This window comes from Catellatospora vulcania, assembly GCF_009720385.1.
GTDB lineage: Bacteria > Actinomycetota > Actinomycetes > Mycobacteriales > Micromonosporaceae > Catellatospora > Catellatospora vulcania.
The window spans coordinates 166,410-359,719 of sequence record NZ_WARX01000014.1 but is presented as its reverse complement, the minus strand read 5'-3'; the positions used below and the strand labels follow the sequence as shown (position 1 = coordinate 359,719).

Genomic DNA, 193,310 nt, shown 5'->3' with positions numbered 1-193,310 from the left:
GCGGCGCGCGGCGGCGCGCGGCGGGGCGAGACGCGGCGAGGCGGCGGGCGTGGGTCAGGCGGTGTGGGGGCGGGCGCGGAGCGGGCGGACGGGGCGGGCGGCCCGGCTCAGGGTGTGCAGGGCCTCGGTGATCTCGTCGGCGGGCAGCGGGTGGGAGAAGTAGAAGCCCTGGCCGGCGTCGCAGCCGAGGCGGCGCAGCGCGATCCGCTGGTCGGCGGTCTCCACGCCCTCGGCGACCACCCGCAGGCCGAGCTGGCGGCCCAGGTCGACGACCGCCTGCACGATGGCCGCGGCCTGCCGCGACTCGGCCATGCGCGCGACGAAGGTGCGGTCCACCTTCAGCTCGTCGACCGCGATCCGGGTGAGGAAGGTCAGCGACGAGAACCCGGTGCCGAAGTCGTCCACCGCGAACCGCACCCCGAGCCCGCGCAGCTCCCGCAGCACCTGGTCGGTGACGGGCAGCGGGCTGAGCACGACCGTCTCGGTGATCTCCAGAACCAGCTTGGCGGCCGGTATGCCGTGCCGGCGCAGCAGCTCGTCCACGTCCGCGGGCAGCTGCGGGTCCAGCAGGCTGCGCGGCGACAGGTTCACCGCGACGGGCACGTCGAGGCCCTGCGCGGTCCACTCGGCCGCCAGTGTGAGGGCCTGGTCGAGCACGTGCCTGGTGAACCGGCCGAGCAGGTCGCTGGCCTCGACGGCGCGCACGAAGTGCTTGGGCAGCAGCAGTCCGCGGCGCGGGTGGTGCCAGCGGATGAGCGCCTCCACCCCGGACGGCGCGCCGGTGTCCAGCTCGACCGCGGGCTGCATGACGAGGTGGAGCTGGTCGTCGGCGGCGAGCGCGGCGCGCAGCTCGGCGACCAGCGCGAGCCGGTCGGTGCTGGTCCGGTCGCGGTGCGGGTCGTACGCGGCGACCCGCGAACCGGACTCCTTCGCCTGGTACAGCGCGACGTCGGCGCGGCGCAGCAGCTCGGTGAGGTCGAACTCGCCCGCGGTCGCCACGGCCACGCCGACCGAGACCTCGGCCGACAGCGTCACCCCGGCGACCTCGGTGGGGCTGGCCAGCGCCGCGGTCAGCATGCGGGCCCGGCGCTGGGCGACCAGGTTGGCGGCGCTGAGCCGGTCGACCTCGTCGTGCTCGGCGGACAACCCGGGCAGGTCGGTGACCAGCAGCGCGAACTCGTCGCCGCCGAGGCGGGCCAGCAGCTCGCCGTCGCCGACGTCGGCGGACAGCCGCGACGCCGCGCTCTGCAGCAGCTCGTCCCCGGCGAGGTGGCCCAGGGTGTCGTTGACCTCTTTGAAGTGGTCCATGTCGAGCAGCAGCAGGGCGACCGGGATGCGGGCGTCGAGGCCGCGCAGCACGGCGTCGCCGCGGTCCATCAGCGCGTCGCGGTTGAGCAGCCGGGTCAGCGGGTCGTGATGGGACTCGTACATGGTGCGTTCGCGCAGCTCGCGTAGGGCGTTGTGGGTCGCGGCGTCGTGCAGCGCGGCGGCCAGGGCGTCGCCGAACACGGCCAGCCGGTGCTGGTCGTTCGGGCCCCAGGCGCGCTGGCGCAGCAGGCGCAGGGTGAGCACGCCCACCCGGCCGCCGGCCACCTCCAGCACCCGGGTCACCGAGGGCGCCCGCCCGGCGTCGGCCGGGAGCGCATCCGACACCGGCTCCACCAGGATCTCGTCCCCGGTACGCAGGCCGCTGCGGTATCTGGTCTGCGAGCCGAGCACGGTGAGCTCGACCGCCCGCACCGGGAACAGCGAACGCGCCGCCTGCAGGCCCTCCTGGGCCACGGCCAGCTCGTCCAGCCGGTGCAGTGAGCGGCTGGCCAGCGCGAACGCCCGCCAGGTGCGGCGCTCCTCGTCCTCGTGCACCCGGTGCACGTAGAGCTGGTGCAGCAGCCACAGCAGCGGCGGCAGCACCCAGAGCCAGCTGCTGCCCCACAGCCGCACCGCGACCAGGCCGAGCGCGACGTTGCCGACGATCATCACGGGGGTGCCGCGCAGCGCCTGCCAGACCACCCCGATCATGTTCTGCCCGTCGCGCACGGCCAGGTGCACCGCGAGCAGACCGGCGCTGCTGAGCAGGTAGACGAGGGCGGCCAGCACGACCACGGCGGCGGCCTGCGCGGACATCCCGGACGCGCCGGGCCCGGGGGCCATCGGCACCCCGCCGGCCCACACCACCAGCGCCGCGATGGCGGCGGAGACGGTCAGCGACGCGGCGGCCCGGACCGTCTCGATCGGGCTGGTGCGGTTGCCGGAGAACAGGGACAGCACCGGCTTGGCCAGCAGCACGCCGATGCCGGCCGCGGCGGGGATCCAGGACACCGGCACCAGGATGAAGCCGACGATCAGCGCGGCTTCGCCCCAGTCGACGTCGATGGTGGTGGAGCCGACCCGCATCCGCAGGCCGAACAGGTGAGCCGCCGTGATCAGGCAGATGAGCAGGCCGAACTGGCCGAGGTCACCCTCGCGGACCCCGAGGATCGCACCGATGCCCGCCACCAGCACAGCGGTGACGACGAGACAGGTTATGACAATGCGGACACGTGACGTCAACGAGGAGGCACCGGACCAGCGATAGAGTCCGTCCGCCGCGCGCGTGAGCCACCTGCCCATCCGTGCCCCCTGTCCGAGCGCACCTGAGGCGGAGACCCCGTCGCCTCCCTCTGAAGACGACACGCTCTCCGCCTGACGCGACAGGCCGTGTCCGATTCCCTCGGTCCGCCTCAGCGAGGGTCCGGCGTGACGGGCGAGTCCGTCCGCGCACCGTCACTCATGCTCGCCGAATCGAACGTCTCGGGCAACCGCCTGAGCCGCTGATTCATGTTGCGAATCAGGAAAACCGTTGCAGCGGCCAGGAGCAGGATCAGCAGCAGGGCCATCGGACCGGCGAGACCGTCGCCGGATCGGGTGTCGCCGAAGTTGTTGTCGGCCAGGATCTCCAGCATGTGCCTCACCTATCCGCTCCCGCCGGCGCGCGTACGCCGGCGAACAGGTCGTCCTCGGGGATCGCGGTCGCGACGGTCGACCTGACCAGCTGATAGTCCTCGGTCGGCCAGGCGGTGCGCTGCACGGTCAACGGCGCGCGGAACCAGGGCCCGTCCGGGTCGATCTGGGTCGCGTGTGCGCGCAGCGCGTCGTCGCGCAGCTCGAAGTACTCGCCGCAGGGCACCCGGGTGGTGATGCGCGGCGACTTGTCGCCCACCCAGTCGTCGTTGAGCCGCTCGCCGTAGGGCGACTCCAGGCCCGCCGCCTCCATGGCCTCGTGCAGCGCCGTGAACTTCAGCTTGGTGAAGCTGATGTGGTAGTAGAGCTTCGGCACGTCGAAGGCCGGGCCGAAGTCGGGGTGGCGCGCCGGGTCCGCGGCAGCCTCGACGGCGGCCATGGTGACCAGGTGGGTCTGGATGTGGTCGGGGTGCGGGTAGCCGCCGTCCTCGTCGTAGGTCAGCACGACCTGCGGCTGGAACTCGCGGATCAGCTTGGCCAGCGGCGCCGCCGCCTCCTCGACCGGCACCCGGGCGAAGCAGCCCTCGGGCAGGCCGGACGGGTCGTCGTGCGTGTAGCCCTCGACCCAGCCGGAGTCGACGAAGCCGAGCCAGGCCTGTTCCACGCCGAGGATGTCGCGGGCCGCGGCCATCTCCGCGCGGCGGATCTCGGCGATGTTCTCCCAGACGTCCGGACGGTCCAGTTTCGGGTTGAGCACGTCACCCCGCTCACCACCGGTACACGTGACGACCAGCACCTCCACACCCTCGCGGGCATACCGCGCCATCGTCGCGGCACCCTTGGACGACTCATCGTCCGGATGCGCGTGCACCGCCATCAGTCGCAGCCGCTGCGTCACCGTGCTCTCCCCACGTGCGAGAATCGACCCTGACAGTGTTCCTCACGCGTCTGACGCTTCACACGAAGGACCCCCACCGGTGACCGAGACCTCCACCGACACCGCCGCCGGCCCGGTGGCCGAGCGCGCGCCGTGGCCGGCCGGGCGTTACGGCCGCCGCCGTGAGCAGCGCCGCGCCTCCCGCTCGACCGTGGCCGTGCTGGCCCTGTTGACCGCATTGGCGACGACCCTCATCGGGGTACGCCTGTATGCGGCGTACGGTGACGGAGACTACACAGCTTCGGTGACCGCGTTCGACGACGTCACTGAAGCGCAGGTGGCCGTGACGTTCCTGGTCCGGCTGCCCGCCGACGGGACCGCGGTATGCCTCGTCCGCGCCCGGGACAAAACCGGCATGGAGGTCGGGCGGGAGGAGGTCACCGTGCAGCCGGGTCCGGATCCGGAGCGCACGGTGGTGACCCACCGCCTGGTGACGACGGGACGCCCGGTGACCGGCGAGGTTAAGGGCTGCCACCCAGCGTGAGTCGCTGGTAGGTTGGTAACTTCGCCCATCGCGCTCAACGGGGCAGGTACCTCTGCCACGCGCGGCCGGCGAAGCACCGTCGCAACGTTCCCAGAACCCGTAAGACCTGAGGAGAACGCCCGTGTCCACGACTGATGCCACCTGGCTGTCCCAGGACGCGTACGACAGGCTCCAGTCCGAGCTGAACGACCTCATCGCCGGCCGGCCCGCGATGGCCGCGGAGATCAACGCCCGCCGCGAGGAGGGCGATCTCCGCGAGAACGGCGGTTACCACGCCGCCCGCGAAGAGCAGGGCAAGGCCGAGGGCCGCATCCGCCAGCTCCAGGAGCTGCTGCGGGTCGCCCACGTCGGCGAGGCTCCCAGCGGTGACAGCGTCTCCGTCGGCAACGTCGTCGTCATCTACTTCGACGACGACACCTCCGACACCGAGACCTTCCTGCTGGGCTCGCGCGAGATCGCGGCGACCACGGACCTCACCGTGTACTCCCCCGAGTCGGCCCTCGGCCAGGCCATCCTCGGCGCCCGCAAGGGCCAGACGGTCACCTACGTCGCCCCCAGCGGCGTGGACATCAAGGTCACCGTCGTCTCCTTCGAGGCCTTCAGCGGCTGACCCGCCCGCAGACGTGCACAGGGCCGGCACCGCCCACGCGGTGCCGGCCCTGACGTTTGCGCCGGCACGGGTTCCGGTCAGCTGAAGGGGGTGTCGACGTCCACCTCGTAGCCGGCGGCGCGCAGGGCGGTGACCAGCTGGTCGGAGTGCTCGGCGCCGCGGGTTTCCACGGAGAGCTCGACTTCGACCTCGCCCAGGTGCAGCCGGGGGTCGTGGCGCTGGTGGGCCACGTCGAGCACGTTGGCGCGTTTCTCGGCGATCAGGGTGAGCAGGGCGGCGAGCTGGCCGGGGCGGTCCGCGCAGCGTACGTTGACGTGCAGGTAGCGGCCGGCGGCGCTGAGGCCGTGCTCGATGACGCGCAGCATCAGCAGCGGGTCGATGTTGCCGCCCGACACCACCGCCACGACCGGGGTGCGCACCTGCACGTGGCCCGCGAGCAGGGCGGCCACCCCTACCGAGCCGGCCGGCTCGGCGACCATCTTGCCGCGCTCCAGCAGCATCAGCAGCGCCCGGGAGATCTCCTCGTCGGTGACCGTGACGACCTCGTCGACGAGCTTGCTGATGTGCGCGAAGGTCAGGTCCCCGCAGCGGCCGACCGCGATGCCGTCGGCGATGGTGGCGATGCTGGGCAGGCGCACCGGCCGCCCGGCCCGCAGCGCGGGCGGCACCGCGGCCGCGCCGGCCGCCTGCACTCCGATGATCGTGATATCCGGGCGCAGCGCCTTCGCGGCGACCGCGAGGCCGGAGATCAGGCCGCCCCCGCCGATGCCGGTGATGATCGTCTGCACGTCCGGGCGCTGTTCCAGGATCTCCAGGGCGACCGTGCCCTGCCCGGCGATCACGTCCGGGTGGTCGAACGGGTGGATGAAGACCGCGCCGGTGCGCTCGGCGAACTCCTGCGCCGCGACCAGCGCCTCGTCGACGGTGTTGCCGGCGAACTCGACCCGCGCGCCGTACCCCTTGGTCGCCGCGACCTTCGGCAGCGGCGCGCCCAGCGGCATGAACACGGTGGCCTTGGTCTTGCACAGGCCGGCCGCGAGCGCGACGCCCTGCGCGTGGTTGCCGGCGCTCGCCGCGACCACGCCCCGGGCCCGCTCCTGTTCGCTGAGCCGCGAGATCCGCACGTAGGCTCCGCGCACCTTGTAGGAGCCTGCACGCTGGAGGTTCTCGCACTTCAGCCAGGTCGGCCCGCCGAGTTTCGCCGACAGCGGCCGGCACGGCTCGATCGGCGTGATGCGTACGACGGACCGCAGGCGCTCGCGCGCCGCCTCGATGTCGGCCAGGCTGACCAGCTCAGGTGTCACATGCTGATCGTGCCACCAGCCGCGCCGGGCGTCACCGCGGGGACGTGGGCGGCCCGGCCGCGCTCGATGCGCGACGTCTGCGCCCGGCTCGTCGTGGAGATCAGGATGATCAGGCAGGCCCCGGACACCGCGGTGACGGCCGCCCCCACCAGCTCGCCCGTCGCCGCGCGGTCGAAGTACTGCAGCAGTTCGTCGGCGGTGGCGTTCGCGGAGGGTTCCAGTGCGCCGAACACCCGGCCCAGGCAGTAGCTGCCGAGCCAGCCGGCCCACCAGGCGCCGGCGACCGCTTTGACCCAGTTGCGGTGCACGCTCTGGGTGGACACCTGGTACACCATGCGATAGGGGATGAAGAAGTTTGCGAACGGGACGAACCAGCCGCCGATGGCCCAGCCGGGTCCGTGGTCGGCCTCCGCACCGGGGAACGCGTCCAAGTTCCTGCGCGCCCGCCACAGCCAGATGATCACGAAGACGCCGGCCGCGATCAGCACGGCCACGTCGACCGAGAGTGCGATGAGCTCGATGCGCTCCGCACCCGCCAGCAGCGTCGCGTCACCGGCGTCGACGGCCGCCCGCACCCGGTCGCGGACCAGCAGCGACGACAGTGCCGACAGCACGGTGACCAGCACCGACACGGCGACGCCGAGGCACGCCGCCACGCCGATCCCGCGCACCGCGTACAGCTTCGCGTCGGGCCAGATCAGCGGGGCCTGCCGGTCGGCGTGACAGTGCTGGCAGAGGATCAGGCTCGGATCGGTCTCGCCGTGACAATGGGCGCAGCGCATGGTGATCTCCAGGTCGGGGAACCCGGAGCCTAGGTGACCGACGGGCTGCGCGCTGTCCCGTCCGATGCGGACGCCGCTCAGTTCGGACGCGGGAACCCCGGGGCCTGCCGGCGCCACGGGGCTGCCAGCTCTATCTGGCCGGCCACCGCCAGCAGCAGCAGTTCCGTGCCGGGCGGGCCGATCAGCTGCACCGCGGCGGGCAGGCCGTCCGGGCGTACGCCGACCGGCAGGGTCATCGCCGGGAAGCCGGTGATGTTCCACGGCGCGGCGAACGGCGCGTTGCGCACGTTGGCCACCACGTTGGTCAGCCAGCCGCGACGGTGCCAGTCGCGCGCCTTCAGCGGCGGCCCGGCCAGCACCGGAGTGAGCAGCAGGTCCACTCCGTTCGCGACGAAGAAGTTCAGGCAGGCGTCCCGGAACTGCTTGCGGTCCTGCTCGCGCACCAGGCCGCGCCGCCACGCCCAGCCACCCATCGCGACGTGCCGCCGGGTGCGCTTCTGCAGCTTCGAGCGGTCCAGGCCGGCCGCCTCGACATCGCGGTACGCCGCGGCGAACCAGGTCGCCAGGCCGCGCAGCCCCAGCGAGGTCGAGTACGCCGGGTCGGCGGTCAGCGTGTCGTGGCCGCACTCGGCCAGCAGGCGGGTGGCGGTGCTCACCGCGCCCCGGTTCGCCTCGTCGGCGCTCGCCCCGGCCACCGGCGACTTCAGCGACACCGCGATGCGCAGCCGACCCGGCTGGCTCAGCGGCTGCGGCGCGCGACCGGCCAGCACCGCGAAACCCAGCGCCGCGTCGGCGACCGTGGTGGCCAGCATGCCGTGCTCGACCAGGCCGAACCAGTCGTCGGCGCCCAGGTTCACCGGCAGCACGCCCCGGCCCGGCTTGAGCCCGATCAGGCCGCAGCAGGCCGCCGGGATGCGGATGGAGCCGAGCCCGTCGTTGGCGTGGGCGATCGGCACCAGGCCCGCCGAGACCGCCGCGGCCGAGCCGCCGGAGGAGCCGCCCGGGGTGCGGTCCAGCGCCCACGGGTTGCGGGTCACCGCGCTGTCGTCGTCGGTCACCCCCCACAGCCCCAGCTCGGGCATCCGGGTGGTGCCGAGCACCACCGCCCCCGCGCCACGCAGCCTGCGTACCAGCTCGTGGTCCTCCTCGGCGACGGCCTGGCGCGCGCCCGCGGACCCGTGCCACGTCGGCAGCCCGGCGACCGGGGTGTTCTCCTTGACCGCGATCGGCACCCCGGCCAGATGCAGGTTGCCCATCTCGCTCTGGTCGTCGACCTTCTCCGCCTCGGCGGCCGCCTCCCCGGCCCGCACCGTGCGAAACGCCGCCACCACCGGGTCGGTCCGGGTCACGTAGTCGAGGTGATCGGCCACGACCTGCGTCGCCGACGTGTCACCGCGCCGCACGGCTCGCGCGATCTGCTTGGCGGTGGCGCCGACCCAGGTGTCCGCCATCTCATTCCTCCACCACGTCGTGAGCCAGAACCGGTGCTCCAGTATGGAGTGCCGTGACGCGACGTGAGCAACTGGAGCCTTGCCGCGACGAAATTCATTGGCGATGCTGGGCCCATGCAGCCGGAACCGCAGCGTCGGGATTGGACCGTGCCCGTGGTCGTCGGCGTGGTGGTGCTCGTCGTCGCGCTGGTGGTCTGCCTCGGTGGAGCCGCCGCGGCCTACCTGCTGACCCGGACCGACCCGGTCGCGGCGCCCTCGGCATCGCCCTCGCCGACGCCGAGTCCCGTCGCCGTGCTGCCGTCACCGGCGCCCGCCTCCCCGGCGCGATGCCTGATAGGACAGTGGCGCGAGACGTCGTACACCGCCAGCGCCGACATCTTCGGGGTGAACGTGCAGCTGACCGGGGCCGGCACGCTGCTGGACTACCGCGCGAACGGCACTCTCGTCACCGTGGACAAGGTCACCCGCAAGGGCACGCGCAACGGCGACCGGTACGAGGTGATCCACAGCGGCTCGTCGCGCCTCAACTACGAGGCCGACGAAGAGCTGATCAATTACAGCAACGCGGTGACCACCGGCACCTCCACGTGGAAGATCAACGGCAGCGTCCGCGAGCGCCAGAAGATGACCACCAGCATCACCCCTGACCGGTACACCTGCAGAGGCGACAGACTTCGCCTCTACGGCGACGGCTACTCCATCGAGGCCGAGCGCATCCTCCCGCCCGGCCGCCCCGTCTGACGTTCCCGCGACGCCAAACGAAGATCGCCGTTTCGGGTCGGAAACTGCGGTTCTACCCGAGTTTCTGAACCGAAACGGCGATCTTGACTGCCGCGCTGCGCTCAGCCGAGCGCGGTGGCCAGGTCGGCGAGGAGGTCGTCGATGGTCTCGATGCCAACGGAGAGGCGGATGAGGTCGGCGGGGACCTCCAGCTCGGAGCCGGCGACGCTGGCGTGCGTCATCTTCCCGGGGTGCTCGATCAGGGACTCGATCCCGCCCAGCGACTCGGCCAGGGTGAACACCTTCGTGGTGTTGCACACCCGCTCGGCGGCCTCGGGGTCGCCCATCCGGAAGCTGATCATGCCGCCGTACCGGCGCATCTGCTTGGTGGCCAGCTCGTGGCCCGGGTGCTCGGGCAGGCCCGGGTAGAGCACCTGCTTCACCTTCGGGTGCCGGGTCAGGAACTCGGCCACCTTCTCGGCGTTGTCGCAGTGCCGCTCCATGCGCACCGCCAGGGTCTTCACCCCGCGCAGCGTCAGCCAGGCGTCGAACGGGCCGTTCACCGCGCCCATCGCGTTCTGGTGGAACTTCAGCGCGTCGGCCAGCGCCAGGTCGTTGAGCACCAGCGCGCCGCCGACCACGTCGGAGTGCCCGCCGACGTACTTCGTGGTCGAGTGGACCACCACGTCCGCGCCCAGCGCCAGCGGCTGCTGCAGGTAGGGACTGGCGAAGGTGTTGTCGACCACCAGCAGCGCGTGCGCGTCGCGGGACACCGCGGCCAGGCCGGCGATGTCGGCGATGCCGAGCAGCGGGTTCGTCGGCGTCTCGACCCAGACCATCTTCGTGTTCGGCGTGATCTTGGCCCGTACGTCGTCGACGTCGGAGATGCGGGCCGCCGTCCAGGACAGGCCCCAGCGCTCGGCCACCTTCGCGAACAGCCGGAACGTGCCGCCGTACGCGTCATCGGGAATGATCACGTGATCGCCGGGCTTGCACACGGTGCGGATGAGCGTGTCCTCGGCGGCCAGTCCGCTGGCGAACGCGAGCCCGCGCGAGCCGCCCTCCAGCGCCGCCAGGCACTCCTGCAGGGCGTCCCGGGTCGGGTTGCCGGAGCGGGAGTACTCATAGCCCAGCCGCGGCGAGCCGACCGCGTCCTGCTTGTAGGTCGACGTCTGGAAGATCGGCGGGATCACCGCACCGGTGCGCTCGTCCGGTTCCTGGCCTGCATGGATGGCGAGCGTTTCAAACCCGTAAGACATTCCACCAGCGTAGAGGAGGACACTGGAGACATGTTCCTTCGCCACAAGAAGCTCGACGTCGTCAACGCCAGCGAGGCCCTGCCCGGCCGGGACACCCCGATCGAGGCGCCGGCCGAGCACTACGTCCTCGGCACCCCGCTGACCGGCCCCTGGCCGGACGGTATGCAGGTCGCGGTCGTGGCCATGGGCTGCTTCTGGGGCGCCGAGCGCCTCTTCTGGAAGCTGGACGGCGTCTACTCGACCTCGGTCGGATACGCCGGGGGCATCACGCCGAACCCGACCTACCAGGAGGTCTGCTCCGGCTACACCGGGCACACCGAGGCCGTGGAGATCGTCTTCAACCCCGAGGTCACCTCGTACGCCGACATCCTGCGGGTGTTCTGGGAGAACCACGACCCGACCCAGGGCATGCGCCAGGGCAACGACGTCGGCACCCAGTACCGGTCGGCGATCTACGCCACCACGCCGGAACAGCTCAAGGAGGCCGAAGCCTCGCGCGACGCGTTCCAGCCGGTGGTGACCGCCGAGGGCTACGGCCAGATCACCACCGAGATCGCGACGCTCAAGGACTACTACTACGCCGAGGACTACCACCAGCAGTACCTGGCGAAGAACCCCGACGGGTACTGCGGCATCGGCCCGAACGGCATGAGCTGCCCGATCGGCGTCGCCCGGTCCGACGCCTAGGGTCCGACCCGATCAAGCGCCGCCGTCGTGTCCCTCCGGGCACGGCGGCGGCGCCGTCTCGACCGCCGGCGCTACTGGCTCACGGTGTCGCACTCGGCCATCCGCTCGTGGCCCTGCACCGCGTCCTTGACCTCCCCGCCGACCGAGATCTGGCAACTGACCTTGATCTGGATGGTCAGCTGCCCGACCTTCGCCGTGTTCGGCACCGGCATCACCTTCAGGGTCAGCTTGACGCCCTCGTCCACGGAGACCGTCTTGCGCCACGGGAACGTCACCGACTCGGTGACGGTCTCCCCGGAGCCGTCGACATAGGTGACCGTGCCCGCACCCTTGCCGCCCTCCCCCGCCCCTACGGCGTAGTAGTCGACATCATGGGAAGCGCCGCAACCGGACAGCAGTCCGGCCGCGGCGACCGCGGGCAGGCAGAACTTGGAAACGATCTTCGTCAGGCGCATGGCAGCAGAGGCTAGTGCGCTCCGCGCCGGCTCACCTGCCGCCGACCGGCCCGTCTCGCACCGCCGGTCGGCCAGCGGGAGATCCCGGATCGTCAGACGGGGGCGCCGGTCGGGCCGGTGGTCGCGCCGTCGACGAACCTGCTGCCGGCATAGTGGTTGAGCGCCCCGGCCACCTCGGCGTTGGTGGCGCGCAGCGACTTGAGCGACACGAGGATCACCGACGGACGCCCGTCGACGGTGTTGCGGTAGTCCGTGGACACGCCCAGGTCGACACCGGCGGCGGGCACCAGGACCAGCCGGGCGGTGGCCTCGGTGCGGCCCCCGACCTCCTCGGTGTACGGCTCCAGGATCACCGCGTCCACCGCCGACCACGGCAGCGTGCGCTTGATGCCCGCCGTGCGCAGGGACAGCCCGGCCCCGTCGAGCGTCACCGGCGCGGGCCGGAAGGCGGAGACCAGCACGGCGACCGGGATGAGCGCCGAGAGCAGTCCGAGGCCGAACAGCGCGCCCGCGCCCAGCGGGATGAACAGGAACCGCAGCTCCCAGCCGTTCATCGAGCCCCAGATGAGGAAGAGGCCACCGAGCAGGAAAAAGGCCAGGCCGAGATACGGCGGACGGGCGCGGTGCAGCACCATGACGGTCTCCCCAGGACTTGGTCGTTGATCGCGCCAGAACGTAGCAGCCGCCCGGATCGGGGGCAACGGCGATACGCGGTGGCCGCCCCGTGACGGCCACCGCATATCGAGTCACTCGTAGCAGTCCTGGCCGGCCAGTTGGAGCGACAGCTGGACGACCTTTCCGGAGCCGGTCTCGATCCGGTACACGGCCTCGGCGTTGCCCGGCACCGTGACGTATCCACGGCCCTCGGCCTCGCCGCCGACGGCCTCCCAGGACGGGTACGTCCGGCGCAGTTCGGCGAGGGTGCTGCCCACGGTGATCCCCTCGGGCGTCTTGATGCCCGGGTAGGCGTAGACGGCGGCCAGGCCGAGCTTCGCGGAGAAGAACAACCGGCCCGCGATGTCGTCCTCACCCGTGGCCGGCGATCCCTTCAGGTGGGCGTATCTCCAGCAGCCGTCCTGCCGGCCGGCGAGCGGTGTGATCAGCTTGGTGGCCGCGGCCTGGGCCGGTGTCATGCCGAGCCGCAGCGCGCCGTATCCGGTGGGCCCGAGCACGAGTGCGCCGGCGGGCGGCGAGGGTGCCGGCGACGTGGCCGGCGCGGGGGTGGTGGCCGGCGCGGACGCGGCAGGCGTGGCCGCGGCGGACCTGGCGGCCGGGGGCGTCGCCGGGGGTGTGGTGGTGCCGCAGGCGCCGAGCAGGACGGCCGAGAGGGCCGCGACGGCGAGTGCGCCGGCGGGTCGCGAGAGGTGCGTCGACATGTGTGTCTCCCCGTGTCGGTTCAGGACGGCTGTCCTGGACTGCCCCCTACACGTTCTCCGGTGACGCTCGGTTGCACCGGAATTTCGGCACGTGTTCAGCAGTCCCGTTCGCACCGGGCGTACGCGGTCCAGCTGTTGCCGACCGCGCCGGCATAGATGACGACCAGGCAGGTAACTCCGTCCTGGTCGAGCGCGCTCAGTTCGAGGTAGGTCTCCACGTCCTGCTCGCCGAGTTGCCGGAAGGTCAGCCGGACGACCGTCTGCGGGCCGTCGGGCGCGGTGGCCGGAGCCGCGATCTGCCAGGTCCCCGCGCCGTCGATGCGCTCGTCGGGGGCGAAACCGCCGCGGTGCGCCTCGTGCAGCGCGCCGTACGGCAGCCGGGTGGCGGTGAACGCGCCGTCCTCGCCGAACACGATCTCCCGGTCACCGTCGCGCCAGGTGCCGACGATGTCCGCCGGACGCGGCTCGACCGGGTCGCTGTAGTTGGCGAAGATCTCGCCCAGCGTGCAGCCTCCCGCCAGCACCAGCGCGAGGACCAGCGCCGTCCTGCGTCTTCCCGTTCCGCCCATGGCCGTCCCCGTCCGCGTGGCCCGATGGTGCACACCGACCGGTGTACTACCGGCGGCCGGCGGACGCCACCTGATGGAGACGCACGGTGGCGGAGTGGTGTGTGGACGGTGAAGACGTTCAGACCGCCACGTCGGCGAGGGTCACCTCGGAGGTCATCTTGCGCAGGTGGCCGACGACGCGCTCGGGGCCCTCCAGGCGGACCCGCACGGTGTGCCGGATGTCGGCGCTGGACGCGCCGAGCCGCAGCTCCAGGTCGCCCGGCTCGACGATGCGCCGCCCGTCGCGCCCGGTGTAGGCGGCCAGGTCGGCGGGCACGGTGAACTCCACCCGCCGCGCCGCGCCCGGCTCCAGCGCCACCCGGGCGTACCCGATCAGCCGCTGCACCGGCCGGGTGACCTGGGCGACCGGGTCATGCAGGTAGAGCTGCACGACCTCGGCGCCGGCCCGCTCGCCGGTGTTGCGCACGGTCAGCGCCACCCGCGCCGCCCCGTCGGTCGGGCAGACCGGCGCGGTGGCGTCGGCGGACACGGCCCAGTCGAAGCTCGTGTACGACAGCCCGTGGCCGAACGGGAACAGCGGCGTCGGGTCGACGGTGCTGACCTCGGTGGCGTGGCCGAGCGGCGGCGCGAGGTAGCTCGCGGGCTGCCCGCCCGGGTGCCGCGGCACGCCGACCGGCAGCCGCCCCGACGGGTTGACCCGCCCGGCCAGCACCCCGGCGACCGCGGGGCCGCCCTCCTGGCCGGGGAAGAACGCCTGGACGACGGCGGCCAGCCGGTCCGCCCACTCGCCCAGCGCGTACGGGCGGCCGGACAGCAGCACGGCGACGACCGGCCGTCCGGTGTCCAGCAGCGCGCCCAGCAGCCGTTCCTGCACGCCGGGCAGCCGCAGCTCGGGGACGTCGCAGCCCTCGCCGGAGGTGCCCTTGCCGAACAGCCCGGCCCGGTCGCCGAGCACCACGACGCAGACGTCGGCCTGCTCGGCGAGCGCGACGGCGACCGCCACGCCCGCGGTGTCCGTGCCGTCGACGGCGCAGCCCGCGACGTGGGTCAGCGTCGCCTTGGGCAGTTCGGCGCGCAGGGAGTCGAGCACCGTGGGGATGGACACGCCGAGCGGCAGGCCCGGGTGGTGCAGCCCGACGTGGCGCGGGAAGGTGTAGCAGCCCAACATGCCGTCGGCGTCGTCGGCCAGCGGGCCGACCACGGCGATCGAGGCTGCGGGCGGCAGCGGCAGCACCCCGTCGTTGGCCAGCAGCGTCACCGACTGCTCGGCGAGCTGCCGGGCCAGGTCCCGGGTCGCGGGCGGGTCGAGGTCGACAGCGTCAGCGCGTGACGGCGTCCAGCCCGGGTCGAGCAGGCCGAGCTCGCACTTCTGCCGCAGCACGCGGCGCACCGCCCGGTCGACCAGCGTCATCGAGACGGTGCCGTCCTGCACGGCGTCGGCCAGCGGCCGCCCGTAGCAGCGCACGATCGGCAGCTCGACGTCGACACCGGCGGCCAGGGCCAGCCCGGCGGCGGCGGTGAGGTCGCCCGCGACGCCGTGCAGCGAGTGCAGGAAGGTGATGCCGAAGTAGTCGGCGACCACGGTGCCGTCGAAGCCCCAGGCGCCGCGCAGCAGGTCGGTGAGCAGCCTGCGGTCCGCGGCGGCGGGCACGCCGTCGATCTCGGCGTACGAGTGCATGACCGAGCGGGCTCCGCCGTCGCGCAGCGCCATCTCGAACGGCGGCAGCATCACGTCGGCCAGCTCGCGCGGTCCCATCGCGACGGGGCCGAAGTTGCGCCCGGCCCGCGAGGCGGAGTAGCCCGCGAAGTGCTTGAGCGTGGCCACGATCCCGGCCGACTGCAGACCCCGGACGTACGCGGTGCCGACCGTGGCGACCAGGTACGGGTCCTCGCCGATGGTCTCCTCGGTGCGCCCCCACCGGGCGTCGCGGGACACGTCGAGCACCGGCGCGAGTCCCTGGTGCACGCCGACGGCGCGCATACCCTGCCCGATCGCGGCGGCCACCTGCTCGACCAAATCGGGGTCGAAGGCGGCGCCCCAGGCGAGCGCGGTCGGGAAGATGGTGGCGCCGTGCGTGGTGAACCCGGTCAGGCACTCCTCGTGCACCAGCGCCGGGATGCCGAACCGTCCGGATGCGACGATCGCCTCCTGCAGCCCGGCCAGCCGGGCCATGCCCTCGGCGGGGGTCACCGGCGCGGTGCCGAACGGGCGGGTCAGCTGCCCGAGCCCGGTGGCGATCAGGGTCTGCCAGTCGAACCCGTCGTCGACCATGTCCTGCTGGTAGGGGGCCACGTCGTCGCCGTCGGAGCCCGCGCCGGGCCACACGCTGTAGAGCTGGGCGATCTTCTCGGTCGGGGTCATCCGCCGGATCAGGTCGTCGACCCGCCGCTCGACCGGCAGCGCCGGGTCCCGCCAGGGCTGATCGCCGGGTGCCAGGTCGGTCACGGCCGCGGTGGCGGCGTCCTTGTGGGTCGACATCGCCCTGCCTGTCTTCCACCCGGAATGACTGCGCTTCCGGTAGTTTCCGGTATTTGCGCCTCGCCACTGAGGCATCAGCCATCGCACCCTAGCACCCTGATCCTGCTTCCAGACAAGGGTTGTCGGCCACTTTGTCACGTACACTGTCGCATTCGGAGGCCGGTCCCAGGTTCCGAAACTTTCGTAGTCGGGCCGTCGACTTCCGGAATCTGCGCCGAGGGGCCGCGGGTGGCGGTGCGGCGGGTTAGGGTCGGGCGGTGATCTACCACATCGCACTACCCGAGGACTGGGCCGCCGCACAGCACGCGGGTGAGTACACCGTCTCCACCCGGGGTGTCACCCTCGCCGAGGAGGGCTACATCCACGGCGGGCAGGACCTCGCCCAGGTCGAAGCGGTCCGGGCGCGGATCTACGCCGACCTCGACGACCTGCGGCTGCTCGTGATCGACGAGAGCCGGCTGGACTCGCCGGTGCGCCTGGAGAGCCCGCCCGGAACCGACGAGCTGTATCCGCACGTCTACGGACCGATCCCGGTCGACGCGGTCATCGAGGTCCGCACGCTCTGACGGGGTGACCGACGTGATCAAGGCAACGCCACCGGCCCCGGTCGAAGCCCTGGTCGGGCGGTAGCGTGCCGGGCATGACGCTGACGATCCGCCGCGGCGGCACGCCAGAGGACGTGGCCGCGATCGGCGAGCTGCACGCGCTGAGCCGCCGGTCGGCATACCGGGAGCTGCTCACCCCCCGGCAGCTCGCCGAGATCACCGTCACCGAACAGCAGGACAAGTGGGCGCGGCGGTGGGCCGTCGAGGCCGGCACGCACCGCCTGCACCTCGCCGAACGCGGCGGCGCGGTGATCGGCTTCTGCTACCTGGGCCCCGCCGGGCCCGAGGAACAGGCCGCGGCGGGCACCGGCGTCCTGAACGCCATCCACGTCCACCCGGACGCGATCGGCTCCGGCGCGGGGCTGGCGCTGATGCACACCTGCCTGGCCGAGTTCGCCGCCCTGGGCCACCACCGGGCATTGCTGTACGTCGTCAGCGACAACACCCGGGCGCGGCGCTTCTACGAGCGGGGCGGCTGGGCTCCCGACGGCGTCACCCGCACCACCCCGATCGGCCCGGCGCTCGTGCCGGTCGTGCGGTACGCCCGCCCGATCCCCTGACCGGTCAGCTGCCGTCGGAGTCCGAGTCGGCGGCCAGCACCAGCACCGCGAGGTAGCCGTCGCCGTCCTGGGTGACCTTCATCAGCATGGTGTTCCGGAAGATGCCGTCACCGTCGTTGAACGTGTCCCGCCCGGTGCGCGAGGCGTACGGCGCCGCCGCGAACACCTTCGTGTTGAGCGCCTCGTCGAACATCAGCTGGGTGGTCAGCACCCGGTTGTCGCCGGCGTGCACCATCGCGTGGATGTGCACGGTGCGGCCGCGATACCAGCCGGGCCAGATCGTGGTGAAGTCGACGATGCCGTCGACGTTGGTGACCTGCGCGCCACGCAGGTAGCGCTTGTCGTCCACCGGCTTCAGGTCGGCCATGCCGTCGCCGCCGCCAGGCGGGTTGCCACCGGGCGCGCCGCTGGGCGCGGTGCCGCCAGGCATCCCGCTGGGCGCGGTGCCACCGGGGCCGCCGCCGGGTGCCCCACTGGGCGGGGTGCCGCCCCCACCGGGCCGGCCCCCGCCGCCCGAGGACAGCGACTCCGCGCCGGAGTACAGGCCCGCCGCGTCGCAGTGCCAGATCTCCACGACCGCGTTGGACAGCGGCTTGCACTGCTCGCTGTCCTGGACCTTCAGCACGACCCGCAGCCGGGTGCCCGCCCGGTCCTCGCGGATGTCACTGCGGATCTTGTCCGCGTCGAAGTAGTACGGCCCCTGCGTGGTCGACGGCGACAGCTTGCACGTGTTGGCGTCCGCGAACAGGCCGGTCAGGTCCGCCGACGTGGTCGCGGCCGGCGACACCGCCTCCCCGCTGGTCGTCGTGGCGGGCGTGCCGTCGCCGCACGCGGCGAGCAGGCTGCCCAGCCCGATCGAGCTGATCCCCGCGAAGATCGACCGGCGGCTCACCCGCTGGCCCTCGTGGTCGTGTCCCATCGCCTCGTCCCCCTGCTCCTTCGTGGCCCTGTGCCGGCGACGTTAGGCAGCCGACGTCGGCGTTTCCTCGGCCCTTGCTGGAAGAACGCTGGGCGTGTCCGGCGCGGTACCCTCCCCCGGTGAAGACGATCTCCACGTGGGGGCGTGCGTGAGCCGGGAGCTGATCGTGCTCGGCACGGCCAGCCAGGTGCCCACCCGCCAGCGCGCGCACAACGGCTACCTGCTGCGCTGGGACGACCAGGGCTTCCTGTTCGACCCGGGCGAGGGCGCCCAGCGGCAGCTGCTGCTGGCCGGGGCCGCGGCGAGCGACATCACCCGGATCTGCGTCACGCACTTCCACGGCGACCACTGCCTCGGCCTGCCCGGCATCGTGCAGCGGCTCTCGCTGGACCGGGTGCCGCACGAGGTGCCGATCCACTTCCCGGGCTCCGGCGCGGAGTTCCTGGCGCGGCTGCGCCACGCCAGTCACTTCCACGACCAGGCCCGCCTCGCCGAGTGCCCGATCGCCGAGGACGGCGTGCTGGCCACCGGGAGCTTCGGCACGCTCAGCGCGCGGCGGCTGCGCCACCCGGTCGAGTCCTTCGGCTACCGCCTGGCGGAGCCGGACGGCCGCCGGATGCTCCCCGAGCGGCTGGCCGCGCTCGGCGTACGCGGCCCGGACGTCGGCGTGCTCCAGCGGGTGGGCACGGTGGTGGCCGACGGGCGGCTGGTGACCCTGGACGAGGTCAGCGAGCCGCGCCCGGGGCAGGTGGCCGCCTTCGTGATGGACACCGGCTGGTGCGAGGCCGCGATCGAGCTGGCCGCGGGCGCCGACCTGCTCGTCATCGAGTCGACCTTCCTGGAGACGGAGGCGGAGCTGGCCGCCGAGGCCGGGCACCTCACCGCGGCGCAGGCCGCCCGGATCGCCACCGAGGCGGGCGTACGCCGGCTCGTGCTCACCCACTTCTCCCAGCGCCACCCGGACGCGTCCGTGTTCGGCCACGAGGCGGCGGCCCACTTCGACGGGGAGATCGTGGTCGCCGAGGAACTGGCCCGGATCGCCGTGCCCATGCGCCGGTGACGGCCGCGGCCTAAACTTCTCCGCGTCGCACGCCGCCCCTGCCGCGCAGAACCCCGGAGACCCCCTTGAGTGAGATCAGTTCGCCGAGCGAGCGCGCCGGCGACGAGGCTCCGGCCGCAGGCCGGTTGGGCAGCGTCCGGCGCTCCCTGGCCGACGCCTGGCCCGCGCTCGTGGCGTACGCCGCCGCCCGCACCAGCGGCCTGGTCGTGTTCTTCCTCGCGGCGCACGTCGCGGGCAAGGACGGCTTGTCCATCCTCGGCCATCGCAACGACGCCGGGCACTACCTCAAGATCGCCGTCAACGGCTACCCGTCGGCGGCTGTCGTCGACGCCAACGGGCTGGCCTTCTTCCCGCTGCACCCGACGCTGATGACCTGGCTCGGGGCGGTCCTGCCGATCGACCTCGCCACCATCGGGGTGCTGCTCACCTGGGTGATGTCGCTGGTCGCGGCGTGGGGACTGTTCGCGGTCGGCAAGCACCTGCACGATCGGCGCACCGGCGTGCTGCTGGCCACGGTGTGGGGGCTGGTGCCGCACGCCGTCGTCGAGTCGATGGGCTACACCGAGGCCATGTTCACCGCGCTCGCCGCGTGGTGCCTGCTGGCCACGCTGCGGCGGCAGTGGGTGGCCGCGGGCCTGCTCAGCGTGCTGGCCGGACTCACCCGGCCCACCGCGGCGGCGCTCTTCCCGGTCGTGGTGCTGGCCGCGTTCCTCGCCATCGTGCGCGGACGGGACCGGTCCTGGCGGGCCTGGTTCGCGCTGCTGGTGGCGCCGCTCGGCTGGCTGGGCTACCTCGGCTGGGTGGCGCAACGGGCCGGGCGCATCGACGGCTGGTTCCACATCCAGGGCGAGGGCTGGGGTTCGAGCTGGGACGGCGGCCGGTTCACGGTCACCCAGACGGCGCAGGCGCTGGCCAAGGGCGACCTGCTGAACCACCTGCTGGTGGCGCTGGTGATCCTGGTCAGCATCGCCCTGTTCGCGATCTCCGTCATCGAGCGGCAGCCCTGGCAGCTGCTGATGTTCAGCGCGCTCGTCATGGCCGTGTCGCTCGGCGGCGCCGGCTACTACAACGTGAAGGCGCGCTTCCTGCTGCCCGCGTTCGCGCTGCTGCTGCCGGTGGCGGGGGCGCTGGCCCGGACCCGGCCCGCGAAGATGGTCGTCATCGTCGGCGCGCTCGCGGCCTTCTCCGCGTACTGCGGGGTCTACCTGCTGCTGATCTGGAAGTTCTCACCCTAGACACGAGTCGGGGCGAGGGTACGTGACCGGACTGCGGGGAACCGGAGATCACGTACCCTCGCCCACTGACGCACCCGTACGGCTGGAGAGAACGCCTGGCCGGAGGCGTTGGTAGTCGACGGAGGCATGTCGACCACCTGATCAGCCGTACAGATGCACGCGGCGCGCCTACGCTGGCGGAGCGCAACGGCGTCGCCGCTGGGACGGGGCCCGAACGAGCACGTGCCGGGGGACGGCAGGAGACGTCGGGACACCCTGTGGTTGGCTAGTCGAAGAGGCTCCTGCGGGTGCCGTTTCGCATGATGGAGCCGCCACGCTCGCCAAGGTCGGCACGCCAGGCCGGGAGCGAGCGCATCCCGTTGATGTCATGCCGTACGGTCCAGGCCTCCCGCCAGTGCCGGCTGGCCGCGGCTTCCGCGCGCTCGGCGAGCCTTCGTGGCGGGCACGGCCAGTGCTGACCGCACCAGTTGCAGAGTTGGTCGTCGTCAGGTCTGTTGTGCCGCCCCAGCATCTGCTGCGCGTCGCGCCACAGCAGGTGGTCGGTTATGTCGGAGGGTTCGATGTGGCTGGTCTCGGTGGGTGGTGCATGGTCGACGGTGACCACGATCCACTCTCCCCTCGGTAGCACTGCCGCTTCCGTACGCTTAGTCAACACTCGGGGCAAGCAGAGCAGTCGCACAGGCTGTGCGACTGCCGCCGAAACGGGCTAACGGAACCGGCGACGCGCCCGGCCACCAGCGATAACTGCGATAAGCAGGGCCAGCCCCACGAGCATCCCGGCGATCCCGAACCACGTCACTGGGCGTGACGCCAGCGCCATCAGCCGTTCCCCGGCCGGCTTGGCCGAAGCCGCCGGGGAACCGGTGCCGACCGGCCCGGGACCGCCCGGCCCGGCCACGGGGCCGGTCTCCAGCGGCGACGGGCTCGGTGAGGCGGACGGCGGCGGGGCGCAGTCCAGGCCGTCCGGGAGGGCGGGAATGCCCGTCACGGGCGCGGGAGCGGCGACTTCGAGCAGCAATCCGGCCTGGCGCAACACGGCCGGCCGGGCTGCCACCGGCGGCAGCCCGAACCTGGCCGACGGCGACACGGTGGGGCGGGAGGGGCCGGGCGACGGTGTGGCGGCGGGCGGCGGGCTCGGTGCGGGCGACGCGCTCGGCGAAGGGCTGGGCGAGGGCGGCGGGTTCGGCACGACCAGCACCTCGGCGTGCGGCGCGAAGACCACGCCGGGAGCCTGTGGACCGGTCAGCACGAGGCGCACCACGCTCGGGAAGTGCCAGACGACGCTGTCGACCGGGCCGCCGCCGAGGTCGCTCACCCGCGGCACGGCCCAGGTCAAGCGGTCGTCGACCAGCCGGGTGTCCACGTTCACGAGCAGCGGCGCGGACTCGATCGGCGCGCTGGTGAGGATGAGTTCGGCTATCCGGTTGAGATCACCCGAGCGGAGGGTGATCACGTTGGTACGGTCCTGGCGCAGGTACACCAGCACCCGCGACCCGCGCGGCAGCGGCCAGCCCAGCGGCCGGCTGTCGGGGTCGCGCAGGTCGACGTTCGGCTCACAGGCGGCCAGCGCCGCCGACCTTTCCAGTTCCACGGGATCCGGAGTCGGCGCGCCCGCACGGGCCGGGCCGGGGACCAGCGCCACGGCCAGCACGAGGAGTACTGCGCACACGGCTCGGCCAGGCACGCCGACGTCCCTCCGGCGCATCCCGCGGCTCAGCGCGCTCGGCCTCCGCATGTCCGGAGGGTAACCCCCCGCCGCACGCCGATCGTGAATGTGGCATCGCCGACACACCGGCGCTGCCGCCACGGTGCGGAACCCCCGTCAGGAGCCCCGCACCGTGGCGCAGGCTTCAGCCCAGCTGGGCCAGCAGGTCCTGGCGGGTGAGCACGCCGCGGGGCTTGCCGTCGATCAGGACCATCGCCGCGTCGGCCTTCTCCAGCAGCGCCACGATCTCGGCGACCGGCTGGCCGCCGCCGATCATCGGCAGCGCCGGGCCGACGTGCCGGTCCAGCGGGTCGTGCAGCGCGGCCGCGCCGGTGAACAGCGCGTCCAGCAGGTCCTTCTCGGCCACCGCGCCGGCCACCTCACCGGTGACGACCGGCGGCTCCGCCTTCAGCACCGGCAACTGCGAGACGCCGTACTCACGCATGATGTCGATGGCGTCGCGCACCGTCTCGGTGGGGTGCACGTGGATCAGCTCCGGCAGCGCGCCCTTGGTGTGCGACTTGGCGGTCAGGATGTCGGCGACGGTGGCCCCGTGCTCGTCCGTGCGCAGGAAGCCGTAACGCGCCATCCAGTCGTCGTTGAACAGCTTCGACAGGTAGCCGCGGCCGCCGTCGGGCAGCAGCACCACGACCACGTCGTCCGGCCCGGCCTGCGCGGCGACCTTCAGCGCCGCCACGGCGGCCATCCCGCACGAGCCGCCGACCAGCAGGCCCTCCTCGCGGGCCAGCCGCCGGGTCATCGCGAACGACTCCTTGTCGGTGACCTCGACGATCTCGTCGCAGACGGTCCGGTCGTAGGTCTCCGGCCAGAAGTCCTCGCCGACGCCCTCGACCAGGTACGGCCGCCCGGTGCCGCCGGAATACACGGAGCCCTCCGGGTCCGCGCCGATGATCTTCACCCGGCCCTGGGAGACCTCCTTGAGGTAGCGCCCGATGCCGCTGATGGTGCCGCCGGTGCCCACGCCCGCCACGAAGTGCGTGATCCGGCCGTCGGTCTGGTCCCACAGCTCCGGGCCGGTCTGCTCGTAGTGCGAGAGCGGGTTGTTCGGGTTCGAGTACTGGTTCGGCTTCCACGCGCCTGGGATCTCCCGGGCCAGCCGGTCCGAGACGTTGTAGTACGAGCGCGGGTCCTCGGGCGCGACCGCGGTCGGGCAGACCACGACCTCCGCGCCGTACGCCCGCATGACGTTCTGCTTGTCCTCGCTGACCTTGTCCGGGCAGACGAAGACGCACTTGTACCCCTTGAGCTGGGCGACCAGCGCCAGCCCGACCCCGGTGTTGCCGCTGGTCGGCTCGACGATGGTGCCGCCGGGCTTGAGCAGGCCGTCCCGCTCGGCCGCCTCGACCATCCGCAGCGCGATGCGGTCCTTGACCGAACCGCCGGGGTTCATATATTCGACCTTGGCGAGCACGGTGGGGCCGCCGGGATCGGTGACATTCCGGAGCTTGACCAGCGGGGTGTTACCGATCAGCTCGACGACGTTCTCGTAGTAGCGCACGCGTCAAGCCTAGACCGGGGTTGAATTACCGTTAAGCGACGTCGCCGTCGATGATCGGACCGCCCACGGGCGTCTTGACGCCGTTCTCCCACATGAGGAAGCGGTCGGTCTCGCTGATCAGGGCCCCGGCGATCCAGCTGACGATGATCACGTCGTCGGCCAGGCCGAGCACCAGCAGGAACGCCTCCGGAACCATGTCGACCGGGGACACCACGTAAAGCGTGGCCGCCGCCATCGCCATGATCCGGCCAAGGCCGTCGTACCGTCCGCGCAACGTGGCCACGACCATGCGCGGCATCGCGCCCAACCGGTCCGCCAGGCTGGCGTTGCTGCCGTTCCCCGTGATGAGTGCCTTCCACAACGCCGTGAACGCTGCGGTACGCCGCAATGTGCGTCCCATCTCGCCTCCATCCGAGCGCAACCGAAGAGCGCTACCTTTCTCGCATGAGCGAGCGTTACCAGCCGACGATCCGCTGGGTACGTAGGAGCCTCAGAGAGGATTCCCCGACGGGTCTCCCGAGTGAGGCGGGTTCACTATGAGCGAGCGTACTGCGCTGGGCGGCGCCGCGGCACATCGTCGCGGCAGGGATCTGGCCAAGCTGGCCGTCTATGGCGGCGGCGCGCTGACCGCGCTCGGCCTGGCCACCGTCGGGGTGCTGCTCGGCCAGGTCGAGGCGGCCCGGCGGACCATCCCCATCGCGCAGGCCCCGCCGCCGCGTTCGGACGGCCTCTACGGCGGCCGGTTCGGCGGCGAGCCGGTGCACATGGCCATGCTGGGCGACTCCTCGGCAGCCGGGTTCGGCGCACTGCGGGCCCGGCAGACCCCGGCCGCGCTGATCGCCACCGGACTGTCCCGGCGTCTGGAAAGGCCGGTGCGCCTGCACAGCCTGGCAGTCGTCGGCGCGACCTCCGGAATGCTGGTGCACCAGGTGGAAGAGGCCCTCGAACTGCGCCCCGACCTGGCGGTGATCCTGATCGGAGCCAACGACATCACGCACCGGGCCGGCCAGGCCGCCTCGGTACGCCACCTCGCCGACTCGGTGCGGCGGCTGCGCGAGGCCGGTGTCACCGTCGTCGTGGGCACCTGCCCCGACCTCGGGGCCGTGCAGCCGATCCGGCCGCCGCTGCGCTGGCTGGCCCGCACCTGGAGCCGCCAGCTCGCCGCGGCGCAGACCGTCGCCGTGGTCGAGGCCGGGGGCCGCACCGTGTCCCTGGGCGAACTGCTCGGGCCGACGTTCTCCGCCCAGCCGCACCGGCTGTTCGCCCGGGACCGCTTCCACCCGTCCGCGGAGGGCTATGCCCTGGCCGCATCGGTGCTGCTGCCGACGGTGGTCGCCGCGCTGCGCAGCCCGGCCGGGCCACAGCGGGTGGAAGCGGGCGCACGAACCGCCGTGGACGGGGTACGGTCGCTGCCACAGGCCGCGGTCGAGGCGGCGCGCCACGCCGGCACCGAGGTGAGCGGGGTACGCGTCGACGGCCGTGATCGCGGCCCGGCCGGCCGGTGGGCGCAGCTGCGCCGCCGCATGTGGGAAGTCGTCCGCCAGGGCGAGGCCCCCGCCGGCCTGGCAGACCAGGCGAACGTTGTGGAGCAGGCATGAGCGAGCTTGTCGAGCGAATCACGGGACTCGTGGGACACGGCCGCGACGAGCGGAGCGAGGAGCGGGCATGAGTTCCGTGGCACGCAGGATCGGGAAGGCCGCCGCGATCACCCTCATCGCGGGCACGGTGGGCGGGGCTGCGCTGCTGGCAGCCGAGGCGGTGGTGGCGCGCAGCCGCCGGTACGCCAAGCCGGGGCTGGGCCTCGCGCTGCGCACCACGGTGGGTTCGGACAGCGCCGCCCCGCTGCGGCTGGTCATGCTGGGCGACTCCGCCGCGCTCGGGGTGGGTGTGGACCGGGTCGCCGACACCGTGGGCGGCCAGCTGTCCGCCCTGCTGTCCGGCGGCGAGTCCGGCAGGGGCGGGCCGGTGCAGGCCGTGGCGCTGTCCAGTGTCGGCGTCGCCGGGTCCCGCTCGTCGGACCTGGCCACCCAGGTGGCGCGGTGCCTGCTGGGCGACCGGCCGGACGTCGCGGTGATCCTGGTCGGCGGCAACGACGCGATCTCGCTGCGCCGCCCGTCGGACGCGGCGGCCTACCTCGGGGCGGCGGTGCGCCGGCTGCGCGAGGCCGGCGTCGAGGTCGTCGTGGGCACCTGCCCGGACCTGGGGGCGGCCCGTGCCATCGCGCCGCCGCTGCGCCAGGTCGTCGGCTTCCTGGGCCGCCGGGTGGCGCGGGCGCAGGTGCGGGCGGTGCACGCCGCCGGAGGGGCGGTGGTCGACCTGGCCGCCGAGACCGGCCCGGTGTTCCGCGCCGACCCGAACACGCTGTCGGCCGACCGCTACCACCCCTCCGCGGACGGCTACCGGGTGTGGGCGTACGCCCTCCTCCCGGCCGTGGCCCACGCCGCGGGAGTGACGCCCCGGCTCCCCTGACGACTTTCTCACCCGGTCTGGTGGGCAAGTTACCGGCGAGTTAACGTTCGTTCATGTCAGATGCTGTCATCGTCGCCACCGCCCGGTCCCCCATCGGCCGGGCCGGCAAGGGCTCCCTGAAGGACCTGCGCGCGGACGACCTCACCGCCACCATCATCCAGGCCGCCCTGGACAAGATCCCCGCCCTGGATCCGGCCGGGATCGACGACCTCTACCTGGGCTGCGGCCTGCCCGGTGGCGAGCAGGGCTTCAACATGGGCAAGGTGGTCTCCACCCTGCTCGGCCTGGACTCGCTGCCCGCCGCCACGGTCACCCGGTACTGCGCCTCCTCGCTGCAGACCAGCCGGATGGCGTTCCACGCGATCAAGGCCGGTGAGGGCGACGTCTTCATCTCGGCGGGTGTCGAGATGGTGTCCCGGTACGCCCGGGGCAACTCGGACTGGCTGCCCCCGGACGCCGCCGCGGCCGTCGGCGGGAGCTGGAACAACCCGCGCTTCGACGCGGCGCAGGCCCGCTCCGTGCAGCGCGCCGGGGCCGGCACGCCGGACTGGACCGACCCGCGCGAGGCCGGCGAGCTGCCCGACATCTACCTGACCATGGGTCAGACCGCCGAGAACCTGGCCCAGCTGCACGGGGTGACCCGCGAGGACATGGACTCCTTCGGCGTACGGTCGCAGAACCTCGCCGAGCAGGGGATCAAGGACGGCTTCTGTGCCCGCGAGATCACTCCGGTGACCCTGCCCGACGGCACCGTGGTCAGCCAGGACGACGGTCCGCGGGCCGGGGTGACGCTGGAGGGCACCGCCGGGCTCAAGCCGGTGTTCCGCCCCGACGGCCGGATCACCGCGGGCAACTGCTGCCCGCTCAACGACGGCGCGGCCGCGGTCGTGATCATGAGCGGCAGCCGGGCCCGCGAGCTCGGGCTCAACCCGCTGGCGCGGATCATCTCCACCGGCGTCACCGCGATGAGCCCCGAGATCATGGGCATCGGCCCGGTCGAGGCGACCCGCCAGGCGCTCAAGCGGGCCGGCATGACGATCGACGACATCGACCTCGCCGAGATCAACGAGGCCTTCGCGGCCCAGGTCATCCCGTCGTACCGGGAGCTGGGCCTGCCGCTGGAGAAGGTCAACGTGATGGGCGGGGCGATCGCCGTCGGCCACCCGTTCGGCATGACCGGCGCCCGCATCACCGGGACCCTGATCAACAACCTCCAGTGGCACGACAAGAGCATCGGCCTGGAGACCATGTGCGTCGGCGGCGGCCAGGGCATGGCGATGATCATCGAGCGCCTCGGCTGATCCCTGCCCGGCGCGGGAGCGATGATCGGTGTTTCCGGTCATGATCTGCGGTATAACGCCAGATCATGACCGGAAACGGCGATCTTGGACCGTTTGGACGTGGCCGAGACGGCAAGGAGGGCGCCTTCCCACACCGCTAAGCGGCGGGAGGGCGCCCTCCTTCACGTCAGGGTGAGGCGGAGAGCGGCGATCTCCTCGGACGCGGCGGTGGTCACCTCGGCCGATGGAGAAGCCGCAGCCAGTTCGGTGACGACGACCCGCAGCTGGTCGGGCAGGGCCAGGTCGGACAGGCGGGGCACGTCGCGGCGCGGGGCGCCGGCGAGGTCCGCGGCCTGGTCGGCGAGGCGCTGGATCAGCTTGTGCAACGGTTCGCCCTGGTCGCGCCAGCGCGCCGGGGTCCAGTGTCCAACCTGGTTGGCCAGGAGGTCGACGGCGCGCGTCAGCTGCTCGATGCTCACCCCCGGATTGTCCCGGGCCGGAAAACGGACCGCCGCCCCGGGGCGTACCCGAGGCGGCGGTCGTCGGCTGTGCCCCGATCGGGGCGGCCGGTCAGTCTTCCGAGAAGTAGGAGATCAGCCGCAGCATCTCCAGGTACAGCCAGACCAGCTCGACGAGGATGCCGAACGCGCCCAGCCAGCCGTACTTGCGCGGCAGCCCGGCGGCGATGCCGTCCTCGATCTGCTTGAAGTTGACGACGAACATCAGCGCCGCGACGACGATGCAGACCAGGCTGAACCCGATGGCGATCGGGCCGCCGTCACGCAGCGGGCCCACCGAATCGGTGAACAGGTAGATCACGAAGTTGACCAGCATGACGACGCCGAGGCCGGCCGCCGCGCCGATGACGATCTTCATGAACTTCGGGGTGGCCCGGATGATCTTCAGCTTGTAGAGCGCGGCCATGGCCAGGAACACCGACAGCGTGGCGATGACCGCCTGCAGCACGATGCCCTCGAAGAAGTGCTCGTAGGCCTTGCTGATTATGCCGAGGAAGACACCCTCGACCACGGCGTACCCGAGGATCACCGCAGCGTTGGTGACCTGGGCGAACGAGATGATCAGACCCACGATCACGCCGAGGAACATCGACGCGTACAGCACCGGCCGCATGACCTCCAGCGGCACCACGGCCCAGGTGATCGCCGCGAACACCGCGGTGGTGGCGAGCAGGGTCACGGTCTTGACGACGACGTCGTCGACGGTCATCCGGTCGACGTGTCCGGACTGGACGACCTCCGGGTAGCCGCCCGCCTGGTAGCCCGCCGGGGCGCCCTGGCCCGGCACCGTGTACCGGGGCTGCTGCGCTGCCGCACTGATGCGGCTGAGCACCGGGTTGGAACTCTTCACAGCGGGTCTCGCCTCCTCCACATGGATTGTGCCGACAGAGTAGCGGATCCGCGCACCAGCGGAGATCGCTGTTTTCTGCGTGATCGCAGGCGGTGGGCACCGGCGCGAGAGGACGGCCAGCGGGACCGTGGACCGGTGTCGCACGTCACGTCGTGCGGCGTCGTGGCGATCCGGTCCCGCGAGCGGTGACCGCGGTACCGGCTCGGTGGCGCTGTCGGCACGTTCGGCGGCGCGGCGGATACGGCGCGGCTGTGCGCGGCCGACGGGCCGGGCAATCATGACGCCCGATCCTTAATGAAACCTTATGAAAAGCCTGCGAATTCACGCTGTGACAGGTCTACCGTCGATCGTTACCACGCCTGGCGAAACTCGGAGCGAAAAGCAGGCAACCAGGGGGTGACAGACCGTCGGACGCTCGCTATGCTCGTCCACAACGCGCTCCAATCGCCCGCTTCCCCCGTGGCAGGCGATCGGAGCGCGTCATTATTTTTGAAGCTTTTCGCCACTCATTGCGCTGTAGTCGGCACCGCGCGGAAACGCCATTCGACAGGCTGCGGCGAGCACGCCGCGAACCCTGCTGGTGCCCGGGGCGGGGGTCGAACCCGCACGCCTTTCGGCAGTCGCTTTTAAGGCAACCGTGTCTGCCGTTCCACCACCCGGGCGCACACTGCACGATGCTGTGCCCTGCCACGTTAGCGGTTCCCCCCGGCCCGAGGCACGCCCGTTGTCGCTATCCGGAGAACGTGAGCACAGCGGCCGACCGGCCACACACGCACCCGAAGCGCTAGGGTCAAGCGCGTGACGAGCACCGCGCCCGCCCTCACCACCACCCCGGAAGAAGCCGTACTGCCTGGCCAACGGGGTGGTAGGGACGCGTCCGCGGCAGGCCGGCCGGCTCGCCGGCACGAGTGGGCACGCGATGTCGTCGCCTTCCTGGCCTTCCTGGCGCTGGCCGGGTGGCTCACCTTCGGGCTCTGGCCCGACCCGGACACCCGCACGCTCGCCCTCAACCCGCCCGACCAGATCCTCTACGAGTGGTTCCTCGCCCACGACACCATGCTGTGGAGCGGCGACTTCTCGCTGGTCACCGACCGCCTGAACGCCCCGTACGGGGTCAATCTGCTGGCCAACACCACGGTCATCCTGCTCGGCGGGCTGCTCGCCCCGGTCACCGCCGTGTTCGGCGCGGCCACCACGTTCGCGCTCCTGGTCGCGCTCAACCTGGCCGGCACCGCGATCGCCTGGTACCTGCTGCTGCACCGCACGCTGGGCGCGAGCCGGGTCGCGGCCGCGGTCGGGGCTGCGTTCTGCGGCTTCGCCCCGGGCATGGTCTCGCAGTCCAACAGCCACCTGCACATGACCGCCCAGTGGCTGATCCCGCCGATGCTGTGGTGCGTCGTCGAGCTGGCCCGCACGGCCCGCTCCGGCACCGCCCGGCCGCGCCCGGTCATCGGGTGCGGCGCGCTGTTCGGCGTGCTGGTCAGCCTGCAGGTGTTCATCGGCGAGGAGACACTGTTCCTCACCGCGCTCGCGCTGGCCGTGGTGACGGTGACCTACGTGGCGATCACCCGCCCGTCGCGGGCCGTGCTGGCTCGTTTCGCCGCCGGGCTGTCCATCGCCGTCGCGGTCGCCGTGGCGCTGCTGGCATACCCGCTGTGGGTGCAGTTCAAGGGTCCCCAGTCGGTCTCCGACGGGGTGTTCAGCCCCTTCTACTTCTCCGCCGACCTGGCCGGCTTCACCTCGTTCTCGCCGCTGACGCTGGCCGGCGACGACACGGCGGCGAAGCTGACCACCGGCCCGGCCGAGTACAACACGTTCCTGGGCTGGCCGCTGGTGCTGCTGTCGCTGGGCCTGCTGGTCTGGCTGCGCCGCAACGCGCTGGCGGTGGCCTGCGGCATGGGCGCGCTGGTCATGTGCTCGCTCGCGCTCGGCCCGCAGATCATGCTGCACGGTGAGCGCACCCCGCTGCCGGGCCCGTACCGGCTGCTCATGCACCTGCCCGTGGTCGACGGCGCGCTGCCGATGCGTTTCGCCCTGGCCGCGATCCCGCTGCTGGCCGTGCTGCTGGTGCTGGCGCTGCGCCAGGCCGGGCAGGCCGACCGGCCCGGCGTGCGGATCGGTGTCCCGGCGCTGGTCGCCGCGTCGCTGCTGCCGCTGTTCCCGACCCCGCTGCCGACCACCGACCGCGCCGCGGTGCCCGCTTTCTTCGCCGACGGCCTGTGGCGGCAGTGCGCCTCCGACGGCGACGTCATCGTGCCGGTGCCGCTGCCGACCCCGGAGCAGCCCCTGCCGATGCGGTACGCGACCGCGGCGCTGACCGCGTTCGCCATGCCCGAGGGCTTCTTCATCGGCCCGCACGGGTCGAACGGCAAGGCGACCATGGGCATCGGCAGGCGCACCACGTCCTGGGTGCTGTCCGAGGTGGCCCGCACCGGGATCGTGCCCGCGATCAACGACGACCACCGCCTGGACGCCCGCAAGGACCTGACCAAGTGGAACGCCGCCTGCGTCGTCCTCGCCCCCGGACACCCCCGCCACGCCGAACTCCAGCGCACCCTGGAAGCCCTCCTCGGCCCCGGCACCCCCTCCGGCGGCGTCCTCTACTGGCCCCGCAACTGGTGACCCCCGCCCAGGCCGGCCTCGCCCCACCTGCGACAACTCTTAAAGACTTGCGGCCTCCGAGTGCTTCGGAGGCCGCAAGTCTTTAAGAGTTGTGCACCGGACCGGCTCGGTCGGCGGGCGGCGCGAGGGCCGGGCGGCGCGAGGGCCGCCGGGCGGTGGGTCAGGGTTGTTGGGTGGGTTGGGTGACCTGGGTGAAGGGGTCCATGGGCTGGTGGAGGGCGCCCAGGGAGACGACTTCGCGTTTGAGGAACAGGGCCAGGGTCCAGTCGGCGATCACGCGGACCTTGCGGTTCAGCGACGGGATGCGGCTCATGTGGTAAGTGCGGTGCATGAACCAGGCGGGCCAGCCCTTGGCCTTGAAGCCGTACACGTGCGCGACGCCCTTGTGCAGGCCGAGGCTGGCCACCGAGCCGACGTGCTTGTGCCGGTACTCCCGGATGCCCTTGCCGCGCACGGTGGCGACGATGTTGTCGGCCAGCAGGCGGGCCTGGCGGACCGCGTGCTGCGCGCTCGGCGAGCACATCTCGCCGGCGGCGGCGGTCAGGTCGGGCACCGCGGCGCAGTCGCCCGCGCTCCACGCGCCCTCGACGACGGCCCCGCCGTCGACGACCCGCAGCGTCGGGTCACAGGTGATCTTGCCCTGCGCGGTGCGGGGCAGGTCGGTCGCGGCGATCATCGGGTGCGCCTTGACGCCCGCGGTCCACACGATGGTGTCCGCGGCGAACTCGCCGCCGTCGGACAGCTTCACCACGCCGTCGACGCAGGACTCCAGGCGGGTGCCCAGGCGCAGGTCCATGTTGCGCTTGAGCAGCGCCTCGACCGTGTACGCGCCCATCTGCGGCCCGACCTCGGGCAGCACCCGCTGCGTCGCCTCGACCAGCACCCAGTGCATGTCGTCGGCCTTGAGCTCCGGGTAGTAACGCAGCGCGTCGCGCGCCATGTCCTCCATCTCGCCCAGCGCCTCGACCCCGGCGAAGCCGGCGCCCACGACCACGAAGGTCAGCGCGCGCTGCCGGGTCTGCGGGTCGGTGGTGGCGGCCGCGATGTCCAGGCACTCCAGCACGTGGTTGCGCAGCCAGATGGCCTCACCGATGGTCTTGAAGCCGACCGCGTGCTCACGCAGGCCCGGGATCGGCAGCGTGCGGGAGACGCTGCCGGGCGCGACGATGATGTGGTCGTACGGGATCTCCCGGGACGGGCCCACCACCGGCTGCACCGTGGCGACCTTGCGGGAGTGCTCGACCTTCGTCACCGCCCCGTGCACGATGTGGCAGTCGCGCAGCTCCCGGCGCAGCGGCACGACGGTGTGCCGGGGGGAGATGTTGCCGGCCGCGGCCTCGGGGAGGAACGGCTGGTACGTCATGTGCGGCTGGGGGTCGACGACCGTGACCTCAGCCTCGGTCGAGCGCAACTTGCTGGACAGGCGCAGGGCGGCGTAGAGGCCGACGTGGCCGGCGCCCACCACCAGGATCCGTACAGGCTTCACACATTCACGCTACCGCCGCGCCTTCGCCCTGATCAGCGCCGATGGCTGTGATCCCGGACAGCGACGGCCGTCACGTCACCCCTGATCAGGGCCGCTTGCCCAGCCGAGTGAGCAGCGCCACGGCGGCCACCACCACGGCCAGGCCGACCACCAGCGCGATCGTCGGCGTGGTGATGTACATGCCCGGCAGCACCGTCATGAGCACGATGGTGAGCGCACCGGCGGCGGCGAGGACCAGCGCCGAGCGCACCGCCCAGCGCAGCAGCACCTGGTTGTCCACGATCGCGTCGTAGGGCAGCACCGCCGCCAGCGCCGCCGCGTTGTGCAGCAGGTAGAGGGCCACCGCCGTGCCCAGCAGCCGTCCCGTCGACGGCTGGGCCAGGAACAGCATGGTGTCGGCCAGCCACATCCCGACCGTGGCGAGCATCACCAGGGTCACCGCGACGCCGCCGGGGGCGATCGCCGGGAAGGCGGCCAGGGCCAGGAAGCCGAGCATCATCCGCGCGGGCAGCCCGCCCGGCGCGGCCAGCAGCAGGCCGGTGAAGGCCGCCACGAAGACCACCCCGCGTACCAGCAGCGGGCCGCCGGTGATCCGGCCCAGGTCGCGGACCTGGGCGAGCAGTTGCTTCACCGCAGCACCGCCTTCGGGGCGGCGGCCAGCCGCGACACGTCCCGCAGCACGGCGTCCAGGCTGCCCGCGCCCGCCCAGGCGACCACCGGCACCCCGTGCTCGCCGAGCTGGCCCATGGTGTTCTCCCGTTCGGCCTTCCAGAGCCGGTACGACACGTCGCTCCAGTTGTTCGCCGGTGGCGAGGTCAAGTCGGAGGGCAGGGTGTCCACGGCTACGACGAAGCGCCCCGAGCGTGCCAGACCGGCCAGCATCGACGCCGACCGGGCGTCCAGCAGCGGCGTGAGCACGACGACCAGCGCCGCCGCGGAGATGCCCGCCGCGAGCTGCGCGCCGCCGCGCTCCTGGGCGGTCGGGCTTGGGTGGGCGTCCAGCAGCCACTCCAGCACCGTCAGATACTGCCGCCGTCCGCTGGCCGGGCGCAGGCGGCGGGCCTGCGCGCCGTACTCCAGCACCGAGACGCGGTCGCCGCGGTGCAGGTAGTGCTCGGCGATCGCGGCCGCCGCGCGTACGGAGCGGTCCAGCACCGAGGAGGCGCCGCCGATGCCGCCGGAGCGGCCCGCGTCGGCCAGCAGGTCCAGCAGGACCACCACCTCGGCGTCACGGTCGGACAGCGTCGCCGCCACGTGCAGCCGCTCGGTGCGCAGCGAGACCCGCCAGTCGACGCGGCGCAGCCGGTCACCGGGGCCGAACTGGCGTACGCCCGCCAGCTCGCCACCCTCGCCGGGCCGCCGCGAACGGTGCTGGCCGACCAGGCCGGCCGCCCGGGGCATCGCCTCGTCGGCCTTGAACGGGTCGGTCAGCGGGTACACCTTCACGCCCAGTGCGCCGGTGACCACGGCCCGGCTGACCAGCAGCCCGTCCGCCGCCACCGCGTGCGCCGACGCGGGGCCCAGCCAGTGCCGCCCCCAGCGCACGGCCGGACCGGCCAGCTCGACGGCGGTGGCCACCCCGCGGGGCACCAGGGTCACGTAGGGCCGGTTGCCGCCGCGGCGGGACGGGCCCGCGTCACCGGTTCCGCCCTCCAGCCGCAGCCAGGGCGAGTGCTGCAGGTGCACCACCGTCAGGTCGTACCCGGTGACGTCGCGGTTCTCCACCTCGACGGTCGCGCCGAGGTCACCGCCCTCGACCGGGAACGACTCGACCGTGGACAGCCGCAGGCCCGGCAGCGTTCGCGGCCGTTTGGCCAGGGCGAACGCCACGCTCAGCGCCAGCGGCGCGGCGAGGATCACCAGGTCCGTGCGGCCCAGCAGCACGGCGGCGACCAGCAGCAGCCCTGCCACCAGCACCGCCCGGCCCAGCGCCCGGGTGGGCGCCCAGTTGTCGCCGGTGTCGGCGGCAGCGACGGGCTCCAGGTCGCCCTCGGGAGAGCCTGGCTGGGACACGTCAGCCTCGCAGCCCGGTCGACCGGTACGGCGGCTCCAGCAGCTCGTCCTCTAACTCGGCCAGGCGGCCCCGGGTGGGGGTCGGCCGCTGGCCGGGAGACGCGGCGTGGCTCGGCAGCGCACCGCTGACCGGAGCCGGTGTCGCGGCGAGCACCTCGGCCACCACCGAGACCGGGTCGATGCGCTTGAGCCACATCTCCGGCCGCAGCGTGATCCGGTGCGCCAGCGCGGGCAGCGCGACCCCCTTCACGTCCTCGGGGATGACGTAGTCGCGCCCGGCCAGCGCGGCACGGGCCCGCGACAGCAGCAGCAGCGCCAGCGAGCCGCGCGGCGACGAGCCGACCAGCACCGCCGGGTGCTCGCGGGTGGCCGCGGCCAGCGACACCAGGTAGCGGCAGATGGAGTCCTCGACCTCGATCTGCTCCAGGCCGGCCTGCATACGCAGCAGCGTGGGCGCGTCGACGACCGGCTCGACCTCGGACTCCTCCTGGCGGCGGACCATTCGCCGGCGCAGCACGTTGAGCTCCTCGTCGGCCTCCGGGTAGCCGAACGACACGCGCAGCATGAAGCGGTCCAGCTGCGCCTCGGGCAGCGGGTAGGTGCCCTCGTACTCGATCGGGTTGGCGGTGGCGAGCACGACGAACGGGGCCTCCAGGCGGTACGTCACGCCCTCGACGGAGACCTGCTTCTCCTGCATCGCCTCCAGCAGCGCCGCCTGCGTCTTCGGCGGTGTGCGGTTGATCTCGTCGGCGAGCAGCAGGTTCGTGAAGACCGGACCGGCCCGGAAGGTGAAGTCGTGGGTGCGCTGGTCGTACAGGAACGAGCCGGTGACGTCGGCGGGCAGCAGGTCCGGGGTGAACTGCAGGCGGCGGAAGTCCAGGCCCAGCGCCTGGGCGAAGGTGCGCGCGGTCAGCGTCTTGCCCAGGCCGGGCAGGTCCTCCAGCAGCACGTGGCCGCCGGCGAGAATGCCCGCCAGCACCAGCTCCAGCGAATCGCGCTTGCCCACCATCACGGTGCCGACCCGGTCGAGCACCTGCTGGGCGAGACGGCCCACCTCAGCGGCGGGGATCGGTTGCATGCTCACAGTTTCTCCAAGGCATTGACGATCACATCGAGTTCGCGGGTGCTGGGCGGGCGCTTGGCCGGCACCGTGAGGAGCGTCCAGAGCGGATCACCGAGCAGCCTACGCGCGCGTTCCGGCTCGGTCGCGCGGTTCACACCGTGGCGCTGGCGCAGCCGCTCGTCCACGACCTCGGCCAGGCGCGGCTGCACCCGGCGCTGGAAGCGGGCCGCGTCGGTGTGGCTCCACTCCAGGATGGTCTCCCAGCGGGCGACCGCCAGCCGCAGCCCGTCGGTGACCTCGGACTGGTCGTCCGCGACGGCCCGGCCGGCCCGGCGCGGGGGCAGCGGGGCCTTGAGCGAGCGCGCCATCCGCCACACCCCGCACACGGTCAGCGCCACGGCGAACAGCAGCGGCAACGGCATGCTCAGGCTGAGCACCTGGAGCGTGATCCAGCCGGCGGCGGTCCAGGCGATGGCGAACCCGAGCAGGCTCAGCCAGCGGGTCGCCTTCGGCCGCGGCGGGCGGACCGCGACCGGGCCCTCCGGCCGGCTGAACCCGCCGAGCAGGTCGCCGAGGGTCGCGCCGTCGTCGACGTCGCCGTCCACGAAGTCGTCATGTTCCTGGTGCCGACTCATGCCTGCTCCTCGCTGCGCCCGTAACAGCCACGACGACCCGCCGACATGATTCCCGCGCTGCGCCCGTTCATGCCGTCGCCTCGGTGCGGGTGCCGGCGGTCAGCTCGTCGCGCAGGCGGTGCAGGGAGGCGCGGGCCTGCAGACGCATGTCGTCGTCGACGCGGTGGGTGGCGTAGCGGGCGCGGCGGTACACGTCGGCGAAGCCGTTGAGCACCCCGGCGTCGAGGCTGCGGCGGTGCAGCATGCGTACGACCAGGTCGGTGGCGGTGTCGTCGGGCAGGCGCGGCACGCCCGCCGCGGCGGCGGCCTGCTCCAGGCGCACCCAGCAGGCGATGACCGCGGTACGCGGATCGGCGGCGTCGTCGTCGAGGTCGAGCAGGCCCGCGTCCAGCGCCGCGACGACCTCCTCCTCGTCGGTGAGCTGCGCGAGGCGTGTCGGCGGCTTCTCCCGGATGGCCCGGCGGCGGAACTTCGTGGTCGACTTCGCGGCTGCCTTGAGCAGCACGACCAGCACGGCCGCCCCGATGAGCAGCAGCGCGCCCAGCCCCACCGCGCCCAGCCAGCCGGCGTCGGCGGCCTCCTCCGGCGCGGCCGAGGGCGACGGGGACGACCGCGGGGTCGGCGAGGCCGAGGCCGTCGGGGTCGGATTCGGCGACGCGGACTGCTCCGGCGCGGCCCGGCCGATCGGCAGCACCGAGACCGAGGCCGTCGCGGCCGCGAGCATCAGCAGCGCGGCCACGGCCAGCAACGGCCACCAGCGACGCAACGCTCCCATGGATCCCCGCTCCGAATATCGCTTCCACACCGGCGCCAGGTCGGCGGCCCGACGTCGTCGAGGTCGACTCAGTCGAGACCGGCCAGGTGCCGGGCCTGGCTCAGCACGTCGTCCAGCATGGCGGGTGTGAGTCGCCCGGTAAAGGTGTTCTGCTGGCTGACGTGGTACGAGCCGAGCAGCGCCGGTCCCCGCTCCGGACTGCCGGAACCGCCCTCCGGGAGGAAGACTGCCCCGTGCCCGAACTTCGGACGCGGCACCGGCGGCTTGACGCCGTACACCGTGGACAGCGTAGGCCACCACGCCGCCCACGCGAACGCGCCGAGCGCGATCACCACCCGCAGGGTTGGCCGCAGCAGCGTGACCTCGCGGTGCAGCCAGGGCGCGCAGGTGTCGCGCTCGACCGGCGTCGGCTTGTTGTCCGGGGGCGCGCAGCGCACCGCGGCGGCGATCCGGACACCGGTCAGCGCCAGCCCGTCGTCGCGGGACACGCTGGTGGGCTGGTTGGCCAGGCCCGCCCGGTGCAGCGCCGCGAACAGCACGTCGCCGCTGCGGTCACCGGTGAAGATGCGCCCGGTGCGGTTGCCGCCGTGCGCCGCCGGGGCCAGCCCGAGGATCATGATGGGCGCGTCCGCGGGGCCGAAGCCCGGGACCGGCCGGCCCCAGTACACCTCGTCCCGGAATGCCGCCCGCTTGGTCGCGGCGACCTCCTCCCGCCAGGCCACCAGCCGGGGGCACCGGCGGCAGCGGGAGATCTCCTCGTCGAGCGCGGCCAGCTCGGCCGCGCCCGAGGACGGTCCACGGGCCGTCCCGGCGGGCCGCCGGGACGAGCCCTCGGCCGAGGTCACAGCCTGGTGCGCAGCAGCTCCACCGTCCGCGCCCAGGCGCTGGCCGCCGCCGAGGCGTTGTACACCTCGGGCCGGTCGTCGTTGACGAACGCGTGGTGGGTGCCGGGGTAGTCGTGCACGATGCAGGTGCCGCCGGCCTCCTCGATGGCGACCCGGGCGGTCTTGATGCCGGGGGCGGCGGAGGTGCCGTCCTCCTCGCTGCAATGGATCATCGCGGTCTTGCCCTGGTAGTTCGACCACTGCGGGGCCATGCGCTCCCACGGCAGCGCCGGGTAGAAGCCGACCGCCGCCGTGATCTCCTCGCTGACCGTGGCGGACCACAGTGCCAGGCTGCCGCCCATGCAGAAGCCGACAGCCCCCACGCCACCGGTGGTCTCCGGCCTTCCGGCCAGGTATCTCGCGGCACCCGCGATGTCCTTCGCCGCCTGGTCCATGGCCAGGCCCATCATCAGCTTGCCGGCCTCGTCGGGCTCGGTGGTGTGCGCGCCGTGGTACAGGTCGGGCGCGAGCGCCACGAACCCGGCATCGGCGAACCGGTCGGCCAGCGAGATGATGTGCGGGACCAGTCCCCACCATTCCTGGATCACGATGACCGCAGGTCCGCTGCCACTCTTGGGCAGCGCGAGGTAGCCCTCGCTGGCACCCCCGTTACTGGGGTAATCCACCATTTCACCCATCGGTCGTCCTCCTGACGGTCAGTCGTCATTGGCTGGTCGCACAGTCGTGGCGTTCCGGGTAGCCAACCACACCGGACGGTACCGGGGAAGACGACGGCGGCGTGGCGAAAGTTACGACTTATGGTCGTAACTCACCACGCCGCCGCGAAGGTGGTATACCGGGCGCGAGTCAGCCTCGCATCACGGTGAACCAGGTCACTTCTTGAGGGGCTCGAGGCACCAGATGTCACCGTTGTTGGTCTTGCCGACGAAGATGATGTACTCGGTGGTCGGGAACGCGTCGCAGATGCCGTCACGGTCGTAGTCGGCCTGGGTCTTGTTCTCCAGCACACCGGCGACCTTGCGGGCCGCGTCGGCGGAGGTGCAGTCCACGACCTTGACGTCATCGACGTCCGTGGCGTTGTTGACGCAGTCGCCGGCCTTGGCGATCGTGATGTCACCGGTGAGGTAGTTGTACGCCGTGTAGCCGCCGAAGACGACAGCGGCGGCCACCACGTAGCCCAGGATCTTCTTGCCGGCGCCGGCCGCGGCGGACTTCGCCTTCGACGGCTCCGGGGTCTCCTGGACCGCGGGGGTTACCTGCTCGCTCATGTGGTTCTTTCCTTCCGAGGGGTGCCCTCGTCCGGAACGAGTCGCGGCGGGGGCGTGACGTCTCACGTACCGTCACGGAGACCGCGTCACCTTAGCGTTCGCTGAGAATCTTCGCGACCCGGTTGACGAACAGCTCCAGGCATGCCGTCCGGACGGTTCGGCGGCACCGCCGCTTCAGCGCGGCCGACCTCGTCCGTTCAGCGACTGATGCAGGCGGCAGTCTGGCACACCGGGCGCTATTTCTTGATCGGCTCCAGGCACCACACGGCGCCCCGGCCACCCCCGCGGCCAATCCAGATCACGTACTCCGTCGCGGGGAACTCGTCACACATACCGTCCGCGTGGTACTGGGCCTCGGTCTGGTTCTCCAGCACACCGGCGACCCTGCGGGCCGCGTCGGCCGAGGCGCAGTCCACAATCTTGACGTCATCCACGTTCGTGGCGTCGTTGACGCAGTCGCCGACCTCCGCATTGCTCACATCGCTGTTGACGGCGTCGACCAGGCCCTTGAAGAAGCCGGCGACGGAATCCGGCCGCAGAGCGAGCACGAGACCGCCTCCGCAGCAGCACAACAGCACCACCGCCGCGACGACGATCGCGATGATCTTTCCGGTCTTCCGGGGCGGCTCCGCCGGAACCCCGTAGTAGGAGATCGGCGCCTGCGGACCGGGCTGCTGGTACATGGAGGACCTTCGCGATCGAGGGGTGGTGGCTGGTCATTGTGCCGGAGCCGCCCGCTGTTCGCTGACCCGTCGCCGAGCCGCCATGCGGTTGTGGCAACTTCGCCGGAGCCACTGCCGCAGGGGCGATCCGGACCGCGCGGGGCACGCGGTGCGGACCACCCCTGGCCGTTCGTCTGCCGTCCTGCGGTCAGGACGCGGGACTCGGCTTCGGCGTGGGCGTGGCCGACGGGGTCGCGGCCGCGACGCCCGGTGACGGTGAGCCCGATGTCGACGGTGACGGCGACGGTCCGGTCGGCGTCTGCCACGGCAGCGGACCCGGGGAGGCGGCGACCCAGGGCAGCTGCGGCGCGCTGAGGTCGGGACAGGACGGGTACACGACCCGCCACTCCCAGCCCCGGCCGCCCCCGCCGGGACCCTCCCAACCGAAACGCTGCGCGCAGTAACCCAGCACGACCGGGCTGCCGTCCTGGTCGACCAGGCGCGCACCCTCGATGATCTGCCCGTCCGGGCCCAGCACGAAGACGTCGTTGACCTGCTGATACGGGTCGGGCGCCCAGGACGCCGCCGAGGGATCCTGCCAGAACGGGCCCATCAGCCGGTCGTCGGCCGCGGCCCACAGCCCCAGGCCGAACACCACCACCACCGCCGTCGCCGCGCGCAGCGCCACCCGTTCCCGGCGGCGGGTCGGCGGGGCGGCCGCGGTGCGCCTGCCGAGCCAGATCGAGCCGACCACGAAGGCGATCAGCACCATCATGCCGAGCACGGTGCTGCCCTCGAAGCGCGGCAGCAGGCCGAGCCCGTCGCCGTCGCGCCACAGCTGCGCCACCAGCATCGCGACCAGCCAGCCACGCACCACCCACCAGGCCGGGCGCAGCAGCGCCAGGAACTCACCGAGCCGCTCGTACCCGATGACCGGGCCGAGCCGGCGGTCGAGCCCGTTCCAGCGCACCTGTGCGCGCGAGACGGCCCGCCCCACCCAGACCCCCGCCCGACCGGGCCGTCCCGGGTGGCCCAGCGTGGCGCGCAGCTCTGCGGCGTACGCGCTGGGCGGCCCGAGCCGCTCGGCCAGCGTCGCACCGCCGCCCTCGGCCTCGATCTCCGCCGCCACCTCGGCCAGGTGCGCGGGCAGGTCTTCGAGCAGGTCGTCGCGCGCCTGCTCCGGCAGGTCGGACAGGGCCGCGCCGACCTGCGCCGCATACTGTGCGATCTCGACGTTCATGCCTTCTCCTCGCTGCGCTCGTCGACGGCATCTCGAAGACTCATGATTCGCTCGCAGTGCTCGCTCATGCGGGCTCCCTCAGCAGGGTGTTCATCGTGGAGGCGAACTCGCGCCACACGTCGCCGCCCTGTTTGAGCTGGGTGCGGCCGGCCGGGTTGAGCGCGTAGTACTTGCGGTGCGGGCCCTCCTCGGAGGGCACCACGTAGGTGGTGAGATAGCCGGCCGCGAACAGCCGGCGCAGGGTGCCGTAGACCGAGGCGTCGCCGATCTCGGTCAGCCCGGCGGTACGCAGCCGGCGGAGGATGTCGTACCCGTAGCCGTCGTCGTCGCGCAGCACGGCGAGCACGGCCAGGTCGAGCACCCCCTTGAGCAGTTGGGTGGTATCCACGCTCAGCACAGTAGTGTGTGATGCGTAGTACCACAAGCAGCGTACTACCACGTGGCGTGGAAGGTGCTGGTCAGTGCTGGATCGAGGCGGCGATGCCGTCGAGGATGTCGTGTTCGGAGACGACGATCTCGGTGAACCCGGTCTGCCGCATGATCTCCCGCAGGATCAGCGCACCGGCGATGATCACGTCCACCCGGCCGGGGTGCATCACCGGGATCGCCGCCCGCGTGTCGTGGTCCATCGCGGACAGCTCCGCGGCGAGCCGCTCGACCGACACGGCGGGCAGCACCGAGTGGTGGATCCGGGCGGGGTCGTAGTGGTCCAGGCCCAGCGCGATGCCGGCCAGCGTGGTGACCGTGCCCGCGACCCCGACCAGGGTGGCCGGGTCGGTGCCTACGTGCGCCAGGGCCTCGGCGACCGCCATGTCGATGTCGCGGGTCGCCGCGTCGAGCTGCTCGGCCGTGGGCGGGTCGGCGGGCAGGTGGCGCTCGGTCATGCGTACGCAGCCGATGTCCATGCTGATCGCGCTGTCCACGGCGCGCCGGCCCCGGACGAACTCGGTCGAGCCGCCACCGATGTCCACCACCAGATAGGGCCCGCTGCCGTCCAGCCCGGTCACGGCGCCGCCGAAGGACAGCGCCGCCTCCTCGGTGCCGGTGATGACCTCGGCGGGCTGCCCCAGCGTGGCGTGCACCATGTCGTGGAAGTCCGCCGCGTTGGCCGCGTCGCGGGTGGCGCTGGTGGCGACCATACGGATGCGGCTCACCCCGTGCGACTCGATGAGCGTGCGGTATTCCGCCAACGCGACGCGGGTGCGCTCGATCGCGCCCGGGTCGAGGCGGCCGGTGCGGTCCACCCCCGCGCCCAGGCGCACGATGCGCATCAGGCGCTCGACGTCCCGGCCGCCGTCGGTGATCAGCAGACGGATCGAGTTGGTGCCACAGTCGATCGCGGCGACGGCATCTCCCACGTCACCACCCTACAGGCGTCAAGAAGGCGCCCTTCCTCCACGGAGAACGATGGGAAGGCGCTCTTCCTTCGCTCGGGGCTTTCAGAGGTGGAGGAGCATGCGGGTGTTGCCGAGAGTGTTGGGTTTGACGCGTTCGAGGCCGAGGAATTCGGCCACGCCCTCGTCGTAGGAGCGCAGCAGCTGCTCGTAGACGGGTGGGGGGACGGGGGCGCCGTCGATCTCGGTGAAGCCGAAGGAGGCGAAGAAGCGGGTCTCGAAGGTGAGCACGAAGACGCGGCGCACCCCGAGCTCGCGGGCGTCGTCGAGGAGGGCTTCGACGATCTGGTGGCCGACGCGGCGGCCGCGCCAGGTCGCGTCCACGGCCACGGTGCGGATCTCGGCGAGGTCCTCCCACAGCACGTGCAGCGCACCGCAGCCGGCGACCGCGCCGTCGTCGTCGACGGCCACCCGGAACTCCGGCACGTCCTCGTATATCGCGACGGTGGCCTTGCTCAGCAGGCGGCGCTCGCCGCTGTAGGTGTCGATCAGCCGGCGGATGCCACGCACGTCGGCGGTGCGCGCCTTGCGTACGGTCAGCTCACTCAACGCAGGAACCCGCCGTCCACCACGGCTCGACCAGCGCGACGACCTCGTCGCCGAACGGGTTGACGCCGGGACCCGCGGCCAGCGCGTGGCCCAGGTGCACGTGCAGGCACTTCACGCGGTCGGGCATGCCGCCCGCGGAGACGTTCTCGATCTCCGGCACGTGCCCGATCGCCTCGCGGCGGGTCAGGTAGTCCTCGTGCGCCTTCAGGTACGCCGCGCGCAGCTCCGGGTCGGTGCGCAGCTGCTCGTTCATCTCCTTCATCAGCCCGGCCGACTCCAGCCGGCTGCACTCCGCGGTGGCCCGCGGGCAGGTCAGGTAGAACAGCGTCGGGAAGGGAGTGCCGTCGGGCAGCCGGGGCACCGTCTCCACCACGTCGGGCTTGCCGCACGGGCAGCGGTGCGCCACCGCCCGGGTGCCGCGCGTGGGCCGGCCGAGCTGGGCCCGGACCGCGGCGAGATCGGACTCGGTGGCCTCCTGCCGCGTCGGCGCGGGCACGAGGTCGCGATCCATCTGGGCTCCTAGTTCTTCTGCTCCTGCTCCGGGTCCAGACGGGTCCAGAGCTTGCCGTACCAGCTGTCGGGCTCGGCGGGCGGCGGCGGTTTCGGGGTCTGGTCCCGGTCGGTCTTCCCGTCCGGGTCCCAGATCGGGATCAGCGGGGTCTGTCCCGGCGAGACCCAGAAGAAGCGGCGGCGGACCTGAGCCTTGATGTACTCGTCGTCCTTCCACTTCTCGGCCTGCCGCTCCAGCCCGGCGATGCGCTCGGCCTGCTCCAGCTGCGACTGGCGCATCGCGTCGATCTCGGCGAGCTGGGTGAGGTAGACCCGCACCGGGTAGGCGTAGCCCAGCGCCAGCGCCGCGAGGATCACCAGCAGCGCGGTGGCCCGGCCGGTGAGGCCGTGCGGGTTCGGGGCGCTGGTGCGCTTGGCGGCTCCGGCGGCGGCGGCGCGGCGGGCGGCGGCGGGGCGGCTCAGCGAGCGCTCGCCCTCCCGGGTCCGGACGGCGGCCGTGCCGCGCGCGCTGCCCCGGACACCGCCCTGGGGGCGACGCACCGGCCCCTGCCCTCCAGGCTGTCGCCGCTGCATCACCCCTCCCCCCTGCGCGATGATCGAAGCCCCTTCCACGCCGTACGTGTCGCATGAAAGGAGCTTCGATCACATGCTAGGCCCTGTGACGTGACACCGTCACGAACCCGCGCTGTTGCTTGATATCCGGCTGTTTCTTACTTTCCCGCGGTGAAGCGCGGGAAGGCCGCCGCGCCGGCGTAGCGGGCCGCGTCGGCCAGCTCCTCCTCGATGCGCAGCAGCTGGTTGTACTTGGCGACACGGTCCGAACGGGCCGGCGCGCCGGTCTTGATCTGGCCACAGCCCATCGCGACGGCGAGGTCGGCGATGGTGGTGTCCTCGGTCTCGCCCGAGCGGTGGCTCATCATGGTGCGGAAACCGCTGCGGTGGGCCAGCTCGACGGCGTCGAAGGTCTCCGTCAGCGAACCGATCTGGTTCACCTTGACCAGCACCGCGTTGGCCGCGCTCTCGGCGATGCCGCGGGCGATGCGGGTCGGGTTGGTGACGAACAGGTCGTCACCGACGATCTGGATCTTGCCGCCGAGCTGGGCGGTCATCGCGCTCCAGCCGGCCCAGTCGTCCTCGGCCAGCGGGTCCTCGATCGACACGATCGGGTACGACTCGACCAGCTTGGCGTAGTACGCGATCATCTCCTCGCGCGACTTCGCGACACCCTCGAAGGTGTACACGTCGTTGTCGAAGAACTCGGTCGCGGCCACGTCCAGCGCCAGCACGATGTCGCTGCCCAGGGTGTAGCCGGCGGCCTGCACGGCCTCCGCGATCAGGTCCAGCGCCGCGGCGTTGGTCGGCAGGCTCGGCGCGAAGCCGCCCTCGTCGCCCAGCCCGGTGGACAGGCCCTTCTTCTTCAGCACGCTCTTGAGCGCGTGGTAAACCTCGGCGCCGGAGCGCAGCGCCTCGCGGAAGTTCGGCGCGCCGATCGGCGCGATCATGAACTCCTGAATGTCCACGTTGGAGTCCGCGTGGGCTCCACCGTTCATGATGTTCATCATCGGCACCGGCAGCAGGTGCGCGTTCGGGCCGCCGAGGTAGCGGAACAGGCTCAGCTCCGCGCTCTTGGCGGCCGCCTTCGCGATCGCGAGCGAGACGCCCAGGATCGCGTTGGCGCCCAGCACGGACTTGTCCGGGGTGCCGTCCAGCTCCAGCATCTTCTGGTCGATGAGGCGCTGCTCGCTGGCCTCGTACCCGATGAGCTGGTCGATGATCTGGTCTTCGATGTTGGCGACGGCCTTCTCGACGCCCTTGCCCAGGTAACGGCTCTTGTCGCCGTCACGCAGCTCCAGTGCCTCGTAGGCGCCGGTGGAGGCGCCGGAGGGCACCGCGGCGCGGGCGATGGTGCCGTCGTCGAGACCGACCTCGACCTCGACGGTCGGATTACCGCGGGAGTCGAGGATCTCCCGGGCTACGAAGCCTTCAATGGTGGCCACGTGTGCTCCCTCGTTCGTGTGCGCTCACTGGCGTGGTCGTCGGCAATGACATCCCCTGGCCGGAGCGGCCGGTGCGTACCAGGGCAGCCTATCGACCCGTCACGGCGCCGGGGTCTTCGGCCGGTGGTCCACCACCCGCGCTCCCTCGGGCAGTTCGAAGACCTCCGCCGCGGGCGACGCGGAGAGCCGGGTCAGCGCCTGGTCGACCACCACCCCGCCGACCACGCCCGCGAAGCTGGCCAGCACACCGCCGGCGGTGACGCAGACGGTGAACCCGCTCGCCTCGGCGTCGGTCAGGCCGGACACGTCCAGGCAGGTGGCCTGCTGGCCGGCCAGGGTGACGTCGTGCGCCTCCACGTCGGCCTGTGACTGCAGCTGGGCTGCCCGCAGCAGGTCGGCGACGATCGGCGCGGTGACCAGACCGTGCCGGGTCACCTCGCTGTAGCCGGTGAGCGCGGCCGGGCCGGGGCCGGGCAGCGGGCGGATCTGGCAGCGCGCCGGGCGCACCGCGGTCACGCAGGAGGTCTGCCCGTCCGGGTCGACCAGGAGCCGGCCGCCCGGGTAGGCGTACAGCGCCCGGGCCGGCGAGGTCTGCTGCGAGATCTCGCCCTGCGTGCCTCCGGTCAGCAGGTACCGCGCGTGGTACGGGTGCTGCGAGGCGCGCTGCAGCTGCGCGGCCATGTCGCCGAGCAGCCGGGCGCGGTCGGGCGCGACACCGTCGTCGGTGATGGCCTGGCAGCCGGTGAGCACGAGCAGCGCGCCCAGCAGGGGTGCGAGGACGGCACGCCGGAATACGGAAGGTCGCGGGGCACGCGGGGTGCCGGGACGAGCCGTATTTCGCATGGGCGACAGCCTCCCCCATCCCACCTGTGCCGCGCAAACCCTCACAGGCCGAGCAGTGTGCGCAGGTGGCGGGGGGCGGGCGAGCCGTACGACAGCATGCGATCGTGCCATTCACGGGGGGTGACGCCGGCCGGGCGCAGCCGCGCGATCTCGGCCACCTCCGCCCAGCCCACGAAGTACGTCGACAGCTGCGCCGAGGACAGCAGCGCGCGCCGCCACTTGCCGGCCGCCTCGCCCTCCTCCTGGAAACCGCGGTCCAGCATGAGCGCCATGCCGTCCGCCTCGCTCAGGTCCTCGCAGTGCACGAGCTGGTCGAGGATCGCGTTGATGCTCGTCCGCAGCTGCATCTTCAGCTGGGTGGCACGCACCGGCAGGCCGCCGTACCCGCGCTCGACCATCGCCTGCTCGGCGTAGACGGCCCAGCCCTCGACGAACGTGCCCGAGTGGCCCAACGCCCGCACCCGGGTGCTGCCCCGGTAGCGGCGGGCGTGCGCCAGCTGCAGGAAGTGCCCAGGCATGGCCTCGTGCACGGTGAGATTGCGGATCGCGTGGTCGTTGTACTCCCGGTAGAACGACTCCACCCGCTGCGCCGGCCAGCCCGCCGGGGTCGGTGCGATGCAGTAGAACGTGGGCACCACCGCGGTCTCCAGCGCGCCCGGCGGGTCGCAGTAGGCCACCGCCATGCCTCGCGAGAACTCCGGCATCTCCTCGATGACCAGCGGATCGTCGATGAGGGAGATCAGGTCGTGCTCGCGTGCGAAAGCGGTGGTCTCCTCGACCGCGTGGTAGGCCAGCCCGACGATCGAGGTGTTGTCCGGGTGCTCGGCGGCGATCAGGTCCAGCGCCCGGCGCACCGTCTCGTCGTCGGCCTTGCCGCCGACCAGCTCGACGGCGACCTCGCGCAGCTCCGCGGTGACCCGCTCCACGTTCTCCTGCGCCCGCTTGAGCACCTCGGCGGCGCCCAGCTCGGTGTCCAGCGTGTGCCACAGCTTGGCCTCCCACAGGCGGCGGCCCAGCCGCGGGTCGCGGCCCTCGCCCCGCTCGGCCTGCGTGCCGCACCAGGCGGCGAAGTCGTCCAGCGCCAGCACCGCCTCCGCCGCGACCAGCTGCATCTGCTCGGCCAGGCCCGGCTCCTGCAGCAGCAGCCGCGGCAGCTCCTCGCGCACCAGGGCGGCGGTGCCGGCGAACTGCCCGGCCGCGGTCTCCAGGTGGATGCGGGGCGCATCGCGCAGCACCGTACGGGCCGTGGCCAGCGCGTCGGGCACCTGGAGCAGCCGGCCCGCGAGCGAGTGCAGGCGCTCCTCCACCGGCGCGAACGGGCGGGCCATCAGCGCGTGCAGCAGCGCGCCCGGGTTGTGGCGCAGCGGATTCCACTGATGCGAGCGCACCTCGGTCAGCTCGAACAGCTGCCGGTCCACCAGCGAGCTGAGGATGGCGTGGTCGACCCGCTCCTCGTCGTCCAGCAGGCCCGCGTCCACCTGCGACAGCGCGTCGGCCGCGTCGCGCAGCATGGCGACGTCGGCCATGGTGCCGTCGGGCGACAGATCCGGCAGGCGGCCGTCGAAGCGGTGGTCACCGGCCTCGGCGGCCAGCTCCGGTGACGACTCCAGCAGGGCGTCGGCGATGTGCTCCGCCAGCGGTGCGAACTCCAGCGTCATCGGCTCAACGTACCCGGCGCCCCGGTGATCGTTCGACTTGCCGGGCACCTGTGCGTATCTTGACCGCCCTTTCGCCCACTTGCCGGGCAAGTCGGACGATCACGACGCCCCGGCGCGCGGGCGGCGGTCAGGGCTTGTCGGCGACGGCGTCGGCGTAGCGGCGCAGTTCCTCGCGGAGGGCGGCTTCGGCGTCGGCGTCCTCGCCGGCCGCGGCGACCAGGGCCAGCAGGCGGCCGCCGAGAGTGTCGGACGGCGCCGGCTCGGGCAGGCCGTGCCGGCGGGCGCGGGTGAGCAGCTTGGCGGCGAGCGTCAGCGAGGGCAGCGACCAGGTCACCCCGTCCAGCGGCGAGCGCGGGCCGCCCTTCTCCTCGGCCTTGACCCGCTCCCAGGTGGCGATGATCTCGTCGATGTCCTCGGCCGGGGTGTCCGCGAAGACGTGCGGGTTGCGGCGGATCATCTTGGCCACGAAGTCCCCGGCCACGTCGTCGACGTTCCAGCGCTCGCCCTCGGGCAGCTCCTGGGCCAGCTGGGCGTGGAACAGCACCTGCAGCAGCACGTCGCCCATCTCGTCGCGCACCGCCGCGTGGTCGCCGGCGACGATCGCGTCGTACGCCTCGTACGCCTCCTCCAGCAGGTACTTCGCCAGGGTGCGGTGGGTCTGCTCTCGCCGCCACGGGTCGCTGCTCTGCAGCCGGTCGGTGACCGCCACCGCGTCGAGCAGGCGCGCGCCGGGCGGGTCCCAGGAGCCGTACATCAGTTCCAGCTCGGCCAGCCCGGGTTCACGGGCCAGCCGCAGGCCGAGTTCGCGGGCGAGGAACTCGTCGCCGCCCGGCCCGGCCAGCCACACGGCCACCGGCTGCGCCGCGTCGAGCAGGGTCGCCGCGGTCGCGTCCGGCACGACGGTGACCGCCGCGCCCGCGGTGCGCAGGGCGAGGATCTGCTCGCCGTCCGCCCCGGCCAGCACGGGAAACGCCCGCACCACGTCCCACGCGGCTGCCGTGAGCAGCCCCGCGGGCATCCGCGGCGACGTGACGAGCAGGATGATCCGGCGGGTCGCCGACGAGGTCACTGCTGGGGCTGGGGCGTGGCCGCCGTGTCCGCCGGGGACTGGGCATCCTGGACCGCGTCGGCCGGCTGGCCGAGGCCGAGGCTGAGCGCCGGTCCCTGGTTGAAGTTCAGCACGCCGAAGTTCATCGGACGGTAACGCGGGTTGACCGAGACGTCCTCCGCCTTCGCGGCCTCGGCCAGCACCTTGCGCTTGGCCAGCGCGTCGCCCAGCTCGCCGCTCTGGGCCAGCTGCGGGGCGACCTTGTCGAAGCTGTTCGCCGGGTCGGCGGCGTTGATCGCGCCGACCGCCACGCCGTTGTCGTACACCTCGCGCAGCTCCTCGGGGGTCGGCTGCACGGCCTTGGCCGGGAGGTTCTCGCGGCAGTTCTGCAGGCTCTGCTGCAGGCCCGCCAGCTCGGGCTGCCCCGGCTGCGTCTGCACGGGCGGCAGGGTCGCCTTCAGGTCGGCCGCGGCGCGCTTGCAGACCGCGTCGAGCACCAGCAGCTGCACGACCTGGTAGCGGTCCGGCACGGCCTCGGGGTCGATGTTGGGCATCGCCTTGACCTGGTCGATGAGCTGCGTCACCCGGTCCTCGGTGAACGTGGTGTCCCCCACATACGCGGCGACGCTCGGATTCGACCGGCAGGCGGTCAGGGCCAGCATGGCGACGGCGATGCCGGCCGCGGCGGTCAGACGGCGCACGGAATCCTCCAGTGACAGGCGCTTACGCCGCCACTCTCTCACGAACGGCGACTCCGGGAGATCTCAGGGTGGATTCAGGTGTTCGAAGGACGCGTAGACCCCCTCCGACACGGCAGAATTCCGCCCGTGACGACGCAGACGCTTCCTCGTACCACCTCGGGCTGGGTGGGCCTGGCCCGCAGTGGGCCCGACGCAGCTCAGGGCCCCGCGGTGGTCGCCGCCGTCTACCGGCTCTGGCTGGTCGCCTTCGCACTCAAGATGCTGGGCTCGACCTGGGACATGTCGTGGCACTTCAAGTGGCTGCGCGACGACCTGGCCCCGCCGCACCTGCTGAACACCGCGGGCACGGTGATCGTGGTGGGCCTGGTGCTGTTCCAGGCATACCACCACGTGGGCGTGGACAAACTCGCGAAGCGCCTGATGGTGGGCGGCACGGCGACGTTCCTCGTCGCCATCCCGATCGACATCCTGAACCACAAGATCAACGGGCTGGACATCACGGCGTGGAGCGCCAGCCACGCCCTGCTGTACATCGGCACCGCGTTCATGCTGCTCGGCGTCGCCCGCGGCTACTGGATCTCCACCCCGCCGAGCCGGACCCGCACCGTCGTCAGCGCCTTCATCTGGGGCTTCTTCCTGGAGAACGTCCTGTTCCCCAGCCAGCACCAGGAGTACGGCGTGCTCTCGCTGGAGTCGTGGCGGGCCGGCGCCCCGACCGCCGAGCCGATCCTGCTCAAGTTCGCCGCGGACCAGATCCGCCGGCCCGTCGACGACATCGCGGTGCAGGGCTTCGCGCTGCCGGTCGACGCCTGGGTCTACCCGGCCTGGATCACCGGCGCGGCGCTGCTCACCCTGGTCGCCGCCCGCGCCTTCGTCGGCGCCCGCTTCACCGCCACCGCGATCGCGGCGAGTTACCTGGCATACCGCCTGGTCGTCTGGGGTCTGCTGGCCGGCGCCGGCTTCCCCAAGTCCATCCCGCCGCTGCTGCTGCTGGCCGGCGCGATCGCGATCGACGTGGTCTTCCTCGCGTTCGCGGTGTCCCGCGGCGCGAAGGCGCTGATCCCGCAGCAGGCCGGCCCGGATCGGGTCGCCGTCACGAATGGCTCGGCCGGGCTCGGCCTGGCCGTGGTCGCCGCCGTCTTCGGCGCGGCGGTCGCCACCGCGGCCACCGCCGGCGCGACCTGGCTGCAGGACTTCTCCATCGGCGCCCCGCCGATCGACTACCCGGCCTTCGGCTACGGCTTCGCCGTCCTCGCCCTCGGCTGGGCCGCCATCGCCACCGTCACCAACCGCAACCGCGCCTGACCCCAGCTTGGGCAACTCTTGAAGACTTGCGGCCTCCCTGATCCGGGAGGCCGCAAGTCTTTAAGAGTTGCGGCCCACAACAACGGGCCGGGGGCGGGTCAGGCGAGCCAGTCGTGTTCCATGCGGACGCGGGCTTCGAGTTCGAGGAGCTGGCGTTTGCGGGGCAGGCCACCGCCGAAGCCGACGAGCTTGCCCCCCGCGCCGACCACGCGGTGGCAGGGGACGACGACCGCGACCGGGTTGCGGTTGCAGGCCACGCCGACGGCGCGGGCCGCGTCCGGCTCCCCGACCGCCCGCGCCACCTCGCCGTACGTGTGGGTCTCCCCGTACGGGATGCGGGACAGTTCGGCCCAGACGGCCCGCTCGAAGTCACTGCCGCGGCGGACCGACACGGGCAGCGTGAACTCCACCAGCTCGCCCGCGAAGTAGGCGCGCAGCTGCCCGGCGATGTCGTCGAGCAGCGGATCGACCTCCGGCACGACCTCCAGCGCGCCGAACTGCAGCGCGCACAGCCCGATGTCGTCGATCGCGCAGCTCAGCGGCCCGATCGGCGTGTCCACGACGGTCCACCGCACGCTCACGGCTTCTCCTCGCTCCGCTCCTCGACGCCGTCGGCCACCCTCAGCCCCCTGCACAGCTCGCGCATCAGCCCAGCACGTCCTTGAGCAGCTGGGCGCACCAGTCCAGCAGCGCCTGGTCGCGCAGGGGCTCGCCGCCGACCCGGCGGGTCATCGGCGTCGGTACGCTGACCTGCGAGTTCGCCGTCTTGTAGACCGAGTCGGGGTGGTAGCGCTTGAGCCGCAGCTGCTTGGAGTCGGCCAGTTCCAGCGGGCCGAATCGCACGTGCTTGCCCTGCAGCGAGATCTCGGTCAGGCCGTACGACCGGGCGGTCATCCGCAGCTTGGCGACCGCGACCAGGTTGGCCACCGGGGCCGGCGGCTCGCCGTACCGGTCGGTCAGCTCGGCGACGACCTCCTGCAGCGCGACCTCGTCGCGGGCCGAGGCGAGCTTGCGGTAGATCTCCAGGCGCAGCCGCTCGGCGTCGATGTAATCGTGCGGCAGGTGCGCGTCGATCGGCAGATCGATCTTGACTTCGGGCGCCTCCTCCTGGGCCGTGCCGCCGCCCTTGAACTGCGCCACCGCCTCGCCGACCATGCGCACGTACAGGTCGAAGCCGACGCCCTCGATGTGCCCGGACTGCTCGCCGCCGAGCAGGTTGCCCGCGCCGCGGATCTCCAGGTCCTTCATCGCCACGTACATGCCCGCGCCGAGTTCGGTGTGCTGGGCGATGGTGGCCAGGCGCTCGTGGGCGTGCTCGGTGAGCGGCTTCTCCGGCGGGTAGAGGAAGTAGGCGTACGCGCGCTCGCGGCCACGGCCGACCCGGCCCCGGATCTGGTGCAGCTGGGCCAGGCCGAGCAGGTCGGCCCGCTCCAGGATGAGCGTGTTCGCGTTCGGGATGTCGATGCCGGACTCGATGATGGTGGTGGCGACGAGGACGTCGTACTCCTTCTCCCAGAAGCCGACCATCACCTTCTCCAGCGCGTCCTCGCCCATCTGCCCGTGCGCGGCCACGACCCGCGCCTCGGGCACCAGCTCCCGGATGCGGCGCACCGCCTTGTCGATCGTCTCGACCCGGTTGTGCAGGTAGAACACCTGGCCGTCGCGCAGCAGCTCGCGGTGGATGGCGGCGGCGACCTGCTTGTCGTCGTACGCCCCGACGTAGGTGAGCACCGGGTGGCGCTCCTCCGGCGGGGTGGTGATCTGGGACATCTCCCGGATGCCGGTGATCGACATCTCCAGGGTGCGCGGGATCGGCGTCGCGGACATGGTCAGCATGTCGACGTTGGTGCGCATCTCCTTGAGGCGCTCCTTGTGCTCGACGCCGAAACGCTGCTCCTCGTCGACGATGACCAGGCCGAGCTTGTTGAACCGGGTGCTCTTCTGGATCAGCCGGTGGGTGCCGATGACGATGTCGGCGCGGCCCTCGGCGGCCATGTTCAGCGTCTCCTCGGCCTCCTTCGGGGTCGCGAACCGCGACAGCTGCCGCAGCACCACCGGGAACTGCGCCATCCGCTCGGAGAACGTGTTGTAGTGCTGCTGGGCCAGCAGCGTCGTCGGCACCAGCACGGCGACCTGCTTGCCGTCCTGCACCGCCTTGAACGCAGCCCGTACCGCGATCTCGGTTTTGCCGTAGCCGACGTCGCCCGCGATCAGCCGGTCCATCGGGACCGGCTTCTCCATGTCGTACTTGACCTCCTCGATCGCGGACAGCTGGTCGGGCGTCTCCTGGTAGGGGAAGGCGTCCTCCAGCTCGCGCTGCCAGGGGGTGTCCGGGCCGAAGGCGTGGCCGGGCGCGGCCTGCCGGGCGGCGTACAGCTGGATCAGCTGGGCCGCGATCTCGCGGACCGCCTTGCGGGCGCGCGCCTTGGCCTTCTGCCAGTCCGCGCCGCCCATCTTGTGCAGGGTCGGCTGCTCGCCGCCGACGTAGCGGGAGAGCTGGTCGAGGGCGTCGGTGGGCACGAACAGCCGGTCGCCGGGCTGGCCGCGCTTGCTGGCGGCGTACTCGATGACCAGGTACTCCCGGTCCGCGCCGTTGACCTTCCGCTGGACCAGCTCGACGTACTTGCCGATGCCGTGCGCCTCGTGCACCACGAAGTCGCCGGCCCGCAGTTCCAGCGGGTCGATGGTGTTGCGCCGCCGGGACGGCATGCGCCCCAGCTCGCGATTGGCCGTGCCGCGCCCCCCGGAGATCTCCGCTCCGGTCAGCACGGCGAGCTTCGCGGCCTCGTCGACCAGGCCCAGCCGCAGCCGGCCGCAGCTCACCACGACCTGGCCGGGGTCGGGCAGGTCGGCGATCTCGTCGGCGAGCACCGCCCCCACCCCGGCGTCGCGCAGCACCTCGACCGAACGCTGCGCGGGGCCGTGGCCCTCGAAGATCAGTGCCACCCGCCAGCCGTCGGCCAGCCAGCCCTTCACGTCGGCGATCACCTTCGCGGTGTCCCCGTGGTACGCCGGCGGCTGGGTCGCCGACCAGGTCAGCACCGCTCCGGTGTCCGGCGCGACGTGCACCTCGGGCGTGTCCAGCCACGGCTCGTCGGCTGCCTTCTCGGTCGCCACCAGCCCGAAGGGGGACACCGTCCACCAGGGCAGACCCAGCTGTGCGCCGTGCTGGCGCACCTCGGCCAGGGTCTTGAAGGTCGCGGCGCCGAGGTCGATCGGAGCTTTGACCCCGGCCACCTCGGCTGCGGCCGCCCAGCTGGCCTCCAGGAACTCCTCCGAGGTGCGGAACAGGTCGTGGGCGCGGGTGCGGATGCGCTCGGGGTCGGCCAGCAGCACCAGCGAGTCGCCGGGCACGCAGTCCAGCAGCAGCTGCATCGAGTCGCGGCCCTGGTGCAGCGCCGGGGACAGCGACTCCATGCCCTCGACCGGGATGCCCTCGGCGAGCTTGGTCAGCATCTCCTCCAGGCCCGGGTGCTCGGCGGCGAGCTGGGCTGCCCGCTCCCGCACGTCCGGGGTGAGCAGCAGCTCGCGGCAGGGTGGGGCCCACAGCCGGTCGACCTTGGCGATGGTGCGCTGGTCGGCCACGGCGAAGGTGCGGATGTCCTCCACCTCGTCGCCCCAGAACTCGACCCGGGACGGGTGCTCGTCGGTGGGCGGGAAGATGTCGAGGATGCCGCCGCGCACCGCGAACTCGCCGCGCTTGGTGACGAGATCCACCCGGGCGTACGCGAGATCGTGCAGCGTGTGTGTCAGCTCGTCCAGCGGCGCGACCGTGCCCTGGCGCAGGTCGATCGGTTCCAGGTCGCCGAGGCCCTTGAGCTGGGGTTGCAGCATGCTGCGCACCGGCGCGACGACCACCCGCAGCGGGCGGCCTTCGGGGTGGGCCAGCTGGCGCAGCACGGCCAGCCGCCGCCCGACGGTGTCCGAGCGCGGCGACAGCCGCTCGTGCGGCAGCGTCTCCCAGGCCGGGTACACCGCCACGGTGGCCGGGTCGAGGAACTCGCCGAGCGCCTCGGTCAGGTCCTCGGCCTCGCGGCTGGTCGCGGTCACCACGAGCACCGGCCGCTGCCGGGCCGCGCTGGCCACCAGGAATGGGCGGGCCGACGCGGGGGCGGTCAGGTCGAGCTGGGGTTCGGTGCGGGCCAGCTCGGTGGCCCTGGCCAGCGCGGGATCGGCCGAAGCCGCTTGGAGGAGTCCGGTGAGGTTCACGGGTGAGCGCCTTCCCGCCCGGTGCGCACGGGCCATGGGCACGCCACGGCGAAAGCCCCGCAACCAGGCAGGTACGGGGTTTCGTCGTCGAGCCTACTCCTGACCCACGACTGGTTTACGGCCCCGACGCGCGGCGGCCGGGGCCGGGTGGGACCGGGCCGGGTGCGGCATACCCGAAACCGCGCCCGTCCAGGTGGGGACGGGCGCGGTCGCGGGACGGGCGATCAGGCGCAGTACTTGTCGAGCTTCTCGCCGGCGGCGGTGACGGTGGCGCCGTCCATGATCTTGTCGGCGTCGTCCACTGCCTTGATCTTCTCGACCTCGGCCCTGAGCGCGTCGGAGAAGCCCTTGATGTCGGCCTTGAACTGCGGGTCCTCGGCCTTGGCCGCCTCGGTCTCGATACCGGCCGCCCAGTTGGTGAAGATGGTCTTCATGACGGCGATCGTGGCCTTCTCGATGTCGGCCTCGGTCTTCTTGTCCTTGAGCGCCGTGGCCAGCGCGTCGGTGGTCTCCTTCTCCAGCGTCTTGCCGGAGAGCACCTCCTCCAGCGAGGTGCAGACGGTCTTGGTGTTGGCCGAGTAGTCGGGGGCCGCGGCCTCCGGCTCCGCCTCGGTGCCGCAGGCGGCGGTGGCGAGCAGCGCACCGCTCAGGAAGACGGCCGCGAGCACACGACGCATGGGGATTCCTCTTTCTGGCATGGGAGATTTCGCCCGCGACCCGTCTGCGCAGGTGGCGACCGGTCGGGGCGGGATACGAGGACGATCGTGCGGCATCGCGCTGCCGGACCGCCGCGCACCCGCTGCCGGAAACTGCCGAAACGCTGCCGTACACTCCCACCTGCTGAAACCTCCGCCGCCGCGGTGGCCGGCGCGGAATGTAGACGGCAGCTACGTAGATTCGATCTACATAACGCCCTTATGGATTTTTGTCACTTGCACCGGTTTCCGCATTCTCATTATCGTCTGCCCGATGAGTAATGATCTTGCGCACCGGCCGGTCGCACTCGTGACCGGTGTCGGGCGGGCTGCCAACATCGGTGCGGCGGTGGCCCGGCGACTGGTCGCCGACGGCTACCGCGTCATGATCACCGGCCACCCGGCGTACGACGCCGAGCAGGGACTGGCGGGCGGTGACCCGGCCGGCCTCGCCGCCGAACTCGGCGACGACGTGCACTGGCAGCCGTTCGACCTGACCGCGCCCGGCGGGCCGGAGGCGCTGATCGCAGCCGCGGTGGAGCGGTTCGGCGGAGTGGACACGCTGGTCTCCTGCCACACCTATTCGACGTCGACGCCGCTCGGCGAGCTGGCCGCCGCCGAGATCGACCGGCACCTCACCGTCAACGTGCGGGCCAACATGCTGCTGGTGCAGGCGTACGCCGCCGCGCACGACGACGCCCGGCCGGGCCGGATCGTGCTGTTCACCTCCGGCCAGCGGCTCGGCCCGATGACCGGTGAGCTGGCGTACGCGGCGAGCAAGGCCGCGATCGAGTACCTGACCCGCGACTTCTCCGTGCTGCTGGCCGGGCGCGGCATCACCGTCAACGCGGTCAACCCCGGCCCCAACGACACCGGCTGGGCGGACCCCGAGACCCACGCCTGGGTCCGCGACCGCTTCCCCACCAAGCGCTGGGGCACCCCCGTCGACACCGCCAAGCTCGTCAGCTGGCTGTGCTCCCCGGAAGCCGAATGGATCACCGGCCAGATCGTCGACTCCGCCGGCGGCTGGGGCACCCACGTCGCCTGACCCCCGCCCGCCCCGCCCATGATCGCTCGACTTGCCGGGCAACCGGGCGAATGCGCCCGCAAGATACGCACAAGTGCCGGGCAAATCGGGCGATCATGGAGGTGGACGGCGGGCGGGGCGGAGACGATCGCGAATAATGGGATGGCCCGCGTCACACCGCCGCATAGGCCACCAGGGCAGTAGCATCCACCGCAGGACAGCGCCGTCCTTCGTACCAACGGAAGGAACAGCGCGGTGAGCGAGCTGACCTATCACCCCGACGTCGACGGCGCCTCCGGCGACGCGGACGGGGCCGACGCCGCGCTGCGGGCGGACATCCGACGCCTCGGCGGCCTGCTCGGCCAGACCCTGGCCCGCCAGGAGGGCCGCGGACTGCTCGACCTGGTCGAGGAGGTACGCGCGCTGGTGCGCAGCGACGCCGAGACCGCCGCCGTCAAGCTCGGCGGCCTGGACGTGTCCACGGCGACCCTGCTGGCGCGGGCCTTCTCCACCTACTTCCACCTGGCCAACATCACCGAGCAGGTGCACCGGGCCCGCGAGCTGCGCCGCCGCCGCGCCGTGCACGGCGGCTGGCTGGACTCCACGGCCAAGCTGATCGCCGAGCGCAACGTGCCCGCCAGCGAGATCGCGGCGGCCGCCCGGCGGCTGGCGATCCGGCCGGTGTTCACCGCGCACCCCACCGAGGCGGCCCGCCGCTCCATCCTGACCAAGCTGCGCGGCGTCGCCGACCAGCTCGACGGCGAGTTCGCCGCCTCCGCCCTGTACGGCGAGACCGCGCTCAACGACCGCCGCCTGTCGGAGCTGCTGGACCTGCTGTGGCAGACCGACGAGTTGCGCCTGGACCGGCCGGACCCGACCGACGAGGCCCGCAACGCCGTCTACTACCTGCGCGACCTCTACGACGACGCGGCGCCGCAGGTGCTCGACGACCTCGCCGAGACGCTCAAGCGCCTGGGCGTGGACACCGCGCCGACCACCCGCCCGCTGACGTTCGGCACCTGGATCGGCGGCGACCGCGACGGCAACCCGTACGTCACCCCGACGGTCACCCGTGACGTGCTGCTGCTGCAGCACGAGCACGGCATCCGGGCGGTGGAGAACGCGCTGGAACACCTGATCAACGAGGTGTCGGTGTCGCGCCGGCTGCGCGGGGTGTCCCTGGACCTGTCCGCCAGCCTGGCCAAGGACCTGGACGCGCTGGGCGAGGTCAACGAGCGCTTCCGCCGCGTCAACGCCGAGGAGCCGTACCGGCTCAAGGCCCGCTGCATCCGGGCGAAGCTCGCCAACACCCGGGCCCGGCTGGCGCACGGCACCGAGCACGTGCCCGGGCGCGACTACCGCGGCACCCGCGACCTGGTCGCCGACCTGGAGCTGATGCGCGCCTCGCTGGCCCGCAACGCCGGGCAGCTCACCGCGGTGGGCCGGCTCGCCTCGGTGATCCGCACGGTCAGCGCGTTCGGCCTGCACCTGGCGACGATGGACGTGCGCGAGCACGCCGACGCGCACCACGCGGTGCTGGCGCAGCTGTTCACGCAGGTCGGCGAGGTCACCAACTACCCGTCGCTGAGCCGGGCGGAGCGCATCGCGCTGCTGGCCAAGGAGCTGACCGGGCGGCGGCCGCTGTCCAGCGCGGACAGCCCGCTGACCGACTCGGCCCGCAAGACCTACGACGTGTTCGGCACCATCCGCGCCGCGCAGGAGCGCTTCGGCGAAGATGTGGTCGAGTCGTACATCATCTCGATGACGCGCGGGGTGGACGACGTGCTGGCCGCGGCCGTGCTGGCGCGCGAGGCGGGTCTGGTCGACCCGCACGCGCCGCGCGCTTCGATCGGGTTCGTGCCGCTGCTGGAGACGGTGGCGGAGCTGCGGGCCGGTGGCCAGATCCTCGACGAGCTGCTCAGCCTGGCCCCGTACCGGGCGCTGGTGCGGGCCCGGGGCGACGTGCAGGAGGTGATGCTGGGCTACTCCGACTCCAACAAGGAGGCCGGCATCACCACCAGCCAGTGGGCCATCCACAAGGCGCAGCGCTCGCTGCGCGACGTCGCCGCCAAGCACGGCGTGCGCCTGCGGCTGTTCCACGGGCGGGGCGGCACGGTCGGCCGCGGCGGCGGCCCCACCCACGAGGCGATCCTGGCCCAGCCGTACGGCACGCTCGACGGCGCGATCAAGGTCACCGAGCAGGGTGAGGTCATCAGCGACAAGTACACGCTGCCGGCCCTGGCCCGGGAGAACCTGGAGCTGACCGTGGCCGCGGTGCTGCAGGCGACGCTGCTGCACACCACCCCGCGCCAGCCCGACGAGGCGCTGGCCAAGTGGGACAGCTCGATGACGGTCGTCTCCGACGCCGCCTTCGTGAAGTATCGCGAGCTGGTGGAGAACCCGCAGCTGCCGGAGTACTTCTGGGCCGCGACGCCGACCGAGCTGCTGGGCGCGCTGAACATCGGCTCCCGCCCGGCCAAGCGGCCCGACTCCGGCGCCGGCCTGGGCGGCCTGCGCGCCATCCCGTGGGTGTTCGGCTGGACCCAGTCCCGCCAGATCGTGCCGGGCTGGTTCGGCGTCGGCACCGGCCTGCGCGCCGCCCGCGAGGCGGGCCTCGGCGACGACCTTCGGGAGATGTTCGAGCGCTGGCACTTCTTCGGGACGTTCCTGTCCAACGTGGAGATGATGCTGGCCAAGACCGACCTGAGCATCGCCCGCGGCTACGTGCAGACGCTGGTGCCCGAACCGCTGCTGCCCATCTTCGACACGATCGAGGCCGAGTACGAGCGCAGCGTCGCCGAGGTGCTCGCGATCACCGGCGAGTCGGCGCTGCTGGAATCTCAGCCGGTGCTGCACCGCACGCTCGGGGTGCGCGACTCCTACCTGGAGCCGCTGCACCACCTGCAGGTGGCGCTGCTGCGGCAGTACCGCGACGCCGGTATGGCGGGCCGGGCGGGGGTCACCGCGCCGGGCAGCCGCCGCGCGCCCACCACCGACCCGACCCTGGAGCGGGCGCTGCTGACCACCGTCAACGGCATCGCCGCCGGGATGCGAAACACCGGCTGAACGGACCGATTGTTTCGGCGAAGTTGCGCCTACCGGACATATCGGTGGGCGTTGCTTCGCCGAAACCGCGGCACGATCTCATCATGGGTGTGATGCACTCGACCGCGGTGCGCGCTGCTGCCACACTTGTCACCTGTCGGTCATGGGCGACAGCGGAGCGTCGCGATCGCGGTGCCGGCGCTGGGGAGGCGGGAGCAGACGTGAGCGAGCGGAGCGAACGGGTGATCGGCGACGAGGCGCTGCGTGGGGCCCCCACGTGGACCCCCAACCCGACCGAGCTGTCCGACCTCGAGTTGCTGCTGGCCGGGGCATACGCGCCGCTCGGCGGTTTCCTGGGCCGCGACGACCTGCGGTCGGTGGCCGCCACCTCCCGGCTCGTCGACGGACGCCCCTGGCCGCTGCAGGTGAAGCTGGAGGTGCCGGCCGGGATGCTGGACGGCATCGAGGTCGCCGACGCCCCGCCGCTGGTGCTGACCGACGCCGAGGGCGCGCCCGTGGCCCGGCTCGACATCGCCGAGGTGTGGCCGACCCGCGAGGGCTGGTGCGGCGTCGCCGGGCCGGTCACCGCGTACGGCGACGGCGGGCGGGCCCCGTTCGACCGGCTGCGCGTGCCCACCGACCACGTACGCGAGCAGCTCAGCGCGCAGCGGGTGCTCGGCTACTTCGCCGACCGGCCCCTGCACCGGCCGCAGCTCGCCCAGCTCAACCACGCAGCCCGCCAGCTCAACGCCCAGCTCGTCGTGTTCGTGCCGGTCGGCCACCCCGGCCCCGACGGCCTGACGTCGGAGTCGCTGGTGCGCTGCGTGCTGGCCGCCCGGGACCGGATGAACGAGCCCGTGATCGTCGCCATCCCGCTGACCGGTCGCGGCAACGAGGTCACCGACACCCTGATCCGGGCCCGGATCGCCGCCGCGTACGGCGCCACCCACCTGCTCGGCACGGCCACCACCATGTCCGGCGGCGGACCGCGCGTGCTGATCCCGCGCGAGCTCGTCTACGACAGCCGCGACGGCCAGTGGCGCGACCGCGACGAGGTCCCCGAGCGGTTCGAGCGCATCGCGCTCACCGACGAGGAGATCGCCGGGCTGCTCGACGACGGCCTGCCGCTGCCCGAGTGGCACACCCCGCCCGCGGTGGCCCGGGAGCTGTCCAAGGCCCGCCCGCCCCGCCGCCAGCGCGGCGTGGTGCTGTTCTTCACCGGCTTCAGCGGCTCCGGCAAATCCACGGTGGCCCGCGGCGTGGCCGACGCGCTGCTGGAGACCGGCGAGCGCAGCCTGACCGTGCTCGACGGCGATGTGGTGCGCCGCGAGCTGAGCGCCGGGCTCGGCTTCAGCAAGGCCGACCGCGACCTCAACATCCGCCGCATCGGCTGGGTCGCCGCGGAGACGGCCCGCCACGGCGGCATGGCCATCTGCTGCCCGATCGCGCCGTACGCCAGCGCCCGCGCCAACGCCCGCGCCATGGCCACCGCCGCCGGCGCCGACTTCGTGCTGGTGCACGTGGCCACCCCGATCGAGGTGTGCGAGCAGCGCGATCGCAAGGGCCTCTACGCCCGCGCCCGCGCCGGCCAGCTCACCGGGATGACCGGCATCGACGACCCGTACGACGTGCCGACCGACGCCGAGCTGGTGCTGGACACGTCGACCGGGACCGTCGAGGACGCCGTCGACACGGTGCTGGTGTACCTGGGCGAAGAGGGCTGGATCAACCCCCGCAGCTGAACAGCACGACGGCCCGCCATTGCGGCGGGCCGTCGTGTTCGGGCTCAGTAGGCCGGGCCGGTCACGATGTCGAAGGCCGGGTGCCGGCTGAACTGCTGGAACGAGGACAGCCCGGTCGTGGTCATGTCGATCATCGAGCTGCGGCCCTCCTCGGCGCTGGGCGACTCGAAGTAGACCAGCGCCTTCAGCCGCGGGAACAGCTCCAGCTGCAGCCGGGCCGAGTCGAAGAACCGCGCCTGGTGCTGCGGGTTGGACCGGGAGTGCCACACCCCCCACTCGCCCAGCATCAGCGGCTTGTCCGGGAAGGACGTCGCGGCCCAGTTGTAGAAGCCCGGCCAGTCCTTGCGGCTGCCCGACTTGCGGTTCATCATCTCCGCGAAGTCCCCGTAGCCGTAGCCCGGGTCGCTGTAGGCGTAGGTGTCCCAGGCGACCCAGTCCACCACGTCGTCACCGGGGTACAGCTGCTCGAACCAGTCCTTGACGTTCCACGGCACGAAGGCCATGTAGCACATCACCGAGACCAGATTGCTCACCCCGCGCGCCCGCAGCCCGGTGACGACGTGCCGGAAGGCCGCCGCGTAGTCCTGCGCGGTCATCCCGGAGCCCGGCCGCGGAATGACGTCGTTCTCCGGCTCGTGGTTCATCGTGAAGAAGAACTGGTCCTGCAGCGAGCCGCGGATGTGCACGGCCAGCCGGTCCAGGTAGGCCTCGGTGCGCGCGTCGCCCCGGGCCAGGCCCGCCCAGCTGACGCCCTGCGGCTTCCAGTTGAGGAACAGCACCCGCTTGTGCAGCGGGTCCTTGGTCAGCGACAGCTCCTCCGGGGTCGGGAACAGCGAGGTGCCGCGGTGGTACGCGTGGTAGACGACCTGCTGACGGTTGGTGCGCCGCTCGAACTCGTACAGCGCCTGGATGCGGTTCTGCGAGGTGTGCGCGCCCGGCGCGACGCCCCACAGCGCCCCGCAGGTCGGCACCAACGCCTGCCCGATCACGCAGTCCACCGGCTGGTTCGGGTCGACCGATGGGGAGGGTGAGGCCGGCGGCACGGTCGGGTCCGTGGTCGGCGGTGCGCTGGGCTCGGTGCTGGGCGGCGTGCCCGGGTCGACGACCGGTGGCGTGCTCGGCTCCGTGACCGGCGGCAGGCTGGGCTCGGTGACCGGCGGCAGGCTCGGGTCGGTCGCCGGCGGGTCGGTCGGGTCGATCACCGGTGGCAGGCTCGGCTCGGTGACCGGCGGCTCGCTCGGGTCGGTGACGGGCGGGACGCCGGGGCTCGGCTCGGGGCCCGGGTCGGCGCCCGGATCGGGCTGGCCGGGACCTGGGTCAGGACCGGGCGCAGGACCGGGTTCGGTGCCGGGGTCAGGGCTCGGCGGTGTGCCGGGATCGGGAGCCGCGGTCGGCTCCGTGCCGGGATCGGGGCCGACGGTGGGCTCGGTGCCCGGTTCAGATCCGGTGCTCGGCTCGGTGCCGGGGCCGGGTTCCGGGGCCGGGCCGGGTTCCGTGCCCGGGTCGCCGGGCGGGGTGCCCGGGTCGGGGCTCGGCTCGGTGGCCGGGTCCGGGCTGGGCTGCTGGCCGGGCTCGCTGCTCGGGCCCGGTTCGGCGCCGGGACCCGGCTCGGCGCCTGGCTCGGTGCCCGGGTCTGGGCCGGTCGACGGGCCGGGGTCGCCGGGCTGGCCGGGGTCGGTCGGCGCGGCGGTCGGGTCCGGCAGGCTCGGCTCGGGTTCGGGCTCGTAGACCGGGTCGGTGGCGAAGGTGCCGGTCGGCACCGGGCTGGGGTCGGTCACCGGGCCGGTGGTGAACGACGGCGCGGGCGCGGGCGTCGCGCTCGGCTCGAACGTCGTGCCGGGCCACGGGGTCACGGTGGGCTCGGGTGCGGGCGTCCCGGAGGGGCTCGGCGCGGTCGTCGGCTGGTCGATCGGCGGCGGCAGGGTCGGCCCGGCGGGCTCGTTCCACTCGAAGGTGATGGTCGGCGGGCCGGTGTCCGTGCTGTCGCCACCGGCTTCGCCCGCCACGAACTGGGCGACCTGGGTGCTGCTCGGCGCGGTGATCGCGAAGGCGTACCGGCCGGTCCGGCGGACGACCTTGGTGACGTCGAAGGCGACCGCGCGGTCGAACCGGCCCGGGGCGACACTGGCGACCACGCTGCCCAGCCGCGGGGCGGTGGCGGCGGTGAGGGTGCCCTCCCGCCAGCGGGTGTCCGGGACGCTGGTCAGCTCCACGAGTCCGGGCAGCGGGCCGCTGTGCCGGCCGAGCCACAGCCAGGCCTTCTTCGGCTGGCGGCCGGCGGGCAGCTGCACGTCGAATTTGAGGTAGCTGACCGCGGCGCCGCCGCCCACCCCGCCCGCGGTGAGGTAGAGGCGGCTGCCCTGGGTGACCCCGGGTTCGGTGCTCATCGTGTACGAGTCCTCGGACACCGCGACCCGCGTCGGCGGCGCGGACAGCCGTCCCGCCACCAGGCCCAGCAGTACCGCCGAGGCCAGCGTGGACATGGTGACCGTGACCGCGATCCCGAAACGCGTCCTGCTCATCAGGTCGTCCCTTCCCCCGAAAGCGGGCACTCAGATTTATGTCAGATTCTGCGTACCCTTGAGGGCATCATAACCGTTGTGTCTTGTTTGCGAGCTTTTCGCCGAAGAACGCGCTTGTTGACGCTTCCTCACTCATATGCCCTCCCACCTGCACGAACATGCGTTCGCGGCGTATCGGCCGATATGCCTAGTTACGTCGTTACCGCCAGACCGTTGACCTCACCGGACGCAACAACGCCGGAGAAGGGCCACACGCTGTGGACGCGACATACGCCGGGCCACCCCCCTCGTCGTACGACATGAGCGACTACCTGGGTTTGATCGCCCGTCACTGGTGGATCGCGGTGCTGCTGACCCTGGCGGGCACCGCCGGTGGGGCGGCATACAACGAATCGCTGCCGCGCGAATACGTCTCCACGGCGTCGGTGCTGGTGCGCCCGGCCGGGCTGGACGCCAACGTCGCCGGGGGCCGCACCCGTGACGAGATCAACCTGGACACCGAGGCGCAGCTGATGCGCTCGACCGCCGTGGTCGCCGGGGCCGCCAAGGTGCTCCAGCGCGAGGACGTCGACGTGCTCGCCTCCGCGGTCTCGGTCGAGGTGCCGCCCAACACCGCCGTGCTCCAGATCAACTACGCGGCGCCGGAGCCCGCTCAGGCGCAGGCCGGGGCCAAGGCGTTCGCGCAGTCGTACCTGGCCAACCGTGAGGGCAACGCCAAGGCGGAGCTGGAGCGGCAGGCCGCGGCGCTGCGCGACAAGATCAAGGACCTCACCGAGGACCTCACGAAGATCAACGGCAAGCTCTCCGACGCGAGCCCGAAGAGCTCGAACTACGCCACCCTGGACAGCCAGCGCGACACCACGGTGACTCAGATCAACCAGCTCAACAACAAGGTCAACCAGCTGGCCACCGAGACGGTCAGCGCCGGCACCGTCATCCGCGAGGCCCGCGTGCCCAGCCGCCCGGTGAAGCCGACCGCGGCGGTCAACTACGCCGCGGGCGCGGTGCTCGGGCTGCTGGCCGGGCTGGGCGTGGCCGCGCTGCGCGAGCGCCTGGACCGCCGCGTGCGGGCCGGGCGCGACCTGGTGCGCAGCGGCGTGGCCGTGCTCGGCGCGGTGCCCGGCAAGGGCGCGGGCTGCACCGAGATCTTCACCCCGTTCAGCCCCGGCGGGCGGGCCTTCAACCGGCTGCGCAACGAGGTCGTCGCAGCCTTCCGCCCCGGCGAGCAGGTCGTCGTGGTCACCGGTGCCAGCCGCGGCCCGGCGGCCACCCTCGTCGCCGCCAACCTGGCCGCCGCACTGTCGCGCACCGGCGCGGAGGTCGTGCTCATCGGCGCGCAGCTGCCCGACTCGCTGACCGAGGCCGCGCCGCTGGCCCGGCTCGTCGGCGTAGCCCCGACCCCAGGACTGTCCGAGGTGCTGGCCGGGCGGGTCAGCCTGGCCGAGTCGACGCAGCGGGCGGCGCGTACGCCCTCGTTGCACGTCATCACCACCGGCGGCACCGCCACCGCGGCAGGCATGCTGCAGTCGCACGCCCTGCGCGACATCATCACCACGCTGCGCGCCCACGCCGACTACCTGGTGGTCGAGGCCCCCTCCACCTCCGCCAGCGCCGACGCGCAGAGCCTGGCCAGCCTCGCCGACGCGGCGATCCTCGCGGTGGAGACCCGGCGCACCAGCCGCCCCGAGGTCGCCGACGCCGCCGAGCAGCTGCGCCGGGTCGGCACGCCCCTGCTGGGCGGCGTGATGATGCCGCGGCTGCCGCACCGGGCCCGCCGCGGCACGACCGCCGCCGAGACCACGCCCGCCGAACCGGCCGGGCGGCCGCTGCTCAGCGACGACGAGGAGCCGGTCGACGCGGTCGCGAACGGGCACAAGCCGCACGCCGACGAGCAGACCATCATGCTGGCCCCGCTCGACGCCTCGGCCCTGACCGAGCTGGACGAGGCCCACCGGCAATGAGTCTCGCCCTCCGGGCGGGCGTGCCGGACGGCGTCACCACGCCGGTCACCGCGCCCGCCCGCCCCCGCCTGCTGTTCGGGCCCGCCTGGCCGCTGACCTCGCTGCTGGCCCTCTACCCGCTGTGGTGGGCGCTCGGCCTCGGTGTGCTGATCTTCCCGCTGATGGCCGTGCCGATGGCCTGGCAGCTCTACCGGCGGCACCAGCAGGGCCTGCCGGTCCGGCTGCCGCCCGCGTTCTGGATCTGGCTGGCCTTCTGCACGGTCACCGTGGTCGGCTTCGGCGTGCTCGACGTGGACCCCGCGGGCACGATCAGCGCGAGCTTCGCGGAACGGATCACCGCGCCGGTCTACAAGCTGGTCCAGCACCTCGCGCTGACCGTGCTGCTGGTGTACGCCGGCAACCTGTCCGCGCAGGTGCTGCCGCAGCGGCGGCTGGTGAACCTGCTGGCCTGGATGTTCGCGGTCACCGTGGCGGGCGGCCTGCTGGGCACGTTCGCCGGGCACTTCGAGTTCACCTCGCCGGTGGAGCTGCTGCTGCCCGACGGGGTGCGCGGCAAGGGCTTCGTGAAGTCGCTGGTCCACCCGTACGCCGCGCAGATCATGGACCTGGTCGGCGACCCGCTGCCCCGCCCCGCCGCGCCGTGGGGGTACACCAACACCTGGGGCAACAACTTCTGCCTGCTCGTGGTGTGGTTCGTGGCGGCGGTGTTCGCGTACCCGAGCCGCCCGCGCACCCGCGTCCTCGCCATCGGCCTGCTCGCCGTCTCGGTGGTGCCGGTCGTGCACTCGCTGAACCGCGGGCTGTGGATCGGCCTGGGCGCGACGGCGGTCTTCATCGCGGTGCGCCAGGCGCTCGCCGGACGGCTGCGGGCGCTGGTCGCCCTGGGCGTGGTGCTGGCCGGGCTGGCCGTCGCGCTGGCCACCACCCCGCTGGGCGGGGTCATCGAGCGCCGCCTCGACAACGGCAAGTCCAACGGGGTGCGCATGTTCCTCACCGAGCGGGCGGTGTCCGGCGTGGCCGAGTCGCCGGTGCTCGGTTTCGGCTCGACCCGCAGCACCCAGGGCGGGCGGCAGTCGATCGCGGTCGGCGAGTCGGCGGCCTGCGAGCGTTGCGGCAACTTCACCGTCGGCGGCAACGGCCAGCTGTGGCAGCTGCTGTACGCGCACGGCCTGGCCGGCACGCTCACCTACTTCGCCTTCTTCGGGTACGCGCTGTGGCGCTTCCGCCGCGACCGCTCGGCGATCGGGCTGGCGGCCTCGGCCGCGATCGCGGGCTCGTTCATCGCCGCGCTCTGGTACAACTCGCTCGTCACGCCGCTGGCCTTCACGTTCCTCGGATATGTGGTGCTGTGGCGCAACTCCCGCTTCCAGATCGCGTCCAGCTCCGTTGAGCCCGTGGGACATAACGGACACCAGCGGAGGAGCTGACGTGCAAAGCACCGAGCGGGAATACCGGGGTCGGGCGTGACCGCGGTCGAGACGGCCGCGGAGCAGGTCGCCGGCGGCGACGCACAGCTGCGCGGGCAGTACCTGCGCGAGGTGCTGGAGCTGCTCTACCCGGGCTGCTCCACCGCCGCCGAGGGCCGTCGCGTGGTGGAGTACTTGGCGATCCCGGACGCCCGGCGATGCAAGCTGCTGGTGCCCGCCGGCTCACGCCGGGTCGCCGCCGCCGCGGTGCGCCGCTTCTCCGAGCCGCAGGGCCGGCTGGGCCGGCTCAAGCGCGACGCCGTCGCCATGGCGCTGCGCTCCGGCGCCTGGTCCACGCTGGTCCGCGACCGGGTCCGGCTGACCTCCCCGGACGGCGGAACGGACACGGTCGACCGGTTCCTGTCCGAGGCGCTGGGCACAACACTGCAGGTCAGTATCCATATCGGACCGGTGCGGGCCAACCGGAAGCCCGTCCTGCAGCTGCTCGATCAGCGGGGCGGCACCATCGGCTTCGCCAAGTTCGGCGTGGGGCCGCTCACCCGGCGGCTGGTGCGCGCCGAGACCGCGGCCCTGTCCGCGCTGTCCCATGTGCAACTGCCCGAGATCGTGGTGCCGAGCATCCTGCACGCCGGCCAGTGGCGGGGCATGCAGGTGCTGGTGCAGTCCGCGCTGCCGGTGTGGGAGCCGCGGGTGCCGCTGTCCGGCGCCCGGCTGCACCGCGCCATGGCCGAGGTCGCCGGCGCCTGCGGGCTCAGCCAGGGCTGGCTGGCCACCAGCCCGTACTGGGCTGATCTGCGCAACCGGCTCTGCCAGCTCGCCGCCGACACCCCGGAGGGCTCGGGCCGGGCCGCGACCGAGGTGGCGCAGCTGTTCGACGCCGCCCGGGCCCTGGTCGAGCACGCCGCGGAGCTGAACCTGCGCTTCGGCGCATGGCACGGCGACTGGGCCCCGTGGAACATGGCCAACGTCGACAGCGCACTGCTGATCTGGGACTGGGAGCGGTTCACCCCCGGGGTCCCGCTCGGCTTCGACGCCGTGCACTTCGACCTGCAGCGCCAGATCCAGGACGGCGTCGACGCGCAGACCGCGGTCGAGTCCACGGTGCGGCAGGCTCCGGCGCTGCTCGCCCCGTTCGACGTGGCCCCCGGCAGCGCCGAGATCGTGGCGCTGCTGTACCTGGTGGACCTCGCGACGCGATACCTGAGCGACCGCCAGGCCGAGGCCGGGGCCCGCCTCGGTGTCACCGGCACCTGGCTGCTGCCGGTCCTGATCCGCAAGGTCCGGTCCCTCTGATGTATCCCGTTCCGGATCTTGTGCAGTTGATGTCTTCATGGCAGCACGAACTGCACAAGATCCGGAGCCTGCCTCGCGCCGACCCGCCCATGGAGAGCCAGTGAAGACGTCGAACGTGCCCGAGTCGGTCAAGCGGGTGGTCCACCTCGGCTCCCGTTCGGTCGGCTGGATGACCTCGGGCGCGCGCATGCTGCCGTCGTTCCTGATCTGCGGCGGCCAGCGCTGCGGCACCACCTCGCTGTACCGGGCACTGGCCGCGCACCCCGCCGTGCTCAAGGCGGTGCTGCACAAGGGCGTGCACTACTTCGACACCAGCTACCACCGCGGCCGGGCCTGGTACCAGGGGCACTTCCCGCTGCGGCGCACCGCCGCCCGCATCGAGCGGGAGCTGGGCGTGCCGCCGCAGACGTTCGAGTCCAGCCCGTACTACCTCTACCACCCGCACGCGGGCGCGCGCATCGCCCGCGACCTGCCCGCCGTCAAGCTGCTCGTGCTGGTCCGCGACCCGGTCGAGCGGGCCTACTCGCAGCACGCGCACGAGGTCGCGCGCGGTTTCGAGACCGTCGCCGACTTCGCGCAGGCGCTCGAACTGGAACCGGCCCGGCTGCGCGGCCAGCGCGAGCGGCTGCTGGCCGACCAGCACGCCTACTCGTTCTCGCACCAGCACCACGGCTACCGCTCACGCGGCGAGTACGCCGTCTACCTGCGCCGCCTCGCAGACCAGGTGGGCCGCGACCGGATCCTGGTGGTGGAGAGCGAGCGCTTCTTCACCGACCCCCGGCCGACCTACGACGAGGTGCTCGCGTTCCTCGGCCTGCCGCAGCTGAGCTACCCCGAGTTCGAGCAGCACAACGCCCGACCGCGCAGCGCGCCCATGCCGGCCCGGCTGCGCGCCGAGCTGACCGCGCACTACGCGCCGCACGACGCTGAACTCGCCGGCTGGCTGGGGCGTACGCCGAGCTGGCGCGCATGAGCGGGCGCCGCGCAGCGCCGACCGCCGTGGCCCACGGCACCCGGCTCACCGCCGCGCCGCCGCGCCCCGCTCCCCCGCCCGAGCCGACCCTGCCGGGCGGTTCGGCCGATCCGTCCGGGATGGCCCGGGGCGGCGTCGCCAACCTCGCCGGAGCGGCGCTCGCCGCGGTGGCCGGGGTCGGCGTCACCTGGCTGGTCGCGCGCGGGCTGGGCCCGGCCGCCGCCGGTTCCTTCTTCGCCGCCACCTCGGCGTTCGTGCTGGTCGGCGGCGTCGCTCGGCTCGGCACGACGACGGCGCTGGTCTACTGGCCGGCCCGGCTGCGGGCCCAGGGTCGGCCCGAGCTGATCGGGCCGTGCCTGCGCAGCGGGCTGGTCCCGGTCGCGGTGCTCGGCCTGCTGCTGGGCGTCGCGGTATGGCTGTCCGCCGGGCACTTCGTGCCTGAGTACGCCGCCCCGCTCACCATGCTGGCCCTGTTCCTGCCGGTGGCGGCGCTGTCGGAGGCGCTGCTCGCGGCGACCCGCGGCTACCGCATGATGCGCCCGACCGTGCTGCTCGAAAAGATCATGCGTCCGGCCACCCAGCTGCTGTGCGTGGGCTCGCTGGCCGTGCTGGCCCTGTCCGACATCATCTCGCCGCCGTCGACGTGGGCGCTGGCCTGGGTGCTGCCGTACGTGCCGGGGGCCGCGATCGCCGGGTTCCTGGTGTGGCGGCGCTGGCACCACGAGCCGACGCTGACCCGCGGCGACCGGCTGGCCGCCCGGATCGAGGGCCGCACCGTCGGCTCCGCGTTCTGGCGCTACACCGCCCCCCGCGCGCTGGCCAACGCCGCCCAGACCGCCCTGCAGCGGGTCGACGTGCTCATGGTCGCCGGGCTGGCCGGGCTCGCCCCGGCTGCCGCGTACGCCGTCGCGGGCCGGTTCGTCGTGCTCGGACAGCTCGCCAACGGCTCCATCGCGCAGGTGGTGCAGCCCCGGCTGGCCGAGACGCTGTCGGTCGGCGACCGGGAGGGCGCGCTGCGGCTCTACCAGACGGCCACCGCCTGGCTCGTGATGATCAGCTGGCCGCTGCACCTGGTCGTGGCCTGCTACGCCGACCTGTACCTAGGGCTGTTCGGCGCGTCGTACACCGCCGCCGCCCCGGCGGTGCGCGTGCTGGCCGCGGCGATGCTGATCAGCACCGGCTGCGGGATGGTCGACATGGTGCTGTCCATGGCCGGGCGCACCACCTGGAACCTGATGAACGTGCTGCTGGCGCTAATCACCATGGTCGCCATCGACCTGGTCGCGATCCCCCGGCTCGGCGTGGTCGGAGCCGCGATCGGCCTGGCCGCCGCGGTCGCGGTGAACAACCTGCTGCCGCTCGCACAGCTCGCCACGTCGCTGCGGCTGCACCCGTTCGGGTCCGGCACGCGCACCGCGATGGCGCTGGCCGCCGGCAGCTTCGGCGTCCTGCCCTGGCTGGTGCGCCTGGTGGTGCCCAGCCAGCCGCTGGGGGCCGGCGCCGCCCTGGTGCTGGCCGCCGGCGTCTACTTCGGCGGGCTGCGCCGCTTCCAGGACCGGCTGGGACTCCCGGCACTGCTCGCCGCGGCCCGCCCGGGACGCCGTAACAACGCCAAGGCCGCTCCGCAGGGGTAGCGACGCCAAAGCACCGACAGCACCACTCAGAGAAGAAAAGGAACACGAACCGCATGCGCGCCGACTACACCGAGATCTTCCAGGACGAGGCGACGGTTGAGAAGTACGAGCACGTCGTATACGCCCCGGACAGCTATTCCTCGGCGATAAATCGGCGCCAGCGCGCCTACCTGCGCAGACTCGCCAAACGGGCGTTCCCCTACCGGCGGCCGGTGCAGCACGACTTCGCCTGCGGCACCGGCCGCGCCATCCGGATCCTGCACGGCCTGGTCCGCGGAGCCCACGGCTACGACACGTCGGCGGCGATGCTGTCCAAGGCCGAGGAAGTGGGCGCGTACGCCGAACTGCACCACGTCGCCGCCGAGGGGGAGGTGCCCGAACCCGCGCCGACCGAGATCCCGGCCCTGGTCACCATCTTCCGGCTGCTGCTCAACGTCGACAACGACGTACGCGAGCGGGCCATCGCGTTCTCCGCGAAGGTGCTGCCCAATTACGACGCGGGCCTGCTCGTGGTGGAGAACCACGGCAACCGGCACTCGCTGCGCCACCTGCGCCACGCCCGGCACACCGGCTCGCCCTGGTTCGCCGAGCTCGACCACACCGAGGTCGCCGAACTGCTCGACCGGCACGGCTTCACCATCGTCGAGCAGCGCGGCTTCGCCCTGTTCACGCAGGGCTGGTACGGCCGCCGGGGCTTGCGCACCCTGGCCAAGCTCGTCGACGACTTCGTCGCCCGCACCGGCTGGGGCGGCAAGTGGGCCGTGAACGTGCTGTACGTCGCCCGCCGCACCCGGACCGTCGACTGACATGCCGGCAGGCCGGCCCAGTGCCTCAGTCCGCCTGCTGCGGATCCTCGCCGGGGTGGCCGCCGCCGCCACGCTGACCACGTGCGGCTCCCCTCCCCCGGTGGACCGCGGCATCGCGGTGTCCCCGCCGCCCGGCTCCCCCGTCGCGCCCGCCGCGGCGGGCGGGCCGGTCGCCGCCCCCGCCACCGGCGCGCTGCTCGGCGCGTGGGTGCGCCCGGAAAGCCTCACCCAGGCGGGCCGGGTCACCGGCGTCGTGGAGTTCGAGCAGGAGCTGGGCCGGCGGCTCGACGTCGTCAACACGTACCGCCGGCTGCGCGAGGAGTTCGGCACCAGCTCCGACCGGACCTTCCTGGAGTCCGGGGCGACGCTGATGTTCAGCTGGACCGGCGGGCCGAGCGCCGAGGTGGTGCTCGGCGACCACGACGACGAGATCCGCGAGCGCGCCCGCCAGGCCCGTGACCTGGACGTGCCGGTGCTGGTGCGGCTGCGCTGGGAGATGGACCGGCCCAACCTGGCCGCCGAGGTCGGCTCGCCGGACGAGTACGTGGCCGCCTGGCGGCATACCCGCGCGCTGTTCGCGCAGGAGGGCGCGAAGAACGTCTCCTGGGTGTGGTGCCCGACCCAGGAGGGCTTCACCGCCGGCCGCGCCCAGGACTTCTACCCCGGCGACGACCAGGTCGACTGGACCTGCGTCGACGTGTACGCCGGCTCCGAGCTGGTCCCCCTGGGCGAGCTCCTGGAACCGTTCCTGCGCTGGGCCGCCGCCCGCCCCCACCCCATCATGATCGGCGAGTACGGCGTCTCCCGCGCCTGGACCGCCACCCAGCGCGCCTCCTGGCTGCGCGACGCCACCGCCGTCTTCCGCCGCAACACCCAGATCAAAGCCGTCCTCTACTTCGAGTCCAACCCCGACAACCGCACCCCTGCCGGCGAATTCGCCCTCCGCCCCGACCGAGCCCCCCTCACCGCCTTCCGCTCCACCGCCCTCGACCCCCACTTCACCCGCTGACCACGCTTCCCCGCGTTGATCATGAACTTATGGCACGGTTCGACGGCGTGTCGCCGCCCTAACTTCATGATCGATCCCAGGCTCCGGGTGAGCCGGCAGCGGTTCGTGGGGCATGATCGGCGTTTACGGTCAGAAAGTGCGGTCTGACCGCAGGTTCTGACACGAAACAGCGATCTTCGCCTGTGAACCGGTCCGGCCGACGTCAGAAGGGCACCTTCCCATCGCGGAGCGATGGGAAGGTGCCCTTCCTTCGTTCGGGGCGGGCGGCGGGCGGTCGGTCAGCGGCGGGGGGACGGGGGCGGGGGTCAGCGGCGGCGGAGGGCTGCGCCGGCGAGGAGGCGGGCGGCGTAGGGCAGGTCGTGGACGAGGTAGCGGCCGGCGAGGCGGCCGGGTTCCTGGGCCAGGCGGTGGGCCCATTCGAGGCCGCTGCGCTGCATCCAGATGGGGGCGCGGTGGAGCTCTCCGGCGACGAAGCCGATCGCGGCCCCGCAGCCGATGAACCAGGTGAAGGGCAACTCGGCGCGCAGGTCGGAGATGACGCGCTCCTGTTTGGGGAAGCCGAGGCCGACGAAGACGAAGTCGGGTTTGGCCTCGATGACGTCGGTGTACACCTGCGCGCAGCTGTCCGGGTCGAGGTCGAAGCCGAACGGCGGCGCGACCTGGCCGGCGATGCGCAGCCCGGGGCACCCGGCGGCGAGCACGGACGCGGCCTTGACCGCGCCGTCGGTGCCGGTCTCGTCGGGGGGCGTGCCGCCGAGCAGGTAGACGGAGCGTCCGGCGCGGCCCAGGGCGGCGGACAGGCTCCAGATGAGACCGGAGCCGGTCACCCGTTCGGGTAGCGGGGTGCGGGAGAGTTTGCTGGCCCAGACCAGCGGCATGCCGTCGGCGACGACGAGGGTCGCGTCCTCCAGGAAGCCGCGCACCTCCGCGGCGCGCACACCGCGGCCCGAAGCGAGCCGCATGATGTCGACGTTCGGGGTGAGGATGCGGCCCCCGTCGCCGCGCTCCAGGGCGTTGATCACTCTTTCGGCCACGGCCTCCTCGGTGACGGCGTCGAACCAGGTGCCGGCGAGGTGGACCTTTCGGCCATAAACAGTCCCCGTAAAAGCCATGAATTCAGACAATACAGACCAACAACACTGTTCGGTCGTTATACCGCATGAGCGCGTCGCGGACCGGCACGCCGCAGTGGGGGATGTATGACGACCAGGGTTCTTTTCGTCGGTGGGCTCGGCCGCAGCGGCACGACGCTGATCGAACGCGTGCTGGGCGAGCTGCCCGGCGTGTGCGCCCTGGGCGAGATAGTCCACCTGTGGCAGCGCGACCTGCGCGACGACGAGCGCTGCGGCTGCGGCGAGCGGTTCAGCGGCTGCGATTTCTGGCAGCGCGTCGGCATCGCCGCCTTCGGCGGCTGGCACCGGGTGGACGTGCACCGCATCCTGGCCCTGCGCGACCTGGTCGAGCGCACCCGGCACATCCCCCGGCTGGCCGGGTCGAACCGGCTGGCCGCCAAGGACTTCGCGGCGCTGGTCACCGAGTACGCCGACTACTACGCGCGCATCTACGCCGCCGCCGCCGAGACGTCCGGGGCGCAGATCGTGATCGACTCTTCCAAGCACAGCGCGCTGGCGCACTGCCTGCGCTGGTCGGACACCGTGGATCTGCGGGTGCTGCACGTGGTGCGCGACGCCCGCGGGGTGGCGTACTCGTGGACCAAGACCGTCGCCCGCCCGGAGACCGACGGCGCCGAGGAGATGACGCGGTACGCCCCGACCCGCAGCGCGCTGCTGTGGAACGCGCACAACGCCGCCTTCGGGCTGCTGCGCCGCCGCGGCGTCGCCGTGCGCCGGGTGCGCTACGAGGAGTTCCTGGCCCGGCCCCGCAGCAGCGTGCAGCGCATCGCCGCGTTCATGGGGCTGGACCCGTCCGTGATGGACCTCGGCTTCGTCGACGACGACGCCGTCGAGCTGTCCGTCGGCCACAGCGCCGCGGGCAACCCGATGCGGTTCACGGTCGGGCGCATCGAGTTGCGCCGCGACGACGCCTGGCGCCGGCAGCTGCCGCCCCGCCAGCGCGCCCTGGTCGGGGCCGTGTGCGCGCCGCTGCTGCGGGCGTACGGGTACCCGCTGAGCAGTACCGCTGAGATAGTGGGAGCACACCGATGAAGGTCAAGGTCAACACCGGCCGGTTCGACGGCACCCGCGGCGCCCGCCCGGCCGCCACCGGCACGTCGCCCGCTGACGCACGGGCAGACGGCACGCCGGGTGGAAACCGGCAGGCAGGCGGCGGACCAGAAGCCAGGGCCGCCGACGGCGCGTCGGCGGAGCGCCGCGACTGGCCCGCGGTCGGCGTCGTCATCCCGACCCGCAACCGCCCCGAGCTGCTGCGCAAGGCCCTCGACGCGGTACGCGCGCAGGACTACCCCGGCCCGCTGCGGGTCATCGTGGTCTTCGACCAGGCCGAGCCCGACCTGGAGCTGGCCCGCGCCGACCACCGGCCGGTGCTGGTGCTGGCCAACTGGCGGCAGCCGGGCCTGGCCGGGGCCCGCAACACGGGCATCGCGGCGCTGGACACCGAGCTGGTGGCGTTCTGCGACGACGACGACCTCTGGCACCCCGGCAAGCTGCGCCGCCAGGTCGACGCCCTGGTACGCACACCGGACGCCGAGTTCGCGACGTGTGCGATCGAGGTGGAGTTCGAGGGGGCGGCCCACCCCCGGCTGGCGGGCACCGATGCGGTGACCGTCGAGCACCTGGCCCGCTCCCGGATGTCGATGCTGCACTCGTCGGGTTTCCTGGCCCGCCGCGAGACGCTGCTGGAGTCCGGGGTCATCGGCCCGGTCTCCGAGGACGCCCCGGGCAGCCAGAACGAGGACTGGGACCTGCTGCTGCGGGCCGCCCGGCGGCACCCGATCGTGCACGTCGACGAACCGCTGGTGCGGGTGCTCTGGGGCCGCAGCAGCTTCTACGCGTACGAGTACTCCACCAAGATCTCGTCGCTGCGCTGGATGATGGCCCGCCACCCGGAGATCTCCGGCTGCCGCCCCGGCGCGGCCCGGGTCTACGGCCAGCTCGCCTGCTGGTCGGCGGCGGCCGGGGACAAGCGGCAGGCCTGGCGCTGGACCCGCGAGACGGTCCGCAACAACTGGCGCGAGCCGCGGGCCGCGATCGCGCTGGCCGCCCTCACCGGCGCGGTCAAGGTCGAGACGGTGCTGACCGCGCTGCACCGGCGCGGGCACGGCATCTGACCACGCCGTACCGGCGCCGCAGCTGCACGCGTTCCCACATCACACCTGCACCGATCACCACGTTCCGCCATTGCCCGTGCGCGTCCGCGTACGATACGGTGTTGAACCTTGTTGGATTTCGGTGACTTAGCCTCCCCCCGGGGGCCGCAGGTGAGGAGACGGGATGCTCGCCCCGCAACGCCAGCAGGCGATCCTCGCCCAGGTGCGCCTCTCCGGCGGGGTGCGCGTGGCCGACCTCGTCGCCGAGCTCGGCGTCTCCGACATGACCATCCGCCGCGACCTGGAGGTGCTCGCCGAGCGCGGCCTCGTGGTCAAGGTGCACGGTGGGGCCACCGCGCCCCCGTCCGGCGTCGCCGACGAACCCGGCTTCGCCGCGAAAGCCGAGCGCCAGCGTACGGAGAAGGCCAAGCTCGCCGAGGCCGCCGCCGCCCACGTGGCCCCCGGCAGCGCCATCGCGCTGTCGGCGGGCACCACCACGGTGCGGCTGGCCCAGCGCCTGGTCGAGATCCCCGGGCTGACCGTGGTGACCAACTCCATCCCGGTCGCCGACGTCTTCTACCGCGCGGGCCGCCCCGACCAGACCGTCGTGCTCACCGGCGGCACCCGCACCCCCTCCGACGCCCTGGTCGGCCCGATCGCCGTCGCCTCGCTGCGCGACCTGCACGTCGACCAGCTCTTCCTCGGTGTGCACGGGCTCAGCGTCGAGGCCGGGCTGACCACGCCGAACCTGCTCGAAGCCGAGACCAACCGGGCCCTGATCGCGGCCACCCGCCGCCTGGTCGTGCTCGCCGACCACACCAAGTGGGAGACGCTCGGCATCGCCTCGATCGTCCCGCTCAGCGCCGTCGACCTGCTGATAACCGACACCGAGCCGCCCGTGGACGTCAGCGAGTACACCGTTGTGGAGATGACCGGATGAAGCGCACCAGCACCACGATGGCCGACGGCCGCGAACTGATCTACTTCGACGAGCACGACGACGCCGTACGCGCCATGGTCGACAGCCGTGAGCTGCCCCCGCCGCCCGCGCCGGCCGAGCTGCGTTTCGACCCGCTGACCGAGGACTGGGTCGCCGTCGCCGCGCACCGGCAGGCCCGCACCTTCCTGCCGCCCACCGAGGAGTGCCCGCTCTGCCCGACGAAGGGCGCGTTCCTGACCGAGGTGCCCGCCGACGACTACGACGTGGTCGTGTTCGAGAACCGGTTCCCCTCGTTCTCCGGCGACGCCGGGCGCTGCGAGGTGGTCGTCTTCTCGCCGCTGCACGACTCGTCGTTCAAGGACCTGCCCGTGCCGCGGGTGCGCACGGTGCTGGGCGCGATGGCCGACCGCACCGCCGAGCTGTCCGCCCAGCCGGGCGTCGAGCAGGTGTTCTGCTTCGAGAACCGGGGCGTCGAGATCGGCGTGACGCTGCACCACCCGCACGGCCAGATCTACGCGTACCCGTACGTCACCCCGGTCACCCGCCGCTACCTGGAGGCGGCCCGCCGGTTCCAGGACGCCCACGGCGGCAACCTCTACGCCGACCTGCTGGCCCGCGAACGCGCGGACGGCTCGCGCATCGTCGCGTCGAACGAGCTGTGGACGGCGTTCGTGCCGTACGCGGCCCGCTGGCCGTACGAGATCCACCTCGCCCCGCACCGGCAGGTCCCCGACCTGGCCGCGCTCACCGAGGCGGAGCTGGACGCCTGCGCGCCGCTCTGGTCGGAGATCACGCGACGGCTCGACGGCCTGTTCGGCGTGGCCATGCCGTACATCGCCGGCTGGCACCAGGCCCCCGTGCACACCGACCGCGACCTCGGCTACCTGCACCTGCGCCTGATCAGCTCCCGGCGCGCGCCGGGCAAGCTGAAGTACCTGGCCGGGTCGGAGTCGGCGATGGGCGCGTGGGTCAACGACATCGCGCCGGAGCAGGCCGCTGCTGCGCTGAGGGCGGTTTCCCTCTAAGTTCGTACATGTGAACGACAACGAGGTCAGCCGAGTCGAAGTCGAGGTCGAACCCGGCGTCCGGTTGCGCCTGCGCCGCCGCGGCCCGGCCGGCCCCGGCACGCCGGCCGCCACGTCAGCCGGTCCGGGCCCAGGATCGACGCCGTTCCTGCTGGTCCACGGGCTGTCCTCGAACGCCCGGCTGTGGGACGAGGTGGCGGCCGCGCTGGCCGCCGCCGGTCATCCGAGCTGGTCGGTGGACCTGCGCGGGCACGGCGAGTCGGACGCGCCGGAATCCGGATACGACACCGGCACCGCCGCCGCCGACCTGGCCGCCGTGATCACCGCGCTGGGCCTGCGCCGACCCGTGGTGGTGGGCCAGTCGTGGGGCGGCAACGTGGTGGTCCGGCTGGCCGCCAAGCACCAGGAGCTGCCCGGGGCGCTCGGCTTGGTCGACGGCGGCTGGATCGACCTGCACGCCGCCTTCCCCGACTGGCAGTCCTGCGAGCAGGCTTTGCGCCCGCAGGACATCGACGGCCGGCCCGCCGACACCATGCGGCAGTGGCTGGCGTCGGGCCACCCCGACTGGTCGGACACGGCCCGGGAGGCGACCCTGGCGAACATGCGGATCAGATCCGACGGCACCGTGGAGCGGCGGCTGACCATCCCGCACCACCTGGAGATCCTGCGGTCGATGTGGGACGGCCCACCAGGACCCGACCTGCCGCTGGTCGCCGTCCCCGCGCTGCTGCTGCCCGCACTCGGCCCGCAGGACGAGCGTGCCGAGACGGTACGCCGGGCGGCGGCGGCGCTGCCCGACGCGACCGTGCGCTGGTATCCCGGCGGCGACCACGACCTGCACGCCCAGCACCCGGACACCATCGCCGCCGACCTGCTCACCCTGGTCAAGCCGTGACCCGCCCCGGTCGCGGCCGCCGACGGAAGGAGAAGGCGTGACCAAGCTGCTCGTGATCATGGGGTCCGGCGAGACCACCCCCACGATGATCAAGCCGCACCGGCAGTTCTTCGCCGCACTGCACGACGACGCACGGGCCGCCCTGCTGGACACGCCGTACGGATTCCAGCTGAACGCCGACGAGATCAGCGCGCGGGCCGTGGGCTACTTCGCGCAGAGCGTCGGGCGAGCCGTCGACGTCGTCTCCTGGCGGAGTGCCCTCGCACCCGGCCTCGACCGTGAACGCGCGCTGGCCGCCCTCCGTGGTGCGAGCTGGATCTTCGCGGGGCCGGGCTCGCCGACGTACGCCCTGCGCCAGTGGCGCGACACCGAGCTGCCGTCGCTGCTCGTCCAGGCCGACGTGCTCGTCTTCGCCAGCGCCGCCGCCCTCACCCTAGGCTCGCACACCATCCCCGTGTACGAGATCTACAAGGCCGGCGCGGACCCGCGCTGGGAGCCCGGCCTGAACCTGTTCGAGCAGCTCACCGGCATTCCCGCGGTGGTCATCCCGCACTACGACAATGCCGAGGGCGGTCACCACGACACCCGCTTCTGCTACCTCGGCGAACCCCGCCTGGCCCGCCTCGAAAGCGAACTGCCCGACGACACCGTCATCATCGGCATCGACGAGCACACCGCCCTGGTCTGCGACCTCGACGCCCGCACCGCCACGGTTCTCGGCAACGGCACCCTCACCCTCCGCCACCGCGGCCGCAGCACCACCTACCCCACCGGCACCGTCCTCCCCCTCCCCACCGAAGAAAGGAAGGGCACCTTCTTAACGGAATACGTAGAGGAAGGGCACCCTCTTAACGCTGGCGGAGGCGGTGAGGCCGGGTCGGCCGGCGGCGCGTCCGGGTCGGCCGGCGGCGCGTCGGGCGGAGTCGGACGCGGCGGGTTCGGACAGGGCGGATCGGGGCGCGGCACGGCGGGCGGCAGCACGGCCGAAGGCGGGGCGGTCCTGGACAGCGCGGCCGGGAGCGTCGCGGCCACGCTGCGCGAGGCGGCCGACGAGGCGGAGGCCAGGTTCTCGACGGCGCTGGCCGGGCGGAACGTGGACGGCTGCGTCGCGGCGGTGCTGGAACTGGAGCAGGCGATCACCGACTGGGGCGCGGACACGCTCACCTCGGACTCCGGCGAACACGCGCACGGCCTGCTCCGGGGCATGATCGTGCGGCTGGGCGCGCTCGCCGGCACGGCAGACCCGACGCCGCTGCTCACCCCGCTGGTGGACGCACTGATCGGCCTGCGCGAGAAGGCCCGCGAGCAGCGCGACTGGGCGGCTGCCGACCGGGTCCGCGACGCCCTCGCCGCCGCCGCCATCGAACTGCGCGACACCCCCGACGGCCCCGTCTGGCTCCGCACCCCCTGACCCCACCCCCACGCCACCTCCGCCCTCTCCTTTGCCCTCTCCTCCACCCCGGCACCGCGCCGGGATGCGCGGCAGGCCGCATGATCGCTGTTTCGGGTCAGAAGATGCGGTCCAGCCTCACTTTCTGACCCGAAACAGCGATCACCGCGCGGCAGCAGGGCAGCCGGCCAAGGCCCTGCGCGCAAAAAACAGTGCCGACCCGCGGACTGCGGGCCGGCACTGTTCGGGAAGGGACTGTCAGGCGGGATTCTTCTGCTGTTTCACCTGGTCAAACGAGCGCAGGCAAGCCAGGAGACGGGTTCCACCCGGGCGGAATCAGGCGCCGAGACGGCGAGCCAGGTTGGTGTCGAGGGTGTTCATGAACTCCTCGGTGGTCTGCCACGGCGCGTCACGCGAGATCAGCAGCGCGAGGTCCTTGGTCATCGCGCCGCCCTCGACGGTCTCGATGATGACCTGCTCCAGCGTGTCGGCGAAGTTGGTGACCGCCGGGGTGCCGTCCAGCTTGCCGCGGTGCGCGAGGCCCCGGGTCCAGGCGAAGATCGACGCGATCGGGTTGGTCGACGTCTTCTCGCCCTTCTGCCACTGGCGGTAGTGCCGGGTGACGGTGCCGTGCGCCGCCTCGGCCTCGACGGTCTTGCCGTCGGGCGTCATCAGCACGGAGGTCATCAGGCCGAGCGAGCCGAAGCCCTGCGCCACGGTGTCGGACTGCACGTCGCCGTCGTAGTTCTTGCAGGCCCAGACGAACCCGCCCTCCCACTTCATGGCCGCGGCGACCATGTCGTCGATGAGGCGGTGCTCGTAGCTGATGCCCGCGGCCTCGAAGTCGGCCTTGAACTCGGCCTCGAAGACCTCGGCGAAGATGTCCTTGAAGCGGCCGTCGTACGCCTTGAGGATGGTGTTCTTCGTCGACAGGTAGACCGGGTAGTTGCGGGCCAGGCCGTAGCGCAGCGAGGCGCGCGCGAAGTCACGGATCGACTCGTCGAAGTTGTACATGCCCATGGCGACGCCGCCGTCGGCGAAGTCGGCGACGGTCAGCTCCATCGGCTCCGAGCCGTCGGCCGGCTGGTACGTGATGGTGACCTTGCCCGGACCCGGCACCACGAAGTCGGTGGCCTTGTACTGGTCGCCGTGGGCGTGACGGCCGATGACGATCGGCTTGGTCCAGCCCGGCACCAGGCGCGGCACGTTGCTCATGATGATCGGCTCGCGGAACACGACGCCGCCGAGGATGTTGCGGATGGTGCCGTTCGGCGACTTCCACATCTTCTTCAGGCCGAACTCGGCGACGCGGGCCTCGTCCGGGGTGATGGTGGCGCACTTGACGCCCACGCCGTGCCGCTTGATCGCGTTGGCGGAGTCGATCGTCACCTGGTCGTCGGTGGCGTCGCGGTGCTCCATGCCCAGGTCGTAGTACTCCAGCTCCACGTCGAGGTAGGGCAGGATCAGCTGCTCCCGGATCTGCTTCCAGATGATCCGGGTCATCTCGTCGCCGTCGAGCTCGACGACCGGGTTGTTTACCTTGATCTTCGCCATCGCGAGGGCGCTCCTTAAAACCTTCGGCGTCCGGCGCGGAAGGCCGGGCGGCGGTCTCGTCTAGCAGTACGAGCGTACTGCCAGATCCACCTGCCGCAACCGCCAGGGTGCCGTGCCCCTTGTCACCGGTCTGCGGACCTGGCCCGCCGCCGCTAAGCTGCCCGCCTGTGACGATCGAGAACGAGTCCCGCAGCCGCCGGAGCGGCATGATGTTCTACGCCGTGGCCTCGATCGCCACCTTGCTCCTGGCCTATCTGATGCGCGAGCCGCTGCTGAAGGCCGAGACCCGGATCCTGGCCGACGTGCCGGCCAGGGTCGTCGTGGCATCGGCCTGGACGGTCATCGCGTTTCCGATGCTGTGCGCCGCGGCGGGCGCGCTGAGCGTGACCTCGCGGCAACTGCGCCGGCCTTGGTTCGAGCTCACCGCGATCGGGTTGCTGCCGGCTCTCGCGCAGGTCGCGATCCTGCTGAGCCGGCACCGGCCGTTGGACGGCGGGCTCTACCGGCGCGAGAGCGCGGAACACCGGGAGGCGCGGCTCTCGGATGTCGGGGACGCGCTGGGCGCCGGGGTCGCCGGCTCGGTCGGCGCGGTCATGCTCTGCCTGCTGCTGTTCCTTGCCCTGCGCTGGGCATGGCGGAGGCTGCACGGGCGCAAGGCCAAGTTCTACGACAGCCTTTCCGGCATCGATCTGCGGGTCCGCCGGTGGCTGGCCGTGGCGGTGATGGTCAGCGCCGTCGCCGGGCTCGCCATCGTCCTGCCGATGTACTGACCTGCCGATGTACTGACCTGCCGATGTACTGACCTGCCGCGCTGCGGCGAGCCCCGCCCGCCGCGCGCGGCAGATCATCAGCTCCAGTTGATCTCGCCGCGGCCGGCTTCCTGGAGCGCGGCCTTGATCTGGGAGAACGGCTTGCTGCCCAGGAACCCCTTCGGGTTCATCGGGCTCGGGTGCCCCGCCTCCAGCACGACGTGCTGCGGGTTGGTGACCAGCGCCGCCTTCTTACGGGCGTACGACCCCCAGAGCACGAAGACCACGCGGTACGGCGAGTCGTTAACGGCCTTGATCGCGGCGTCGGTGAACGCCTCCCAGCCCTGGTTGGCGTGGCTGCCCGGCTTGACGCCGACGGTCAGCACGGCGTTGAGCATCAGCACACCCTGGCTCGCCCACCCGGTCAGGTCGCCGTTGCGCGGCGGCTCGACGCCCAGATCGTCCTTGAGCTCCTTGTACACGTTGCGCAGGCTCGGCGGAACGGTCACGCCGGGCCGCACGCTGAAGCTGAGGCCGTGCGCCTGGCCGGGCTTGAAGTAGGGGTCCTGGCCGAGGACCAGCACCCGGGTGTGTGCGGGAGAGGTGAGCCGGAACGCCGTGAACAGGTCGTCGCGAGGCGGGTACACCGTCTCGGTGGCGTAGGCGTTCTCCACGAAGGAGGACAGCCGCGCCGTGGCGTCGAGGTCCAGGTGCGGCTTCATCACGTCGCGCCACTCAGCGGGCAGCAGGTCGAGCAGGTCCAATGCCATGCCGGACACCATAGTGCCCGCGTCCGACAACCGCGCGGCTCCGCCCGCCCCCGGCGGTTTGCCTCTGCTGACCTGCGGGTATCCGCTGTCGTACAGACGTTCCTGCCCTATCCGGACTTCGCGGCGAGCGCCGTGGCGCTGGATCCGCGCCGGTTGGGCAAGCGGCGGGTGGAGACGATCCAGGTGCTGCGCGGGCTGGCGGTCCCCGGGTACGGCCGGCGGCGTCATCCGGGGGTGCGGATGTGGGCCGGGTACGAGGAAGCGCTGGTCCGCTACGGCCCGGGGAACCTGCCCGGTCTGGTGCGCGGCGAGGGCTTCCCCCGCAGCGACGGTCAGAAGTCAGGAAGGGCACCTTCCACAACGCTGAGCGTGGCGAAGGTGCCCTTCCTGCAAGCCGGTCAGAGGCCGGCTACGTCGGACTGCTTGGCGCGGACGGCCTCGGCGGCCTCGTTGAGGCCGGCGAGCTCCGACTCGGTGAGGTCGGTGATGACGACCTTGCGGGCGCCGGTCGCGCCGATCTCGGCCTCGACGCCCAGGTAGACGCCGGAGATGCCGTACTCGCCGTCGACCCACGCGCATACCGGCATGACCTCGCCGGAGTCCTCGGCCACGGCCTTGGCCATGCGGGCCGCGGCGGCCGACGGGGCGTAGTACGCCGAGCCGGTCTTCAGCAGCGCCACGACCTCGGCGCCGCCGTTACGGGTACGGGTGACCAGCTCGTCGATCTTGTCAGCGGGCAGCAGCTCGGACAGCGGCTTGCCGTTGACGGTGCAGCGCGAGGGCACCGGCACCATGGTGTCGCCGTGCGAACCCAGGGTCAGCGTCTTCACCGAGCCGACCGGGACGTTCAGCTCCTCGGCGACGAAGTGCGTGAAGCGGGCGGTGTCCAGCATGCCGGCCTGGCCGATGACCCGGTTCTTCGGGAACTGGGTGGCGATCTGGGCCAGCGCGGTCATCTCGTCGAGCGGGTTGGACACCACGATGACGACGGCGTTGGGCGCGTGCTTGGCGACCTGCTCGGACACCCCGCGGACGATCTTGGCGTTGACACCGAGCAGGTCCATGCGGCTCATGCCCGGCTTGCGCGGCAGACCGGCGGTGATCACGACGATGTCGGAGCCGGCGATCGCTTCGTAGCCCGAGCCGTCGAGCCCGGTGGTGGCGCCGACGACCTTGGTCTCGAAGCCCTCGATGGAGCGGGACTGGTTCAGGTCCAGAGCGAGACCCTCGGGCTTGCCCTCGACGATGTCGGTGAGCACGACGGTCTCGAAGACGTCGTACTCGGCGAGGCGCTGCGCGGTGGTCGAGCCGTAGAAACCGGCGCCGACGACGGTGACCTTCTTGCCCATTGGCACATACTCCCTGCTGGCGGACGTCTGGCGGTGACCAGCGCGGTCCTGTGACGAAGGTGTAACGATCCGCACCATAGTCCGCACCGTCTATCGACGGCCGGTCGGGTGCGGCGGGTGTGGGCTAGAGCGCCGACTCGGCCTTCTCGACCACGTTGGTGAGCAGCATCGCCCGGGTCATCGGCCCCACCCCGCCCGGATTCGGCGACACGAACCCGGCCACGCCGGCGACGTCGGGGTGCACGTCGCCGACGATGTGCTTCTTGCCGTCCGCACCCTCCACCCGCGACACGCCGACGTCGAGCACGGCCGCCCCGGCCCGCACGATCCCGGCGGTGATGATGCCCGGCACCCCGGCCGCGGCGACGATGATGTCGGCACGGCGGGTGTGCGCGGCCAGGTCCTTGGTCCCGGTATGGCAGAGGGTCACCGTGGCGTTCTCGGTGCGCCGGGTGAGCAGCAGTCCCAGCGGGCGGCCCACGGTGACGCCGCGGCCGACGACGCAGACCTCAGCCCCCGCGATCGGCACGTCGTACCGGCGCAGCAGCTCGACGATGCCGCGCGGGGTGCACGGCAGCGGCGCGGACACGCCCAGCACCAGCCGGCCGAGGTTGACCGGGTGCAGGCCGTCGGCGTCCTTGTCCGGGTCGATCAGCTCCAGCACCCGCTGCTCGTTCAGGCCCTTGGGCAGCGGCAGCTGGACGATGTAGCCGGTGCAGGCGGGGTCGGCGTTGAGCTCGGCGACGGCACGCTCCACGTCGGCCTGGGTGGCGTCGGCCGGCAGGTCACGGCGCAGCGAGGCGATGCCCACCTCGGCGCAGTCGCGGTGCTTGCCGTTGACGTACCACTGCGAGCCGGGGTCGTCGCCGACCAGCACCGTGCCCAGTCCCGGGGTGATGCCGCGGGCGCGCAGGGCGGCCACCCGTTCCCGAAGATCCGCCTTGATCGCCGCAGCCGTCTCGGTGCCGTTGAGGATCGTCGCCGTCATGCCGTCGATCCTGCCATCACGCCTTCGACCACCTGAAACCAGGACATCCGGTTCGGCCGCACCCGCCCGCCGCCCGCCGGGCCGTCCCGCTCGGGCACATCCGTGCCAGCCCGCCGAGGGCCCCCCGAGCACTGCTCAAGATCGACCGACTTGCCGGGCAATGAGGCCTATGCGTCGCTGCGATACGCCCGTTTGCCAGGCAAATCCGAGGATCATGGCGTGCTGGGGGCTAGCGGCTGCGATGACCGCCGTCGATCATTTGGCCCCTTAGCTGGGGAACTAACTGTGGGTAACAGTGGGATAGATCACCGCGTGGGCTTGGTTGCAGGATCTTCCAGCATCCGGGACGCCATAACGGCCCAAATCGGGCTTCCGACAGTCCCACTATGTGACCGGCGACTATTGCCTTGGTCACGCTTCGAATCGGGCATACTGACTTAGTTCCGCCCATATGGCAGGCGGCTCTCTAATACCAGAGTTGGGACAGGGTCCGCAAGTACTTGCCTCGTAGACTGTTGCGAATCTGCAACCCATGGGTTTGGTGCCGGGCCGAGCTTCGTCCTACCTTTGCCGGACGTTGCGCTGCGTGACAACGGCTGGTCAGCCTGCCGTTGTGAGGTGTGACGTAGGAGATGAGGAGGCTCAATGCAGGTCCGTAGGCTCGCAGCCTGGGCTGCTCTCCCGCTCGCTGTCACTCTGGGCCTGTCGGCCTGTGGCAAGAGCGGTGGCAGCGACTCGGGTGGCGCCAACCCCAATGGTGTGGTTTCCATCGGCATCGCCGAACCACAGTTCCTTTCCCCCGGTAAGACCTCGGAGACCAGTGGCTCCCAGGTGCTCGCCGCGCTGTTCGCGCCGCTGGTGGACTTCGACGAGGCCAACAAGCCGTTCGAGGTCGCCGCGCAGGAGATCAGCACCACGGACAACAAGACCTGGACGATCAAGCTGAAGGACGGCTGGACGTTCCACAACGGCGAGCCGGTCACCGCCGACAACTACATCAATGCGTGGAACTACGCGGCGTACAGCCCGAACGGGCAGGACAACGCCTACTTCTTCGACAAGGTCGAGGGCTTCAAGGACGTCAGCTCCGCCGACGCCAACACCAAGCCCGCCGCGACCACGCTCAGCGGCCTGAAGAAGGTCGACGACAAGACCTTCACGGTGACCCTGAACGCGCCGTTCAGCGAGTTCAAGTCGATGCTGGGCTACACCGCCTTCTACCCCCTGCCGAACGCCGCGTTCGAGGACGTCGCCGCCACTCCCCTGGTGGTGAAGAAGGACTTCCAGGAAGCCCCCATCGGCAACGGCCCGTTCAAGATCAAGGGCGCCTGGCAGCACGACGCCCAGGTCGAGGTCGAGAAGTACGACGCCTTCGCCGGCACCAAGCCGAGCATCGGCGGCGCGGTCTTCAAGATCTACCAGAACAGCCAGGCCGAGTACGCCGACCTCCAGGCCAACAACCTGGACGTGGTGAAGCAGATCCCGACCGAGAGCCTGTCCACGGCCCCCGGCGACCTGGGTGACCGCTACCAGACCAGCCCGGCGTCGACCCTGCAGGTGCTGGCCTTCCCGACCTTCGACAAGCGGTTCGAGAAGCCCGAGGTCCGCAAGGCGATCTCCATGGCGATCGACCGCGAGGAGATCGCGAACAAGGTCTTCCAGGGTTCGCAGAAGGCTGCCTACTCCTTCGTCTCCCCGGTCGTCGCGGGCTACCGCGACAAGACCTGTGGCGCGGCGTGCGAGTTCAACCCGACCGAGGCCAAGTCGCTGTACGACGCCAACGACGGCCCGAAGTCGATCAACATCACGTACAACACCGACGGTGGCCACCAGCAGTGGGTCGACGCGACCTGCAACCAGCTGAAGGCCAACCTGGGCGTGGACTGCGTCGGCACCCCCGAGCCGAAGTTCGCGGACCTGCTGACCAAGGCCAAGGCCAAGAAGGACGTCGGCATGTTCCGCATGGGCTGGGTCATGGACTACCCGTCCATGGAGAACTACCTCGGCCCGCTGTACTCCACCGGTGGTTCCTCGAACTACTACGGCTACAGCAAGCCCGAGTTCGACAACCTCCTGAAGGAGGGGTCGGCCGCGGCGACGCAGGACGAGGCGATCAAGAAGTACCAGCAGGCCGAGGACATCCTCGCGCAGGACATGCCGGTGCTCCCGCTGCGCTTCGGCCAGAACGTCTTCGGTCACTCGACCAACGTGAAGGACGTTTCGATCGACCTGTTCAACCGGGTCGACCTGAACAAGATCCAGATGGTCAGCTGACGCTGACGGTCGACTGACAGTGGTGGTGCCGGTCCTCGCGGGCCGGCACCACCACTTCGCCCAGACCCCCCTCGCCGCCCGAGCCATGGCTCGCCATCGGCGCACCGCCACCACGTCGACCGCAGCACCATGGTACGAAGAACACGGATATTTCGTACCAATCGGGCTGCCTGGTGAGAGAAGAATTCGACGATGTTCCGCTACCTTGTGCGGCGCTTCCTCCAGATGATCATGGTGTTCTTCGCCACCACGTTCATCGTCTATGCCCTGATGTACTGGACCGGAGGCGACCCCATCCAGGCGCTGGCCGGCGAGAAGCCGGTGAACGACGTCCTGCGCGCACAGCTGACCAAGGAGTTCGGGCTCGACCAGCCCTTCCTGGTCCGCTACTGGAACTACATCACCAACCTGCTGCATGGTGACCTCGGCAACACGCTGGTCGGCCGCCCCATCAAGGACGTCCTGGCCGATGCCTGGCCCATCACGATCCAGCTCGCCGTGATCGCCATCGTCTTCACGATCCTCTTCGGCGTCACCGCCGGCGTGATCGCCGGTATCCGGCGCGGCAGCATCTTCGACAACACCACGCTGGTGCTGACGCTGATCGTGATCGGCATCCCCTCCGTCGTGCTCGCCCCGCTGGCGCAGTACCTCTTCACCATCCAGTGGAAGATCTTCCCGACCACCGCGGGCGGCAACCCCACCCTGTGGGATCTGCTGCTGCCCGGCATCGTGCTCGGGTCGCTGTCGGTGGCCACCGCGATGCGGCTCACCCGCGCCTCGGTCAGCGAGAACCTGCGTGCGGACTTCGTGCGCACCGCTCGCTCCAAGGGCATGCCGGGCCGCCGCGTCATCGGCATCCACGTGCTGCGCAACTCGCTGATCCCGATCGTCACGTTCCTCGGCGTCGAGCTGGGCAGCCTGATGGCCGGCGCGATCGTCACCGAGGGCGTCTTCAACATCCCGGGCGTCGGTTACCAGCTCTCCAAGGCGCTACGCACCGAGGACACCCCGCTGATCATCGGCATCGTCAGCGTGCTGGTGATCATCTTCCTGGTGGCCAACCTGATCGTCGACCTGCTCTACGCGGTGCTCGACCCGCGGATCCGGTACGAGTAAGAGGTTCCCTGACAATGAGTGACTTCGAATCCGTGGCCGCGACCGAGCTGCACACGGCCACCCCCGGACCGGCCGGCAATCCGAACGCGCCCGGCCAGCCGCACACCCTCGAGGTGTCCAAGCCCCGCAGCGCCAGCGCGGACGCCTGGCGCGAGCTGCGCCGCAGGCCCCTGTTCTGGATCGCACTGTTGATCACCGCGGTGGTGGCTCTGATGGCCGCCTGGCCGTCGCTGTTCACCTCCGCCGACCCGACCAGCTGCTCGCTGAGCAACCGGATGGGTCTGCCGTCCGGCGCCGCCATCTTCGGTTACGACGTGCAGGGCTGCGACGTCTTCGCGAGGTCCGTGTACGGCACCAAGAACTCGCTGCTGGTCGGCCTCGGCGCAGCGCTGGTGGCCGGTCTGCTGGGCATGCTGTTCGGCGTCACCGGCGGCTACTTCGGCCGCTGGTGGGACGTGCTCGTCTCCCGCGTCATCGACATCGTGCTGGGCCTGCCGCTGCTGCTGGCCGCGATCGTGTTCATGAAGCGCGTCGCCAACAGCGGCGGTGGCCAGACGGCCCGCCTGGTCGCCCTGATCGCGGTGCTCGGCCTGCTGGGCTGGACCACCGCGGCCCGGGTCATCCGGTCCTCGGTGATCACGGCGAAGCAGCAGGACTACGTGCACGCCGCGAAGATGCTCGGCGCGGGCAGCGGCCGGATCATGTGGCGGCACATCCTGCCGAACGCGCTCGCGCCGTTCATCGTCATCATCACGATGGCGCTGGGCTCGTTCATCGCCGCCGAGGCGACGCTGTCCTTCCTGGGCGTCGGCCTGCTGCCGCCGAGCCAGTCGTGGGGCATCGACATCTCGAACGCGCGCCTGTACATGCGGGAGAACTTCATCCCGCTGGCCGTGCCCTCGACGTTCCTCGCGCTGACCGTGCTCGCCTTCATCATCCTGGGCGACACGATCCGCGAAGCCTTCGACCCGAAGCTGCGGTGACCCCATGACCGACATCCACGTCAGCTCCAGCTCCTCCCCCGTCGTCGGCGGCGGCGGTCGTCACCTGCTCGAGGTGAAGGACCTCTACGTCGAGTTCCACACCCGCGACGGCGTCGCCCGCGTGATCAACGGCGTGTCGTACCACCTCGACCCGGGCGAGACCCTGGCCGTGCTGGGCGAGTCGGGCTCCGGCAAGTCGGTGACCGCGCAGGCGATCATGGGCATCCTGGACATGCCGCCGGCGAAGATCCCCGGCGGGCAGATCCTCTACAAGGGCGAGAACCTGCTCGCCATGCCGGAGGAGAAGCGCCGGCAGGTGCGCGGCAAGGAGATCTCCATGATCTTCCAGGACGCGCTCTCCGCCCTGAACCCGGTCTTCCCGGTGGGCTGGCAGATCTCCGAGACGCTGCGCACCCGCGCCGGCATGTCGAAGAAGGAAGCGCTCAACCGGGCCGTCGAGCTGATGGACCTGGTCAAGATCCCGGCCGCCAGGGCCCGGGTCAAGGACTACCCCCACCAGTTCTCCGGCGGCATGCGCCAGCGCGTCATGATCGCGATGGCGCTGGCCATGGACCCCAAGGTCCTCATCGCGGACGAGCCGACCACCGCCCTCGACGTGACCGTGCAGGCCCAGATCATGGACCTGCTCGGCGACCTGCGCCGCGACCTCAATATGGGCCTGATCCTGATCACGCACGACCTGGGCGTGGTCGCCGACGTAGCGGACCGCATCGCGGTCATGTACGCGGGCCGCATCGTCGAGCACGCGGACGTGCGCAACGTCTACAAGCACCCGGCCCACCCCTACACCGAGGGCCTGCTCGACTCGATCCCGCGGCTGGACTCCAAGGGCACCGAGCTGGCGACCATCAAGGGCCTGCCGCCGAACCTGATGCGCCCGCCGACCGGCTGCGCGTTCCACCCGCGCTGCAAGTACGCCAAGTCGGTCTGCACCACCGAAACACCCCTCTCGCTGGACCTCGGCCACGGCCGGACCAGCGCGTGCCACTTCGCGAAGGAGATGCTCGATGGCACACTCCGCTGAGAACGTCTCGGGCGCCCGGCCGGCCGGCGAGCCGCTGCTGCGGGTCGAGAACCTGGTCAAGCACTTCCCGATCACCCAGGGCATCCTCTTCAAGAAGAAGGTCGGCGCGGTCAAGGCGGTCGACGGGGTCAGCTTCGAGCTGCACCGCGGCGAGACGCTGGGCATCGTCGGCGAGTCGGGCTGCGGCAAGTCGACGCTGGCCAAGCTGCTGATGCGGCTGGAGACGCCGACCGCAGGCCGGGCCATGCTCAAGGGCAAGGACATCTTCAAGGTGTCCGGCTCCGAGCTGCGCCGCATGCGCCGCAACATCCAGATGGTGATGCAGGACCCGTACACCTCGCTGAACCCGCGGATGACCGTCGGCGACATCATCGGCGAGCCGTACGAGATCCACACCGAGGTGGCGCCGAAGGGCGACCGGCAGCGCCGGGTGCAGGAGCTGCTGGAGCTCGTGGGCCTCAACCCCGAGCACATCAACCGCTACCCGCACCAGTTCTCCGGCGGCCAGCGCCAGCGCATCGGCATCGCCCGCGCGTTGGCCCTCAAGCCCGAGATCATCGTCTGTGACGAGCCGGTGTCGGCACTCGACGTGTCGATCCAGGCGCAGGTCATCAACCTGCTGGAGAAGCTGCAGGGCGAGCTGGACCTGTCCTACATCTTCATCGCGCACGACCTGTCCGTGGTGCGGCACATCTCCGACCGGGTCGGCGTGATGTACCTCGGCAAGATGGTCGAGGTCGGCACCGACGCGGAGATCTACGAGCGGCCGACGCACCCGTACACCCAGGCGCTGCTGTCGGCGGTGCCGGTGCCGGACCCGGATGCCCGCACCCACCGCGACGTCATCCGGCTCGTCGGCGACGTGCCGTCCCCGGCCAACCCGCCGTCGGGCTGCCGGTTCCGCACCCGGTGCTGGAAGGCGCAGGAGCGCTGCTCGGTGGAGGAGCCGCTGCTGATCCGCCGCGGCGTCGACCCGCACCCGAGCGCGTGCCACTTCGCCGAGCTGCGCCAAGTCGTCGGCTGACCCCCAGCGCACAACCCGCAAAGGCCAAAGCGAAGGAAGGGCACCTTCTTAACGGACGTCCGTTAAGAAGGTGCCCTTCCTTCGTCTTGTCAGTGGGCGAAGTGGCGCGAGCCCGTCAGGTAGAGGGTGATCCCGGCGGCCTTGGCCGCGGCGATCACTTCCTCGTCGCGGATCGAGCCGCCGGGCTGCACCACCGCGGTCACACCCGCGTCCAGCAGGATCTGCAGGCCGTCGGCGAACGGGAAGAAGGCGTCCGACGCCGCCACCGCGCCGCGGGCCCGGTCACCGGCCCGGGAGACGGCCAGCCGGCACGAGTCGACCCGGTTGACCTGGCCCATGCCCACGCCCACGCTGGCCCCGTCCTTGGCCAGCAGGATCGCGTTGGACTTGACCGCCCGCACCGCGCCCCAGGCGAACTCGAGGTCGCTCAGCAGCTCGTCGGAGGCGGGCTCGCCGGTGGCCAGCCGCCAGTTGGCCGCGTCGTCGCCGGGCGCGCCGAAATCGTCCCGGGTCTGCACCAGCATGCCGCCGGACACCTGGCGCAGCTCGACCTTGTTCGGCCGGAACGGCGGGGCGAGCAGCACGCGCAGGTTCTTCTTCGCGGTCAGGATCTGCACGGCCTCGTCGGCGTACGCGGGGGCCACCACGACCTCGGTGAAGATCTCGGCGATCTGCTTGGCCAGCTCCGCGGTCACCTCGGTGTTGACCGCGATGATGCCGCCGTACGCCGACACCGGGTCGCACGCGTGCGCCTTGGCATGCGCGTCGGCCGCCGAGACCGCGGAGATCGCGATGCCGCACGGGTTGGCATGCTTGATCACCGCGACGGCGTGCACGCCCTCGAAGTCGTGCACGGTGCGCCAGGCGGCGTCGGCGTCGATGTAGTTGTTGTAGGACATCTCCTTGCCGCCGAGCTGCTGCGCGCGGGCCAGGCCGGGCGCGGCCGACGGGTCGATGTACAGCGCCGCCGCCTGGTGCGGGTTCTCGCCGTAACGCAGCACGTTGGTGCGCCACACCCCGAGCCCGGCGTACTCCGGCCAGGCGAAGCCCTCGGCCGGTGCCGGGGCCAGCTCCTGGGCGCACCAGTTCGCCACCGCGACGTCGTAGTCGGCGATGTCGGCGAAGGCGCGGGCGGCCAGCGCGCGGCGCTCGCCCAGGGTGAACCCGCCGGACTCCAGGGCCGCGGCGATCAGGTGGTAGTCGGCCGCCGAGGTGACCACCGCGACGTTGGCGTGGTTCTTGGCCGCCGCGCGCACCATGGCCGGACCGCCGATGTCGATCTTCTCGATGCACTCGTCCATGGACGCGCCCGAGGCCACCGTCTCGGTGAACGGGTAGAGATTGGACACCAGCAGGTCGAACGGCTCGATGTCGAGTTCGGTGAGCTGCGCGCGGTGCGTGTCGAGGCGTACGTCGGCGAGCAGGCCCGCGTGCACCCGGGGGTGCAGCGTCTTGACCCGCCCGTCCAGGGTCTCCGGGAAGCCGGTGAGCTCCTCGACCCGGGTGACCGGCGAGCCGGTGGTCTCGATCTGCTGCGCCGTGCTGCCGGTCGAGACGATCTCGACGCCGTGCCGCCGCAGCGTCGCGGCGAGGGCCTCCAGCCCGGTCTTGTCCCACACGCTGATCAGCGCGCGTCGAATGGGCTTGCGCTCATCCGTGGTCATGGCATCTCCTCGCTACGCTCGGCGGTGGCATGAGCCACCAGCCCCATGGTTCGCTCGCCAGGCTCGCTCACGCGATCTCCTCGCTACGTTCGTGACCGACCTGAGCCGCCGGCCCGTGTGGTCCCACACCTGGCCGCCTCGGTCCCGGGCCGGCTTCACGGCGCGGGCGGGCGGCCGGTCAGCCGACGACCACTTTCCTGCCGTTGACGGTCCAGCCGTGGCGCGCCATCCGGCCGACGTACTCGACCAGCTGCGCACGCTCGGCGTCCTTGATGCGCTCGGAGAGGGTGTCCTCGGTGTCGTCGTCGAGCACCGGCACCGCGACCTGCGCGATGATCGGCCCGGTGTCCACCCCGCCGTCCACGAAGTGCAGCGTCGCCCCGGCGAGTTTCACGCCGTACTCGACGGCGTCACGGGGGCCGTGCATGCCGGGGAAGGCAGGCAGCAGGGCGTTGTGGGTGTTGACATAGCGTCCGCCGAACCGGTCCAGGAAAGCCTTGCCCACCAGCTTGAGGAAGCCCGCGCCGATGACCAGGTCGGGACGGTGCACCGCGGTCAGGTCGGTGAACGTCTCGTCCCACTCCTGCCGGGTGGCGAAGTCCGGGACCCGGGCGACGAAGGTGGGCACTCCCGCGGCCTGCGCGCGGGTCAGGCCCGCGATGCCGTCGCGGTCCGCGCCGACGCCGACGACGGCCGCCCCGTAGGCGGGGTCGGCGCAGGCATCGAGCAGGGCTTGGAGGTTGGTACCGGAACCGGAGACCAGGACGACGAGGCGAGCGGTCACCTCTGCACCCTATCGGGCAGCCAAGGCGCTGCTCGCGTCGGGTGTGCGGCGCACTTACGGCGTTTTGCCCGACAAACGAGCAAATAAAGTAGATATTGGGCGAAGAACTGCATTCCAGAACGTGCGACCGCCGCCCGGCCAGCCGGGTGGCTCGTCACCCCGCACGCTCTGCCGAACGCGAGGAGCCGAACTTGACGCAACCGCCGTCCGCACCGGAACCGCCGGAGGAGCCGCCGTCCTGGCCGCCCCAGCCCCCTTCGCGCGAGGACCAGCCGCCAGCCCCTCCCTCGCCGGATGTGCCGCCGCCGCCCGGCGAGCCGGTTCCTGCGCCGCCCGAGGGCGCCACCTGGCGCCCCGAGCCGGTCTCCCCGGCCGCCGTCCCGGAGTTCGAACCGGGCGCTGTGCCCGAGCCGCCGTCCGCGCCGGAACCGCCGGCGACGTTCGAACCGCCGTCCGTGCCCGAGCCCGCAGCACCGGTGACGGGCTCGCCCGGCACCGCCGGTGGAGTCTGGCCGGAACCGCCGAGCAGCGTCCCCGAGCCGCCGGCCAGCGTGGACAACCCGTTCAGCCCGCCGCCCGCGCCGGAGTTCGCGCCGCCGGCCGCCATGAGCGACCCGACCGCGCCCACGCCGCCGATCCCGCCGACTCCCCCGACGCCGCCCACGCCACCGAGCCCACCTCCGCCGATCCCGCCGGTGCCCCCGCCGCCGTCGGTCGGGGCGAGCACGCCCACCCCGCCCGGCTGGCCCGAGCCGGCGGAGCAGCCGTACCCGTCTCCCGTGCCTCCGCCGCCGCCACCGCCGGTGTCCGATCCGTACGGCCCGAGCGGCGGCACGGTGTACACCTCGGGCGGCACCCCGGTGCCCCCGCCGCTGCCACCGCCACCGCCGCCACCGCCGATCGGGGGACCGCCACCGCCACCGCCGCTGGGTCCTGCCCAGGGCACCGTGTACCAGAAGGCGGGCGGGCAGAACAACCTGTTCGGCTGGATCGCGCTGGCCCTCGGCATCATCGGCACCGGTTGCTGCTGCTGCCCCTGGATCAACGGCGCGCCGTTCATCGGCGGCATCCCGGCGGTCATCCTCGGCGCCATGCACCTCAACAAGGTGAAGAAGGGCGCGGCGTCGATGTCGTGGCTCGGCTGGGTCGCCATCGCGCTCGGCGTCATCGCCATGATCGCCGCGATCTGCGGTATCGCGACCGGATGGCAGGACCGTATATACGACCAGTACCAGCAGTTCAACTGATCACTTGTGTCGTCTGGTGGGACAGCTGATATCAGCTGTCCCACCAGTCACATCCGTCACAAGTTGCTATTAGACTCCGCACGTTTGGCAACGGCTCACTCCGAGCCACCACCCCAACACCCCTGGAGTCTCCATGACCTACGGTTCCCAGCAGCCGCAGATCGACAACAACCTGACGATGTCGATCGTCTCGATCTTCCTGTTCTGGCCGCTGGCCATCCCGGCCATCATCAACGCCAACAAGGTCAACCCGCTGCTGCAGGCGGGCGACTACGCGGGCGCCCAGGCCGCGGCGGCCGAGTCCAAGAAGTGGTCGAAGCTGGCCCTCATCATCGGCGGCATCGGCTGGGCCCTCGGCTGCGTCTGCTGCGCGATCAACTTCTTCGTCATCGGCGCCAACGGCGCTGCGGGCATGTGATCAGCCGCTACTGCACGAGCTGACGGGCGGTCCGCACGGCGGGCCGCCCGTCGGTCTCTTTCCGCAGACCGCGCACCGCCCAGCAGCCGGCGACCCCGAGCAGGCCGCCCAGCGCGACCACCAGCGCCGACATGCCCGCGACCGGCCACACCACCGGTCCGGTGCGCACCGGCCCGGTCACCGGCAGCAGGCCGCCCGACGCGTACGCGGCAACCGCCAGCAACGCCCCCGCGACCAGCCCGGCGACCAGCGCCGAACCGCACAACCGCAGCCAGCGCGGCTGGGGCGTGAGCACGTCCCCGAGCCGCGAGCGGCGCGGGCGCAGCCGCCGCCGCGCCATCAGCACCGCCGCGGCCACGCCGCCGAGCAGCGGCAGCACCGTCAGCAGCCAGCCCAGCCCCCGCAGCGGGCCGGTCGGCAGCCCGGCGAACACCGGCAGGTGCGTCAGCGGCAGGGTGCCCGCGGCGAACCCCGGGCCGAGCAGGTAGGACGCCGCCCAGACGGCGAAGTTCGGCCCGTACACCAGGCTCAGCAGGATCAGCCCGGCCTGGCCGAGCACCCCGGTGGAGAAGCCGGCCAGATCGTGGGTGGCCTGCGCGCCGTTCATCGCCACCGCGAGGCCCACCGCGCCCGCGCCGACCGCCAGCACCAGCAGTGCGGCGACGACCCCGGCCCGTACGCCGTCGCGCAGCCACACCGGCGTGCGCCGGGCCAGCCGGCGCAGCACCCCTCCGCTGCGCAGCACCCCGAGCGCGCCCGCCACCGAGCCGAGCACCGTGAAGTGCAGCGCGGCCCGCCATGGGGTCACGAACAGTCCCGGGCCGTCGGCCAGCACGGCGGCAGCCAGGCCGAAGCAGCCGTACACCAGCCCGACGGCCAGCGTGCCCTGCACCGCGTGCCGGATCGAGCCGCTGCCCTGGGCTCCCATCGCGCGGGTGATGTGCACCCCGGCCCGGTTGACCCGCCACAGCGCGAACGCGGTGAGCGCCAGCGGCGCCAGCTCCATGGTGCCCAGCTGCCCGTTGACCGCGACGGTGATCGGCACGCCGTGCCCGAGCAGCCACCCGGCCAGCACCAGGCGCAGTGACAGTCCCCAGTCGACGGCCCCCTCAGCGGCGCGCGCCGCCAGCGTCAGCACCAGCAGGGGCGCGAGCACCACGAGCGCCGCCCAGCCCGTGTTGACCAGCGCCGCCACCGGCAGCGGCGCGCCGCGTGGGCGCAGCATGCCGGCCGGGCGGCCGCGCGGCAGCAGCACGGTCTCCATGGTGGCGATCTCGTCGTCCAGCGGCTCCCGCGGCAGCGGCCGGCTCAGGTCGATCTTGACCGTCTCCCGCGCGGCGAGGTGCGACAGATCGATCTTGACAGTGTCCCGGGTGGCTATCGCCGCGTCGTCGTCGAACCCGTCGGCGTCCGGATAGGCCTCGTCGGCCGCAGGGTCGGGGTCGGCGGCGTGGCCCGGGTCGGCGTCGGCCCGGCGGCCCTCGTCCGAGTCGGTGACGACAAGGCGGCTCGCGTCCTGCTCGGCTTCGGCCTCCGGCGTGCCGTTTCGGGGCGGGTCCGGCTCGGCGGCATCGCGTTCGGACGCGTCGGCGACCGCGGCACGGGTGTCCGGTTCGGCCGGCCGCGATCCGCCGGACGGCGGCCGCGAATAGGCGTCCGAACCCTCGCCAGGCGCAGCGCGCCGCAGCTCAGGCTGCACACCGAGGGACTCACCTTGCTCCGTCATCAGGCGCTACCTAACCACAAACGAGCCGGGTTGACTATGAACCCTACCCCGTGGCCATTTCGACCCGATATGCGCGTTAGGAGAGTTACGCTGCGTGCAAGGTCGTTCATCGAGGAGGATTGTCGTGACCTACAACCCGCCACCGCCGTCAGTGCCGCCGCCGCCACCGCCGCCACCGGTGCCGCCACCACCGCCGGGCCCGCCGCCCTACGGGGCGCCGTCCGGCATGCCGGGGCGGGGCGGCAGCGACCGGGTGACGTTGTACGGCGTGCTCGGCATCGTCCTGGGCCTCTGCTGCTGCGGCCTCATCGGCCTGGTCCTGGGCTGGCTGTCGGTTCAGGAGGCGAAGAAGGTCGGCAAGAAGCCCACGCTGGGCTACATCGCGATGGCCATCGGCGTCATCGGCATCATCTGGAACGTCATCTACGGCATCCGCTACGCCAGCGGCGGGATGAAGCTGAATTAACTAGTCCGGATAGGGGAAACCCATGACGAACGACCCGCTGCCGCCGTACGATCCGCCACCGGTGACCCCTCCACCGGCGCCACCGCCGATCAACCCGCCGCCGCCCCCGCCGCCCCCGCCGCCGTACGGCGCGACGCCCGGGCCGAGTGGCGGCAAGGACATGGTGCTGATCTACGGCATCATCGGTATCGTCACCGCCGTGGCCTGCTGCGCGCCGCTGGGCATCCTGTTCGGCTGGCTGTCCATGAAGGAGGCCCGGGAACGGGGCGCCGACCAGACACTGGGCAAGGTCGCCTTCTGGCTCGGTATCGCGTTCACCGCCCTGCAGGTGATCGGCGTCATCCTGGCCTGCGCGGCCGGCGCGTTCAGCGGCAGCATGTCCAGCCACAACGGCTACTGACCGAAAGCACGGTGGGTGTTCTCCCGATCGGGAGAACACCCACCGTGCTGTGTGCGTACCGGCGTCAGCGGCCGGACATGACCTCGCGCATCAGGCGCGCGGTCTCCGACGGCGTCTTGCCGACCTTGACCCCGGCCGCCTCCAGCGCCGCCTTCTTGGCGTCGGCGGTGCCGGACGAGCCCGAGATGATCGCGCCCGCGTGGCCCATGGTCTTGCCGGGCGGGGCGGTGAAGCCCGCGATGTAGCCGACGACCGGCTTGGTCACGTGCGCCTTGATGAACTCGGCGGCCCGCTCCTCGGCGTCGCCGCCGATCTCACCGATCATCACGATGGCCTCGGTCTCCGGGTCGTCCTGGAAGGCCGCGAGCGCGTCGATGTGGGTGGTGCCGATGATCGGGTCGCCGCCGATGCCCACGGCGGTCGAGAAGCCGATGTCCCGCAGCTCGTACATGAGCTGGTAGGTCAGCGTGCCCGACTTCGAGACCAGGCCGATGCGGCCGGAGCCGGCGATGTCGGCCGGGATGATGCCCGCGTTGCTGGCGCCCGGGGACGCGACGCCGGGGCAGTTCGGCCCGATGATCCGGGTCTTGTTGCCGGTCTCGACCGCGTGCGCCCAGAAAGCGGCGGTGTCGTGCACCGGCACGCCCTCGGTGATCACGACGGCCAGGCCGATGCCCGCGTCGATCGCCTCGACGACGGCGTCCTTGGTGAACGCCGGCGGCACGAAGATGACGGTGACGTCAGCCCCGGTCTCCTTCATCGCGTCGGCGACCGAGCCGAACACCGGCACCGCGGTGCCGTCGAAGTCGACCGAGGTGCCCGCCTTGCGCGGGTTGACGCCGCCCACGATCTGGGTGCCCGCGGCCAGCATGCGCCGGGTGTGCTTGGAGCCCTCGGAGCCGGTCATGCCCTGGACGATGACCTTGGAGTCCTTGGTGAGCCAGATAGCCATGTCAGTTCACTTCCCAGCCGCAGCGAGCTCGGCGGCGCGCTTGGCCGCGCCGTCCATGGTGTCCACCCGCTGCACGAGCGGGTTGTTCGCGCTGTCGAGGATCGCGCGACCGGCCTCGGCGTTGTTGCCGTCGAGGCGTACGACCAGCGGCTTCGTCACGGTCTCGCCGCGGCTCTCCAGCATGGCCAGCGCCTGCACGATGCCGTTGGCGACCGCGTCGCACGCGGTGATGCCGCCGAAGACGTTGACGAACACGCTCTTGACCGCGGGGTCGGACAGCACGATCTCCAGACCGTTCGCCATCACCTCGGCCGACGCGCCGCCGCCGATGTCGAGGAAGTTCGCGGGCTTGACCCCACCGAACTGCTCGCCGGCGTACGCGACCACGTCGAGGGTGGACATGACCAGGCCCGCGCCGTTGCCGATGATGCCGACCTCGCCGTCGAGCTTGACGTAGTTGAGGTCCTTGGCCTTGGCGGCCTGCTCCAGCGGGTCGACCGCGGCCTTGTCCTCCAGCGCCTCGTGGTCGGCGTGGCGGAAGCCGGCGTTCTCGTCCAGCGTCACCTTCGCGTCCAGGCACAGCACCTTGCCGGAGCTGATCTTCGCGAGCGGGTTGACCTCGACCAGCGTCGCGTCCTCGGCCCGGAAGGTCTGCCACAGCTTGATCGCGATGTCCACGACCTGGTCGGCGACCTCGGCCGGGAAGTGGCCGGCCGTGACGATCTCGCGGGCCAGCGCCTCGTCGACCCCGCGGTTGGCGTCGATCGCGACCTTCGCGACCTTCTCCGGCTGCTCCTCGGCGACGGTCTCGATCTCCATGCCGCCGGCGACGCTGGCGATGCACAGGAAGGTGCGGTTCGCCCGGTCCAGCAGGTAGGAGAAGTAGTACTCCTCGACGATGTCGGCCGTCTCGGCCAGCATCACCTTGTGGACCGTGTGGCCCTTGATGTCCATGCCAAGGATGTCGTTCGCGCGGTCGTACGCCTCGGTCGCGTCGGCGGCGAGCTTGACGCCGCCGGCCTTGCCGCGGCCGCCGACCTTCACCTGCGCCTTGACGACGACCCGGCCGCCCAGGCGCTCGGCGATGGCGCGGGCCTCCTCAGGGGTCTCGGCGACGCCACCGGCGAGCACGGGCAGACCGTGCTTCTCGAAGACATCGCGCCCCTGGTACTCGTACAGGTCCACCGATACCTCTTCGTGTCCAGCCCATGGCGTCGCGGGCTGGACGCCCGCTGCGACGCGTAGGGACCATTGCCCATCCTCCGCTGGCTGGGCCTTCCGCGCAGCCTAACGGTCGGTCAGCGCAACGTATCGGCACGACCGCCCGGTGTGCCCAACTGCACACCACTCCGGCACCCGTCACTCTTTTCGGTGACCCTGCGAATGGCCGTAACCCCGACCACGGGCCGTCGTTGAGTCTGATGTCAGAGAGCTGAGGCCGGAACGGCTGAGGCAGGATGGCACAAACGGCCGATGCCCTGTCGGTCGAGGGGTGGCGGCGGGGCATCGTGCATAGAGGAGCCGGACGTGTGAGGGGTGCGTCCGGCTCCTCCCTTTTCGTATATATGTGAAAGCACCCCCGAGCCGATCCGGCTCGGGGGTGCAGATGTCTTCGGGGGTACGAGGTCAGGCAGGCTGCGCGGTCGCCACGTTGGCCCGCACCCAGTCCACGATCGCGTGGGTGGTCGCCCCGGGCGTGAAGACCTTGGCCACGCCGAGCCGCTCCAGCTCCGGGATGTCCGCGTCGGGGATGATGCCGCCGCCGAACACCACCATGTCGCCGGCGCCGCGCTCGCGCAGCAACTCGACCACGCGGGGGAAGAGCGTCATGTGCGCGCCGGACAGCACGGACAGGCCGACCGCGTCGGCGTCCTCCTGGATCGCGGTCTCCACGATCTGCTCGGCGGTCTGGTGCAGGCCGGTGTAGATGACCTCCATACCCGCGTCGCGCAGGGCTCTGGCCACCACCTTCGCGCCGCGGTCGTGCCCGTCGAGCCCGGGCTTGGCGACGACCACGCGAATACGAGTGCCCATCAGTGCTCACCTCTCCGCCGTACTGACCTTAACGAACGGTAACCCACTCACCGACGGTCACTGCCAGCGGTCCAGCGGTCTCGGTCCGCGACACCTATATATACGCGCTGCCCCGTGGTCCACTACACAGCGTATGTATCGCATTTCTGGACAAATAATGGCGCTATCGGGCAAGCCGGGCCGGACAGTCGCACTCATAGCGAAGAGATGGCGGACAGGAGCTTGTGCCTACCCCTACGGGTTGGTTAAGTTGTGCCGCAGTGCGACCAGAAACACCGTGCGAACCAGAAACACCGCGCCAACCAGAGTGCCATCCAAAAGTGGGTGACAGAGCGTCGCAGATCCGGCGGCGCCACCGATGACGGAGGCTGTACGTGCAATACAGGCCAACACTGTTACGGGAGGGTGACCGCTACCGCGGCCGCCGACGGGCTCCCGCCCCGCCCCGGAGCAGATACCTCGCCGTAGTCACGACCGCTTTCGTAGGCGCCGGGGTTGTCGCCTTCGGCGCCGGAGCCGGCATCCAGGACGCGAAGACCGACGCTCTCGTCGGCGACACGTCCGCCTCCGAACTCAGCGGAGCCCGCCTCGAGGCCGCCGAACGCGCAGGCCGCGGTGAGGACCGCTCGCTCTCCACCTCGATCGCCCAGTCCCCGAACGCCTGGGTCCTGCCGAACCACGACTACCGCCTGACCTCTCTCTTCGGGCAGCGCTGGGGCAAGGCACACAAGGGCGTCGACATCGCCGTGGACGAGGGCACCCCCGTCGCCGCGATGCACGAGGGCATCGTGCTGCTGGCCGCCTACAACGGCGGCTACGGCAACCAGGTGATCATCGACCACGGCGGCGGCATCAAGACCACCTACGGCCACAACAGCCGCGTGCTGGTCAAGGAAGGCCAGCGGGTCAAGGCGGGCGACATCATCGCCCTCTCCGGCAGCACCGGCCACTCCACCGGCCCGCACGTCCACCTCGAGATCCACGTCAACGACGTCGCGGTGAACCCCATCCCGTGGTTCAAGGCACACGGCGTCGATCTCGAATTGGAGATCGAACAGGCCTACGACGGCTCGGTGAGCTGATTTACCTCCGCTAAGCCGCCCGGTATCGAAAGATCCGGGCGGCTTTGTCGTGTTCCACGGGGCCCGGCGGTGGCCCCGGTCACCGGATTCCGGTGGCGCAGGTCACTCGACCCTGACAGGACTCAGGGTGGGCCCGGGTACGTAAAGGGGACATAACTCCCGAGTGGTACTCGCCCGCATGTCCGTTCCGGGTTTTGGCCGGGCTGGCCATACCTGCTTTGACCAGGCAACATAGCTCGAGCCCGTGTCAACGTAGACCCGGAGGTTCCCACCTCATGCAAGGCAGCAGTACCGAAATCCTCAAGGCAGCCCGCGCCAAGTTCGACGTGGTGAACGACAAGATCCGAAGCGGCCTCCGCGGCCGCTCGCGTCATGTCGTGGCCATCGCGGCACTGGCCGGCATCGCGTCTGTAGGCCTGGTCGCAGCCAACATCGACAACGGACCCACCGAGGTCACCCCCGTGGCGGCGACGTCCACGGTGAGCCGCGAGTCGGCGGCGGAACGCGCCGACCGATCCGCGCGCACCACGGCCAAGACTCAGGTCGCGGCTCCCAAGGCGGCGCCGAAGGCCGCTCCCAAGGCGGTCGCTCCCAAGGCGGTCCAGCCTGCGGAGAGCAAGGCCAAGGCCGGCACCTCGGTGCCCAAGGCCGCGCCGAAGGCCGCCGCGCCGGTAAAGGCCCGTCCCGTCTGGGGCAGCCCCATGCCGGGCGCTCAGGTCACCTCCTGCTTCGGTCAGCGCTGGGGCGTCCTGCACGCCGGCGTCGACCTGGCCGAGCCCGCCGGCACCCCGATCCGCTCGGTCGGCCCCGGCACCGTGTTCAGCAGCGGCTGGGCCTACAGCGGCTACGGCATCTCCGTGGTCGTCGACCACGGCGACGGCTACTTCACCCACTACGCCCACATGAGCCGCGACGCGGTCCAGGTCGGCCAGAAGGTGAAGGCCGGCGACCTGCTCGGCTACGAGGGATCCACCGGCGACTCCACCGGCCCCCACCTGCACTTCGAGGTGCACAAGGGCATGTGGAACCAGATCGAGCCGAGCGCGTGGCTGAAGGCCCGCGGCGTCCCGATCAGCTGCTGATCCCACCCTCCCCGTAGGGACACCCATCCCGGAACGCCGGTGTGCGCAGCCATGCGCGCACCGCGCGTCCCCCAGCGAAAACCCCTTCCCCCCGAACACGTGTGGCCCGGATCTCGCGATCCGGGCCACACGTGTGTCACCGCGTCACCGCGTCACCGCGTCACCGGCGATGATCGCTGTTTCGTGTCGAAAGGTGGACTCGCACCGCACATTCCGGCACGAAACAGCGATCAAGGCCGGCGCGGAAGGCAGGTCAGATCTTCTCCAGGGGAGCGTGGCGGAGGACCAGCCAGAGGACCTGGTCGCCGAAGTCGACCTGGACCTGGGCGCGGGCTCCGGCGCCCTGCACCGCGAGCACCCGGCCCAGGCCGTAACGCTGGTGGTTGACCCGGTCGCCGGCGGACAGCGACGGGGCCGCGGCGAGGTCGCTGGCGGTGGCGAGCTTGCTCGGGTCGATGCCGATCTTGCTGGCGAGCGCCGCGGCGCGGGCGGTGCCGCCCACGAAGGTGCCGCTCCCCCGCTCCTGTGCCCGCTCCCGGCCGCCGATGCCGCCGCCGCGCGAACCCCAGGAGGTGTACGCCCCCTCGGTGCGCTGCCAGTCGAGCAGCTCGGGCGGCAGCTCCTCCAGGAAGCGCGACGCCGGGTTGTACTGCGGCTGCCCCCACGCCGAGCGGGTCACCGCCCGGGACAGGTAGAGCCGGCGGCGGGCGCGGGTGATGCCGACGTAGGCCAGCCGCCGCTCCTCCTCCAGCTCCTTGACCTCGCCCAGCGACCGCAGGTGCGGGAAGACCCCGTCCTCCAGGCCGGTGAGGAAGACGACGGGGAACTCCAGGCCCTTGGCGGTGTGCAGGGTCATCAGCGTGACCACGCCCTGGTGCTCGGGGTCGTCCGAGGGCACCTGGTCGGCGTCGGCGACCAGCGCGACCTGCTCCAGGAAGCCGGCCAGGGTGGGCGTCTCGTCGGCCGCGGCGGTGCGCTCGGCGTACTCCCGGGCCACGCTGACCAGTTCCTGCAGGTTCTCGACCCGGCCCTCGTCCTGCGGATCCAGGCTCTCCTCCAGCTCCGAGAGCAGGCCGGACTCGGTCAGCAGCTGTTCGAGCACCTGCTCCGGCGGCGCGGTGCGGGCCAGCTCCCGGGCGGAGTCCATCATCGCCAGGAAGTCGCCGATCGAGTTGACCGCCCGGGTCGAGATGCCCGGCGCCTCCGCGGCCCGGCGCAGCGCGGCCCCGAAGGAGGTCCGGTCGCGCGCGGCCAGCGCCTCCACCACGGCCTCGGCCCGGTCGCCCAGACCGCGCTTGGGCGTGTTGATGATCCGGCGCATGCTGACCGTGTCGTCCTCGTTGGACACCGCCCGCAGGTAGGCCAGCGCGTCGCGGACCTCCTTGCGCTCGTAGAAGCGCACCCCGCCGACGACCTTGTAGGGCAGGCCGAGCCGGATGAAGATGTCCTCGAAGACCCGGGACTGGGCGTTGGTGCGGTAGAACACCGCGACGTCGCCGGGCCGGGCCGACTCGGCGTCGGTGAGCCGGTCGATCTCGCGGGCCACCCAGTCGGCCTCGGCATGCTCGTTGTCGGCGACGTAGCCGACGATCTGCTCGCCGGCCCCCTGATCGCTCCACAGCCGCTTGGGCTTGCGGTCGCTGTTGCGGTCGATGACCGCGTTGGCGGCGGACAGGATGGTCTGCGTGGAGCGGTAGTTCTGCTCCAGCAGGATGGTGCGCGCCTGCGGGTAGTCCCGCTCGAACTCCAGGATGTTGCGGATGGTCGCGCCGCGGAACGCGTAGATCGACTGATCCGCGTCACCGACCACGCACAGCTCGCCGGTGTCGCCCACCAGCTCCTTGACCAGCGTGTACTGCGCGTGGTTGGTGTCCTGGTACTCATCCACCAGCACGTGCCGGAAGCGCCGCCGGTATTTCTCCGTCACCTCGGGCTTGGCCTGCAGCAGGTGCACGGTGCGCATGATGATGTCGTCGAAGTCGAGCGCATGGGCCTGCTGCAGCCGCTGCTGGTAGAGCGTGTATGCCTCGGCGAGCACCCGCTCGGCCGGCCCGTGCGGCGTGAACGCCTCGGGGTCGACCAGCTCGTTCTTCAGGTTCGACACCTGCGCGGCCAGGCTGCGCGGCGGGTAGCGTTTGGGGTCGAGGTCCAGCTCGCGTGCGACCAGTTGCATGAGCCGGCGCGAGTCGTCCGCGTCGTAGATCGAGAAGGTCGACTTGAGGCCGGCGTGCTCGTGCTCCGCGCGCAGAATCCGCAGGCAGGCCGAGTGGAACGTGGAAACCCACATCATCCGGGCCCGGCCGCCGACCTGCGCCGCGACTCGTTCCCGCAGCTCACCCGCGGCCTTGTTGGTGAACGTGATGGCCAGGATCTCGCCGGGGTGCACGCCGCGGGCGGCCAGCAGGTAGGCGATGCGCTGGGTCAGCACCCTGGTCTTGCCGGAGCCCGCCCCCGCGACGATCAGTAGCGGCGTGCCCTCGTGGGTGACGGCTGCCCGCTGGGGCTCGTTGAGGCCGTCCAGGAGCGCCGCTATCCGCGGCGCGGACTCGGTGGGGGTCCGCTCGCCCTGGGACGGCCAGGAACCGCCGGAGGCCTTCTCGGCGGGCGGTTTCACGGTGGCGGGCCTGCCCCCGGGCGTCGTCTCGGACGGCGTCATCTCGGGGAGATCGAAGAGCGCATGCATCGTCTGGAGAGTCTATGCGCCCCCACCGACATCGCCCCAGCCCGCCACCGCTGAGCGCGAAACCGGCCCGTAGCGAGAAGGTCGTGCAGGTGTCACCGATGGGCTGTGGCGCGGCAGAAACGCATACGCAAGGATGCCTTCATAAATCATCGCGCACCCCCGCGCGATGCCTACTCTGGAGGCCCCCCATGAATCACCCCCGTTCTCGGGGCTGGGCAGGCACAATGCGGCACCTGGCGCTGCCGGCGCTGGCGCTGGCCGTCGTCGCGACGATCCCGCTGAGCAGCGGTTCGAGCGCTTCCTCGGCCCCGGCGTGGACACCCCTCACGCCCGTGTCGGTCGACCTGGCCGCGGCGGCATCGGCCGACCACGCGGCATACGGCAACCTTCTCGCGTTCAACGACTTCCACGGCGCGATCGACCCGCCGACCGGCAGCGGCGCGGCGGTGCTCGGCACCCCCGCGGGCGGTGTCGAATACCTGGCCCACTGGGTCAAGCAGCTGCGCGCCGAGGGTGAGGCGGCCGGCCAGGAGGTCGTCACCGTCGGCGCCGGCGACATGATCGGCGCCACCCCGCTGGTCAGCGCGGCGTTCCACGACGAGCCCACCATCGAGCTGCTCAGCGAGCTCGGCCTGGACGTCAGCTCGGTCGGCAACCACGAGTTCGACGAGGGCGTCACCGAGCTCAAGCGCATGCAGCACGGCGGCTGCCACCCGGTCGAGGGCTGCTTCGCCGGCGACGGCTTCGACGGCGCGGAGTTCCAGTACCTCGCCGCGAACGTCACCGACAAGCGCACCAAGCTGCCGATCCTCCCGCCGGTCGACGTGAAGATCATCGACGGCGTGCCGGTCGGCTTCATCGGCATGACGCTGGAGGGCACCCCGGGCATCGTGAACCCGGCGGGCATCACCACGGTCGACTTCCGGGACGAGGTCGAGACCGCGAACCTGTGGAGCGGCCTGCTCCGCCTGCTCGGCGTCAAGGCGCAGGTGCTGCTGCTGCACGAGGGCGGCCAGCAGGGCGCCACCGGCAACGTCTCCACCTGTGACGGGTTCACCGGCGTGATCTCCCCGATCGTGGCCGGCCTGCGTGACGAGATCGGCGTCGTGGTCTCCGGCCACACGCACCGCTTCTACACGTGCCAGCTGCCCAACAAGTCGGGCAAGCCCGTCGTCGTCACCAGCGCCGGCACCAACGGCCAGCTGGTCACCGACATCACGCTGAACATGGACCGCCGCAGCCGCACCTTCACCTCGGTCGAGGCGCGCAACGTCGTCGTCGAGAACGGCGTCCGCAACGCCGACGGCACCTGGCAGACCACCGCCCCGGGCGTGTTCGTGCGCAACCCCGCGCTGGTCGACCCGGCCGCCAAGACGATCGCGGACAAGTACCGCGTCGCCGTGGCGCCGCTGGCCAACCGGATCGTCGGCAGCATCTCCGCCGACATCGTGCGCGACGTCGCGCCCAGCGGGGAGAGCCCGCTCGGCGACGTCATCGCCGACGCCCAGCTGGCCTGGACCGCCTCGGCCGGGGCACAGCTCGCGCTGATGAACCCGGGCGGCATCCGGGCGCCGCTCACCTTCGCGAACTCGCCCGGTGGCGAGGCCGCGGGCCAGGTGACCTACGGCGAGGCGTTCACCGTCCAGCCGTTCAACAACCTGGTGGTCACCCAGTCGCTGACCGGGGCGCAGCTCGACGCGGTGCTGGAGCAGCAGTTCGCCGGCCAGGCCGGCCAGAACACCACCAAGATCCTCCAGATCTCGGCGGGCTTCTCGTACTCGTACGACACCACCCTGCCGCTGGGCAGCCGGGTCTCCGGTCTGACGCTCAACGGCACGCCGATCGACCCGGCCGCCACGTACCAGGTCACGACGAACGACTTCCTGGCCAACGGCGGCGACAACTTCACGGCGCTGACCGCGGGCACGGGCCGGGTCTACGCGCCCGGGTTCGACGTCGACGCGCTGGTGGCGCACCTGGCCACCGGTCCGATCACCCCGGGACCGGCCAACCGCATCACCAAGCTCGGCTGACCCACCACCCGGATAGATCAAGGTCTCACATGATGGTCGAAGTGCTTGCGTCGCGAAGTGGGCATGGCATACTTGGCAACGTGATCAACCAGGCGTGCTCGTTTACCTATGGCTCCGGGAACCCGGCAGCCGTGGGTCGCGCCTGAGCACACAGACCTCACGAAAGCCCCGGGCTCCCAGAGCCCGGGGCTTTCGCCTTGCCCCGGCCACTGGTGAGCGACAATCCCACTGAGGAGTCCCACATGAGCGCCATCGCCCACGAGACCGGCACCGCCGCGCCGGAGGCAGCCACCGAGATCAGCTCGATGCGCGAACGCATCGACCAGATCGACGCCACCCTCATCGCGCTGTGGCAGGAGCGTGCCGCGATCTCGCAGCAGGTCGGCAAGACCCGCGTCGCCTCCGGCGGCACCCGCCTGGTGCTCAGCCGCGAGCGCGAGATCATGGACCGCTTCCGCGCCGAGCTCGGCCCCGACGGCACCCAGCTCGCCCTGCTCATCCTCCGCGCCGGCCGCGGCCCCCTCTGACCTGCGCAGCCGCGCACCCGCGCACCGCTCCTGGCCGCAACTCTTAAAGAGACGCGGCCATCGCGACCCGCCGTAGCCGCGACTCTTTAAGAGTTGCGGCAGGTGGGGGGCGGCGGGTGGCCGCAGGTGGGGTCGGGTGGTTGGGGGCACATGCACAGGGCACCGCCCGCTATGCGGACGGTGCCCTGCTCTATGTTGACCCGGTGGCGGGCGGTCCGGCCGGAGGCTCATTTCCACCTGACCGTTCGCCACCGGGAGACACTCCTACCCCGCGTGCACCACGTCCTTCTCCTGGGCGAAGTGGCACGCGCTCGGGTGGCCCGAGGTGGGGCGGATCTGCAGCAGCGGCGGCTCCGTCGCGCAGATCTCCTGGGCCTTCCAGCACCGGGTACGGAAGCGGCAGCCCGACGGCGGGTTGGCCGGCGACGGGACGTCGCCCTCCAGCCGGATGACCGCCTTGTGCTGACGGACCGTGGGGTCCGGCACCGGCACCGCGGACAGCAGAGCCTGCGTGTACGGGTGCGTCGGCCGGACGTAGATGTCGTCGTCCGTGCCGACCTCGACCATCTTGCCGAGGTACATCACGCCCACCCGGTCGGCGATGTGGCGCACCACCGACAGGTCGTGGGCGATGAAGATGTACGACAGGTTGAACTCGTTCTGCAGCTGGTCCAGCAGGTTCATCACCTGCGCCTGGATCGACACGTCGAGTGCCGACACGGGCTCGTCGCAGACGATGACCTCGGGCTTGAGAGCCAGCGCGCGGGCGATGCCGATGCGCTGGCGCTGTCCGCCGGAGAACTGGTGCGGGTACCGGTTGATGTGCTCGGGGTTGAGGCCGACCACGTCGAGCAGTTCCTGCACCTTGCGCCGCCGGTCGCGCTTGGGCGCCACGTCGGGGTGGATGTCGAACGGCTCTCCGACGATGTCGCCCACGGTCATCCGCGGGTTGAGCGAGGTGTACGGGTCCTGCATGACCAGCTGGATGTTGCGGCGCAGCCGGCGCTGATCGGCCGGGTTGAGCCGCAGCACGTCCCGCCCCTGGTAGCGCACCTCACCGGAGGTCGGCTTCTCGAGGTTCATCAGCAGCTTGGCCAGCGTCGACTTGCCGCAGCCGGACTCGCCGACGATGCCCAGCGTCTCACCCTTGTGCAGGTCCAGCGAGACGCCGTCGACCGCCTTGATCTGCCCGATGACGCGCTTGAAGAGAACGCCCTGGCGGATCGGGAAGTGCTTGACCAGGTCGCGTACTTCGAGGATCACTTCACTCACGGCCGTACAGCTCCTCTGCGAAGTGACAGGCACTTGACCGGACGCCACCCAGCTCGAGCAGCGCGGGGCGCTGGGTCGAGCAGATGTCACGCGCCATCCGGCACCGCGGGTGGAAGGCGCAGCCCGACGGAATGCGCAGCAGGTTGGGCGGAAGGCCCTTGATGGTGTTGAGCTCCTGGCCCTTGAGGTCCAGGCGCGGCAGCGAGTCCAGCAGGGCCAGCGTGTACGGGTGGCAGGGCTTGCCGTACAGCGCGTGCACGTCGGCCTGCTCCACGATCCGGCCCGCGTACATGACCGCGATCCGGTCCGCGACGTCGGCGACCACGCCGAGGTCGTGGGTGATCAGGATCATGCCCATGTTCCGGTCGCGGCGGATCTCCGCCAGCAGGTCCATGATCTGGGCCTGCACCGTCACGTCGAGCGCCGTGGTGGGCTCGTCCGCGATCAGCACCTCGGGGTCCAGCGCCAGCGCCATGGCGATCATGACGCGCTGGCGCATGCCGCCGGAGAACTGGTGCGGGTAGTCCTTCAGGCGCGTCTTGGCCGCCGGGATCTTGACCAGGTCCAGCAGTTCCGTGGCGCGCTTGTACCCGTCGGCGCGGCTCATGCCCCGCCGCTTGCGGAACAGCTCGGCGATCTGGAACCCGACCGTGAAGACCGGGTTCAGCGCCGAGAGCGCGTCCTGGAACACCATGGCGATGCCCTCGCCGCGGACCAGCCGACGCTCGTCCTTGCCCATGGTGAGCAGGTCCTTGCCGCGGAAGCGGATGGACCCGTTCGTCACGAAGCCCGGCGGGGTGTCGAGGATGCCCATGATGGTCTGCGCCGTGACGCTCTTGCCGGACCCGGACTCGCCGAGCACCGCCAACGTCTCACCGGCGTCCACGTGGTACGACACGCCGTTGATCACCTTGGCCACGCCGTCCCGGGTGCGGAACTCCACGTGCAGGTTCTCGATCTCGAGCAGGTGGCCGGCGGAGCGGCCGTCGACGCCCAGCACCGGCGCCGTCTTCACTTTGATGTCACTCACGACGCCTCCTAGCGCAGCTTCGGGTCGAGTGCGTCGCGCACGGCGTCGCCGAGCATGACGAAGCTGAGCACCGCGATCGCGAGGAATGCGGCGGGGAACGCCATCATGTACGGCGCGGCCTCCATGTACTGGCGGCTGTCGCCGATCATGATGCCCCAGGAGACGACCGGCTGACGCAGACCGACACCGAGGAACGACAGCGTCGCCTCCGCGCCGATGTACGCACCCAGCGTGATCGTGCCGACCACCACCATCGGCGCGATGGCGTTGGGCAGGACGTGCCGGAAGATGACCCGGCCCGGGCGTGCGCCCAGTGCCTGCGCGGCGTGGACGTAGTCCAGCTGCTTGGTCGACAGCACCGCCGCCCGCATGATGCGGGCGAACGACGGCCAGCCAAGCGCGATGAACGTCAGGATCACCAGGCTGGTGATCCGGAAGGCGCTCGGGTTGCTCTGCACCGGCGCGAAGGTCGACAGGATGACCAGTGCGCCCAGCACGAACGGCAGACCGAGGAAGATGTCGCCGAACCGTGCCAGCAGGGTGTCGGTCCAGCCGCCCAGGTAGCCGCTCAGGATGCCGAAGAACCCGCCCAGCAGCATGTTGCCGATGACGGCGGACAGACCCACCAGGATCGAGGCGCGGGCGCCGTAGATCGTCCGGGCGTAGATGTCCGCGCCCTGCAGGTCGAATCCGAACTGGCCCTGCTTGCCGAACTGGAACCACGCGCCGAAGTCCGGCGGGGTCAGGCTCCGGTTGAGGTCGGCCGCCAGCGGGTCCGCGGAGGTGAACAGCTGCGGGACGGCGGCCATCAGCACGAAGAGCGTGATCAGGATCGCCGAGATCACGAACAGCGGCTTGCGCCGCAGCTCGTACCACGCGTCCGTCCACAGGCTGCGGGGCTTGTCCTTGCGGGGGGCCGGCTCCACCACCGCCGGGGTCACCGGCATCGGGGCGGCCTCGGCCGTGGGGGTGGCCACTTCCGGGCTACTCATAGCGGATCCTCGGGTCCAAGACCCCGTACAGAAGGTCGACGAGCAGGTTGACGATGAGGTAGACGAGCACCAGGATCGCCACGATCGACACCACCACACCGGACTGCCGGCGGTTGATCGAGTCGAACAGCAGACCGCCGATGCCGCGGATGTTGAAGATGCCCTCGGTGACGATGGCGCCGCCCATGAGCGAGCCGAGGTCGAGGCCGAGCCAGGTGACGACCGGGATCATCGAGTTGCGCAGCAGGTGCACGCCCGTGACTCGGCTGGGGGCCAGGCCCTTGGCGACCGCGGTCCGCACGTAGTCGGCGCGCCGGTTCTCCACCAGGTTCACCCGGGTCAACCGGGTGATGTACGCCAGCGAGCCGCTGCCCAGGATGAGACCCGGGATGATCAGCTCCACCCAGGGCGCCTCCGGCGACACCGACGCCAGACCCAGGGAGTAGCGGGCCACCAGACCGATCACGAAGATCGGCATCGCGATCAGGACCAGGGTCGACACCAGCACCAGGTTGTCGATGAAGCTGCCCCGGCGCAGGCCCGTGAGCACACCGGCGGTGATGCCGATGAGCGCCTCGGCCGCCACGGCGACCAGCGCCAGCTTGATCGAGACGGGGAAGGCCTGCGCGAGCAGGTCGCCGATCTCGGTGCCGTTGAAGGTCTGACCGAACTCGCCCTGCAGCAGGTTGGTCAGGTAGTTGAAGTACTGCACGGGCAGCGGGTCGTCCAGGCCGAACTTGTCGGTCATGAACTTGACGTACGACTCCGGGCACTGCCGCTCGCCGCAGCGTCCCGCGAAGGGATCACCTGGTAGTCCCCACACCAGGAACCAGATGAGAAAGGTGGTGCCGATGAACACAGGGATCGCCTGCAGCAACCGGCGGAGGGCATAACGCCCCATGACTACTCCTCACTGAACCTCGCCGAGATAGGGCCGACCCCACATGCCACGGCGGTCACCCGCCGCGTCACCTGGGGTCGGACCCGCCGGCGTGCCGCGCCCTCGCGGGCCACGGCACGCCGGTTCATATCCGGTGCCTAGCTCACTTGACCGTGACCGTGGCCAGGTCGAGCTCGCCGAAGGTGTTGATGGTGACGGTGCCGAGCTTCGCGGACCACACCGACTGCTGCGACGAGTGCCACATCGGGATGGTCGGCATGAGCGCCGGCAGCATCGCCTCGGCTTCCTGGTACAGCTTCTCGGCGGCCGCGAGGTCGGAGGTACCGTCGGCCTCCTTCAGCTTGGCGTCGAGGGCCGCGTCCGAGAACTTGCCGTCGTTGGACGAGGCACCCGTCTTGACCAGCGGGTTCAGCCAGTTCTCGATGTGCGGGTAGTCAGCCTGCCAGCCGGCGCGGGACATGCCCGTCATCTTCTGGGTCTGGACCAGGGTGCGGAACTCACCGAAGGTCGGGAACGGCTTGCCCACGCACGGCACACCCAGAGAGGTCTGGATGCTGTTGCAGACCGCGTCGACCCACGCCTTGTGCGGGCCGTCACCGTTGTACGCCAGGGAGATCTCGGCCGGCTTGGTGGCCGCCGAGTCGAACAGGGCCTTGGCCTTGGCGGCGTCGAACGTGCAGAACTCGCCGCACACGCCGTCCTTGAAGCCGGCCATGTTCGGGTTGACCCAGCCGTTCATCGGGATGCGGGTGTTGTTGAAGATCTTCTCGACGATCAGCTTGCGGTCGATCGCCATCGAGATCGCCTGGCGCACCTTCGGGTCGTTGTAACCCGGCAGCCAGGTCGGCATCGCGAGGAAGGCCGACGACGAGACCGGCTTGTTGCTCGAGGCAGCGCCGAAGTCCGTCTTGTACAGGTCGCCGACCAGCTTGGCCTGCGGGACCTGCTGCTGGAAGTCGATGGTGCCGTTCTTGACGTCCTCGTAGGCGGCGGCGTCGTCGGTGTAGACGCGGAAGATGACGTCCTTCACCTTCGGCTTCTCGGCACCCTGGTAGTCGTCGAAGCGGGTGACCTTCAGCTCGACGTTCTTGGTCCACGACTCGAGCTTGAAGGGGCCGTTGCCGATCGGCTTCTGGCCGAAGGCAGCCGGGTCCTTGAAGAAGGCCTCGGGCAGCGGCATGAACGCCGAGTAACCGACCTTGATCGGCCACAGGTTGGACGGAGCGCCCAGGGTCACCGTGAAGGTGGTGTCGTCGACGACCGCGAGGCCCTCGAGCTTGTCGGCCGCCGGCTTCGGAGCCTCCTTGGGGCCGTCATCGTCCGGGTCCGCGGTCGCGACCTTGTCGTAGCCCTTGATGTCGGCGAAGAAGGTGCCGTTGACCAGGCCGTTCGGCGAGTACGCCGCGTAGTTCCACGCGTCGACGTAGTTCTTCGCGGTGACGGGGGTGCCGTCGTGCCACTTCCAGCCCGACTTCAGCTTGACCGTCCAGGTCGCGCCGCTGTCAGCGGAGGTGATCGACTCGGCGTTCGCCATCTCGGTCTTGGCGTCGGCAGCCGCGTAGTTCGTCAGACCGGTGAAGAGCGCGTCGATGACCACGCCGCCCTGGGTCTCCGAGGTACCGGCCGGCACGAGCGGGTTCTGGGGCTCGCCCCAGCTGATGATGAACGAGCCGTCAGTCTTGGGTGCTTCCGGCTCAGGCGTGCTGGTGCAACCAGCGGCGGCCAGGGCGACAGCGGTCAGACCGACTGCCACCTTCCATGGGGTAATCCCACGCATGCGTGTGCCTCCTCAGGCGTCTCACGAGGGGGTGTGAGGTGGCCACACTTTCGCACCCCGTGAGCACGCGCCGGAAGGGCCTGATACCAACCCGTTACCGAGACGGGACGACGCCGATATCCCGTCAAGAAATCCTTCACATCTCCGCGTAGCTTTTTGACCAGCGGATTTAGGCCGCCTGACGGAGAAGTTGATCGAGGAACGAAACAAGATGGTAACTGGCATCCCAGCCTGTGGGCGATACCGAGAGTTACACGAGGCGTCGATCTGCGGCCCAACGCGACAATTCGTACCGGTTGGACATCTGTAGCTTTCGGAGCACATTGGAGACGTGGGTCTCCACCGTCTTGATGGAGATGAACAGCTCCTTGGCGATCTCCTTGTACGCGTACCCCCGCGCCAGCAGCCGCAGCACCTCGCGCTCCCGGTTGGTCAGCTGGTCCAGCTCCGGGTCGGCCACCGGCGCGTCCGGGCGCGCGGCGAAGGCGTCCAGCACGAAGCCGGCCAGCCGGGGCGAGAAGACCGCGTCCCCGTCGGCCACCCGCCGGATCGCGTCCACCAGGTCGTCCGGGGAGATCGTCTTGGTGACGTAGCCGCGAGCCCCCGCCCGGATCAGGCCGATCACGTCCTCGGCCGCGTCGGAGACCGACAGCGCCAGGAAGCGCACCTGCGGCTGGGTCTTGCGCACCGCGTCGAGCACCGCCCGGCCCCCGCCGTCGGGCATGTGCACGTCCAGCAGCACCACGTCCGGCACCACCGAACCGATCATCGACACGGCCTGGGCCACCGTCGCCGCCTCGCCGACCACGTCGACGTGCGCCCCCAGCTCGGCCCGCACACCCGCCCGGAACATCCCGTGGTCGTCGACCAGGAACACCCGCAACCGCTGCCCGCTGACGCTCTCGCTCATGCCCGCTCCTCGCTACGCTCGTTCATGGCTCGTCGCCCGCTGCCCTGCCGTGCCCGCTGTCGCCCGCTCATGCCGGCGTCTCCTTGGGCTCCTTCGGCGAGGCGACCGTCATGGTCAGCCTGACCTCGGTGCCCTCGCCGACCTCGCTGCGGATCTCCGCGTGGCCGCCGTGCCGCGACATGCGCCCGATGATCGAACCACGGACGCCGTGCCGCCGCTCCTCGACGCCGTTGAGGTCGAACCCGACGCCGCGGTCGCGGACGAACACGCTCAGCATGGTCGGCTCCGCCTCGGCGTACAACGACACGGTCTTGACCTTGGCGTGGCGGGCCGCGTTGACCAGTGCCTCACGCGCCGCGGCCACGATCGCCGAGACCTTGTCGTCCACCAGGCGGTCACCGACCACCACCGCCTCCACGGCGATGCCGTAGGTGTCCTCGACCTCGGCGGCGGCCTGCTGGAGCGCCGCGGCGAAGTGCTCGGTCGGCGACCCGGTGGGCTGGTAGAGCCAGTTCCGCAGGCTGCGCTCCTGGCCGCGGGCGATGCGCTGCACGGCGGCCGGGTCGGCGGCGTTGCGCTGGATCAGCGCCAGCGTGTGCAGCACCTGGTCGTGCACCATCGCGGCGAGCTCCGCCCGCTCCTGCTCGCGGATGCGGCCCTCCCGCTCGGCGCGCAGCGCGGTCAGCGTGCGCCACAGCACCGGTGCCGCCACCAGGCCGACGCCCGCGAGCGCGACCAGCGCGAACGCGATCGCCCGCCACATGTCGGCCCAGGAGACGTTGGCGACCGGGGAGTAGAGGAAGACCAGCCCGAGGATGCCGACCGCGACCAGCACCCCGCCGGCCAGGAAGCGCAGCAGGTAGATCCGGCGGTCGCCGTCGGAGAGCGCGGCCAGCCAGGGCGCCGACGGCGACTCGTCGGACCAGCGCTGGCGGCGGTCCGGGTCGCTCTGGTGCCAGATGATGCCCGCGCCGACCGCGACCAGGGCGACCAGCCAGCCGACGGTCATCCCGATCCCGCCGTTGCGGTTGATCAGGGTGCTCACCGTCATCAGCGCCAGCCCGGCCAGCACGAACGGGGCCAGCCGCAGCAGCGAGCGGGGACGGGTCTCCCCCGGCCCGGCGGGCAGCACGGCCCAGAAGGCGGCATACAGCAGCGCGCCCAGGCCGTTGATCGGCAGCAGCAGCACGAAGGCGATCCGGATCAGGGTGGGTGACAGCCGTACGTTCGCGGCGATGCCCCCGGCCACCCCGGCGACCAGGCGGTCGGAGCGGGAGCGGGTCAGGCGGGGGTACTCGGGCACGGAGGGCTGCACAGGGTCGATGGTTTCACGAGGTGGACGCCATCGCCCACGGGTGAGCCCCGGAGATGGGCCACCCGACATTCTCAGGGTCCGCTCAGGGTCGCCGCCTGAGGCAGGTCAGGCCAGCTCAGCGCGACTATCGTCATATGACCGACGAGACCCCGGCGCCCCCCGGCGCGGTGCCCTCCGCGGAGGCTCCGCCCGCGGCACAGGCGCCACCCCCACCCCAGGGCGAGCCCTCCTCCCCGTACGTCTCCTGGGCGGCGCCGTACGGCCTGATCCGGCCGCGCCACGGCCGCTACCTGGCCGGCGTGTGCGGCGCACTGGGCCGCGCCACCAAGACCGATCCGCTGCTGTGGCGGGTGCTGATCGGCGTGCTGTCCGTGTTCGGCGTGGGCATCGTCATCTACCTGGCGGCCTGGCTGCTCACCCCGGCCGAGGGCGACAGCTCCTCGCCGGTCGAGGCGCTGTTCGGCCGCGGCTACTCGGGCACCTCGTCCACGCTGACGCTGGTGATCGGCGTACTCACGGTGATCATGATCGGTGCGGTGACCAACAGTTTCGAGGTCGCCGTCATCGCCGCGATCGGGCTGGTCATCGCCGCGCTCGTGGTGAGCCGCAACACGGTCGGCGGCCAGCCGCCGCGCAGCCGCCCCGGCGCGACCTACCTGCCCCCCGACTACGCGGCGGCACCGGTCACCGTGCCGGCCGCCGCCCCGATGCCCAGCGCGGTGACGGTGCCCGTGCCGCCGGTGGACCCCGCCGGTTACCGGGCCCCGTTCGCCCCGCACGGGCCGTACGCCCCGGCCGCGCCGCCGCCCCCGCCGCTCCCGCCCAAGCCGCTCAAGATCAAGCGCGAGCCGTCCCGGCTCGGCCGGCTGATCTTCGGGCTCGCCATGGTCGCACTCGGCGGCCTGGCCATGATCGACATGACCGGCCGCTCGGTTCCGGGCAGCCTCTACGTCGCCGCCGCGCTGGGTGTGGTGGGCTTCGGGCTGGTCATCGGCGCCTGGTTCGGCCGGGCCCGCGGCTACATCCTGATCGGCATCGTGCTCGCCCTGGCGCTGCCGATGGTCGCCGCGACCGGCGACTGGAGCCGCGAGCGCACCCAGGCCGGCAGCGTGACCTGGATGCCCACCACCATGGAAGAGCTGCACGACCGGTACGAGCACCGCTTCGGCGAGGCCACCCTCGACCTGAGCGGGCTCGACCTGACCGGCAAGGACGTGCAGGTGACCGCGCAGATCACCGGCGGCGACCTGAGGGTCATCCTGCCGCCGGACACCGACGTCACCGTCGTCACCAAGGTCAACCTCGCCGACGCCGACGTCTTCGGCCGCAGCATCAGCGGGGCCGGGCAGCGCGACACCCAGACCAGCCTCGGCGACGACGGCAAGCCAGGCCCCGGCAAGCTGCACCTCGTACTCGACGTCAACCTCGGTCACGCGGAGGTGGTCCGGTGAAGAACCACCGCACCGATTCGGTTTCACTGTTCTTCGGCCTCATCTTCCTGCTCGTGGCAGGCGCCTTCCTGGTCGACCAGGTGACCGACGTGGCGCTGCCCTCGCTGGGCTGGTTCATCGCCGGCGGCCTGATCATCCTGGGCGTGCTGGCCGTGCTCGGGGCGCTGTCGCCCCGGCGGCCCGCCGCCGTCGAGCCGACACCGGAGCCGGAGCCGGAGCCGGTCGGGGCCGCCGCCGAGCCGGAGCCTGAGCGCGCCGGCTGAGCGCCCGTCTCCACCAAGCGCCCCTCACCGCGCGAGCCCGCGGTGGGGGGCGCTCTATGCTGACCGGTGAGACACCGGCCGACGACGACGAGGAGCAGCCACCGTGCGCGAGCAAGACCCGCTCGGTCAGGCTGCCGACGAGCGCAGCGAGCAGCAGGCGTGAGCGAGCGCAGCGAGCCAGCCACTACGCCCGGTCACGCCGCCGACGAGCGCACTGAGGAGAAGGAATGAGCCAGCACCCGACCGATCGACCCGGCGCCCCCGCGCTGGGTCCCCTCGGCCAGATCCGGATCGGCGACCGCGCCGCCCGCACCCTGACCACCGAGCTGGCCCGCCACGCGGGCCCCAAGACCGCCCTGCTGGTCGGCGCGTCGGCGGACTCGCTGGTGCTGGCCGAGGCGCTGGACGCGCTGCTGCCCGGTGACAAGCTCACCGTGGTCGCCGCCGACGCGAGCGTCGCGGGCCACCTGGCCACCCTGGGCAGCTTCCTGGCCGAGCGGGTCAAGGTCGTCGACGACCTGCCCGCGGCCGAGGCCGCCGACCTGGTCATCGTCGCCGAGCCGGTGGTCGGCTCCGGCGAGGAGGCGCGCAACACCGTCGAGCAGCTGAGCAAGTACGTCGCCGAGGGCGGTCTGCTGATCATCGCCGCGGTGGCGCTGCCCGGCCTGTCCGGCGGGGCGACCGACGAACTCGACCGCATCGCCGCCCGCCAGGGCGTCGGCTCCGACCTGGTGCTGCGCAACACCCCGCCGGTACGCGTGCACCGCCTGCGCTTCACCGACGTCGACCCGAGCGTGGCCGGCAAACTCAGCCCGGCCTTCCGCCCGTCCAGCGTGCCGCTGTTCGGCACCATGAACATCGACTCCAACGGCGTCGCGGCGGCCGGCATCGCGCTGGGCGCGGCCGCGTTCCTCAAGGCCACCCGCCCGAAGTCGAAGGCGTGGGTGCTGCCCGCGCTGCTCGCCGCCCCCGTGGCCGCCTTCTTCCGCGACCCCGAGCGCGAGATCCCCGCCGACCCGAGCGCTGTCGTCGCCTCGGCCGACGGCCGGGTCCTCAGCGTGGAGCACATCTACGACGAGCGCTTCGCCGACGAGGAGTTCCTGCGCATCGCGGTGTTCCTGTCCGTGCTCGACGTGCACGTCAACCGGGCCCCGGTGGCCGGCAAGGTCGTCGACTACTTCGTCGAGGACGGCGGGTACGCCAACGCGATGAAGCCGGAGGCGGAGCACAACGTGGCCGCGTACACCGTGCTGGAGACGCCGGACCGCAACCGGGTCGTGGTGGCCCAGCGCACCGGCCTGATCGCTCGCCGCATCGTGCAGCGGGCCCCGATCGGCGCGCTGCTGGCCAAGGGCGAGCGGTTCGGCCTGATCCGCTTCGGCTCCCGCACCGACGTCTACCTGCCCGCCGACAAGGCCGAGGCCCTGGTCGCCCCCGGCGACCGCGTCTCGGGCGGCTCCACGGTCATCGCCCGCCTGCGCTGACCCTCCCGCACTCCCCCGGACCGGGGCCCTGCCGCACCACGCGGCGCGGCCCCGGTCCGTTTTCGCATAGACGTTGGCCTATCTGGATGAGAAAACCGCGATCGAACTCATCCAGATAGGCCAACGTCTATCTTGAACGGGCCGCGAAGCGGTGTGCGGCGGCTGCGGAGCGGCCGGGGCACGGAGCGAGCGCAAGAAGCGCCGCCCCGGTCCAGTGGACCGGAGCGGCGCTCGGTAGGTCTTGTGCGTCAGGCGATGCGGGCGGCGGTCCTGCGCTGGCGGGCCCAGATGACCGGGCCGCTCATCAGGTACACCAGCACCAGCAGGCCGAACGTGACCTGCGTGTTCCAGACCAGGCCGACCAGCGGCAGCAGGAACAGCGTCGGCGGCAGCTTGACCACCTTCGCGAGCTTCGCGTACGGGAAGCTGGAGACCATCGCGATGGCCAGCAGCACCACCCCGAACACCATCGCCCCGGCCGGCAGCTCGCTGCCCATCGTGGTCTTCAGCAGCACGGTCACCGCCAGCACCGTCGCCGCCATGGTGGTCGGCACGCCGCAGAAGAAGCGGCCGTCCTTCGGCGAGACGTTGAACCGGGCCAGCCGGACGGCCGCGCAGCAGGCGACCATGGCGCAGGCCACGATCAGCACGGGCGTCGGCACGGCGTCCTTGAGCGTGGCGAACACGACGACGGGGGCGGCGACGCCGAACGACGTCATGTCGCCCAGCGAGTCCATCTGCACGCCGAAGGGGCTGGCCACACCGAACTTGCGGGCCAGCGCGCCGTCGAGGCCGTCGAAGGTGATGCAGGCGAGCAGGCACAGTGCGCCGTACATGGGGTTCTGCTGGGTGACCGCGAGGAAGATGGCGGTCATACCGAGCAGCAGGCTGCTCAGCGTGCAAGCCTGTACCAGTGCGAACTTGATGCGGCGGTCGAGCGTGCGCTCGCCCGGCAGCAGCGGGATCGTCGTCGGGGTCGGCTGCTCCACCGTCTCGGCCGTGGCGGCCTGCTCGATGGCACGCAGTTCGACCGGGTCAAGGCCAGGCAGCGCGGTGCTCGTCGCAACGGAGTGATCAGCCTTGCGCAGGCGGCCCACCGGCACCAGCAGCATCTGCCGGGCGAAGGAGCCACCGGCACGCAAGCGGCCGGTCCACTGGCGGCCCGCAGGGCGCGGGCTGTCCGTCAAGCGACGCCGACGCCATAAGGCTCTCGGCACGTGTCGTCCCTCCATACCGGTTTCGGTTCCTTTCCGCCGCCTCAGCGGACCGACCGGCTTTTGCGGCCTACACCATCGCACACGTGCGTGTGCCTTGGCGATACCCGGCGCGATCTTCATGCGCCGTCCCTGCTGACGGGGGCAATCCGCCCATCGGAGGGCATGAGCGCTCCGGGGGCTGTTCGTCTTGTCAGCGTCCGAGTCTACCCGACAGCGGCAATCAGGAAATATGTCGCAATTCTCGGTGAGCCGACTCCGTGAGCGGAATACCGGCCAGCTCAGCGTGGGTGAACCAGCGGGCCTGCGCGGTGGACCCGCCGACCGCCTCGGTGACCGACGGCACTGTGGGCTCCGGCACCTCCACCCGGTACACGGCGCGCACGACATACCAGTCGTAGGGCTCGCCCTCGGGGCCCATCGCGGCGGGATTGTGTGTCGAGTTCACCCGCAGCAGCTCGGTCACCTCGCCGACCTGCCCCGACTCCTCGAACACCTCGCGGACCAGGCCGACCGGCGGGGTCTCGCCGAAGTCGGTGCCGCCGCCGGGCAGGTGCCACTTGCCCGCGCCCGGATAGTTCTCCGCGATCAGCGACAGCAGCACCCGGCCGGCCGGGTCGGTGACCACGCCGTACGCCCCGAAGCGGGCCACCTTGCGCGCGCCGGCGAGGTCGCGGCCGTCCGGGCCCGTCTCCCCCGACTCGTCGGGCCGGGCGGGCCGCTGCCCCGCGGCGGGGCCCGCGGTCTCCAGCCCGAGCGTGCGGGAGGCGAAGGGAATGAGGTCCAGCGAACCCAGCCGCGACGGCTCGATCCACGCGGGCAGGTCGGAGGTGCCGTCGGTTTCCACGGTCAGGTCGCCGCCGGTGACCGTCATGTCGTAGATGATCCGGTCGTGGTGCAGCAGCACCCCGCGCCACGGGAACTCGACGAGGTCGGATGTCACCTCGCGCAGGCCCGCGATGCGGGCGGTCAGCCCGGTCTCCTCGCGGAACTCGCGGACCACGGCCGCCGCCGGGTCCTCGCCGTGCTCCAGGCCGCCCCCGGGCAGGAACCACACGCCCGGGAAGTTGGACCTGGCCGACGAGCGGACCAGCAGCAGCCGGCCCTGCTCGTCATGCGCTATGCCGTAGGCCCCGATACGCCGCCGCTTCTCCATGCCGTCTCCTCGCTGACGCAAGCCGGCGGCATGACCAAGCGTCATGATTCGCTCGCTGCGCTCGCTCACCACGACAGGCTATCGGGCGCCCACGACACGGCCGGTCAGCCCGCCTGGTGATCCAGCGAGGCCGCCTTCAGCGCCTCGAAGGTGACCTCGGTGACGTCCTCCGGGCCGAGTTCGCCCAGCTCGTCCTTGGTGACCCAGCGGGCCTCGGCGGTCGAGCCGCCGACGTCGTACACCTTGGGTTTGGTGGCCCGGTCGACGCGGACCCGGTAGAAGGCCCGCACGCCGTGCCAGTCGATGGGGTAGCCCTCCGGGCCCAGCGACGCCGCGTCGCGGTGGCTGGCCACCCCGAGCAGCTCGCCGAGCCGGCCGCGCTGGCCCGTCTCCTCGACCAGCTCCCGGATCAGGGCGACCCCGGGCTGCTCGCCGTAGTCGGTGCCGCCGCCGGGCAGGTGCCACTTGCCGGCGCCCGGGTAGTTGGCCGCGATCCGGGTCAGCAGCACCCGCTGCAGCCGGTCGGTGACCACGGCGTACGCCGCGAAGCGCTGCGCGCGGTGCAGCCCGTCCGGCCCCGGCGCCGCGAAGAAGGACGGGAAGTCCGGCACCTCGTCGGGCAGCAGGTCGATCGCCGCCTCGGTGACGCCCAGCGCGCCCGCCGTGAACGGCCGCAGCGGCAGCAGGGCCGCCTCCTCGGGGCTGAGCCAGCGCACCAGGTCGGTGGGCTGGTCGACGCGCTCCCGCAACGCGCCGCCGCGAACCCGGGCCGCGTAGATCACGCGGTCGGTGTGGATGGTGACGCCGCGGTGCGGCAGCGCCCGCATGTCGGCCAGGACGTCGCGCAGCCCGGTCACGGCCACGCTCAACCCGGTCTCTGCGGCGGTCTCCCTGACGACGGTGTCATTGGGATGCTCGCCGTGGTCCACTGCCCCGCCAGGCAGGGACCACACGCCCGGCGTACCGGACTGCATGGAGGCCCGGACCAGAAGGACCTGGTCGGCCTCGTTGGTGATGACGGCGTAGGCGGCGATCCGCCGCAACGGCTCCAGCGCGGTGGTCACGAGAAACCATTCTCCCCCGGCGAGAAGATCACGACAAGATGTCCGATTTTACGATCATGTTTCCACCGCTATGCGCTGGTTTGCACCGGCCGTTCGGCCTACCCCAGAAGTGATCAAAGGCCCCACCCGGTAAGGGTGAGGCCTCGATCAGCAGATAGCGGGATTCACTCCCATTCGATGGTGCCCGGGGGCTTGCTCGTCACGTCCAGCGTCACCCGGTTGATCTCCCGCACCTCGTTGGTGATCCGGGTCGAGATCCGGGCGATGAGGTCGTACGGCAGGCGCGACCAGTCGGCGGTCATCGCGTCCTCGCTGGAGACCGGGCGCAGCACCACCGGGTGGCCGTAGGTGCGGCCGTCGCCCTGCACGCCGACCGAGCGCACGTCGGCCAGCAGCACCACCGGGAACTGCCACACGTCGCGGTCCAGCCCCGACGCGGTGAGCTCCTGGCGGGCGATCAGGTCGGCCGCCCGCAGGATGTCGAGGTTGTGCTGGTTGACCTCGCCGATGATGCGGATGGCCAGGCCCGGACCCGGGAACGGGTGCCGCCAGACCATCTCCTCGGGCAGGCCCAGGGTCGCCCCCAGCGCCCGCACCTCGTCCTTGAACAGCATGCGCAGCGGCTCGACCAGGTCGAACTTGAGGTCGTCGGGCAGGCCGCCCACGTTGTGGTGGCTCTTGATGTTGGCGGTGCCGGTGCCGCCGCCGGACTCGACCACGTCGGGGTAGAGCGTGCCCTGGACCAGGAAGCGCACGTCGCCGGCGGTGGCGATCTCGCGGGCCGCCGCCTCGAAGACCCGGATGAACTCCCGACCGATGATCTTGCGCTTGGCCTCCGGGTCGGTCACCCCGGCCAGCGCACCCAGGAAGCGCTCGGTCGCGTCGACCACCTTGAGCTTGATACCGGTCGCGGCGACGTAGTCGCGCTCCACCTGCTCCGCCTCGCCCGCGCGCAGCAGGCCGTGGTCGACGAACACGCAGGTCAGCTGGTCGCCGACGGCCTTGTGCACCAGCGCCGCGGCCACCGCCGAGTCGACGCCGCCGGACAGGCCGCAGATCACCTCGGCGTCGCCGACCTGGGCGCGGATCGCGGCCACCTGGTCGTCGATGACGTTGCCCATGGTCCAGACCGGCTCGATGCCGGCCACCTCGTGCAGGAACTTCTCCAGCAGGCGCTGGCCGTACGGGGTGTGCGCCACCTCGGGGTGGAACTGCACCCCGGCGAAGCCGCGGCTGACGTCCTCGAACGCGGCCACCGGCGCGCCCGGCGAGGCCGCCGTGACGGTGAACCCGGCCGGGGCGGCGCTCACGCAGTCGCCGTGGCTCATCCACACGTCCTGCTGCGCGGGCAGCCCGGCGAACAGCACGCCCGCCTCGGGCTGCGCCTCGACCACGGTGCCGCCGAACTCGCGCAGGCCGGTGTGGCTGACCGTGCCGCCCAGCGCCGCGGCCATCGCCTGGAAGCCGTAGCAGATGCCGAACACCGGCACACCCTGCTCGAACAGGCCCGCGTCGACCTGCGGGGCGCCCTGCTCGTACACGCTGGACGGGCCGCCGGACAGGATGATCGCGGCCGGGTTCTTCCGCATCATCTCCTCGACCGGCATGGAGTGCGGCACGATCTCGGAGTAGACCCGAGCCTCCCGCACCCGACGGGCGATGAGCTGGGCGTACTGGGCACCGTAGTCAACCACCAGGACGGGGCGAGGCGTCGTCATGACGTCAATCTTAGGGTGCGACGCAGGTCACCCCACGTAGTGGACCCCGTCCGGGTACGGGTACGGGTTGGGCTTGCAGCCCTGCAGCGACTTGGTCTGCTGCTGCATCACCGGCGCGAGCCTGCCCTTGCCGGGGCAGTTGACGTGTCCCTTGCCGAGGAAGTGCCCCACCTCATGGTTGATGACCATGTGCCGGTACACGTCCATGTCGGTGAACCCGTCCGCGCCGCTGGTCCAGCGCCGCAGGTTGATCACCACGTTGTCGCCGTACCGGCAGGAGAAGATGCCGTTGGTCTGCAGCCCCGCCTTGGCACAGAGCCGGTCGGTGGTGCCGGGGGTGGACAGCATGATGCGGAAGTTCGCGCTCGCGCCCGCGGCGACCCGCTGGAAGCGCCACTTCTTCGAGGCGATCCAGCTGTGCTCGTCGGCCAGCACCTCATCCACCACCGCCGCGAACCCGTCCGGGTCGAACGCGGTGATGCCCTCCTCCACCTGCACCTGGTACCGGCGCAGGGTGCCGGCGTCGCCGACCACCGGCGAGCTGCCCGCGGCGGTGCTGAACGTGCCCTCGCCGCGCTCCAGCACGGGGGCGTTCTTCGTCGGCTTCGGCGACGGCGCCTTCGACGGCGACGGCGACGGCTCGGCAGCCGACGGCTCCGCCGACACCAGCGGCTGCGGCGACGCGGCCTGCTGGAACTCCGGCTGCTCGGGCGTGCCGCACCCGGCCAGGGCCAGCGCCAGGACGGCGACCGTCGTCAAACGAGCGGTGAAGATCCTCCCCATGGCGATCACCTTATGTGGGCAGACCGGTCCTGTGGAGGTAGTCCCGCGCCCAAACCTGCTCCACGCCCTCGGCGAACGCGCCACCGGGCGGATCCGACGTCCAGACGTGCATCATCTCGGGCACGGTGACCGCGACCGACAGCGCCGGGCAGCCGCCGTACGGGGTGACCACGCCGATGCCCGGCGGCGCGACGGACAGGCACAGGTTGTGCGCGTGCCAGCGGGTCACCGGGCCGCCCGGATCCGGCCCCGGCGCGCCCGCGCGTTCCATCACGAAGACCACCCCGAGCAGGCTCGCCCGGCCGTCCTCGATCGCGAAGACGAGCATCTCCGGGCGGGCCGGGTCGAGCACCGCGCCGTCGGCCTTGAAGTCCGGGTGTTCCAGGTGCACGTCCGTTCCGGTCCGGCCGGTGATCGGCAGCTGGTATCCGGCGGCCAGCGCGTCGCCGAGACGGGCGAACCTGCGCATCGACTCCCTGGTCGCCGACGCCAGGCGGGTGGCGGCCGTGGCCTGCGCGGAGGTCGGATGGTGGTCCCCGGACAGCGGCCGCATGATGACCCCGGCCTGGGCGCGGGCCAGGTGCTCGTGGCCGCCCGCGTGGCTGTGCCCGACCGCCGGGGCCTGCTCGGTGCTCGCCGCCGACCCGGCCGACTGGTGCGCCTGGAGCGTGGACAGCCAGATCACCAGGCCGGTCAGCAGCACCCCCGCCACGGTCGACGTCGAGCCCAGCGCCCGCAGCAGGCGGCGCGGCCGGGCCGGGGCACGGACGGGCACCGCGGCCAGCCCGAACGCGACCAGCTCGACCAGCGCCGCGGCGATGCCGACCTGGTCGGCCTCCTCACCGCCACGCAGCAGGACGATCACGTAGCCGAGCAGGTTCAGCGGCACGAGCAGCACCGTCCCGGTCCGCCAGCCGCGGCGGCCGGTGAAGGCCAGCCAGGCCAGCAGCCCGTAGACCAGGCCGCTGCCGAGGAAGCCCGTGGTCAGCAGCGCGCTGTCCCGGTGGCCCAGCGGCAGCGCCAGGTGCACCGCTCCCGCCGCGCCCAGCAGCACGAACGCCCAGCGCGACACCGGCGCGACCGGGCCGCCCCGCAGGAACGGCAGGAACAGGCACGCCACGATGCCGGCGGTCAGCGCCGCGGTGTGCTCCGGTGCGATCCCGGTGAGCAGCGACTCGACGGCGTTCACCGGACCACCCCCACGGGCGGCAGGGCCGGTGCGGCCGGTTCCGGTTCGGGCTCGATCAGCAGGCGTACGCAGGTCACGGTCACCGCGACCGGTAGCACCAGCCCGGTGAGCAGCCCCGTCAGCGTCGGCGTGAAGTCCAGTTGCGGCAGTGCCCCGGCGACTACGCTCAGCGCGAACCCGGTCAGCGTCAGCAGCTGCAGTGCCACCACGGCGATCAGCGCGCCACGCCGTCCGCGTACCACCAGCGCCGCGAACACCAGCGTCACCGCCGCCTTCGTCACCGGCGCGAGCGCGTAGAGCGGGTTGCCGCCCATGAACAGCAGCTCGCCCAGCATCGCCAGCAGCCCCGCGCCGACCTGCACCAGCAGCAGCACGTACACCACGTCGGCGCGCCCGCCCCGGGCCGTGCGCACGGTCTCGTCCACCCGGTCAGGGTGCGGTGCCCGCATCGCGTTCAGGTCACGCTCAGGTGATTTTCCGGTACGGCTCGCCCAGCGGCGGCCGTCGATCCGGCTCCCCCTTCACCGGCCACGCCGCGAAGGCCCGCTCGGCCTGCGCGGTGATGGTCAGCGACGGGTTCACGCCCAGGTTCGCGGCGACCGCCGCCCCGTCGGCGACGTGCAGCCCCGGATGCCCGAAGACGCGCTGGTACGGGTCCACGACGCCATATTCGGCGTCCGCCCCGATGACGGCCCCGCCGAGGATGTGCGCGGTCAGCGGGATGTCGAGCACCTCCGGCAGCGCCCCGCCCGGCAGCCCGCCGATCTCCTCGGCCAGCAGGCGCACCGCCTCGTTGCCCGCCGGGATCCAGGTCGGGTTCGGCGCGCCGTGGCCCTGCGTCGAGCGCAGCCCGCCGCGCCGCAGCCGCACCGTCAGCGAGTTGTCCGCCGACTGCATGACCAGCGCGATGATGGTGCGGTTGGACCAGTCGCGCACCGACATGGCCCGCAGGTAAGCGAACGGCCACCGGAACATCGCCGCAGCCCAGCGCCGCCCGCGACCCGGCCCGCCGTCGGTCAGCGCCGACTGCAGCAGGCCCATCGAGTTCGAGCCCTTGCCGTAGCGCACCGGCTCGATGTGGGTCCGCTCGTCCGGGTGGAACGAACTCGTGATCGCCACGCCCTCGGTGTACTTGAGCCCCTGCTTGCGGGCCTGCCCCGGCAGCACCGTCGCGCCGACCAGCGACTCGGAGTTGGTCCGGGTCAGCGCCCCCAGCCGGTCCGACAGCCCCGGCAGGACGCCTGCGGCCTTCATGCCGTGCAGCAGCCGCTGCGTGCCCAGCGCGCCCGCCGCGAACACCACCTGCCCGGCCTCGATCACCCCGCCGCCGGCCGCCCGCCGCCTGCGCCCGAACCGCGTCCCGGTTCGAGCCAGCTCGACCCGGTAGCCGCCGCCGTCGACCGGCTTCACGGCGGTGACCGTCGACATCGGGAAGATCTGCGCCCCGGCCTGCTCGGCCAGCCACAGGTAGTTCTTGACCAGGGTGTTCTTCGCGTTGTGGCGGCAGCCGGTCATGCACTCGCCGCAGTGCAGGCAGCCCGCGCGCTCCGGGCCCTTGCCGTCGAAGTACGGGTCCGGCACGGACTGGCCCGGCATACCGAGGAAGACCCCGACGGGGGTGGGATGGAACGTGTCGCCGACGCCCATCCGCTCCGCGACCTTGCGCATCGCCTCGTCGGCAGGCGTGGTGCGGTCATAGACGGTCACGCCGAGCATCCGCTCCGCGGTGTCGTAGTGCGGGGCCAGTTCGGTCTTCCAGTCGGTGATGTCACGCCACTGCGGGTCGTTGTAGAACGCGTCCAGCGGGCGGTACAGCGTGTTGGCGTACACCAGCGAGCCGCCGCCGACGCCCGCGCCGGACAGCACCAGCACGCCAGCGCCGTCGTGGCCCTTGTCCGGCCTCAGCAGGGTGATGCGCTGGATGCCGTAGCAGCCCAGCGCCGGTGCCCACAGGAACCGCCGCAGCCGCCAGCTCGTCTTCGGGAAGTCGGCGTCCGCGAAGCGCCGCCCCGCCTCCAGCACGGCCACCGAGTAACCCTTCTCGGCCAGCCGCAGCGCCGCCACACTCCCACCGAACCCGGAACCGATCACCACCACGTCGTACCGCATGCCGAGATTATTACCGGCCAGTTAACTAACCGGAAGACCCGTCCGCCGCGCCGCTTCCACGCATGATCGCTGTTTCGTGTCGGAACCTGGGGTCAGACCTGAGGTTTTGACACGAAACAGCGATCTTGTCGCGGCGCGACGGTGAAACGGCGGGGTGTCACTGGGCGGGGCGGCCGGTTTCGAAGAGCCACTTCTGGAAGAAGTCGGTGAGGTTCTGGCCGCTTATGCGCTCGGCGAGGGTGATGAACTCGGCGGTGTTGGCGTTGCCGTCGCGCTGCTCGGCGGCCCAGGTCTTCAGGATCTCGAAGAACTTGTCGTCGCCGACGAGCTTGCGCAGCGCGTGCAGGGTCATCCCGCCGCGGTCGTAGACACTGCCGGAGAAGATGTTGTCGGCGCCGGGCGAGCCGGGCGCGATGTCCCAGATCCGGCTGCCGGGGTCGTCGTAGCGGGAGTCGAACTCCTCCTGGATGGTGGAGACGCCGATCTTCTCGCCCCACATCCACTGGGCGTACGTGGCGAAGCCCTCGTTGAGCCAGATGTGCTCCCAGCGGTCCACCGAGACGCTGTCGCCGAACCACTGGTGGGCCAGCTCGTGGGCGACCACGACGGTGTTCTGCCCGCGGCTCCAGAAGGCGTTGGAGTAGACCGGCCGGGTCTGCGTCTCCAGCGCATAGCGCACCCGCTCATCATCGATGACGATGCCGCCGTAGGCGTCGAAGGGGTACGGCCCGAAGTACTGCTCCAGGAAGTCGGTGATGTCGGTGGTCTGCGCCATGGCCTCGTCGATGTTGCCCTTGGGCAGCGACTCGGCGACCGCGGTCAGCACCGGCTTTCCCTTGTGCACGCCCTCGACCGTGCGGTAGTCGCCGATCACGAAGGTGGCCAGGTAGGGGGCCATCGGCGAGGTGACGCGCCAGCGCCAGCTGGTCCAGCCGTTCGCGGTGGACTTGCCGTCGAGCAGGCCGTTGCTGATGGCGTCGAGGTCACCGGGCACGGTCAGCTCGATGGCGTACAGCGCCTTGTCCCTGGGGTGGTCGTTGACCGGGAACCAGGTGGTCGCCGACTCGGGCTCGCCGAGCGTGAACGCCCCGTCGGCGGTGGTGAGGAAGCCGGTGATGCCCAGGTCGGGGGCGGTGATCGCCTTGGGCACGCCGCCGTAGGTGACCACGGTGACGAACTGCTTGCCGGACGCGAGCGGGACGGCCGGGGTGATGATCAGCTCGTCGCCCTGCCGGGTCGAGGCGGCCGCCACGCCTTCGACAGTGATCTTGTCGACGACCAGGCCGTGCAGGTCGAAGTGGAACTTCGACAGGTCGGTGGTGGCGGTGGCGGTCACCGTGGCGACGCCCGCCAGCTTGTCGGTCGCCGGGTCATACTTGATCTTCAGGTCGTACGCGGAGACGTCGTACCCGCCGTTGCCGTAGCCGGGGAAGTACGGATCACCCGCGCCGGCCAGGTCGACGGGCATGGCGACCGGGTCGGGGAAGTCCTGCGCGCCCGCACCGCTGAACAGGGGCCGGGTGGCGCCCGAGCATCCGCCCAGCAGCGCGGCCGTCACCGCCGCCACCACGACCCACGTACGCCTGACCATGCGACCTCCCGCCTTAGAGCCCCACCCTAACCGCAGCCGACTACGCCGCACGTCCACTCGGGGCCATCCGGCGCGTTACCGCACAAAGCCCCGCCGGGCTGCGCAGGCAGCGCGACGGGGCTTCGCTGACGTTCCTCTGCGCTCAGTTGTCGAGCAGCAGGCCGACCTTCTGGAACTCCTTCAGGTCGCGGTAGCCGCACTTGGCCATGGCCCGCTTGAGGCCGCCGAACAGGTTCAGCAGGCCGTCGGGGTCGGTGGCCGGGCCGTAGAGCAGCTGCTCCAGCGAGCCCAGCGGCTCCGGGGTCAGCCCGATCGAGCCGCGCGGCAGCTTCGGGTGGCTGGCCGACGGGTGCCACCACAGGCCGTTGCCGGGCATGTCCTCGGCAAGTGACAGCGGAGCGCCGAGCATGACCGCGTCCGCGCCGCAGCCCAGCGCCTTGGCGATGTCGCCGGAGGTGTGCAGGTCGCCGTCGGCGATCAGGTGCACGTACCGGCCGCCGGTCTCGTCCAGGTAGTCGCGGCGGGCCGCGGCCGCGTCGGCGATCGCGCTGGCCATCGGCACCCGGATGCCGAGCACGGTGTCCGTGGTGGTCAGGTGGTCCGCGCCGATGCCGACGATGACGCCCGCCGCACCGGTGCGCATCAGGTGCAGCGCCGTCTGGTAGTTGGTGCAGCCGCCGACGATGACCGGCAGGTCCAGGTCGGCGATGAACTCCTTGAGGTTCAGCGGCTCGTCCACCGTGGAGACGTGCTCCGCCGACACCAGGGTGCCCTGGATGACCAGCAGGTCCACCCCGGAGTCGAGGATGACCGGGGCCAGCGCCAGGGTGTGCTGCGGGGACACCCGCACCGCCACGGTGACGTTGCCGTCGCCCGCCAGTGCGCGCATCTCGCGCACCCGCTCCGCGATCAGCTCCGGCTTGATCGGCTCGGCGGCGTAGAGCTGCTGCAGCCGGGCGGTCAGGTTCTCCTCCTCGCCGGCCTCGGCCAGCGCTTCGAGCTGCTTGCGCGGGTCCTCGTACCGGGTCCACAGGCCCTCGACGTTGAGCACGCCCAGCCCGCCGAGCCGGCCCAGCGCGACCGCGCTGGCCGGGCTCATGATCGCGTCGGACGGGTGCGCCACGCACGGGATGCCGAACTTGTACGCGTCCAGCTGCCAGTTCGTCGAGACGTCGTCCACATCGCGGGTACGTCGGCTCGGCACGATCGCGATGTCATCCAGGTGGTAGCCGCGCTGGGCGGTCTTCCCCATGCCGATCTCGACGATGTCACGCACAGTGGATCCTCTCCGCGGTTCTCTTCAGCTTCGCAGACGCTACCGCGAGTGGTAGTTCGGCGCTTCCACGGTCATCTGGATGTCGTGCGGGTGGGACTCCTTGAGCCCCGCCGCGGTGATGCGCACCAGCTGGCCGCGCTCGCGCAGCTGGGCTATGTCGGCCGCGCCGCAGTAGAACTGCGCCTGGCGCAGGCCGCCGACGAGCTGGTGGGCGACCGTGGCCAGGGTGCCGCGGTAGGGCACCTGGCCCTCGACGCCCTCGGGGATGAGCTTGTCGGCCTGGGTGACGTCGGCCTGGAAGTAGCGGTCCTTCGAGTAGGACTGGGCCGCCGGGCCGCGGGCCAGCATCGCGCCGAGCGAGCCCATGCCGCGGTACGCCTTGAACTGCTTGCCGTTCATGAAGACCAGGTCGCCGGGGCTCTCCTCGCAGCCGGCCAGCGCCTGCCCGAGCATGACGGTCTCCGCGCCGGCCACGATCGCCTTGGCGATGTCGCCGGAGTACTGGATGCCGCCGTCGCCGATCACCGGCACGCCCGCGGGCGCGCACGCCCGGGTGGCCTCCATGATGGCGGTGATCTGCGGCACGCCCACGCCCGCCACGATCCGGGTGGTGCAGATGGCGCCCGGCCCGACGCCGACCTTGACCGCGTCCGCACCAGCCTCGACCAGCGCCTTCGCGCCCGCGTAGGTGGCCACGTTGCCGCCGACGATGTCGACCTCGGCCTCCCTCTTGAGCTGCGCGACCAGCTCCAGCACGGCCCGGTTGTGCCCGTGCGCGGTGTCCACCATGATCACGTCCACGCCGGCCTCGATCAGCGCCCGCGCCCGCTTGTAGCCGTCCTCGCCGACACCCACCGCGGCGGCGACCCGCAGCCGTCCCGCGGCGTCCTTGGTGGCCAGCGGGAACTGCTCGGTCTTGACGAAGTCCTTGACGGTGATGAGCCCGCGCAGCCGGCCGGCCTCGTCGACCAGCGGCAGCTTCTCCACCTTGTGCGAGCGCAGCAGTGTCAGCGCCTGCTCCTTCGACGCCCCCACCGGCGCGGTGACCAGCGGCATCGGCGTCATCACCTCGCGCACCCTCACCGACATGTCGGTGACGAAGCGCATGTCCCGGTTGGTGACGATGCCGACCAGCGTGCCGTCGGCGTCGGTGACCGGCAGGCCGGAGATCCGGTAGCGCGCACAGGTGGCGTCCACGTCGCGCAGCGTGTCGTCCGGCGAGCAGGTGACCGGATTGGTGATCATGCCGGACTCGGACCGCTTCACCAGGTCGACCTGGGCCGCCTGGTCCTCCACCGAGAGGTTGCGGTGCAGCACGCCGATGCCGCCCTGGCGGGCCATCGCGATCGCCATCCGGGCCTCGGTGACGGTGTCCATGGCGCTCGACACCAGCGGGATTTGCAGCGTGACGTTCCTGGTCAGCCGCGTCTGGGTGGTCACCTGGCTGGGGATCAGGTCCGATTCACCGGGCACCAGCAGGACGTCGTCGAAGGTGAGGCCGAGTGGAATCTCGCGGGCGGCGTCCATCTTTTTGTCCCCCTGGGTCCGGAGCGCTCCACTGTTGGCTCGTCCCGGTCGTCCGCCTGAACGGCGGCCGCCGACGACTCCCCAACAGCGGCATGTGGGTATATCGGGCTCCAACAAATCGTACCCAGCGCGTGAGCTGCCCCGAATTCGCCCATGGGTGGGGTGGCCCACCTCATGGAGATCTGTCGCTGACGCGCGGGGGACTCATGCCCCCGCTGCCGCGCTCAGGGGTCTAACGTGAAGGGGTGCAGCACGACGAGCCCATTGATCCCTTCCACGGGGACCCGACCGACCCCACGGCCGGCCTGGACGACCCCGAGGGCGACGCGTACGGCGAGCTCTCGACCCAGGAGCGCGCCGACCTGCTCGCCGACCTCGCCGAGCTCGAGGTCTACCAGGTGCTGCTCTCACCCAAGGGCATCCGCGGCCTGGTGGTCGACTGCGAGGACTGCCGGGAGCCGCACTACTTCGACTGGGACCTGCTCCGGGGCAACCTGCGCCACCTGCTCGACTCCGGCCGCCCGCGGGTGCACGAGCCCGCCTACGACCCCGACCCGGACCACTACGTGACCTGGGAGTACGCCCGCGGCTACGCCGACGCGGTGGACGACATGGTCGAGGAGTAGCCCACCACACGTGCCCGAGGCCGCACCCGGATCACCGGGTGCGGCCTCGTTGCTTGTTCAGCGCGGGAGGGTCAGAAGACCAGGCCGGCGCGGAAGCCCGCGGCGACCGCATGGGCCCGGTCCCGCGCGCCGAGCTTGCGGAACAGCCGCCGGGCGTGGGTCTTCACGGTGTCCTCGGAGACGAACAGGTCGCGGCCGATCTCGGCGTTGCTCTGGCCGTCGGCCATCCCGCGGAGCACCTGGAGTTCCCGCTCGGTCAGGGTGACCGAGCGGGCCGGGCGCACCGCGCCACCGGGCGGAGCCTCCCCCGGCAGGTCGCCGCGCTGGGCGGGCACGACCGCGGACGACACCGTGCCCGGACCGCGGTTGGCGTACGGCACCGACATGCCCGGACCCGCGGGAGGCATGGCCCGGCCAGGTCCGTGGACGCCGGGGGCGGGCGCGCGGGAGGCCCCGGCCATCACCCCGCTGACCGCGGGGCGGATGGCGTCGGCGGTACGCGTGGCGGGTCGGCTGACCAGCAGCAGCGCCTTGGCGGCGGTGCTCACCGGATCAGGGTCGGTCCCGCCGATCAGCCCTCTGGCCCCGGCCCGGATGGCGGCCTGCGCGGCGGCAGGCTCCTCCGGGCCGAACAGCACCAGCTGGGCGTGCGGCACCGCGGTCATCACCTTTCGGGTGAAACCCACGGTGTCGGGCCGGGTGAGCGCGGTGTCGGCCAGCACGATCCCGGCCGGGAACGCGGCAAGCTGCGCTATCGCCTCGGCGGCACTGGTCACGGTACGTACTCCCGCGGCCACCCCCAACCGGTCGGCACATGAGGCGATGGTCGCGGCCGCCGCGGCGGTGCGGACGCATACGAGAACGGTCTGCACGGTGATCCCCCTCTCTCCTGCGAAGAAGACCACGAGACACCCAGATCATTACGCACTTTCCGGGGATTCCGTCGAAATCTCGGTCCAGCACTACCTGATCATCCACTGGATGGCGACAAGTGGACGTACGCGGAGTAACGTGCTGACGTTGCCTAAATCTCTTCGCTTGAACTCAAGCCTCCCATCCCCTAGGAGGTCAGATGGCTCACTTCCGCAGACTTCCCGGTCCGATAGCCGACGTTTGGGACTGGCAGCATCACGGCGCGTGCAAAGGCCGTGACAGCCTGCAGTTCTTCCACCCCGATGGTGAAAGAGGCTCATCTAGGGGCCGTCGCGAGAACGCGGCGAAACAGGTATGCGGCCGCTGCCCGGTGCGATCCGAATGCGCCGCGCATGCGCTTACCACCCGCGAGCCATACGGCGTATGGGGCGGGTTCACCGAGCACGAGCGGCACCAGCTGTTACAGCTGGGCTGGCGTGAATGCGCCGACCGGCGCGGCGACCGCGTCGACGTGCAGCGGCTCGAGGCTCGCCTCTCCGAGGACGAGGACGTCAGCGCACCTGCACGCTGATCGTGTGCCAGCCGGTCGCCCCGTCCGGGGCGGGATCGGCACGGTCCTCCGTCTGCACCTGACCACTGGTGTCCGCCGCGCGCACGGCGAGCGTGTGCTCGCCCGGCGCGGCGTCCCAGCGGAACGTCCACTGCCGCCAGGTGTCCGGTGAGACGGTGCCGGCCAGGTCCGCGGGCTGCCACGGGCCGTCGTCGACGCGCACCTCCACCGCGGTGACCCCGCGGTGCTGGGCCCACGCGACGCCGGCCACGGTCACCGTGCCCGCGGTGACCGTGCCGCCCTCGCGCGGGGTGTCGATCCGGGACTCGGTCTTGATCGGGCCCTGCGCGGACCAGCCCCGGCGCACCCAGTACGCGTCGAAGTCGGCGAAGGAGCTCAGCTCCAGCTCGGTGACCCACTTGGTGGCGCTGACGTAGCCGTAGAGGCCGGGCACCACCATCCGCACCGGGAAGCCGTGCTCGACCGGCAACGGCTCGCCGTTCATGCCCACCGCCAGCATCGCGTCCCGGCCGTCGCGCAGCGCCGCGGTCGGCGTGCCGCAGTTCCAGCCGTCCACCGACCGGCTGACCACCTGGTCCGCGCCGTCCAGCGGGCCGGCCTCGTCGAGCAGGTCCTTCAGCGGCACGCCGAGCCAGCGGGCGTTGCCGATCAGGTCGCCGCCGACCTCGTTGGAGACGCAGGCCAGCGTCACGTACCGCTCGATCATGGGGCGGGCCAGCAACTGCTCGTAGGTCAGCGTGATCGGCCGGGCCACCCGGCCGTGGATACGCAACTGCCAGCCGGCCGGATCGACCTGCGGCACGATCAGCGCCGTGTCAATGCGGTAGAAGTCGCCGTTCGGGGTCACGTAATCGGACAGGCCCGCCACCTCCGGATCGACCGTGCCCGGCAGCGCGGGCGCGGGCGTCGCCGGCGGCGGCAGCTTGATCCCGGCTCGGGCCTGCTCCACGTCCTTGCGGGACGCCAGCGCACGCCCGACGTATCCGGCGACCAGCGCCGCGCCGACCCCGGCCGCGCTCAGCCGCAGGAACCGCCGCCGCCCCGCCGCGCGGGAGGCCTCGGTGGCCGGGCTGTCGGGCAGCGCCGCCACGCGGTCGGCCACCCCCAGCAGCAGGTGCAGCACGCCCACCGCGGCGGCCGCGCCGAGCGCGGCCGGCAGGAACGCGAAGGCTCCGGCGTCCGGACGGGTCAGCGCCGCCACCGCCCCGATCAGGCCGAACAGCCCGATCCCGGCCACGCCCCAGCGGAAGTCCCGCCGCGCGGCCAGGCCCACCAGCGCGGCGAACACCGCCAGCAGCAGCGACGTGCCGACCAGCAGGGCGACCTTGTCGTACACCCCGAAGACGCTGATCGCCGCGGCCTTGACCGGCTCCGGCACCAGGTCGATCACCGCGCCGCCGACCGCGATCAGCGGCGCGCTGCGCGGTCCCGTCCACACGGCGACCAGCTCGCCCAGCCCGACCGCCACCGCGGCCGAGACCACGCCCGCCACCATCGCCCGACTCCGACTCACCACGCCGCCAGTCTGCTCCGAACACCCCCCGAACAACATCACCCGCGCCTTACCGATCCCTTACCGATGCCGACGCCCGGGTCCGGAATCGCGCCGCAGTTTCGGGGAAACTGCAGCCTCGCGGCCCCCTGATCACGCAGTTTCCCCGAAACTGCAGGCCGGGCCGCGGCGCGGCCCGGGGTGGGGTGGGGTGGGGTTAGTGGGTGATGGGGATGTCTACGGCGATATTGGGTGGGGTGTCGAAGCTGCCGTAGATGGCGCTGAACGAGAGGCGTACCGAGTCGACGTCGGGGCCGAGCACGCCGTCGAAGACGATGACGCCGGTCGCCTCGCCGCCGGCGGGCACGGTCCCCTGCCAAGTGCTCGCGCCGGGGTCCGGCAGCAGTGTCTCGCCGGCGACGGTGAGCTGGGCCCGGCCGAACACCGGCAGGGTCAGCGCGTCCCGGCCGGTGTTCTCGCCGCGGATCTTGACCTTGGTGGCCTGGCTGGTGACCTCGACGCTCAGCACGGTGATGGTCAGCGGCCCGCCGGTCTCGGACGCCTCCGACGCCAACCGCTCCTGGCCGGACTCGTTGCGCTTGTTGATCCACGGCGGGGTCGCGAACTCGCTCAGCTTCGCCACCCCGGCCTGCACCATCGAAGTGGCCAGGTAACCGCCGCCCGCGCACAGGGCCAGCAGCAGGAGCGCGGTCAGCACCATGCCGATCCCGCCGCCACGCCGCGCTGACGAGCCCGCCGCCGCGCCCGCAGGATGACCGGGGGTGCCGGGATAAGCCGCACCGTGCGTGCCCGGGTACGCCGAGCCCTGGGTGCCGGGTGGGGCCGCCCGACCGGCGGGATAGGCGGAGCCGCCCGGGTAGACGGTCCCGCCGCCGGGCCGGGTCGCGTCGCGTCCGCCCACCTGAGCGCGGCCCGCCGCCGGGAACGCGCCCGGCGCCACCCCGGGCAGTTCCGTGGCCGGGGTCCGGGAGCTGCTGCTCTTGGCCAGGTCGATCAGGCCCAGCAGCAGGGCCACCACCAGGCCCACGCCGCCCGAGATGGCCAGCGCCCTGGCCCGGCTCACCTCGGCCGCGGTCAGGTAGTCGGTCAGGCCGGTGCCCAGCGTCGCGACCAGGTAGGCCAGGCCCACCAGGCCGAAGTACCGCAGCATCCCGCGCCCTGTCATGCCAGGGACCCTATCGACCGTTGCGCATGCCACAAAGGACGGAAAGGCGACAGCGGGCCCCGGCCGGAGCCGGGACCCGCTGTCGAGGTCAGCTGCTCAGGCTCAGAAGCCCGGGCCGTGCGAGTGGCCGTGACCGTGGCCGTGGCCGCCGCCGTTGCCCGCGGGCTCGGCCTTGGCCGGCTTCTCCACGATCAGCGACTCGGTGGTGAGCAGCAGGCCGGCGATCGACGCGGCGTTGATGGCCGCGTTGCGGGTCACCTTCACCGGGTCGACGATGCCGGACTTGACCAGGTCGACGAACTCGCCCTTGGCCGCGTCGAGGCCGGTGCCCCATTCGCTGGCCTGGACCTTCTGCACGATGACGTAACCGTCGTGACCGGCGTTCTGCGCGATCCAGCGCAGCGGCTCGACCAGCGCCTTGCGCACGATCGAGACACCGACCTTCTCCTCGCCGGTGAAGCCGAGGTCGTCGTCGAGCACGGAGACGATCTGCGCGAGCGCAGCGCCGCCACCGGGGACGATGCCCTCTTCGACAGCCGCACGGGTGGCCGCGATGGCGTCCTCGATGCGGTGCTTGCGCTCCTTCATCTCGACCTCGGTCGCGGCGCCGACCTTGATGACGGCGATGCCACCGGACAGCTTGGCCAGGCGCTCGCCCAGCTTCTCCTTGTCCCAGTCGGAGTCCGAGGCCTCGATCTCCTTGCGGATCTGCGAGACGCGCGAGTCGACCTCGAGCTGCGAGCCGCCACCGTCCACGATCGTGGTGGTGTCCTTGGTGATGACGGCGCGGCGCGCCGAGCCGAGCTGCTCCAGGGTGACGCCGTCGAGCTTGTAGCCCAGCTCGGGCGCGATCAGCTCGCCGCCGGTGAGCACGGCGAGGTCCTGCAGCATCGCCTTGCGGCGGTCGCCGAAGCCGGGGGCCTTCACCGCGGCGACCTTGACGGTCTTGCGGATCGAGTTCACCACCAGCGTGCTCAGCGCCTGGCCGTCGACGTCCTCGGCCACGATCAGCAGCGGCTTGCTGGTCTGGAGAACCTTCTCCAGCAGCGGCAGCAGCTCCTCGATCGAGGAGATCTTGCTGGTGGTGATGAGGATGTACGGGTCGTCCAGCACGGCCTCGCCCGACTCGGGGTCGGTGACGAAGTGCGGCGAGATGAAGCCCTTGTCGAACTGCATGCCCTCGGTGATGTCGAGCTCGGTGGTCATGGTCGAGCCCTCTTCGACGGTGATGACACCGTCGCGGCCGACCTTGTCCATCGCCTCGGCGATCAGCTCACCGATGGTGGAGTCCTGCGCCGAGATCGTCGCGACCTGCGCGATGTCGGACTTGTCGGCGACCGGGGTCGCCTTGGCCAGCAGCGCGTCGCTGATCTTGGTGACGGCCGCGTCGATGCCGCGCTTGATGCCGGCGGGGTAGGTGCCCGCGGTCACGTTGCGCAGGCCCTCGCGGACCATCGCCTGGGCCAGCACGGTGGCCGTGGTGGTGCCGTCACCGGCGACGTCGTTGGTCTTCGTCGCCACCTCCTTGACCAGCTGCGCGCCCAGGTTCTCGTACGGGCTCGACAGCTCGATCTCCTTGGCGATGGTGACGCCGTCGTTGGTGATCGTGGGCGCGCCGAACTTCTTGTCGAGGACCACGTTGCGGCCCTTGGGGCCGAGCGTGACCTTGACGGTGTCGGCGAGTGCGTTGACACCGTGCTCCAGCAGGTGCCGCGCTTCGTCGGAGAAGGCAAGGATCTTAGGCATCAATCGTCTCCCTTAAACGTCACGATGCCCCGGCCCGCCCGCGAGGGCGTGCCGGGGCATCGCACGGATCACTTCTCGACGACCGCGAGGACGTCGCGGGCGGAGAGCAGCAGGTACTCCTCGCCGGCGTACTTGACCTCGGTGCCGCCGTACTTCGAGTAGATGACCTTGTCACCCACCTTGACGTCCACCGGGATGCGGGTGCCCTTGTCGTCGACGCGGCCGGGGCCGACAGCGAGGACGGTGCCCTCCTGCGGCTTCTCCTTGGCGGTGTCGGGGATCACGAGGCCCGACGCGGTGGTGGTCTCAGCCTCGTTCGCCTGGACCAGGATCCGGTCCTCGAGCGGCTTGATCGCAACCTTCGTCGCGGTAGTCACGAGCATACCCTCCTGGGGTATAGCCCCGGTTCTCGCAACACGAGACCCGGGTGTTGTCTTCTGGTCAAGTCTTCTGCCCGAACGCAGCCGTCGTCGCGGGTGTCGGCGTCGCCGGGCGGGTCATGCGTTAGCACTCTGCATGGCAGGGTGCTAACTCCGAACATTATGCCGCGTCTAGCACTCAGTCAAGGAGAGTGCCAGCCGCCACTTGGTGAATTATCCGATTCACCTGGTGTCCAGCGCTCAGCGGGGGTGTGTCGCGGGCCGCTGTGACGTCGTCGATCCGCCTGCCGCCGCCGGGACGCCCCCCGGGCCCGCTGCCAGAATGAGGGCGTGGATCTCGATCAGCTCGCGCAGCTGCGTACCCCCGACGGTGTGGCGGCGCTGGACCTGGCCGCGGAGCTGGCCGGGACCGACGAGCTGGCCGCCGCGTCGGCGCTGCGGGCTCGCGGCGTGCCGCCGGGCCTGGCCGCCGCCGCCCTCACCCAGGTGGCCCTGCGCCGCCGGGCGTCGGCCAAGTTCGGCGCGGACGCCGGGCGGGTCTTCCTCACCCGCGCGGGGCTGGAGCAGGCCACCCGCGAGATCGTCGCGACGCGCCGCGCGGCCCGGCTGCGCGCCGCGGGCGTGACGGCACTCGCCGACCTGGGCTGCGGCCTCGGCGCCGACCTGCGCGCGGTCGCCGCCACCGGCATCCGGGCGTACGGCGTCGACGCCGACCCGCTGACCGCCGCCTGCGCCGCGCTCAACGCCCCCGACGCGACCGTGGCCTGCGGCGACGCTCAGGACTTCGACCTGAGCCAGGTCGACGCCGTGTTCTGCGACCCGGCCCGGCGCAGCGGCGGACGGCGCGTCTTCCGCCCCGAGGACTACTCGCCGCCCTGGGACTGGGTGGTGTCCCTGCCCCAGCGCGTGCCGCACACCGTGCTCAAGCTGGCCCCCGGCATCGATCAGGCGCTGCTGCCCCCCGGCTGCGAGCTGGAGCTGGTCTCCGTCGACGGCGACGTGGTCGAGGCCGCCGCCTGGTGCGGCCCGCTGGCGGCCGCGCCGCGCCGCGCCACCGTGTTCCGCGACGGCGTCCCGCATGAGCTCACCGGCACCGGCGACCGGACCGCCCCGGTGGCCCCGCCCGGCTGCTACGTCACCGACCCCGACGGCGCCGTCGTCCGCGCCCACCTGGTCGCCGAGTTCGCCGCCGCCCACGACGGCTGGCTAGCCGACCCGAACATCGCCTACACCTGGTCCGACACCCCCATCACGTCCCCCTTCGGCCGCTGCTTCGCCGTCGACGAGGTCCTCCCCTTCTCCCTCAAACGCCTGCGCGCCACCCTCCGCGACCGCGGCGTCGGCCGCCTCGAAATCCTCAAACGCGGCAGCGCCCTCGACGTCGAACAACTCCGCCGCGACCTCCGCCTCGCCGGCCCCCACCCGGCCTCCCTCCTGCTCACCCGCACCGGAACCACCCCGCTGGCCATCCTCGCCACCCCGGTCCCTCAACTGCGTTGATCATGAACTTATGGCACGGTTCGGCGGCGTGTCGTGTCCACAAGTCCCTGATCGATTCCGCGGCCCGCGGCGGCGGTAGCATCGCGGCGTGGCCAGCCAGGGGACTCCCGCGACAGCACTGCTCACGAAGCAGAAGGTGAAGCACACGCTGCACCCGTACGAGGTGTCGCCGGACTCCCCCAACTACGGCGCGCTGGTCGCCGACGCCATCGGCGCCGACCCGGCACGCGTGTTCAAGACGCTGGTCACCGAGGTCGACGGCGCACTCACCGTGGCGGTGGTGCCGGTGACCGGCGAGATCGACCTCAAGGCGCTGGCCGCGGCGGCGGGCGGCAAGAAGGCGGCGCTGGCCGATCGCGACCTGGCGGAGAAGACCACCGGGTACGTCCGCGGCGGCATCAGCCCCCTCGGCCAGCGCAAACGCCTGCCCACGGTGATCGACCGGTCGGCCCTCGACGCCGACCTGATCTACGTCTCCGCCGGCAAGCGCGGCCTCCAGCTCCGCCTGGCCCCCGCCGACCTGGTCCGCCTCACCTCGGCCGTCCTCGCCCCCATCGCCCGCACCTGACCCGTCGCACCGACCCGGTCCTGACCAGGCCGTCTTCGTCACATCTCGTTAAGAGTCGCGCCTACCCGGGCACCCGGAAGACGCGACTCCTCCAGAGTCGCGGCCGCCAGACGGCGGACGCCCGACGCCGGACGAAAGACGGCGGGCGGCGGGCGGCCGGGCGGGTCCGACGAAAGCTCGCAAGATCAAGATGATCGCGCGGGGCGGGTTGTCCAATTGCCGGGATTGAGTGTGTCGTACCCACAAAACGTGCAAGATCGTCGCCCCGGGAAAGGGCAGCGAGCGGGCGGGTTACGGGGACGTTGCTGAATTGTTATTGCCAACAACAAACCTTGGGCTTGCGCGTTTGCATTTGTTGCGCATACGTTGTCGCACACAACAAAACCCCGTGTGACCGGCCTCACGCACTGATGAACGCTGTTGGACTCGCCTGGAACCGGAACCCGGCGGGGCCGCCCGCACCACCTGAATACACACCCCTGAATCCGAGAGGATTTGAGCAACGATGCGCAAAGGGATCCTGGCTGTAGCCATGACCGGCCTGATGGCCGTCACCGGCTTGGCCGCCTGTGCGGAAGACGCCCAGCCCGCCGACTCGAAGACGCCCTACGTGGGCGTCATCCTGCCGGACAGCAAGTCCTCGGCCCGCTGGGAGACCGCGGACCGCAAGTACCTGGAAGAGGCCTTCAAGGCCGCGGGTGTCAAGTACGACATCCAGAACGCCCAGGGTGACAAGACCCAGTTCCAGAGCCTCGCCGACCAGATGATCACCAAGGGCGTCACCGTCCTGGTCATCGTCAACCTCGACTCCGGCACCGGCAAGGCCGTGCTGGACAAGGCCGCGGCGCAGGGCATCCCCACGATCGACTACGACCGGCTCACGCTGGGCGGCAACGCGAAGTACTACGTGTCCTTCGACAACGTCGCGGTCGGCCGCCTGCAGGGTGAGGGCCTGGTCAAGTGCCTCACTGAGAAGGGCGCCAAGAACCCGGCCATCGTGCAGCTGAACGGCTCGCCGACCGACAACAACGCGACCCTCTTCAAGGAGGGCGGCGTGTCGGTGCTGAAGCCGAAGTACGACGCCAAGGAGTACACCCTCGCTGACGACCAGGCCGTGCCGGACTGGGACAACGCGCAGGGTGGCGTGATCTTCGAGCAGATGCTGACCAAGGCCAACGGCAAGATCGACGGCGTGCTCGCCGCGAACGACGGCCTGGGCAACGCGGCGATCTCGATCCTGAAGAAGAACAAGCTCAACGGCAAGGTCCCGGTCACCGGCCAGGACGCGACCGTGCAGGGCCTGCAGAACATCCTCCTCGGCGACCAGTGCATGACCGTGTACAAGGCCGTCAAGAAGGAGGCCACCGCGACCGCCGAGCTGGCGATCGCCCTGGCCAAGGGTGAGACCAAGTCCGTCTCGCAGACCACCAAGGACTCCGAGACCGGCAAGGACGTGCCCTCGGTCCTGCTGGAGCCGCAGGCGATCTACTTCAACAACGTGAAGGACGTCGTCACCGACGGCTACGTCACCAAGGCAGAGCTGTGCACCGCCGACTTCGCGGCCAAGTGCACCGAGGCCGGCATCAGCTGACCTGCACGCTCAACCAGAATGTGGTCCCTGGGGGTCGCAAGGCACCCCGGGGACCACGTCTGTGGAACAGGCAGTAACCCCTCGAACGGAGCGCCCTGATGGGAACCCCTCTACTCGAACTGCGTGGGATCAACAAGAGCTTCGGCCCGGTGCAGGTGCTGCGGGACGTCGCCCTCACCGTCCACCCAGGCGAGGTAACCGCACTCATCGGCGACAACGGCGCCGGCAAGTCAACGCTGGTCAAGTGCATCGGCGGGATCTACCCCATCGACTCAGGCGAGTACCTGATGGAGGGTAAGCCCGTCCACGTGCACAACCCGCGCGACGCCGCCAGCCACGGCGTCGAGATCGTCTACCAGGATCTCGCCCTGTGCGACAACCTGGACATCGTCCAGAACATGTTCCTGGGCCGTGAGAAGAAGAGCGGCATGATCCTCGACGAGCCGACGATGGAGCAGCTCGCGCAGCAGACGCTGGCCGGCCTGTCCGTGCGTACCGTCAAGTCGGTGCGCCAGCAGGTGTCGAGCCTGTCCGGCGGCCAGCGGCAGACCGTGGCCATCGCCAAGGCCGTGCTCTGGAACAGCAAGCTGGTCATCCTCGACGAGCCGACCGCCGCCCTGGGCGTGGCGCAGACCCAGCAGGTGCTGGAGCTGGTCCGCCGCCTGGCCGACAACGGTCTGGCCGTTGTCCTGATCTCCCACAACATGAACGACGTGTTCGCTGTCTCCGACCAGATCGCCGCGCTCTACCTGGGACGGATGGCGGCCCAGGTGAAGACCTCGGACGTCACCCACTCGCAGGTCGTCGAGCTGATCACCTCCGGCCGCAGCGGCACGCTGGGCCTCGTCGAGGAAGGAGCCGCAGCGTGAGCACCACCACCACGAACCCCTACGAGACCGGGGAGAAGGTCGCGCTCCCGGCGAAGGACGACGGCGGTCTCTGGGGTTACCTGCGCAGCTACGGCCAGCGGGTCCGCGGCGGCGACATGGGCGCGCTGCCGGCGGTGCTCGGCATCATCGTACTGTCGATCGTCTTCTCGGCCGCCCGGCCGTCCTTCCTCACCCCGCTGAACTTCGCCAACCTGCTCACCCAGGCCGGACCGATCGTCGTGCTCGGCATGGGCCTGGTCTTCGTGCTGCTGCTCGGCGAGATCGACCTCAGCGCCGGCTTCGCCTCGGGCGTCTGCGCCGCGGTGCTCGCGATCATGCTGACCACGCACGGCTTCCCCTGGTACGTCGGGGTGCTCGCGGCGATCGTCACCGGCGTCGTGATCGGCCTGCTGCTGGGCTTCCTGGTGGCGAAGGTCGGCATCCCCTCCTTCGTGGTCACCCTCGCCGGCTTCCTGGCTTTCCAGGGCACCGTGCTGTGGCTGCTCAAGGAAGGCACCAACATCTCGATCCGCGACGAGGTCATCATCTCGCTGGAGAACGAGTACCTGCCGCCGACGGTCGGCTGGGCACTGGGCGCGTTGACCGTGCTCGGCTTCGCCGCCACCCAGCTCATCCAGCAGCGCAACCGCCGCCGCCGCGGGCTGCCCGCGCTGCTCTGGCAGGTCGTCACCTTCCGCGTGGTGGGCCTGGCCGTGCTCGTCGGCATCGCCGTCGCCGTGCTGAACGAGGAGCGCAGCCGCAACGCGCTGTTCTCGCTCAAGGGCGTGCCGATCGTGGTGCCCGTGATCGGCGTGCTCCTGCTGCTGTGGACGTTCGTGCTGCGCCGCACCGCCTTCGGCCGCCACATCTACGCCGTCGGCGGCAACCGCGAGGCGGCCCGCCGGGCCGGTATCGCCGTGGACCGCATCCGCATCTCCGCGTTCGTCATCTGCTCCGCGATGGCGGCGGTCAGCGGCATCCTCGCCGCCAGCATGGCGCGCTCGGTCGACCCGAACACGGGCGGCTCGAACGTGCTGCTGTACGGCGTCGCCGCGGCCGTCATCGGTGGCACCAGCCTCTTCGGCGGCAAGGGCCGCGTCCTCGACGCGGTGCTCGGCGGCCTGGTCATCACGATGATCATCAACGGCATGGGCCTGGTCGGCTGGAGTTCGGCGTACAAGTACGTTGCCACCGGCATCGTGCTGCTGCTGGCGGCGAGCGTGGACGCTTTCTCGCGTAGGCGTTCCGCCGCGAGCAGCTGAACCGACGTACGCCTGTAAACGGGAGAATCATGCGAGCGGGACCGAGCCAGGAGGAGATCCGGCGGCAGAACCTCGGCGCGTTGCTGCGGTTCGTGCACGTGCGCGGCTCCATCTCCCGCGCCGAGCTCACCTCCGAACTCGGTCTCAACCGCTCCACCATCGGCGCCCTCACCGCTGACCTGGCCGCTGTCGGCCTGGTCAGCGAGGAGGCGCCGCGGGAGACCGGCCGCGCCGGCCGCCCGTCGCTGGTGGTGCGCCCGTCCTCGGACCTGGTCTACGCCTACGCCGCGAGCGTGGAGGTGGACCGGATCCGGGTGGCGCGGGTCGGGCTGGGCGGCGTCATCCTGGATCAGCGGGAGGCGCCGCGCCCGCACGGCGAGGCCATCGAGGCGGTACGCCCCGTGGCCGAGTTCGTCGCGCAGATGGCAGAGAGCGTCAAGCCGCAGGCCCGGTGCATCGGGGCCGGCATCGCCGTGTGCGGGCTGGTCCGCCGCGAGGACGGCCTGGTCCGGCTCGGACCGCACCTGGGCTGGCTGGACGAGCCGCTCGGGCACGCGCTGCAGGACCGGCTGCCCGACCTGCTCCCGCAGGTCGCCGTCGGCAACGTGGCAGATCTGTGCGCGCTCGCCGAGCACACCCGCGGCGTCGCCGTGGGCTGCGACAACATCATCTACATGTACGGCGACGTCGGCGTCGGCGCGGGCATCATCGCCGGCGGGCGCCGGGTCACCGGGCACGGCGGTTACGGCGGCGAGGTCGGCCACATGGTGGTCAACCCGCACGGCCGCCCCTGCGGCTGCGGCTCCCGCGGCTGCTGGGAGACCGAGATCGGCGAGCAGGCGCTGCTGCGCGCGGCCGGCCGGGACACCGCGCTGGGCAGCGAGGCGGTGCTGGCCGTGGTCGAGGCCGCCGCGCGCGGCGACGCCACCGCCCAGGTCGCGGTACGCCAGGTCGGCGACTGGCTCGGGTTCGGCGTGGCCAACCTGGTCAACATCTTCAACCCTGAGCTGGTCATCTTCGGCGGCACGCTGCGCGACGTCTACCTGGCCTCGGCGGCGCAGGTGCGCAGCCGGCTGAACAGCATCGGCCTGCCCGCCACCCGCGAGCACGTCCGGCTGCGCACGCCCAAGCTGGGCGGCGACGCGGCCCTGCTGGGCGCGGCGGAACTCGCCTTCGAGCAGTTGCTCGCCGACCCGCTGGGGTGAATACCGGCCGGTAGCCCGAACCATCCAGCACAATGGATGGTTGTGCTCGCCCCCTTCCCGCCTCGTCGCCTGCCCGGCCTGTCCGACGCGCCGCACGCGATCCCGTACCAGGGCAGCAAGCGGCAGCTCGCACACGCGATCGTGCCGCTGCTGCCGCCGGACACCGCCCGGCTGCTGGAGCCGTTCGCCGGGTCGGCCGCCGTCGCCATCGCCGCCCGCCACCTGCGCATCGGCGACACCGCGGAGATCAGCGACGTGAACGAGCCGCTGATGCGGCTGTGGCAGCGGGTGCTGGCCGAGCCGGTCGCGCTCGCCGACGACTACGAACGGCTGTGGCACGAGCAGCTGGCCGACCCGAAGGCGTACTACGACGCGGTGCGCACCCGCTTCAACCAGACCCACGAGCCGCACTGCCTGCTCTACCTGCTCGCCCGCTGCGTCAAGGCGGCGGTGCGCTACAACCGCGACGGCGGCTTCAACCAAGGCCCCGACCGGCGGCGGCTGGGCGCGCGCCCAGCCGCGATGCGCACCCGGCTGGCCGCCACCGCCCGGGTCCTGTCCGGCTGCCGGGCGTACACCGCCGACTACGCCGACGTGCTCAGCAGCGCCGAACCCGCCGACGTCGTCTACCTCGACCCGCCCTACCAGGGCGTGAGCCAGGCCCGGGACCACCGGTACATGGCCGGGCTGCCCCGCGAGGCGTTCGTGGCCCGACTGCGCGAGGCAGTCGCCCGGAACACCTCGTTCCTGCTGTCCTACGACGGCCTGTCCTACGACGGTCCGTCCCGCGAAGGCGACGCCGCCGAACGCACCTACGGCGACCCGCTCCCCGCCGAACTCGGCCTGCTCCACCTGCACCTCGACGCGGGCACGTCCTCCCAGGCCACCCTCAACGGCCGGCACACCCGCACCGTCGAGTCCCTCTACCTCTCCCCCGCCCTGGCCGCCCGCCTCGGCGGCCCCGACGCGGTCCACGCGGCCCTGACCGGACCAGCCGCGGGCGGCTCACCCGCCCCCCGATAGACGTTGGCCTATCCAGATGAGAATTCGGCGATCGAACTCATCCAGATAGGCCAACGTCTATGAAGAACGGGCTGCGGAACGCGGTCAGGACTGCCAGGACCGCCAGAGCGCGGCATAGGAACCGTCGGCGGCGACGAGCTCGTCATGCGAGCCCAGCTCCGCGATGCGGCCGTCCTCGACCACGGCGACCCGGTCGGCGTCGTGCGCCGAGAACAACCGGTGCGCGATCGCGACCACGGTCCGCCCGTCCAGCACCGCGGCCAGCGAGCGTTCCAGGTGCCGGGCCGCGCGCGGGTCGATCAGCGAGGTCGCCTCGTCCAGCACCAGTGTGTGCGGGTCGGCCAGCACGAGGCGGGCGAGCGCAAGCTGCTGCGCCTGCGCGGGTGAGATCTCATGCCGCCCGCCGCCGACCTCCGTGTCGAGGCCCGCGGGCAGCTCGTCCACCCAGTCCAGCGCGTCGACGGCGGCCAGCGCCTCGCGCAGCCGCTCCTCGGACGCGTCCGGCCGGGCCAGGGCCAGGTTGTCGCGCAGCGTGCCCACGAAGACGTGGTGCTCCTGGGTGACCAGCGCGACGTGGCCGCGCAGCTCCTCCAGCGGCAGCTCGACCAGCGGCGCGCCGCCGACGGCGACGGTGCCGGTACGCGGCCCGTCGATGCCCGCCAGCAGCCGCCCCAGCGTCGACTTGCCCGCGCCGGACGGGCCGACCATGGCCAGCCGCTCGCCGGGCGCGATGGACAGGTCGACGCCGTGCAGCACGTCGCGGCCCTCGACGTACGCGTAGCGCACGTCCGTCGCAGTGAGCCGCTCCGAGTCGGGGCGCACGCCGGTGACCTCCCGGTCGTCGGCGATCTCGGCCACGCCCAGCAGCCGGGCCAGCGACGTCGCGCCGACCTGCAGCTCATCGGCCCAGCCGAGCAGCCGGTCGATCGGCTCGATCAGCTGCTGCACGTAGAACACCGCGGTGACGACCAGGGCCAGCGGCACCCAGCCCTTGATGTAGAACCAGCCGCCCAGCAGCAGCGTTGCCGCCACGGGCAGGGTGAAGCCCAGGTCGACGATCGGCCAGAAGAAGGTGCGCAGCCGCAGCGTGGCCCGCTCGGCCCGGTACTGCTCGTGCAGGTCGTGGTCGGTGCGGCGGATCCGGCGGGCGCCGGTGCGCAGCGCCTCGGTGGTCCGCGCGCCGTCGAAGGTCTCCGTGAGCCCGTCGATGACCTCGGAGGAGGCGGCGTTCTCGCGCAGGTAGGCCTTGGGCGCGCGGCGCAGGTACCAGCGGGCGCCGCCGACGATGATCGGCGCGCCGACCAGGCAGGGCAGGGCCAGCAGCGGGGACAGCCAGACCAGGGCCGCCGCGGTCAGCAGCAGCGTGATCAGGGCGATCAGCGTCTCCGGCACGCCCCGGCGCATGCTGTGCGACAGCTGCGCGACATCCCGGCTGGTACGGGTGACCAGGTCACCGGTGCCCGCCCGCTCCACGGTGGACAGCGGGATGGCCAGCACCCGGTCGACGAACTCCTCACGCAGCTCGGCCAGCACCCGCTCGCCCAGCGTCGCCGACGCGAACGCGGCGAACCGGGTGAGCACGGCCTGCACCAGCACGAACGTCACCAGCGCGAGGGCGATCCCGTCGACGTCGGACAGCGTCATGCCGTTGCCGATGCCGCCGATCAGCCGCCCGAGCAGGTACGGCGTGACCAGGCCCGCCAGCGCGGCGAGCCCGTGCAGCACGACGACCCGGGCGAGCGCGCCGGGGTGCCGGCCGAGCAGCTGCCGGGCATACCGGCGCACCGCGGCCACGTCCGCGACCGGCAGTTGCACCCTGCTCATGCCTTCTCCTCGCTGCGCTCGTCGGCGGCATGAGACTGCCCCCACCGCATGGTTCGCTCGCTGCGCTCGCTCACGCCTTCTCCTCGCCGCGCTCGTCGGCGGCCTGGCCCGTCCACATGATTCGCTCGCTGCGCTCGCTCATGCGTCCACGCTCCTGGTCACCACGGCGCGGTAGCGGGGCTCGCCCGCCAGCAGCTCGCGGTGGGTGCCCTCGGCAATGACCTTGCCGTCGTCGACGAAGACGACGTGATCGGCCTGGTCCAGCAGCAGCGGGCTGGTGGCGGCGAGCAGCGTGGTGCGGCCCTGCCGGGCGGGGCCGATGCGGCGCGCGATACGGGCCTCGGTGTGCGCGTCGACGGCGCTGGTCGGCTCGACCATGATCAGGATCGGCGCGTCGGCGAGCAGCGCCCGGGCCAGCCGCAGCCGCTGCTGCTGGCCGCCGGAGAACTCCCGCCCGCGCTCGGCGACGAACGCGGCGAGGCCGTCCGGCAGCGCGTCGAGGACCTCCTCGGCGCTGGCGACCCGCAGCGCGGCGAGGATCTGCTCGTCGACGGCCGTGCCGGTGGGGTCCAGCTCCTCGCGCAGCGGGCCGCTGAACAGCCGGGCGTTGTTGTCGGCGACCAGGATGCGGGCGCGCACCTCGTCCCGCGTCGCGGCGGACAGCGGCACGCCGCCCAGGGTCACCTCGCCCTCGGCGTACCGGCCGAGCCGGTCGGCGATCTCGATCGCGTCCTCGGGCCGGTCCGCGGCCAGCACGGTCAGCACGCCGGGCCGCAGGGACAGGCCGGACTTCACGTCCACCAGCGTGCCGTGTTCGGGCAGCGGCTGCGGCGACGCCGGGGCGGTGATCTCCGGTTCGAGCCGCAGCACCTTGAGCACCCGGCCCGCCGAGACATGGCCGCGCGTCATCTTCTCCAGCATCTCCGCGAGCGTGCGCATCGGCATGACCAGGAACGCGGCATAACCGTAGAAGGCCGCCAGGTCACCCGGCCCGATCTCGCCCGCGACGGCGAGCCGCGCGCCGAGCCAGGTGACCAGGGCCAGGAACAGTCCGGGCATCAGCACCTGGATCGACTCCAGCAGCGAGTCGATCCGCGCCGCCCGTACGCCCGCCTCGCGCAGCTGCTGCGACTGGGTCCGGTAGCGGTCGGCGAAGACCTGCTCGCCGCCGATGCCGCGCAGCACGCGCAGGCCCGCGACGATGTCGACTGCCCGCCCGGTGAGCGCCCCCTGCTGGTCGCGGTATGCCTGCTGGCGGCGGTGCAGCGGCTTGATGAGCAGGCTCACCACCGCCATCTGCACCGGCACGCCGAGCAGCACCACCAGACCCAGCTTGACCGACGCGGTCAGCAGGATGACGGTGACGGTGATCAGGCTGACGACCGCGGCCGAGCCGCGGGCGGTGATGTCGAGCGCGTTGCCGATGTGGCTGGTGTCGGCGGCGCCGATGGCGACGACCTCACCGGTGGCCATGCGCTTGGGCAGGGTCGCGCCGAGGCGGTTGGCGTGCCGCACGACCGCCTGCACGGTGCGGAAGTTCGCCGACATCCAGTTGAACACCGCGTTGCGGTGGCGCATGATGCCGCTGCCCGCCTGCACCAGCCCCAGCAGCATGAACGCCCCGGCCCAGCGGGCCAGGGCGGAGGTGTCCTTGGTGGTGATGCCGGCATCGATCGCCTTACCGATGACCATGGGTATCAGCGCGCCCACCAGCATCCAGGTGATGCCGAAGAACATGCCCAGGCCGATGGTCCGGAACTGGTGCGAGGCCAGCCACCACAGATACCGGAAGGCTGACCTGCTGTCGGGGGTGCCGGGATCGGCCAGAGGTAAGGAACGCATAGCGGAGCCGAACTTACTAGTCCACCCCGTCGAGCGCCACCGGTTTTCCCGGCATTCAGGCAGCCAGCAGGGCGGGCAGGTCACCCAGACGGTGGACGGTCTCCCCGTTCCAGCCCGGATCGCTGTCGGCGTGCTCGACCGAGCGCACCACCCGCATCCCCAGCGCCGCGGCCGCGGCCAGCTCGCCGCCGTGACCGTCGCCGACGAAGACGCACTCCTGCGGCGGGACGCCCAGGTCCCCGCACACCTTGAGGAACAGCACCGGGTCGGGCTTGGTCACCCCGAGCAGGCAGGAGAACCCCGCGACGTCGAACCGCGGCGCCAGCGGCTGCTCCCGCCACAGCGTCACGGTCTCCGTCGAGCAGTTCGTGACCAGTCCCAGGGGGTGGCCCGCGGCGCGCAGCCCGTCCAGCACCGCCAGCACGCGGGCGGAGGGCCAGAGCACCTCCCGGGTGAACCGCAGCCGGGCCACCTCCGCGAAGCGCACCGCCGCGTCCGTGGGCTCACCGCCCAGCCGGTACGCCAGGGTGCGGATGGTCTCGCTCAGCGTGCCGAACTCGCCGCGCATCCGGGCCGCCATCGTGCCCCGGAACAGGGTGGCGAACCCGTCCGGATCCACGCCCAGCGCCCCGGCCATCCGTCGGCTGACCTCGTCACGCTGCGCGGGCGTCCGATCCGGGATCAGGGTTTCGTAGAGGTCGAACAGGATCGCGCCCCGCCGTCGCGCCCTCCGGATGTCCAGCACGCGCAGAGGTTACCGGAGGGTGGGACGCTCGCGGCACCTCCGCACGGCCGGGAAATCGTCACGGACGCTCCGTCTCCGACCACACCGTGCGGTCGGCCTGCTCCTGCGGCGAGAACGCCTGCGGCCCGGTGTACGGGCGCAGGTAGCGCCGCTGCAGGCCGGGCACGCCGTCCGCGATCACGAAGCCCGCCTTGCGCTGGGCGGGCGCGCCGGCGCGGTGCACGTACGGCAGGGTCATGAAGTCCGCGGTCAGCTCGGCCGGGGTGACCGTGGCGCGCACGTAGCCGCGCTGGCCGTTGTAGAGGCGCAGGTGCTTGTTGTGGGCCAGGAACGGGTGCGTCGCCGGGTCCGAGTCGGACCCGTCGCCGCCCGTGGTCAGCGAGGTGCAGACCAGCTCCGACCCGACCACCGGCGCGTCCGGGTCGGCGAAGTCCAGCTTGACATCGGCCGCCCAGTGCGCGTGCACGTCGCCGGTCAGCACCACCGCGTTGCGCACCTTCGCGTCGAGCCAGCCCTGCACCACCCGCTGCCGCGAGGCCGCGTACCCGTCCCAGGCGTCCTGGCTCGTGCTCAGCACCGGCCCCGGGTCCCTGTCGCGCTGCGCGAAGAAGACCTGCTGGCCCAGGATGTCCCAGGTCGCGCCGCTGCGCCGGAACCCGTCCAGCAGCCACTTCTCCTGCGGCGCGCCGAGGATTGAGCGGGCCGGGTCGCCGGCCGCCGGGCAGTCCCGGTAGCCGTCGCCGCAGCCCTGGTCGTCGCGATACTGCCGGGTGTCGAGCAGGTGGAAGGTGGCCAGGCCGCCCCAGCGCACCCGGCGGTACAGCGGCAGCGCCGTGCCGCGCGGCTGCCGGGCGTTGCGCAGCGGCATGTTCTCCCAGTACGCCCGCATCGCCGCGGTGCGGCGCTGCTCGAAGCGCGGGTTCGGCCGCTCCGGCACCGGCCCCGCCCAGTTGTTGTCCACCTCGTGGTCGTCGAAGACCACCAGCCACGGCGCGACCGCGTGCGCCGCCTGCAGATCCGGGTCCAGCTTGTACTGCGCGAAACGCTGCCGGTAGTTAGCCAGGGACTGGGTCTCCGGACCGGCATGGTCGCGCACGTTGCCGCTCGGCGCGTTGTAGACCCGGGCCGCGTACTCGTAGACGTAGTCGCCCAGATGCACGATCAGCTCCGGTTCGGACTCCGCGATCCGGCGGTAGCCGGTGAAGAAGCCGTGCTCGTACTGCGCGCACGACAGGAAGGCCAAGTCCAGCGCTATCGGCATCGAGCCACGGGCCGGGGCGGTGCGGGTACGGCCCACCGGGGAGATCCAGCGGTCGACGCCGAAGCGGTAGAAGTACTCCCGGCCAGGCGCGAGGCCCGACGGTTCGACGTGCACGCTGTGCGCCCAGGACGGCTCCGCCCAGGTCGTGCCGGACACGGCCAGCCGGGTGAAGTGCTCGTCGTGGGCGACCTGCCACCAGAGTTCGTAAGCCCGGTCGGCCATGCCCCCGCGGCCGTCGTCGGACATCGGGCTCACCGCCAGCCGGGTCCAGATCACGAATCCGTCCGGGGACGGGTCACCCGAGGCCACACCCAGCGTGAACGGATCGCTCGCCGGGCCCTCCGCGCTCGCCGGCCGCCCGAACAGCCCCGCCACGACCACGGCACCGCCGCCGAACAGCACCCCACGACGCGAGACCATGCGTACCCCCTCGAACCGGGGGTGGCTCTCATCGTCGCCGCCCGCTGCGGCCCGCGCCGCCACGCCACGCCGACACTCGCCCGCACGACAGCCACCGACGCGCCCAAGATCGCCGTTTCGGGTCGATCAGTGAGGTGGAACCGCAGATTCCGACCAGAAACAGCGATCTTCACCGCCCCGGGGCGGGCCGCGGCGGCGCGGCGGGTCAGCGGTCGACGGGGGCGAAGTCCCAGACGTGAGGGGAGCGGGCGGCGAGGCCGTCGGGGGGGTCGGCGAGGGGGCGGGGGTCCCCGCGCCAGCGCGAGATCACCACGATGCGCAGGTCCGTCGAGGAGAACACCTCGCTCGCGATGTGCAGCGGCTCGACCTCCAGCCGCGGCACCGCCTCGTCACACACCCAGGTCAGCAGATCGGTGAAGGTACGCGGGTAGGCGCGCACCTCCCACATACGCACGATCACGTCGTCGCCCACAGCACCGGGCAAAGCTACACCCCGACAAGCGTCAGCGGCATCGCGGAGTCGGCCGCGAAGTCCAGCTTGGACGGTGCCGTTCCGGCGGCCACCAGATGCGCGCCGAGCGCGGCCACCATGGCCCCGTTGTCGGTGCACAGCTTGGGCCGCGGCACCCGCACGGTGATGCCGTACTTCGCCGCGCGCTCGGCCGCCATCGCCTTCAGCCGCGAGTTCGCGGCCACGCCGCCGCCGATGACGAGCGTCTCGATGCCCTGGGTCCGGCAGGCGTCGATGGCCTTGCGGGTCAGCACGTCGCAGACCGCGTCCTGGAAGCTCGCCGCGACGTCGTTGACCGGCACCGGCTCACCGGACCGCTCGCGCGCCTCGACCCAGCGCGCCACAGCGGTCTTCAGCCCGGAGAAGGAGAAGTCGAACCGGTGCTCGACCAGGTCCTTCGGCCCGGTCAGGCCGCGCGGGAAGGTGATCGCCAGCGGGTCGCCGTCGCGCGCCGCCTTGTCGATCGGCGGGCCGCCCGGGAACGGCATGCCCAGCAGCCGGGCCACCTTGTCGAAGGCCTCCCCGGCTGCGTCGTCGATGGTCGCGCCGAGCGGGGTCACCCCACGGGCCAGGTCGTCGACCCTCAGCAGCGAGGAGTGCCCGCCCGAGACCAGCAGCGCGATCGCGGGCTCCGGCAGCGGGCCGTGCTCCAGGGTGTCCACCGCGACGTGCGCCGCGAGGTGGTTCACGCCGTAGATGGGCTTCTCGGTGGCCAGCGCCAGGCCCTTGGCCCCGGCGACGCCGACCAGCAGCGCCCCGGCCAGGCCGGGACCGGCGGTGACGGCGATGGCGTCGATGTCGGCCAGGGTCACCCCGGCCTCGTCCAGGGCCCGGTGCAGCGTCGGCACCAGCGCCTGCAGGTGCGCGCGGCTGGCCACCTCGGGCACCACCCCGCCGAAGCGGGCGTGCTCGTCCACGCTGGACGCCAGCGCGTCGGCCAGCAGGGTGTGCCCCCGCACGATGCCGACGCCGGTCTCGTCACAGCTGCTCTCGATCCCCAGGACCAGGGGTTCGCTGCTCACGCCTTCTCCTCGCTGCGCTCGCGGATGTATGTCACGGCTCTTCCCGGCGCATCACCAGTGCGTCGGTGTTGCTGGGCTGGTAGTAGCCCTTGCGGATGCCGATCGCCTCGAAGCCGTAGGCGGCATAGAGGCGCTGGGCCGGCGTGTTGTCCGCGGCGACCTCCAGCAGCACCTGCTTCACCTGGTGCCGCCGGCCCTCGGCCAGCAGCGCCTCCAGCAGGGCCCGGCCGATGCCGCGCCGCTGCGCGTCGCGGCGTACCGCGATGTTGTTGACCCAGCCCTCGCCCTGGCCGACGGCCAGCCCGGCGTACCCGAGCACGGTGCCGTCGTCCTCGGTGGCGATCAGGTAGTGGTGGCCGTTGGCCAGCTCGTTCCAGAACATCGCCGCGGTCCACGCCTCGGCGCCGAACAGGTCGGCCTCGACCGGCAGCAGATCCTCGATCTGCCACCAGCGCAGCCGCTCGATCTTCATCGCTCGCTCGCGGACAGGGCCGGCTTGCGGGCGGCCGGCTCGACCGCGTCGGGTCGGCGCAGGTAGAGCGGCGTCAGCGGCTCGCTCGGCGCGCCGTCGCAGACCCGCGACGCGGCCAGCTCGACGAGGGCCGACGGCTCCGGGTAGAGCTGCGCACCGGCGGGCAGGCCGAACACGTCGGCGTACTTCGCCGCGCCTTCGCCCACCGCGGCGGTCACCGCGTACCCGGCCAGTTTCGGCGCGACGTCGGCGGGCTTGTCCACGGCGGGGCCGGTCAGCGGGCGGCCGTCGGCGTACACCGCCCAGTAGACCTCGCGCCGCCGCGCGTCGGTCGCGACCAGGGCCCGGCCCGCGGTGCGCAGACCCAGCGCGTCCAGCGTGCAGACGCCGTACGCCGGGATGTCCAGGGCCATCGTGAACGACGCGGCGGTGACCAGGCCGACCCGCAGGCCGGTGAACGGGCCCGGCCCGACCCCGGCGATGACGGCGGCCAGGTCGCGGGGCTTGACCCCGGCCTCGGCCAGCAGCGCGTCTATCTGCGGAGCGAGCAGCTCACCATGCGCGCGGCCGTCGACCGTCGCCCGCTGCGCCAGCACGGCGTGCCCGGACGGGTGCACCTCGGCGAGCGCGGCGGTGACCGCAGGCGTAGCGGTATCCAACACCAGCACCAACACGCCCCCCACCCTACTGTGCCGCCCGCCCCACCCAGATGATCATGAACTTGTGGCACGGCTCGGCGGCGTGTCGTGGTCACAGGTTCATGATCGATGGCGGCTCGGCAGGGCGGCCGGAGTGGGCGGCACCACGTGGGACCGGGCGCGGCCCTCGAGGGTCCGCCGCGTACTGCTGGGTAGGCTGGGACTCATGTGGCAGGCCGACGCTCAGTCCCAGGTCGTGGTGGACCTCGACGCGATCCGCGCCAACGTGCGCACGCTGCGGTCCAGTACGCCTGCCCAGGTCATGGCCGTGGTCAAGGCAGACGGGTACGGGCACGGCATGGTCCCCGCCGCCCGCGCCGCGCTGTCCGGCGGCGCGACCTGGCTCGGCGTCTGCACCCTGGAGGAGGCGTTCGGGCTGCGCGCCGCGGGCCTGACCGCGCCGGTGCTGGCCTGGCTGTGGCTGCCCGGACAGCCGGTCGACCGGGCGATCGGGTGTGACGTGGACCTCAGTGTGGCCGGGCTGTCGCAGCTCGCGGCGGTGATCGCCGGAGCCCGTGAGGCCGGGCGGGCCGCCCGGATCCACCTCAAGATCGACACTGGGCTGTCCCGCAGCGGGGCTGCCGCGCCTGACTGGCCGCAGCTCGTCGAGGCCGCGGGCAAGGCCCAAGCCGACGGGTACGCCGAGGTCGTCGGCGTGTGGAGCCACTTCGCCTGCGCCGACGCACCCGGCCACGAGACCGTCGACCGGCAGCTGGCCGGCTTCGCCGACGCCCTCGACGTCGCCAAGCGCCTCGGCGTCGAACCGCAGCTGCGCCACATGGCCAACTCCGCGGCCACGCTGACCAGGCCCGACACCCATTTCGACCTGGTCCGCCCCGGCATCGCCGTGTACGGACTGTCCCCGCTGGACGACCCCGCGGTGCGGGCCACGCTGCGCCCGGCGATGACCGCCCGCGCCCGGGTGCTGCTGTCCAAGCGCATCCCCGCCGGGCAGGGCGTCTCCTACGGGCACACCTACGTCACGCAGCGGGAGTCGACCGTCGCACTGGTGCCGCTCGGCTACGCCGACGGGGTCCCCCGGCACGCCTCCAACCTCGGTCCGGTGCAGCTCAACGGTGGCCGGTACACCGTCGCCGGGCGGGTCTGCATGGACCAGTTCGTGGTCGACGTCGGCGACGCCGAGGTCACCGAGGGCGACGAGGTGACCCTGTTCGGGCCCGGCGACCAGGGCGAACCCACCGCCGACGACTGGGCCGAGGCCGTCGGCACCATCAACTACGAGATCGTGACGCGCTTCGGCAGCACCCGGGTGCCCCGGGTGTACCGCGGTGGTGCCGCGTGAGCGAGCGGAACCTGCGACGGCACCCGGCAGGGCACGGCATGCACATCGACGGGGTGATCTCGTGAGCGACGCGACGACCGAGGACAAGGCCGTGGCCAAGGTCGTCCCGGCGACCCGCCGCAAGGCAGGGCTGATCGGCGCCGTCATCGGTGTCGCCGCGGCCGGCGTCGCCGCGGGTGTCGCCGTCGAGCGCCTGGTCGTCAAACGCACCCGCCGCCAGGACACCGACCCGTTCGCCGACGAGCCCTTCGGCCGCCTGCCCTACGACGAGACGCTCACCGTCACCACCGACGACGGCGTACAGCTGCACGTGGAGATCGTCGAGCCGGTCGACGGGATCACGGTCGACTACGGCAAGGCCGGACCGCCCGAGCCGACCATCATCTTCGTCCACGGGTTCTGCCTCGACCAGGGCACGTTCCACTTCCAGCGCAAGGCCCTCGACGCGCTCGGCGAGCACCGGATGGTCTTCTACGACCAGCCCGGCCACGGCCTGTCCACCGCCCTGCACGAGGGCGAGTACGAGCTGCCCGCGCTCGGTGACGCCCTCTACGACGTCATCAAGGCCACCACCCCGGTCGGCCCGATCGTGCTGGTCGGCCACTCGATGGGCGGCATGGCCATCATGGCCTGCGCCGAGCAGCACCCCGACCTGTTCGCCGACCGCGTCGCCGGGGCCGTGCTCATCTCCACCTCCGGCGGCCAGCTCGACGGCGTCAGCTACGGCAACCTGCCCGACATCCTCAACCGCACCAGCGGCCCGCTGCTCGCCCTGCTCACCGGCGCGGCCCGGTTCACCGGCCCGATGATCGACAAGGCCCGGCAGGCCAGCACCGACCTCGCCTGGCTGCTGACCCGGCGGTACGGCTTCGGCGGCGACAAGCCCAGCGCAGCCCTCGTCTCGTACGTGGAGCAGATGAACTCGCGCACCACCACCGAGACCGTCGCCCGCTACCTGCGCACCATCAACAGCCACGCCCGCTACCCGGCCCTGCGCGCCCTCAACCAGGTGCCCGTCATGGTCGTCGTCGGCGACGCAGACCTGATCACCCCGGTGTCCCACTCCGAGGAGATCTGCCGGCTGCTGCCCCACGCGAAACTGGTGCTGATCCCCGACAGCGGCCACGTGGTGATGCTGGAGCACGCCGACGAGGTCAACCAGGCGCTGGTCACCTTCCTGGACGAGCTGGAGCTCCTATGATCCTCACAACCGTCGACGACACCCGCGACTTCGGCGTACGGCTGGCCGCCGTGCTGCGCGCCGGTGACCTCCTCGTGCTGAGCGGCCCGCTCGGCGCCGGCAAGACCGCGCTGGCCCAGGGCATCGGGCGCGGGCTGCGGGTGCTCGGTGACGTCACGTCGCCGACGTTCGTCATCGCCCGGGTGCACCGCCCCGACCGGGCCGCGGGCGGCACCGTGCCGATGGTGCACGTGGACGCGTACCGGCTGGGCAACGTCACCGACCCCCGCGCCCAGGTCGACGACCTGGACCTGGACGCGTCGGTCGAGGACTCGGTGACCCTGGTCGAGTGGGGCGAGGGCATGGTCGAGCAGCTCGCCGACGCGTACCTCGAGGTCCGCATCGACCGCCGCGACGACGACTCCCGCACGGTCGACCTGATCGGCCACCACGGCGACTGGTCCGACCGCGTCGCGGCCCTGTCGGAAGCCGCCGCCGAGCGCGGCTGAGCTCGGTCAGGACTCGGCTGCGTCGTTCTCGGGGTAGTGCCACCCCTCGGCGGCCCCGCGGATCTCCGGATCGGGTGAGCGGCGGGCGGCATCCATCAGCAGGTCCGCCAGCGGCACGAGTCGCACCTGATGCGCCAGCCCGATGGCGCCCCAGTACTCCGACGCGTCGCGCTCCGGGTCGGCCAGGAACGCCGCGACCAGCGGCGTGAGGTCTTCGACCAGGTCGTGCGGGTCCAGCTGTCCGATGACCTTCCACATCCGGACGCTGATCCAGTGCACAGCCAGCGAAAGCTCGAACAACTCCGGCAGCAGCCTGCGGATGACGTCGAGGTGGAGGCCCTCCGCCTCGAACACGACATGGACCGCCACGCGGCGGTCGTCCTGGGTGTGCCGCGTCTTCGTCGACAGTCCGTGCCGGAGAACCTCGGTCGGATCGCCCGCGAGCAGCCTGCCCAGGCATCGGGCGTAATCCTGCTCGGCCTGAACGAGGTCCGCCCGGCCCGCCGCCACATCCGCCGCGCTGTTGCCCGGCGCCATCCGAACGCGGGCCCGGGTGCATTCCCGATCGGCTCGCAGCAGGTCGGCCCAGTCCGCCGACGCGTCCGCCATGCTGCCTCCGTCCCCTGATCCGCGTCGATTGTCGCGGGTGGGCGCAACATGTGTGCGCCCGGCGGGGCGTGGCCGCTAGGGGGGGCCGCTGCGGTAGACCGCGCCGAAGGCGGCGCGTACCGGAGCCGTGCCGGTCGCGACGACACCCAGCGAGGCGACCGCGGCGCGCAGGGAGGCGGCCACGTCGACGGCGGTGACCGGGCCGGAGTCGGCGGCGATGCGCCCCGCCAGTCCGTGTACGTAGGCCGCCGCGACCGCCGCGCGGATCGCGGGCACCCCGGCCGCGAGCAGCGAGCCGAGCAGGCCGGACAGCACGTCACCGGTGCCGCCGGTGGCCAGCGCGGGGGTGCCGGTGGGGTTGACCCAGGCCTCGCCGGACGGTCCGGCGACGACGGTGCGGTCGCCCTTGAGCAGCACCACCGACCGGGTCCACGAGGCCAGTTTCTGGGCGGCGGCGACCCGGTCCTCGCCGGGGTCCTGACCGGCGAGCCGGGCGTACTCCCGGTCGTGCGGGGTGAGCACCGTCGGCGCGTCCCGGCTGCGCAGCTCGCCGGCCATCGAGCCGTCGACGAGCAGGGTGATGGCGTCAGCGTCGAGCAGCGCGGGCACCGGCGCGGCCAGCACACCCCGCACCTCGACCGCGGCCCGCTCGTCCGTGCCCAGGCCGCTGCCGCAGACCCACGCCTGCACCCGTCCCGCCTCGGCGACGCGCGGCGCGGCGATGACGCTCGGGTGGGCGGGCACCACGATCTCGTGCGCCGACCCGGCGTAGCGGACCAGCCCGGCCGGGCCGGCCAGCGCGCCGGACAGGGAGAGCAGGGCAGCGCCGGGGTAGCCGGCCGAGCCGGTCGCCACGCCGACGACGCCGCGGGTGTACTTGTCCGAGACCGGTCCGGGCTGCGGCCACCAGGCGGCGATGTCGGCGGTGTCGGCGACGCGCAGTGCCGGGTCGCCGTGCAGGTGCGGGACCAACCCGATGTCGACGAGTTCCACCTGCCCGGCCAGCACCGCGGCCGGGCCGACCACGTGCGCGGGCTTGAGGCAGCCGAAGGCGACGGTCACGTCGGCGCGGATCGCGGTGCCGGGCACGTCACCGGTGTCCACGGCCACCCCGGACGGCACGTCGACCGCGATCACGGGCGGGCGCGGGGCCAGTGCGGCGAGCTGCTCGGCGAGCGTCAGCGCGGTGCCGCGCAGCGCGCCGGTGGCACCGATGCCGAGCAGGCCGTCGACGACCAGGTCGAGCTGTTTAGGCCAGTCGGTCAACACCCGGCCGCCCGCGCCGCGCAGCGCGGCCAAGCCTTCGGCGTGCGCGCGTTCCGGGTCGCTCAGCAGCGCGCCGACCCAGACGCCCTGCCGCGCCAGCATCGCTCCGGCGTGCAGCGCGTCGCCGCCGTTGTCGCCAGGCCCGACCAGCAGGACCACGCGGGAGGCATACACCCCGCCGAGCCCGCGCAGGGTGACCGCGCAGCGGCGGGCCAGCCCCGCGGCGGCGCGCTGCATCAGCGTGCCCGCGGGCAGCGTCGCCATCAGCGCGGACTCGGCGGCCCGCACCTGCGCCACGCGGTAGACCGACCTCATGCGGGGGCTCCGTTCCGCTCGTCTGCGCCTGAGTGTCGCCCGCCGCACCACCCGTTCGCGCCCGAATCGGAGACGAGCGTGCTTGCCGTATCCGCCGCGGCAAGGCCTGCCGAACCGGCGAGGCCCGCTGACACGGCAAGGCCTGCTGACACGGCACTGCATGCCGCGAGCGGCGGCCTGGACGCGGCCCGCCCGCGGTACGCGTTCACAGGCCCGCCTCGGCGATGACCACGGCGGAGGCGATACCGCCGTCGTGGGACAGGGACAGGTGCCAGCGCTCGACGCCGCGCTCGGCGGCGACCGCGGCGACGGTCCCGGAGACGGTCAGCCAGGGGCGGCCGTCGGCGTCGACGACGATCTCGCAGTCGTGCCACTGCATCCCGGCCGGTGCGCCGAGCGCCTTGGCGACGGCCTCCTTGGCCGCGAACCGGGCCGCCAGCGACTCCGGCGAGCGCGGGTTGCCGCTGCGGGTGGTGCGCTCGGCCTCGGTGAACAGGCGCTCGGTCAGATTGGGGGTACGCCGCAGCGCCTGTGCGAAGCGGTCGACCAGGACGACGTCGTTGCCCACCGAGACAATCACGTGTTGACCTTAAGGTCTCAGGTGTGGATCTGGTACTTCGCTCCGGCAACGTGTACGGGTCGCCGGGCGCGACCGCGGTGGCGGCAGACCGCGGCGTGATCGTCGCGGTCGGCTCCGACGCCGAGATGAAATCACTGGTCACCGGGCGTACCGAGGTGGTGGACCTGGCTGGGCGCCTGCTGCTGCCGGGCTTCCAGGACGCGCATGTGCACCCGGTCTTCGCCGGGCTGAACCTGCTGCGCTGCGAGCTGACCGAGCAGCACGACGCGGCGGCGTACCTGGGCGAGGTCGCCCGGTATGCGCACGCGTACCCCGACCGGGCCTGGGTGATGGGCGCGGGCTGGTCGTACGACGCCTTCGGCGGCGACCAGCCGAACCGGGCCATGCTCGACCGTGTGGTCCCCGACCGCCCCGTCTACCTGGCGGTACGCGACGCACACAGTGCCTGGTGCAATTCCCGTGCGCTGGCGCTGGCCGGGATCGACCGGCACACGCCCGACCCCGAGGGCGGCCGGATCGAACGCGACGCCGACGGCGAGCCGACCGGCGTGCTGCACGAGAGCGCGATGGAGCTGGTCGGCGAGCTGGCGCCGCGGCCGGACGCGGCCGAGATCCGGCGGGCCCTGCTGCTGGCCCAGTCGCGGCTGCACGCGCTGGGGGTGACCGCCTGGCAGGACGCGATCCTGGGCGACTACGGCGGCTGGCCGGACGCGTTCGAGGCATACCTGGCCGCCGACGCCGAAGGGCTGCTGACCGCGCGGGTGCGCGGCGCGCTGTGGTGGGAGCCGTCGCGCGGCCTGGAGCAGCTCGACGAGCTGCGGGCACGCCGGGAGCGGGCGCGGACCGCGGGTGGGACGAACTTCCGCGCGGAGACTGTCAAGATCATGCAGGACGGGGTGGCGGAGAACTTCACCGCCGCGATGCTCGACCCGTACCTCGACAGCTGCGGCTGCGCGACCGACCGCAGGGGTATCTCCCGGGTCGATCCGGCCGAGCTGACCGGGGTCGTGGCGGTGCTGGACGCGGCCGGGTTCCAGGTCCACTTCCACGCCATCGGCGACCGGGCCACCCGCGAGGTGCTGGACGCGGTGGGTCCGGTGGCCGGCTCGCCGCTGCGGCATCACGTGGCGCACGTGCAGGTGGTGCATCCCGCCGACGTGCCGAGGTTCGCCCAGCTCGGGCTGACGGTGACCATGCAGGCCCTGTGGGCGGCGCACGAGCCGGCGATGGACGAGCTGACCATCCCGTTCCTCGGCGCGGAGCGCGCGAGCTGGCAGTACCCGTTCGGGGCGGTGCACCGCGGCGGCGGGCGGCTGGCCGCGGGCAGCGACTGGCCGGTGTCCGACCCCGACCCGATGCGCGCGGTCCACGTGGCGGTGAACCGGGTCGGCTACCGCTTCGACGAGCCGCCGCTCGGCCCCGAGCAGGCGATCGACCTGGACGCGGCGCTGGCGGCGTACACGGCCGGTTCGGCGTACGTGAACCACTTCGATGACGCGGGGCGCATCGCGCCGGGCCTGCGCGCGGATCTGACCGTGTTGGACCGGGACCCGTTCGCCGGGCCGCCGGCGGAGATCGGGGCGGCACGTGCCCAGCTGACCTGGGTGGCCGGGCGGCTGGTCCACGGCGGCTGACCCTGGCGTTGTCCACAGGACCCCTACCAGGGCAATCACCTGTGGACAAGGGCTGTGGAAAACCTGTGGGCAACCGGGCTCCGAGTTATCCACAAGGCTGGCCGGGGGTGGCGCGGAGCGGAAGCATCGGCGGTATGGATGCCGAGAACCCTTCCGGGACCGTGCCCGAGCCCGTGCACGTCGAGCCGGACGAGCTGATCAGATTGGGTGGCGGGCTGGCGCGGCTGGCCGACGCGGTCGCGCGCGAGGTGCCGTACGCCACCGGGCTCACCAGTGGGCCGTCGGGCTGGGCCGTGAGCGGGGCGCAGGCCGGGCTGGCCCACGAGGTGGGCACCTACCTGGTCGGCTTCTCCGACGACCTGGCCGCCTTCGGTGAACGGCTGCGCGTCGCCGGGCTGATCTACGCCGATCGCGACTCGCAACTGGCCCGCAAGATCGCCGCGGCGGGTGCGCGCCGATGACCGTCTCGTACGCGCTGCTGCTGGCCGCTGATCCCGCGCGCTGGGTCGACAGCGCCTCCGCCTGGCGGCGGCTGAGTCGCGCGCTGGACGACCACCACGACGACCTGGCTCTTCGGCTCACCGGGCAGGAGCGGTTCTGGCACGGCGGCACCGCCGCCGTCGCGGCCCGCGAGTCCGGGGCGGCCCTCCGCCGCCGGCTCGCCACCGCGCCCCCGGCGCTGCTGGAGGTCGACCAGCTGCTGTGGCGGCACGCCGAGCGGATCCGGCTGCTGCAGCGGCGGCTGGCCGAGGCGCTGTCCGCGGTGCGCGGCACCGCCGTGCAGGTGTCCGACGACGGGCAGGTGAGTGTGGTCGTGCCGGACGGCCCCCGGCCGGACCCGCCCGGGATGCGCGGCGGTCAGGGCAGTGTCCCGGCGAGTGCCGGCACATCGGCCGGCGGCCCGGCGGGCGCTGTCGGGTGGGCCGCGTCGCGCGGCGGCGCCTACGCGGCCCCACTGGCGGGCCGGGCTCCCGGGGCGTCGGATGTGGCGCTGGCGGTGCGGGTCTCCGCCGAGATCGACGCGGTGCTGCGGGAGGCACGGGCGAGCGACGAGGAGATCTCCCGCCGCCTCACCGCGCTGGCCAAGGCAGCCGCGCAGGCCTGGTCCGGCACCCGGGTGTCGCTGCCGGCGACGGGCACGCCGGCGGACGTGGCCCGCTGGTGGGCCGGGCTGACCGACGCCGAGCGCGTCTGGCTGGTCGCCGCCCGGCCGGAGGAGCTCGGCAGGCTGGACGGGGTGCCTGCGGCGGTCCGCGACCGCGCCAACCGGGAGCTGCTCGACCGGGAGCTGGACCGGCTGCGCGACGCCGCCACGGCGCGCCCGCCGGAGGCCGGCGCCCAGCAGCGGCTGACCGCGCTGGCCGGCCTGGCCGAACGGCTCGACCAGGCGCACCCACGGGCCTACCTGCTGCGGCTGGACCCGAGCGGAGACGGCCGGATGGTGGTGGCCTTCGGCGACCCCGACGGCAGCGACAACGTGGCCACCTACGTGCCGGGCGTGGGCACGTCGCTGGACGCCTTCGCCGGTGAGGTGGACCGGGCCGCGGCGCTGCAGGCGCGGGCGGCGGCGACGGCCCCGGACGCCGCGACGGCGACGGTGATGTGGCTGGGTTACGACCCGCCGGACGGCCTGGACGCGGCGAGCGAACGCGCCGCGCTGGCCGCCCGCGGCGACCTCGGCGCGTTCCAGGCCGGGCTGGCCGCCGCGCACGAGGGCGAGCCCGCACGGCTGAGCCTGATCGGCCACTCCTACGGCAGCCTCGCGGTCGGCGTGGCCGAGCGCGACGGCGCGGTCGTCGCCGACGAGATCGTCGCCCTGGGCAGCCCCGGCATGGGCGTGGCCGGCGCGGCCGAGCTCGGGCACCCCGGGCACGTGTGGGCGTCCACGTCCCGCAACGACATCGTGCTGTACGCGTCCTCGAAGGGCGAGCTGGCGCTGGACGCGCTCGGCGGGCCTGCTTACCTCTTCGCGGGTTCGGCCACGGACGCGGTGGTGCGCGGCAACGCCGACCTGTGGCACGGCGTCGACCCGTCGTCGGAGCAGTTCGGCGCGCGGGTGTTCGCGTCGGACCCGGGCCGGGACCCGTTCGACGCCCACGGCGTGTACTTCGCCGAGAGCAACCCGGGCCTGCAGACCCTGGCCGAGATCGTGACCGGCGAGCACGGAACCGCCCCCGGCCCGCCGCGCTGAGGGCGGGCACGCGACGGCCCCGGTGGGCTGCCGTGACAGGCAGGCCACCGGGGCCGGTGCGCGGGCTACTCGACCGTGACGGACTTGGCCAGGTTGCGGGGCTGGTCGACGTCGTGGCCGCGGGCGTCGGCGATCGCCGCGGCGAGCACCTGCAGCGGCACGGTGGTCACGAACGGGGCCAGCAGCGTGGGCGTACGCGGCACCCGCACCAGCACGTCGGCGTAGGGGACGACGGCGTCGTCGCCCTCCTCGGCGATGACGATGGTGTGCGCACCGCGTGCCCGCACCTCCTGGATGTTGCTGACGATCTTGTCGTGCAGCAGGCCACGCCCGGCCGGCGAGGGCACGATGCAGACCACGGGCGTGCCGTGGCCGACCGGATTTCCCAGCTCGTCGTCGGCGGGGCCCGCGATCAACGCGATCGGGCCGTGCTTGAGCTCACCCGCGGCGAAGCCCTCGGCGTGCATGTACGCCAGCTCCTTGAGCTTGAGCGCGCCTTCCAGCGCCACCGGGTAGCCGACGTGGCGGCCGATGAACAGCACCGTGGACGCCTTCTTGTCGGCCAGCTCGCGGCCCAGCTCACGGACCGGGTCCATGCCGGCCAGCACCTTCTCGATCTTCGCGGGCATCTCCTGCAGCTGCGCGACGACCGCGGCCACCTCGTCGGCGTACTTCACGCCGCGCACCTGGGCCAGGTGCAGGCCGACCAGGAAGCAGGCGGCGAGCTGGGTCAGGAACGCCTTGGTGGAGGCGACCGCGATCTCCGGGCCGCCGTGGGTGTAGAGCACGGCGTCGGACTCGCGCGGGATGGTGGAGCCGTTGGTGTTGCAGATGGCCAGCACCCGGGCCTTCTGCTCCTTGGCGTGCCGCAGTGCCATCAGCGTGTCCATGGTCTCGCCCGACTGGGAGATGACCACGACCAGCGTGGAGCGGTCGAGCACCGGGTCGCGGTAGCGGAACTCGCTGGCCAGCTCGACCTCGCACGGGATCCGGGTCCAGTGCTCGATGGCGTACTTGGCGACCAGGCCGGCGTGGTAGGACGTGCCGCAGGAGACGATGAAGACCTTGTCCACGTCGCGCAGGTCCTGGTCGGTGAGCCGGACCTCGTCGAGCATGATCTCGCCGGTCTCGCCGATGCGGCCGCGCAGCGTGTCGGCCACGGCCTGGGGCTGCTCGGCGATCTCCTTGAGCATGAACCAGGCGTGGCCGTCCTTCTCGGCGGCGCGGGCGTCCCAGTCCACGTGGTAGTCGAGCCCTTCGGCGGGGTTGCCCGCGAAGTCGGTGATCTCGATGGTGTCGGCGGTGATCAGCACGATCTGGTCCTGGCCCAGCTCGACGGCCTCGCGGGTGTGCTCGATGAACGCGCTGACGTCGCTGGCCAGGAAGTTCTCGCCGTTGCCGCGGCCCACCACGAGCGGGGAGTTGCGGCGCGCGCCGACCACCGCGCCGGGCGCCTGCGCGTCGACGGCGAGCAGGGTGAACGCGCCCTCCAGGCGGCCGCAGACCCGGCGCATCGCGTCAGCGAGCGCGTGCGGGCTGCCGTCGATCCCGGCCAGCTCGGCGGCCAGCAGGTGCGCCACGCACTCGGTGTCGGTGTCGCTGGCGAACTCGATGCCTTCTGCCTGCAATTCGGCCCGCAGCTTCGCGAAGTTCTCGATAATGCCGTTGTGGATCACCGCGATGCGGCCGTCGGCCGACAGGTGCGGGTGCGCGTTGCGATCGGTGGGACCCCCGTGGGTGGCCCAGCGGGTGTGACCGATGCCCGTGGTCCCCGCGCGCAGGTCCGCCTCGGCGGCCTCGGCCAGCATCTTCTCCAGATTCGACAGCTTGCCGGCCTTCTTGGCCAGCAGCAGCCGGCTGTTCGCCAGCACGGCGACGCCGGCGGAGTCGTAACCCCGGTATTCCAGCCGCCGCAGCCCGTCCAACACCACACCGAGCGCCTGCTGGCCGCCCACGTATCCCACGATCCCGCACATGCCCGTTACCTTAGCGGAGTTTCGCTCATCTTGCATGTTCGGAACCTGGTCAATCACGCACCGGATTTGCTTGCAACCCGGACGGACCTCGGCGTGACCGATAAGTGACGGATTGCTGCCACCGCCTGCCGCCGGTGAGCGCGGGGGGCCTACCATCCGCGGGTGAGCAAGCGGAGCGGGTCCCCGGTGGCCGACGCGCCGCCTCCCCCGCCGACGAGCGCAGCCAGGAGAAGAAGGCATGAGCTACCCCCCTCCGTATGACCCGAACCAGCCGACGCCACCGCCGTGGCAGCCGAACCAGCCGCAGCAGCCCTACGGCACACCGGCCTATGGGACCCCCGCCTACCAGCCCTCGCCGGTGCAGCCGCCCAAGAAGAGCAAGGCCGGTCTGATCATCGGCATCATCGTCGGCATCGTGCTGCTGCTCTGCGCGATCTGCGGCGTCGGCGCCTACTACCTCTACAACAAGGCCGACGAGGCGATCCAGGACCTGCCGGACATGATCCCGAGCGTCGGCGTGGCGACCGGGGACGCGACAGGCTCGCACTCGGTGCGCTACGCCGTCGAGGGCACCGGCCAGGCCCTGATCACGTACTCGGAGGGGCCGGGCAACACGCAGAGCGAGACGGTGACCCTGCCGTGGACCAAGAACTTCACGCTGAACAGCGACTCGTTCGGCCTGTCGGTGATCGCCTTCCGCGCGCCGGGCGGCGAGGCCAACGTGACCGGCTGCTCGATCTCCGTCGACGGCACCGAACGGCAGCAGCGCGACGGCACGGGCACGTCCGCGACCTGCATCAGCGTGTTCGTGGCGGGCTGACACCCCGCAACTGATTCAGGGCGTCCCCGTGCACGGGGACGCCCTGAATTCATGCTGTGGCGACGTTCACGCCGCCGGGCTGGCCGCCCGCACGTCGGCGGCGATGTCCTCGGCGATCTTCTGCGCGATGTCCTCGCCGGACGCCTCGACCATCACCCGGACCAGCTGCTCGGTGCCCGACGGGCGCAGCAGCACCCGTCCGGTCCCGTGGAGCTGGGCCTCGGCCGCGGCGACCGCGGCGAGGATCTCTGGAGCGCGGGCCACGGCCTTGTCGGCGACCCGTACGTTGATCAGCACCTGCGGCAGCCGGTTGACCACGGCCGCCAGCTCGGCCAGCGACTTGCCTGTCTCCGCGACCCGGGCCAGCAGGCGCAGGCCCGTCAGCACACCATCGCCCGTGGTCGCGTGCTCGGTGAAGACCACGTGGCCGCTCTGCTCGCCGCCCAGGCTGAACCCGCCGGCCCGCAGCTCCTCCAGCACGTACCTGTCGCCGACCTTGGTCTCGACCAGGGTGATGCCGGCCTCGCGCATGGCGATGCGCAGCCCGAGGTTGCTCATGACGGTCGCGACCAGGGTGTCGTTGACCAGCGTGCCCGCGTCGCGCATGGCCAGCGCGAGGATCGCCATGATCTGGTCGCCGTCCACCTCGGCCCCGGACGCGTCGACCGCCAGGCACCGGTCGGCGTCGCCGTCGACCGCGATGCCCAGGTGGGCTCCGTGCTCGACCACGGCCGCCTTCAGCGGCCCCAGGTGGGTCGCGCCGCACTCGTCGTTGATGTTGAGACCGTCGGGCTCGGCGTTGATGGCGATGACCTCGGCCCCGGCCTCGCGGAACGCCTCGGGCGCCACGTCGCTGGCCGCGCCGTGCGCGCAGTCGACCACGACCTTGATCCCGGCGAGCGGGTGGCCGGTGGCCTCCACCAGGTGCGTGGCGTAGTGCTCGGCCCCGTCCAGCAGGTCGTGCACCCGCCCGACCGACGCTCCGGTGGGCCGCGTCCAGGTCGCGCCGAGCGCGGCCTCGATGGCGTCCTCCTGCTCATCGGTCAGCTTGTGCCCGCCGGCGGCGAAGAACTTGATGCCGTTGTCCGGCATCGGGTTGTGACTGGCGGAGATCATCACGCCGAAGTCCGCCCGCACCTCGGCGGTCAGGTAGGCCACGCCGGGCGTCGGCAGCACCCCGACCCGCACCACGTTCGCGCCGGCACTGGCCAGGCCCGCGACCACGGCCGCCTCGAGCATCTCCCCACTGGCCCGGGGGTCGCGGCCGACCACCACCAGCGGCGGCTGCTCGCGATCAGGGTCGGGCAGGGTGTGCGCCGCGGCGACAGCCAGCGAGAGTGCGAGCTCGGGGCTGAGGTCCGCGTTGGCCAGACCGCGTACGCCGTCGGTGCCGAAAAGGCGTGCCATTCGGTGGCCCTTTCTGTGGGGTGCGAAAGGAGGGGTTCGAGACGACCCGGCCCACGGATGACGGGCCAAAGTCGAAAGGCCGGGCACGCATTCCCGCCGTGAAGCAGGAGCGTGCCCGGCCGATCAGCAGACAGCGATCAACGCTTGGAGTACTGCGGGGCCTTACGGGCCTTCTTGAGACCGTACTTCTTGCTCTCCGTGACGCGGGCGTCACGAGTGAGGAAGCCGGCCTTCTTCAGCGCCGGGCGGTCGTCGATGTCGAGCTCGCACAGGGCGCGCGCGATCGCCAGACGCAGCGCGCCGGCCTGGCCGCTGATGCCACCGCCACGCAGGTTGGCGATGATGTCGAGACCCTCGGTCTTCTCAGCGGTGACCAGCGGCTCCCGCACCGACTGCTGCGCGACCTTGCTGGGGAAGTACTTCTCCAGCTCCTGGCCGTTGCAGGTGATCTTGCCGGTGCCCGGGATCAGACGCACCCGGACGATGGCCTGCTTGCGGCGGCCCACGGTCTGGATCGGGCGGTCACCCTTGAACTTCGGGGTGGCCGGCTTGACAGCGACGGCGGTGGCGACCGAGGCCTCAGCCTCAGCCTCGACCACGGCCTGGGTCGGCACGGAAGTGTCGGTCATGGTGATTCCTTCGTCCGCGCTCACTGCGCGATCTGCTTGAGTTCGAACGGCACGGGCTGCTGCGCCGCGTGCGGGTGCTCCGCGCCAGCGTAGACCTTCAGCTTCGACATGATCTGACGGCCCAGCTTGTTGTGGGGGATCATGCCCTTGACGGCCAGCTCGATCGCCCGCTCGGGACGCTTGGTGAGCAGCTCGTCGTAGCCGATCTGCTTGAGGCCGCCCGGGTAACCGGAGTGCCGGTAAGCGATCTTGGTCGCGCGCTTGTTGCCGGTCAGGGCAACCTTGCCGGCGTTGATGATGACCACAAAGTCGCCGGTGTCGACGTGCGGCGCGAAAGTCGGCTTGTGCTTACCGCGCAGAAGGTTGGCGGTGTGGGTGGCGAGCCGGCCCAGCACGACGTCAGAAGCGTCGATAACGTGCCACTGACGCTCGATCTCACCCGGCTTCGGGCTGTACGTACGCACAGGTCTACCTTGTCTCGTCGTAGGTCTGTGTGACCGCGGGCGAAACTGCCCACGATCAACGGATTCTGCGATGCCGGCCGGTCGCAAACGGACCGGCGCGCGAACGACAAGCCTACCTGAGCATCAGGAGTACCGGCTCGGCGCCACCTCTCGCACAACAGCCGCTAACGATACCCGGTGCCTCCCGGCGAGGTCAAAACGGCCTGCTTGCACTGTGGTATGCGATCCGATGTCCGTTTTCCCGCCGCCGGCTCACAGCGATCGGGGTCGCGCGGTGCGGCAGGGTTCACACCACGGGTACGCGCGACGGAACAACATGGCAATCACATGTTCGTAACTTGCTGGCCATGACCGCCATCGCGCCTGCGCCGCCGGCACCGAAGCCCGCCGCGATCAGCACCTGGGACCCCGAGGACCCGCAGTTCTGGGCCTCCACCGGCCGCCGTGTCGCCCGGCGGAACCTGGTCTTCTCCATCTTCGCCGAGCACCTCGGGTTCTCGGTGTGGACGCTCTGGAGCGTCGTGGTGGTGGCGATGCCGGCCACCGCCTTCCCGTTCACCGTCGACCAGAAGTTCTGGCTGGTCGCGCTGCCGAACCTGATCGGCGCGGTGATGCGCATCCCGTACACCTTCGCGGTCACCCGGTTCGGCGGCCGCACCTGGACCATGATCAGCGCGCTGCTGCTGCTGATCCCGATCGCGGGCATGGTGTTCGCGGTCACGGCCAAGCCGCCGTACTGGGCGGTGCTGCTCATCGCGGCGACGGCGGGCCTGGGCGGCGGCAACTTCGCCTCCTCCATGACCAACATCTCCTTCTTCTACCCGGAGAAGGAGAAGGGCACCGCACTCGGCCTGAACGCGGCCGGCGGCAACCTCGGCATCAGCGTGATGCAGCTCGTGGTGCCGATCGCGCTGTCGTTCGGGCTGGTGTACGGCGGGCTCATGTGGCTGCCGCTGGTGCTGGCCGCCGCGCTCTGCGCCCGCCTGTTCATGAACAACCTGGAGGTGGCGAAGTCGCCGCTGAAGGCACAGTTCGCCACGGTCAAGCGGGCGCACACCTGGATCATGTCCTTCCTCTACATCGGCACCTTCGGCTCGTTCCTGGGCTACTCGGCCGCCTTCCCGCTGGTGCTCAAGCTGCAGTTCCCGCAGGCGCCGACCGCCCACCTGGGCGCGGCGACGATCACCCTGGCCTTCACCGGCCCGCTCGTCGGCTCGCTGTCGCGACCGTTCGGCGGCTGGCTGTCGGACAAGGTCGGCGGGGCCCGGGTCACCGCGGCCTGCTTCGTGGTGATGGGCCTCGGCTCGTACGGCGTCATCACCGCGGTCCAGGCCAAGAACATGGCCGGCTTCCTCGCCGCGTTCCTGGTGCTGTTCACGGCGGCCGGGGCCGGCAACGGGTCGACCTACCGCATGATCCCTGCGATCTTCGCGGCCACGTCCCCCGACCTGGCCACCGCGAAGCGGGAGTCGGCGGCCACGCTGGGCATCGCCGGCGCGGTCGGCGCGCTGGGCGGCTTCTACCTGCCCCGGGCCATCAGTGACTCGATCAACGCGACCGGCGGCATCGGCACGGCCTTCGGCTGGTTCGCGGTGATGTACGGCACCTGCCTGGCCGTCACCTGGTGGTGCTACCTGCGCCGCCGCGTCCTGGTCACCCAGGCCCCCAGCCTCGCCCACGCGGGCGTCTGACACCCCGGTTCCTCCCCGCCCCGATCCCGGCCGCCTCCGGGGTCGGGGCATTTCTCCGCCCACTACCGGATGGATTTTCCGTCTGTCAGACTTTCTGAATGAGTGATGTCCAGCACGACCAGGACTCCGATCGCAGTCGCGCCGGGGCGAAACGTGCCGAACGGCGGGCCGCCCGCAACCGCGGGCTGACCGCCACCCTGCGCGCCAAGGGTGGCGTGACCATTCCCCAAGCGGTACGCGACCAGCTGCAGTTGGAGGAGGGCGATCAGGTGATCGTCTCTGTCCGCGACGGCAGCATCGTGCTCACTCCGGCGGCGCTCGTGCCCCGTGACCAGGAGTGGTTCCACTTGCCGCAGTGGCAGGCCCGCGAAGCCGAGGCCGACGCCGACCTCGCGGCCGGCCGATTCACCCGATACGGAAGCGACGAGGAGTTCCTGGCCTCGCTGGACGGCGCCTGATGCCGACACACGACCAGTTGGACAGCTTCTTCCACGACTACAAGCGGCTGACCGAGGCCGAGAAGGCGCTCTTCCGGCAGGCCGTCGGCCACTTCGTGCACGATCTGCGGACCGGGGAGTTCCGCAAAGGGCTGCGCGTGAAGCAGATGTCCGGCCACGACGACATCTGGGAACTGACCTGGGCACCCGACGGCCGCGCCACGTTCCAGTACGGCGCGGAGCTGCCCGGCCAGCCTGGTCCGCACATCATCTGGCGCCGCATCGGCTCGCACGACATCTTCGGTCGACCGTGGCGCCTTTGATCGCCCGACTTGCCAGGCAGGTGTGCGTATCTTGAGCAGGGATACGCCCGGTTGCCTGGCAAATCCGCTGATCAAGAGGGATGTCGGTGTCGGGTACGCCACAGTGGCGGTGCTTGCGAAATAGTTGAAGGTTCACCAAAGTTGGTGACAGGTGGCTGACCTGGCCAGACCGACTTCGGAGGAAACACAATGTCGCTCGTTCTCGACAACCACGCGCAGGACCTGCTGTTCCGCAGCGCGCGCACCGCCAACACCTTCACCGACGAGCCGGTGACCGACGAGCAGGTGCGGGCGATCTACGACCTCGTCAAGTACGCCCCGACCTCGCTCAACATGCAGCCGCTGCGGGTCGTGCTGGTGCGCTCCGAGCAGGCCCGTGAGCGCCTGGTCGAGCAGATGGCCGACGGTAACAAGGAGAAGACCGGCAAGGCTCCGCTGGTCGCGATCCTCGCCGCGGACACGAACTTCCACGACAAGTTCGACCGCACCTTCCCGCACGCCCCCGGCATCCGGGACTGGTTCACCGGTGACGACGCCGCCCGCGCGAACACGGCGCAGTTCAACGGCGCGCTGCAGGTGGGCTACTTCATCCTCGGCGTACGCGCGGCCGGGCTGGCCGCCGGCCCGATGACCGGCTTCGACGCGACCGGCATCGAGAAGGAGTTCTTCGCCGACGGCGAGCACAAGGTGCTGGCCGTGGTGAACATCGGCAAGCCGGGCGAGGGCGCCTGGTTCGACCGCAACCCGCGGCTCGACTACGACGATGTCGTAAAGACGGCCTGACCAAGACGATGAGGGGTGGGGACCGCTGTCCCCACCCCTCTAGGGTGTGACTCATGGCGACCACCGCAACCCAGACGACGGCCGTCCCCTGGCTGACCGAGCCGGAGCAGGCGGCATGGCGCAGTTTCATCACCACGGCGAAGCTGGTGATGGCAGAGCTTGAGCGCGGAATGGCCCAGCACGACCTCTCGGGCACCGACTACGGGGTGCTGGTGAGCCTGTCCGAGGCGCCGGACCGGCGCCTGCGCATGTCGGAGCTGGCCCAGTCGATGCTGCTGGAGAAGAGCCGGCTGTCACACCAGATCACCCGGATGGAGCGCGCCGGGCTGGTGCGCCGGCAGAGCTGCCCGTCCGACCGGCGGGGGCAGTTCGCCGTGCTCACCGACGCGGGGTGGGAGACGATACAGCGGGTCGCGCCGCATCACGTCGAGCTGGTGCGCTCGATCTTCATCGACCGGCTGACCCCGCAGCAGCTGGCGCAGCTGACGGAGCTGTTCACTCCGCTGCACACCTCGATGCGCGAGCAGTGCCCCAGGGAAGAGGGCGACTGCCCGGGGGACTAGAGGTCCTGGATGATGCGCAAGGCCCGGCCGACCTTGCGCATCGTGTCGGTGTCGACGACGTCCACCATGTCGGTGAACCACTTCTTCATGGGTGACGACACCCGGTCGGGCATGATGATCAGCTCGCCCATCGGCACCGCCAGCGGCGAGTCGCGGAGCTCGTCCTCCTCGACGACCTCCGCGACGATGACGATCGGCACATCGGTGCTGTTGTACACATCCGAGCTGATGACCAGGCCGAGCCTTTCCCGGGCCCCGTCGATACGCCAGATCTCGCCTCTACGCAGCACGCCGCCCCCGTCCTGACAGTTCCAGGCGTACCAATTCGACTTCGCGCTCATCGTCCAGCGCGTTCTTCTCCAGCCGGTCTACGCCGGCCCGGCGCACCACGTCAGCGTGCGCGGTGAACAGTTCCCTCAGGGCCTTCTCCCGCGCGGCTTGGTCCATCCAAGCCGACAGCGACAGCCCGTCGCGCTCGGCGTACCGGCGCGCTTCCTCAATCGTCTCGTCCGTGAAGGACAGCGTCACTTTGGCAGTCATGCCGATTAGATTACGCCCGGTGTGACCACGAGTCATCCTGTTCTTCATGCCAGTTGCGTGAGTGATAATCGCCCGTTCTGAGCCCTTTTACGCACTGTGACGTCATCGTAACCGTAAGCGCCCGGATGGGATAATCGACCATTCGGACGATCATCACCGTCACTGGACGGCTGACCCCGTAAAACGCCTTCCCCGGCGGGCCCTTCGGCGCGGGACACCGTCACCAACAGCGCTTTCGCGCCCGACGTGCGGTGCTCTTAGCAGGTTGGAAACATGGGGGACGTCCCGGCGAAACTCCCGGACCGCAGGATTTCGCCTATGACCCCCTCGGCCCCACCCGCCACTCGAGTAACGGCATTGCCGATGCTCGGGTCCGCGCGTGAGGTCGCCACCCACTGCCCTTACTGCGCACTGCAATGCGGAATGACGCTGCGGGAGACGCCGGACGGGCGGGTGGAGGTCGGCGCGCGTGACTTCCCGACCAACCGTGGTGGGCTCTGCCAGAAGGGCTGGACCTCGGCCGAGCTGCTGGACCACCCGGAGCGGCTGACCACCCCACTGATCAAAGGCCGGCCCGCGACCTGGGACGAGGCGTACGACTTCATCGTCGACGGCATCCGCCGGGTGCAGGACGCGCACGGCCGCGACGCGGTCGCGGTGTTCGGCGGCGGCGGCCTCACCAACGAGAAGGCGTACACGCTGGGCAAGTTCGCCCGGGTCGCGCTGCGCACCGCGAACATCGACTACAACGGCCGCTTCTGCATGAGCTCCGCCGCGGCCGCCGGCAACCGCGCCTTCGGCATCGACCGCGGCCTGCCCTTTCCGATGGCCGACATCGCCGAGGCCGACACCCTGCTGCTGATCGGCGCGAACGTCGCCGAGACCATGCCGCCGTTCGCGCGCTACCTCACCGAGCAGCGCCAGCGCGGCGGCACCCAGATCGTGGTGGACCCGCGGGCCACGCCGACCGCGCGCGCCGCCACCCTGCACCTGCAACCCACCCCCGGCACCGACCTGGCACTGGCCCTGGGCCTGCTGCACATCGTGGTCGCCGAGGGCCTGACCGACCCGGCCTACCTGGCCGAGCGCACCACCGGCTGGGACGCGGTCCGCAAGACCGCTGCGGGCTACTGGCCCGCCCGGGTGGAGCTGCTCACCGGGGTGCCGGTCGCGGATCTGGAAGCCACCGCGCGGGCGCTGGCGAGTGCCGACCGCGCGATCATCCTGACCGCGCGCGGGGCCGAGCAGCACGCCAAGGGCGTGGACACGGTCACCGCCTTCATCAACCTGGCACTGGCGCTCGGACTGCCGGGGCGTCCCGGCTCCGGCTACGGCTGCCTCACCGGGCAGGGCAACGGCCAGGGCGGACGCGAGCACGGACAGAAGGCCGACCAGCTGCCCGGCTACCGGAGGATCGACGACCCGGCCGCGCGGGCGCACGTCGCCGCCGTGTGGGGCGTCGACCCGGACAGCCTGCCCGGCCCCGGCCTGTCCGCGTACGAGCTGCTCGACGCGCTGGGGCAGCCAGGCGGGCCGAAGGCGATGCTGGTGTTCGGCTCCAACCCGGTGGTGTCCGCGCCCCGCGCGGCCCGGATCACCGAGCGACTGCGGTCGCTGGATCTGTTAATTGTCTGTGACTTCGTGCTGAGCGAGACCGCGGCCATCGCCGATGTGGTGCTTCCCGTGGCACAGTGGGCCGAGGAAGACGGCACCATGACCAATCTGGAGGGCCGGGTGCTGCGGCGCCGTGCCCTTCGCAAGCCACCGCCAGGGATAGGGACGGATCTGGCGGTGATGGCCGAGCTGGCCTCCCGGCTCGGCCGAACCGGGGACGGTAGCTCCGTCACCGGTGGCGAACGGTCCGGCGGGTTCTCCGCCGACCCGTACGCCGTCTTCGAGGAGCTGCGGCGTGCCACCGCTGGTGGGGTGGCCGATTACGCAGGCGTCACGTGGGAGCGGGTGGACGCCGAGAACGGTGTTTTCTGGCCCTGCCCCGCAGCGGACCGGGCAGGCACGCCGCGGCTCTTCGAAGAAGGCTTCCCGACCCCGGACGGTCGCGCCCGCTTGATCGCGGTGGAGCACCGGCCGGTGGCCGAGGAGATCGACGCCGAGTACCCGCTCTACCTCACCACGGGGCGGGTGCTGGCGCAGTACCAGTCCGGCGCGCAGACCCGCCGCATCGCGGCGCTGCCCGGCGGGCCGTTCGTCGAGCTGCACCCGGATCTGGCCGAGCGGCTCGGCATCGACGACGGCGCCACGGTGCGGGTGCTCAGCCGCCGCGGCGAGATGATCGCGCCCGCCCGCGTCGTCACCACGATCCGACCCGACACCCTCTTCGCGCCCTTCCACTACTCCGGCACGGGCCGGGCCAACTCGCTCACCGGCGACGCGTTGGACCCGATCTCACGGATGCCGGAGTTCAAGGTCTGTGCCGTACGAATCGAGCCGGTGACACCATGAACCCTGGCAACACCGCGCGGCCTGGCTCAGCCATGCCGCCTGCCGAGCGACCCCGCACCTCCCCTGACCACGTGATCGTCGTCGGGTACGGCATGGCCGGCGCCCGGCTGGCGACAGAGCTGTCCGCCGCCCCCGGCGTCGAGGTCACCGTGCTCGGCGCGGAGCCGCACCGGGCCTACAACCGCATCCTGCTGTCCAGCGTGCTGGCCGGTAAGCACGGCGAAACCGACATCACGCTGACCGAGGCCGCCGGGCACGGGGTGAAGACCCGCACCGGGGTGAGCGTCACCGCCATCGACCGGGCCGCCCGCACCGTCACCCTCGACGGCGGCGAGGAGCTGAGCTACGACCACCTGGTGCTGGCCACCGGGTCGCAGGCGATCGTGCCGCCGATCCCGGGACTGGCGCAGCCGCACCCGCGGGTGGCCACGTTCCGGACGCTGGAGGACTGCCGCCGCATCCTCGACGCCGCGCAGGGCGCGCGCACCGCCCTCGTGCTCGGCGGCGGGCTGCTCGGGCTGGAGGCCGCCCGCGGGCTGGCCGGGCGCGGGCTGGCCGTCGAGGTCGTGCACGGCGTCGGCCACCTGATGGAGCGCCAGCTCGACACCGGCGCCAGCGCCGTGCTGGTGCGCACGCTCGCCGAGCTGGGCGTGGCTGTGCACCTGGCCTCGTCCGCGACCGGGGTGAGCGCCGACGACGACGGCGTGACGCTGCGGCTGGACGACCGTAACCTGCGGGCCGACCTGCTGGTGCTGGCCTGCGGGGTACGCGCCGAGACGAGCCTGGCCCGCGCGGCGGGGCTGCGCGTGGAGCGCGGCATCGTGATCGACGAGCGCCTGGCCACCTCGGACCGGCGCATCTCGGCCCTCGGCGACTGCGCCCAGTTCGGCGAGGTCGTCGGCGGGCTGGTCGCGCCCGCCTGGGAGCAGGCCAGGGTGCTGGCCGCCCGGCTCACCGGCGTCGACCCCGACGCGGTGTACGTGCCGAGTTCGCCGGTCACCCGGCTGAAGGCCTCCGGCATCGACCTGGCCGCGATGGGCAGCCTGCAACCCGACGCCGCCTGCGAGGACGTCAGCTTCGCCGACCCGGCCCGGGGCACGTACGCCCGGCTGGTCATCCGCGACGACCGGCTGACCGGCGCGGTGATGCTGGGCGACAACCCCAGCGTCGGCCAGGTCATCCAGCTCTTCGACCGCAAGGGCCTGGTGCCGCGCGACCGGCGCGCGCTGCTGCTCGGGCGGTCCCTGGGCGGCGTGGACGCGCCGGTCGCCACGACCACGCCCGCGCTCATGCCCGACAACGCCACCGTGTGCCAGTGCAACACGGTCACCAAGGGCGCGCTGGTGCGCTGCTGGCGCTCCGGCGCCCGCTCGCTCGACGACGTCGTCGCCCGTACTCGCGCCACCACCGGCTGCGGCAGCTGCAAGGACGCGGTTGACGGCATCGTCGGGTGGCTGTCCACCTCAGACAGTGTGGGGGTGTCTTGATCATGAAGAAGCTCGTTGTCGCCGGGTACGGCATGGTGGCGCAGCGGTTCCTGGAGGCGTTCGCCGAGCGGGCCGCGGACGGCTGGTCGGTGACCGTGCTGGCCGAGGAGGACCGCCCGGCCTACGACCGGGTCCGGCTGTCGGCCTGGTTCGACGACTACGACGCCGGAGCGCTGCACCTGGGCGGCGCGCCCGACGGGGTCGCGGTGCGGCTGAACGAGGCCGTCACCGGGATCGACCGTGACCGGAAGGTCGTGCACAGCGCGTCCGGCGAGACGCCGTACGACGCGCTGGTGCTGGCCACCGGCTCGCGGGCGTTCGTGCCGCCGATCGCGGGGGCCGACCTGCCCGGCGTGTTCGTCTACCGCACCCTCGACGACCTCGCCGCGCTCAAGGACTGGGCGACGGCGGGCGGCCGGAAGATCGGCGCGGTGCTCGGCGGCGGCCTGCTCGGCCTGGAGGCCGCGAACGCGCTGAAGCTGCTCGGCATCACCACGCACGTCGTCGAGTTCGCGCCGCGGCTCATGCCGCTGCAGGTCGACGAGGGTGGCGGCGCGGTGCTGCGGCGGCACATCGAGGCCCTGGGCGTCACCGTGCACACGGGTCGCGGCTGCGCCGGGCTCACGGGTGACGCGGACGGTGTCCGGCAGATGCTGTTCAACGACGGCGGCTCGCTCGACGTCGACGTGGTCGTGGTCGCGGCGGGCATCCGGCCGCGTGACGAGCTGGCCGAGCCGGCCGGGCTGGTCCGCGGCCCGCGCGGCGGTTTCACGGTCGACGCCGCGTGCGCGACCGCCGACCCGGCGGTGTGGGCGATCGGCGAGTGCGCCGCGCTGTCGGTCGACTCCGGCGACGGGGTCTGCTACGGCCTGGTCGCGCCCGGGTACGCGATGGCCGAGGTGGTCGCCGACCGGCTGACCGGCGGCGAGGCGACGATGACCCGCCCCGACACCTCCACCAAGCTCAAACTGCTCGGCGTGGACGTGGCCAGCTTCGGCACCCCGTTCGCCGACGGGCTCGACGTGGTCGTCACCGACCAGGTCACCGGCGTGTACGCGAAGCTGCTGCTCACCGACGACGCGAAGACGCTGCTCGGGGGCGTGCTCGTCGGTGATGCCAGCGCGTACCCGACGCTGCGGGCCTCGCTCGGCGGGCCGCTGCCCGGACCGCCGCTGGCGCTGCTAGCCCCGGCCGGGGACGGGTCACCGAAGGCGGAACTGCCGGGCACGGCGCAAGTGTGCTCCTGTCACGCGGTGACCAAGGACCACATCACCGACGCGATCGCGGGCGGCTGCACCGACGTGCCCGGCCTGAAGGCCTGCACCAAGGCGGGCTCCGGCTGCGGGTCGTGCGTGCCGCTGCTCAAGCAGCTGCTGGCCGCGGGCGGCGTGGTGCAGTCCAAGGCGCTGTGCGAGCACTTCACCTACTCGCGCCAGGAGCTGTTCGACATCATCCGGGTACGCGGCATCCGCTCGTTCACGGAGCTGGTGGCCGCGCACGGGACCGGTCGGGGCTGCGACATCTGCAAGCCGGCGATCGCGTCGATCCTGGCCGTGACCAACAGCGGCTACATCCTCGACGGCGAGGAAGCAGCGCTGCAGGACACCAACGACCACTTCCTCGCCAACATCCAGCGCGACGGGACGTACTCGGTGGTCCCGCGCATCCCCGGTGGCGAGATCACCCCCGAGAAGCTGATCGTGATCGGCGAGGTGGCCCGCGACTTCGGGCTCTATACGAAGATCACGGGCGGGCAGCGCATCGACCTGTTCGGTGCACGGGTCGAGCAGCTGCCGGAGATCTGGCACCGCCTGGTCGACGCGGGCTTCGAGTCCGGGCACGCGTACGGCAAGGCGCTGCGCACGGTGAAGAGCTGCGTCGGCGAGACCTGGTGCCGCTACGGCGTGCAGGACTCCGTCGGCCTGGCCATCGAGCTGGAGCTGCGCTACCGGGGCCTGCGCGCCCCGCACAAGCTCAAGTCGGCGGTCAGCGGCTGCGCCCGCGAGTGCGCCGAGGCCCGCAGCAAGGACTTCGGCATCATCGCCACCGAGAAGGGCTGGAACCTGTACGTCGCCGGCAACGGCGGATTCCGGCCCCGGCACGCGGACCTGTTCCTGACCGACGTCAGCACCGAGGAGCTGATCCGCACCATCGACCGGTTCCTCATGTACTACATCCGCACCGCCGACCGGCTGCAGCGCACCGCCGCCTGGCTGGAGGCCATGGAGGGCGGTCTCGACCACCTGCGTGCCGTCATCGTCGACGACGCGCTGGGACTGTGCGCCGAACTCGACGCGCAGATGGCCCGCCACGTCGGGTCGTACGCCGACGAGTGGCAGGCCACGCTGCAGGACCCGCAGCGCCTCGCTCGTTTCGTCTCGTTCGTCAACGCACCGGGCACGCCCGACCCCGACATCAGCTTCGAGGTCGAACGCGGGCAGAAGATCCCTGCCCGTGGTCCGGTGCCGGTAACCCTGGGAGGTGCCCGATGACCACGGCGACCATGACCGTCACCTGGACGGCGATCTGCTCGTACACCCGGCTGGAGGCCGAGCGCGGCGTGGCCGCACTCGTCGACGGCGTCCAGATCGCGATCTTCCGTACCTTCTCCGGCGAGCTGTTCGCCATCGGCAACCGCGACCCGATCGCGGGCGCGCAGGTGATGTCGCGCGGCATCGTCGGCACCCGCGGCGACGCCCCCACCGTCGCGTCCCCGCTGCACAAGCAGGTGTACGACCTGCGCACCGGCGAGTGCCTGGACGTGAGCGGGGTGGCCGTGCCGACGTACCCCATCCGCTGCAACGGGGACACGGTCGAAGTGGCTGTGGAAAGACCATGATCGAGCGCAGCGAGGTCATCAGCAGGCTCAGCCGCCATGACGCGGCAGAGCGAAGCTCGGCCGTGTCATGACCGAGCGCAGCGAGGTCATCAGGTGGCGGGCGGGCCATGACCGGGCCGCGCGGAGCGGGGACCGGTCATGACCGAACTTGCGGGGTTCACGGTCGGGGTCACCGCCGACCGGCGGCGCGACGAGCTCGCCGCGCTGCTGGAGCGGCGCGGCGCGCGGGTCGTCATCGCCCCCGCGTTGCGCATCGTGCCGCTGCACGACGACTCCCAGCTGCGCGAGGCCACCCGGCGGTGCCTGGACACGCCACCCGACGTGGTCGTGGCCAACACCGGCATCGGCATGCGCGGCTGGTTGGAGGCCGCCGAGGGCTGGGGCCTGGCCGACCCGCTGCGGGCGGTGCTGGCCGAGGCGTACATCGTGGCCCGCGGCCCGAAGGCGCGCGGCGCGGTGCGCGCGGCGGGCCTGCACGACCAGTGGTCGCCGGACTCGGAAAGCTGCGACGAGTGCCTGGCCCACCTGCTCAAACGCGGCGTGGGCGGGCTGACCGTCGCCGTGCAGCTGCACGGCGACCAGCAGCCGGAGTTCTGCGCCTCGCTGCGGGCCGCCGGCGCCGAGGTCATCGAGGTGCCCGTCTACCGCTGGGCGCCGCCGCTGGACTCGGCTCCGCTGCACCGGCTCGTCGACCTGGTCTCGAACCGCCTGGTAGACGCCATCACCTTCACCTCGGCCCCGGCTGTCGGCGCGCTGCTGGCGGCCGCCGGGCCGGGCGGGGACGCTGTCCTGGAGGCGCTGCGGGCCGACGTGGTCGCCGCGTGCGTCGGGCCGGTGACGGCCGCGCCGCTGATCAGGCACGGCATCCCGGTGATCGCCCCGGCGCGGGCCCGGCTGGGCGCGCTGGTCCGTGCGATCGCCGACGAGCTGCCCCGGCGCGCGGTCACCCTGCAGGTCGCCGAGCACCAGCTGACCCTGCGCGGCCACGCCGCGATGGTCGACGGCGAGCTGCGTCCGCTGGCCCCGGCCCCGATGGCGGTGCTGCGGGCGCTGGCGTCGATGCCTGGCAAGGTGCGCTCGCGGGCCTCGCTGCTGCCCGCGCTGCCGCGCGGCGCCGACGAGCACGCAGTGGAGATGGCCGTGGCTCGGCTGCGTGCCGGTCTGGGCGATCCCGCATTCGTCCAGACGGTGGTCAAACGTGGCTACCGACTGCCGGTGGACTGAAACCGCCAACGGACGTATGGTCCCCGCGTGATGCGTTTCTGGGGAAGGCTGCTGGCAGCGGCGTTCGGCATGGCGGCGCTGGTCGGGGCCGCCCAGTTCGGCGTCGTTTATGGACTCGATGTGCTGCGCCTGGACCGCGAGTTCACGGCGGGCACCGACAATGACTGGAACCTGCAGCTGACCTGGGTGGTGTGGTTCACCATCGTGGCCGTGGCCGGCGGGGCGACCTTCGCGGCCGGGCTGGCCCTGCGCGACCGCCGGCGCATCGGGGCGGCGGTGCGCATCGTGACCGCGCTGGCCGCGGCGCTCGGCGCGGCGGCGGCCGCCTTCCCGCTGACGTTGCAGCCGGCGCAGTACGCCCGGCTCAGCGCGACGTTCGACCCGGAGCTGACCGCCGCGATCGCGGTGGCCGCCGGGGTCGTCGCGGGCCTGTTCGTGGCATTGCTGGCGGTGGGCCGGATGCCGCTGTCGGCCAACCTGTGGGCCTGCACCGGCGCGGTGTGGCTGCTGGCCATCCTGTCCTACCTGGACACCACCGAGTTCGGGCGCAACCGCGACGCGATGGGCGAGTACTACGACCCGATGCGGCTGGGCGTGCTCGACATCAGCGGCCTGCAGCCGATCCCCCGGGCCTCGTTCTCGATGCCGGTGATCGCACTGCTGGTGGCGCTGGCCTGCGGCCTGGTCGCCCGGCACGTGGGCCGGTCACGGCTGCTGATCGCGCTGTCCGGGGCGGTCGGCCCGCTGCCGGTCGCGATGGCGTACGTCATCGGCGGCCCCGGCATCTCCCGCGCCCTCACCGACCAGGCCGACGCCTACCTCGGCGCGATGATCGCCGTCATCGTCGGCCTCATCGTCTCCTCCGTCATCGCCCTGGCCCCCCGCCGCCCCGGCATCCTCTGACCCTCACCCCACCCCGCGCGGCCCAAGCCCGCCGCCCCACCCCACCCCGCGCGGCCCGCGGCCGCCGCCCCATCCCTCGCGCAACTCTTAAAGACTCGCGGCCTCACGACTGTCGTGAGGCGGCGAGTCTTTAAGAGTTGCGGCGGAAGAGCGGAGGGGGCGGCGGGTCAGGCGGGGGTGATGGGGAGGTAGACCTGGGCACCGGAGGCGACGAATTCGGCGGACTTGTCGGCCATGCCCTTGGCGGCGTACTCCTTGAGCTCCTGGCTGATGCGCATGGAGCAGAACTTCGGGCCGCACATGGAGCAGAAGTGCGCGGTCTTCGCGGCGGCGGCGGGCAGTGTCTCGTCGTGATAGGAGCGTGCCGTCTCCGGGTCGAGGGACAGGTTGAACTGGTCCTCCCAGCGGAACTCGAAGCGCGCCTTGGACAGCGCGTCGTCCCACGCCTGCGCGCCGGGATGCCCCTTGGCCAGGTCCGCGGCGTGCGCCGCGATCTTGTACGCGATCACCCCGGCCTTGACGTCGTCACGGTCCGGCAGCCCCAGGTGCTCCTTGGGCGTGACGTAGCAGAGCATCGCGGTGCCGTGCCAGGCGATCATCGCGGCGCCGATGGCACTGGTGATGTGGTCGTAGGCCGGGGCGATGTCGGTGGTCAGCGGGCCGAGCGTGTAGAAGGGCGCCTCGTGGCACACCTCCTGCTGCAGGTCCACGTTCTCCTTGATCTTGTGCATGGGCACGTGTCCGGGCCCCTCGACCATCACCTGCACGTCGTGCCGCCAGGCGATCTCGGTCAGCTCGCCGAGGGTGCGCAGCTCGCCGAACTGCGCCTCGTCGTTGGCGTCGGCGATCGAGCCCGGACGCAGTCCGTCGCCGAGCGAGAAGGTGATGTCGTACCTCGCGAAGATCTCGCAGAGCTCCTCGAAGTTGGTGTAGAGGAAGTTCTCCCGGTGCTTGGCCAGGCACCAGGCCGCCATGATGGAGCCGCCGCGCGACACGATGCCGGTGACCCGGTCCGCGGCCAGCGGCACGTAGCGCAGCAGCACGCCCGCGTGCACGGTCATGTAGTCCACGCCCTGCTCGGCCTGCTCGATGATGGTCTCGCGGTAGATCTCCCAGGTCAGCTTGAGCGGGTCGCCCTTGACCTTCTCCAGCGCCTGGTAGATGGGCACGGTGCCGATCGGCACGGCCGAGTTGCGCATGATCGACTCGCGGGTCTCGTGGATGCGCGGGCCGGTGGACAGGTCCATCACCGTGTCCGCGCCCCAGCGGGTGGCCCAGGTCAGCTTCTCGACCTCCTCCGCGACGTCGGAGGTGACCGCGGAGGTGCCGATGTTGGCGTTGACCTTCACCAGGAACGCCTTACCGATGATCATCGGCTCGACCTCGGGGTGGTTGATGTTCGCGGGCAGCACGGCCCGGCCGGCCGCGATCTCGTCCCGCACCAGCTCGGGGGCGACGCCCTCGCGCAGGGCCACGTACTCCATCTCGGGCGTGACGATCCCGGCGCGGGCGCAGCCGAGCTGGGTCACCGGTGCGCCGTGGAGCCTGCGGTCGGCCACCCAGTTCGTCCGCGGCAGGTGGTCGAAGACCCCCGGGCCGGACGTGTCGTAGAGCCGGACCGGGGTGCTGCCGTCGGTCAGGTCGACCTCGGCGAACGGCACCTGGATGTCGGGGCGGGACCCCGGTACGTAGACCTTGCGCCTCATGCTGCCTCCTTGTGCTACAGGCGGGGAAAATGGTTCAGCGGACCGGCTCCGCTGCCGAGCCGCCACTCCGCCGCCGCCAGCAGCGCCGAGCGGACGTAGCGGTTCGCGTAGGCGATCGAGTCGTCGACCGGGTAGCCGTGCGCCAGCCGGGCCGCGATCGCCGCCGAGAAGGTGCAGCCCGTGCCGTGGTTGTTCGGCGTCTCCACCCGCGGCGAGCGCAGGAACCGCGCCCCGTTGGCGGTCCACACGGCGTCCACGACCTCGGGGCCGCCCAGGTCGCCTCCGGTCACCACGACGCACTGCGGGCCGTGCGAGGCCATCTGCGCGGCCGCGCCCGCCATGTCCGCGGGGGTGCTGACCTGCCAGCCGAGCAGCGCCGACGCCTCGTCGATGTTGGGTGTCACCACAGTCGCGTACGGCAGCAGCCGCTCGATGGCGCTGACCACGCCCAGCCGCCGACCGGTCGACGCGGTCAGCACCGGGTCGAGCACCATCTTCGGCAGCTCGCCGTTGCGGGCGCGGGCCCGGATGGTCGCCGCGATCTCGCCGCTGGCCACCATGCCGACCTTCACCGCGGCGATCGGCATGTCGTCGAGGATCGCGCCGAGCTGCGCGGCCACCACGGTGGGCGGCATCGGGTGCACATCGGTGATCACTTTGGTGTTCTGCGAGGTGACCGCGGTGATGACGCTCGCGCCGTAGCAGTCCAGCGCGGCGAAGGTCTTCAGATCCGCCTGGATGCCCGCGCCGCCGCTGCTGTCCGACCCGGCGATGGTGAGGACGACATGTGGGCTGCTCATGACGCCGCCCCGCGGCCGCCGGCGGCGCGAAGACGGTGCATACACAGGGTTCGTTCGACAGGTTCGCTCATGCCAGCACTCTCCCGCTGTCGCGGGATGATCCGTCGCACACGCCGTCCCACGCGGCGCGCAGCCGGGCGTATGCCGCCGCCGGGTCGGCCGCCCGCATGACGGAGCCCATCACGGCGACCCCGGCGACCCCGGCGTCGCGGCACGCCGCGGCCTGCTCGGGTGTCTCCACCCCGCCCAGCGCCAGCACCGGACGGCCCGCACGGGCGGCCAGGCGGCGCAGGCCGGCGGATTCCAGCGGCGGTCCGTAGCCGGGTTTGCTCCGGCTCGGCCACACCGGGGACAGGGTCACATAGTCCTCCGTGGACAGCCGGCCGAGCTCCACCTCGTCGTGGCACGAACGGCCCAGCAGGCGGGGCCGCCCCAGCGGTGCGGCCGCGCCCGCGCGCAGGTGCAGCGCCTCCCCGTCGAGGGTGTCCTGACCTGCCGCGATGAGCACACCGCCCACCGGCCGCAGCAGTTCGCGCAGCACGATCGCCAGGCGCAGCCGCTGCGCGCGCGGCAGGTCCTTCTCCCGCAGCAGCACGGTCCGGGCCCCGGCGGTGATCAGCGCCGCGACCACGTCCACCAGCGGGCGCGTCGCCTGGCGGCGATCGGTCACCACGACCACCCCGCCCACCGTGCCGGGGCGGCGGCCGGTGGGCGTGACGCCGCCCGGCTCGGACTCCCCCGTCACCTCGCCCGGCCGGGTGGCGTCACGAGCCTGTCCCCGCTGCCCGGTCACCATGACGCGAGACCTTCGGCAGCCGTGGAGGCGAGCGCGTGCCTGCGCACCGGGATGCGCCCGGCCTGTGCGGCGAGCCGCCCCGCGACGACCGCGTGCCGCATCGCGGTCGCCATCGCCACCGGGTCGGCGGCCCGGGTGACCGCGCTGGCCAGCAGGACCGCGTCGCAGCCCAGCTCCATCGCGCGGGCGGCGTCGCTGGCGGTGCCGATCCCGGCGTCGAGGATGACCGGGCAGCGTACGGCCTCGCGGATCAGTGCGATGTGGTGCGGATTCGAGATGCCCAGGCCCGACCCGATCGGCGCGCCCGCGGGCATCACCGCGGCGCAGCCCAGATCGGCCAGCCGGCGGGCCAGCACCGGATCGTCGGTGGTGTACGGCAGCACGGTGAAGCCGTCGTCGACCAGCCGCTCGGCCGCCCGGAGCAGCTCGACGGCGTCGGGCAGCAGCGTGCGGTCGTCCCCGATCACCTCCAGCTTGATCCAGTCGGTGTCGAAGGCGTCGCGCGCCAGGTGGGCGGTGCGCACCGCATCGGCGGCCGTGTAGCAGCCGGCCGTGTTGGGCAGCAGGCGTACGCCGCAGCGCTCCAGCACGTCGAGCAGACCGGCCGGGGTGTCCGGGTCGACCCGCCGCAGCGCGACGGTGACCAGTTCGGTGCCGCCCGCCAGCAGCGCCTGCTCCAGCGACTGGAGGCTGCTCGCCCCGCCGGTGCCGAGGATGAGCCGGGAGCCGAACTCCACGCCGCCGAGCACGAACCTGTCGTCCACGCCGGTCATCCGCCCTGCGCGGCGGTGAGGACCTCGACCCGGTCCCCGTCGAGCAGCCGGTGGGCCGGCCAGTCGGCGCGGCGCACCACCTCGCCGTTGACCGCGACCGCGACGCCGCGGGACGGCACGGCGAGGCCGTTCAGCAGCTCGGCGACGGTCTCGCCGCGCCTGGTGGGGCGGGGCTTGTCGTTCACGACCACGGTGATCATCGGATACCTCCGGCGGTCAGGCGTTGGGGGGTGAAGGGTTGCCACAGCGGGGGCAGCGCGCCGCCGTCGATCAGATCGGCGACGGCTTGCGCGGTGTACGGGGCGGCCAGCACGCCGTGCCGGTAGTGCCCCGTGGCGACCAGCACGCCCGGTGCCAGCTCGCCCACGATCGGTCCGTTGTCGGCGGTGCCGGGACGCTGCCCCACCGACACCTCGACCAGCGCGTGCTCGGCCAGTTCCGGCACCAGATCGGTGGCGGCGCGCAGCAGGTCGCGTACGCCGCCCGCGGTGGCGTGGCCGTCGGCCCGTTCCTCGACCGTCGCCCCGACCAGCACCTCGCCGTCGCGGCGGGGCACCAGGTAGACGGCGCGGCCGTCGGCGTACCCCCGGATGACGTGGCGTGGCGCGGCCTGGCCGCGCAGCCGCAGGACCGCGCCCTGCACCGGCCGCACCGGCAGCCCGCCCAGCGCGGCGCTGGCACAACCCGCGGCGAGCACCACCACGTCGGCGTCCAGATCGGACAGCCGGTGCACCGTCTCGCGGCGCACCGGGACGAGTTCGCGCAGCGCGGCCACCACCCGGCGCGGATCCACCTGGTGGTCGGACTCGACGAGCACACCCCGTGCCCGCGGGCTCAGCAGCGGCTCGCGCTCGCGCAGCCGGTCGCCGTCGAGCGCGACCACGTCCGCGCCCAGTGCCCGCTGGTGGGTCCACAGCCGCCGCAGTTCGGCGAGATCGTCGGCGGTCAGCCCGACCTGCAGCGTGCCCTCGGTCCGGTGCCCCAGCTCGTGCCCGGTCGCCGCCGCCAGCTCCGCCGCGTATCCCGGCCAGCGCCGGGCGCACTCCAGCAGCAGGTCGGTCAGCTCCCGCTCGCCGAAGTAGGACTCGCCGACCGGGGCCAGCATGCCGGCGGCGACGTGTGACGCGCCCCGGCCGGGATCGGGATCGTGGACCGTGACGGCGTGCCCGCGCCCGGCGCATGCCCAGGCGATGCTGAGCCCGATGATGCCGCCACCGACGACGGATACGGAAAGGGGTGCCACCGCGGCCTCCTCCCTGCGCCGGCATTACCCGGATCAGGTTCTACGGTCGGGAGCGAGAATCAGCTCCCCTCTCAGCCCGGTTCACCGGGCTCCCGTGGGGTTCTTGGTTCCAATGTGGTTCACGCGTTACAGGTGTGTTGCCGTCCGTGACGACTGTCGGGAGCGTAACCCCGTCCGCACCCCGAGGCAACCCACCCCTCGCCCACCGCGACCCTCGCCACACTCCGCCCACACCACCGCGCGCTGGTCCGCGCGTAGCCGACGGCTTTCGCAGTTTCGGGGAAACTGTCGATTCAGGACCCCCGTTTACCGCAGTTTCCCCGAAACTGCGGTCGATCGGGGGTGGGGACGGCGGTGGCGGGTGGGTCAGGAGGTGACGGCGGTGAGGAGGGCGGCGACGGCGCGGGCGGGGTCGGCGGCGTCGGAGACCGCGCCGATGACGGCGACGCCGTGGGCCCCGGCGGCGAGCAGTTCGGGTACGCGGGCAGCGGTGATGCCGCCGATCGCGATGATCGGGGTGCCCGCGCACTGGCGGGCCACGGCGCGCAGGCCCTCGGGGCCGATCGACACCGGCAGTCCATCCTTCGTGGACGTCGCGTAGCAGGGGCCGACGCCCAGGTAGTCCGCCCCGTCGCCGACCGCGCGCAGGGCGGTCGCGGGCAGGCGGGACGTCGCGCCGAGCACCGCGGCGGGGCCGAGCAGCCGCCGGGCCGCCGACACCGGCAGGTCGTCCGCGCCCACGTGCCCGCCTGCGGCCCCCGTCGCGAGCGCGACGTGCAACCGATCGTTGACCAGCACCGGAATCCCGACCGGGCGGCACAGCGCGACGATCTGATTGGCCAGCTCGTACGCGAGCCGGTCGGTCCAGTCGTCCGCCGGCCGGAACTGGATGACCAGGTCCGGCGTGGCCACGCTCAACGCGGCCCGCACCAGGGCCACCGGGTCCCGTCCGGGCCTGCCGTCGGTGATCAGATGGAGTCTCCCCAGCGCC

At 71.9% G+C, this 193,310-nt stretch carries 177 protein-coding genes, 1 tRNA gene, 1 pseudogene and 1 riboswitch (1 of these 180 only partly in view); of the genes and pseudogenes, 74 read left to right on the top strand and 105 right to left on the bottom strand.

Translation table 11 applies throughout. The features are described from left to right. Nucleotides 1-54: 54 nt before the first annotated feature. From F6W97_RS31890 to mca, 3 genes are all read right to left on the bottom strand, one after another. On the bottom strand, nt 55-2,496 hold the full coding sequence (locus tag F6W97_RS31890) for a putative bifunctional diguanylate cyclase/phosphodiesterase (RefSeq protein ID WP_230687139.1): 2,442 nt from the start codon (nt 2,494-2,496) through the stop codon (nt 55-57). Between the two features lie 224 nt (nt 2,497-2,720). Further along, a complete protein-coding gene (locus tag F6W97_RS31885) occupies nt 2,721-2,942 on the bottom strand; it encodes a hypothetical protein (RefSeq protein ID WP_155374249.1) in 222 nt (73 codons plus the stop codon). Nucleotides 2,943-2,947: 5 nt separating this feature from the next. Continuing rightward, complete coding sequence (mca, locus tag F6W97_RS31880; protein ID WP_155374248.1) at nt 2,948-3,838, bottom strand: mycothiol conjugate amidase Mca; 891 nt, start codon at nt 3,836-3,838, stop codon at nt 2,948-2,950. A 79-nt stretch (nt 3,839-3,917) separates the two neighbouring features. Between mca and F6W97_RS31875 the strand changes: the two genes are divergently transcribed. Beyond that, the gene (locus F6W97_RS31875; RefSeq protein WP_155374247.1) at nt 3,918-4,361 is read left to right on the top strand and encodes a DUF4307 domain-containing protein; all 444 of its coding nucleotides are present in this window, start codon (nt 3,918-3,920) and stop codon (nt 4,359-4,361) included. Between the two features lie 121 nt (nt 4,362-4,482). Next, the gene (gene greA, locus F6W97_RS31870; RefSeq protein ID WP_155374246.1) at nt 4,483-4,971 is read left to right on the top strand and encodes a transcription elongation factor GreA; all 489 of its coding nucleotides are present in this window, start codon (nt 4,483-4,485) and stop codon (nt 4,969-4,971) included. A gap of 77 nt (nt 4,972-5,048) precedes the next feature. Here greA and ilvA read toward each other — a convergent pair whose 3' ends face one another. The 3 genes from ilvA to F6W97_RS31855 all read right to left on the bottom strand — a co-directional run bounded on the left by ilvA (nt 5,049) and on the right by F6W97_RS31855 (nt 8,508). Further along, nucleotides 5,049-6,275, bottom strand: coding sequence for a threonine ammonia-lyase (gene ilvA, locus F6W97_RS31865; protein WP_155374245.1), 1,227 nt, complete (start codon nt 6,273-6,275; stop codon nt 5,049-5,051). Further along, nucleotides 6,272-7,057 (bottom strand): DUF4328 domain-containing protein, encoded by a 786-nt coding sequence (locus F6W97_RS31860; protein ID WP_155374244.1) that lies wholly within the window; start codon nt 7,055-7,057, stop codon nt 6,272-6,274. The genes ilvA and F6W97_RS31860 overlap by 4 nt, the downstream gene beginning before the upstream one ends. A 77-nt stretch (nt 7,058-7,134) precedes the next feature. Continuing rightward, complete coding sequence (locus F6W97_RS31855) at nt 7,135-8,508, bottom strand: amidase (protein WP_155374243.1); 1,374 nt, start codon at nt 8,506-8,508, stop codon at nt 7,135-7,137. Between the two features lie 114 nt (nt 8,509-8,622). Here F6W97_RS31855 and F6W97_RS31850 point away from each other — a divergent pair, with 114 nt between their 5' ends. Continuing rightward, nucleotides 8,623-9,249 carry a hypothetical protein gene (locus tag F6W97_RS31850; RefSeq protein ID WP_155374242.1) on the top strand — a complete coding sequence of 209 codons (627 nt, stop codon included), beginning with the start codon at nt 8,623-8,625 and terminating at the stop codon, nt 9,247-9,249. Nucleotides 9,250-9,350: 101 nt separating this feature from the next. Here the strand turns inward: F6W97_RS31850 and F6W97_RS31845 are convergent, their stop codons facing one another. Then, nucleotides 9,351-10,487, bottom strand: coding sequence for a cystathionine gamma-synthase (locus F6W97_RS31845; protein WP_155374241.1), 1,137 nt, complete (start codon nt 10,485-10,487; stop codon nt 9,351-9,353). 30 nt (nt 10,488-10,517) lie between these two features. Between F6W97_RS31845 and msrA the strand changes: the two genes are divergently transcribed. Further along, complete coding sequence (gene msrA, locus F6W97_RS31840) at nt 10,518-11,174, top strand: peptide-methionine (S)-S-oxide reductase MsrA (RefSeq protein ID WP_155374240.1); 657 nt, start codon at nt 10,518-10,520, stop codon at nt 11,172-11,174. Between the two features lie 71 nt (nt 11,175-11,245). On the opposite strand, the gene F6W97_RS31835 is transcribed toward msrA, so the two are convergent. From F6W97_RS31835 to F6W97_RS31815, 5 genes are all read right to left on the bottom strand, one after another. Beyond that, nucleotides 11,246-11,629 carry a hypothetical protein gene (locus F6W97_RS31835; RefSeq protein ID WP_155374239.1) on the bottom strand — a complete coding sequence of 128 codons (384 nt, stop codon included), beginning with the start codon at nt 11,627-11,629 and terminating at the stop codon, nt 11,246-11,248. 92 nt (nt 11,630-11,721) lie between these two features. Then, complete coding sequence (locus F6W97_RS31830) at nt 11,722-12,264, bottom strand: hypothetical protein (protein WP_155374238.1); 543 nt, start codon at nt 12,262-12,264, stop codon at nt 11,722-11,724. A gap of 111 nt (nt 12,265-12,375) precedes the next feature. Continuing rightward, complete coding sequence (locus tag F6W97_RS31825) at nt 12,376-13,005, bottom strand: hypothetical protein (RefSeq protein ID WP_155374237.1); 630 nt, start codon at nt 13,003-13,005, stop codon at nt 12,376-12,378. A 95-nt stretch (nt 13,006-13,100) separates the two neighbouring features. Continuing rightward, nucleotides 13,101-13,574: a hypothetical protein gene (locus F6W97_RS31820; protein ID WP_155374236.1), complete on the bottom strand. Its 474-nt coding sequence runs from the start codon at nt 13,572-13,574 to the stop codon at nt 13,101-13,103. Between the two features lie 118 nt (nt 13,575-13,692). Then, on the bottom strand, nt 13,693-16,053 hold the full coding sequence (locus F6W97_RS31815) for a beta-xylosidase/alpha-l-arabinosidase (RefSeq protein WP_155374235.1): 2,361 nt from the start codon (nt 16,051-16,053) through the stop codon (nt 13,693-13,695). Nucleotides 16,054-16,310: 257 nt separating this feature from the next. On the opposite strand from F6W97_RS31815, the gene F6W97_RS31810 reads away from it, so the two are divergent. Continuing rightward, nucleotides 16,311-16,619, top strand: coding sequence for a DUF952 domain-containing protein (locus F6W97_RS31810; RefSeq protein WP_155374234.1), 309 nt, complete (start codon nt 16,311-16,313; stop codon nt 16,617-16,619). Nucleotides 16,620-16,693: 74 nt separating this feature from the next. Next, the gene (locus F6W97_RS31805; protein WP_155374233.1) at nt 16,694-17,218 is read left to right on the top strand and encodes a GNAT family N-acetyltransferase; all 525 of its coding nucleotides are present in this window, start codon (nt 16,694-16,696) and stop codon (nt 17,216-17,218) included. Between the two features lie 4 nt (nt 17,219-17,222). On the opposite strand, the gene F6W97_RS31800 is transcribed toward F6W97_RS31805, so the two are convergent. After that, nucleotides 17,223-18,137 carry a dioxygenase family protein gene (locus tag F6W97_RS31800; protein WP_155374232.1) on the bottom strand — a complete coding sequence of 305 codons (915 nt, stop codon included), beginning with the start codon at nt 18,135-18,137 and terminating at the stop codon, nt 17,223-17,225. Nucleotides 18,138-18,285: 148 nt separating this feature from the next. On the opposite strand from F6W97_RS31800, the gene F6W97_RS31795 reads away from it, so the two are divergent. Continuing rightward, nucleotides 18,286-19,197 (top strand): ribonuclease Z, encoded by a 912-nt coding sequence (locus tag F6W97_RS31795; protein ID WP_155374231.1) that lies wholly within the window; start codon nt 18,286-18,288, stop codon nt 19,195-19,197. 65 nt (nt 19,198-19,262) lie between these two features. Next, the gene (locus tag F6W97_RS31790; protein ID WP_230687138.1) at nt 19,263-20,432 is read left to right on the top strand and encodes a hypothetical protein; all 1,170 of its coding nucleotides are present in this window, start codon (nt 19,263-19,265) and stop codon (nt 20,430-20,432) included. Nucleotides 20,433-20,697: 265 nt separating this feature from the next. Here the strand turns inward: F6W97_RS31790 and F6W97_RS31785 are convergent, their stop codons facing one another. The 4 genes from F6W97_RS31785 to F6W97_RS31770 form a co-directional block, all read right to left on the bottom strand. Further along, on the bottom strand, nt 20,698-21,036 hold the full coding sequence (locus F6W97_RS31785) for a hypothetical protein (RefSeq protein ID WP_230687137.1): 339 nt from the start codon (nt 21,034-21,036) through the stop codon (nt 20,698-20,700). Between the two features lie 102 nt (nt 21,037-21,138). Next, nucleotides 21,139-22,167 carry a choice-of-anchor A family protein gene (locus F6W97_RS31780; RefSeq protein WP_155374230.1) on the bottom strand — a complete coding sequence of 343 codons (1,029 nt, stop codon included), beginning with the start codon at nt 22,165-22,167 and terminating at the stop codon, nt 21,139-21,141. Between the two features lie 115 nt (nt 22,168-22,282). After that, nucleotides 22,283-23,656: a cystathionine beta-synthase gene (locus tag F6W97_RS31775; protein WP_155374229.1), complete on the bottom strand. Its 1,374-nt coding sequence runs from the start codon at nt 23,654-23,656 to the stop codon at nt 22,283-22,285. Nucleotides 23,657-23,687: 31 nt separating this feature from the next. Beyond that, complete coding sequence (locus F6W97_RS31770; protein ID WP_155374228.1) at nt 23,688-24,056, bottom strand: YkvA family protein; 369 nt, start codon at nt 24,054-24,056, stop codon at nt 23,688-23,690. A 136-nt stretch (nt 24,057-24,192) separates the two neighbouring features. Here F6W97_RS31770 and F6W97_RS31765 point away from each other — a divergent pair, with 136 nt between their 5' ends. The 3 genes from F6W97_RS31765 to F6W97_RS31755 all read left to right on the top strand — a co-directional run bounded on the left by F6W97_RS31765 (nt 24,193) and on the right by F6W97_RS31755 (nt 27,426). Next, nucleotides 24,193-25,254: an SGNH/GDSL hydrolase family protein gene (locus tag F6W97_RS31765; protein WP_155374227.1), complete on the top strand. Its 1,062-nt coding sequence runs from the start codon at nt 24,193-24,195 to the stop codon at nt 25,252-25,254. A gap of 67 nt (nt 25,255-25,321) precedes the next feature. Then, the gene (locus F6W97_RS31760) at nt 25,322-26,125 is read left to right on the top strand and encodes an SGNH/GDSL hydrolase family protein (protein ID WP_155374226.1); all 804 of its coding nucleotides are present in this window, start codon (nt 25,322-25,324) and stop codon (nt 26,123-26,125) included. Between the two features lie 53 nt (nt 26,126-26,178). Further along, nucleotides 26,179-27,426 carry an acetyl-CoA C-acetyltransferase gene (locus F6W97_RS31755; protein WP_155374225.1) on the top strand — a complete coding sequence of 416 codons (1,248 nt, stop codon included), beginning with the start codon at nt 26,179-26,181 and terminating at the stop codon, nt 27,424-27,426. Nucleotides 27,427-27,587: 161 nt separating this feature from the next. Here the strand turns inward: F6W97_RS31755 and F6W97_RS31750 are convergent, their stop codons facing one another. The 3 genes from F6W97_RS31750 to F6W97_RS31740 all read right to left on the bottom strand — a co-directional run bounded on the left by F6W97_RS31750 (nt 27,588) and on the right by F6W97_RS31740 (nt 29,435). After that, nucleotides 27,588-27,884, bottom strand: a complete 297-nt coding sequence (locus F6W97_RS31750; RefSeq protein ID WP_155374224.1) for a hypothetical protein — start codon at nt 27,882-27,884, stop codon at nt 27,588-27,590. 91 nt (nt 27,885-27,975) lie between these two features. Beyond that, on the bottom strand, nt 27,976-28,773 hold the full coding sequence (locus tag F6W97_RS31745) for a Bax inhibitor-1/YccA family protein (RefSeq protein ID WP_155374223.1): 798 nt from the start codon (nt 28,771-28,773) through the stop codon (nt 27,976-27,978). 578 nt (nt 28,774-29,351) lie between these two features. Next, nucleotides 29,352-29,435 (bottom strand) — tRNA-Leu (locus F6W97_RS31740). Nucleotides 29,436-29,571: 136 nt separating this feature from the next. Here F6W97_RS31740 and F6W97_RS31735 point away from each other — a divergent pair. Further along, on the top strand, nt 29,572-31,395 hold the full coding sequence (locus F6W97_RS31735) for a hypothetical protein (protein WP_155374222.1): 1,824 nt from the start codon (nt 29,572-29,574) through the stop codon (nt 31,393-31,395). Nucleotides 31,396-31,555: 160 nt separating this feature from the next. Here the strand turns inward: F6W97_RS31735 and F6W97_RS31730 are convergent, their stop codons facing one another. The 21 genes from F6W97_RS31730 to F6W97_RS31630 all read right to left on the bottom strand — a co-directional run bounded on the left by F6W97_RS31730 (nt 31,556) and on the right by F6W97_RS31630 (nt 50,082). Next, nucleotides 31,556-32,881, bottom strand: a complete 1,326-nt coding sequence (locus F6W97_RS31730) for an NAD(P)/FAD-dependent oxidoreductase (protein WP_155374221.1) — start codon at nt 32,879-32,881, stop codon at nt 31,556-31,558. 85 nt (nt 32,882-32,966) lie between these two features. Beyond that, a complete protein-coding gene (locus tag F6W97_RS31725) occupies nt 32,967-33,512 on the bottom strand; it encodes a hypothetical protein (RefSeq protein WP_155374220.1) in 546 nt (181 codons plus the stop codon). Beyond that, complete coding sequence (locus tag F6W97_RS31720; protein WP_155374275.1) at nt 33,509-34,864, bottom strand: DUF58 domain-containing protein; 1,356 nt, start codon at nt 34,862-34,864, stop codon at nt 33,509-33,511. The genes F6W97_RS31725 and F6W97_RS31720 overlap by 4 nt, the downstream gene beginning before the upstream one ends. 31 nt (nt 34,865-34,895) lie before the next feature. Next, on the bottom strand, nt 34,896-35,972 hold the full coding sequence (locus tag F6W97_RS31715; RefSeq protein WP_155374219.1) for an AAA family ATPase: 1,077 nt from the start codon (nt 35,970-35,972) through the stop codon (nt 34,896-34,898). Between the two features lie 2 nt (nt 35,973-35,974). Continuing rightward, entirely contained in the window at nt 35,975-36,592 is a 618-nt protein-coding gene (locus F6W97_RS31710; protein ID WP_155374218.1) for a hypothetical protein, read from the bottom strand. A gap of 67 nt (nt 36,593-36,659) precedes the next feature. Continuing rightward, a complete protein-coding gene (locus F6W97_RS31705) occupies nt 36,660-37,367 on the bottom strand; it encodes a DUF4129 domain-containing protein (protein ID WP_155374217.1) in 708 nt (235 codons plus the stop codon). A gap of 68 nt (nt 37,368-37,435) precedes the next feature. Further along, a complete protein-coding gene (locus tag F6W97_RS31700) occupies nt 37,436-38,212 on the bottom strand; it encodes a uracil-DNA glycosylase (protein WP_155374216.1) in 777 nt (258 codons plus the stop codon). Next, nucleotides 38,209-38,889: a dienelactone hydrolase family protein gene (locus F6W97_RS31695; RefSeq protein WP_155374215.1), complete on the bottom strand. Its 681-nt coding sequence runs from the start codon at nt 38,887-38,889 to the stop codon at nt 38,209-38,211. Before F6W97_RS31695 ends, F6W97_RS31700 begins: the two co-directional genes overlap by 4 nt. Nucleotides 38,890-39,084: 195 nt before the next feature. Beyond that, the gene (locus F6W97_RS31690; RefSeq protein ID WP_155374214.1) at nt 39,085-39,480 is read right to left on the bottom strand and encodes an LppU/SCO3897 family protein; all 396 of its coding nucleotides are present in this window, start codon (nt 39,478-39,480) and stop codon (nt 39,085-39,087) included. Between the two features lie 236 nt (nt 39,481-39,716). Continuing rightward, nucleotides 39,717-40,163: an LppU/SCO3897 family protein gene (locus F6W97_RS31685; RefSeq protein WP_155374213.1), complete on the bottom strand. Its 447-nt coding sequence runs from the start codon at nt 40,161-40,163 to the stop codon at nt 39,717-39,719. A 187-nt stretch (nt 40,164-40,350) separates the two neighbouring features. Beyond that, entirely contained in the window at nt 40,351-41,382 is a 1,032-nt protein-coding gene (locus F6W97_RS31680) for an HAAS signaling domain-containing protein (protein ID WP_155374212.1), read from the bottom strand. Nucleotides 41,383-41,446: 64 nt separating this feature from the next. Continuing rightward, nucleotides 41,447-41,770, bottom strand: coding sequence for a PadR family transcriptional regulator (locus tag F6W97_RS31675; protein WP_155374211.1), 324 nt, complete (start codon nt 41,768-41,770; stop codon nt 41,447-41,449). Between the two features lie 70 nt (nt 41,771-41,840). Further along, entirely contained in the window at nt 41,841-42,740 is a 900-nt protein-coding gene (locus tag F6W97_RS31670) for a Ppx/GppA phosphatase family protein (protein WP_230687136.1), read from the bottom strand. Nucleotides 42,741-42,821: 81 nt separating this feature from the next. Then, nucleotides 42,822-43,325, bottom strand: a complete 504-nt coding sequence (locus tag F6W97_RS31665; protein ID WP_155374210.1) for an amino-acid N-acetyltransferase — start codon at nt 43,323-43,325, stop codon at nt 42,822-42,824. Beyond that, entirely contained in the window at nt 43,318-43,836 is a 519-nt protein-coding gene (locus F6W97_RS31660) for a DUF501 domain-containing protein (protein WP_155374209.1), read from the bottom strand. The genes F6W97_RS31665 and F6W97_RS31660 overlap by 8 nt, the downstream gene beginning before the upstream one ends. An 8-nt stretch (nt 43,837-43,844) precedes the next feature. Beyond that, nucleotides 43,845-44,408, bottom strand: a complete 564-nt coding sequence (locus F6W97_RS31655) for an FtsB family cell division protein (RefSeq protein ID WP_155374208.1) — start codon at nt 44,406-44,408, stop codon at nt 43,845-43,847. Between the two features lie 137 nt (nt 44,409-44,545). After that, a complete protein-coding gene (gene eno, locus F6W97_RS31650) occupies nt 44,546-45,832 on the bottom strand; it encodes a phosphopyruvate hydratase (protein ID WP_155374207.1) in 1,287 nt (428 codons plus the stop codon). Between the two features lie 99 nt (nt 45,833-45,931). After that, nucleotides 45,932-46,675, bottom strand: coding sequence for a hypothetical protein (locus F6W97_RS31645; protein WP_155374206.1), 744 nt, complete (start codon nt 46,673-46,675; stop codon nt 45,932-45,934). Between the two features lie 41 nt (nt 46,676-46,716). After that, on the bottom strand, nt 46,717-48,333 hold the full coding sequence (locus F6W97_RS31640; protein WP_155374205.1) for a DUF885 domain-containing protein: 1,617 nt from the start codon (nt 48,331-48,333) through the stop codon (nt 46,717-46,719). A gap of 127 nt (nt 48,334-48,460) precedes the next feature. Beyond that, on the bottom strand, nt 48,461-49,351 hold the full coding sequence (locus tag F6W97_RS31635) for a nucleoside triphosphate pyrophosphohydrolase (RefSeq protein WP_155374273.1): 891 nt from the start codon (nt 49,349-49,351) through the stop codon (nt 48,461-48,463). Nucleotides 49,352-49,398: 47 nt separating this feature from the next. Beyond that, nucleotides 49,399-50,082 (bottom strand): hypothetical protein, encoded by a 684-nt coding sequence (locus F6W97_RS31630; RefSeq protein WP_155374204.1) that lies wholly within the window; start codon nt 50,080-50,082, stop codon nt 49,399-49,401. A 126-nt stretch (nt 50,083-50,208) separates the two neighbouring features. Between F6W97_RS31630 and F6W97_RS31625 the strand changes: the two genes are divergently transcribed. After that, nucleotides 50,209-51,387: a hypothetical protein gene (locus tag F6W97_RS31625; RefSeq protein WP_155374203.1), complete on the top strand. Its 1,179-nt coding sequence runs from the start codon at nt 50,209-50,211 to the stop codon at nt 51,385-51,387. A gap of 98 nt (nt 51,388-51,485) precedes the next feature. Here F6W97_RS31625 and F6W97_RS31620 read toward each other — a convergent pair whose 3' ends face one another. The 3 genes from F6W97_RS31620 to F6W97_RS31610 all read right to left on the bottom strand — a co-directional run bounded on the left by F6W97_RS31620 (nt 51,486) and on the right by F6W97_RS31610 (nt 56,273). Then, nucleotides 51,486-51,962, bottom strand: coding sequence for a methylated-DNA--[protein]-cysteine S-methyltransferase (locus F6W97_RS31620; RefSeq protein WP_155374272.1), 477 nt, complete (start codon nt 51,960-51,962; stop codon nt 51,486-51,488). Between the two features lie 70 nt (nt 51,963-52,032). Beyond that, on the bottom strand, nt 52,033-55,596 hold the full coding sequence (mfd, locus tag F6W97_RS31615; protein ID WP_407924625.1) for a transcription-repair coupling factor: 3,564 nt from the start codon (nt 55,594-55,596) through the stop codon (nt 52,033-52,035). Nucleotides 55,597-55,820: 224 nt separating this feature from the next. Then, nucleotides 55,821-56,273 (bottom strand): hypothetical protein, encoded by a 453-nt coding sequence (locus F6W97_RS31610; RefSeq protein WP_155374201.1) that lies wholly within the window; start codon nt 56,271-56,273, stop codon nt 55,821-55,823. Nucleotides 56,274-56,565: 292 nt separating this feature from the next. On the opposite strand from F6W97_RS31610, the gene F6W97_RS31605 reads away from it, so the two are divergent. The 3 genes from F6W97_RS31605 to cysC all read left to right on the top strand — a co-directional run bounded on the left by F6W97_RS31605 (nt 56,566) and on the right by cysC (nt 62,105). Continuing rightward, nucleotides 56,566-57,339: an SDR family oxidoreductase gene (locus tag F6W97_RS31605; protein WP_155374200.1), complete on the top strand. Its 774-nt coding sequence runs from the start codon at nt 56,566-56,568 to the stop codon at nt 57,337-57,339. 234 nt (nt 57,340-57,573) lie between these two features. Then, nucleotides 57,574-60,384 (top strand): phosphoenolpyruvate carboxylase, encoded by a 2,811-nt coding sequence (gene ppc, locus F6W97_RS31600; RefSeq protein ID WP_407924624.1) that lies wholly within the window; start codon nt 57,574-57,576, stop codon nt 60,382-60,384. Nucleotides 60,385-60,584: 200 nt separating this feature from the next. Further along, nucleotides 60,585-62,105 (top strand): adenylyl-sulfate kinase, encoded by a 1,521-nt coding sequence (gene cysC, locus F6W97_RS31595; protein ID WP_230687134.1) that lies wholly within the window; start codon nt 60,585-60,587, stop codon nt 62,103-62,105. Nucleotides 62,106-62,149: 44 nt separating this feature from the next. On the opposite strand, the gene F6W97_RS31590 is transcribed toward cysC, so the two are convergent. Beyond that, a complete protein-coding gene (locus tag F6W97_RS31590; RefSeq protein ID WP_155374199.1) occupies nt 62,150-64,627 on the bottom strand; it encodes a CBM96 family carbohydrate-binding protein in 2,478 nt (825 codons plus the stop codon). 299 nt (nt 64,628-64,926) lie between these two features. Here F6W97_RS31590 and F6W97_RS31585 point away from each other — a divergent pair, with 299 nt between their 5' ends. From F6W97_RS31585 to F6W97_RS31555, 7 genes are all read left to right on the top strand, one after another. Further along, nucleotides 64,927-66,588: a lipopolysaccharide biosynthesis protein gene (locus F6W97_RS31585; protein ID WP_155374198.1), complete on the top strand. Its 1,662-nt coding sequence runs from the start codon at nt 64,927-64,929 to the stop codon at nt 66,586-66,588. Beyond that, nucleotides 66,585-68,015, top strand: a complete 1,431-nt coding sequence (locus F6W97_RS31580; protein ID WP_196279410.1) for an O-antigen ligase family protein — start codon at nt 66,585-66,587, stop codon at nt 68,013-68,015. The genes F6W97_RS31585 and F6W97_RS31580 overlap by 4 nt, the downstream gene beginning before the upstream one ends. Before the next feature lie 36 nt (nt 68,016-68,051). Next, a complete protein-coding gene (locus F6W97_RS31575; RefSeq protein WP_155374197.1) occupies nt 68,052-69,308 on the top strand; it encodes a hypothetical protein in 1,257 nt (418 codons plus the stop codon). 100 nt (nt 69,309-69,408) lie between these two features. Beyond that, nucleotides 69,409-70,281: a sulfotransferase domain-containing protein gene (locus F6W97_RS31570; RefSeq protein WP_230687133.1), complete on the top strand. Its 873-nt coding sequence runs from the start codon at nt 69,409-69,411 to the stop codon at nt 70,279-70,281. Further along, nucleotides 70,278-71,915 (top strand): lipopolysaccharide biosynthesis protein, encoded by a 1,638-nt coding sequence (locus F6W97_RS31565; RefSeq protein WP_155374195.1) that lies wholly within the window; start codon nt 70,278-70,280, stop codon nt 71,913-71,915. Before F6W97_RS31570 ends, F6W97_RS31565 begins: the two co-directional genes overlap by 4 nt. 53 nt (nt 71,916-71,968) lie before the next feature. Then, nucleotides 71,969-72,721 (top strand): class I SAM-dependent methyltransferase, encoded by a 753-nt coding sequence (locus F6W97_RS31560; protein ID WP_155374194.1) that lies wholly within the window; start codon nt 71,969-71,971, stop codon nt 72,719-72,721. A 1-nt stretch (nt 72,722) separates the two neighbouring features. Beyond that, entirely contained in the window at nt 72,723-73,730 is a 1,008-nt protein-coding gene (locus F6W97_RS31555) for a glycoside hydrolase family 26 protein (RefSeq protein WP_155374193.1), read from the top strand. Between the two features lie 305 nt (nt 73,731-74,035). Here the strand turns inward: F6W97_RS31555 and F6W97_RS31550 are convergent, their stop codons facing one another. Beyond that, nucleotides 74,036-74,842: a WecB/TagA/CpsF family glycosyltransferase gene (locus F6W97_RS31550; protein ID WP_155374192.1), complete on the bottom strand. Its 807-nt coding sequence runs from the start codon at nt 74,840-74,842 to the stop codon at nt 74,036-74,038. 87 nt (nt 74,843-74,929) lie between these two features. Here F6W97_RS31550 and F6W97_RS31545 point away from each other — a divergent pair, with 87 nt between their 5' ends. The 6 genes from F6W97_RS31545 (at nt 74,930) to F6W97_RS31520 (ending at nt 81,227) form a co-directional block, all read left to right on the top strand. Beyond that, nucleotides 74,930-75,895 carry a sulfotransferase domain-containing protein gene (locus F6W97_RS31545; RefSeq protein WP_155374191.1) on the top strand — a complete coding sequence of 322 codons (966 nt, stop codon included), beginning with the start codon at nt 74,930-74,932 and terminating at the stop codon, nt 75,893-75,895. Continuing rightward, a complete protein-coding gene (locus tag F6W97_RS31540) occupies nt 75,892-76,977 on the top strand; it encodes a glycosyltransferase family A protein (protein ID WP_155374190.1) in 1,086 nt (361 codons plus the stop codon). The genes F6W97_RS31545 and F6W97_RS31540 overlap by 4 nt, the downstream gene beginning before the upstream one ends. A 163-nt stretch (nt 76,978-77,140) precedes the next feature. Continuing rightward, the gene (locus F6W97_RS31535; protein WP_155374189.1) at nt 77,141-77,896 is read left to right on the top strand and encodes a DeoR/GlpR family DNA-binding transcription regulator; all 756 of its coding nucleotides are present in this window, start codon (nt 77,141-77,143) and stop codon (nt 77,894-77,896) included. Further along, nucleotides 77,893-78,921 carry a galactose-1-phosphate uridylyltransferase gene (gene galT, locus F6W97_RS31530; protein ID WP_155374188.1) on the top strand — a complete coding sequence of 343 codons (1,029 nt, stop codon included), beginning with the start codon at nt 77,893-77,895 and terminating at the stop codon, nt 78,919-78,921. The genes F6W97_RS31535 and galT overlap by 4 nt, the downstream gene beginning before the upstream one ends. Nucleotides 78,922-78,931: 10 nt before the next feature. Then, complete coding sequence (locus F6W97_RS31525) at nt 78,932-79,816, top strand: alpha/beta fold hydrolase (protein WP_230687132.1); 885 nt, start codon at nt 78,932-78,934, stop codon at nt 79,814-79,816. 37 nt (nt 79,817-79,853) lie between these two features. After that, on the top strand, nt 79,854-81,227 hold the full coding sequence (locus F6W97_RS31520; RefSeq protein WP_155374187.1) for a hypothetical protein: 1,374 nt from the start codon (nt 79,854-79,856) through the stop codon (nt 81,225-81,227). Between the two features lie 315 nt (nt 81,228-81,542). Here the strand turns inward: F6W97_RS31520 and F6W97_RS31515 are convergent, their stop codons facing one another. Then, complete coding sequence (locus F6W97_RS31515; protein ID WP_155374186.1) at nt 81,543-82,760, bottom strand: NADP-dependent isocitrate dehydrogenase; 1,218 nt, start codon at nt 82,758-82,760, stop codon at nt 81,543-81,545. Nucleotides 82,761-82,927: 167 nt separating this feature from the next. Here F6W97_RS31515 and F6W97_RS31510 point away from each other — a divergent pair, with 167 nt between their 5' ends. Further along, a complete protein-coding gene (locus F6W97_RS31510) occupies nt 82,928-83,530 on the top strand; it encodes a hypothetical protein (protein ID WP_155374185.1) in 603 nt (200 codons plus the stop codon). A 77-nt stretch (nt 83,531-83,607) separates the two neighbouring features. On the opposite strand, the gene F6W97_RS31505 is transcribed toward F6W97_RS31510, so the two are convergent. Then, the gene (locus tag F6W97_RS31505; RefSeq protein ID WP_230687131.1) at nt 83,608-84,279 is read right to left on the bottom strand and encodes a uracil-DNA glycosylase; all 672 of its coding nucleotides are present in this window, start codon (nt 84,277-84,279) and stop codon (nt 83,608-83,610) included. 72 nt (nt 84,280-84,351) lie between these two features. Between F6W97_RS31505 and F6W97_RS31500 the strand changes: the two are divergent. Beyond that, nucleotides 84,352-84,586: pseudogene (locus F6W97_RS31500) on the top strand (MSMEG_6728 family protein); the annotation flags it as partial. A gap of 91 nt (nt 84,587-84,677) precedes the next feature. On the opposite strand, the gene mdh reads toward F6W97_RS31500, so the two are convergent. Together mdh and F6W97_RS31490 are read right to left on the bottom strand one after the other, a co-directional pair. Further along, nucleotides 84,678-85,628, bottom strand: a complete 951-nt coding sequence (mdh, locus tag F6W97_RS31495) for a malate dehydrogenase (RefSeq protein ID WP_155374183.1) — start codon at nt 85,626-85,628, stop codon at nt 84,678-84,680. A 124-nt stretch (nt 85,629-85,752) separates the two neighbouring features. Continuing rightward, nucleotides 85,753-86,616 (bottom strand): bifunctional methylenetetrahydrofolate dehydrogenase/methenyltetrahydrofolate cyclohydrolase, encoded by an 864-nt coding sequence (locus tag F6W97_RS31490; protein WP_155374182.1) that lies wholly within the window; start codon nt 86,614-86,616, stop codon nt 85,753-85,755. 645 nt (nt 86,617-87,261) lie between these two features. Between F6W97_RS31490 and F6W97_RS31485 the strand changes: the two genes are divergently transcribed. The 5 genes from F6W97_RS31485 to F6W97_RS31465 all read left to right on the top strand — a co-directional run bounded on the left by F6W97_RS31485 (nt 87,262) and on the right by F6W97_RS31465 (nt 93,061). Continuing rightward, nucleotides 87,262-88,890, top strand: coding sequence for a peptide ABC transporter substrate-binding protein (locus tag F6W97_RS31485; protein WP_155374181.1), 1,629 nt, complete (start codon nt 87,262-87,264; stop codon nt 88,888-88,890). Nucleotides 88,891-89,082: 192 nt separating this feature from the next. Next, a complete protein-coding gene (locus F6W97_RS31480) occupies nt 89,083-90,009 on the top strand; it encodes an ABC transporter permease (protein ID WP_155374180.1) in 927 nt (308 codons plus the stop codon). Between the two features lie 14 nt (nt 90,010-90,023). Next, on the top strand, nt 90,024-90,992 hold the full coding sequence (locus F6W97_RS31475; RefSeq protein ID WP_155374179.1) for an ABC transporter permease: 969 nt from the start codon (nt 90,024-90,026) through the stop codon (nt 90,990-90,992). A 4-nt stretch (nt 90,993-90,996) separates the two neighbouring features. Further along, the gene (locus F6W97_RS31470) at nt 90,997-92,037 is read left to right on the top strand and encodes an ABC transporter ATP-binding protein (RefSeq protein ID WP_155374178.1); all 1,041 of its coding nucleotides are present in this window, start codon (nt 90,997-90,999) and stop codon (nt 92,035-92,037) included. Continuing rightward, nucleotides 92,021-93,061, top strand: coding sequence for an ABC transporter ATP-binding protein (locus F6W97_RS31465; RefSeq protein ID WP_155374177.1), 1,041 nt, complete (start codon nt 92,021-92,023; stop codon nt 93,059-93,061). Before F6W97_RS31470 ends, F6W97_RS31465 begins: the two co-directional genes overlap by 17 nt. Nucleotides 93,062-93,150: 89 nt before the next feature. Here F6W97_RS31465 and purH read toward each other — a convergent pair whose 3' ends face one another. From purH to F6W97_RS31450, 3 genes are all read right to left on the bottom strand, one after another. Next, nucleotides 93,151-94,725, bottom strand: coding sequence for a bifunctional phosphoribosylaminoimidazolecarboxamide formyltransferase/IMP cyclohydrolase (purH, locus tag F6W97_RS31460; RefSeq protein ID WP_155374176.1), 1,575 nt, complete (start codon nt 94,723-94,725; stop codon nt 93,151-93,153). 178 nt (nt 94,726-94,903) lie between these two features. Then, nucleotides 94,904-95,509 carry a phosphoribosylglycinamide formyltransferase gene (gene purN / locus F6W97_RS31455; protein ID WP_155374175.1) on the bottom strand — a complete coding sequence of 202 codons (606 nt, stop codon included), beginning with the start codon at nt 95,507-95,509 and terminating at the stop codon, nt 94,904-94,906. A 154-nt stretch (nt 95,510-95,663) separates the two neighbouring features. After that, complete coding sequence (locus F6W97_RS31450; protein WP_155374174.1) at nt 95,664-96,455, bottom strand: hypothetical protein; 792 nt, start codon at nt 96,453-96,455, stop codon at nt 95,664-95,666. A gap of 1 nt (nt 96,456) precedes the next feature. Here F6W97_RS31450 and F6W97_RS31445 point away from each other — a divergent pair, with 1 nt between their 5' ends. After that, nucleotides 96,457-96,756, top strand: a complete 300-nt coding sequence (locus tag F6W97_RS31445) for a hypothetical protein (RefSeq protein WP_155374173.1) — start codon at nt 96,457-96,459, stop codon at nt 96,754-96,756. A gap of 133 nt (nt 96,757-96,889) precedes the next feature. Beyond that, complete coding sequence (locus F6W97_RS31440) at nt 96,890-97,174, top strand: CD225/dispanin family protein (protein ID WP_155374172.1); 285 nt, start codon at nt 96,890-96,892, stop codon at nt 97,172-97,174. Nucleotides 97,175-97,181: 7 nt separating this feature from the next. Here F6W97_RS31440 and F6W97_RS31435 read toward each other — a convergent pair whose 3' ends face one another. Next, nucleotides 97,182-98,900, bottom strand: a complete 1,719-nt coding sequence (locus F6W97_RS31435; RefSeq protein WP_155374171.1) for a cell division protein PerM — start codon at nt 98,898-98,900, stop codon at nt 97,182-97,184. A gap of 124 nt (nt 98,901-99,024) precedes the next feature. On the opposite strand from F6W97_RS31435, the gene F6W97_RS31430 reads away from it, so the two are divergent. Together F6W97_RS31430 and F6W97_RS40265 are read left to right on the top strand one after the other, a co-directional pair. After that, the gene (locus tag F6W97_RS31430; RefSeq protein ID WP_230687130.1) at nt 99,025-99,366 is read left to right on the top strand and encodes a DUF4190 domain-containing protein; all 342 of its coding nucleotides are present in this window, start codon (nt 99,025-99,027) and stop codon (nt 99,364-99,366) included. A 22-nt stretch (nt 99,367-99,388) separates the two neighbouring features. Beyond that, nucleotides 99,389-99,766 carry a hypothetical protein gene (locus F6W97_RS40265; RefSeq protein ID WP_196279409.1) on the top strand — a complete coding sequence of 126 codons (378 nt, stop codon included), beginning with the start codon at nt 99,389-99,391 and terminating at the stop codon, nt 99,764-99,766. Nucleotides 99,767-99,830: 64 nt separating this feature from the next. On the opposite strand, the gene sucD is transcribed toward F6W97_RS40265, so the two are convergent. The 3 genes from sucD to F6W97_RS31410 all read right to left on the bottom strand — a co-directional run bounded on the left by sucD (nt 99,831) and on the right by F6W97_RS31410 (nt 102,752). After that, nucleotides 99,831-100,718, bottom strand: a complete 888-nt coding sequence (sucD, locus tag F6W97_RS31420; protein WP_120317043.1) for a succinate--CoA ligase subunit alpha — start codon at nt 100,716-100,718, stop codon at nt 99,831-99,833. Between the two features lie 6 nt (nt 100,719-100,724). Further along, nucleotides 100,725-101,903 carry an ADP-forming succinate--CoA ligase subunit beta gene (gene sucC, locus F6W97_RS31415; RefSeq protein WP_155374170.1) on the bottom strand — a complete coding sequence of 393 codons (1,179 nt, stop codon included), beginning with the start codon at nt 101,901-101,903 and terminating at the stop codon, nt 100,725-100,727. Nucleotides 101,904-102,344: 441 nt separating this feature from the next. Beyond that, the gene (locus F6W97_RS31410; protein ID WP_120317046.1) at nt 102,345-102,752 is read right to left on the bottom strand and encodes a cobalamin B12-binding domain-containing protein; all 408 of its coding nucleotides are present in this window, start codon (nt 102,750-102,752) and stop codon (nt 102,345-102,347) included. Between the two features lie 374 nt (nt 102,753-103,126). On the opposite strand from F6W97_RS31410, the gene F6W97_RS31405 reads away from it, so the two are divergent. Continuing rightward, nucleotides 103,127-103,834 (top strand): M23 family metallopeptidase, encoded by a 708-nt coding sequence (locus F6W97_RS31405; RefSeq protein WP_230687129.1) that lies wholly within the window; start codon nt 103,127-103,129, stop codon nt 103,832-103,834. Nucleotides 103,835-104,109: 275 nt separating this feature from the next. Next, entirely contained in the window at nt 104,110-104,916 is an 807-nt protein-coding gene (locus tag F6W97_RS31400; protein ID WP_155374169.1) for a M23 family metallopeptidase, read from the top strand. A gap of 253 nt (nt 104,917-105,169) precedes the next feature. Here the strand turns inward: F6W97_RS31400 and pcrA are convergent, their stop codons facing one another. Then, on the bottom strand, nt 105,170-107,599 hold the full coding sequence (gene pcrA, locus F6W97_RS31395) for a DNA helicase PcrA (RefSeq protein WP_196279408.1): 2,430 nt from the start codon (nt 107,597-107,599) through the stop codon (nt 105,170-105,172). A gap of 224 nt (nt 107,600-107,823) precedes the next feature. Between pcrA and F6W97_RS31390 the strand changes: the two genes are divergently transcribed. Beyond that, nucleotides 107,824-109,632, top strand: a complete 1,809-nt coding sequence (locus tag F6W97_RS31390; RefSeq protein ID WP_230687128.1) for a bifunctional metallophosphatase/5'-nucleotidase — start codon at nt 107,824-107,826, stop codon at nt 109,630-109,632. 209 nt (nt 109,633-109,841) lie between these two features. Further along, nucleotides 109,842-110,159 (top strand): chorismate mutase, encoded by a 318-nt coding sequence (locus tag F6W97_RS31385; RefSeq protein ID WP_269059721.1) that lies wholly within the window; start codon nt 109,842-109,844, stop codon nt 110,157-110,159. 264 nt (nt 110,160-110,423) lie between these two features. On the opposite strand, the gene F6W97_RS31380 is transcribed toward F6W97_RS31385, so the two are convergent. From F6W97_RS31380 to F6W97_RS31350, 7 genes are all read right to left on the bottom strand, one after another. After that, nucleotides 110,424-111,431: an ABC transporter ATP-binding protein gene (locus F6W97_RS31380; RefSeq protein ID WP_155374166.1), complete on the bottom strand. Its 1,008-nt coding sequence runs from the start codon at nt 111,429-111,431 to the stop codon at nt 110,424-110,426. Continuing rightward, nucleotides 111,424-112,461 (bottom strand): ABC transporter ATP-binding protein, encoded by a 1,038-nt coding sequence (locus tag F6W97_RS31375; RefSeq protein ID WP_155374165.1) that lies wholly within the window; start codon nt 112,459-112,461, stop codon nt 111,424-111,426. The genes F6W97_RS31380 and F6W97_RS31375 overlap by 8 nt, the downstream gene beginning before the upstream one ends. An 8-nt stretch (nt 112,462-112,469) precedes the next feature. Further along, nucleotides 112,470-113,453 (bottom strand): ABC transporter permease, encoded by a 984-nt coding sequence (locus tag F6W97_RS31370; RefSeq protein ID WP_155374164.1) that lies wholly within the window; start codon nt 113,451-113,453, stop codon nt 112,470-112,472. Then, a complete protein-coding gene (locus F6W97_RS31365) occupies nt 113,446-114,354 on the bottom strand; it encodes an ABC transporter permease (protein ID WP_155374163.1) in 909 nt (302 codons plus the stop codon). Before F6W97_RS31365 ends, F6W97_RS31370 begins: the two co-directional genes overlap by 8 nt. Before the next feature lie 142 nt (nt 114,355-114,496). Continuing rightward, nucleotides 114,497-116,107 carry a peptide ABC transporter substrate-binding protein gene (locus F6W97_RS31360; protein WP_196279407.1) on the bottom strand — a complete coding sequence of 537 codons (1,611 nt, stop codon included), beginning with the start codon at nt 116,105-116,107 and terminating at the stop codon, nt 114,497-114,499. A gap of 274 nt (nt 116,108-116,381) precedes the next feature. Further along, complete coding sequence (locus F6W97_RS31355) at nt 116,382-117,041, bottom strand: response regulator (protein ID WP_155374161.1); 660 nt, start codon at nt 117,039-117,041, stop codon at nt 116,382-116,384. Between the two features lie 67 nt (nt 117,042-117,108). Further along, nucleotides 117,109-118,425: an ATP-binding protein gene (locus F6W97_RS31350; protein ID WP_155374160.1), complete on the bottom strand. Its 1,317-nt coding sequence runs from the start codon at nt 118,423-118,425 to the stop codon at nt 117,109-117,111. 65 nt (nt 118,426-118,490) lie between these two features. Between F6W97_RS31350 and F6W97_RS31345 the strand changes: the two genes are divergently transcribed. The 3 genes from F6W97_RS31345 (at nt 118,491) to F6W97_RS31335 (ending at nt 121,554) form a co-directional block, all read left to right on the top strand. Further along, the gene (locus F6W97_RS31345; RefSeq protein WP_196279406.1) at nt 118,491-119,807 is read left to right on the top strand and encodes a PspC domain-containing protein; all 1,317 of its coding nucleotides are present in this window, start codon (nt 118,491-118,493) and stop codon (nt 119,805-119,807) included. Beyond that, nucleotides 119,804-120,070, top strand: a complete 267-nt coding sequence (locus tag F6W97_RS31340; RefSeq protein WP_155374158.1) for a hypothetical protein — start codon at nt 119,804-119,806, stop codon at nt 120,068-120,070. The genes F6W97_RS31345 and F6W97_RS31340 overlap by 4 nt, the downstream gene beginning before the upstream one ends. Before the next feature lie 227 nt (nt 120,071-120,297). After that, nucleotides 120,298-121,554 (top strand): phosphatidylserine decarboxylase, encoded by a 1,257-nt coding sequence (locus tag F6W97_RS31335; RefSeq protein WP_155374157.1) that lies wholly within the window; start codon nt 120,298-120,300, stop codon nt 121,552-121,554. Nucleotides 121,555-121,802: 248 nt separating this feature from the next. Here the strand turns inward: F6W97_RS31335 and F6W97_RS31330 are convergent, their stop codons facing one another. The 11 genes from F6W97_RS31330 to guaB form a co-directional block, all read right to left on the bottom strand. Further along, on the bottom strand, nt 121,803-122,696 hold the full coding sequence (locus tag F6W97_RS31330; protein ID WP_230687125.1) for a CDP-alcohol phosphatidyltransferase family protein: 894 nt from the start codon (nt 122,694-122,696) through the stop codon (nt 121,803-121,805). Between the two features lie 295 nt (nt 122,697-122,991). Then, nucleotides 122,992-123,924: an NUDIX hydrolase gene (locus F6W97_RS31325; RefSeq protein ID WP_155374155.1), complete on the bottom strand. Its 933-nt coding sequence runs from the start codon at nt 123,922-123,924 to the stop codon at nt 122,992-122,994. A gap of 104 nt (nt 123,925-124,028) precedes the next feature. Further along, complete coding sequence (locus F6W97_RS31320; RefSeq protein WP_155374154.1) at nt 124,029-124,988, bottom strand: NUDIX hydrolase; 960 nt, start codon at nt 124,986-124,988, stop codon at nt 124,029-124,031. Between the two features lie 164 nt (nt 124,989-125,152). Continuing rightward, complete coding sequence (gene guaA, locus F6W97_RS31315) at nt 125,153-126,706, bottom strand: glutamine-hydrolyzing GMP synthase (protein WP_155374153.1); 1,554 nt, start codon at nt 126,704-126,706, stop codon at nt 125,153-125,155. A gap of 27 nt (nt 126,707-126,733) precedes the next feature. Further along, nucleotides 126,734-127,489 (bottom strand): DUF3152 domain-containing protein, encoded by a 756-nt coding sequence (locus tag F6W97_RS31310; protein ID WP_155374152.1) that lies wholly within the window; start codon nt 127,487-127,489, stop codon nt 126,734-126,736. Nucleotides 127,490-127,499: 10 nt separating this feature from the next. Next, complete coding sequence (locus F6W97_RS31305; RefSeq protein WP_155374151.1) at nt 127,500-128,678, bottom strand: hypothetical protein; 1,179 nt, start codon at nt 128,676-128,678, stop codon at nt 127,500-127,502. Next, entirely contained in the window at nt 128,675-129,103 is a 429-nt protein-coding gene (locus F6W97_RS31300) for a hypothetical protein (protein ID WP_155374150.1), read from the bottom strand. Before F6W97_RS31300 ends, F6W97_RS31305 begins: the two co-directional genes overlap by 4 nt. Before the next feature lie 40 nt (nt 129,104-129,143). Next, nucleotides 129,144-130,787, bottom strand: a complete 1,644-nt coding sequence (locus tag F6W97_RS31295) for an FAD-dependent oxidoreductase (RefSeq protein ID WP_155374149.1) — start codon at nt 130,785-130,787, stop codon at nt 129,144-129,146. Between the two features lie 157 nt (nt 130,788-130,944). After that, nucleotides 130,945-132,378, bottom strand: a complete 1,434-nt coding sequence (locus F6W97_RS31290) for a M1 family metallopeptidase (protein WP_155374148.1) — start codon at nt 132,376-132,378, stop codon at nt 130,945-130,947. Nucleotides 132,379-132,520: 142 nt separating this feature from the next. After that, nucleotides 132,521-133,654, bottom strand: coding sequence for a GuaB3 family IMP dehydrogenase-related protein (locus F6W97_RS31285; RefSeq protein ID WP_155374147.1), 1,134 nt, complete (start codon nt 133,652-133,654; stop codon nt 132,521-132,523). 39 nt (nt 133,655-133,693) lie between these two features. Then, complete coding sequence (gene guaB, locus F6W97_RS31280; protein ID WP_155374146.1) at nt 133,694-135,181, bottom strand: IMP dehydrogenase; 1,488 nt, start codon at nt 135,179-135,181, stop codon at nt 133,694-133,696. A 245-nt stretch (nt 135,182-135,426) separates the two neighbouring features. Here guaB and F6W97_RS31275 point away from each other — a divergent pair, with 245 nt between their 5' ends. Beyond that, nucleotides 135,427-135,807, top strand: a complete 381-nt coding sequence (locus F6W97_RS31275; RefSeq protein ID WP_120317068.1) for a DUF5319 domain-containing protein — start codon at nt 135,427-135,429, stop codon at nt 135,805-135,807. A gap of 71 nt (nt 135,808-135,878) precedes the next feature. Here F6W97_RS31275 and F6W97_RS31270 read toward each other — a convergent pair whose 3' ends face one another. After that, nucleotides 135,879-136,679: a helix-turn-helix transcriptional regulator gene (locus F6W97_RS31270; RefSeq protein WP_155374145.1), complete on the bottom strand. Its 801-nt coding sequence runs from the start codon at nt 136,677-136,679 to the stop codon at nt 135,879-135,881. A gap of 200 nt (nt 136,680-136,879) precedes the next feature. Here F6W97_RS31270 and F6W97_RS31265 point away from each other — a divergent pair, with 200 nt between their 5' ends. After that, entirely contained in the window at nt 136,880-137,251 is a 372-nt protein-coding gene (locus F6W97_RS31265; protein WP_155374144.1) for a WhiB family transcriptional regulator, read from the top strand. Here the strand turns inward: F6W97_RS31265 and F6W97_RS31260 are convergent. The 4 genes from F6W97_RS31260 to groES form a co-directional block, all read right to left on the bottom strand. Then, nucleotides 137,232-138,803, bottom strand: coding sequence for a molybdopterin-dependent oxidoreductase (locus F6W97_RS31260; protein WP_155374143.1), 1,572 nt, complete (start codon nt 138,801-138,803; stop codon nt 137,232-137,234). The two genes, F6W97_RS31265 and F6W97_RS31260, sit on opposite strands and share 20 nt — an antisense overlap. Nucleotides 138,804-138,960: 157 nt before the next feature. Further along, nucleotides 138,961-139,929 carry a hypothetical protein gene (locus F6W97_RS31255; protein WP_155374142.1) on the bottom strand — a complete coding sequence of 323 codons (969 nt, stop codon included), beginning with the start codon at nt 139,927-139,929 and terminating at the stop codon, nt 138,961-138,963. Nucleotides 139,930-140,031: 102 nt separating this feature from the next. Further along, on the bottom strand, nt 140,032-141,675 hold the full coding sequence (gene groL / locus F6W97_RS31250) for a chaperonin GroEL (RefSeq protein ID WP_155374141.1): 1,644 nt from the start codon (nt 141,673-141,675) through the stop codon (nt 140,032-140,034). Nucleotides 141,676-141,743: 68 nt separating this feature from the next. After that, on the bottom strand, nt 141,744-142,058 hold the full coding sequence (groES, locus tag F6W97_RS31245) for a co-chaperone GroES (protein WP_186315790.1): 315 nt from the start codon (nt 142,056-142,058) through the stop codon (nt 141,744-141,746). 327 nt (nt 142,059-142,385) lie between these two features. Here groES and F6W97_RS31240 point away from each other — a divergent pair, with 327 nt between their 5' ends. The 7 genes from F6W97_RS31240 to F6W97_RS31210 all read left to right on the top strand — a co-directional run bounded on the left by F6W97_RS31240 (nt 142,386) and on the right by F6W97_RS31210 (nt 150,073). Beyond that, nucleotides 142,386-143,555 (top strand): class I SAM-dependent methyltransferase, encoded by a 1,170-nt coding sequence (locus tag F6W97_RS31240; RefSeq protein WP_155374140.1) that lies wholly within the window; start codon nt 142,386-142,388, stop codon nt 143,553-143,555. An 88-nt stretch (nt 143,556-143,643) separates the two neighbouring features. Then, nucleotides 143,644-144,123 (top strand): Cys-tRNA(Pro) deacylase, encoded by a 480-nt coding sequence (ybaK, locus tag F6W97_RS31235; RefSeq protein WP_155374139.1) that lies wholly within the window; start codon nt 143,644-143,646, stop codon nt 144,121-144,123. A 505-nt stretch (nt 144,124-144,628) separates the two neighbouring features. Next, nucleotides 144,629-145,714 (top strand): sugar ABC transporter substrate-binding protein, encoded by a 1,086-nt coding sequence (locus F6W97_RS31230; RefSeq protein WP_155374138.1) that lies wholly within the window; start codon nt 144,629-144,631, stop codon nt 145,712-145,714. 95 nt (nt 145,715-145,809) lie between these two features. Continuing rightward, complete coding sequence (locus F6W97_RS31225) at nt 145,810-146,583, top strand: ATP-binding cassette domain-containing protein (protein ID WP_155374137.1); 774 nt, start codon at nt 145,810-145,812, stop codon at nt 146,581-146,583. Nucleotides 146,584-146,699: 116 nt separating this feature from the next. Next, nucleotides 146,700-147,845: a sugar ABC transporter permease gene (locus F6W97_RS31220; protein WP_155374265.1), complete on the top strand. Its 1,146-nt coding sequence runs from the start codon at nt 146,700-146,702 to the stop codon at nt 147,843-147,845. Nucleotides 147,846-147,874: 29 nt separating this feature from the next. Further along, a complete protein-coding gene (locus tag F6W97_RS31215; protein ID WP_155374136.1) occupies nt 147,875-149,050 on the top strand; it encodes an ROK family transcriptional regulator in 1,176 nt (391 codons plus the stop codon). Between the two features lie 42 nt (nt 149,051-149,092). Then, entirely contained in the window at nt 149,093-150,073 is a 981-nt protein-coding gene (locus tag F6W97_RS31210) for a DNA adenine methylase (RefSeq protein WP_196279404.1), read from the top strand. Between the two features lie 84 nt (nt 150,074-150,157). Here F6W97_RS31210 and F6W97_RS31205 read toward each other — a convergent pair whose 3' ends face one another. The 8 genes from F6W97_RS31205 to tsaB form a co-directional block, all read right to left on the bottom strand. Then, nucleotides 150,158-151,897 (bottom strand): ABC transporter ATP-binding protein, encoded by a 1,740-nt coding sequence (locus F6W97_RS31205; RefSeq protein WP_155374134.1) that lies wholly within the window; start codon nt 151,895-151,897, stop codon nt 150,158-150,160. 138 nt (nt 151,898-152,035) lie between these two features. Continuing rightward, on the bottom strand, nt 152,036-153,739 hold the full coding sequence (locus F6W97_RS31200) for an ABC transporter ATP-binding protein (RefSeq protein WP_155374133.1): 1,704 nt from the start codon (nt 153,737-153,739) through the stop codon (nt 152,036-152,038). A 55-nt stretch (nt 153,740-153,794) separates the two neighbouring features. Continuing rightward, entirely contained in the window at nt 153,795-154,484 is a 690-nt protein-coding gene (locus F6W97_RS31195; RefSeq protein ID WP_196279403.1) for an HAD family hydrolase, read from the bottom strand. Between the two features lie 58 nt (nt 154,485-154,542). Further along, a complete protein-coding gene (locus tag F6W97_RS31190) occupies nt 154,543-156,165 on the bottom strand; it encodes an alkaline phosphatase D family protein (protein ID WP_155374131.1) in 1,623 nt (540 codons plus the stop codon). Between the two features lie 205 nt (nt 156,166-156,370). Next, complete coding sequence (locus tag F6W97_RS31185) at nt 156,371-156,625, bottom strand: hypothetical protein (protein WP_155374264.1); 255 nt, start codon at nt 156,623-156,625, stop codon at nt 156,371-156,373. Nucleotides 156,626-156,651: 26 nt separating this feature from the next. Further along, entirely contained in the window at nt 156,652-157,698 is a 1,047-nt protein-coding gene (tsaD, locus tag F6W97_RS31180; RefSeq protein ID WP_155374130.1) for a tRNA (adenosine(37)-N6)-threonylcarbamoyltransferase complex transferase subunit TsaD, read from the bottom strand. A 31-nt stretch (nt 157,699-157,729) separates the two neighbouring features. Then, on the bottom strand, nt 157,730-158,170 hold the full coding sequence (rimI, locus tag F6W97_RS31175; protein ID WP_155374129.1) for a ribosomal protein S18-alanine N-acetyltransferase: 441 nt from the start codon (nt 158,168-158,170) through the stop codon (nt 157,730-157,732). Further along, nucleotides 158,167-158,844: a tRNA (adenosine(37)-N6)-threonylcarbamoyltransferase complex dimerization subunit type 1 TsaB gene (gene tsaB, locus F6W97_RS31170; protein WP_155374128.1), complete on the bottom strand. Its 678-nt coding sequence runs from the start codon at nt 158,842-158,844 to the stop codon at nt 158,167-158,169. The genes rimI and tsaB overlap by 4 nt, the downstream gene beginning before the upstream one ends. Before the next feature lie 190 nt (nt 158,845-159,034). Here tsaB and alr point away from each other — a divergent pair, with 190 nt between their 5' ends. From alr to tsaE, 3 genes are all read left to right on the top strand, one after another. Then, on the top strand, nt 159,035-160,171 hold the full coding sequence (gene alr, locus F6W97_RS31165; protein ID WP_155374127.1) for an alanine racemase: 1,137 nt from the start codon (nt 159,035-159,037) through the stop codon (nt 160,169-160,171). Between the two features lie 61 nt (nt 160,172-160,232). Next, a complete protein-coding gene (locus F6W97_RS31160; RefSeq protein WP_230687124.1) occupies nt 160,233-161,372 on the top strand; it encodes an alpha/beta fold hydrolase in 1,140 nt (379 codons plus the stop codon). Further along, nucleotides 161,369-161,860 carry a tRNA (adenosine(37)-N6)-threonylcarbamoyltransferase complex ATPase subunit type 1 TsaE gene (gene tsaE / locus F6W97_RS31155; protein ID WP_155374126.1) on the top strand — a complete coding sequence of 164 codons (492 nt, stop codon included), beginning with the start codon at nt 161,369-161,371 and terminating at the stop codon, nt 161,858-161,860. Before F6W97_RS31160 ends, tsaE begins: the two co-directional genes overlap by 4 nt. A gap of 6 nt (nt 161,861-161,866) precedes the next feature. Here tsaE and F6W97_RS31150 read toward each other — a convergent pair whose 3' ends face one another. The 3 genes from F6W97_RS31150 to F6W97_RS31140 all read right to left on the bottom strand — a co-directional run bounded on the left by F6W97_RS31150 (nt 161,867) and on the right by F6W97_RS31140 (nt 164,630). Next, the gene (locus tag F6W97_RS31150) at nt 161,867-162,469 is read right to left on the bottom strand and encodes a hypothetical protein (protein WP_155374125.1); all 603 of its coding nucleotides are present in this window, start codon (nt 162,467-162,469) and stop codon (nt 161,867-161,869) included. A gap of 75 nt (nt 162,470-162,544) precedes the next feature. Beyond that, nucleotides 162,545-164,050: an NAD(P)H-hydrate dehydratase gene (locus F6W97_RS31145; RefSeq protein WP_155374124.1), complete on the bottom strand. Its 1,506-nt coding sequence runs from the start codon at nt 164,048-164,050 to the stop codon at nt 162,545-162,547. 205 nt (nt 164,051-164,255) lie between these two features. Continuing rightward, nucleotides 164,256-164,630: a holo-ACP synthase gene (locus F6W97_RS31140; RefSeq protein ID WP_144121796.1), complete on the bottom strand. Its 375-nt coding sequence runs from the start codon at nt 164,628-164,630 to the stop codon at nt 164,256-164,258. Nucleotides 164,631-164,653: 23 nt separating this feature from the next. Here F6W97_RS31140 and F6W97_RS31135 point away from each other — a divergent pair, with 23 nt between their 5' ends. The 3 genes from F6W97_RS31135 to F6W97_RS31125 all read left to right on the top strand — a co-directional run bounded on the left by F6W97_RS31135 (nt 164,654) and on the right by F6W97_RS31125 (nt 168,455). Next, nucleotides 164,654-166,264 carry an amidohydrolase gene (locus tag F6W97_RS31135; protein WP_230687123.1) on the top strand — a complete coding sequence of 537 codons (1,611 nt, stop codon included), beginning with the start codon at nt 164,654-164,656 and terminating at the stop codon, nt 166,262-166,264. Between the two features lie 134 nt (nt 166,265-166,398). Next, complete coding sequence (locus tag F6W97_RS31130; protein ID WP_155374123.1) at nt 166,399-166,725, top strand: WXG100 family type VII secretion target; 327 nt, start codon at nt 166,399-166,401, stop codon at nt 166,723-166,725. Next, nucleotides 166,722-168,455, top strand: coding sequence for an alpha/beta hydrolase (locus F6W97_RS31125; protein ID WP_155374122.1), 1,734 nt, complete (start codon nt 166,722-166,724; stop codon nt 168,453-168,455). Before F6W97_RS31130 ends, F6W97_RS31125 begins: the two co-directional genes overlap by 4 nt. A gap of 65 nt (nt 168,456-168,520) precedes the next feature. On the opposite strand, the gene glmS is transcribed toward F6W97_RS31125, so the two are convergent. After that, nucleotides 168,521-170,431, bottom strand: coding sequence for a glutamine--fructose-6-phosphate transaminase (isomerizing) (gene glmS / locus F6W97_RS31120; protein ID WP_155374121.1), 1,911 nt, complete (start codon nt 170,429-170,431; stop codon nt 168,521-168,523). A gap of 238 nt (nt 170,432-170,669) precedes the next feature. On the opposite strand from glmS, the gene F6W97_RS31115 reads away from it, so the two are divergent. Continuing rightward, nucleotides 170,670-171,251 (top strand): hypothetical protein, encoded by a 582-nt coding sequence (locus F6W97_RS31115; RefSeq protein ID WP_155374120.1) that lies wholly within the window; start codon nt 170,670-170,672, stop codon nt 171,249-171,251. 66 nt (nt 171,252-171,317) lie between these two features. Here the strand turns inward: F6W97_RS31115 and glmM are convergent, their stop codons facing one another. From glmM to rplM, 3 genes are all read right to left on the bottom strand, one after another. Further along, nucleotides 171,318-172,658, bottom strand: coding sequence for a phosphoglucosamine mutase (glmM, locus tag F6W97_RS31110; RefSeq protein WP_155374119.1), 1,341 nt, complete (start codon nt 172,656-172,658; stop codon nt 171,318-171,320). Nucleotides 172,659-172,795: 137 nt separating this feature from the next. Next, on the bottom strand, nt 172,796-173,287 hold the full coding sequence (gene rpsI / locus F6W97_RS31105) for a 30S ribosomal protein S9 (RefSeq protein ID WP_155374118.1): 492 nt from the start codon (nt 173,285-173,287) through the stop codon (nt 172,796-172,798). Nucleotides 173,288-173,307: 20 nt separating this feature from the next. After that, nucleotides 173,308-173,751 (bottom strand): 50S ribosomal protein L13, encoded by a 444-nt coding sequence (gene rplM / locus F6W97_RS31100; protein ID WP_155374117.1) that lies wholly within the window; start codon nt 173,749-173,751, stop codon nt 173,308-173,310. 347 nt (nt 173,752-174,098) lie between these two features. Here rplM and F6W97_RS31095 point away from each other — a divergent pair, with 347 nt between their 5' ends. The 5 genes from F6W97_RS31095 to F6W97_RS31075 all read left to right on the top strand — a co-directional run bounded on the left by F6W97_RS31095 (nt 174,099) and on the right by F6W97_RS31075 (nt 177,548). Beyond that, nucleotides 174,099-175,442, top strand: a complete 1,344-nt coding sequence (locus F6W97_RS31095) for an MFS transporter (RefSeq protein ID WP_155374116.1) — start codon at nt 174,099-174,101, stop codon at nt 175,440-175,442. 98 nt (nt 175,443-175,540) lie between these two features. After that, on the top strand, nt 175,541-175,900 hold the full coding sequence (locus tag F6W97_RS31090) for an AbrB/MazE/SpoVT family DNA-binding domain-containing protein (RefSeq protein ID WP_155374115.1): 360 nt from the start codon (nt 175,541-175,543) through the stop codon (nt 175,898-175,900). Then, nucleotides 175,900-176,202: a hypothetical protein gene (locus F6W97_RS31085; RefSeq protein WP_155374114.1), complete on the top strand. Its 303-nt coding sequence runs from the start codon at nt 175,900-175,902 to the stop codon at nt 176,200-176,202. The genes F6W97_RS31090 and F6W97_RS31085 overlap by 1 nt, the downstream gene beginning before the upstream one ends. Before the next feature lie 189 nt (nt 176,203-176,391). Further along, nucleotides 176,392-176,985, top strand: a complete 594-nt coding sequence (locus F6W97_RS31080) for a malonic semialdehyde reductase (protein ID WP_155374113.1) — start codon at nt 176,392-176,394, stop codon at nt 176,983-176,985. A gap of 53 nt (nt 176,986-177,038) precedes the next feature. Next, nucleotides 177,039-177,548 carry a MarR family winged helix-turn-helix transcriptional regulator gene (locus F6W97_RS31075; protein ID WP_155374112.1) on the top strand — a complete coding sequence of 170 codons (510 nt, stop codon included), beginning with the start codon at nt 177,039-177,041 and terminating at the stop codon, nt 177,546-177,548. Here the strand turns inward: F6W97_RS31075 and F6W97_RS31070 are convergent. Both F6W97_RS31070 and F6W97_RS31065 read right to left on the bottom strand, forming a co-directional pair. Continuing rightward, nucleotides 177,545-177,889, bottom strand: coding sequence for a type II toxin-antitoxin system PemK/MazF family toxin (locus tag F6W97_RS31070; RefSeq protein WP_186315787.1), 345 nt, complete (start codon nt 177,887-177,889; stop codon nt 177,545-177,547). The genes F6W97_RS31075 and F6W97_RS31070 overlap by 4 nt on opposite strands. Then, nucleotides 177,828-178,088 (bottom strand): DUF6364 family protein, encoded by a 261-nt coding sequence (locus tag F6W97_RS31065; RefSeq protein ID WP_155374111.1) that lies wholly within the window; start codon nt 178,086-178,088, stop codon nt 177,828-177,830. The genes F6W97_RS31070 and F6W97_RS31065 overlap by 62 nt, the downstream gene beginning before the upstream one ends. A gap of 318 nt (nt 178,089-178,406) precedes the next feature. On the opposite strand from F6W97_RS31065, the gene F6W97_RS31060 reads away from it, so the two are divergent. From F6W97_RS31060 to F6W97_RS31035, 6 genes are all read left to right on the top strand, one after another. After that, complete coding sequence (locus tag F6W97_RS31060) at nt 178,407-180,548, top strand: molybdopterin oxidoreductase family protein (protein WP_407924623.1); 2,142 nt, start codon at nt 178,407-178,409, stop codon at nt 180,546-180,548. Nucleotides 180,549-180,580: 32 nt separating this feature from the next. After that, nucleotides 180,581-182,035: an FAD-dependent oxidoreductase gene (locus F6W97_RS31055; protein WP_155374109.1), complete on the top strand. Its 1,455-nt coding sequence runs from the start codon at nt 180,581-180,583 to the stop codon at nt 182,033-182,035. A 2-nt stretch (nt 182,036-182,037) separates the two neighbouring features. Beyond that, nucleotides 182,038-184,527, top strand: coding sequence for a nitrite reductase large subunit NirB (nirB, locus tag F6W97_RS31050; RefSeq protein WP_155374108.1), 2,490 nt, complete (start codon nt 182,038-182,040; stop codon nt 184,525-184,527). Next, complete coding sequence (nirD, locus tag F6W97_RS31045) at nt 184,524-184,874, top strand: nitrite reductase small subunit NirD (protein ID WP_155374107.1); 351 nt, start codon at nt 184,524-184,526, stop codon at nt 184,872-184,874. The genes nirB and nirD overlap by 4 nt, the downstream gene beginning before the upstream one ends. Nucleotides 184,875-185,012: 138 nt before the next feature. Continuing rightward, on the top strand, nt 185,013-186,098 hold the full coding sequence (locus tag F6W97_RS31040) for a uroporphyrinogen-III synthase (protein ID WP_155374106.1): 1,086 nt from the start codon (nt 185,013-185,015) through the stop codon (nt 186,096-186,098). 27 nt (nt 186,099-186,125) lie between these two features. After that, nucleotides 186,126-187,001: a hypothetical protein gene (locus F6W97_RS31035; protein ID WP_155374105.1), complete on the top strand. Its 876-nt coding sequence runs from the start codon at nt 186,126-186,128 to the stop codon at nt 186,999-187,001. A gap of 167 nt (nt 187,002-187,168) precedes the next feature. Here the strand turns inward: F6W97_RS31035 and thiC are convergent, their stop codons facing one another. The 7 genes from thiC to thiE form a co-directional block, all read right to left on the bottom strand. After that, entirely contained in the window at nt 187,169-188,707 is a 1,539-nt protein-coding gene (gene thiC, locus F6W97_RS31030; protein ID WP_155374104.1) for a phosphomethylpyrimidine synthase ThiC, read from the bottom strand. A gap of 14 nt (nt 188,708-188,721) precedes the next feature. After that, entirely contained in the window at nt 188,722-189,507 is a 786-nt protein-coding gene (thiD, locus tag F6W97_RS31025; RefSeq protein WP_155374103.1) for a bifunctional hydroxymethylpyrimidine kinase/phosphomethylpyrimidine kinase, read from the bottom strand. Between the two features lie 67 nt (nt 189,508-189,574). Beyond that, nucleotides 189,575-190,303, bottom strand: coding sequence for a thiamine phosphate synthase (locus F6W97_RS31020; RefSeq protein ID WP_155374102.1), 729 nt, complete (start codon nt 190,301-190,303; stop codon nt 189,575-189,577). Next, a complete protein-coding gene (locus tag F6W97_RS31015; protein ID WP_155374101.1) occupies nt 190,297-191,076 on the bottom strand; it encodes a thiazole synthase in 780 nt (259 codons plus the stop codon). The genes F6W97_RS31020 and F6W97_RS31015 overlap by 7 nt, the downstream gene beginning before the upstream one ends. Further along, complete coding sequence (gene thiS, locus F6W97_RS31010; protein ID WP_407924627.1) at nt 191,073-191,273, bottom strand: sulfur carrier protein ThiS; 201 nt, start codon at nt 191,271-191,273, stop codon at nt 191,073-191,075. The genes F6W97_RS31015 and thiS overlap by 4 nt, the downstream gene beginning before the upstream one ends. Then, nucleotides 191,273-192,319 carry a glycine oxidase ThiO gene (gene thiO / locus F6W97_RS31005; protein ID WP_230687121.1) on the bottom strand — a complete coding sequence of 349 codons (1,047 nt, stop codon included), beginning with the start codon at nt 192,317-192,319 and terminating at the stop codon, nt 191,273-191,275. Before thiO ends, thiS begins: the two co-directional genes overlap by 1 nt. After that, nucleotides 192,313-192,425, bottom strand: a riboswitch (TPP riboswitch). It overlaps the preceding gene by 7 nt. 260 nt (nt 192,426-192,685) lie before the next feature. Further along, nucleotides 192,686-193,310 carry the 3' portion of a thiamine phosphate synthase gene (thiE, locus tag F6W97_RS31000; protein ID WP_230687120.1) on the bottom strand. Its footprint extends 2 nt past the window's final position, so the window shows 625 of its 627 coding nt (coding positions 3-627); its start codon straddles the right edge of the window (only 1 of its three bases is visible, at nt 193,310); it ends in the stop codon at nt 192,686-192,688.

What these genes read in the sequence shown, in the direction of transcription:
- F6W97_RS31885 (WP_155374249.1), bottom strand. Translation starts at nt 2,942, where the DNA reads ATGCTGGAGATCCTGGCCGACAACAACTTCGGCGACACCCGATCCGGC.
- F6W97_RS31860 (WP_155374244.1), bottom strand. Translation starts at nt 7,057, where the DNA reads ATGCGCTGCGCCCATTGTCACGGCGAGACCGATCCGAGCCTGATCCTC.
- F6W97_RS31855 (WP_155374243.1), bottom strand. Translation starts at nt 8,508, where the DNA reads ATGGCGGACACCTGGGTCGGCGCCACCGCCAAGCAGATCGCGCGAGCC.
- F6W97_RS31850 (WP_155374242.1), top strand. Translation starts at nt 8,623, where the DNA reads ATGCAGCCGGAACCGCAGCGTCGGGATTGGACCGTGCCCGTGGTCGTC.
- F6W97_RS31845 (WP_155374241.1), bottom strand. Translation starts at nt 10,487, where the DNA reads ATGTCTTACGGGTTTGAAACGCTCGCCATCCATGCAGGCCAGGAACCG.
- msrA (WP_155374240.1), top strand. Translation starts at nt 10,518, where the DNA reads ATGTTCCTTCGCCACAAGAAGCTCGACGTCGTCAACGCCAGCGAGGCC.
- F6W97_RS31835 (WP_155374239.1), bottom strand. Translation starts at nt 11,629, where the DNA reads ATGCGCCTGACGAAGATCGTTTCCAAGTTCTGCCTGCCCGCGGTCGCC.
- F6W97_RS31830 (WP_155374238.1), bottom strand. Translation starts at nt 12,264, where the DNA reads ATGGTGCTGCACCGCGCCCGTCCGCCGTATCTCGGCCTGGCCTTTTTC.
- F6W97_RS31825 (WP_155374237.1), bottom strand. Translation starts at nt 13,005, where the DNA reads ATGTCGACGCACCTCTCGCGACCCGCCGGCGCACTCGCCGTCGCGGCC.
- F6W97_RS31820 (WP_155374236.1), bottom strand. Translation starts at nt 13,574, where the DNA reads ATGGGCGGAACGGGAAGACGCAGGACGGCGCTGGTCCTCGCGCTGGTG.
- F6W97_RS31815 (WP_155374235.1), bottom strand. Translation starts at nt 16,053, where the DNA reads ATGTCGACCCACAAGGACGCCGCCACCGCGGCCGTGACCGACCTGGCA.
- F6W97_RS31805 (WP_155374233.1), top strand. Translation starts at nt 16,694, where the DNA reads ATGACGCTGACGATCCGCCGCGGCGGCACGCCAGAGGACGTGGCCGCG.
- F6W97_RS31800 (WP_155374232.1), bottom strand. Translation starts at nt 18,137, where the DNA reads ATGGGACACGACCACGAGGGCCAGCGGGTGAGCCGCCGGTCGATCTTC.
- F6W97_RS31780 (WP_155374230.1), bottom strand. Translation starts at nt 22,167, where the DNA reads ATGCGGAGGCCGAGCGCGCTGAGCCGCGGGATGCGCCGGAGGGACGTC.
- F6W97_RS31770 (WP_155374228.1), bottom strand. Translation starts at nt 24,056, where the DNA reads ATGGGACGCACATTGCGGCGTACCGCAGCGTTCACGGCGTTGTGGAAG.
- F6W97_RS31765 (WP_155374227.1), top strand. Translation starts at nt 24,193, where the DNA reads ATGAGCGAGCGTACTGCGCTGGGCGGCGCCGCGGCACATCGTCGCGGC.
- F6W97_RS31760 (WP_155374226.1), top strand. Translation starts at nt 25,322, where the DNA reads ATGAGTTCCGTGGCACGCAGGATCGGGAAGGCCGCCGCGATCACCCTC.
- F6W97_RS31755 (WP_155374225.1), top strand. Translation starts at nt 26,179, where the DNA reads ATGTCAGATGCTGTCATCGTCGCCACCGCCCGGTCCCCCATCGGCCGG.
- F6W97_RS31715 (WP_155374219.1), bottom strand. Translation starts at nt 35,972, where the DNA reads ATGCAACCGATCCCCGCCGCTGAGGTGGGCCGTCTCGCCCAGCAGGTG.
- F6W97_RS31710 (WP_155374218.1), bottom strand. Translation starts at nt 36,592, where the DNA reads ATGAGTCGGCACCAGGAACATGACGACTTCGTGGACGGCGACGTCGAC.
- F6W97_RS31705 (WP_155374217.1), bottom strand. Translation starts at nt 37,367, where the DNA reads ATGGGAGCGTTGCGTCGCTGGTGGCCGTTGCTGGCCGTGGCCGCGCTG.
- F6W97_RS31695 (WP_155374215.1), bottom strand. Translation starts at nt 38,889, where the DNA reads ATGGGTGAAATGGTGGATTACCCCAGTAACGGGGGTGCCAGCGAGGGC.
- F6W97_RS31690 (WP_155374214.1), bottom strand. Translation starts at nt 39,480, where the DNA reads ATGAGCGAGCAGGTAACCCCCGCGGTCCAGGAGACCCCGGAGCCGTCG.
- F6W97_RS31685 (WP_155374213.1), bottom strand. Translation starts at nt 40,163, where the DNA reads ATGTACCAGCAGCCCGGTCCGCAGGCGCCGATCTCCTACTACGGGGTT.
- F6W97_RS31680 (WP_155374212.1), bottom strand. Translation starts at nt 41,382, where the DNA reads ATGAACGTCGAGATCGCACAGTATGCGGCGCAGGTCGGCGCGGCCCTG.
- F6W97_RS31660 (WP_155374209.1), bottom strand. Translation starts at nt 43,836, where the DNA reads ATGGATCGCGACCTCGTGCCCGCGCCGACGCGGCAGGAGGCCACCGAG.
- F6W97_RS31655 (WP_155374208.1), bottom strand. Translation starts at nt 44,408, where the DNA reads ATGCAGCGGCGACAGCCTGGAGGGCAGGGGCCGGTGCGTCGCCCCCAG.
- F6W97_RS31645 (WP_155374206.1), bottom strand. Translation starts at nt 46,675, where the DNA reads ATGCGAAATACGGCTCGTCCCGGCACCCCGCGTGCCCCGCGACCTTCC.
- F6W97_RS31640 (WP_155374205.1), bottom strand. Translation starts at nt 48,333, where the DNA reads ATGACGCTGGAGTTCGCACCGCTGGCGGAGCACATCGCCGACGCCCTG.
- F6W97_RS31635 (WP_155374273.1), bottom strand. Translation starts at nt 49,351, where the DNA reads ATGCCCGCGGGGCTGCTCACGGCAGCCGCGTGGGACGTGGTGCGGGCG.
- F6W97_RS31610 (WP_155374201.1), bottom strand. Translation starts at nt 56,273, where the DNA reads ATGCGTCGTGTGCTCGCGGCCGTCTTCCTGAGCGGTGCGCTGCTCGCC.
- F6W97_RS31605 (WP_155374200.1), top strand. Translation starts at nt 56,566, where the DNA reads ATGAGTAATGATCTTGCGCACCGGCCGGTCGCACTCGTGACCGGTGTC.
- F6W97_RS31590 (WP_155374199.1), bottom strand. Translation starts at nt 64,627, where the DNA reads ATGAGCAGGACGCGTTTCGGGATCGCGGTCACGGTCACCATGTCCACG.
- F6W97_RS31585 (WP_155374198.1), top strand. Translation starts at nt 64,927, where the DNA reads ATGAGCGACTACCTGGGTTTGATCGCCCGTCACTGGTGGATCGCGGTG.
- F6W97_RS31580 (WP_196279410.1), top strand. Translation starts at nt 66,585, where the DNA reads ATGAGTCTCGCCCTCCGGGCGGGCGTGCCGGACGGCGTCACCACGCCG.
- F6W97_RS31565 (WP_155374195.1), top strand. Translation starts at nt 70,278, where the DNA reads ATGAGCGGGCGCCGCGCAGCGCCGACCGCCGTGGCCCACGGCACCCGG.
- F6W97_RS31560 (WP_155374194.1), top strand. Translation starts at nt 71,969, where the DNA reads ATGCGCGCCGACTACACCGAGATCTTCCAGGACGAGGCGACGGTTGAG.
- F6W97_RS31555 (WP_155374193.1), top strand. Translation starts at nt 72,723, where the DNA reads ATGCCGGCAGGCCGGCCCAGTGCCTCAGTCCGCCTGCTGCGGATCCTC.
- F6W97_RS31550 (WP_155374192.1), bottom strand. Translation starts at nt 74,842, where the DNA reads ATGGCTTTTACGGGGACTGTTTATGGCCGAAAGGTCCACCTCGCCGGC.
- F6W97_RS31545 (WP_155374191.1), top strand. Translation starts at nt 74,930, where the DNA reads ATGACGACCAGGGTTCTTTTCGTCGGTGGGCTCGGCCGCAGCGGCACG.
- F6W97_RS31540 (WP_155374190.1), top strand. Translation starts at nt 75,892, where the DNA reads ATGAAGGTCAAGGTCAACACCGGCCGGTTCGACGGCACCCGCGGCGCC.
- F6W97_RS31535 (WP_155374189.1), top strand. Translation starts at nt 77,141, where the DNA reads ATGCTCGCCCCGCAACGCCAGCAGGCGATCCTCGCCCAGGTGCGCCTC.
- galT (WP_155374188.1), top strand. Translation starts at nt 77,893, where the DNA reads ATGAAGCGCACCAGCACCACGATGGCCGACGGCCGCGAACTGATCTAC.
- F6W97_RS31515 (WP_155374186.1), bottom strand. Translation starts at nt 82,760, where the DNA reads ATGGCGAAGATCAAGGTAAACAACCCGGTCGTCGAGCTCGACGGCGAC.
- F6W97_RS31505 (WP_230687131.1), bottom strand. Translation starts at nt 84,279, where the DNA reads ATGGCATTGGACCTGCTCGACCTGCTGCCCGCTGAGTGGCGCGACGTG.
- mdh (WP_155374183.1), bottom strand. Translation starts at nt 85,628, where the DNA reads ATGGGCAAGAAGGTCACCGTCGTCGGCGCCGGTTTCTACGGCTCGACC.
- F6W97_RS31490 (WP_155374182.1), bottom strand. Translation starts at nt 86,616, where the DNA reads ATGACGGCGACGATCCTCAACGGCACCGAGACGGCTGCGGCGATCAAG.
- F6W97_RS31485 (WP_155374181.1), top strand. Translation starts at nt 87,262, where the DNA reads ATGCAGGTCCGTAGGCTCGCAGCCTGGGCTGCTCTCCCGCTCGCTGTC.
- F6W97_RS31480 (WP_155374180.1), top strand. Translation starts at nt 89,083, where the DNA reads ATGTTCCGCTACCTTGTGCGGCGCTTCCTCCAGATGATCATGGTGTTC.
- F6W97_RS31475 (WP_155374179.1), top strand. Translation starts at nt 90,024, where the DNA reads ATGAGTGACTTCGAATCCGTGGCCGCGACCGAGCTGCACACGGCCACC.
- F6W97_RS31470 (WP_155374178.1), top strand. Translation starts at nt 90,997, where the DNA reads ATGACCGACATCCACGTCAGCTCCAGCTCCTCCCCCGTCGTCGGCGGC.
- F6W97_RS31465 (WP_155374177.1), top strand. Translation starts at nt 92,021, where the DNA reads ATGGCACACTCCGCTGAGAACGTCTCGGGCGCCCGGCCGGCCGGCGAG.
- purH (WP_155374176.1), bottom strand. Translation starts at nt 94,725, where the DNA reads ATGACCACGGATGAGCGCAAGCCCATTCGACGCGCGCTGATCAGCGTG.
- F6W97_RS31440 (WP_155374172.1), top strand. Translation starts at nt 96,890, where the DNA reads ATGACCTACGGTTCCCAGCAGCCGCAGATCGACAACAACCTGACGATG.
- F6W97_RS31435 (WP_155374171.1), bottom strand. Translation starts at nt 98,900, where the DNA reads ATGACGGAGCAAGGTGAGTCCCTCGGTGTGCAGCCTGAGCTGCGGCGC.
- F6W97_RS40265 (WP_196279409.1), top strand. Translation starts at nt 99,389, where the DNA reads ATGACGAACGACCCGCTGCCGCCGTACGATCCGCCACCGGTGACCCCT.
- sucD (WP_120317043.1), bottom strand. Translation starts at nt 100,718, where the DNA reads ATGGCTATCTGGCTCACCAAGGACTCCAAGGTCATCGTCCAGGGCATG.
- F6W97_RS31410 (WP_120317046.1), bottom strand. Translation starts at nt 102,752, where the DNA reads ATGGGCACTCGTATTCGCGTGGTCGTCGCCAAGCCCGGGCTCGACGGG.
- F6W97_RS31400 (WP_155374169.1), top strand. Translation starts at nt 104,110, where the DNA reads ATGCAAGGCAGCAGTACCGAAATCCTCAAGGCAGCCCGCGCCAAGTTC.
- pcrA (WP_196279408.1), bottom strand. Translation starts at nt 107,599, where the DNA reads ATGCATGCGCTCTTCGATCTCCCCGAGATGACGCCGTCCGAGACGACG.
- F6W97_RS31390 (WP_230687128.1), top strand. Translation starts at nt 107,824, where the DNA reads ATGCGGCACCTGGCGCTGCCGGCGCTGGCGCTGGCCGTCGTCGCGACG.
- F6W97_RS31370 (WP_155374164.1), bottom strand. Translation starts at nt 113,453, where the DNA reads ATGAGTAGCCCGGAAGTGGCCACCCCCACGGCCGAGGCCGCCCCGATG.
- F6W97_RS31365 (WP_155374163.1), bottom strand. Translation starts at nt 114,354, where the DNA reads ATGGGGCGTTATGCCCTCCGCCGGTTGCTGCAGGCGATCCCTGTGTTC.
- F6W97_RS31355 (WP_155374161.1), bottom strand. Translation starts at nt 117,041, where the DNA reads ATGAGCGAGAGCGTCAGCGGGCAGCGGTTGCGGGTGTTCCTGGTCGAC.
- F6W97_RS31350 (WP_155374160.1), bottom strand. Translation starts at nt 118,425, where the DNA reads ATGTCGGGTGGCCCATCTCCGGGGCTCACCCGTGGGCGATGGCGTCCA.
- F6W97_RS31345 (WP_196279406.1), top strand. Translation starts at nt 118,491, where the DNA reads ATGACCGACGAGACCCCGGCGCCCCCCGGCGCGGTGCCCTCCGCGGAG.
- F6W97_RS31335 (WP_155374157.1), top strand. Translation starts at nt 120,298, where the DNA reads ATGAGCCAGCACCCGACCGATCGACCCGGCGCCCCCGCGCTGGGTCCC.
- F6W97_RS31325 (WP_155374155.1), bottom strand. Translation starts at nt 123,924, where the DNA reads ATGGAGAAGCGGCGGCGTATCGGGGCCTACGGCATAGCGCATGACGAG.
- guaA (WP_155374153.1), bottom strand. Translation starts at nt 126,706, where the DNA reads ATGACGACGCCTCGCCCCGTCCTGGTGGTTGACTACGGTGCCCAGTAC.
- F6W97_RS31310 (WP_155374152.1), bottom strand. Translation starts at nt 127,489, where the DNA reads ATGGGGAGGATCTTCACCGCTCGTTTGACGACGGTCGCCGTCCTGGCG.
- F6W97_RS31295 (WP_155374149.1), bottom strand. Translation starts at nt 130,787, where the DNA reads ATGCGGTACGACGTGGTGGTGATCGGTTCCGGGTTCGGTGGGAGTGTG.
- F6W97_RS31290 (WP_155374148.1), bottom strand. Translation starts at nt 132,378, where the DNA reads ATGGTCAGGCGTACGTGGGTCGTGGTGGCGGCGGTGACGGCCGCGCTG.
- guaB (WP_155374146.1), bottom strand. Translation starts at nt 135,181, where the DNA reads ATGGACGCCGCCCGCGAGATTCCACTCGGCCTCACCTTCGACGACGTC.
- F6W97_RS31265 (WP_155374144.1), top strand. Translation starts at nt 136,880, where the DNA reads ATGGCTCACTTCCGCAGACTTCCCGGTCCGATAGCCGACGTTTGGGAC.
- F6W97_RS31260 (WP_155374143.1), bottom strand. Translation starts at nt 138,803, where the DNA reads ATGTTGTTCGGGGGGTGTTCGGAGCAGACTGGCGGCGTGGTGAGTCGG.
- F6W97_RS31255 (WP_155374142.1), bottom strand. Translation starts at nt 139,929, where the DNA reads ATGACAGGGCGCGGGATGCTGCGGTACTTCGGCCTGGTGGGCCTGGCC.
- groL (WP_155374141.1), bottom strand. Translation starts at nt 141,675, where the DNA reads ATGCCTAAGATCCTTGCCTTCTCCGACGAAGCGCGGCACCTGCTGGAG.
- groES (WP_186315790.1), bottom strand. Translation starts at nt 142,058, where the DNA reads ATGCTCGTGACTACCGCGACGAAGGTTGCGATCAAGCCGCTCGAGGAC.
- F6W97_RS31230 (WP_155374138.1), top strand. Translation starts at nt 144,629, where the DNA reads ATGCGCAAAGGGATCCTGGCTGTAGCCATGACCGGCCTGATGGCCGTC.
- F6W97_RS31220 (WP_155374265.1), top strand. Translation starts at nt 146,700, where the DNA reads ATGGGCGCGCTGCCGGCGGTGCTCGGCATCATCGTACTGTCGATCGTC.
- F6W97_RS31215 (WP_155374136.1), top strand. Translation starts at nt 147,875, where the DNA reads ATGCGAGCGGGACCGAGCCAGGAGGAGATCCGGCGGCAGAACCTCGGC.
- F6W97_RS31205 (WP_155374134.1), bottom strand. Translation starts at nt 151,897, where the DNA reads ATGAGCAGGGTGCAACTGCCGGTCGCGGACGTGGCCGCGGTGCGCCGG.
- F6W97_RS31200 (WP_155374133.1), bottom strand. Translation starts at nt 153,739, where the DNA reads ATGCGTTCCTTACCTCTGGCCGATCCCGGCACCCCCGACAGCAGGTCA.
- F6W97_RS31190 (WP_155374131.1), bottom strand. Translation starts at nt 156,165, where the DNA reads ATGGTCTCGCGTCGTGGGGTGCTGTTCGGCGGCGGTGCCGTGGTCGTG.
- rimI (WP_155374129.1), bottom strand. Translation starts at nt 158,170, where the DNA reads ATGAAGATCGAGCGGCTGCGCTGGTGGCAGATCGAGGATCTGCTGCCG.
- alr (WP_155374127.1), top strand. Translation starts at nt 159,035, where the DNA reads ATGTGGCAGGCCGACGCTCAGTCCCAGGTCGTGGTGGACCTCGACGCG.
- tsaE (WP_155374126.1), top strand. Translation starts at nt 161,369, where the DNA reads ATGATCCTCACAACCGTCGACGACACCCGCGACTTCGGCGTACGGCTG.
- F6W97_RS31150 (WP_155374125.1), bottom strand. Translation starts at nt 162,469, where the DNA reads ATGGCGGACGCGTCGGCGGACTGGGCCGACCTGCTGCGAGCCGATCGG.
- F6W97_RS31145 (WP_155374124.1), bottom strand. Translation starts at nt 164,050, where the DNA reads ATGAGGTCGGTCTACCGCGTGGCGCAGGTGCGGGCCGCCGAGTCCGCG.
- F6W97_RS31130 (WP_155374123.1), top strand. Translation starts at nt 166,399, where the DNA reads ATGGATGCCGAGAACCCTTCCGGGACCGTGCCCGAGCCCGTGCACGTC.
- F6W97_RS31125 (WP_155374122.1), top strand. Translation starts at nt 166,722, where the DNA reads ATGACCGTCTCGTACGCGCTGCTGCTGGCCGCTGATCCCGCGCGCTGG.
- glmS (WP_155374121.1), bottom strand. Translation starts at nt 170,431, where the DNA reads ATGTGCGGGATCGTGGGATACGTGGGCGGCCAGCAGGCGCTCGGTGTG.
- F6W97_RS31115 (WP_155374120.1), top strand. Translation starts at nt 170,670, where the DNA reads ATGAGCTACCCCCCTCCGTATGACCCGAACCAGCCGACGCCACCGCCG.
- glmM (WP_155374119.1), bottom strand. Translation starts at nt 172,658, where the DNA reads ATGGCACGCCTTTTCGGCACCGACGGCGTACGCGGTCTGGCCAACGCG.
- rpsI (WP_155374118.1), bottom strand. Translation starts at nt 173,287, where the DNA reads ATGACCGACACTTCCGTGCCGACCCAGGCCGTGGTCGAGGCTGAGGCT.
- F6W97_RS31095 (WP_155374116.1), top strand. Translation starts at nt 174,099, where the DNA reads ATGACCGCCATCGCGCCTGCGCCGCCGGCACCGAAGCCCGCCGCGATC.
- F6W97_RS31090 (WP_155374115.1), top strand. Translation starts at nt 175,541, where the DNA reads ATGAGTGATGTCCAGCACGACCAGGACTCCGATCGCAGTCGCGCCGGG.
- F6W97_RS31085 (WP_155374114.1), top strand. Translation starts at nt 175,900, where the DNA reads ATGCCGACACACGACCAGTTGGACAGCTTCTTCCACGACTACAAGCGG.
- F6W97_RS31080 (WP_155374113.1), top strand. Translation starts at nt 176,392, where the DNA reads ATGTCGCTCGTTCTCGACAACCACGCGCAGGACCTGCTGTTCCGCAGC.
- F6W97_RS31075 (WP_155374112.1), top strand. Translation starts at nt 177,039, where the DNA reads ATGGCGACCACCGCAACCCAGACGACGGCCGTCCCCTGGCTGACCGAG.
- F6W97_RS31070 (WP_186315787.1), bottom strand. Translation starts at nt 177,889, where the DNA reads ATGAGCGCGAAGTCGAATTGGTACGCCTGGAACTGTCAGGACGGGGGC.
- F6W97_RS31065 (WP_155374111.1), bottom strand. Translation starts at nt 178,088, where the DNA reads ATGACTGCCAAAGTGACGCTGTCCTTCACGGACGAGACGATTGAGGAA.
- F6W97_RS31060 (WP_407924623.1), top strand. Translation starts at nt 178,407, where the DNA reads ATGACCCCCTCGGCCCCACCCGCCACTCGAGTAACGGCATTGCCGATG.
- F6W97_RS31055 (WP_155374109.1), top strand. Translation starts at nt 180,581, where the DNA reads ATGCCGCCTGCCGAGCGACCCCGCACCTCCCCTGACCACGTGATCGTC.
- nirB (WP_155374108.1), top strand. Translation starts at nt 182,038, where the DNA reads ATGAAGAAGCTCGTTGTCGCCGGGTACGGCATGGTGGCGCAGCGGTTC.
- nirD (WP_155374107.1), top strand. Translation starts at nt 184,524, where the DNA reads ATGACCACGGCGACCATGACCGTCACCTGGACGGCGATCTGCTCGTAC.
- F6W97_RS31040 (WP_155374106.1), top strand. Translation starts at nt 185,013, where the DNA reads ATGACCGAACTTGCGGGGTTCACGGTCGGGGTCACCGCCGACCGGCGG.
- thiC (WP_155374104.1), bottom strand. Translation starts at nt 188,707, where the DNA reads ATGAGGCGCAAGGTCTACGTACCGGGGTCCCGCCCCGACATCCAGGTG.
- thiD (WP_155374103.1), bottom strand. Translation starts at nt 189,507, where the DNA reads ATGAGCAGCCCACATGTCGTCCTCACCATCGCCGGGTCGGACAGCAGC.
- F6W97_RS31020 (WP_155374102.1), bottom strand. Translation starts at nt 190,303, where the DNA reads ATGGTGACCGGGCAGCGGGGACAGGCTCGTGACGCCACCCGGCCGGGC.
- F6W97_RS31015 (WP_155374101.1), bottom strand. Translation starts at nt 191,076, where the DNA reads ATGACCGGCGTGGACGACAGGTTCGTGCTCGGCGGCGTGGAGTTCGGC.